The organism is Corallococcus sp. EGB, assembly GCF_019968905.1.
In the GTDB taxonomy this organism is placed as follows: domain Bacteria; phylum Myxococcota; class Myxococcia; order Myxococcales; family Myxococcaceae; genus Corallococcus.
The window spans coordinates 8,233,681-8,461,313 of sequence record NZ_CP079946.1 but is presented as its reverse complement, the minus strand read 5'-3'; the positions used below and the strand labels follow the sequence as shown (position 1 = coordinate 8,461,313).

The 227,633-nt window shown below is 71.4% G+C and carries 190 protein-coding genes and 2 riboswitches (1 of these 192 running past the window's edge); of the genes, 105 read left to right on the top strand and 85 right to left on the bottom strand.

Annotation, left to right across the window (positions count from 1 at the left end; genetic code table 11):
- On the top strand, positions 1-624 hold the end of the coding sequence (locus KYK13_RS34470; RefSeq protein WP_223638596.1) for a serine/threonine protein kinase. It extends 2,946 nt beyond the left edge of the window; the window shows 624 of its 3,570 coding nt (coding positions 2,947-3,570); its start codon lies beyond the left edge, outside the window; it ends in the stop codon at positions 622-624.
- A gap of 21 nt (positions 625-645) precedes the next feature.
- Here KYK13_RS34470 and KYK13_RS34465 read toward each other — a convergent pair whose 3' ends face one another.
- A complete protein-coding gene (locus KYK13_RS34465) occupies positions 646-1,077 on the bottom strand; it encodes a hypothetical protein (protein ID WP_223638592.1) in 432 nt (143 codons plus the stop codon).
- A 211-nt stretch (positions 1,078-1,288) separates the two neighbouring features.
- Between KYK13_RS34465 and KYK13_RS34460 the strand changes: the two genes are divergently transcribed.
- Positions 1,289-3,529, top strand: a complete 2,241-nt coding sequence (locus tag KYK13_RS34460) for a fused MFS/spermidine synthase (RefSeq protein WP_223638589.1) — start codon at positions 1,289-1,291, stop codon at positions 3,527-3,529.
- A 16-nt stretch (positions 3,530-3,545) separates the two neighbouring features.
- Here KYK13_RS34460 and KYK13_RS34455 read toward each other — a convergent pair whose 3' ends face one another.
- From KYK13_RS34455 to KYK13_RS34445, 3 genes are all read right to left on the bottom strand, one after another.
- Positions 3,546-4,319, bottom strand: a complete 774-nt coding sequence (locus KYK13_RS34455) for a YoaK family protein (protein ID WP_223638585.1) — start codon at positions 4,317-4,319, stop codon at positions 3,546-3,548.
- Positions 4,320-4,437: 118 nt separating this feature from the next.
- On the bottom strand, positions 4,438-4,788 hold the full coding sequence (locus tag KYK13_RS34450) for a histidine triad nucleotide-binding protein (RefSeq protein ID WP_223638582.1): 351 nt from the start codon (positions 4,786-4,788) through the stop codon (positions 4,438-4,440).
- A gap of 62 nt (positions 4,789-4,850) precedes the next feature.
- The gene (locus tag KYK13_RS34445) at positions 4,851-6,389 is read right to left on the bottom strand and encodes a hypothetical protein (protein WP_223638579.1); all 1,539 of its coding nucleotides are present in this window, start codon (positions 6,387-6,389) and stop codon (positions 4,851-4,853) included.
- Positions 6,390-6,437: 48 nt separating this feature from the next.
- Between KYK13_RS34445 and hprK the strand changes: the two genes are divergently transcribed.
- Positions 6,438-7,403 (top strand): HPr(Ser) kinase/phosphatase, encoded by a 966-nt coding sequence (gene hprK, locus KYK13_RS34440; RefSeq protein ID WP_223638576.1) that lies wholly within the window; start codon positions 6,438-6,440, stop codon positions 7,401-7,403.
- Entirely contained in the window at positions 7,400-8,263 is an 864-nt protein-coding gene (gene rapZ, locus KYK13_RS34435; RefSeq protein ID WP_223638574.1) for an RNase adapter RapZ, read from the top strand. The genes hprK and rapZ overlap by 4 nt, the downstream gene beginning before the upstream one ends.
- A gap of 36 nt (positions 8,264-8,299) precedes the next feature.
- Here rapZ and KYK13_RS34430 read toward each other — a convergent pair whose 3' ends face one another.
- The gene (locus tag KYK13_RS34430) at positions 8,300-9,142 is read right to left on the bottom strand and encodes an imm11 family protein (RefSeq protein WP_223638570.1); all 843 of its coding nucleotides are present in this window, start codon (positions 9,140-9,142) and stop codon (positions 8,300-8,302) included.
- A 179-nt stretch (positions 9,143-9,321) separates the two neighbouring features.
- Here KYK13_RS34430 and KYK13_RS34425 point away from each other — a divergent pair, with 179 nt between their 5' ends.
- Complete coding sequence (locus tag KYK13_RS34425) at positions 9,322-10,473, top strand: ATPase, T2SS/T4P/T4SS family (protein ID WP_223638568.1); 1,152 nt, start codon at positions 9,322-9,324, stop codon at positions 10,471-10,473.
- On the opposite strand, the gene KYK13_RS34420 is transcribed toward KYK13_RS34425, so the two are convergent.
- Together KYK13_RS34420 and KYK13_RS34415 are read right to left on the bottom strand one after the other, a co-directional pair.
- Positions 10,474-11,307: a class I SAM-dependent methyltransferase gene (locus KYK13_RS34420; protein ID WP_223638566.1), complete on the bottom strand. Its 834-nt coding sequence runs from the start codon at positions 11,305-11,307 to the stop codon at positions 10,474-10,476.
- Positions 11,308-11,318: 11 nt separating this feature from the next.
- On the bottom strand, positions 11,319-12,710 hold the full coding sequence (locus KYK13_RS34415) for a general secretion pathway protein GspE (RefSeq protein WP_223638564.1): 1,392 nt from the start codon (positions 12,708-12,710) through the stop codon (positions 11,319-11,321).
- A 154-nt stretch (positions 12,711-12,864) separates the two neighbouring features.
- Here KYK13_RS34415 and KYK13_RS34410 point away from each other — a divergent pair, with 154 nt between their 5' ends.
- The 9 genes from KYK13_RS34410 (at position 12,865) to KYK13_RS34370 (ending at position 20,356) form a co-directional block, all read left to right on the top strand.
- A complete protein-coding gene (locus KYK13_RS34410; RefSeq protein WP_370645214.1) occupies positions 12,865-13,914 on the top strand; it encodes an SPFH domain-containing protein in 1,050 nt (349 codons plus the stop codon).
- Positions 13,915-13,936: 22 nt separating this feature from the next.
- Positions 13,937-14,857 carry an NAD+ kinase gene (locus tag KYK13_RS34405; protein WP_223638558.1) on the top strand — a complete coding sequence of 307 codons (921 nt, stop codon included), beginning with the start codon at positions 13,937-13,939 and terminating at the stop codon, positions 14,855-14,857.
- 417 nt (positions 14,858-15,274) lie between these two features.
- On the top strand, positions 15,275-15,697 hold the full coding sequence (locus KYK13_RS34400) for a PTS sugar transporter subunit IIA (RefSeq protein ID WP_223638555.1): 423 nt from the start codon (positions 15,275-15,277) through the stop codon (positions 15,695-15,697).
- A 33-nt stretch (positions 15,698-15,730) separates the two neighbouring features.
- Positions 15,731-16,216 (top strand): PTS sugar transporter subunit IIB, encoded by a 486-nt coding sequence (locus tag KYK13_RS34395; protein WP_223638552.1) that lies wholly within the window; start codon positions 15,731-15,733, stop codon positions 16,214-16,216.
- A gap of 4 nt (positions 16,217-16,220) precedes the next feature.
- Complete coding sequence (locus tag KYK13_RS34390; protein WP_223638550.1) at positions 16,221-16,940, top strand: PTS sugar transporter subunit IIC; 720 nt, start codon at positions 16,221-16,223, stop codon at positions 16,938-16,940.
- Positions 16,937-17,752 (top strand): PTS system mannose/fructose/sorbose family transporter subunit IID, encoded by an 816-nt coding sequence (locus KYK13_RS34385; RefSeq protein WP_223638548.1) that lies wholly within the window; start codon positions 16,937-16,939, stop codon positions 17,750-17,752. Before KYK13_RS34390 ends, KYK13_RS34385 begins: the two co-directional genes overlap by 4 nt.
- A gap of 35 nt (positions 17,753-17,787) precedes the next feature.
- Positions 17,788-18,066 carry an HPr family phosphocarrier protein gene (locus tag KYK13_RS34380; protein ID WP_223638546.1) on the top strand — a complete coding sequence of 93 codons (279 nt, stop codon included), beginning with the start codon at positions 17,788-17,790 and terminating at the stop codon, positions 18,064-18,066.
- Between the two features lie 44 nt (positions 18,067-18,110).
- Positions 18,111-19,919 (top strand): phosphoenolpyruvate--protein phosphotransferase, encoded by a 1,809-nt coding sequence (gene ptsP / locus KYK13_RS34375; RefSeq protein WP_223638544.1) that lies wholly within the window; start codon positions 18,111-18,113, stop codon positions 19,917-19,919.
- Positions 19,920-20,014: 95 nt separating this feature from the next.
- Complete coding sequence (locus KYK13_RS34370; protein ID WP_223638542.1) at positions 20,015-20,356, top strand: hypothetical protein; 342 nt, start codon at positions 20,015-20,017, stop codon at positions 20,354-20,356.
- A gap of 59 nt (positions 20,357-20,415) precedes the next feature.
- Here KYK13_RS34370 and KYK13_RS34365 read toward each other — a convergent pair whose 3' ends face one another.
- The 7 genes from KYK13_RS34365 to KYK13_RS34335 form a co-directional block, all read right to left on the bottom strand.
- Positions 20,416-20,820, bottom strand: coding sequence for a hypothetical protein (locus KYK13_RS34365; protein ID WP_223638541.1), 405 nt, complete (start codon positions 20,818-20,820; stop codon positions 20,416-20,418).
- A gap of 41 nt (positions 20,821-20,861) precedes the next feature.
- Positions 20,862-21,404 (bottom strand): DUF4329 domain-containing protein, encoded by a 543-nt coding sequence (locus KYK13_RS34360; RefSeq protein ID WP_223638540.1) that lies wholly within the window; start codon positions 21,402-21,404, stop codon positions 20,862-20,864.
- 102 nt (positions 21,405-21,506) lie between these two features.
- Positions 21,507-22,031, bottom strand: a complete 525-nt coding sequence (locus KYK13_RS34355) for an MgtC/SapB family protein (protein WP_223638539.1) — start codon at positions 22,029-22,031, stop codon at positions 21,507-21,509.
- A 12-nt stretch (positions 22,032-22,043) separates the two neighbouring features.
- Positions 22,044-22,649: an MXAN_6521/LA_1396 family lipoprotein gene (locus KYK13_RS34350; protein WP_223638538.1), complete on the bottom strand. Its 606-nt coding sequence runs from the start codon at positions 22,647-22,649 to the stop codon at positions 22,044-22,046.
- 101 nt (positions 22,650-22,750) lie between these two features.
- Positions 22,751-25,402, bottom strand: coding sequence for an RND family transporter (locus KYK13_RS34345; protein WP_223638537.1), 2,652 nt, complete (start codon positions 25,400-25,402; stop codon positions 22,751-22,753).
- Between the two features lie 115 nt (positions 25,403-25,517).
- Positions 25,518-27,686 carry a site-specific recombinase gene (locus KYK13_RS34340; protein WP_223638536.1) on the bottom strand — a complete coding sequence of 723 codons (2,169 nt, stop codon included), beginning with the start codon at positions 27,684-27,686 and terminating at the stop codon, positions 25,518-25,520.
- Positions 27,687-27,804: 118 nt separating this feature from the next.
- Positions 27,805-28,404, bottom strand: coding sequence for an ABC transporter substrate-binding protein (locus tag KYK13_RS34335; RefSeq protein WP_223638535.1), 600 nt, complete (start codon positions 28,402-28,404; stop codon positions 27,805-27,807).
- Positions 28,405-28,637: 233 nt separating this feature from the next.
- Here KYK13_RS34335 and metK point away from each other — a divergent pair, with 233 nt between their 5' ends.
- The 3 genes from metK to KYK13_RS34320 all read left to right on the top strand — a co-directional run bounded on the left by metK (position 28,638) and on the right by KYK13_RS34320 (position 31,766).
- Positions 28,638-29,828: a methionine adenosyltransferase gene (metK, locus tag KYK13_RS34330; protein WP_223638533.1), complete on the top strand. Its 1,191-nt coding sequence runs from the start codon at positions 28,638-28,640 to the stop codon at positions 29,826-29,828.
- A 126-nt stretch (positions 29,829-29,954) separates the two neighbouring features.
- On the top strand, positions 29,955-30,872 hold the full coding sequence (locus KYK13_RS34325) for a methionyl-tRNA formyltransferase (RefSeq protein WP_223638531.1): 918 nt from the start codon (positions 29,955-29,957) through the stop codon (positions 30,870-30,872).
- Between the two features lie 3 nt (positions 30,873-30,875).
- Entirely contained in the window at positions 30,876-31,766 is an 891-nt protein-coding gene (locus tag KYK13_RS34320; RefSeq protein ID WP_223638529.1) for a glycosyltransferase, read from the top strand.
- A 96-nt stretch (positions 31,767-31,862) separates the two neighbouring features.
- On the opposite strand, the gene KYK13_RS34315 is transcribed toward KYK13_RS34320, so the two are convergent.
- A complete protein-coding gene (locus tag KYK13_RS34315) occupies positions 31,863-33,338 on the bottom strand; it encodes an MAC/perforin domain-containing protein (protein WP_223638527.1) in 1,476 nt (491 codons plus the stop codon).
- 461 nt (positions 33,339-33,799) lie between these two features.
- Between KYK13_RS34315 and KYK13_RS34310 the strand changes: the two genes are divergently transcribed.
- Positions 33,800-34,207: a type II secretion system protein GspG gene (locus tag KYK13_RS34310; RefSeq protein ID WP_223638525.1), complete on the top strand. Its 408-nt coding sequence runs from the start codon at positions 33,800-33,802 to the stop codon at positions 34,205-34,207.
- Between the two features lie 178 nt (positions 34,208-34,385).
- On the opposite strand, the gene KYK13_RS34305 is transcribed toward KYK13_RS34310, so the two are convergent.
- On the bottom strand, positions 34,386-34,859 hold the full coding sequence (locus KYK13_RS34305; RefSeq protein ID WP_223638522.1) for a YchJ family protein: 474 nt from the start codon (positions 34,857-34,859) through the stop codon (positions 34,386-34,388).
- Between the two features lie 134 nt (positions 34,860-34,993).
- On the opposite strand from KYK13_RS34305, the gene KYK13_RS34300 reads away from it, so the two are divergent.
- The 3 genes from KYK13_RS34300 (at position 34,994) to KYK13_RS34290 (ending at position 37,575) form a co-directional block, all read left to right on the top strand.
- The gene (locus KYK13_RS34300) at positions 34,994-35,887 is read left to right on the top strand and encodes an undecaprenyl-diphosphate phosphatase (protein ID WP_223638519.1); all 894 of its coding nucleotides are present in this window, start codon (positions 34,994-34,996) and stop codon (positions 35,885-35,887) included.
- A gap of 14 nt (positions 35,888-35,901) precedes the next feature.
- On the top strand, positions 35,902-36,525 hold the full coding sequence (locus tag KYK13_RS34295; RefSeq protein ID WP_223638517.1) for a CoA pyrophosphatase: 624 nt from the start codon (positions 35,902-35,904) through the stop codon (positions 36,523-36,525).
- 102 nt (positions 36,526-36,627) lie between these two features.
- Complete coding sequence (locus KYK13_RS34290) at positions 36,628-37,575, top strand: class I SAM-dependent methyltransferase (RefSeq protein WP_223638516.1); 948 nt, start codon at positions 36,628-36,630, stop codon at positions 37,573-37,575.
- A gap of 9 nt (positions 37,576-37,584) precedes the next feature.
- Here KYK13_RS34290 and KYK13_RS34285 read toward each other — a convergent pair whose 3' ends face one another.
- The 7 genes from KYK13_RS34285 to KYK13_RS34255 all read right to left on the bottom strand — a co-directional run bounded on the left by KYK13_RS34285 (position 37,585) and on the right by KYK13_RS34255 (position 47,927).
- The gene (locus tag KYK13_RS34285) at positions 37,585-38,178 is read right to left on the bottom strand and encodes a hypothetical protein (protein WP_223638515.1); all 594 of its coding nucleotides are present in this window, start codon (positions 38,176-38,178) and stop codon (positions 37,585-37,587) included.
- Between the two features lie 3 nt (positions 38,179-38,181).
- Positions 38,182-40,545: an outer membrane protein assembly factor gene (locus KYK13_RS34280; protein WP_223638514.1), complete on the bottom strand. Its 2,364-nt coding sequence runs from the start codon at positions 40,543-40,545 to the stop codon at positions 38,182-38,184.
- Positions 40,546-40,664: 119 nt separating this feature from the next.
- The gene (locus tag KYK13_RS34275) at positions 40,665-42,020 is read right to left on the bottom strand and encodes a sigma-54 dependent transcriptional regulator (RefSeq protein WP_223638513.1); all 1,356 of its coding nucleotides are present in this window, start codon (positions 42,018-42,020) and stop codon (positions 40,665-40,667) included.
- A complete protein-coding gene (locus KYK13_RS34270; RefSeq protein WP_223638512.1) occupies positions 42,017-43,243 on the bottom strand; it encodes an ATP-binding protein in 1,227 nt (408 codons plus the stop codon). Before KYK13_RS34270 ends, KYK13_RS34275 begins: the two co-directional genes overlap by 4 nt.
- A gap of 46 nt (positions 43,244-43,289) precedes the next feature.
- The gene (locus KYK13_RS34265; RefSeq protein ID WP_223638511.1) at positions 43,290-43,700 is read right to left on the bottom strand and encodes a hypothetical protein; all 411 of its coding nucleotides are present in this window, start codon (positions 43,698-43,700) and stop codon (positions 43,290-43,292) included.
- A gap of 15 nt (positions 43,701-43,715) precedes the next feature.
- Positions 43,716-45,188 carry an MBOAT family protein gene (locus tag KYK13_RS34260; protein ID WP_223638509.1) on the bottom strand — a complete coding sequence of 491 codons (1,473 nt, stop codon included), beginning with the start codon at positions 45,186-45,188 and terminating at the stop codon, positions 43,716-43,718.
- A gap of 3 nt (positions 45,189-45,191) precedes the next feature.
- Positions 45,192-47,927, bottom strand: a complete 2,736-nt coding sequence (locus tag KYK13_RS34255) for a GDSL-type esterase/lipase family protein (protein WP_223638506.1) — start codon at positions 47,925-47,927, stop codon at positions 45,192-45,194.
- A 180-nt stretch (positions 47,928-48,107) separates the two neighbouring features.
- Between KYK13_RS34255 and KYK13_RS34250 the strand changes: the two genes are divergently transcribed.
- From KYK13_RS34250 to KYK13_RS34235, 4 genes are all read left to right on the top strand, one after another.
- On the top strand, positions 48,108-49,169 hold the full coding sequence (locus tag KYK13_RS34250; protein ID WP_223638503.1) for a mannose-1-phosphate guanylyltransferase: 1,062 nt from the start codon (positions 48,108-48,110) through the stop codon (positions 49,167-49,169).
- 220 nt (positions 49,170-49,389) lie between these two features.
- The gene (locus KYK13_RS34245; protein ID WP_223638500.1) at positions 49,390-51,810 is read left to right on the top strand and encodes a protein kinase; all 2,421 of its coding nucleotides are present in this window, start codon (positions 49,390-49,392) and stop codon (positions 51,808-51,810) included.
- A gap of 169 nt (positions 51,811-51,979) precedes the next feature.
- On the top strand, positions 51,980-53,350 hold the full coding sequence (locus KYK13_RS34240) for a phosphomannomutase/phosphoglucomutase (protein WP_223638497.1): 1,371 nt from the start codon (positions 51,980-51,982) through the stop codon (positions 53,348-53,350).
- A 45-nt stretch (positions 53,351-53,395) separates the two neighbouring features.
- A complete protein-coding gene (locus tag KYK13_RS34235) occupies positions 53,396-54,328 on the top strand; it encodes an ROK family protein (protein ID WP_223638494.1) in 933 nt (310 codons plus the stop codon).
- Positions 54,329-54,373: 45 nt separating this feature from the next.
- Here KYK13_RS34235 and KYK13_RS34230 read toward each other — a convergent pair whose 3' ends face one another.
- Entirely contained in the window at positions 54,374-55,432 is a 1,059-nt protein-coding gene (locus tag KYK13_RS34230) for a YCF48-related protein (protein WP_223638492.1), read from the bottom strand.
- A 61-nt stretch (positions 55,433-55,493) separates the two neighbouring features.
- Positions 55,494-56,387, bottom strand: a complete 894-nt coding sequence (locus KYK13_RS34225; protein WP_223638490.1) for a DUF547 domain-containing protein — start codon at positions 56,385-56,387, stop codon at positions 55,494-55,496.
- Between the two features lie 63 nt (positions 56,388-56,450).
- On the opposite strand from KYK13_RS34225, the gene KYK13_RS34220 reads away from it, so the two are divergent.
- Entirely contained in the window at positions 56,451-57,485 is a 1,035-nt protein-coding gene (locus tag KYK13_RS34220) for a Rieske 2Fe-2S domain-containing protein (RefSeq protein WP_223638487.1), read from the top strand.
- 48 nt (positions 57,486-57,533) lie between these two features.
- Here the strand turns inward: KYK13_RS34220 and KYK13_RS34215 are convergent, their stop codons facing one another.
- Both KYK13_RS34215 and KYK13_RS34210 read right to left on the bottom strand, forming a co-directional pair.
- Complete coding sequence (locus KYK13_RS34215) at positions 57,534-57,746, bottom strand: hypothetical protein (RefSeq protein ID WP_223638484.1); 213 nt, start codon at positions 57,744-57,746, stop codon at positions 57,534-57,536.
- Between the two features lie 143 nt (positions 57,747-57,889).
- Positions 57,890-59,275: a TolC family protein gene (locus KYK13_RS34210; RefSeq protein WP_223638483.1), complete on the bottom strand. Its 1,386-nt coding sequence runs from the start codon at positions 59,273-59,275 to the stop codon at positions 57,890-57,892.
- 203 nt (positions 59,276-59,478) lie between these two features.
- On the opposite strand from KYK13_RS34210, the gene KYK13_RS34205 reads away from it, so the two are divergent.
- Positions 59,479-59,967, top strand: a complete 489-nt coding sequence (locus KYK13_RS34205; protein WP_370645213.1) for a MarR family winged helix-turn-helix transcriptional regulator — start codon at positions 59,479-59,481, stop codon at positions 59,965-59,967.
- A 19-nt stretch (positions 59,968-59,986) separates the two neighbouring features.
- Here the strand turns inward: KYK13_RS34205 and KYK13_RS34200 are convergent, their stop codons facing one another.
- The 4 genes from KYK13_RS34200 to KYK13_RS34185 form a co-directional block, all read right to left on the bottom strand.
- Complete coding sequence (locus tag KYK13_RS34200) at positions 59,987-60,790, bottom strand: energy transducer TonB (protein WP_223638481.1); 804 nt, start codon at positions 60,788-60,790, stop codon at positions 59,987-59,989.
- A 16-nt stretch (positions 60,791-60,806) separates the two neighbouring features.
- The gene (locus KYK13_RS34195; RefSeq protein WP_223638478.1) at positions 60,807-61,244 is read right to left on the bottom strand and encodes a biopolymer transporter ExbD; all 438 of its coding nucleotides are present in this window, start codon (positions 61,242-61,244) and stop codon (positions 60,807-60,809) included.
- A gap of 3 nt (positions 61,245-61,247) precedes the next feature.
- Positions 61,248-61,940, bottom strand: coding sequence for a MotA/TolQ/ExbB proton channel family protein (locus KYK13_RS34190; RefSeq protein ID WP_223638477.1), 693 nt, complete (start codon positions 61,938-61,940; stop codon positions 61,248-61,250).
- A 217-nt stretch (positions 61,941-62,157) separates the two neighbouring features.
- Entirely contained in the window at positions 62,158-63,150 is a 993-nt protein-coding gene (locus KYK13_RS34185) for an aldo/keto reductase family protein (RefSeq protein WP_223638475.1), read from the bottom strand.
- 158 nt (positions 63,151-63,308) lie between these two features.
- On the opposite strand from KYK13_RS34185, the gene KYK13_RS34180 reads away from it, so the two are divergent.
- The 12 genes from KYK13_RS34180 to KYK13_RS39415 all read left to right on the top strand — a co-directional run bounded on the left by KYK13_RS34180 (position 63,309) and on the right by KYK13_RS39415 (position 80,296).
- Positions 63,309-64,841: a hypothetical protein gene (locus KYK13_RS34180; RefSeq protein WP_223638473.1), complete on the top strand. Its 1,533-nt coding sequence runs from the start codon at positions 63,309-63,311 to the stop codon at positions 64,839-64,841.
- Positions 64,842-64,859: 18 nt separating this feature from the next.
- A complete protein-coding gene (locus tag KYK13_RS34175) occupies positions 64,860-65,858 on the top strand; it encodes a MoxR family ATPase (RefSeq protein ID WP_223638471.1) in 999 nt (332 codons plus the stop codon).
- Complete coding sequence (locus KYK13_RS34170; RefSeq protein ID WP_223638469.1) at positions 65,851-67,587, top strand: hypothetical protein; 1,737 nt, start codon at positions 65,851-65,853, stop codon at positions 67,585-67,587. The genes KYK13_RS34175 and KYK13_RS34170 overlap by 8 nt, the downstream gene beginning before the upstream one ends.
- Positions 67,584-68,570, top strand: a complete 987-nt coding sequence (locus tag KYK13_RS34165; RefSeq protein WP_223638467.1) for an ABC transporter ATP-binding protein — start codon at positions 67,584-67,586, stop codon at positions 68,568-68,570. Before KYK13_RS34170 ends, KYK13_RS34165 begins: the two co-directional genes overlap by 4 nt.
- Positions 68,567-70,090 carry an ABC transporter permease gene (locus KYK13_RS34160; RefSeq protein ID WP_223638465.1) on the top strand — a complete coding sequence of 508 codons (1,524 nt, stop codon included), beginning with the start codon at positions 68,567-68,569 and terminating at the stop codon, positions 70,088-70,090. The genes KYK13_RS34165 and KYK13_RS34160 overlap by 4 nt, the downstream gene beginning before the upstream one ends.
- Positions 70,087-70,947 carry a DUF58 domain-containing protein gene (locus KYK13_RS34155; protein ID WP_223638463.1) on the top strand — a complete coding sequence of 287 codons (861 nt, stop codon included), beginning with the start codon at positions 70,087-70,089 and terminating at the stop codon, positions 70,945-70,947. The genes KYK13_RS34160 and KYK13_RS34155 overlap by 4 nt, the downstream gene beginning before the upstream one ends.
- Positions 70,944-72,677 carry a BatA and WFA domain-containing protein gene (locus KYK13_RS34150; RefSeq protein ID WP_223638460.1) on the top strand — a complete coding sequence of 578 codons (1,734 nt, stop codon included), beginning with the start codon at positions 70,944-70,946 and terminating at the stop codon, positions 72,675-72,677. The genes KYK13_RS34155 and KYK13_RS34150 overlap by 4 nt, the downstream gene beginning before the upstream one ends.
- Positions 72,674-75,412, top strand: a complete 2,739-nt coding sequence (locus KYK13_RS34145; RefSeq protein WP_223638457.1) for a VWA domain-containing protein — start codon at positions 72,674-72,676, stop codon at positions 75,410-75,412. Before KYK13_RS34150 ends, KYK13_RS34145 begins: the two co-directional genes overlap by 4 nt.
- A gap of 148 nt (positions 75,413-75,560) precedes the next feature.
- Positions 75,561-76,499 (top strand): Kdo hydroxylase family protein, encoded by a 939-nt coding sequence (locus tag KYK13_RS34140; RefSeq protein WP_223638454.1) that lies wholly within the window; start codon positions 75,561-75,563, stop codon positions 76,497-76,499.
- A gap of 72 nt (positions 76,500-76,571) precedes the next feature.
- Complete coding sequence (locus KYK13_RS34135; protein ID WP_223638451.1) at positions 76,572-78,254, top strand: hypothetical protein; 1,683 nt, start codon at positions 76,572-76,574, stop codon at positions 78,252-78,254.
- Positions 78,255-79,311: 1,057 nt separating this feature from the next.
- On the top strand, positions 79,312-79,944 hold the full coding sequence (locus KYK13_RS34130; RefSeq protein WP_223638448.1) for a hypothetical protein: 633 nt from the start codon (positions 79,312-79,314) through the stop codon (positions 79,942-79,944).
- 58 nt (positions 79,945-80,002) lie between these two features.
- The gene (locus KYK13_RS39415; RefSeq protein WP_223638446.1) at positions 80,003-80,296 is read left to right on the top strand and encodes a LuxR C-terminal-related transcriptional regulator; all 294 of its coding nucleotides are present in this window, start codon (positions 80,003-80,005) and stop codon (positions 80,294-80,296) included.
- On the opposite strand, the gene KYK13_RS34120 is transcribed toward KYK13_RS39415, so the two are convergent.
- The 3 genes from KYK13_RS34120 to KYK13_RS34110 all read right to left on the bottom strand — a co-directional run bounded on the left by KYK13_RS34120 (position 80,196) and on the right by KYK13_RS34110 (position 82,697).
- Positions 80,196-80,837, bottom strand: a complete 642-nt coding sequence (locus KYK13_RS34120) for a DUF4438 domain-containing protein (RefSeq protein ID WP_255654092.1) — start codon at positions 80,835-80,837, stop codon at positions 80,196-80,198. The two genes, KYK13_RS39415 and KYK13_RS34120, sit on opposite strands and share 101 nt — an antisense overlap.
- The gene (locus KYK13_RS34115) at positions 80,774-81,238 is read right to left on the bottom strand and encodes a hypothetical protein (protein WP_223638441.1); all 465 of its coding nucleotides are present in this window, start codon (positions 81,236-81,238) and stop codon (positions 80,774-80,776) included. The genes KYK13_RS34120 and KYK13_RS34115 overlap by 64 nt, the downstream gene beginning before the upstream one ends.
- A 142-nt stretch (positions 81,239-81,380) precedes the next feature.
- Positions 81,381-82,697 carry a hypothetical protein gene (locus tag KYK13_RS34110; protein WP_223638439.1) on the bottom strand — a complete coding sequence of 439 codons (1,317 nt, stop codon included), beginning with the start codon at positions 82,695-82,697 and terminating at the stop codon, positions 81,381-81,383.
- 129 nt (positions 82,698-82,826) lie between these two features.
- On the opposite strand from KYK13_RS34110, the gene KYK13_RS34105 reads away from it, so the two are divergent.
- Positions 82,827-83,879, top strand: a complete 1,053-nt coding sequence (locus tag KYK13_RS34105) for a hypothetical protein (protein ID WP_223638437.1) — start codon at positions 82,827-82,829, stop codon at positions 83,877-83,879.
- 45 nt (positions 83,880-83,924) lie between these two features.
- On the opposite strand, the gene KYK13_RS34100 is transcribed toward KYK13_RS34105, so the two are convergent.
- Together KYK13_RS34100 and KYK13_RS34095 are read right to left on the bottom strand one after the other, a co-directional pair.
- Positions 83,925-88,661, bottom strand: a complete 4,737-nt coding sequence (locus tag KYK13_RS34100) for a translocation/assembly module TamB domain-containing protein (RefSeq protein WP_223638435.1) — start codon at positions 88,659-88,661, stop codon at positions 83,925-83,927.
- On the bottom strand, positions 88,658-90,829 hold the full coding sequence (locus KYK13_RS34095) for an outer membrane protein assembly factor (RefSeq protein WP_223638433.1): 2,172 nt from the start codon (positions 90,827-90,829) through the stop codon (positions 88,658-88,660). The genes KYK13_RS34100 and KYK13_RS34095 overlap by 4 nt, the downstream gene beginning before the upstream one ends.
- Before the next feature lie 166 nt (positions 90,830-90,995).
- On the opposite strand from KYK13_RS34095, the gene KYK13_RS34090 reads away from it, so the two are divergent.
- Complete coding sequence (locus KYK13_RS34090) at positions 90,996-91,298, top strand: hypothetical protein (protein ID WP_223638431.1); 303 nt, start codon at positions 90,996-90,998, stop codon at positions 91,296-91,298.
- A gap of 65 nt (positions 91,299-91,363) precedes the next feature.
- On the opposite strand, the gene KYK13_RS34085 is transcribed toward KYK13_RS34090, so the two are convergent.
- Positions 91,364-92,917, bottom strand: a complete 1,554-nt coding sequence (locus KYK13_RS34085; protein ID WP_223638429.1) for a 4-alpha-glucanotransferase — start codon at positions 92,915-92,917, stop codon at positions 91,364-91,366.
- Between the two features lie 146 nt (positions 92,918-93,063).
- Between KYK13_RS34085 and KYK13_RS34080 the strand changes: the two genes are divergently transcribed.
- The 7 genes from KYK13_RS34080 to KYK13_RS34050 all read left to right on the top strand — a co-directional run bounded on the left by KYK13_RS34080 (position 93,064) and on the right by KYK13_RS34050 (position 99,806).
- On the top strand, positions 93,064-93,648 hold the full coding sequence (locus tag KYK13_RS34080; protein WP_223638427.1) for a DNA-3-methyladenine glycosylase: 585 nt from the start codon (positions 93,064-93,066) through the stop codon (positions 93,646-93,648).
- Between the two features lie 35 nt (positions 93,649-93,683).
- Positions 93,684-94,313: an RNA polymerase sigma factor gene (locus tag KYK13_RS34075; RefSeq protein WP_223638424.1), complete on the top strand. Its 630-nt coding sequence runs from the start codon at positions 93,684-93,686 to the stop codon at positions 94,311-94,313.
- 65 nt (positions 94,314-94,378) lie between these two features.
- Positions 94,379-94,618, top strand: coding sequence for an anti-sigma factor (locus tag KYK13_RS34070; RefSeq protein WP_223638421.1), 240 nt, complete (start codon positions 94,379-94,381; stop codon positions 94,616-94,618).
- Positions 94,615-95,688 (top strand): radical SAM protein, encoded by a 1,074-nt coding sequence (locus KYK13_RS34065; RefSeq protein ID WP_223638418.1) that lies wholly within the window; start codon positions 94,615-94,617, stop codon positions 95,686-95,688. Before KYK13_RS34070 ends, KYK13_RS34065 begins: the two co-directional genes overlap by 4 nt.
- 182 nt (positions 95,689-95,870) lie before the next feature.
- Complete coding sequence (locus tag KYK13_RS34060; RefSeq protein WP_223638416.1) at positions 95,871-96,632, top strand: SDR family oxidoreductase; 762 nt, start codon at positions 95,871-95,873, stop codon at positions 96,630-96,632.
- Between the two features lie 129 nt (positions 96,633-96,761).
- Positions 96,762-97,385: a DedA family protein gene (locus KYK13_RS34055; protein WP_223638414.1), complete on the top strand. Its 624-nt coding sequence runs from the start codon at positions 96,762-96,764 to the stop codon at positions 97,383-97,385.
- A 93-nt stretch (positions 97,386-97,478) separates the two neighbouring features.
- Complete coding sequence (locus KYK13_RS34050) at positions 97,479-99,806, top strand: hypothetical protein (protein WP_223638412.1); 2,328 nt, start codon at positions 97,479-97,481, stop codon at positions 99,804-99,806.
- On the opposite strand, the gene KYK13_RS34045 is transcribed toward KYK13_RS34050, so the two are convergent.
- Positions 99,803-102,952 (bottom strand): ABC transporter substrate-binding protein, encoded by a 3,150-nt coding sequence (locus tag KYK13_RS34045; RefSeq protein WP_223638411.1) that lies wholly within the window; start codon positions 102,950-102,952, stop codon positions 99,803-99,805. The genes KYK13_RS34050 and KYK13_RS34045 overlap by 4 nt on opposite strands.
- Before the next feature lie 65 nt (positions 102,953-103,017).
- Between KYK13_RS34045 and KYK13_RS34040 the strand changes: the two genes are divergently transcribed.
- On the top strand, positions 103,018-104,061 hold the full coding sequence (locus tag KYK13_RS34040) for a lasso peptide biosynthesis protein (RefSeq protein WP_223638409.1): 1,044 nt from the start codon (positions 103,018-103,020) through the stop codon (positions 104,059-104,061).
- Here the strand turns inward: KYK13_RS34040 and KYK13_RS34035 are convergent.
- The gene (locus KYK13_RS34035) at positions 104,045-105,070 is read right to left on the bottom strand and encodes an arginine N-succinyltransferase (protein ID WP_223638407.1); all 1,026 of its coding nucleotides are present in this window, start codon (positions 105,068-105,070) and stop codon (positions 104,045-104,047) included. The genes KYK13_RS34040 and KYK13_RS34035 overlap by 17 nt on opposite strands.
- Before the next feature lie 341 nt (positions 105,071-105,411).
- Between KYK13_RS34035 and KYK13_RS34030 the strand changes: the two genes are divergently transcribed.
- Entirely contained in the window at positions 105,412-106,452 is a 1,041-nt protein-coding gene (locus KYK13_RS34030; RefSeq protein WP_223638405.1) for a polysaccharide lyase, read from the top strand.
- Between the two features lie 55 nt (positions 106,453-106,507).
- Here the strand turns inward: KYK13_RS34030 and KYK13_RS34025 are convergent, their stop codons facing one another.
- The 8 genes from KYK13_RS34025 to KYK13_RS33990 all read right to left on the bottom strand — a co-directional run bounded on the left by KYK13_RS34025 (position 106,508) and on the right by KYK13_RS33990 (position 115,081).
- Positions 106,508-106,837, bottom strand: a complete 330-nt coding sequence (locus tag KYK13_RS34025) for a hypothetical protein (RefSeq protein ID WP_223638403.1) — start codon at positions 106,835-106,837, stop codon at positions 106,508-106,510.
- A complete protein-coding gene (locus KYK13_RS34020; RefSeq protein WP_223638401.1) occupies positions 106,834-108,033 on the bottom strand; it encodes a thiolase family protein in 1,200 nt (399 codons plus the stop codon). Before KYK13_RS34020 ends, KYK13_RS34025 begins: the two co-directional genes overlap by 4 nt.
- Before the next feature lie 28 nt (positions 108,034-108,061).
- Complete coding sequence (locus KYK13_RS34015; protein WP_370645458.1) at positions 108,062-108,817, bottom strand: CoA-transferase subunit beta; 756 nt, start codon at positions 108,815-108,817, stop codon at positions 108,062-108,064.
- 7 nt (positions 108,818-108,824) lie between these two features.
- On the bottom strand, positions 108,825-109,733 hold the full coding sequence (locus KYK13_RS34010; protein WP_223638395.1) for a CoA transferase subunit A: 909 nt from the start codon (positions 109,731-109,733) through the stop codon (positions 108,825-108,827).
- 1 nt (position 109,734) lies between these two features.
- The gene (locus KYK13_RS34005; protein WP_223638392.1) at positions 109,735-111,087 is read right to left on the bottom strand and encodes an acetyl ornithine aminotransferase family protein; all 1,353 of its coding nucleotides are present in this window, start codon (positions 111,085-111,087) and stop codon (positions 109,735-109,737) included.
- A 13-nt stretch (positions 111,088-111,100) separates the two neighbouring features.
- The gene (locus KYK13_RS34000) at positions 111,101-112,660 is read right to left on the bottom strand and encodes an aldehyde dehydrogenase family protein (protein ID WP_223638390.1); all 1,560 of its coding nucleotides are present in this window, start codon (positions 112,658-112,660) and stop codon (positions 111,101-111,103) included.
- Positions 112,657-114,003, bottom strand: a complete 1,347-nt coding sequence (locus KYK13_RS33995; RefSeq protein WP_223638389.1) for an aspartate aminotransferase family protein — start codon at positions 114,001-114,003, stop codon at positions 112,657-112,659. Before KYK13_RS33995 ends, KYK13_RS34000 begins: the two co-directional genes overlap by 4 nt.
- Positions 114,004-114,418: 415 nt before the next feature.
- Positions 114,419-114,635: riboswitch (cobalamin riboswitch) on the bottom strand.
- A gap of 35 nt (positions 114,636-114,670) precedes the next feature.
- Positions 114,671-115,081 carry an acyl-CoA thioesterase gene (locus KYK13_RS33990; protein ID WP_223638388.1) on the bottom strand — a complete coding sequence of 137 codons (411 nt, stop codon included), beginning with the start codon at positions 115,079-115,081 and terminating at the stop codon, positions 114,671-114,673.
- A 161-nt stretch (positions 115,082-115,242) separates the two neighbouring features.
- Positions 115,243-115,482: riboswitch (cobalamin riboswitch) on the bottom strand.
- 622 nt (positions 115,483-116,104) lie between these two features.
- On the opposite strand from KYK13_RS33990, the gene KYK13_RS33985 reads away from it, so the two are divergent.
- The 3 genes from KYK13_RS33985 (at position 116,105) to KYK13_RS33975 (ending at position 118,079) form a co-directional block, all read left to right on the top strand.
- A complete protein-coding gene (locus KYK13_RS33985) occupies positions 116,105-117,391 on the top strand; it encodes a TIGR04013 family B12-binding domain/radical SAM domain-containing protein (protein ID WP_223638387.1) in 1,287 nt (428 codons plus the stop codon).
- A gap of 22 nt (positions 117,392-117,413) precedes the next feature.
- Positions 117,414-117,752, top strand: coding sequence for a hypothetical protein (locus KYK13_RS33980; protein WP_223638386.1), 339 nt, complete (start codon positions 117,414-117,416; stop codon positions 117,750-117,752).
- 81 nt (positions 117,753-117,833) lie between these two features.
- Positions 117,834-118,079, top strand: coding sequence for a hypothetical protein (locus KYK13_RS33975; protein WP_223638385.1), 246 nt, complete (start codon positions 117,834-117,836; stop codon positions 118,077-118,079).
- Between the two features lie 59 nt (positions 118,080-118,138).
- Here KYK13_RS33975 and KYK13_RS33970 read toward each other — a convergent pair whose 3' ends face one another.
- From KYK13_RS33970 to aceB, 3 genes are all read right to left on the bottom strand, one after another.
- A complete protein-coding gene (locus tag KYK13_RS33970; RefSeq protein WP_223638383.1) occupies positions 118,139-118,549 on the bottom strand; it encodes a hypothetical protein in 411 nt (136 codons plus the stop codon).
- A gap of 215 nt (positions 118,550-118,764) precedes the next feature.
- The gene (aceA, locus tag KYK13_RS33965; RefSeq protein ID WP_223638381.1) at positions 118,765-120,051 is read right to left on the bottom strand and encodes an isocitrate lyase; all 1,287 of its coding nucleotides are present in this window, start codon (positions 120,049-120,051) and stop codon (positions 118,765-118,767) included.
- Positions 120,052-120,115: 64 nt separating this feature from the next.
- Positions 120,116-121,738, bottom strand: a complete 1,623-nt coding sequence (gene aceB / locus KYK13_RS33960) for a malate synthase A (protein ID WP_223638379.1) — start codon at positions 121,736-121,738, stop codon at positions 120,116-120,118.
- A 273-nt stretch (positions 121,739-122,011) separates the two neighbouring features.
- Here aceB and KYK13_RS33955 point away from each other — a divergent pair, with 273 nt between their 5' ends.
- The gene (locus KYK13_RS33955; RefSeq protein WP_223638376.1) at positions 122,012-122,371 is read left to right on the top strand and encodes a PspC domain-containing protein; all 360 of its coding nucleotides are present in this window, start codon (positions 122,012-122,014) and stop codon (positions 122,369-122,371) included.
- 31 nt (positions 122,372-122,402) lie between these two features.
- Here KYK13_RS33955 and KYK13_RS33950 read toward each other — a convergent pair whose 3' ends face one another.
- Positions 122,403-122,882 (bottom strand): MOSC domain-containing protein, encoded by a 480-nt coding sequence (locus tag KYK13_RS33950; RefSeq protein ID WP_223638373.1) that lies wholly within the window; start codon positions 122,880-122,882, stop codon positions 122,403-122,405.
- 168 nt (positions 122,883-123,050) lie between these two features.
- Between KYK13_RS33950 and fumC the strand changes: the two genes are divergently transcribed.
- The 3 genes from fumC (at position 123,051) to KYK13_RS33935 (ending at position 125,851) form a co-directional block, all read left to right on the top strand.
- On the top strand, positions 123,051-124,448 hold the full coding sequence (gene fumC / locus KYK13_RS33945) for a class II fumarate hydratase (RefSeq protein WP_223638370.1): 1,398 nt from the start codon (positions 123,051-123,053) through the stop codon (positions 124,446-124,448).
- Positions 124,449-124,705: 257 nt separating this feature from the next.
- Entirely contained in the window at positions 124,706-125,305 is a 600-nt protein-coding gene (gene clpP / locus KYK13_RS33940) for an ATP-dependent Clp endopeptidase proteolytic subunit ClpP (protein ID WP_223638367.1), read from the top strand.
- Positions 125,306-125,527: 222 nt separating this feature from the next.
- The gene (locus KYK13_RS33935; RefSeq protein WP_223638364.1) at positions 125,528-125,851 is read left to right on the top strand and encodes a hypothetical protein; all 324 of its coding nucleotides are present in this window, start codon (positions 125,528-125,530) and stop codon (positions 125,849-125,851) included.
- Positions 125,852-125,855: 4 nt separating this feature from the next.
- Here KYK13_RS33935 and KYK13_RS33930 read toward each other — a convergent pair whose 3' ends face one another.
- The 5 genes from KYK13_RS33930 to KYK13_RS33910 all read right to left on the bottom strand — a co-directional run bounded on the left by KYK13_RS33930 (position 125,856) and on the right by KYK13_RS33910 (position 132,801).
- On the bottom strand, positions 125,856-127,790 hold the full coding sequence (locus KYK13_RS33930; protein WP_223638361.1) for a bifunctional UDP-sugar hydrolase/5'-nucleotidase: 1,935 nt from the start codon (positions 127,788-127,790) through the stop codon (positions 125,856-125,858).
- Positions 127,791-127,924: 134 nt separating this feature from the next.
- Positions 127,925-128,374 (bottom strand): DUF3293 domain-containing protein, encoded by a 450-nt coding sequence (locus KYK13_RS33925; RefSeq protein ID WP_223638358.1) that lies wholly within the window; start codon positions 128,372-128,374, stop codon positions 127,925-127,927.
- Complete coding sequence (locus KYK13_RS33920) at positions 128,367-129,755, bottom strand: MBL fold metallo-hydrolase (RefSeq protein ID WP_223638355.1); 1,389 nt, start codon at positions 129,753-129,755, stop codon at positions 128,367-128,369. Before KYK13_RS33920 ends, KYK13_RS33925 begins: the two co-directional genes overlap by 8 nt.
- Positions 129,756-129,874: 119 nt before the next feature.
- Positions 129,875-130,330: an ester cyclase gene (locus tag KYK13_RS33915; RefSeq protein ID WP_223638352.1), complete on the bottom strand. Its 456-nt coding sequence runs from the start codon at positions 130,328-130,330 to the stop codon at positions 129,875-129,877.
- 56 nt (positions 130,331-130,386) lie between these two features.
- Positions 130,387-132,801: an acyl-CoA dehydrogenase gene (locus tag KYK13_RS33910; RefSeq protein WP_223638349.1), complete on the bottom strand. Its 2,415-nt coding sequence runs from the start codon at positions 132,799-132,801 to the stop codon at positions 130,387-130,389.
- A gap of 153 nt (positions 132,802-132,954) precedes the next feature.
- On the opposite strand from KYK13_RS33910, the gene KYK13_RS33905 reads away from it, so the two are divergent.
- Entirely contained in the window at positions 132,955-134,223 is a 1,269-nt protein-coding gene (locus KYK13_RS33905; protein WP_223638346.1) for a phosphatidylserine/phosphatidylglycerophosphate/cardiolipin synthase family protein, read from the top strand.
- A gap of 3 nt (positions 134,224-134,226) precedes the next feature.
- Here the strand turns inward: KYK13_RS33905 and nth are convergent, their stop codons facing one another.
- Positions 134,227-134,997: an endonuclease III gene (gene nth / locus KYK13_RS33900; RefSeq protein ID WP_223638343.1), complete on the bottom strand. Its 771-nt coding sequence runs from the start codon at positions 134,995-134,997 to the stop codon at positions 134,227-134,229.
- A 78-nt stretch (positions 134,998-135,075) separates the two neighbouring features.
- Positions 135,076-135,576, bottom strand: coding sequence for a GNAT family N-acetyltransferase (locus tag KYK13_RS33895; protein WP_223638342.1), 501 nt, complete (start codon positions 135,574-135,576; stop codon positions 135,076-135,078).
- A gap of 325 nt (positions 135,577-135,901) precedes the next feature.
- Here KYK13_RS33895 and KYK13_RS33890 point away from each other — a divergent pair, with 325 nt between their 5' ends.
- The 3 genes from KYK13_RS33890 to KYK13_RS33880 all read left to right on the top strand — a co-directional run bounded on the left by KYK13_RS33890 (position 135,902) and on the right by KYK13_RS33880 (position 142,875).
- On the top strand, positions 135,902-141,439 hold the full coding sequence (locus KYK13_RS33890) for a hypothetical protein (protein ID WP_223638341.1): 5,538 nt from the start codon (positions 135,902-135,904) through the stop codon (positions 141,437-141,439).
- Positions 141,440-141,472: 33 nt separating this feature from the next.
- A complete protein-coding gene (locus KYK13_RS33885) occupies positions 141,473-142,399 on the top strand; it encodes a CHAP domain-containing protein (protein ID WP_223638340.1) in 927 nt (308 codons plus the stop codon).
- Between the two features lie 71 nt (positions 142,400-142,470).
- Positions 142,471-142,875, top strand: coding sequence for a hypothetical protein (locus KYK13_RS33880; protein WP_223638339.1), 405 nt, complete (start codon positions 142,471-142,473; stop codon positions 142,873-142,875).
- 6 nt (positions 142,876-142,881) lie between these two features.
- Here the strand turns inward: KYK13_RS33880 and bla are convergent, their stop codons facing one another.
- Both bla and KYK13_RS33870 read right to left on the bottom strand, forming a co-directional pair.
- Positions 142,882-143,628 carry a subclass B1 metallo-beta-lactamase gene (bla, locus tag KYK13_RS33875; protein WP_223638338.1) on the bottom strand — a complete coding sequence of 249 codons (747 nt, stop codon included), beginning with the start codon at positions 143,626-143,628 and terminating at the stop codon, positions 142,882-142,884.
- A 163-nt stretch (positions 143,629-143,791) separates the two neighbouring features.
- Complete coding sequence (locus KYK13_RS33870; RefSeq protein ID WP_223638336.1) at positions 143,792-146,248, bottom strand: protein kinase; 2,457 nt, start codon at positions 146,246-146,248, stop codon at positions 143,792-143,794.
- Between the two features lie 168 nt (positions 146,249-146,416).
- Between KYK13_RS33870 and KYK13_RS33865 the strand changes: the two genes are divergently transcribed.
- From KYK13_RS33865 to KYK13_RS33795, 15 genes are all read left to right on the top strand, one after another.
- Positions 146,417-155,956: a flagellar hook-length control protein FliK gene (locus KYK13_RS33865; protein ID WP_223638334.1), complete on the top strand. Its 9,540-nt coding sequence runs from the start codon at positions 146,417-146,419 to the stop codon at positions 155,954-155,956.
- A gap of 13 nt (positions 155,957-155,969) precedes the next feature.
- Entirely contained in the window at positions 155,970-156,578 is a 609-nt protein-coding gene (locus KYK13_RS33860) for a hypothetical protein (protein WP_223638331.1), read from the top strand.
- A 57-nt stretch (positions 156,579-156,635) separates the two neighbouring features.
- On the top strand, positions 156,636-157,331 hold the full coding sequence (queC, locus tag KYK13_RS33855) for a 7-cyano-7-deazaguanine synthase QueC (protein ID WP_223638328.1): 696 nt from the start codon (positions 156,636-156,638) through the stop codon (positions 157,329-157,331).
- The gene (gene ddpX, locus KYK13_RS33850) at positions 157,331-157,984 is read left to right on the top strand and encodes a D-alanyl-D-alanine dipeptidase (protein WP_223638324.1); all 654 of its coding nucleotides are present in this window, start codon (positions 157,331-157,333) and stop codon (positions 157,982-157,984) included. The genes queC and ddpX overlap by 1 nt, the downstream gene beginning before the upstream one ends.
- A gap of 98 nt (positions 157,985-158,082) precedes the next feature.
- Positions 158,083-159,321 carry a serine/threonine-protein kinase gene (locus KYK13_RS33845; protein ID WP_223638321.1) on the top strand — a complete coding sequence of 413 codons (1,239 nt, stop codon included), beginning with the start codon at positions 158,083-158,085 and terminating at the stop codon, positions 159,319-159,321.
- A 53-nt stretch (positions 159,322-159,374) separates the two neighbouring features.
- Positions 159,375-160,994, top strand: a complete 1,620-nt coding sequence (locus tag KYK13_RS33840; RefSeq protein WP_223638318.1) for a DUF1800 domain-containing protein — start codon at positions 159,375-159,377, stop codon at positions 160,992-160,994.
- Positions 160,991-162,229, top strand: a complete 1,239-nt coding sequence (locus KYK13_RS33835; RefSeq protein WP_223638315.1) for a DUF1501 domain-containing protein — start codon at positions 160,991-160,993, stop codon at positions 162,227-162,229. Before KYK13_RS33840 ends, KYK13_RS33835 begins: the two co-directional genes overlap by 4 nt.
- 601 nt (positions 162,230-162,830) lie before the next feature.
- Positions 162,831-163,643, top strand: coding sequence for an alpha/beta hydrolase (locus KYK13_RS33830; RefSeq protein WP_370645209.1), 813 nt, complete (start codon positions 162,831-162,833; stop codon positions 163,641-163,643).
- 123 nt (positions 163,644-163,766) lie between these two features.
- On the top strand, positions 163,767-164,396 hold the full coding sequence (locus tag KYK13_RS33825; protein WP_223638312.1) for a methylthioribulose 1-phosphate dehydratase: 630 nt from the start codon (positions 163,767-163,769) through the stop codon (positions 164,394-164,396).
- Positions 164,393-164,938 carry an acireductone dioxygenase gene (locus KYK13_RS33820; RefSeq protein ID WP_223638307.1) on the top strand — a complete coding sequence of 182 codons (546 nt, stop codon included), beginning with the start codon at positions 164,393-164,395 and terminating at the stop codon, positions 164,936-164,938. The genes KYK13_RS33825 and KYK13_RS33820 overlap by 4 nt, the downstream gene beginning before the upstream one ends.
- Positions 164,935-165,636: an acireductone synthase gene (mtnC, locus tag KYK13_RS33815; RefSeq protein ID WP_223638304.1), complete on the top strand. Its 702-nt coding sequence runs from the start codon at positions 164,935-164,937 to the stop codon at positions 165,634-165,636. The genes KYK13_RS33820 and mtnC overlap by 4 nt, the downstream gene beginning before the upstream one ends.
- A 43-nt stretch (positions 165,637-165,679) precedes the next feature.
- Entirely contained in the window at positions 165,680-166,564 is an 885-nt protein-coding gene (locus tag KYK13_RS33810; RefSeq protein WP_223638301.1) for an S-methyl-5'-thioadenosine phosphorylase, read from the top strand.
- 25 nt (positions 166,565-166,589) lie between these two features.
- Complete coding sequence (gene mtnA, locus KYK13_RS33805) at positions 166,590-167,705, top strand: S-methyl-5-thioribose-1-phosphate isomerase (RefSeq protein ID WP_223638298.1); 1,116 nt, start codon at positions 166,590-166,592, stop codon at positions 167,703-167,705.
- The gene (locus KYK13_RS33800; RefSeq protein WP_223638295.1) at positions 167,702-168,346 is read left to right on the top strand and encodes a class II aldolase/adducin family protein; all 645 of its coding nucleotides are present in this window, start codon (positions 167,702-167,704) and stop codon (positions 168,344-168,346) included. The genes mtnA and KYK13_RS33800 overlap by 4 nt, the downstream gene beginning before the upstream one ends.
- A gap of 104 nt (positions 168,347-168,450) precedes the next feature.
- The gene (locus KYK13_RS33795; RefSeq protein ID WP_223638291.1) at positions 168,451-171,645 is read left to right on the top strand and encodes a tetratricopeptide repeat protein; all 3,195 of its coding nucleotides are present in this window, start codon (positions 168,451-168,453) and stop codon (positions 171,643-171,645) included.
- Positions 171,646-171,716: 71 nt separating this feature from the next.
- Here the strand turns inward: KYK13_RS33795 and KYK13_RS33790 are convergent, their stop codons facing one another.
- The 5 genes from KYK13_RS33790 to KYK13_RS33770 all read right to left on the bottom strand — a co-directional run bounded on the left by KYK13_RS33790 (position 171,717) and on the right by KYK13_RS33770 (position 177,590).
- Positions 171,717-172,739, bottom strand: coding sequence for a hypothetical protein (locus KYK13_RS33790; protein ID WP_223638288.1), 1,023 nt, complete (start codon positions 172,737-172,739; stop codon positions 171,717-171,719).
- A 135-nt stretch (positions 172,740-172,874) separates the two neighbouring features.
- Complete coding sequence (locus KYK13_RS33785) at positions 172,875-174,047, bottom strand: metallophosphoesterase (RefSeq protein ID WP_223638285.1); 1,173 nt, start codon at positions 174,045-174,047, stop codon at positions 172,875-172,877.
- A 144-nt stretch (positions 174,048-174,191) separates the two neighbouring features.
- Positions 174,192-174,728: an FHA domain-containing protein gene (locus tag KYK13_RS33780; protein WP_223638282.1), complete on the bottom strand. Its 537-nt coding sequence runs from the start codon at positions 174,726-174,728 to the stop codon at positions 174,192-174,194.
- A gap of 86 nt (positions 174,729-174,814) precedes the next feature.
- Positions 174,815-176,449, bottom strand: coding sequence for a long-chain fatty acid--CoA ligase (locus KYK13_RS33775; RefSeq protein WP_223638279.1), 1,635 nt, complete (start codon positions 176,447-176,449; stop codon positions 174,815-174,817).
- A 103-nt stretch (positions 176,450-176,552) separates the two neighbouring features.
- Positions 176,553-177,590, bottom strand: a complete 1,038-nt coding sequence (locus KYK13_RS33770) for a 6-phosphofructokinase (protein ID WP_223638276.1) — start codon at positions 177,588-177,590, stop codon at positions 176,553-176,555.
- A 225-nt stretch (positions 177,591-177,815) separates the two neighbouring features.
- On the opposite strand from KYK13_RS33770, the gene KYK13_RS33765 reads away from it, so the two are divergent.
- Positions 177,816-178,601, top strand: coding sequence for a glucosamine-6-phosphate deaminase (locus KYK13_RS33765; RefSeq protein WP_223638273.1), 786 nt, complete (start codon positions 177,816-177,818; stop codon positions 178,599-178,601).
- 305 nt (positions 178,602-178,906) lie between these two features.
- Here the strand turns inward: KYK13_RS33765 and KYK13_RS33760 are convergent, their stop codons facing one another.
- From KYK13_RS33760 to KYK13_RS33750, 3 genes are all read right to left on the bottom strand, one after another.
- On the bottom strand, positions 178,907-179,785 hold the full coding sequence (locus KYK13_RS33760; RefSeq protein ID WP_223638270.1) for a lytic transglycosylase domain-containing protein: 879 nt from the start codon (positions 179,783-179,785) through the stop codon (positions 178,907-178,909).
- An 80-nt stretch (positions 179,786-179,865) separates the two neighbouring features.
- Positions 179,866-180,417, bottom strand: a complete 552-nt coding sequence (locus KYK13_RS33755; protein WP_223638267.1) for a hypothetical protein — start codon at positions 180,415-180,417, stop codon at positions 179,866-179,868.
- A gap of 18 nt (positions 180,418-180,435) precedes the next feature.
- On the bottom strand, positions 180,436-181,035 hold the full coding sequence (locus KYK13_RS33750; RefSeq protein ID WP_223638264.1) for a hypothetical protein: 600 nt from the start codon (positions 181,033-181,035) through the stop codon (positions 180,436-180,438).
- 325 nt (positions 181,036-181,360) lie between these two features.
- Between KYK13_RS33750 and KYK13_RS33745 the strand changes: the two genes are divergently transcribed.
- The 8 genes from KYK13_RS33745 (at position 181,361) to KYK13_RS33710 (ending at position 187,901) form a co-directional block, all read left to right on the top strand.
- On the top strand, positions 181,361-182,038 hold the full coding sequence (locus KYK13_RS33745; RefSeq protein WP_223638261.1) for a carboxypeptidase-like regulatory domain-containing protein: 678 nt from the start codon (positions 181,361-181,363) through the stop codon (positions 182,036-182,038).
- Positions 182,035-182,772, top strand: coding sequence for a hypothetical protein (locus KYK13_RS33740; RefSeq protein WP_223638259.1), 738 nt, complete (start codon positions 182,035-182,037; stop codon positions 182,770-182,772). Before KYK13_RS33745 ends, KYK13_RS33740 begins: the two co-directional genes overlap by 4 nt.
- Before the next feature lie 117 nt (positions 182,773-182,889).
- Positions 182,890-184,146 (top strand): hypothetical protein, encoded by a 1,257-nt coding sequence (locus KYK13_RS33735; RefSeq protein WP_223638257.1) that lies wholly within the window; start codon positions 182,890-182,892, stop codon positions 184,144-184,146.
- A gap of 107 nt (positions 184,147-184,253) precedes the next feature.
- Complete coding sequence (locus KYK13_RS33730; RefSeq protein WP_223646896.1) at positions 184,254-184,583, top strand: helix-turn-helix transcriptional regulator; 330 nt, start codon at positions 184,254-184,256, stop codon at positions 184,581-184,583.
- A complete protein-coding gene (locus KYK13_RS33725) occupies positions 184,580-185,020 on the top strand; it encodes a siderophore-interacting protein (RefSeq protein ID WP_223638255.1) in 441 nt (146 codons plus the stop codon). Before KYK13_RS33730 ends, KYK13_RS33725 begins: the two co-directional genes overlap by 4 nt.
- The gene (locus tag KYK13_RS33720) at positions 185,020-185,325 is read left to right on the top strand and encodes a siderophore-interacting protein (protein WP_223638252.1); all 306 of its coding nucleotides are present in this window, start codon (positions 185,020-185,022) and stop codon (positions 185,323-185,325) included. Before KYK13_RS33725 ends, KYK13_RS33720 begins: the two co-directional genes overlap by 1 nt.
- A 117-nt stretch (positions 185,326-185,442) precedes the next feature.
- Positions 185,443-186,306 (top strand): alpha/beta fold hydrolase, encoded by an 864-nt coding sequence (locus tag KYK13_RS33715; RefSeq protein ID WP_223638248.1) that lies wholly within the window; start codon positions 185,443-185,445, stop codon positions 186,304-186,306.
- Between the two features lie 191 nt (positions 186,307-186,497).
- The gene (locus KYK13_RS33710) at positions 186,498-187,901 is read left to right on the top strand and encodes an FAD-binding oxidoreductase (protein WP_223638246.1); all 1,404 of its coding nucleotides are present in this window, start codon (positions 186,498-186,500) and stop codon (positions 187,899-187,901) included.
- A 25-nt stretch (positions 187,902-187,926) separates the two neighbouring features.
- On the opposite strand, the gene serA is transcribed toward KYK13_RS33710, so the two are convergent.
- The 3 genes from serA to KYK13_RS33695 form a co-directional block, all read right to left on the bottom strand.
- On the bottom strand, positions 187,927-189,180 hold the full coding sequence (gene serA, locus KYK13_RS33705; protein ID WP_223638245.1) for a phosphoglycerate dehydrogenase: 1,254 nt from the start codon (positions 189,178-189,180) through the stop codon (positions 187,927-187,929).
- Positions 189,181-189,336: 156 nt separating this feature from the next.
- On the bottom strand, positions 189,337-190,977 hold the full coding sequence (locus tag KYK13_RS33700; protein WP_223638244.1) for a trypsin-like peptidase domain-containing protein: 1,641 nt from the start codon (positions 190,975-190,977) through the stop codon (positions 189,337-189,339).
- A gap of 122 nt (positions 190,978-191,099) precedes the next feature.
- Positions 191,100-191,477, bottom strand: coding sequence for an STAS/SEC14 domain-containing protein (locus tag KYK13_RS33695; protein WP_223638243.1), 378 nt, complete (start codon positions 191,475-191,477; stop codon positions 191,100-191,102).
- A gap of 287 nt (positions 191,478-191,764) precedes the next feature.
- Between KYK13_RS33695 and KYK13_RS33690 the strand changes: the two genes are divergently transcribed.
- A complete protein-coding gene (locus KYK13_RS33690) occupies positions 191,765-192,796 on the top strand; it encodes a class I SAM-dependent methyltransferase (RefSeq protein ID WP_223638242.1) in 1,032 nt (343 codons plus the stop codon).
- Here the strand turns inward: KYK13_RS33690 and KYK13_RS33685 are convergent, their stop codons facing one another.
- Positions 192,797-197,758 carry a BREX system ATP-binding domain-containing protein gene (locus KYK13_RS33685; RefSeq protein ID WP_223638241.1) on the bottom strand — a complete coding sequence of 1,654 codons (4,962 nt, stop codon included), beginning with the start codon at positions 197,756-197,758 and terminating at the stop codon, positions 192,797-192,799.
- A 444-nt stretch (positions 197,759-198,202) separates the two neighbouring features.
- On the opposite strand from KYK13_RS33685, the gene KYK13_RS33680 reads away from it, so the two are divergent.
- The 4 genes from KYK13_RS33680 to KYK13_RS33665 all read left to right on the top strand — a co-directional run bounded on the left by KYK13_RS33680 (position 198,203) and on the right by KYK13_RS33665 (position 201,435).
- Complete coding sequence (locus KYK13_RS33680; RefSeq protein ID WP_223638239.1) at positions 198,203-199,183, top strand: fumarylacetoacetate hydrolase family protein; 981 nt, start codon at positions 198,203-198,205, stop codon at positions 199,181-199,183.
- Positions 199,180-199,839, top strand: a complete 660-nt coding sequence (gene maiA, locus KYK13_RS33675) for a maleylacetoacetate isomerase (protein WP_223638237.1) — start codon at positions 199,180-199,182, stop codon at positions 199,837-199,839. Before KYK13_RS33680 ends, maiA begins: the two co-directional genes overlap by 4 nt.
- A 38-nt stretch (positions 199,840-199,877) precedes the next feature.
- Positions 199,878-201,041 carry a 4-hydroxyphenylpyruvate dioxygenase gene (hppD, locus tag KYK13_RS33670; RefSeq protein ID WP_223638234.1) on the top strand — a complete coding sequence of 388 codons (1,164 nt, stop codon included), beginning with the start codon at positions 199,878-199,880 and terminating at the stop codon, positions 201,039-201,041.
- Positions 201,042-201,141: 100 nt separating this feature from the next.
- Positions 201,142-201,435 carry a hypothetical protein gene (locus KYK13_RS33665; protein WP_223638231.1) on the top strand — a complete coding sequence of 98 codons (294 nt, stop codon included), beginning with the start codon at positions 201,142-201,144 and terminating at the stop codon, positions 201,433-201,435.
- A 67-nt stretch (positions 201,436-201,502) separates the two neighbouring features.
- On the opposite strand, the gene KYK13_RS33660 is transcribed toward KYK13_RS33665, so the two are convergent.
- From KYK13_RS33660 to KYK13_RS33650, 3 genes are read right to left on the bottom strand one after another with little or no spacing between them, the layout of a single operon-like run.
- On the bottom strand, positions 201,503-202,492 hold the full coding sequence (locus KYK13_RS33660; protein WP_223638228.1) for a sulfite exporter TauE/SafE family protein: 990 nt from the start codon (positions 202,490-202,492) through the stop codon (positions 201,503-201,505).
- 28 nt (positions 202,493-202,520) lie between these two features.
- Positions 202,521-202,841 (bottom strand): rhodanese-like domain-containing protein, encoded by a 321-nt coding sequence (locus KYK13_RS33655; RefSeq protein ID WP_223638225.1) that lies wholly within the window; start codon positions 202,839-202,841, stop codon positions 202,521-202,523.
- Positions 202,842-202,872: 31 nt separating this feature from the next.
- Entirely contained in the window at positions 202,873-203,574 is a 702-nt protein-coding gene (locus tag KYK13_RS33650; protein WP_223638222.1) for an MBL fold metallo-hydrolase, read from the bottom strand.
- A gap of 81 nt (positions 203,575-203,655) precedes the next feature.
- Between KYK13_RS33650 and KYK13_RS33645 the strand changes: the two genes are divergently transcribed.
- From KYK13_RS33645 to KYK13_RS33635, 3 genes are read left to right on the top strand one after another with little or no spacing between them, the layout of a single operon-like run.
- The gene (locus tag KYK13_RS33645) at positions 203,656-204,099 is read left to right on the top strand and encodes a YeeE/YedE family protein (protein WP_370645457.1); all 444 of its coding nucleotides are present in this window, start codon (positions 203,656-203,658) and stop codon (positions 204,097-204,099) included.
- A gap of 12 nt (positions 204,100-204,111) precedes the next feature.
- The gene (locus tag KYK13_RS33640) at positions 204,112-204,582 is read left to right on the top strand and encodes a DUF6691 family protein (protein WP_223638217.1); all 471 of its coding nucleotides are present in this window, start codon (positions 204,112-204,114) and stop codon (positions 204,580-204,582) included.
- Positions 204,583-204,610: 28 nt separating this feature from the next.
- Entirely contained in the window at positions 204,611-205,435 is an 825-nt protein-coding gene (locus tag KYK13_RS33635) for a sigma-70 family RNA polymerase sigma factor (protein ID WP_223638215.1), read from the top strand.
- Here KYK13_RS33635 and KYK13_RS33630 read toward each other — a convergent pair.
- Positions 205,422-206,498 (bottom strand): folate-binding protein YgfZ, encoded by a 1,077-nt coding sequence (locus KYK13_RS33630; protein WP_223638213.1) that lies wholly within the window; start codon positions 206,496-206,498, stop codon positions 205,422-205,424. The two genes, KYK13_RS33635 and KYK13_RS33630, sit on opposite strands and share 14 nt — an antisense overlap.
- A gap of 38 nt (positions 206,499-206,536) precedes the next feature.
- On the opposite strand from KYK13_RS33630, the gene KYK13_RS33625 reads away from it, so the two are divergent.
- Genes KYK13_RS33625 through KYK13_RS33615 form a run of 3 tightly spaced genes read left to right on the top strand, consistent with a single transcriptional unit; the run spans position 206,537 to position 208,667 of the window.
- The gene (locus KYK13_RS33625; RefSeq protein ID WP_223638212.1) at positions 206,537-206,863 is read left to right on the top strand and encodes a cupin domain-containing protein; all 327 of its coding nucleotides are present in this window, start codon (positions 206,537-206,539) and stop codon (positions 206,861-206,863) included.
- Positions 206,860-208,266 carry a thioredoxin domain-containing protein gene (locus KYK13_RS33620; protein ID WP_223638211.1) on the top strand — a complete coding sequence of 469 codons (1,407 nt, stop codon included), beginning with the start codon at positions 206,860-206,862 and terminating at the stop codon, positions 208,264-208,266. The genes KYK13_RS33625 and KYK13_RS33620 overlap by 4 nt, the downstream gene beginning before the upstream one ends.
- A gap of 11 nt (positions 208,267-208,277) precedes the next feature.
- A complete protein-coding gene (locus KYK13_RS33615) occupies positions 208,278-208,667 on the top strand; it encodes a translation initiation factor (protein WP_223638209.1) in 390 nt (129 codons plus the stop codon).
- A gap of 60 nt (positions 208,668-208,727) precedes the next feature.
- On the opposite strand, the gene KYK13_RS33610 is transcribed toward KYK13_RS33615, so the two are convergent.
- Together KYK13_RS33610 and KYK13_RS33605 are read right to left on the bottom strand one after the other, a co-directional pair.
- Positions 208,728-209,735 carry an isocitrate dehydrogenase (NAD(+)) gene (locus KYK13_RS33610; RefSeq protein WP_223638207.1) on the bottom strand — a complete coding sequence of 336 codons (1,008 nt, stop codon included), beginning with the start codon at positions 209,733-209,735 and terminating at the stop codon, positions 208,728-208,730.
- A gap of 220 nt (positions 209,736-209,955) precedes the next feature.
- A complete protein-coding gene (locus KYK13_RS33605) occupies positions 209,956-210,735 on the bottom strand; it encodes a DUF2270 domain-containing protein (protein ID WP_223638205.1) in 780 nt (259 codons plus the stop codon).
- Between the two features lie 175 nt (positions 210,736-210,910).
- On the opposite strand from KYK13_RS33605, the gene KYK13_RS33600 reads away from it, so the two are divergent.
- The 4 genes from KYK13_RS33600 to KYK13_RS33585 all read left to right on the top strand — a co-directional run bounded on the left by KYK13_RS33600 (position 210,911) and on the right by KYK13_RS33585 (position 217,271).
- Positions 210,911-212,959, top strand: coding sequence for a response regulator (locus KYK13_RS33600; protein WP_223638203.1), 2,049 nt, complete (start codon positions 210,911-210,913; stop codon positions 212,957-212,959).
- Positions 212,960-213,341: 382 nt separating this feature from the next.
- A complete protein-coding gene (locus KYK13_RS33595) occupies positions 213,342-214,829 on the top strand; it encodes a hypothetical protein (protein ID WP_223638201.1) in 1,488 nt (495 codons plus the stop codon).
- Positions 214,808-215,968 (top strand): lanthionine synthetase C family protein, encoded by a 1,161-nt coding sequence (locus KYK13_RS33590; protein WP_223638199.1) that lies wholly within the window; start codon positions 214,808-214,810, stop codon positions 215,966-215,968. Before KYK13_RS33595 ends, KYK13_RS33590 begins: the two co-directional genes overlap by 22 nt.
- Positions 215,969-216,014: 46 nt before the next feature.
- Complete coding sequence (locus tag KYK13_RS33585) at positions 216,015-217,271, top strand: tetratricopeptide repeat protein (RefSeq protein WP_223638196.1); 1,257 nt, start codon at positions 216,015-216,017, stop codon at positions 217,269-217,271.
- A gap of 1 nt (position 217,272) precedes the next feature.
- On the opposite strand, the gene KYK13_RS33580 is transcribed toward KYK13_RS33585, so the two are convergent.
- Both KYK13_RS33580 and KYK13_RS33575 read right to left on the bottom strand, forming a co-directional pair.
- The gene (locus KYK13_RS33580; RefSeq protein ID WP_223638193.1) at positions 217,273-217,782 is read right to left on the bottom strand and encodes an O-acetyl-ADP-ribose deacetylase; all 510 of its coding nucleotides are present in this window, start codon (positions 217,780-217,782) and stop codon (positions 217,273-217,275) included.
- Positions 217,779-218,396, bottom strand: coding sequence for a DUF4230 domain-containing protein (locus KYK13_RS33575; RefSeq protein WP_223638190.1), 618 nt, complete (start codon positions 218,394-218,396; stop codon positions 217,779-217,781). The genes KYK13_RS33580 and KYK13_RS33575 overlap by 4 nt, the downstream gene beginning before the upstream one ends.
- A 95-nt stretch (positions 218,397-218,491) precedes the next feature.
- On the opposite strand from KYK13_RS33575, the gene KYK13_RS33570 reads away from it, so the two are divergent.
- Entirely contained in the window at positions 218,492-219,094 is a 603-nt protein-coding gene (locus KYK13_RS33570; protein ID WP_223638187.1) for a 2OG-Fe(II) oxygenase, read from the top strand.
- Between the two features lie 3 nt (positions 219,095-219,097).
- On the opposite strand, the gene KYK13_RS33565 is transcribed toward KYK13_RS33570, so the two are convergent.
- Positions 219,098-219,673 (bottom strand): hypothetical protein, encoded by a 576-nt coding sequence (locus KYK13_RS33565; protein WP_223638184.1) that lies wholly within the window; start codon positions 219,671-219,673, stop codon positions 219,098-219,100.
- 14 nt (positions 219,674-219,687) lie between these two features.
- Positions 219,688-220,269: a hypothetical protein gene (locus KYK13_RS33560; RefSeq protein ID WP_223638181.1), complete on the bottom strand. Its 582-nt coding sequence runs from the start codon at positions 220,267-220,269 to the stop codon at positions 219,688-219,690.
- 258 nt (positions 220,270-220,527) lie between these two features.
- Between KYK13_RS33560 and KYK13_RS33555 the strand changes: the two genes are divergently transcribed.
- Complete coding sequence (locus tag KYK13_RS33555) at positions 220,528-221,232, top strand: hypothetical protein (RefSeq protein ID WP_223638178.1); 705 nt, start codon at positions 220,528-220,530, stop codon at positions 221,230-221,232.
- A gap of 61 nt (positions 221,233-221,293) precedes the next feature.
- Here the strand turns inward: KYK13_RS33555 and KYK13_RS33550 are convergent, their stop codons facing one another.
- Positions 221,294-222,820, bottom strand: coding sequence for a hypothetical protein (locus KYK13_RS33550; RefSeq protein WP_223638175.1), 1,527 nt, complete (start codon positions 222,818-222,820; stop codon positions 221,294-221,296).
- Positions 222,821-222,981: 161 nt separating this feature from the next.
- Between KYK13_RS33550 and KYK13_RS33545 the strand changes: the two genes are divergently transcribed.
- Positions 222,982-223,728 (top strand): hypothetical protein, encoded by a 747-nt coding sequence (locus tag KYK13_RS33545; RefSeq protein WP_223638172.1) that lies wholly within the window; start codon positions 222,982-222,984, stop codon positions 223,726-223,728.
- Positions 223,729-223,950: 222 nt separating this feature from the next.
- Here KYK13_RS33545 and KYK13_RS33540 read toward each other — a convergent pair whose 3' ends face one another.
- Complete coding sequence (locus tag KYK13_RS33540; RefSeq protein WP_223638169.1) at positions 223,951-224,508, bottom strand: helix-turn-helix domain-containing protein; 558 nt, start codon at positions 224,506-224,508, stop codon at positions 223,951-223,953.
- A gap of 90 nt (positions 224,509-224,598) precedes the next feature.
- Between KYK13_RS33540 and KYK13_RS33535 the strand changes: the two genes are divergently transcribed.
- Both KYK13_RS33535 and KYK13_RS33530 read left to right on the top strand, forming a co-directional pair.
- On the top strand, positions 224,599-225,315 hold the full coding sequence (locus tag KYK13_RS33535) for an SDR family oxidoreductase (RefSeq protein ID WP_304504074.1): 717 nt from the start codon (positions 224,599-224,601) through the stop codon (positions 225,313-225,315).
- Positions 225,312-226,334, top strand: a complete 1,023-nt coding sequence (locus tag KYK13_RS33530; RefSeq protein ID WP_223638164.1) for an S-adenosylmethionine:tRNA ribosyltransferase-isomerase — start codon at positions 225,312-225,314, stop codon at positions 226,332-226,334. Before KYK13_RS33535 ends, KYK13_RS33530 begins: the two co-directional genes overlap by 4 nt.
- 6 nt (positions 226,335-226,340) lie before the next feature.
- Here the strand turns inward: KYK13_RS33530 and KYK13_RS33525 are convergent, their stop codons facing one another.
- On the bottom strand, positions 226,341-227,564 hold the full coding sequence (locus tag KYK13_RS33525) for a zinc-dependent alcohol dehydrogenase (RefSeq protein ID WP_223638162.1): 1,224 nt from the start codon (positions 227,562-227,564) through the stop codon (positions 226,341-226,343).
- Positions 227,565-227,633 lie beyond the last annotated feature (69 nt).

Genomic DNA, 227,633 nt, shown 5'->3' with positions numbered 1-227,633 from the left:
GAGCTGCGCGTGGCCGTGGGCCTGGAGCAGTCCCGGACATCGACGCCGGCTCCGCCCACCCCGGTGCAGCAGATTCCCACGCGGCCCGCGCATCCCCCGGGGCATCCTCCCGCGCCCGAGCCGGCGCAGCAGGCCGCGACTCCGGTCCAGGAGAAGTCACCGGCCCAGGAGACGCCGGTCAACGACGTGGCCGCGGCGCTCCCCCCCGCGCCGGCGAAGTCCACGCCGAAGCCCGCCGAGCCCGCGCGGGCCACCGCCAGCAGCGCCCCGGCGCAGGTGAACCCAGACGACCTGCTCGCTCCGGATGAGCCGGAGGAGGACACGGTGGCTCACGCCGGTGCGAAGAAGCCGGCACCATCACGGCCCGGCAAGCGCGCCGCCGCCGTCCGTGCTCCCGCCAAGGAGAGCGGCAGCGCCACCGAGTTGGAGAAGGAATGGGAGGCGACGCGGTCGCTCTTCCTGTCGCTCAAGCGCAACCATGGCTGCGAGGCCATGTCGATGCTGTGCACCCTCTTCGACAATCTCCGGGACGACTTCAGCCAGGGCGGCAGTGCGACGCCGACCCTCAGGCAGGTGCAGGACCTTCACAACCAGTTGAGGGATGTGAAGCGCCGTCAGGACTGATGGCCGTCGCCGGAGCCGCGCCTAATGGTGCGTGCCCGCGTCCATCGTGCCCGCGTCACGGCCGGAGCCGCCAGTGCCCGCGTCATGGCCGGAGCCGCCGGTGCCCGCGTCACGGCCGGAGCCGCCGGTGCCCGCGTCACGGCCGGAGCCGCCGGTGCCCTCCGAGGCCGCTCCGCCCTGGTAGCTCTCCGCGAGCCCCGTGCCCAACTGGCTGCTTCCACCCGCCGCGCCCTGACGGTTGTCGGGAGCGCTACGGCCCTGCTCGCTGGAGGTTTCACCCACGTCGCTGCCAGTGCTCCTCCCGGCCACGTCCTCGCGGGGCCGGTGCTGGAGCTGCACGGGGTCCTGGAACCCTTGCGTGTCCGACGGCGGCGTTTCCTTGCCGCAGCCCCAGCCTCCCAGTGCGCCGCCCACCAGCAGTCCCAGCCCCACCGCGCGCTTGAAGCCCTTCATGATGTCCTCCCCGGGCGCGATGTCCTCAGCGCCCATCCGTCCGGGAAGTTAGGGCTGATGCCCGCCGCGGCCACCCGCCCCACCAGCGGCCTGCCTGGCCGCTCGCCGTGCTCTGGAACGTGCCCGTGTTGACAAGACTGTCGCCCCAGCGGGAAACACCTGGAGCGCGGGCCCCCTACGCCGTGCGTCTTCCCCCGCCCCCCGAGGCCGCATGGTGCGCTACGCGCTCGCCATCTTCACCAGCGCCTTCCTGCTCTTCGGCGTCCAGCCGCTGGCGGGCCGCTACGCGCTGCCGTGGTACGGCGGCACCCCCGCGGTGTGGACGGCGTGCATGCTGTTCTTCCAGGCGGTGCTGCTCGCGGGCTACGCCTACGCGCACGTCGTGGCCTCCCGGCTGCGCCCGCGCGCGCAGGCCCTGCTGCACCTGGGCCTGCTGGTGGCCGCGCTCGGAGCGCTGGCGGCGCGGGCCTGGTGGACGGGCTCGCCGCTGGCGCCGGGGGACGGCTGGCGCCCGGTGGATGAGCACCTGCCCGTGCTCCGGCTGATGGGGATGCTGGCCGCCACGCTGGGGCTGCCCTTCTTCGTGCTCAGCACCACCGGCCCGCTCGTCCAGTCATGGTTCGCCCGCGCGCGGCCGGAGCGCTCGCCGTATGTGCTCTACGCGCTGTCCAACGCGGGCTCGCTGCTGGCGCTGCTGGGCTATCCGTTCCTCGTGGAGCCCTGGGTGGGCCGGAGCGCGCAGGCCTGGGGCTGGGCCGTGGGCTTCGTCTTCTTCCTCCTCTGCATCGGGGCCTGCGCCCGGGACCTGCTGCGCCGCGCCCCCGCGTCCGCCGCCGGTGACGCCCCCGCGGATGCTTCCACCCGCGCCGCCGCGGAGGCGTCCACGGCGCCGCCGCGTCCGGGCCTGGGGCCCACGCTGACGTGGTTGGCGCTGAGCACGTGCGCGTCGGTGCTGCTGCTGGCCACGACGAACAAGCTCTCACAGGACGTGGCGGCGGGCCCCTTCCTGTGGGTGATGCCGCTGGCGGTGTACCTCGTCACCTTCATCCTGGCCTTCTCGCGCGAGTCCTTCTACGCGCGCACGCCGTACTCGGTGGGGCTCATCGCCTTCGTGGTGCTGGTGACGTACGCGCACAAGGAGGGCCCCTCGCTGGGCCTGGGGTGGCAGGTGCTCTTCCACGCGGGCGCCCTCTTCACGGGCGCCATGGTGTGCCACGGCGAGCTGTACCGGCGCCGTCCCGCTCCGCGCGACCTGAGCGCCTTCTACCTCTGGGTGTCCGTGGGCGGCGTGGTGGGCGGCGTGTTCGTCAACCTGGTGGCGCCCGCCGTCTTCAACACCTACTGGGAGCACCCGCTGGCGCTGGCCGCGTGCTGCGCCATCGCCTTCGTGGGACTGCTGCGCGGGCCGAAGGAGGAGACGGTGGTGGCGCGCACGCAGCGCCTGCTGCGCGGGGCGATGCTGGTGGGCGTGGCGGTGCACCTGCCGGCGCTCGTCGCCTCGGACCTGGGGCGCGTGCGCTTCGCCGCGCGCAACTTCTTCGGCGTGGTGCGAGTGCTGGAGCTGTTCCCGGATGATCCGAATCAGCACCAGTACGCCCTGCGCCACGGCGCCATCACCCACGGCTGGCAGTACATCCTGCCGGAGCGCCGGAGCGCCCCCACGGCGTACTACACGGCGGACAGCGGCCTGGGGCTCGCGCTCGCCGAGCAGCGCCGGTGGCGCCAGGCGCTGGGGCTGCCCACCGGGCTGCGCGTGGGCATGCTGGGGCTGGGCGTGGGCAACAGCGCCATGCTCCTGGCCGCCGGGGACGACGCGCGCTTCTATGAAATCAACCCCGTCATCATCGACCTCGCCCGGGGGCAGGGCGGCTTCTTCAGCACGCTGAAGGACACGCCCGCGCACGTGGAGGTCGTCGAGGGCGACGCGCGCATCTCCCTGGAGAAGGAGCTGGAGCACGGCTCGCGCCAGTTCGACGTGCTGGCGCTGGACGTCTTCAGCTCGGATGCCATCCCGGTGCACCTGCTGACGCGGGAGGCGATGGCGCTCTACGTCCAGCACCTGGCGCCGCACGGCGTGCTGGTGCTGCACATCAGCAACCAGCACCTGGACCTGGTGCCCATCAGCCTGGCGCACGCGCGGGCTTCCGGGCTGTTCGCGGCGCTCGTGTCTCGGGAGAACGCGGGCGACGCGGTGGCCAGCGCGTGGATGCTGCTGAGCCCCGACAGGGAGTTCTTCGGCAGCTCCACCTTCCACACGGGCCCGGCGCGCACGCGCAGGCTGGTGCTCCGCGGCGAGCCGGAATACGTCTGGACGGACGAGCGCAGCAGCGTGCTCCAGGCCCTGCGCCCCCGGGCCCGGGGCCGTGCCGTGGCCGACCCGAACGTCACGGACGCGCCCGAGCCGCCGTCGCGCACGCCCTCGCAGTCCGTGGCCGAGCCCGCCGTGCCCTGAGGGAACGCGCGGGCCTTCAGTGCCCCGGCGCGGCGGAGGAGGACGGCGCGGGCTTGACGGTCAACCGCACGTCCAGCGCGGCCAGCACGCCCAGCACCGCGCACGGCAGCACCAGCGTCACGGCGCCGTGGCGCAGGAACAGGTACGGGCCCAGCGTGGAGCCCGCGAGGAACGCCAGCGCCAGGCCCAGGTGCAGCCGCGTGCGCTCGAACTGCACGGCGGAGGGCAGCTCCCGCACGCGCTGCCACAGCCCCGGCGCGCCGTCACCTCGCAGGCCGTCGCGCACCCACGCCAGCATCTGCACCAACTGGATGCCGATGTCCGTGAGCAGCCCCGTCACGTGCGTGGTGCGCACCACCGCGCCGGACACCCGCGTGACGAGCGCGTTCTGCAGCCCCATGGCGAAGGCGATGCCCCAGAGCAGCGCCGGCGCGCGCGTGCCCGGCAGGGACTCCATGCCCACGCCCACGCCGCCCAGCACCAGCGCCTCCAGCAGCAGCGCGGCCACGTGCCGGCCCCGCGTGCGGTGGCGCGAGGCATCCAGCAGCGCCGTGGCGCAGAAGGCCCCGGCGACGAACAGCGCCATCAGCTGCGCGGGGAGCCGCGCCGCGCTCCAGCGGCCCTGGGCCAGGGACTCGCCCAGCGTGGCCATGTTCCCGGACATGTGGGACGCGTGCGCGCCCAGCGCCACGAACCCCACGGCGTTGACCGCGCCGGCCACGGAGGCCAGCAGCACGGCGAGGCGGGAGTAGGCACGGCGGGACTGCGGCGACGACTGGGCACTGAACATGACGGGCGGGCCCGCCCGGGAGGAGGGGCGGGCCGCGCACCCGGGACGCTAGCACCCGGCGCCCCGGCGCGTGTCACGCGAGAGCGGGGCGGATGGCGGACTCGCGCTCGGAGCCCGGCTAGCCCGGCGGCCAGTGGAGCTGGCGGCCCGCGAGCAGGTGCAGGTGGATGTGGAACACCGTCTGGCCCGCGTCGCGCTGGGTGTTCATCACCACGCGGTAGCCCGTGTCCGCGTAGCCCCGCTCCCGCGCGACCTTCGCCGCGGCCATGTAGAGGCTGCCCACCAGCGCCCGGTCGTCCACCGTGATGTCGTTCACCGTGGGGATGTGCTTGCGCGGGATGAACAGCACGTGGGTGGGAGCCTGGGGGTTGATGTCCTCGAAGGCCAGGCAGTCGTCGTCCTTGTAGACGACCTTCGCCGGGATGAGGCCATCGCGAATCTTGCAGAAGAGGCAGTCGGATTCGGGCATGGCCGTGGCTTACCAACCCGCTGGGGGGGCCGGAAGGGACTTCCTCCCTCCAACTGTCCCGCTCAAGGCAGTCGCCACGAATAGCCGGGGTCCGGCACGCAGTCCGCCACGGGCAGCTTCACCAGCGCCACCGGGCCCTCCCGGGCCACCAGGGTGCCCGGACCCTCCAAGCCCACCGGGGTGATGACGTGGCTGAACAGGCGCGAGTCCCGCCCGGGGCCGGTGTGGGGATACAGCGGCACCTTCCGGTGGAAGTAGCTGTAGCCCCCCGCCCACGCCAGGTGCACGGCCTCCACCTTGAGGCCGCACACATCGTCGCGCCGGCCCGCCACCTCCAGCAGCCGGTTGATGGGGCCCTGGTCGTCCCAGGCGCTGTCCCTGGGGCGCACGCGCTCGTACTGGCCCAGCTGTCCGAAGGTGAGCGCCCCGGCGCCCGCGCCGGACAGCAGCGCCCCCGCCGCCACCGCCACCACGGCGGTGCCCCGCGCGGGAGCGCCGCGCAAGAGCCGCAAGGCCGAGTCCAGCCCCACGCCCGCGAGCGCCGCGAACAGGGGCAGCACCGGCACCAGGAAGCGCAGCTCCTTGTGCGGCTGGAGCGCGTGCAGGACGAAGAACGCCGCCGCCAGGAGGGACAACCCCCAGGCCCGCGGCATGGCCACCAGGCACAGCGCGGCCGTGACGACGGTCAGCACCGGCATGGCCGTGCGCAGCACGCGCGGGTAGTAGCCGAAGGGCTCCGTGCCCCACTGGGCCGCCTTGCCCTGGAGCACGTTGAAGTCCAGGTAGACGATGGCCGAGTGGAACCACCGCCCCCAGGTGAGCTTGTCCAGCAGGCCGAAGGCCAGCGCCCACCCGGACAGCACCGCCAGCGCCACCCCCGCCTGCCGCCACTGGCGCCGGCCGAGGAGCACGGCCACCAGGCCCGCGCAGAAGACGCCGTTCTGCAGCCGCAGGAGCACCGCCAGCCCCAGCAGGGACGCCCCCGCCACCAGCGCGCGCCGGGACGCGGCCTTCGGCAGCGCCAGGGCCAGGCCCAGCACCACCGGCAGCGCGGAGGCGTTCTCGCTCATGGCCCGGGGCGCGAAGTACAGGGGCACCGCCGCCAGGGCGAACAGGGCGGCCCCGCCGGACGCCGCCAGGGGCGAGGCCCCGGACGCGCGGGACAGCCGCCACGTGGCCCACGCCGTCGCCGTGCCCACCAGCGCGAAGAAGCCCTTCACCCACGCCAGATAGCCCGCCGGGTCCGTCAGCCCCACGAGCCGGCCCAGCCCGAGCACCGCCGCCACCAGCCCCGGCAGGGCCCAGTTCCGGGCGCCCTGGACGAACTCCCAGGCCACGAGGCCGTAGCCGTAGAGCAGGCGGTGGGCCGGCTCCAGGCTCTGGTAGACCTCGTCCGGCCAGTAGATGCCGTCGTCGTGGAGCGCCCAGTAGAGGCGGAGGGCCGCGCCCAGGATGAGCACGCCCCCCAGCAGGAACAGGCCCAGCCGGCGCTCGAAGGGGGCTTCGGTGTCGCGCCCGGGGACTTCTGTTGGAACCCCGACCAGCGCATCGGCCTGGGGCCCGGCGGCGGCTGTAGGGGAGGCGGGGGGGACGGCGGACACGGTGCGGTTCACCTCCGGAGGCCGGTGGGTGATATCCAGGTCCTGACGATGAAATCCATTCGCATCTCCCAGCTCCTCGAGGACCACGGGCACGACCTGCGGCTGACCCTGATAGCGAGCTCGCAGGGGCTGAACCGCACGGTGGACTCCTCGCGCATCCAGAAGCCGGGCCTGGCGCTCGCGGGCTTCACGGAGCACCTGCACCCCCGCCGCGTCCAGGTCTTCGGCAACACGGAAATCTCCTACCTGGCCACCCTGGCGGAGGACGCGCAGCGCTCGTCCCTGGCCAAGCTCTTCAGCGAGGAGGACCTGGCGTGCGTGGTGGTCACCAAGGCGCTGGAGGTCCCGCGCGCGCTGGTGGACGCCTGCGAGGCGGCGGGCCTGGCGCTGATGACGACGCCGCTGCTCTCCAGCGAGTTCATCGTGCGGGTGCAGAGCTTCCTGGAGGACGCGCTCACGGAGTCCAGCAGCCTGCACGGCGTGCTGATGGACGTCTTCGGCGTGGGCATCCTGCTGCTGGGCAAGAGCGGCATCGGCAAGAGTGAGATCGCCCTGGACCTGGTGATGCGGGGCCACCGGCTGGTGGCGGACGACATCGTGGACGTCACCCGGCGGAAGGGGGCCGTCTACGGCGCGGGTAATCCGGTCATCAAGCACCACATGGAGATCCGCGGACTGGGCATCATCAACATCAAGGACCTCTTCGGAGTGTCCGCCGTCCGGGAACAGAAGAAGATTGAGCTTGTGATTGAGTTGCAGGAATGGGATCCGCACCAGGAGTACGACCGCCTGGGCGTGGAGGACAAGCACCTGCAGATTGTCGGCGTGGACATCCCCCTGTCGGTCGTCCCGGTGCGTCCTGGACGCAACATGGCCACCATCGTGGAGGTGGCCGCGCGCAACCAACTGTTGAAGCTTCAGGGCCACCACTCGGCGCGAGAGTTCGCCGAGCGACTCAATCGAGCCATCGCCCAGGGGGCGATGCGCCGCACCTTGGGAGAAGAGGTCGAGTGACCGCCTCCGCGAAGCAGATCATCGTCATCACCGGCATGTCAGGTTCCGGAAAGTCCACCGCCATCCGGGCGCTGGAGGACGCCGGCTTCTTCTGCATCGACAACCTGCCGGTGCTCCTGCTGCCCAAGCTCACGGAGCTGGCGGGCGGCGGCAACATCGAGCGCATGGCGCTGGTGGTGGACGCGCGCGAGGGCGTCTTCCTCAAGGACGCGCCTCGCGTGCTGAATGAGGTCCGCCGCGCGGGTCACCAGGTGGACGTGCTGTTCCTGGACGCCAGCGACGACAGCCTGATGCGCCGCTTCAGCGAGACGCGCCGCCGTCACCCGCTGGCCCCGGACGGCACGGTGGCGGAGGGCATCCACGCGGAGCGCGAGGCGCTGAAGGACCTGCGGGAGATGGCGGACCAGGTCATCGACTCGTCGGCGCTCAACGTGCACGACCTGAAGCGCATGGTGCAGGGGCGCTTCAGCCCGGAGCCCACGACGGGGCCCAGCCTGTCCATCATGTCCTTCGGCTACCGGTACGGCGTGCCGCCGCAGGCGGACCTGGTGTTCGACGTGCGCTTCCTGCCGAACCCGTACTTCGTGCCGGAGCTCAAGGGGCTCACGGGCAAGAACCCGAAGGTGTCCGGGTACGTGCTGGAGCGCGAGGAAACACAGCAGTTCCTCGACAAGGTCGTGGACCTCTGCCGCTTCCTGTTCCCCCGCTACCAGAAGGAGGGCAAGGCGTACCTCACGGTGGCGCTGGGGTGCACGGGCGGCAAGCACCGCTCGGTGGCGCTGGCGGCGGAGATGGTGCGCCGGCTGTCCGCGGACTACGGCCGCGTGCAGCTGTGGGACCGCGACATCGAGAAGGAGTAGGGCGGCTCAAGGGGCTCCGGTGTCCGGAGCCCCCTTTCAGTGCCGGGTGTCGGTGACGGGCGTGAAGCGCGCCCCGGTGACGCCCTCCTTTTCGAGGGCCTCCTTCACGGCCTCGGAGACGACGAGGGTGACGGGCCAGCCCCAGGGGCGGAACACGCGGGCGCGGCCCACCTGGGCCGGGTCGATGCGCAGGCCCCGGACGGAGCGGTACTGGCCCACGCGCGAGGGGATGCCGTCGCCGGGGCCGTAGCGGTGGAGCTCCAGGCAGGCGGCCTCGTCCACGCAGCGGATGAGGCGCGTGGCGACGAGGAGGAAGTACGGCTCCGGCTGGCCCTCGATGTCCACGGGGATGAGCTGCACGTCCTCCGGGGCCAGGCGCGCGAACACGGCGGCGACGCGCGGGTGCACCACGGGGGTGAGGCTGGCGCCGGCGAGGCTGAAGTCCAGCGGGACCGCCCTCTGTTCGTTGGGGATGTGGAGCGGGCCGGGCGGATCCACGGGGCGCCCGGCGGTGAACATCCACATGTCGCCCACCTCCTTGTCCTCCAGGTCCAGCGGGTCGCCGGGCTCCCAGCGGCCGGGGGCGCGGAAGTCGTCATGCAGGTCGTAGAAGCGGGTGGCCGTGACGGCGCCGGCGCGGCGCGCCTTGCGGCCGCTGACGTGCGGCGTGGTGCCATGCGCGACGATGCGCGCGGCCGGGCGGCGCGGACGGGTGGTGCGGGCGGGAGGAGGGGACTCCTCCGCGACCGACGCGCGCGAGCGCCGGGGCGCGGCGGCGGTGGGTTCGGTACCGCCGGGCAGGGCCAGCCGGTCCGGGGGGCTGCTTGGGGAGGGCCGGTGCCACAGCCGTCGCAGCGCGTTGGTGAGACGCCTGAACATCAAGCGATGTTACCCAAGCGCCTGCTGGAGGGGAGCCCCTCCTGTGAGCTTCCTCGCCCGTTCTCAAGGCAGGCCGGCAGCCGTCCCGGCCCCTCGGAGGGGAGGGGCCCCGGGAAGGGGTTGCCGGGGGCCGCTTCGGGCATGGCCGGGCCGTGAGGGGCATGCCATGGTCCGCGCCCATGACGCCGAGCGCGAGCGCCGAAGCCCCCGCCACGCCCGAAGCCGTGTTCGCCAGCCTGCTCCAGAAGCTGGGGGAAGCAGGCCGCACTCCCTCCGGCGCGGCCGTTTCGCCGAGGACCCCGGAGGCGTTGGCGGAGGCCCTCTTCGACGTCGCGGGCAGGACGGGCGCGGCGATGTTCTCCGTCTGGGCGGCGGACGACACGGACAGCGTCCAGGAGGACGACGAGGGCGATGCGAGTGAAGGGCGCAATGCGGAGCCGTCCGAACGGGTGCTCAACGCGGGCATCACGCTGTTCTTCATCGAGAAGGACGCGTCGGACCGCGTGGGCCTGCTGGGCACGGAGCGGGTCCCGGTGCGCCAGCCCATGGCGTATGGGTTGTATCGACCGCTGGGGAAGGCGCTGGCGGCGCACGCGAAGCGGGGCGTGGATCCGGTGATGCCGAACCGGGGCGTCGCGGCCTTCCCGACAGGCGCGGCGGATCCGGACCTCGAGTTCCGGGTGTCGTTCCGCGACGACGAACCGGGCACCTGGACCACGGCGCTGGCCCGGGACCGGGAGACGCGTCAGGCGTATCCGAGCATCTCCAGCCTCCCGCTCTCCTCCGGCGCGGCGGAGTTCCTCAAGGGCCTCTTCAACCGCCTGGACAAGACGTTGTTCAGCGGCCAGGTGGTGCTGCTCACGGGCGCATCCAACACGGGCCGCAGCACGACCCTGCGCGCGGTGATGGACGCGCTGCCCGACGACGTCCACGCACTGGCGGCGGTGGAGGCGCCGAAGGGCGGGCCCGGAGGGGCCACGGGTGTCGTGAAGGTGGGCGGAGAGCTGACGCTGGTGCAGGCGCTGCGTTCCTTCCTGCGGCAGGACCCGGACCTCCTCTTCGCGGACGAGGTGCGCACGCTGGAGGACATGCAGATGCTCTGCAACGCGGCGTTCACGGGTCACGCCACGGTCTGCGTGCTGGAAGCGAAGACCCCCGAGGAGGGCTACGCATGGCTGACGGAAGCCATGCCGGGACTCCCTGTCCACGCGCTCATCGTGCACCACACGCGCGACGCGGCGACGGGCGCCCTCGCGATGACGCTCCACCAGACGAAGCCCACGGAAGCTGGCAACACGCTACACATCGTCCCGTGGACACCCGGGAGCTGATCAGGTCTCCCGAACCGCCGTCAGCTGCCGCATGCCCCAGGACAACGGAACGCTGCCATCCGCGCGTCGCAGCGGTTCCACGGCCTGGAGGAACGAAGCCTTGAGCGACGCCCGGGCCGCTGGAGACAAGCGGTCCGCGTCATACGTCGTGAGCAGCGACTCCCAGACCTCCTGAGGGGAGCCATCTCCCAGCACGGAGAGCGACTGCACCGTGACGTCCGTGAAGCCCTCGGCGAAGAGCGTCCGCAGTCCGTCAGCGGAGCGGACCCGAGCATCTCCCAGCCAGAAGGGAGGCACGCCCTCCGCGCTCAGCAGGGACTTCATGAGCCCTGCGAACACCTCCAGCGCGTTGCCCGGCGCCAGGTCCCCACCCACGACGATGGACACCCGCCCGCCCGGCTTCAGCACGCGCCGCAGCTCCGCGAGCACCCTCTCCACGTCATCCATCAGCATGAGCGCCAGGTGGCTCAACACGACATCCACGCAGGCCTCTCCGAACGGAAGCGACTGCGCGCGTCCCTGAACCAGCGTCGCCGCACCGTTCAGCCGGGTCCGCGCCGCCGCCAGCTCGTGCTCGCTCATGTCGAGCCCCAGCAGCGACAGCCCCGGCTGCTTCCTCCGGGCCAGTAATTCCAGCAGGTGGCCATCCCCACAAGCCAGGTCGAGCACCGTCAGCGGACGCCCAGCCCCAGGCACCACCGCCTCCAGCAGCGAGTAGCTCGAAGGCGCCGTCACTCCCTCCCGCTCCACAGCAGCGGCACCGAACCACCGCGAAGTCACGCCCGCGAGGCGCGCATGGAAGTCGAGCAGGTAGGACTCAGCAGGGGAGGGCATGGGGCACCTTTTCAGCGCCGGGACTTCTTCTGTCCCGCGTTCGTGGCCTCGGCGTTGAGGGCCAGCACCGAGTACAGGTTCATCGTGTAGACGCTGTTCTCCGGCTCCAGGTCCGAGGCCTTCTGGAAGAAGGCGCTGGCGCGCTCGTAGTCGCGCTGGTGGTTCAGGAGGATCATCCCCATGCGGTTGTAGAGCGGCGCGGGCTTGGGCAGGAGCCCGATGCTGCGCTCCAGCAGGTCCAGCGCCTCCGCCAGCTTCCCCGCCTGCTCCAGCCGCACCACGCGCTGGAGCACCTCCTCCCGCGGATCCTCCACGCGCGCCGCCGGAGCCGGGGGCACGGGCGGGGGCTTCGCCGTCACGGCCGGCATCGGCGCCTGACGGGGCGCCGGCGCACGGGCCGCTGGAGCCGCCGCCACCTTCACAGCCGGAGCCGGAGGCGCGGACTTCGGCGCGGGCGCGGGCGAGACATCCCCCGCGAGCGCCGCCTCCGCGGACGCCAGCGTGCCCACCAGCTTCGTCACGCCGCGCTCCGACAGCGACTCGAACACCGCGCGCAGCTCCAGCTCCGTCACCTGGGTGATCAGCGCCATGTCCGACAGCGCCGTGCGCCCGTCCACGAACGACAGCACGTACGCCTCGAACGGGCTCAGCGGCCGGTTCACCAGGTCCAGCCCCGCGACGATGACCGGCCGCACCGGCGGTCCCTTCGTCTTCGCCTGGGCCTGCGCCTGGAACGACACCACCCGCGTCTCCGCCTGCTGCGGCGGCCTGGGCACGCCGCGCGCCCCCGTCTGCTCCGGCTTCGTGAGCAGCGCGCGCACCAGCGACACGTTGTCCCGGGGCGGCAGGTCCTCCACGCTGCGCACCAGGAGCAGCTCACAGCGCGCGCACTGGAAGTCCCCCGGCTTGCACGACGCACCACAGTGCGGACACGCCAGGTCCTCCGGCGGGTGTTCGAAGGCGTGCGCGTCCGCGTAGTAGTGCTTGCGGATGGCCGCGCGGATGGACCGGCGCACCGCCACGAACGGCAACACCTGCGCCACGCCCACAGTCTTGGCGATCTCCTCCAACGCCCGCTGACGCTGCGGCTCGGAGATGGCCACGTACAGCGCGTCCTGCGCCAGCCGCAGCGGCATGAAGTCGAAGCCCTCCGCCAGCCGCACCGGCACCCGCTCCAGCAGCGCTGGCTCCACCTTCGCCTGCGCCAGCTTCTCCGTGGACACGAAGCGCGTCTTCAGCTCCTGCGCGAGCAGCCGCAGCACCGGCGTCTCGTCCACGCCCAGCCGCACCAGGCACTCGCCCAGCTTCAGCCCCGTCTCCTGCTGCCGCGCGAGTGCCCGGGACAACAGCTCCGGTGTCAGCACTCCATCCAGGACCAACTGCTCCCCGAGCTTGCGCGTCATGCCCCGATTCAAGGACGCCCGGGCCCACCCCGTCCACCGGCATCCACGCCACCTACACCGCTTTCCCGCGCATCCTGTTGCGAACGTGTATGGATGACACTAAGATGGTGTCTAAATTACACAAACCAACGCAGCGGGTGAGGGGGATGCGCGGATGTTCTTCGGGTACATGAAGTCAACGCCGACCACGTACGTGATGCAGTACCGGGACGGCGCGGTGGTCCGGGAAGGCGCGGGCCTGTCGTTCCTCTACTGGAAGCCCGCGACGACGCTGGTGGCCGTGCCGCTGTCCAGCGCGGACATTCCGTTCGCCTTCAATGAAGTCACTCGCGACTTCCAGCCGGTGACCATCCAGGGGCAGCTGACGTACCGGGTGGAGGACCCGCGCCGGCTGGCCGGGCTGCTGGACTACTCCATCACCCCGGGCGGGCGTCACCGCTCGGACGACCCGGAGAAGCTCCCGGACCGGCTGGTGCAGGCCGCGCAGGTGCGCGCCCGCGCGGTGGTGCAGTCGCTGAGCCTGCGCGAGGTGCTGGTGCGGTCCGACCTGCTGGAGTCCCGCGTGCTCGCGGCGCTGGCGGACGCGGAGTCCGTGAAGTCGCTGGGCGTGCACGTGATGGCCTTCTCCGTGCTCTCCATCCAGCCCACACCGGAGATGGCGCGCGCCCTGGAGGCCGCCGCGCGCGAGGCCCTCCAGCGGGAGGCCGACGAGGCCATCTACGCCCGCCGCAACGCGGCCGTGGAGCAGGAGCGGCGCATCAAGGAGAGCGAGCTGGCCACGGAGCTGGTGGTGGAGGAGCGCCAGCGGCAGATCCGCGAGGCGAAGATGGCCGCGGACATCGCGGTGGAGGAGCAGCGCGCCGCCCTCATGGAGCGCTGGGTCCAGAACGAGCGCCAGTCCGCGGACGCGCGCGCGTACACGCTGGAGAAGACGCTGGAGCCGGTGAAGAACGTGGATTGGAAGACGCTGCTGGCCACGTCCGCCAACGGCGGCGACCCCGCGCTCCACATCGCCCTGGCCTTCCGCGAGATGGGCGAGAACGCGCAGCGCATCGGCGAGCTCAATGTGTCGCCGGACCTCTTGCGCTCGCTGCTGCCCGCGGACTCCGGCCCGAACCCCGGACCCCGCTCAGGCCCCACGCCGGCCGTGGCGCCCAGGCCGAACAAGCCCGGCCGCGCGGACGTCCAGCACTTCGACCGCTGAAGCCACCGGAAGGAGGGACGCCATGTTCGAGAAGGTGGTGCTCGTCACGCGCAAGACGCGGCTGGCGGACCTGGTGGTGCGCTTCAACACGAAGAAGCAGGCGAAGTTCTACGTGGAGCGCGCCGGCCAGGACTTCCATGGGTTCGAGGCGGAGGACGACACCTACCGCCGCGCGGTGGACGGCCTGCGCTCGCAGCTGGACGTGGGCCTGCCGGTGCAGCAGGTGGACCGCTCGCTCGTGCCCACCTTCCTCTTCACCGGCAAGGAGGTGGTGGTGGCGGTGGGCCAGGATGGCCTCGTCGCCAACGTGGCCAAGTACGTGGGCAGCCAGCCGCTCGTGGGCGTCAACCCGGACCCGGAGCGCTTCGACGGCGTGCTGCTGCCCTTCCTCCCGCGCGACGCCCGGAGCGCCGTGCTGCGGACCCTGGAGGGCCGCGCGAGGGTGCGGCAGGTGCAACTGGCGGAGGCGCGGCTCCAGGACGGCCAGCGGCTGCTCGCCTTCAACGACCTGTTCATCGGCGCGCGCACGCACGTGTCCGCCCGCTACCAGCTCCGCTACGGCGGAAAAGAGGAGTCGCAGTCCTCCAGCGGCGTGCTCGTGTCCACCGGCGCGGGCTCCAGCGGGTGGCTGTCCTCCGTGTTCGCGCTCGCGCGGGGCCTCACCCGCTGCACGGGCGGCACGCCAGGGAAACCCTGGACGCTCGGCTGGGAGGACGCGCGGCTCGCCTTCGTCGTGCGCGAGCCCTTCCCCAGCCGCCACTCGGGCGCGGACATCGTCGGCGGCTTCGTCACCGCCGAGCAGGAGCTGGTGCTCGAGTCCCGCATGCCCCAGGGCGGCGTCATCTTCAGCGACGGCATGGAGGAGGACTTCCTCACCTTCGGCGCCGGCGCCACCGCGCGCATCCGTCCGGCCGAGCAGAGGGCCCGCCTGGTCGTCCACTGAGACACCGCACCCGATGCGACAGGTCCCAAGAGGAACGCGAGCCCCGAGTATCATTGGACCTCGCGGAGACTCCCGGGATTCCCAGGTGATACAGCCGCATCCGTGTCGGGGCCCGGCCGGTTTCCTACCCACCGAGCGGGAACAGTGGACTCGCCCCGCGGGGCACGCACCGCGCGGGCGCGACGTGCATCTCCTAGAGCGTGGGGAGACCGCGCCCGGCTCCCCGTCCGGCAGACGACACCCTGTCCCTTTCCCGGACCTGAAATTCCAGGCATGGTGGGCGCAGTCGCCTTACCTTCGAAGCGAAGTCGTTGGGGCAGCGGTTCCCAGGTGCAGGCGGAATACTTCGCCGGAGTTGCGTCCGGTCGTTGATGAGCGTAGGACGCAAGCTCCCGGGAAGTAGCTCAGGGGTGATCAATGGTCGGCCTCGTCATCGCATCGCACGGGCGTCTCGCGGATGAGCTCGTCTCTACCGCCGAACAGATTGTGGGCAAGCTGCCCGCCGTGGCCACCTGCAACATCGAGCCGGGGACTCCTGTGGAGGACCTCCGCGCCAAGATGAAGCAGGCCGTGAAGACCGTCGACGAAGGGGACGGTGTCATCATCATGGCCGACCTCTTCGGAGGGACCCCCTGCAAGGAATCGCTGATGATGTGTCAGCGGATGAATCTGGAAGTCCTGGCTGGCGTCAACCTGCCCATGCTGCTGAAGGCCAACTCGCTCCGCTCGGAGCAGATGGCCCTGTCGGACATGGCCCACCAGCTGGCGTCGTACGGCCAGCGCAACATCACCTGTGCATCCGCCCTGCTTCGCGAGGCCCAGCAGCAGCCGCGAACTTGACGGACCCGTACGGGTCGGCGATTCGAGACTGCCGTGATCACCCTGGTCCGCGTCGACAACCGCCTCATCCACGGTCAGGTGGTCGAAGCCTGGCTCCCCCACCTCAAGGTGTCCCGTGTGGTGGTGGCGGACGATGAGGCGGCCTCCAGTCCCCTCATCCGTGCCGCCATGGCGCTCGCCGTGCAGAGCGCCATCGAGGTGCAGATCCTCCCCCTGGCCGAGGTGGACTTCACCGCCCTGTCCAGGGACGGCGTCCGCACCCTCGTCCTCCTGAGGGACGTGGCCTCCGTCCCCTTCGCCTTCCAGCACGGGCTGGCCATGGACCAGCTCAACCTGGGCAACGTGCACTTCGGCACCGGAAGGCGGCAGGTGTCGCCGTCCGTCTTCCTGGCGGAAGGGGAGCTGCAGGCGCTCCAGCAGCTGTCCGCGCAGGGCGTGCGCGTGGAGGCGCGCGCGGTGCCCGCGGAGAAGGCCGTGGACCTGCCGGACCTGACCGAGCGCTGGTCGAAGGCCGGGTGAGGCGGTGAACGTCGGCTGGACCCAGGTGGCGCTCGCGTGTCTCTGGGGGGGGCTGGTGGCCGTGGAGCGCAAGGCGTTCCTCCAGGCCATGCTGTCCCGGCCCCTGGTGGCCGCCACGTTCATGGGCGCCCTCCTGGGCGACGTGGGCGGGGGCCTGTCCGTCGGCATGCTGCTGGAGCTCTTCTACCTGGGCACCGCCAACCTGGGCGCGTCCCTGCCGGAGAACGACACGCTCGCGGCCACCGGCACCGCCGCCGCCGCCGCCACCCTCACCGCCGCCACCGGCGCGGGCTCCACGCCGGCCATCTGGTCGCTGGCCGTGCTGCTCTTCATCTGGCTGGGGCGGGTGGGGCGCCGGCTGGACCGGCTGTTGGAGGGCTACTCCGCCCGGCTCGCGCGCGTGGCGCTGGCGTCCGCGGAGGCCGGCAACCTCACGCGCGCCATGCGGCAGAACCTGTGGGGCATGTGGCCCCACTTCGTGTCCTATGGCCTCCTCACCGGCGCGTGCGCGCTGGCGGGCTACTTCCTGGAGCCGCTGATGGTGGCGCTGCCGCACGGGCTGGTGCGGGGCCTGGCGTGGGCGTACCCGGCCATGGCGTCCGTGGCGGCGGCCATCGCCGCGCAGTCCAGCCACGCGAAGCGCGCGCCCCTGTACGCGGGCCTCGCCGCGGCGGCCGTCACCGCGGCGGTGGTGCTGGCGCAGCTGCAGGAGCAGCGGCCATGAGCACGACGCCCACGCCCATCCCCTCCGCTGCCGCCTCCGCGCCGGCCTTCGTGACGCCCGCGCGGCTGTCGCGGGCCACGCTGCTGCGCGTGTTCCTGCGCTCGCTCTTCCTCCAGGCGTCGTGGAACCCCAAGGGCATGCAGAACCTGGGGCTCGCGTACGCGGTGTATCCGGCGCTGGCGAAGCTGTACCCGCCGGGCCCGCAGCGCGAGGCGGCGGTGCGCAGGCACCTGGTCTTCTTCAACACGCACCCGTACGTGGCGGCGGCCATCGTGGGCGGCGTGGTGAACCACGAGCAGAAGATTGCCCGGGGGGAGGAGACGCCGGACCGGGTGGTGGGCTTCAAGGCGGCGCTGATGGGGCCGCTGGCCGCGCTGGGGGACGGGTTCTTCTGGCTGTCGCTCAAGCCCGCCGTGGGCGGCCTGTGCGCGGCCATGGTGCCGTTCTTGGGCGTCTGGGCGGTGGTGCTCTTCCTGGTGCTCTACAACCTGGTGCACCTGCTCTTGCGCATCCGGTTGTACTGGCTGGGCTTGAGCCTGGGGGACCGGCTGGTGGAGGCCGTGGCGCGGGTGAACCTGCCCGCCAAGGGCGCGCGGCTTCGCGGCGTGGCGGCGGCGAGCGCGGGAGGGCTGGCCGCGTGGCTGGCGGTGAGCTTCGGGGCGACGGCGGGCGGGACCTGGGCGCCGTTCCTGGCGGTGGGGTGCCTGGCGGTGGGCGTGTTGGCGTACGTGCTCGTCAACCGGCGCGTCCCCACCTACGTGGTCCTCTACGTCGCGGCGGGATTGGCCTGCGCGGCGGGCGCCTTTCTGTGAGGACGAACCATTGAGAGAGAAGCAGGAGTCGCACGATGGCCAGTGAAGCCAAGGGGACCTTCGAGATCATCAACGCGCTGGGGCTGCACGCCCGGGCCGCGGCGCAGATGGTCAAGGTGGCCAACCGCTTCAAGAGCGAGGTCTCCATCGAGGCCTCCGGGCAGCGCGCCAACGCCAAGTCCATCATGGGCGTGCTGATGCTCGCGGCGGCCCAGGGCACCCAGGTGACCCTCACCTGCAAGGGCGAGGACGCCGAGACCTGCCTGTCCGAATTGAAAAAGCTCATCGCGGACCGGTTTGGCGAAGCGCAGTAAGCGTCGAAAGGGGAGGTAGACTCCCCCAAGAGGTCAGGAAAAACGTGAGCAGCCAGGCCACCCCTACACTCAGGTTGACGGGCATCGGCGCCTCCCCGGGGGTGGCGGTGGGCCACGCCTTCATCCTGGACCGCAAGCGCATCCGCACCCCCAAGCTGCGCCTGGCGGACGCGGAGGTGGAGCCCGAGCGGATGCGGATGAAGACCGCCATCGACCTGTCCGACCGGCAGCTCGCGGAGCTGAAGGACCAGATTACGCGCACGGAGGGCAGCGACCACGCGCTCATCCTGGAAGCGCACCGGCTGATGCTCCACGACCCCATGCTGGTGGACGAGGTCAACCGCCTCATCGTGGAGGACCGCATCAACGCGGAGTGGGCGGTGCGCCGCACGGCCCGCAAGATCAAGCACCTCTTCGACAACATCCCGGACGAGTACTTCCGCGAGCGCCGCTCGGACGTGGACTACGTGGCGGACCGCATCATCCGCAACCTGATGGGCCAGGTGGTGGACGAGGAGGTGGAGGTGCCCGCGGAGGCGATTGTCGTCGCGCATGACCTGCCGCCCGCGGACGCTGCGATGATGGCTCGCAGCGGCCGCGTGGCGGGCTTCGTCACCGACCTGGGCGGACAGACCAGCCACACCGCCATCGTCGCCCGTGCGCGGGAGACGCCCGCGGTGGTGGGCGCGGGGCGCGCGAGCGAGCAGATTTCTCCCGGCGACCTCGTGGCCATGGACGGCATCCGCGGCGTGGTGCTGGTGAACCCCACGGAGGACCAGCTGACGCTCTTCCGGGAGGAGCAGCGCCGCTACCTGGAGGGCGAGCAGCTGGCGCTGGCCACCAAGGACCAGCCCGCGGTGAGCACGGACGGCTTCCGCATCCGGCTCAACGGCAACATGGAGTTCCTGGAGGAGATCCCCTCCCTGCTGGCTCACGGCGCGGAGGGCATTGGCCTGTACCGCACGGAGTTCATGTTCCTGGACCGCAAGACGGCGCCCACGGAGGAGGAGCACTACCGCGCCTACAAGCAGGTGCTGGAGGCCATGGGGGGCAGGCCCGTCACCATCCGCACGCTGGACCTGGGCGGCGACAAGGTGCCGGGCAAGACGAAGCACGAGAAGGAGCCCAACCCGGCCATGGGCCTCAGGGCCATCCGCTACTGCCTGTCCAACCGGGAGCTGTTCCGCGTCCAGCTGCGCGCCCTCTTGCGCGCCAGCGTGCACGGCAACCTGCGGCTGATGTTCCCGCTCATCTGCGGCGTGAGCGAGCTGCGCGAGGCGCGCAGTGAGCTGGAGGCGTGCCGCACGGCGCTGGGGCGCGCGGGCGTGCCGGTGGGCAAGCGCTTCCCGGTGGGCATCATGGTGGAGACGCCCAGCGCGGCGACCATCGCGGACCGGCTGGCGCAGGAGGCGGACTTCTTCTCCGTCGGCACCAACGACCTCATCCAGTACTCGCTGGCCATCGACCGGCAGAACCGCGAGGTGGCGTACCTCTACCGGCCGCTGCACCTGTCGGTGCTGCGCATGCTCCAGAACATCGTGGACGCGGCGAAGGCCGCGAACATCCCCGTCTCCATGTGCGGCGAGATGGCGGGCGACCCGCTCTTCACCCTGGTGCTGCTGGCGCTGGGCTTCGACGAGCTGTCCATGACGTCGGGGCAGATCCCGGTGGTGAAGCGCCTGATGCGCCGGGTGAGCCGGAGCGAGGCCGTGGAGATGCTCCAGGGCGCCATGGAGCTGACCACCGCGGAGGAGATCGAACGCTTCGTGCGCACGGAGATGGACCGGCGCTTCAGCAGCCAGGAGGGCTCGCTGCTGGCGCCGGCGAGGGACCCGGAGCCGGAGCCCGTGTAGGCCCCGCTCCCCCCGGTGAACGCGAGGGGGAGAGGGGTCGCCGTTTCCACGTGGAGTGCACACCTTGGTCGGACACGAATGCAGGAGGCAGCAGCGTGTTCAAGCCAACGGACATTCAGCGAGGCATGACGGTGCGGGACCGGGACGGCGAGGCGCTCGGCGGCGTCGTCGCGGTGGACCCGCGCGGGTTCACCATCGGCAAGGGGCACATCTTCGAGCGGGAATACCCGGTGCGCTTCTCCGACGTCGCGGACCTGGACGGGGACGACGTCTACCTGCACCGGGACCTGGCCAGCCTCCCGGGCGCCGTGCTGGCCGAAGGCGCGCTCGACCTGGACGAGGAGACGCGCCACGACATGGAGGACGCGTCGCACGCAACGCAGCGGCCAACGGGCTACACGCACGACCTGACGGGCGCGCTGGTGCCCATGGAGTAGCCGCTGGCCTCGAAGCCGGGCTGCATGGGCCGTGAGGGGGGCAGGTGCTTCCTCGCGGCTCATTCGCGTTTGAGGATGACCCCCTCGTCGCTGACGGCGTAGCTGGCGCCTGCGTCCATGACCTCCGACTTGAGGCCGCAGCGCTCTTCTTCCTGTGGCGTGAAGTGGATGAAGGTCATCTTGTCGCCACGCTGAACCCAGGCGTCATACGTCGAGAGCCGGAACAGGCACTGGGTCATGGGGTCTGCGCCACTGGGGGCATCTCGCCCCGGGGGCATGAAGTCATCCATGGCGATTTGAAGGGCCTTGAGCTGGGGGCCTTGGACGGTGATGGAGTCCTCCTTGCGCCATTCTGGAAACTGGATGCCCTGCGCCACCTCGGGAGGTGCCACGGGGGCCGGCCGGTGAAGGTGCATGCACCCCGACGCTGTGAAGAGCAGCAGTGCCAGGCCCAGACGCTTCATGTGTCCTCACTCCCAAAGGGCTTTGACCACGAACTGTACGGTCACTGTCCGCGCAGGTCGTCCGTGACTCGCTTCACGGGGATGAATTGACCGTCCTCGAGGAGGAAGACAGTCCGTTCCTGGAAGTCATAGAGGCGCACTTCACACGCGGGGTTGAACATCAGCCGGAAGTAATACCGCTGTGTGCGCGCCTGGAGCTCCTCTGGCGAGAAGCCCGTGATTGCAGGATGGCTGTGATAGTCCGCGTAGATGTTGATGGTTCGGGCGTCGGGGTCCGCGACGCGCTCCGGTGGCTTGCAGGACTTCCTTCCTCCAGGCAGTGGCAGAGGATGGCCGAGCGTCGAGGGGTAGCTCGCATAGAACGGAGATTCGAAGTTCCGTGGGTAGATGACGCCACAGTACTCCTGCCCCTCGCGAGAGTTTCCTGCCGTGGCGCCGGGCATCTGCCTCACTGCCTTGCAGAGCTCGGGAGCCAGGGTCATCAGACTGTCGAAGGGGCCCACCATGGGGCCGGCAACGACGAGCCGGCGCTCCTCATCAATCCAGAACCGCGAAGGTCCTCCCCCCGCGCACCCCAGCAGCATGGCCAGGACTCCCCAGGCGGCGGTGCCTGCGCGTGAAGTGGCGGGTCGCGTCGTCGGCGTCATGCCACGACGCTAGTGGTGGCGTCTGACGCTGCCCGCGCCTCACCTGGGATGGGAGTCGTCGCCCCCCGCGATGGCCCCATCCTCGTCGTTTGAGTCGTCGTCCTGGCCGCCGTGACGGTTGTGTTTGGGTGACAGCAGCCGGGAGAGGGGGCGCAGCACCACCAGCGACACCAGGGCCAGGACCACGGTGGCGACGACGGCGACGTACAGGCCCAGGCCGCACGCCAGGCCCATGGCCGCCGTCACCCAGAGGTTCGCCGCCGTGGTGAGCCCCTTCACCACGCCCCCGTGGCGCAGGATGACGCCCGCGCCCAGGAAGCCGATGCCCACGACAATCTGGCTGGCGACGCGGCTGATGTCCGCACGCGCCCCGCCCGGCGCCTCTCCCGGCAGCACGAGGTGCTGCGTGTAGACGCTGGAGAGCGTGAAGCAGCACGCCCCCAGCGCCACCAGCATGTGCGTGCGCAGCCCCGCGGCCTGGTTGCGCGCCTCGCGCTCCACGCCCAGCACGCCGCCCAGGAACGTGGCCAGCACCAACCTTCCGATGAGGACGTGAGCTTCCATCGGGGCGCGACGCTACTCGCCCAGGTCGATCTTCTCGTCCTTGTCCGCGTCGTTCAGTTCGGGATTGGGCAGCGTGTCCAGCGTGGCCACCAGCAGCTTGTAGGACGGCACCACGTAGGGCGCCACGTCCTGGCCCAGCTCGTTGACGTACTGCTCCTTGCGCTCCACGTACTTCTTGTCCTCGGAGTCCCAGCTGCCGCCGGCCTCCGCGGCCCAGACCTCCTCGCCGTCGCGGCAGCGGATGAGCTGCGCCTTCACCGCCACCTCCGCGCCGTCACCCACGCGCTTCACCGTGGGGTCCAGCCAGAGCACGCCCTCGATGCCCTCCGCGCACTGGTCCTTGAAGGTGCCGTCCGTGGGGCGCTCGGGCAGGGACGTGTTGGCCTTCACCAGGTAGTCCCGGTTCTGGTTCAGCCACTGCCGGGCGATGAGGCTCCACAGGTCCCCCACGTACTGCTGCCCCCGCGGGAACGGCTGCGTCACCACCGCCAGCCGCTTCACCTGCTGCCGGTCCACCGTGGCGTAGTCGGGGCGCAGGCGCTGGCTCTTCACCGTGCTCGCGCACCCCGTGAGCACCATCAGGCCCAGCACCGCGCCCACCCGCTTGAACGTCCCCATGGCTTAACGCTCCCGAAGAAAAGAACAGCCCCGCGCTTCCCTTCAGGGGAAGGCGGGGCCGTGAGGTCCGGCGCGGGATATTAAGCGCTTCCGCCGTGCTGTCAGGCGGCGCGTGTGGAGGACGTGTCCCCGCCGGTGGAGGAACCGCCCTCTGGCGAACGCCCCGCGTCACGCTGCCGCTTGTCGTGCATCAGCTGCATCACCGCCGCCAGCACCGTGAAGGACACCAGCAGCGTGGTGATGAGGCCGATGCAGGCCACAAGGCCCATGGAGCGCAGGCCGTTGTGGCTGGCCACCAGCAGCGCCGCGAAGCCCGCCACCGCCGTCAGCGTGGAGGACGCCACCGCCGCGCCCACGCTGCGCAGCGCCACCAGCGGGGACGTCCCCTCCAGGAAGCGGTGCAGCAGGTACAGGCCGTGGCTCACGCCGAAGCCCAGGAGGATGGGCAGGATGATGATGTTCATGAAGTTCAGGCGCAGGTCGAACAGCGCCATGAAGCCCATCATCATCGCCAGGCCCACCGTCAGCGGAATCACGGACGCCAGCGCCAGCTTCGCGTTGCGGAAGTCCGCGAAGTGCATCACGAGGATCCACAGCGCGGTGAGGATGACCGTGAGCTTCGCGTCCTTGAGCACCATGCGCGCCAGCGACGCGTACAGCTGCGTGGCGCCCGCGGCGCGGAACTCCTTCTCCACCGGCGCGCCCGTGGGCCCGCCCTCCGTGAACTTGCCCGGCGTCACCATGGCCTTGATGGAGCTGGTCTGGTCCGCGAACTGGAGCATCTGCTTGCCGTCCCACAGGTCCACGCTCGGGTAGATGAACGTGAGGTAGCCGTGGTTCTCCGGGCTCGTGGTGGGCAGGTGGCGGAACTGCGACGCGTAGATCTCCGGCACGTGGTGCACGTCGAAGGGCCGGGCCTCCAGCATCTTGAAGAACATGGCCGCCTTCTCCTGCGTCTCCGGCGGCAGCGCCTTCACGTCGATCTCCTTCAGCTCCTCCTGCCACTCCTCCAAAATCTTCGCGTTCGCCTGGGAGATGCCCTCCGGCGGCACGAAGGTGAAGAGGCTCATCACTTGGGAGATGGCGGGGCGCTTCTTCGGATCCGCCGTCAGCTCCTTGTAGAGGGCCTCCGTCTCCGCCAGGTCCTGGGTGTAGACGGCGAGCGGGTCGCTGGCGATCTTGAAGCGCGCGTTGATTTCATCCTGCAGCACCACGGACGGCTGGTTCGCCGGCATCAGCGCGCGGGTGTTGTAGTTGAAGCGCACGCCGTAGGGCAGCCGCGCGAAGAAGCCCGCGTCCGCCGGGGGCTCGCCGCTCTTCCACGGGATGGCCGCGCCGCACACCACCGCGACAATCACGCAGCCCACCGCCAGCACCAGGCCGGGGCGGGGGATGCGCAGCTCCTTGCCGGACGCGTTGATCGCGGGCGGCGGCTTCATCACGCCAATGAGCTTCTGCGGCAGCTCCGGGTTCCTGCGCCCGGCGAGCGCCAGCAGCGCGGGGCACCAGGAGAAGAGCGTGAAGCCCAGCATCAGCGTGCCCGTGCCGGCCAGGAAGCCGAACTGGGAGAAGCCTTTGAACTCGCTCACCATCAGCACGTAGAAGGAGCCCGCCACCACCACCGCGGACACCAGCGCAGGGCGGCCCGCGTTGATGACCGCGTCGCGGATGGCCACGTCGTAGCGCTTGCCCGCGCCCAGCTCCAGGCGCGTGCGGAAGATGAAGTGGATGCCGTAGTCGATGCCGAACCCCATCAGGATGCCGCCCAGGATGGAGGTGATCATGTTGAGCTCACCCAGCGTCGCGTAGGTGAAGCCCAGCGTGTACAGCGTGCCCGCCACCGTGCCGCTCACCACGATGAGCGTGGGCGCCCACTTGCGGAAGAACGCGATGGTGATGGCGAAGATGGCGACGAGCGCGATGACGGTGACCGGCTGGAGCGAGTCCTCGATGGCGTACGAGTCGTCCACCGCCGTCTTGTAGGAACCCGTGAAGCCGTAGGCGACCGTCTTCTTGTCGCCCATCTTGTAGTAGTCCTCCACCAGCTGCACGCCGGCCTTGTTGCTGCGGGAGTACTGCTCCAGGTCCACGCGCAGCTTGTCCACGTACTCCTTCGTCTTGCCAATCTGGTTGGTGTCCCACATCGGCTTGATGAGGAGCAGCAGCAGCTTGCGGTCCGGGGAGATGTAGTAGTCGTCCGCGATGCTCTTGTTGCCAACGCTGGAGTACTTGTCGACCAGGTCCTGCAGGTCCAGCTTCACCGGCTCCGTCTTCTTGATTTCGATGTAGAAGGGGTTCGCGCGGCGGATCTGATCCTTGAGGAACGCCATGATGCGGCGCTTGCCCTCGGCCAGGTCCTCCGTCTTCACGAACAGCACCATGTTGTTCTGCACGAACTCGACGGGAATCTTGTAGGTGATGGAGCGCGCGTGCTCCTTGTCCTTGCCCACCATGTCGGCCAGGTCGTCCGCGACGCGCTTGAGCGTGGCCTCGTCATCGCCGCGCAGCGCGACCATGAAGAAGCCGCTGCCGCCCACCATGTCGATGACCCGCTTGACGTCCTTCACCTCCTGGAGGTCCTGGGAGATGAGGTCCAGCTGGTTGGAGTTGATGGTCAGCTTCGACGTGCCCCACACGGCCAGTCCGAGCAGCAACAGCAGCACGGTCATGACGGTGCCTGGGCGCCGGACCAGCATCTCCGCGTAGGCAAGGGCGAGACGGGGCGGGGGATGGGACGAGGGATTGCCGCTCATGGGCGCGGGACCCTACCGCCGAACGCCCCTGCCCGGAAGCGAAGCCCGGAGTGCCTGTCCGCTCCACCTCCGCGCGAGCCAGGGCCCCCCATCCCCGGGGGAATAAATCGCGACTTCAGTGTCCTGGCGGCCCGGCCAGGGGGAGGACCTGTCCTTCCGCCCCATTGGTGGCGGGCGCGTCACGGGGCGGGAGGAGGAACGGGAGCGGATGGCGCACGAAGCGCATGAACACCGCGCCCAGGAAGCGCAGCCCCTGGCTCAGGGGGACGTCGCGGGCGCGCAGGGCCACGCCCAGGGCCAGCGCGAAGGACACGCCGAAGTTGACGATGCCGACCAACAGCACGCCCCCCACGGCCGCCAGGAAGCCGGGCTCCAGCACGGCGGAGGTGCCCAGCGCGCAGCCGGCGAGGGCCAGCGAGCCGAAGGAGAAGGTGACGTGGCGCACATCCAGGTGGATGCCGAAGAAGCTGCCCACGCCCGGCATCACCGCCAGCAGCACGCCCAGGGCGACGCTGCCTCCCACGCCCGCGGCGTGGTGCTCCAGCGCGTCCGCCACCTTGCGCGCGCCGTTCACGCCCACGAGCGTGCGCAGCACCCGGTGATGGGCCAGCGCCTCCGGCAGGCGGCGGTAGACGATGAAGTTCTCGAACCAGCCCGCGGCCACGCTGGACGCCCAGAGCAGCACGCCGGTGAGCGCGGCGTAGAGGAGCGTGGCGCTCTTCCAGGGATGGAGCGTGTCCACGACGGAGCGGGCCTTCTCCTGGGACAGGAACGCGTGCCCCGTGAGCGCCTGGAAGCCCAGCGCGAACGCCACCGCGACGGGCAGCACGCACCCCAGGTTGCCCAGGATGGCCGCCAGCTGGGAGCGGGTGACGCGCGGCACCAGCGCCGCCAGTCGCTCCATGCGGCGGGGGCCGGTGTCCGGGCCCGCGTCCTCGCCCACCGCGGCCGCCAGCGTGGAGGCCGTCATGGACGGCTGCTTGGTGGCCAGCGTGAAGCCCAGCAACTGCATCAACACGAAGCCGCCCGCGTAGTTGAGCGCGACGAAGAGGCCCGCGAAGAAGGGGGCCAGCGGCAGGGCCGTGAGGACGAACTTCAGCGCGGCGGCGAACGCGGTGACGAGCCCGCCGCCCGCGGCCGAGTGCACCATCTGGTGGAACTCGGCCTGCGTGGAGGTGATGTAGTGCTCGCCGGTGTTGCCGGTGCGCTCGATGATTTTTCGCGCCATCAGCCGCGAGTTGCGCCTCACCAGCGCGCGCACGGAGCGGTCCGCGTGCGCGAGCCGCAGCAGGTCCGACAGGAGCGCCAGCGCCTCGCGCCAGCGGGGCTCACCGCGCGGCGCGCCCAGCACCCGCGCGATGGCCTCCATCCGGTCCAGGCCGCGCCGGATGCGCTCCAGCCGGTACACCAGGTCCACGCTGACGCCGGAGTCCTCCAGGTGCCGGGTGACGGTGCGCACCACGCCGCGGCAGTCCTCCACCCCGCGCGCCAGGTCCGCCAGCGCCTCCTGGGCCCCGTCGCGCGCCAGCACCGCGTCGCACACCAGCCGCAGCCGCAGGAACGGCGACGCGCGGAAGGACAGCTCCGGGGTGCGGTCGCGCACGTCCTCCGCCAGCCCCAGCCCCGCCACCTGCACGCCCAACAGCACCAGCGCGTCCATCAGGTCCCCGCGCACACGCGAAGCCGGGGTGGGCTCCGGTGGGGGCGGCTCGCCCACCAGCGCCGTCAGCCGCGCCAGCAGCATGGGGGACAGCGCGCCCAGCCACTCCGCGTCCTCCGGCACCGGGAACAGGTGCAGGAGCAGCTCCGACAGCTTGCCCGGCTCCGGCGGCGTGGGCAGCACGCCGCGCACGAAGCGGTCCGTCAGCTCGGAGAAGAAGCCGTTGCCCGCGCTCAGGCCCACCTGGGCGAAGAGCTTCAGCCCCCGGCTGCCCGCGCACACCCCCGCCACCAGCCGGGTGACGGACGCGCGCAGGGCGCTCTCGCCCTCCAGCACGCGCACCAGCAGGGCCAGGCGGGAGTTCGCGGGGGACAGCGCACCGTCATCCACGTCCGTGAGTCCGTGGGCGGGGATGCGGTCGCGCATCCAGTGGATCCACCGCTCCACCCACTCCAGGCGCGGCTCCAGGCCGTCCCCCGGAACGTCCGCCAGGAGCCGCAGCAGGTCCCTCACGGCGGGGTGGCCCGGAGCGCGAGGCGCGTACTGGACGCAGAACGCGTCCATCTCACGGTCGGACGGCGCGCCACGGAGCAGCAGCTGCGAGCCGGGGCTTGTCACAGTCATTCGCCAGGCGCTCCGGAGGAGGGGGAACGCCCAAGCCTACCCGGCCCGCGCCTCCCCCGGAACCCGCAGGGACGGCGAGGGCCTGGTTGCCTGGCTGCCCAGGCAGCAGGTGACTGGATTACTTCAGCTTCACCGAAGCCAGCTCATCGTTCTTCTTGCGCATGGCGCCGAGCAGCGCGTCCCAGCCGCCCTCCTTGAAGAGGGGGCGGACCTGATCATCGCGGATGCCGGTGAGCATGGAGTCGCCCAGCACGGACACGTCCACGACCTTCCAGGTGTTGCCCACCTTCTCCACGGCGTACTTCAGCTTCATCTCCTGCTTCTTCAGCGGGTGGTTGATGAAGATGGTGGAGCCCACGAGCGCCTTGTCACCCGTCACCTGCGGCTCGTCGTAGGTGATGGAGTCCAGGTTCTTGAAGTTCTCTCGCACCTTGGGGAAGGCGATCTTCGCGAAGAGGCTCTGGAAGAGCTGGGTGAACTCCTTGCGCTGGGCGTCCGTGGCCTTGGTCCACTCGTCACCCAGCAGGAAGAGGCCCTGCTGGTCGCTGCCCAGGTTCTCCAGGGCCTTGAGGTCCTTCTCGTAGCGCACGGACTGCACCACGGTCTTCACCGGCTTGGTGACGGCTTCGGAAGCCTTGGGCGCGGCGGCGAGCGAGGGCACGGCGAAGGTGAGGGCAACCAGGAAGGGAAGGGTGCGAAGGCGGGCGATGGTGTTCATATGGGTCGGTGACCTCCAGAAGAAGGGCGCGGGTCCTGTAGCCAGGGGAACGCCGCGCAAACCATTAAATTCAACCGGCGAGCAGACACACCCCTGCACGTTGGGGCCGCCTGCCCGACGCGTGCTCCCGCCGAATAATCCCCTGAATCAGCGGGTTTGACTCTGCTGGGACCGCACGTTTACTGTCCGCCCCCTGCGCTGTGTCACCGAATTAGCGCGAAGCCCGAGAAGACATGCCTACCGACTTCCTGTTCACGTCTGAATCCGTCACCGAGGGCCACCCGGACAAGATCGCCGATCAGATCTCCGACGGTGTGCTCGATGCCATCATCGCCAAGGATCCGCAGGCGCGCGTCGCCGTGGAGACGCTCGTCAAGACGGGCCTCGCCATCGTCGCGGGCGAGGTGACGACGAATTGTTACGTGGACATCCCGAAGATCGTCCGCTCGACCATCACGCGCATCGGCTACACCGATAGCTCCATGGGCTATGACGGCAACACCTGCGGCGTCATGGTGGCCATCGAGGGCCAGAGCCAGGACATCGCCCGGGGCGTGGACAACAAGAAGGACCAGGGCGCCGGCGACCAGGGCATGATGTTCGGCTTCGCGTGCGACGAGACGCCGGAGCTGATGCCCGCGCCCATCCACTACGCGCACCAGCTCACCCGCCGCCTGGCGGAGGTGCGCCGCAAGAACCACCCGTGGATCCGCCCGGACGGCAAGAGCCAGGTCACGGTGGAGTACAAGGACGGCAAGCCGCTGCGCATCGACGCGGTGGTGCTGTCCACGCAGCACGCGGAAGAGGTCTCCAACAAGAAGATCCAGGAGGCCATCCGCGAGGACGTCATCCTGAAGGTCCTGCCGAAGAAGCTCATCGACAACAAGACCAAGTTCTTCATCAACCCGACGGGCCGCTTCGTCATCGGTGGCCCCATGGGCGACTCGGGCGTCACGGGCCGCAAGATCATCGTGGACACCTACGGCGGCATGGGCCGTCACGGTGGCGGCGCGTTCAGCGGCAAGGACCCGTCCAAGGTGGACCGCTCGGCCGCGTACATGGGCCGCTACATCGCGAAGAACGTCGTGGCGGCGGGCCTGGCCAGCCGCTGCGAGGTGCAGGTGTCCTACGCCATCGGCGTGGCGGAGCCCGTCAGCGTGATGGTGGAGACCTTCGGCACGTCCACCGTGCCGGAAGAGCAGATCTCCCGCGCCGTGCGTCAGGTGTTCGGCCTGCGCCCGCGCGAAATCACGGAGCACCTGGACCTGCTGCGGCCCATCTACCAGAAGACCGCCGCGTACGGTCACTTCGGCCGCTCCGAGAAGGAGTTCACCTGGGAGCGCACGGACAAGAAGGACGCGCTGCGTGAGGCGGTCGCCGCCCCCGCGCCCAAGACGCGCACGCCCCGCCTGAAGGCGGTCTGACGCACCGCGAGCATTCCGCTGGAAATCCGCGCGCTCGTCCCCCTGGGGCGGGCGCGTCTTCATTTCCGGGCATGCGGGCGTGCGGTGGTCGGGCGCGCACGGTGGGTGAATTGTTAGGACACGGGCATGCCGACTCCGGGTGCCACGTCTGGCTGGCGCGTCGTGCTGCTCACCGTGGCTCCCGCGGTGGCGCACGACTTCACGTTGGCGCTGCGGGCCCAGGGACACGACGTGGTGGCGCTGGGGGTGCCGGCGGGCACCCGGGGCCTGCGTCCGCTGGACATGGAGGGCTGGGCGGAGATGGGGCGGCTCTTCGAGGCCACGCCTCCGTCGGTGGACGTGCTCCTGGTGCGCGAGCGGGCGCACCTGACGCCCCGGCTGGCGGAGCTGAGGCCGGACCTGCTCCTGTGCTTCTTCTTCCCGTGGAGGCTGCCGCCGGAGGCGCTGGCGCTGCCGCGATTAGGGGCGGTGAACGTGCACCCGTCCCTGCTGCCGCTCTACCGGGGGCCGTGTCCGCTGGGGTGGGCGCTGCGCGAGGATGCCCACGAGCTGGGGCTCACCTTCCACCGCATGGAGGCGAGCTTCGACACCGGGCCCGTGCTCGCGCAGGGGACGTTCCCGGTCCGGGACGAGGACACGGAGGAGGTCGTCTTCGAGAAGCTGATGCTCGCGTCGCGTCAGCTGCTGCCCCGGGTGGTGGAGCGCGTGGCGCGCGGGGACGTGGGGGAGGCGCAGGTGGAGGCGGACGCCACGTTCGCGCCCTTCTTCGAAGCGGAGTACCGGGACATCGACTGGCGAGACAGCGCGCGCGCCGTGCACCTGAAGGTGCGCGCGTGCCGCTTCGCCGGCTGGCGTGAGGGCAAGGGGGACGCGAGGGCGCGGCTGCAGGGCCGTTGGGTCCGGGTGCAGCGCACGCGGCCCTGGAGGGGCGAGGATCCTCATTCTGCGCCGGGCACGCTCCTGGCCCGGCAGGGGGACGAGCTCCTGGTGCAGTGCGGGGACACGCCGCTGTGGGTGGTGTCACACGCGCCGGAAGAGCCCTGAATCTTGGCGGGCAGCCGGGCGGATGGGGGCCTTGGGTGGCGCCTGCCAGCGGGCGGACACACAGAAGATGCACAACGCGCAGCGGGCGCGGACATCCACCTGACGCAGCTGAGGGCGAGCGTCAACGAGCAGGCCGTCTACGAGAACGCGGTGCGCAAGCGGCCGCGGGCGTGGATCTGGCGCTGCCACGTGGACCTGTCGAATCCGGAGCCTTCGTTGTGGGAGTACCTCAAGCCGTTCGTGGAGCAGGACGACGCGATGGTGCTGCGCATCCCGGAGTACGAGCGCGAACTGTCCAGCCCGCAGCCGTTCTTCATGCCGGCCATTGAGCCGTTCTCCATCAAGAACCGGGAGATGCGCGACTCGGAGCTTGAGGAGCGGCTCCGGCACCACGAAATCCCCACGGCCCTGCCGCTGGTGGTGCAGGTGTCGCGCTTCGACCATTGGAAGGACCCGGAGGGCGTGGTGGCGGCGTGGCGCATCGCCTGCGAGCAGACTCCGTGCACGCCGGTGCTGCTGGGCAACATGGCGACGGACGACCCGGAGGGGCAGCGGGTCTACGAGCAGGTGATGCGGCACCGGGACGAGCGGATCCTCGTGCTCAGCCGCGAGGACACGGCGCTGGTGAACGCGCTCCAGCGTCGCGCGGCGGTGGTGGTGCAGGAGTCCATGCGCGAGGGCTTCGGGCTCACGGTGGCGGAGGCGATGTGGAAGGGCACGCCTGTCATTGCGCCCAGCGCATCGTGCAGTTGCGGCGCAACCCGAAGCTGCGCCATCAACTGGGGCGTCACGCCCACGAAACGGTGCGCCGCCGCTTCCCGCCCACGCGCTACCTGGAGCAGTACCTGGACCTCTTCAACTCATCCGAGGCCCGCTACCACCTGCCGCACTTGATGGCGACGTGAGTCAAGTCGTGGAGCAGGCGCGTGTGCGCGGGCCCGGTCGAGCACGGGTGCTGGGGCACCACGCGCTCGCGACGGTGCGCGTGGTTCAGCCCGCAGCAGGCTCCAGCTTCCAGGGGACGAGGTTGTAGTAGTCGTCCTTGCCGTAGAGGCTGCCGTCGTTCCCGTAGAAGCCGAGCGACTTGTCCGTGCGGCGGTCGCCCTTCTCCGCCTGCCAGCGGCTGCGGATGTAGTACTCGTCCGACTTGCCCGGCACGGGGATGAACTTCCACGGCACCAGGTCCGCAGTGTTGTCCCGGTGGTAGAGCTTGAGCGCGTCGTCGGTGAAGGACAGGTGGAAGTCCAGTCGCTTCTCGCCCAGGTCCGCGCGCCAGCGGCTGCGGATGTAGAATTCGTCCGTCTTGCCCGGCACGGGAATCAGCTTCCAGGGGACCAGGTCGGTCGTGTTGGTCTCCGGGTACAGCTTCACGTCCTCCCCGACGAAGCCCAGGGACATGTTGATGCGCTTCTCGCCGGGATCGGCGCGCCAGCGGCTGCGGAAGTAGAACTCCTTGTTCGCCAGCGAGGAGACGTCGGGGCGGGTGAAGCCTTCGGTCCGGAGGTGCTGATCCACGGCGCGCACCATCCAGGTCTTCTTCTTCTGGAGGTCCGGGACATTGGGGAAGTGGGCGGCCGTGAAGAGCTCGTACAGCGGCCTCAAGTCGAGTTGAAGCGGCTTGGGGTCCTGCCGGATGGTCTTCACCCACTCGTCGAAGTCCGTGTTGGGCGTGCCGCCCACCCACTGGATGCTGTCGATGGTCAGCCCGCTGGATTGCTTGAACGCGGAGCTGGAGGAGGTGGAGGTGCTGCTCCCCGTGCTGGCGGTGGCGCCCTGGTAGGTGGCCGACGCGGAGGTGGAGATGTCGACGCCCCGCTCCACGAGCTTGGAGTACTCCTGCGCCTTGATGTGGATGCGCTGGTACATCCGCCCGCCGAAGGTGACCTCGTGGGCGTAATGCGTTCCGAACGTCTTGATGAACTCGGCGCAGTCGGACTCCGACGTGAGCTTCGCCACCGCGCTGGTGAGCCGGCTGCTCAGCGGCAGCTTCTGGGGGAAGTTGTCGTTCAACTGGATCGAGCAGTCCTCGAAGTAGCTCTGGACGAAGGTCTCGATGGTTTCGTTCGAGCCGCTGGTCTTCTCGAGCTGCCGGTACGCGATGCTGGCGCTGAACGACACCAGTCCGGGGACGTCCAGGCCCGCGCTGACGGTGTGCTCGAAGGAGTGCGCGAAGTCGAAGGAGGAGAACCAGGTCTGCGTGCGGGACGTCCGTTCGCCTCGGGACTCCGGGAGGTAGGTGGTCCCCTCGGGGATGTAGAGGCTCCTGTCCGGCGTGAGCTGCGTGCAGGACTCCGGAGATATCTGGATGATGCTCTCCGTCGTGGCGCCTCCACCGTCCCGGATGCGTTGGCTCAGGTCCAACGGGTTGATGCGGATGATGTCGTAGCACCTGCCCAGGAAGTCGATGTTCTTGTAGGGGACGGTGCCGTCGAACTTGTTGAAGTCGATCTGCATTGTCTCGGCCATGCGCGGAACTCCCTGAATGGGGTTGGCGGTGGGCATTCCTGAAGGTCGTGCCGGGCCGGACGGGTAACCGAGCCGTCTGGCTGATGGAACCGGACCTGCCCCGCGGGCCGAGGCGAAACCGAGGCGAATGTCCGGAAGCCCGCGCTGTCGAGCGGGGGCTGTCCTGGAGCGGAAGGTCCTCTCGCCGCGAAGGGCAGCTGAAGGGAGGGCCGCTTCGAGTGGCTCAGCGCGAGTTGACTCCGTGTACCGCGTGGAAGCGGGCACGCCGGTCATCCTGTCCCATGGCCGCGACGGGGCTCCGGACGGAGAAGGCCCGGGCGCGGACCTGTCCTCTCGCAGCCTGCTGGCGGAGTGACGCGGGCCCGCCGGTTGCAATCACTGTCATCCCGGAAGGCAGAGGGGCCTTCCGTGAGGGACACGCCGTCCGCGGCCCATGCCGCCGGCGTGCCGGAAAGACAGACATGGACAAGAAGCCGCGACGTCAGCGTGGCATGACGCTGTTGGAGATCATGGTCGTCGTGACCATCCTGGGCCTCATCGCCGCCGCCGTGGGCGTGTCGGTGCTGGAGCAGTTCGGCCAGGCGAAGCAGAAGCGGGTGGCGCTGGACTTCGGCTCGCTGGGCCAGGCGCTCCAGTTGTACGCGATGAAGAAGGGCCGGATGCCGGACACCTCCGCCGGGCTGCGCGCGCTGGTGGAGGAGCGCATCCTCCCGGAGCTGCCGCGCGACCCGTGGGGCCATGACTACGTGTACACGCTGGACCGGGGCGTGCCGGCCATCGTGTCACTGGGCGCGGATGGCGCGCCGGGCGGTGACGGGGATGACCGGGACCTCTCGTCACTCGACCGGGACGCGCGGTCCCGGGAGTGACGGAGGAGGAAAAGAGTGCTGCCCGAGTGGAGAAGCCGCGATTTCTTGGCGTATGAGGCCAGCGGATCTGCCCCATTGTCGTGGAGCGTTCCAGTGCGTGTAGGGCCTCTCCGGCCGGGCAGCACACCCAGGGACGGACGTGCCGCGAAAATCCTGACGGGGGATTTTCGCGGCGCCGTCAGTCCCCGGGGAAGGTGTCGAGCGTGAGGGACTCCGGGGGCCCCTTCAGCTCGCGCGGCAGCTTGAGGACGCCGTCCAGGTAGCGCCAGCCGGTGCCGTCGTGGCGGAAGTCCGAGCGCTCCACGAAGGACTGGTCCTTTCCCTTCTCGAACACCTTGGCGAAGAAGAGGACGCGGGCGAGCCCCGACGCGTCCGGGGGCTGGTGGCCCAGCACCACCAGCCCCGGGTACTGGTGGGCCCGGGCGGAGTCGCGCAGCTCACGCAGGACGTCCGCTTCCGGACGGGCCTTCATGGGGTGGTCGGGGTGGAGCGTCTTCCAGAGGTAGGCGGCGTCGCGCTGGGCGAAGGCGCTGTAGCGGCTGCGCATGAGGCGCTCCGCGTCAGGGGCTTCCGCCTCGCCTTTGTGGAAGGGGGCGCAGCACTGCTTGTAGCGCTGGCCGGAGGTGCAGGGACACAGGGGGGCGGGGGGCATGGCGGGGTACAGCCTACCCGGGTTCCCAGTGTGGACGGGCGGACGGTCCGGTGGCGGACCTGGGCGGGGGTGGGGGGAACCTTCGCGCTTGCGGGGCAGGGGGGCAGGGCATATCCCTGGCGGCCACGCCCCCTATGAGCCTGCTCGAAGCCATTGTCCTGGGTCTGGTCCAGGGTCTCACGGAGTTCCTGCCCATCAGCTCCACCGCGCACCTGCGCATCGCGCCAGAGCTGTTCGGCTGGCCAGACCCGGGGGCCGCGTACTCGGCCATCATCCAGTTGGGCACGGTGGCCGCGGTGCTCATCTACTTCCGCAAGGACATCGTCGCGCTGGTGAGCGCGTTCGTCATGGGCCTGGTGAAGCGGGACCCGTTCGGCACGATGGAGGCGCGGCTTGCGTGGTTCGTGGGCGTGGGCACGCTGCCCATCGGCATCCTCGGGCTGGCGTTCAAGAAGGTCATCGAGGGGCAGTTCCGGTCGCTCTACATCATCGCGGGCAGCCTCATCGTGCTGGCCATCGTGCTGTTCGTCGTGGAGCGGCGCGCGTCGCACCAGCGCACGGTGGCGGACATGACGTGGAAGGACGGCATCATCATCGGCCTGTGGCAGGCGCTGGCGCTGGTGCCGGGCTCGTCGCGCTCCGGCACGACGCTCACGGGCGGCCTGTCGCTGGGGCTCAAGCGTGAGGACGCGGCGCGCTACTCGTTCCTGCTGTCCATCCCGGCGACGACGCTTGCGGGCATCTTCGAATTGAAGCACCTCCTGGAGGCCACGGAGCGTCCGTCCACGGTGGCGCTGGTGGTGGGGACGCTGGTGGCCTTCCTGTCGGGCATGGCGGCCATCGCGTGGCTGTTGAGCTTCCTGAAGCGGCGCACCACCTTGGTGTTCGTGGTGTACCGCATCGCGCTGGGCTTGCTGCTCCTGGGGCTGTTGCAGGCGAACATCCTCAAGCCGATGTCCGGCGTGGAGAACCTGGCGACGCCGGAGGCCCCGACGAAGCCGCCGGTGGAGAAGCAGGTCACGGACTGAGGGAGGGAGAGGTCGTGCGCGTGCAGGCCCTGTTCGATGCGCTGGAGACGCGGCTGACGGCCAGGCCCGCGCGGACGTTCGAGTGGAGGGGCCGGGCGCTGCGGGAGGCCGCGGTGCTGGTGCCCCTGTTCGAGCGGGAGGGCGTACCCCACGTGGTCTTCACCCGGCGGCCCGCCACCCTGCGCACGCATGCGGGGCAGTACGCCTTCCCGGGCGGAGGTCAGGAGGCTCGGGACGTCACGCCGCTGGAGACGGCGCTGCGCGAGACGGAGGAGGAGTTGGGCATCTCGCGCACCCACGTGCGCGTGCTGGGCCTGCTGGACGAGACGCCCACCACGTCCGCGTACCGCATCCGTCCCTACGTGGGCGTCATCCCGGGGGACGGGAGGTACGCTCCCAATCCGACAGAGGTGGATCTGGTGCTGGAGGTGCCGCTGGTGCGCCTGATGGACCCGGCCATCCTCCGCGTGGAGCGCCACACGTGGGAGGGGATGGAGCACGACGTGCACTTCTACACGCACGGCGAGCACGTCATCTGGGGCGCCACGGGGCGCATCCTGCGCAACTTCCTGCAGTTCGTGGTGGAGGTGCCGGGCATCCAGGGGCTCCTGGACGCTCCCCTGCCTGCCGGGCGCTGAGCCCCGGGGTCCGTGCTGGCGGTCGGGCCGGGCGGGAGGACGCCTTGTCGCTCCGGAGGGGCGGTCCCACGTTGAGGGGCGAACCCTTCGAAGGGACGCGACGTGGACGGTGGTGATGGGCTCGGGGCCATGGAGGTGAGGCAGGCCGCGCTGGTGGCGCTGGGCGAGCTGCTGCGTGCCTCGGGGTATGCCTTCACGACGGTGACGCCGGAGACGCACCGGCGGGTGAACGCGCGGCCCGGGGCGAAGGTGGCGCATTCGGTCCGGGATGTCTTCGGGTGGAGCCGCCCCTTCGGGCCGGGCGTGCTGGAGCCTCGGATGGTGGCGCTGCTGGAGGAGGCGGGCGCGCTGGTGGACTGCGAGGACGGGACGCACCGGAGCCGGGTGCGGTTCTCCACGCTGGGGACGGGGCTGTATGTCCATTCGGCGTGGCCCACGTCGCAGAAGGACGCGGTGTTCTTCGGGCCGGACACCTACCGGTTCTGCGCGTTGCTGCGGCGGGTGCCGGGCTCGTTCCGGCGCGCGGTGGACCTGGGGTGCGGCTCTGGAGCCGGTGGCCTGTCGGTGGCGGGGAGGAGCACGGCGTTGGTGCTCGCGGACCTGAACCCGTTGGCGCTGGAGTTCTCGCGGGTGAACGCGAGGTTGAATGGCGCGCATGGAGTGCAGGCGGTTCACTCGGACCTGCTGAGGGATGTGTCTGGCCGGTTCGATTTGATCATGGCGAACCCGCCGTATCTGGCGGACCCGGACGGGCGCACGTACCGCGATGGCGGCGGCACGCACGGCACGGAGCTGTCGGTGCGCATCGTGCGTGAGGGGGTGGAGCGCCTGGAGCCGGGCGGCACGCTGGTGCTCTACACGGGCGCGCCGGTGGTGGAGGGCGAGGACCTGCTGCGCAGCGCGCTGGAGCCGGTATGGCGGGCCGCGCCGCTCACGGAGGTCCGCTACGAGGAGCTGGATCCGGACGTGTTCGGCGAGGAGCTGGAGAAGCCGCCATACGCGGGCGTGGAGCGCATCGCGCTGGTGGCGCTGATGGCGCGGCGGGGCTGAGCCCCCGCTTCAGGGCTGACGGCTCACGTCGCAGCGGACAGAGGCCCGTCTTGCGAGGTCTTCCGCCACGGAGCGCAGCAGGCTTCCCAGGACGGGAGTGCCGGAGGATGACGTCTCCCCCTGGGTGAGCCAGCGCGCCATGCGGCCCAGGCTGGCGGAGGTCACCACCTGGAGCCTCACCTCCACCTGCACGACGAAGTGCTCACCCGCTTCGGGCTTCGCATCCAGCGTCCAGGCCACGCGCTCCAGCTCCAGCGTGCCCACGCCTCCGGGCAGCTCGCGTCCATCCAGGAAGTAGCCGCCGCGGGTGAACGCGAGCACCTGCGTCACCCGCGCGCTGTCCACGTGCGCGTCGAACCAGAAGGCCCTGCGCTTCCTGAGTGTCAGCTCCACCTCCAGCTTTCCCGCGAGCCCCAGCCGCACCAGCCGGTCCAGCTCCGGGGAGATGAAGGCGCGCGCCTCCGGCCGGACCATCACGCGCCTTCCGGAGAGCGTCGCGGTGCAGGCGGCGGAGGCCTCCTCCGCCCTCGCTCCGGATGCGAGCAGACACGCCGCGACGACCACCGCCGCGCCATGCCTGCCCTGTGTGCCGTGTCCTCCCATGGCTCAGAACGTCCGGTTGAACAGCAGGCGCGCTTCGGGCGCGAGCCGGATCCGGTCGTCGATGCGCCACGCGGCGTCGAAGCGCACGCTGTCTCCGAAGTGGAAGCTGGCGCCCATGCCAAGCTTCGGATCCAACCACGCGGACGCGTAGTGCACGGAGCCCAGGTCCGCGAAGATGCCCAGGTTCTGCCAACGGTACTCGGCGGTCGCGAGTACCGAGCTGTCAGCACCCCGGAACTCCTTGAAGCCATAGCCTCGCAGCGCGGTCCAGCCGCCCAGCGCCTCCTGCTTCTGGAGCGGCAGGTCATGGCCCAGCGCGGCCCGCAGGCGCAGGCTCAGGCCCGTCTGCCAGCTCATCGGCACGTCCATGGCCACGTCGCCCACCCACTTCCAGAAGCGGGTATCCACTCCGTCCACGCCCGGGCCCTCACCGACCTCCAGCGTCATGAAGCCACGCAGCGCGGGTTCGTGATCCCCGTTCGTGTGGCGTTCGAAGAGGGTCGTCTCCGGCGTGCGGAAGAGAGAGCCCACGCGCGTGCCGCGCTCCGCCGCCTCGCTGTACTCCAGCCGCACCACCGCCGAGCGGAAACGCCCCGCGTCCACCGGCGCATTCGGAAACGGCGGGTCGTCGTGCCGGAAGAGGCTGAGCGGCGGCGTGAACGACTGGAGCGAGCTCATCGTGTCGCCGCGCACCTCCACGCCCGCGAGCCACGAGCGCGCCCAGCGCCAGGTGGCGAAGGCCGCGAATCCCTGACGGCGGAAGTAGTCGCGGTCCGGCCGGTTGATGAGGAACGAGTAGAAGTACGAGTCGAAGTCCCCCAGCCGCCAGCGGTCCAGCGTGTCGACGAAGTCGTGCACCTGCGCGCCGAGCTCCTCGATGCCCAGCGCGGGCAACTGCACCTTGGCGCCACCCAGCAGACTGACGCGGCGCTGACTGCGCGTGCCCTCCGGGTCGAACGGCAGGTGCTGCCCGCCCAGCCTCAAGGGGATGAAGAAGGCGCCATCCAGCGTCGTGTGTACCCGGTCGTGGAAGTCAAAGATGCGAAGGCTCGCGGAGAGCCCCGGGGCGAAGCCCGTCACCTGCGTGTGCACGGGCAGCAGGTCCACGTCCAGGTCCGGAGGACGCGGGCGCACGTGGACGATCAGCCGTTTCCCCTCCAGCGTGAAGCCGTCGCTTCCGGGCCAGCTCCATTCGTGGAACATCCGGCGCCAGCCCAGCTCGAACTCCACGCGCTCGTGGCGCCGTGGCTTGCGCTTCGCTTCCTCCTGCGTGCGGTAGCGCCGGGTGCCGTCGGGCTCGCGCTCCTCGAGGATGCGCACGTGCGTGCGTTCCTCCTGGAGGTCCTTGCTGTCCACCGCGCGCAGGAAGGGCAGTCGCGATTCCAGCCGCTTCATGGCGCGGCGGGCGTCACTGCGGAGGAGGACGTCACCGGGCTGCAGGCCCAGGGCTTCACGCACGCGCACCGCCATCGCGTCGTCGACACCCCGTACCTCCACGGACTCCAGGTGGCCTTCATCCACCGTCACGACCAGCCGGCCGTCGGGAGACAGCGTGGCGGACACCGTGGCCAGCAGGTAGCCGTCATCCTTGCGGAGGGTCTTGAGGACGCGATCGAGCGCGGCGTCCAGGCCACCCAGCAGGATGCCGGGGCGGAAGCCTCCACTCCCCTGTCGCGCGAGCCAGCCCCGGGAAGGGCGCGGTGGCGGACACGGGCTGACGATTCGCAGCGTTCCGTGGCGCGTGTGGACGCGCACGGTGGCGACCTCCTCTTCATCATCCGCGTCGGAGAGACGGGAGGGCCGCTCGAACAGTTCGTCCCACAGTTCCTCGGGTCGGAGGTCCTGAAGGCCTTCGAGCGCCACCGACGTCACCGTGGGGTGCTCCTCCAGCGTCACTTCGAGCAGGGCCGGGCCCGAGTCGCTGACGCGAACGCGGGGCTCCACGCGAGCGAAGAGGCCGGTGCGCGCCAGGCGATGCAGCAGCGTCTGGATCGCCGTGGCCGTCAGCGGGTGCGAGGCATCCACGGACGGTGCGCCCACGAGCCTGCGGACCTGCGCGTCCGTGAGCCGGTGGAGCCCGCGAAACTCCAGGCCCGTGGGGGAGAGCCCCCGGCCGTCGACCTCGACCTGCAAGGCCCCGAGCACCGTGGAGTCCGAGAGGTCACCCTCGTCCTCGTTGAAGCCCTCCGGACATGTCGAGTCGTTGGAGTCCTCCGAGGTGGCCGCGGCTTCCGATGGAGGCGGTGCCGCAGTGACTGCGGGTGACGTGTCGGAGGTGCCGGCATCCGGTGCCGGTTGGCCCAGGGCCGCGAGCGAAACGAAGCAGAGCGCCAGTGCGAGACGGTTCATGAAAGGCGACAGGAGCATGCTCCGTTCCAGGTGAGGCCTCGCGGCAAGTGCCCGGAACGACGGAGGGCGGGCAGACGGGCGGATGTCATGGACACATCCGGATGTGTCGGGCGGTTGTGGCCGTGACATCGCGCGGCTCACGGGGAGACAGGCAGTCCCAGGGCCTTGATGCGCCGGTAGAGGTTGCCGCGGTCCACCTGGAGGAGGCGCGCGGCCCCGGCGATGCTCTCGCCTTCGCGGAGCGCCGCGCGGATGAGGTCCCGTTCGAAGTCCTCCACGTGCTCGCGATAGCTCTTGTCTCCCAGCGACCTGCGAGGCGCGGGCACGGCACCCGTAGGGGCCGCCACCGCGTCCGGACCCAGCTCCAACGGACCGTCGCCCCGCAGCAGGTTCAGCCTCTCGATGACGTTGCGCAGCTCGCGCACGTTGCCGGGCCACGGATACGCGCGGAGCGCGGCCTCCGCTCCCGGCGCGAGCACGAGTGGCGTCCGGGGGCCCGCGAGCTCCGCGGCGAAGACTCGCGCGAGGGGCAGCAGGTCCTCGGGGCGCTCGCGCAGGGGTGGCAGGTGCAGTGGCAGCACGTTGAGCCGGAAGAAGAGGTCCTGCCGGAAGCGGCCTTCATTCACCGCTCGGCCCAGGTCCTGGTGCGTGGCCGCGAGGATGCGGACATCCACCGGCACCGGCAGCGTGCCGCCCAGACGCTCGACCTGACGTGTCTCCAGGACGCGCAGCAGCTTGGCCTGGAGCTCCAGCGGCATGTCTCCCAGTTCGTCCAGGAACAGCGTGCCGCCCTGTGCCTGCTCGAAGCGGCCCGCGCGCCGCGCCACCGCGCCGGAGAACGCGCCCCGCTCGTGACCGAACAGCTCACTCTCCAGCAGCGTCGCGGGGATGGCCGCGCAGTTGACCGCCACCAGCCGGCCCTTGCGTCCCGAGGCCTTGTGCAGCGCCTGCGCCACGCGCTCCTTGCCGGTGCCCGTCTCGCCGGTGATCAGCACCGCCGTGTCGCTGGGGCCGACGCGAGCAATGAGCTGGCGCAGGGACTCCATGGCCGGGCTGTCGCCCACCAGGTGCCCCGGCTGGGCCAGCGCGTCCAGCAATCGCTCGCGCTCCTCGCGCAGGGCTCCCAGTGCCAGCGCGTTGTGAAGCGCCGTGAGGAGCCGCTCAGCGGAGGGCGGCTTCTCCACGAAGTCCGTGGCGCCCAGCTTCAGGGCCTGCACTGCTTCGGAAGGAGAGGCCTCTCCGGACAGGACCACCACTGGCACGGGCAGCGGCTTCGGCAGGCGCGCGAGCAGCTCCAGTCCCGTCTCGCCCGGCATGCGCAGGTCCAGCAGCATCAGCGCGGGAGGCGCGTCCGGCGCTTCGAGCAGGCGCGAGGCCTCCGCCGTGGAGCGGGCCTCCACGGGGGAGAAGCCTCCGTCTTGCAGCAGTCCCCGCACGGCTCGCAGCACGCCGGGGTCGTCGTCGACGATGAGGATGCGGGCCCCGGTCTTCATGCGGCCACCTGGGAAGTGTCGGAGGAGGGGACTCGCGGCAGCACCACTTGCGCCCGGGTGCCACCTTGCGCGCCCGGCTCCAGCCTCAAGGTGCCGCCGTGCTCGTGGGCAATCTTCTGCGCGATGGGCAGGCCCAGCCCGCTGCCGCCGGGCTTGGTGCTGAACAGCCCTCGGGTGAGGACGGGGCCCTCCAGCACGCCAGGGACGCCGCTGCCTCCGTCGCTCACGGTGATGTGCACGCGGCCGTCTTCCGCGGTGTGCAGCGCCACGTGGACGGGTGGGGCGTTGGGCGGGGAGGCCTCGGTGGCGTTCTTCACCAGGTTGCCGAAGAGGCGCCGCAGTCCGTCCGGGTCCGCGCGCAGCGACACCTCTTCACCGGGGTCCAGCACCACGGGGACGGGGGAGGTGCCCGCGTACAGCGTGCACACCTCCGCGAGCAGTGGACGCAGCGCGACCTCCTGGAAGCGAGGGGCGGGCAGGCGCGCGAAGGTGGAGAAGCTCTGGGTCATGCGCATGAGCAGGTCCACCTCCTCCTGGAGGAGCGCCACGGCTTCAGCGAGGCGTGTCGGGTCGGGTAGGGTGCCGGCATCCTGCGGAGACAGACGCGCGAGCGACAGCCTCATTGCGGTCAGGGGGTTCTTCAGCTCATGGGCGAGCGCTCGTGCCACGTCCTGCCACGCGGCGATCTGTTCGGCGGCCTTGAGGTGTTCACGCTGGTCCAGCAGTTCCTGGCCCATGCGGTTGAACTGGCCCAGGAGGAACTGGAGTTCATCACGAGCGGGCTCGGGGACGGGCAGTCGGACCGAGAGGTCGCCCCGGGAGTACGCCCGCATGCCTTCCAGCAGCGTGGCCATGGGACGGGTGAGGACGCGGCCCAGGAGCACGGCGGACACGGCCAGCACGACGGCGGCGACCGCGCCCACGCCAACGATGAACATGGGCACACGGCGCACCAGGGCCCGTCGCGCCAGCTCCGCCTGCGCCAGGTTCAACCGGGCTTCGTCGAGCGCATCCGGAGGCAGCCCGCGGCGGGCCATCTCCTCGGAGACGTCATCAAGCACGGCCTCCACGGGAGTAATGGAGATGGAGAGCACGCGCTCCAGCACGCCCTGGGCGAGGGCTCCCAGCAACGCCAGTGGGATGAGGCCCGCGAGCAGCATCACCGCCAGCAGGCGCCGTCGGAAGCGGAACGGAGGTGGGCTCATCAACGATGCACGGCGCATGGTGTGCCGTTCATATACCCGCTGCCGCTGGAGGTCCCGGCGGGGCTCAAGGCTGGTAGGGATATCGCGTGATGTCTCCGGCTGGAGAGAGCGCATACAGCTCGAACCAGTCCGTTTCGAGCCCTGTGACACCCGGGCCGAAGCCGGGGCATCTATCCACGCGGCGGTTGACCCGAGCGAAGTACCAGCCCGCTTCCTGTCCGATGACGACTTCCAGCGCCTTGGCCGAGAAGGCGCATTGGCTTGCGAACTCCTTGGGAAATCGCTTCAGCGCTTCTTGAAGGGCCGCGTGCGCGGCGACGACCGCAGGACCGTCCAACGTCGCGAGCGGTTGCAGGTCATCCCCTGGCCAGGGAATCGTTGTTGGCTCGACCGGCTTCGTTGGCTGCGCTCCAGCGCATGCAATGCCCAGGCACGCGATGCCAAGCCACAGGAGCTGTCGCCGGAGAAAGCCCATCCAGCGACAGCCTACTCAGAACTGCAGATACACGTACGGCCGGGTCTCCAGCGTGGACAGCTGACGAATCCCCAACCCCAGGAGCACCAGCACCACCGCCCTCGCGGGCGCGGGCATCTTGAGGAACACCAGCGCCGCCGTGTCGTAGAGCTTCATCGGCAGCGCGTGCGCAATCACCGCGATGGCCAGCATGCTCCACACCAGCGGACCCACGTTCGCCAGTCCCGGGATGCCCGCCAGCATCCGCGCGTAGAACTCACCCGCGTGCGCCATGTCCGGCGCCCGGAACACCACGCGCGTCAGCACCACCAGCGTGAACGTGGCCAACATCCCGAACGCCACGCGCACCGGGCCCGGCTCCTGCTCCTTTCCCTTGAACCACCACCAGCAGCGCACCGCGCACAACGCCACGCCGTGCACGCCGCCCCATACCGCGAAGCGCCAGTCCGCTCCGTGCCACAGGCCTCCCAGCACCATCACCATCATCAGGTTGAAGCACACCCTCGGCTTCGAACGGCGATTGCCGCCCAGCGGGATGTACAGATAGTCCCGCAGCCACGACGACAGGCTCATGTGCCAGCGGTTCCAGAACTCGAACAGGTTCTTCGCCAGATACGGCCGCGCGAAGTTCTCCGGGAACTTGAACCCGAACAGCGACGCCACCCCGATCGCGATGTCCGAGTACCCCGAGAAGTCGTAGTACAGCTCCAGCGTGTACGCGACCGCCGCCACCGCGCACTCCGCCGACGAGTACGCGTGCGGACTGCCGAACACCGGATCCACGATGCCGCTGCCCAGCACGTCCGCGATGACCAGCTTCTTCACCAGCCCCACCGCGATGCGGAACAACGCCTTGTTCCCGTCATCCGACGACAGCGTGGGCACTTCCCGGAAGTGCGCCATCAGCTCCGACGCGCGCACAATCGGACCGCTCACCACGCGCGGGAAGAACAGCATGTAGAGCAGGTGCTCCACGAACGAGTGCTCGGAGCTCGCCTTCCCCTTGTACACGTCCACCGTGTAGCTGATGGACTGGAACACGAAGAACGACAGCCCCACCGGCAACAGCAGATGGAACGGCTCCGGCCGAACCTCCACGCCCCACGGCCCCAACAGGGACGCCGCCGTCTTGCGCAGCAGCTCCAGGTACTTGAAGCCCGCCAGGAGCCCCAGGTTGGAGACGATGGACAGCACCACCAGCAGCTTGCGGACTCCGGGCCGCTCCGTGTGCCCCATCCCCTTCACCAGCAGGTGGTCCACCGTCACGCCGGCCAGGAAGATGAACAGCGGCACCAGCTTCACCACCAGCTCGCCCACGGGCATCCCGCCTACGAACGCGCTCAGCGGCACCTGGAGGAAAGACACGTAGACCAGCAGGCTGCCCAGCAGCAGCACCGCCATCCGCGGCACGTAGTACCGGTGCACCGCCCAGTAGAGCGCGAACACCGCGATGACGAAGACGACGTACTGGAGGCTGTGGGACAGCACGGCTCAGGGCGCTCCCGCGGCGGAGGCCGTCGGCTCGCCGCCCTTCTTCGTGGATTCGTACGCCGCCATCAGGTCCTTCACGAACGCGTTCGCCAGCACCGCGTAACCCTGCGCCGTCAGGTGCACGCCGTCCGCGTGGCCCAGCGGCACCGGTTGCCGCTGCCAGCGCTGCATGGAGCGCTCGCCGCCCATCGCCGCGCGCGCGGACCAGTACGCGCAGCCGGCGTCCTTCGCCACCTCCGGCAGCGTGTGCAGCACCTTCGCCAGCGACGGCGCTTCGTCCCACTGTCCGTTCGCTTCCTGCTGGAGCCGGTCCGTGGGACCGATGAGCAGGCACTCCGCGCCCGTCGCCTTGCGCATGCGCGCGATGAGCGCCGCGTAGTCCTGGCGCAGTTCGTTCGCGTCCAGCCCCGGCAGCTCCGCCTCGTTGGTGCCGTACCAGAACACCAGCAGGTCCGGCCGGCGCGCGGTGAGCTGCGCGTCCATCGCCGGGGCATCCATGTCCCGCGCCGTGAAGGCCGTGGCCCCGGGCAACCCCAGCGCGTCGTACACCAGCCCCGGCGTGTCGTACTCCAGCGACGCGCCCAGCACCGTCGCGCTCCCGCCACCCTCCGGCACCTTCACCTGGACCGAGTGCGCCACGCCCGTCACCGGGAACGAACGGATGCGCACCGTCGGATGCGTGAGCGGCTCGGGCGGCGGCGCTTCCGGCGGAATCTCCTCGCCGTCCACCGTGATTTCAGGGGACGCGGCCCCGGGCGCGTCCAGCGCGTACAGGTCCAGCCGGCCCTGGCGGTTCTTGTCCTCCGCGCAGCCTTCGCAGAAGGAGATGCCCAGGCTCGCGCCGGGCGCGCCCACCGCGCGGATGCCCGTGAGTCCCCAGAGTCCTCCGGGCGTATTCTTCGCGTCCTCCACCGTCCACGGCCCCTCCAGCGTGCGCGTCACGTGCGCCGCCTCCAGCCGGGGGGACGGCTTGCCTGCCGCGATGAAGCCCCGGCCCGCGTCTCCAAAGCGCTTCGTCAGCGCGTCACGGACCGTGTCCGAAAAATAGTGCGCCGCCGTGTGCGACGCGCCCAGCTGCGCGATGCCCACGCGCAGCCTCGCGCCGGCCTCGCGGCGGGCCAGCGCTTCGAACGTGCGCCGCAGCGCCGGGGTCGCGTTCTGCAGCCCGGTCACATCCGTGCCCGGCACGCGCGGCGGATGCGTGCGCGCGAACGCCCGCTGCAACGCCAGGTCGAACAGGTGGCCCAGCAGGTTGGAGCCACGCACGCGCGGGTGCACCAGGTCCTCCAGCATCAGGCCGGACTCCAGCCACCTGAGCGCGGAGCCCTCTCCGCCCATCGCCGCCAGCGTGTCGTAGAAGGCGCAGCCTCCCGCGCGCGCCTCCTCGCGGAACACCTCCGCCACCTCCGCGGAGTGCCGGCGCGTGACGACCTCGCCGCTCAACGTGCGCACGCCCGCGTCGATGGGCGACATGACGAGGCACGCCGCGTCCGGCACCGCCGTGCGCACGCGCGACACCAGCTCCTTCATCTGCGAGCGGACCTCTCCGAGCGTGGTGCGCTCGCGCGAGAGGAAGAACGCCTCGTTGCCGCCCACCATCAGCACCACCAGCGACGGCTTGCGGTGCTTGAGCTGCGCGCGGAACGCCTGGGGCTGCGCGCGCAGGTACACCTCCGCCATGCCGCCCAACAGGCCCACCGTGTCGTAGACGACGCCCGGCGTGCCCGACTCCAGCGCCACGCCGTGCAGCTCCGTCTTGCCGCTCGCGGTGAGCGTCAGCGTCTTCGCGCCCTCGGGGAGCTTCAGCCGCGCGAAGGCGGCTTCTGCCTTGGAGCCGAACGCACGCGTCTGGATGCGCTGCGTGTTCTTTCCGTCCACCGCCACCTGCACGGAGCCGTTGGCCGGCTGGGCCAGGAAGAACAGCTCCGCCTCGCGCGCGCCCTCCACGGAGTAGCGCGCGGTCTGCGCCGGGCCGTTCGTGGAGAAGGCCACGCCCGTCCAGCCCACGCGGTCCCTGGGCCAGTGTGTGTCCACCAGCCGCTCCATCTTCCAGCCGTCCGTGCTCGCGGTGCCCGCGCGCGTGGCGCGGCCGGCGCTCGCCAGCCGGTGGATGTAGAGAAAGCCCGTGCCGCCCGAACCGAAGCGCTCCTGCAGCCGGTCTCGCACCACGTCCGTGATGTAGTCGGAGGCGATGAGTGAATCGCCCAGGTGCACCACCCGCACCGGCGTGCGCCGCGCGTCCGAGCGCAGGTCCCCCAGCGCCTTCATGAAGGGCGCCAGGCCGTCCTCTTCACAGGTCCCGTCCGCGCGCGTCTTGCGGCAGTTGAGCTCGATGTCCACGTGCTTCGCGCCCATGCGCTCGCGCAGCGCTTCCAGCTCCAGCGCGGCGTTCAGCGTGGGGGCCGTCAGCTCCTCCAGCCCGATGCCGGGCACGGCCGGGGCTTCCCCCACCTGTGGGCCCGCCTGCGGATCCGTGTCGTTGGCGGCGGTGTCCGCTTCCGCGAGCGCGGCGGGGGGCGCGTCCGGGGCCATGCCGTCCGCGGGCGGGCGCGGGGCCTTCACGCCGCGCAGGGACGCGGGCAGCACGAGCGCCGCCAGCTTGGGCCCGAGCGAACCTTCCTGACGGAGGCTGGGGAGGGGGCGGAACTTCTCCGGCAATGGGGCCAGGGACAACCCCACCGCCAGCAGCACGGTGAAGGCCAGCGTCCATCCGGTGGATGTGGGCTTGAGGCTCAACGCCGGGGCATGAGACTGGCTTTTCGGGGGCGGGTCAAAACTCTGCCCACATTGTCGCGCCCCATCCCTCGGGGAGCAGGCGGCCAGGCCCCTTCCTCCGCTGTCGCGACGCGCTATGGTGCGCCGCCGTGCGCGCCGGGGCCCAAGGCCAGGCGCGCCCCTAGGAGCTCGCACCCGTATATGGCCCTCTACCCCGTCATCATGGCCGGAGGCTCCGGCACCCGCTTCTGGCCCCTGTCGCGCCAGGCCCGTCCGAAGCAGTTCCTCCCGCTGGCCTCCAAGCAGCCGCTGCTCACCGACACCGCCCATCGCCTCAAGGGCCTGGCCCCGGTGAAGAACACCTTCATCGTGTGCGGCCCCGTGCACGCGAAGACGGCCGCGAAGCTGGTGAAGGGGCTGCCCAAGGGCAACCTCCTGGTGGAGCCCGTGGCGCGCAACACCGCGCCCGCCATCGCGCTCGCCGCGCTCCAGGTGGCCGCGCGCGACCCGAAGGGCGTGCTCGCGGTGCTGCCGTCGGATCACCACGTGGCGGACGTGAAGGGCTTCCAGCGCACGCTCGCGGAGGCGGCGCGCATCGCGGAGGGCGGCCACATCGTCACGCTGGGCATCAAGCCCGCGCGCCCGGAGACGGGCTACGGCTACATCCAGGTCGGTGACGCGCTGGAGGGCGGCGGCCGCCGCGTGAAGGCGTTCAAGGAGAAGCCCGACCTGAAGACGGCGCAGGAGTACCTGGCCGGCGGCGACTACCTGTGGAACGGCGGCATCTTCGTCTTCCGCGCGGACGTGATGCTGGAGGCCTTCCAGAAGCACATGCCGGAGATGCAGAAGGGCCTCGAGGCGCTCCAGAAGGCCGCGGGCAAGCGCACCTTCCCGGCCGTGCTCAAGCGCGTCTTCCCCAAGCTGCCCTCCATCTCCATCGACTACGGCGTGATGGAGAAGGCGGAGAACATCGCGGTGCTCGACGGCGACTTCGGCTGGTCCGACGTGGGCTCCTTCGCCGCCATCCCGGAGGTGCGCCCCGCGGACGCGCAGGGCAACGTCGTCTCCGGCGACGCGGTGCTGGTGGACTGCGCCAACTGCGTGGTGCTCGCGGACAAGCGCACGCTGTCCGTCGTGGGCATGCACGACGTGGTGGTGGTGGACTCCGGTGACGCCGTGCTCGTGGTCCCCAAGGACAAGAGCCAGGACGTCCGCAAGGTCGTCGAGGCCCTCAAGGCCCGGAAGCGCACCCGGCTGCTGTAGGCCCCAAGGCGACTCCGGCTCCTGTTTCACCCCACACATTTCTTCCTGGGGCGCTCTGTCGTTTCTACAGGGCGCCCTGGTTCGTTTTGCGGGGGTTGCTGGCACTCGCGGGTGTTGGAGTGTCGCGAGGCGGACGAAGGCGGGCCCCGGGCATGAGGCGCGCGGGTTGCAAGCCCACCCCGGGTCCGCCCCATTTCCGGGGCGACAGGCGGGGATGGCGATGGGCTGCAAGCGCTGCGTGGGCGAACACCGGGATGGGGAGGCGTGCCCCGTCGCTGCCCGGCCTCCGGTGCCGGGGGATTCGCTGGAGGGGCAGCGGCACGGGCCGTTGCTCCTGAAGCGCCGGCTGGAGGTGGGGGCGGTGGCGTCGCTGTATCTGGCGGAGTACGTGCCCACGGGGCACCGCTTCGCGGTGAAGGTGCTGCACGCGCACCTGGCGGCCCGTCCCGCCGTTCGCGCGCGGTTCATCGCGGAGGCGCTGGCGCAGCGCAACGTCGTGCACCGCCACGTGGCGCGCGTGCTGGACGTGCGCCCCGGCCCCCAGGGCCTGCCCTGCGTGCTGATGGAGGCGCCGGAGGGCGAGTCGCTGAGCGCGCTGCCCCTGCCGCTGTCTCCGGCCGAGGCGGGCGAGGTGTTGGAGCAGGCGCTCGCGGGGTTGGAGGCGGCGCACGCGCGGGGGCTGGTGCACGGGGACCTCACGCTGGATTCGATGTTCCTCACACGCGACGCGAAGGGGGCGCGGCGCGTGCGGGTGCGAGACTTCGGCGCGGGCGCGGTGCGGGAGGCGGCGCTGTCGCCCGAGGAGCGCAAGCAGGGGGTGACGGTGGGCTCGCCCACGTTCATGGCGCCCGAGCAGTGCGCGGGGATGGACCGCAGCCCGCGCTCGGATGTGCATGCGTTGGGAGTGGCGGGCTACCTGCTGGTGACGGGCCGGCTGCCGTTCGGGCTGGGGCGCTCCGCGGACGTGACGCTGTTCCCGCCGCACGCGCTCAACGCGAACGTGCCGCCCGCGTTGTCCACCGTGCTCATGCGCGCGCTGGCCGCGAAGCCGGAGGAGCGGTTCGACAGCGCGTGGGCCTTCCGCGCCGCGCTCGCGGAGGCGCTGGGCCTGAAGGCGCCGGTGCGGAACGCGTCCGCGGATGCTCCCGAGGACGTGTCCGACGCGGTGGTGGAGGCGCGGGCCGTGACGGCGCGCGGTGACGCCGCCGGGGCTTCAACGGAAGACGACGCGGACGACTTCGACATCGTGGAGGACGTGCCGGAGTGGGGCATGGCCGCCAGGTCCGTGGAGGACGCGGCGCTGCGCGCGGCGGAGGCCGCTGCCTCCGGTGAAGGGGCCATGCGCGCGGACGTCGCCGCGTTCTGGGCGTCCGCCGTGGCGCTGCTGGGGGCCGCCGAGCCGGAGCTCCCCGCCGGCACGCTGCCTGGGACAGGCGCGTCCCAGGCCGGTTCCCCTGGCGCGCCCATCCTCCTGGTGGAGCCGGCCACGGGCTCCGCGTCCGGCGCGCCGGCCAGGACGATGAAGCTCGGCATCGTGGACGTGAACGCGGTGGATGCCGCCGCGCCCATCCTGCTGGTGGATCCGGCCTCGCCCCTGGACGTCGCGCCGCAACCGGCGGTGAACCCCACGTCCACGCTGGGCGCCGCGGCCATTCCGTTCATGACCCTGGCTCCCGTGCTGGAGCCCGTGTCCCTTCCGCCGCCCGCGCCCATTCCGCTGGTGAACGCCGTGGCGCCGCTGGAGGCCTCCGCGCCCCGCACGGATGCTCCCGCGGGCCTGCGCGTGCGCCTGGGGCTGACGCCGGGGGAAGCCCTCCAGCCCGTCTCCGTGAGCGACGTCGCCCCCGAGGGCCTCTTCGCCGAGTGCCATGGCTCCCTGCCCCCGCTCGCCGCGCGGCTGACGGTGGAGGTGTCCTTCCGCGGCGAGACGGCCCTGGGCGCCTGTGACGTCGTCCGCCACGTCACCTTCGACGAGGCGCGCACCTGGAACGTGCCCGCCGGCGTCTTCGTCCACTTCTCCGACGAGTTCCCCGCCCTGGGGCGGCTGCTCTCCCGCGCCCTCATGGAGGACGCGGAGCCCGCGCCCGACGCGGAGCTTGGCCGCATGCTGGCCCGCGCGGAGGCCGTCGCCCGGGACCCGTACCGGCTGCTCGGCGCGAAGCACGACGCGGACTTCAGCGACATCCACCGCCGCGCCCAGGCCGCCCTGCGCCGCCTGCTCGCCTTCCAGCACCGCCCGCTGCCCACCGCGCAGCGCCAGGCCCTGGAGGCCCTGCGCGTGCGCGTGCTGGCCGCGCAGCGCATGCTCGGCGATCCGCTCTCCCGCGTGGGCTTCGACGCCACCCGCGGCAACCTGGGAGGACTGGCCCGCTGCGTGGCCGCGGGCGTCCCGGAGCCCACCCTGGAGGCCCTGCGCAGCGCCTTCCTCGCCGCCCGGCCGGACGTGGAGAAGAAGGCCCGCGCCCTGTTCACCCAGGGCCATGCGTTGGAGGTCCAACGGGCCGTCCCCGCCGCGCTGGAGCGCTACGCGGAGGCCCTCAAGCTGGACCCGCTGAACACGTCCTGGCTGAAGCACTATCAGTCGCTGCGGCGGCGGGTGCCGGCGGGCGCCGGGGCCCAGGCGCCCGGGGCCATGGCCTGATGGAGGCCATCAGGGGCTCCCGGGGGTAGGTTCCGCCCTCCCACGGGGGCCGGGCGTTCAACAGTCCGCCGGGCGTTTTCGGGTGTGTGCAGCCCCTGGCCGCCGTCGTGTAGTGTCCGACGCCTTCCGTTACGCCCTCCCGGTTCCTGTCGAGGGTGGGGACACTGCCATGAACGCGCACATCTTCCGCGAGTACGACATCCGAGGTCTGGTGGACAAGGACCTCACCCCCGAGGTGGTGGAGCTGCTGGGCCTGGGCCTGGGCACCATGATCCGCCGCAAGGGCGGCACCTCCATCGTGGTGGGCCGCGACTGCCGCGAGTCCTCCACGCGCTTCCGCGACGCGCTCGCGAAGGGCCTCACCACCACCGGCCTGGACGTCTACGACGTGGGCGTGGTGCCGACGCCGCTGACCTACTTCGCGGCGAACACGCTGCCCGTGGACGGCCTGGCGATGATCACCGGCAGCCACAACCCGAAGGAGTTCAACGGCTTCAAGATTGGCGCCGGCAAGACGACCTTCCACGGCCCTGAAATCAAGGAGCTGAGCCGCCTCATCGAGGCCAGGGACTTCGCGACCTCGAGCAAGCCCGGCAAGGTCACGCCCTACGACATCATCACGCCCTACAACCACTTCATCCGTCAGACGGTGAAGGTGGGCCGCGAGGGGATGAAGATCGTCATCGACGCGGGCAACGGCACGGGCGGCGCCATCGCGGTGCCGCTGTTCGAGAGCATGGGCTTCGACGTGGTGCCCCTGTTCTGCGAGATGGACGCGGACTTCCCCAACCACCACCCGGACCCCACGGTGGTGGAGAACCTCCAGGACCTCATCCGGAAGGTGAAGGAGGTCAAGGCGGAGGTGGGCATCGCCTACGACGGCGACAGCGACCGCATCGGCGTCATCGACGACCAGGGCAACGTGCTCTGGGGCGACCAGCTGATGGTGCTCTTCAGCCGCTACGTGCTGAAGGAGGCCCCGGGCGCGGCCATCATCGGCGAGGTGAAGTGCAGCTACACGATGTACGACGACATCGCGAAGCACGGCGGCAGGCCCATCATGTGGAAGGCGGGCCACTCGCTCATCAAGTCGAAGATGAAGGAGGAGCACGCGGAGCTGGCCGGTGAGATGAGCGGCCACATCTTCTTCAAGCACCGCTACTTCGGCTTCGACGACGCGGTGTACGCGTCCGCGCGCCTGCTGGAGATCCTCACCCACGAGAAGCAGTCCATGTCGCAGCTGCTCTCCGACGTGCCGAAGACCTTCGCCAGCCCCGAGCTGCGCTTCGACACGACGGAGGAGAAGAAGTTCGCGATGGTGAAGCGCGCCACGGAGATCTTGCGCGACGCGGGCCACAAGGTGGTGGACGTGGACGGCGTGCGCGTGACGTTCCCGGACGGCTGGGGGCTCATCCGCGCGTCGAACACGCAGCCCATCCTGGTGCTGCGCTACGAGGCCAGCACGGAGGCCCGCGTGAAGGAGATTCAGGCGCTCATCGAGAAGACGGTCGCGCAGGCGCAGAAGGACGTGGGCGCCTGAGCCGCTGGCGCCCCACGCGAAGCACACGCACGTAAGGGAGGGAGCATGCCGACGCTGGGAATCGACCTGGGCGGGACGTTCGCCCGGGCCGCGGTGGTGGATGGGAAGGGTGTCATCCTCGCGAGCGCCAAGGTCGCGGTGCAGGACCGCAAGCCGCAGGGCGTGGTGGAGACCATCGCCCTGGCGGCGGAAGAGGCGGTGACGAAGAGCGGGGTGAAGGTGGAGGGCTGCGGCGTGGGCGCGGCCGGGCAGATCCACAAGGACACGGGCGTCATCTCCGTGGCGCCCAACCTGGGGTGGCGGGACGTGCCGCTGGCCCAGATGCTCACGAAGCGGCTGGGCTTCGACGTGAAGGTGGTGAACGACCTGTCCGCGGCGGCGTGGGGTGAGCTGCACGCGGGCGCGGGGCGCGGGGCCCAGGACATCCTGGTGGTGTTCGTGGGCTCCGGCGTGGGCAGCGCCATCATCGCGGACGGGCGGCTGGTGAACGGAGGCGGCGGCGTGGCGGGCGAGCTGGGCCACATCAAGGTGGTGCCCGGCGGCCGGCTGTGCGGCTGCGGTGAGCACGGCTGCCTGGAGGCGTACGCGGGCGGTCACAACCTCATCGCGCAGACGAAGGAGCTGATGGCGTCGGGCGGCTCGCTCGTGCTGGAGAAGCTGACCCACGACGACGCGGACAGCATCACCCCGGTGACGCTGGAGACGGCGGCGGAGGCGGGCGACGTGAAGGCCCGGGAGATCCACGACCGCGCGGCGCGCTTCCTGGCGCTCGCGGTGGCCAACTACGTGACGGTGCTCAACCCTTCGCGGCTGGTGCTGGGCGGCGGCGTGCTGATGCACTGCCCGGGCATCAAGCGGCAGGTGCTGGACGGCGTGCAGCAGTGGTCGTCCCGCGTGTCGCGCGAGGGCCTGCTCATCGCCGACGCGGAGCTGGGCGACGACAGCGGCATCATCGGCGCGGCGCTGCTGGTGAAGTGAAGCGCCCGGCGCGGGGAGCTGCTCTCCCCGCGCCACGCGGAAGCGCTACGGAGTCCTCGGAGCGGGTGTCGCGTCCGTGAAGCGCAGCTTCGCGATGCGCCCCTCCTCGCCCACGGCCCAGGCGGTGTCATGCGTGCGCGGCGGCGTGGACACGGCGTGGAAGCCCGTGGTGTCCAGCGGCTCCCACGTCCTCCCCGAGTCCTTCGACACGTCCGTGCCCGTGGGCCCCACGGCGACGAGCCACATCCTCCGCTCGCGGGTGAGCGGCGCCACGCAGGAGCGGTAACCCCCGAGCCCCTTCTGCGGCACGGTCCACTGACGCTTGCCCCCGTCCAGCGTGAGCGCCACGGTGCCCGACTTCACCTCCGGCTGCTTGTAGTTGCCGCCCACCGCGACGCCCGCCAGCGGGCTCCAGAAGAAGAGCGAGAACACGCCCGCGCCCTCACCCGTGGCCAGCGGCGTCGGAGCGACGCTCCAGGTCTTGCCCTTGTCCGCCGAGTGCAGCACGCGCGCCGCGGAGCCCCCCAGTCCGAACCAGACGTCGGACTTGCCGTACACCGCGATGCTCGTGCCGCTGGCCGCGAAGCCGGCCTCGCCCGCGAGCGCGGCCGGCAGCGCCCCTGGTGGCACGGGCTTCCACGTCGCGCCGCCGTCCTCCGTGGTGATGACGACGAAGTGTCCGTCCACCGGGTCGCTGAACGCGACGCCGTGCTGTTCGTCCCAGAAGGCCATGCCGTTGAAGAAGGCCCCGGGCAGGGTGTTGGTGAACTGGAGCGTCCAGTGCGCGCCGCCGTCCGTCGTCTTGTAGATGCGCGACCTGTCACCTGCGCCGATGGACAGCACGTAGGCCGTGCGGTCGCTGAAGGCGTCCACGTCGCGGAAGTCCAACGCCTCCGCGTCCGGCACGGGCGCCCGCGTCCACGTCTTCCCACCATCCGTGGTGCGCACGACGGTGCCCTTGTCACCGCTGGCCCACGCCACGCGGCCATCCACCGCGCTCACGCCGCGAAGGCGCACGGTCGTCCCGCTCGTCTGCGGTTCCCACTGCATGCCCGCGCTCCCCAGGGCCAGCCACGTCGCCAGCCACACCGCTCCCGTCGTCATGTCCCGGTGCCTCCCGCGTGTCCGTCCACGCAGGGCGGGACGCTAGCCGAGAAGGGACCGGTCAGCGCCGCCCGGCGGCGTTCGCGGCGTCGGGCAGCGACGTGTCCTCGGGGATGAAGTCGACGCGGCACTTGTCCAGGAGGGGGCCGCAGGCGCGGTCCAGGTCGCCGCGCGTGTCGCAGCCCGGGCGCTCCTCGCAGGTGTCCGGCAGGAAGGCCCAGACGAACTGGAGCACGTTGCCGCCACGGCCCTCCGGCAGCGCGGCGAGGAGGTCCTGCTTCCGCTCCCGGAGCAGGCTCGCCAGCCGCACGGTCTTGTCCTCCAGCTTCACGTGCCGAGCGTCCCCCATGTACCGGCGGCTCGCGTCGTTGAGCTGCGCGTCCAGGAGCTCCGGCTGGTAGGGCGCGCCATCCAGCCGGGGCCCGCCGCGCGTCCCCTCGAAGAGGGCGAAGTGCACGCGCGGATCCGCGTACTCGCCCAGGAGGACGCGCTGCTTCAGGGCGTACAGCGTCAGCCGCTCGCCGCCCACCGGCCACGCGTGGGTCCAGTAGAAGCCGCCGAACCACGACGCACCCACGCGGTCCGGATAGCGCTCCACCAGCTGCATCAGCACCAGCGCGTTGTACGCGTTGATCCAGTACGCCAGCCCGTCCTCGGGCGAGGGGAACAGCTCCGGCTGGCGGTGCGGCGACACCGCCGCGAGCGACGCGACGAAGCGCTCCAGCGCCGCGCGGTCGTGCTGAAGGCCCGCGAAGTCCAGGTCCCCGCTGGGGCGAACATGGCTCAGCGCCTGCGCGTAGTCCGCGTAGCCGAAGGGCCCGGCCGCCGGGGGCACTGCCGCGGGCAGGGCGCCCCCCACGTACAGCCCCGCTCCCACGGCGAGCGCCACCAGCGCGGCCAGGGCCGCCACGGTGGACCAGCGGGCTCGGGGGCGCGAAGGGACGGGGGCATTCACGGCCCGGCAGTCTATGTCACCCACCCGGGGTCCGCCGCGACAGGCCGCTATACTGCGCGCGCCATGGAGCCTACCCCCGACGTCGTCCGGCACTTCCATCCGGTACTCCCCGCCCGTCAGCTCCGGCACAAGCCCGTCCGCGTGGAGCTGGCGGGCCACGCCTACGCGCTCTTCCGGGACGCCTCCGGGAAGGCCGCGGCGCTGTCGGACGCGTGTCCGCACCGCTTCGCGCCGCTGTCGAAGGGCACCGTGACGAAGGAGGGCCAGCTGCAGTGCCCGTACCATGGCTGGCGCTTCGACGCGCGAGGCCACGGCACCAATCCCAGCCAGCCGGAGCTGCGCCACTGCGAGGCGAAGAGCTTCCAGGTGGTGGAGCGCCACGGCTACCTCTGGCTCGCGCACGCGGACACGCCGGAGTCCGCGATGCCCGGGCTCGCGGGCGGGGACTACGTCTTCGGCGGGACGTTCTCCACGCTGTTCCAGGCGCCGCTGCACGTGTCGCTCGACAACTTCAGCGAGGACGAGCACACGCCCTTCGTCCACACCCGGCTGGGGTGGAGCGGCGCGCAGGCGGGGCAGGTGGAGTTCGAGGCGCACAACCACGAGGACCACACGGAGGTGCACTACCGCGCCCCGCAGCGGCCCGCGCCCATCATGCGCCTGCTGATGGTGGGCAGGGGGGACGTCTTCCACAACGACTGGGTGACGCGCTTCGACCCGGTGCGCAGCGTCTACACCGTGAGCTGGAGGACGCCCTCGGGAGCACCGCGGCCCTTCATCACGCAGGCGCACATCTTCTTCGTGCCGGAGACGGCGCGCACCACGCGCCTGCACGTCTTCTCCTTCCTGCGCACGGACGTGCCCATGCTCAGGCCCTTCCTGCCGGTGGCGGCGAAGGCCGCGCTGGGCCTCACCTGGTGGGAGGTGCGCGACGACGCGCGCTTCATCTCCACCGTGGCGGACACGCCCTACAGCCACAAGGGCATGCGGCTGGACAAGTACGACAAGCCGCTCGTCCACCAGCGCAAGCTCATGGAGCGCATCTACTACGCGCACGAGCCCGAGCAGCCCCAGGTCCGCGACGCCGCGGGCACCTGAGCGACAGGCGCGCCGCCGCATCGCGAGGACCGGTGGGCGAAAGGGCCGTCAGTGCATGGACGGCGCGGGCTCCTCGTAGGTGGGAATCGTCTCGCCGGTGCGCGCCTCGAAGGCGTTGCAGCCGCTGTCACCGGACACCACGAGCGCGAACTGCTGGAGGTGCGGCTGGTTGCAGCTCTGCACCTCTTCGTCGCTCGGCTCATCGCTGTTGCCAGCGAAGAAACGGCAGTTCTTGCAGTTGCCCCAGGATGCGTCCGCCATGGTTCCCTCCTCGTGGAAACGGGGTCCAAGAGGAGGGTGGGGTCGGTGGCGGGCCTCCACAACGAAGCACCCGTCTCCCGCCCGGGAGGGCAGGGGACCCGGCGCCCTGGGGATGGCGCCGGGAATTCCACCTCACGCCGCGCCTACTGCTGGGGCGCGGGCTGCTGCGGGGCCGGCTGCTCCTGCGCGGGCTGCGTCTGCCGCGGCGCCCCCGCGCCGGGCTGCTCACCCAGGGCGGCCGCGTCCTTCCTCACCGAGCCGGACTCGAAGGAGCCCAGCGAGTTGAGCAGGCGCAGCGCCGCGAGCGACGCCTGGAGGCGCTCGGAGACGAAGCCCACCTCCGCGTTGGTGAGCGCGGTGTTGGCGTCCGCGACCTCCAGGTAGGTGGCGACGCCCGCCTTGAAGCTCACGTCCGTCAGGCGGTTGGACTCGCGCGCCAGCTCCAGGGCCTCCTCGGCCTTGGCGCGGTTGGCGAGCGCGTTCTCCAGGTCCAGCTTGGAGCGCCGCACCTCCTCCTTCACGCGGGCCTGCGCCAGCGTCTGGGTGACGGTGGCCTCACGCACGCGCGACGAGGCCTCGGAGAGGTTCGCCTCGCGCAGGCCGCCGTCGAACAGCGTCCAGCTGGCGCCGAAGGTGATGGCCCAGGTCTCGTTCTGGCCGGTGAAGCCCGCCGCGTTCGCGATGCGGTAGGCGCCCGTGACGCCCAGCGTGGGCAGGTAGCTCAGGATGACGCCCGTCTTGTTGGTGCGGCTGAGCTTCAGGCCCACTTCCGCGGCCTGCACGTCCGAGCGCTCCTGCAGCGCCTGGTTCACCAGCTCGTCCGGCGACGCCTGCGCGGGCACCGTCGGCTCCGGCGGCGGGGCCAGGTCGAAGTCCGGCTCGCGCTGGATGAGCGTGCCCAGCGCCAGCTTCAGGCCCGCGAGCGCGTTCTTCGCGCGCACCAGGTCCTGCTCCGCGCGCGAGCGGTCCAGCTGGGCGCGCAGCAGCGCCACGCGCGTCACCGTGCCCGCGTCGAAGCGCGCCTGGGTGTCCTTCTCACGCGCTTGGTTCAGCTCCAGCAGCCGCTCCTGCGCGCGCAGGGCCTCCTGCTGCGCCGCGGCGCCGTAGTACGCCTGGGCCACGCCGAAGAGCACCTGCCGGCGCGCCGTCTGCGTGTTGAGCTCCGCCAGCTTCACGGACTGGTAGGACGCCGCGATGCCCGCCCACAGCTGCGGCGCGATGATGGCCTGCCGGACCTCCGCCTGCGCACCCTTCTGGATGAGCGGCTGGATGGTGATGTCCACCGGCGCGATGGGGCCCGCGGGGATGATGGCCGCCACGTTGTTGCGAGTGAGGGACGCGCCCACGGTGATGGTGGGCAGGTAGCCCGACCACGCCTTGCGCGTCGCGAGCGATGCCTGCTCGAAGCGCTCCTGCGCGACCTTCAAATCGAGGTTCTGCTGGCGGGCGGACTCCAGGGCCTCATCCAGCGTCAGTACGGGCGCCGCGGCCAGGGTGGCCGACAGGGACAGCGCCAGAAGGGTACTCATACCGCTCGACCTCCTCACCGTCCCGCGGGAGCGCGAGGCGGATCCGTCCTATGGGACGACTGCGTTGCGTCCTCTACCCGACCTTGGCGCGGCGTTGAAGTAATCCGCACTGTCGGACGTTGGAATATGCGGAATGTAGTAGCGGTCAATGATTGATGATGTCAATTGTTTATGTGCTTCCGATGAATTAACGTAAATTCACTATGAGCGCCTTCAGCGATGGTCCTTGCGAGCAGGTGATGTGCCAGTCGGCGGCCTCCCGTGGCCAGCCCGAGGCCGGGAGTGGATTGCCCGAGCAGGCGTGGGCGCTGCTCTACGAGATGCTGCACGCGCACATGCGCAACTTCCCCGCGCTGGCGGCGGAGCTGGACCTGTCGCCCGTGCAGGCCCACGTGCTCAAGCAGCTGGGCGAGGGACCGCTCGCGATGAGCACGCTCGCTCACTACCTGTCGTGTGACGCGTCCAACGTGACGGGGCTGGTGGACCGGCTGGAGGCGCGCGGGCTGGTGGAGCGCAAGAGCAGCGAGCAGGACCGGCGCGTGAAGATGCTGGTGCTGACGGAGGCCGGCGCGGAGCTGCGGGGTCGGCTGATGGCGCGGCTGAGCGCGCCGCCGCCGCTCATCGCCGCGATGCCGGACGAGGACCTGGCGGCGCTGCGCGACATCATGCGCCGCGCGCTGAAGATGCAGTAGCGCGCCCGGGCGGCCGCGTTCAGTCCAGCAGGAAGGTGTACGAGTACTTCATCTCCGTGGCCACCGGCTCGCCGCCCTTGATGGCGGGCTTGAAGCGGAAGCGGCGGATGGCGTCGCGCGCGGCCTCGTTGAGGCCGTAGCCGGGCCCGGAGATGACCTTCACGTTGGTCACCTTGCCCTCCGCGTCGATGGTGATGGACAGCGTGACGGTGCCCTCGATGCCCGCGCGGCGCGCTTCGTCCGGGTAGGGAATCTTCACCTCGGATGCGACCGAGGGCTCCTGGTCCACCTGGTACACGGGCACGTACTTCGGCGCGGAGTAGCCCTTCACGTCCTTGGGGTCCTTCGCCTGTCCGGTGGCCTTGCCGTAGGCGGTGTTGCCCACGGGCGCGGCGAAGGAGCCGGCGCTGGTGGTGGACGACATGGTCATGCCCACCACGAGCGGCGGCGGCTTGGCGGCGGGCTCCGGCGGCGGCGTGTCGTTGGGCGGTGGCGGGGCGTTCGTCGGAGGCGGGGGCTTGGGCGCCTCCGCGACCTTGATGGGCGGCGGCTTCACCGGCTTCACCTTCGGGGGCGGCGGAGGCGGCGGCTTGGGCTCTTCCGGCTTCTCCTCCGGAGGCGGCGGGGGGGGCGGCTTCTGCACCTCCACCATGACCATCTCCACCGGCTTCTGGTGGGCCGGGAGCTTGCGGCCCTCCATGGTGGACAGGTACGCGAAGGCCACCCCGTGCAGCGCGAGCGACACGAGCAGGAACACGGCGAGGAACCGCGTGGAGCGGTCGCGCTGGGGCAGGGGAGAAGGATCGAGGACCGCCTGGCTCATCGTTGCGAAGCCTCGTCTAGGGCGTGGCGGGCGCGGCCCGCGTGGGGGCGGCGTCCTTCTCGATGTTGAGGGCGAACTTCGCGATGCCCTGGCCCTTCACCACGTCGATGAGGCGCATCACGCGGCCATATGCGAGCGTCTGGTCCGCGCTGATGATGGCGCGCGTGTCCTTGTCCTTGGCCACGGCCTCCGTCACGCGGCGGGACAGGTCCGCTTCCGTCACCTCCGCGCCGTCGAAGTAGAGCTTGCCCTCCTTGTCGAGGACGACGTTCACCAGGCCCTGCACCGTCTCACCGCCGTTGGCGGCGCGGGGCAGGTCCACCTCCACCGTCTCGCGGACGATGAAGTTGGCGGTGACCATGAAGATGATGAGCAGCACCAGCACCACGTCCACCAGCGGGGTGACGTTGATGCCGCTGATCTCCTCGTCGCTGTCGTTCGCGCCGCCGGCCATGGCCTAGTTGCCTCCCGCGGCGCCCGGCTTGCGCGCCTTCATGGCGCCCACGAGCGCGTGACCCAGGGAGGTGGTGCGGCTGGTGAGCGTCTTCAGCTGGCGGTTGAAGATGTTGAAGGCGACCACGGCGGGGATGGCGACGGCGAGGCCCACGGCGGTGGCGACGAGCGCCTCCGAGATGCCGGCCATCACCGTCTGCTGCATGGCGCCGCCCTTGGCGTTCATGGCGCCCAGGTCGTTGAAGGCCTTGATGATGCCGAGCACCGTGCCGAACAGGCCGATGAACGGGGCGTTGTTGCCCAGGGTGCCCAGGATGGACAGGCCGCGCTCGTACTGGGGGCGCTCGCGGGCGACAGTGGACGCGATGACCTGCTCCACGGTGTCCGGGCCCTGCGGCGCGGAGGCGAGGGCCTCGCGGATGACGGCGGCCTCCATGCCCTTCTGGTTCTTCACCTCGCCGGCCACGGCGTCGAACTCGCCGCGCGCCAGGCGCACCGCCAGGGCCTCCGAGTTGGGCAGCCGGTGGCGCGAGAAGTAGACGGCGCGCTCCAGCATCACCGCGATGGAGACGATGGAGAGGGTCACGAGCAGCCAGAGGACCCACTCGGCGCTGCCCAGCGTCACCCCGAGCAGCTTGCTGCTCAACCATCCGAGTTCGGGTTGGGCCGCCTGGGCCAGGAGGAAGGAGGACGTCATGTGGGAAATGCCCGGTTCAAGAGTGGGACCGCGTAACGCGCGGCGCAGTCTCTTGTTCCCCCCAACTCAAAAGTCAAATGGAACGGGGGGCGTCCACCCCGCTGCCGCGCGCCACTGGACGCGCGCGGCGAAACCAGGGCGCGGATGTCATATGCCGAGCACGGAGCGGGACGGGCGAAGGAGTGCCTGTCCCGCAGGGTGGGCGGCCGTCCGGCTTTCAGGGCCGGCGGCTGGGGCTGGTGGTCTGCGCGGGGTCGCGCTCCACGACGGGCCCGAGGATGGCGTCGATGCGGCGCAGGAGCTCCGCGTCGAGCTTCACGCCAGTGGCCTTCACGTTGTCGAGCACCTGCTCCGGCCTGGTGGCGCCGATGATGGCGGAGGAGACGCTCTTGTTCTGGAGCACCCACGCGATGGAGAGCTGCGCCATGGACAGGCCGGCCTCCTGGGCCAGGGGCTTGAGCTGCTGGACGCGGGTGAGCACGTCGTCGGTCATGAAGCTGGTCATGAACTGCGCGCCCTGGGTGGCGGCGCGGGTGTCCGCGGGCGGGGGCTTGCCGGGGAGGTACTTGCCGCTGAGCACGCCCTTGGCCATCGGGGACCAGACGATCTGCCCCAGGCCCTCGGCGTCGGAGGTGGGGATGACCTTGGATTCGATGACCCGCCAGAGCATGGAGTACTGGGGCTGGTTGGAGATGAAGGGCACGCGCAGCTCGCGGGCGAGCTTGGCGCCGGCGGAGATCTGCTCGGCGGTCCATTCGGAGACGCCGATGTAGAGGGCCTTGCCCTGGCGGACGATGTCCGCGAAGGCGAGCAGGGTCTCCTCGAGGGGCGTCTCCACGTCGAAGCGGTGGGCCTGGTAGAGGTCCACGTAGTCCGTCTGGAGGCGGCGCAGGGAGCCGTGGATGGACTCGAAGATGTGCTTGCGGGACAGGCCGCGGTCGTTCTGGCCGGGGCCGGTGGGCCAGTAGACCTTGGTGAACAGCTCATAGCCTTCGCGGCGCTGGCCCTTGAGGGCGCGGCCGAGGACGGCCTCGGCCTTGGTGCCGGCGTAGACGTCGGCGGTGTCGAAGGTGGTGATGCCCGAGTCGAGCGCCGCCTTCACGCACGCGACCGCGGCGTCCTCTTCGACCTGGGAGCCGTGGGTGAGCCAGTTGCCGAAAGAAATCTCGCTGACCTTCAGACCGCTGCGACCGAGGAATCGGAAGTTCATAGGGGGCGGCAGCCTAACCGCCGCGTCTCGGGGGCTGCTTGGGATTCGCGGATTCTCGGCAGATGGAGTCGGACGGACGACCGTCCACGGCGGGATTCGACCGTTCCCGGGCTTCGCTTGTGAACCATGGGCCGGGTATCCGACACTGGCTTCCACGCATGGCCGCCAGTGAAGAACGCCGCTTCCAGTCCCTCGTGCTCGCGCCCATCCGGCGCGTGCAGCGGCGGCTCGATGTCGTCGCCTGGAGCGGCGCTGGCGTCGCTCCGCTCTGGGCCCTCGCCACCGCTTGCGTGCTGTCCCGGATGCTCTTGCGCGATGGGGTGGTGTGGGCCCTGCCGCCTCTCTTTGTCGCGGGCCTTGTCTGGTGGTTCGTTCGCGCGCGGTCTCGGGGCGTGTCGCTGGAGTACGCGGCGGTGCTCGCGGATCGCTCCGTCAACGCGGGCGGCCTGCTGCTCACGCGGCTGGAGCGTCCCGTGGGCGAGTGGGAGCTGAGCCTCAATCAGTTCGCCCAACTGGTGAAGCCTCCGGACGTCCCCTGGCGTCGGCCCGTGGGCGCGCTGCTGGGCGCGCTCGTGTTCCTGGCCGTCGGGTTCCTCGTTCCGCTCCCGGCTCCGCGCTCCTCGAACATCAACGCCGCCGCCGCGACCCAGGTCGCCGCCGTGCAGGCTCAGGCGGAGGCGCTGGCGCGTGAGGAGCCCCTTGGCCCCGACGTCGAAGAGGAGCTGCGCCGGCTGTCCGAGGAGGTCGCGCAGGGCCGCTTCGACTCCGCCGACTGGGAAGCCGCGGACGCCCTGGAGCAGCGGCTCGCCGAGCGCGCCTCCGAGGCCGCCGCTGAGCTCAACCGTGCGTCCGAGGCCGCCGCTGAGCTGGAGGACGCGCTCGCCGCTGCTGATGGCGCGGAGGCCGCCACCCGTGAGCGTGAGTCGCTGGAGCAGGCCCTCATGGCCCTCGATGCCCGCGCGAGTGGGCGCCCCTCGGACTCCGCCGCGGGTGAGCAGGACGCCCCCGCTTCCGAGCGGAGCTCGCAGGGGCAGGGGGCTGACTCAACGCAGCGCGATGGTGACTCGCGGCAGGGCTCGCAGGCGTCCTCCTCCGAAGCCCAGGCCCGCGCTTCCGCTCGCGCCCAGGCCTCCGGCTCGCCGGATCAGATCGCGGACCTGCGCCGCACGCTGGAGCGGCGGCAGCAGTCCCTGGCCCAGCGCTTCGAGGAAGAGAACGCTTCGCGAGGGAACCGCAGTGCCCAGGCCCGGCGTCCCACCCGGCGGCAGCAGTCCGGCCAGGGGCAGAAGGGGCAGGGCCAGAAAGGCCAAGGTCAGGGGCAGGGTGAAGGTGAGGGCGAAGAGGGCGACGCCGAGGGCCAGCAGGCCGGTCAGCACGCGAGCCGGAACGTCCGGCAGGGCGACGGCGCGGGCGTGAGCCGGGGCGGAGAGAGCCAGCCTCTTGTCTTTGGCGGCGAGGCGGAGATGAACCCGGAGCGGCTCGCCTTCCAGCCGCTGCCGGAGGGCCATGGCGGCGAGGCGGAAGAACTGTGGGGCCTTCGCGCCGCGGATCCGCAAGCCCGGACGGGGCAGGCGGGGCCCGGCGGCTCGAAGGGCACGGGCGCGAAGGGCGATGCGACGGCGGGACCGACCTCGGGTCCGCTGCTGCCTCGCAACCGCGACCTGGTGAAGCGGTACTTCGGTGGTTCGTAGTCCAGAAGGGGAGTCGACGTGGCAGCGGAGCTTCTGAGTCCCGCCGAAGCACAGGGCGCGGCGGACGTGGCGTCCCGGCTCAAGGCCGGGCTCAACCAGGTGATGCTCGACCAGGAGACGGTCGTCGAGCAGGTCGTGACGGCCGTGCTCGCGCGGGGCCACGTGCTCCTGGAGGGCCTGCCCGGTCTGGGCAAGACCGAGCTGTGCAAGGCCCTGGCGCGGCTGCTGTCGCTGCCCTTCCGCCGCATCCAGTTCACCCCCGACCTCCTGCCCGGCGACATCACCGGCACCTACGTGCTGGAGGGTGAATCGCGCCGCGACTTCGTCTTCCGCGAAGGCCCCCTCTTCGCGAGCCTCGTCCTCGCGGATGAGATCAACCGCTCCAGCCCCAAGACGCAGTCCGCGCTGCTGGAGGCCATGCAGGAGCGCTCCGTGACGGTGCTGGGCCAGACGCGGCCCCTGCCCGAGCCGTTCTTCGTGCTCGCCACGCAGAACCCCATCGAGCTCGAAGGCACGTACCCGCTGCCCGAGGCGCAGCTGGACCGCTTCCTCTTCCGCATCCTCGTGCCGCCCGTGGGCGCCAGGACGCTGCGCACCCTGCTCACCACGCGCGTGCGCGGCGCGCCCCCCGCGCAGGAGCCGGTGCTCGACGCCGAAGGGCTGTCGCGCCTGTTCGCCGCCGTGGATCGCGTGCACCTGCCCGGCCCGGTGGCGGACTTCATCGGCCGGCTGGTGGAGGCGTCCGACCCGCGCCAGGCCTCCGCGCCCGAAGCCGTGCGCCGCTTCGTGCGCTTCGGCGCGAGCCCTCGCGCGGCGCTGGCCCTGGCCGCCGCGGGCCGTGCTCGAGCGCTGCTCGAGGGCCGGCCCAACGTGGGCTTCGACGACGTGGTGGCCGCCGCGCCCGCCGCCCTCAACCACCGCCTGGTGCTGGCCTACGAAGCCTCGCTGGAGAAGGTGTCCGCGCCGGACGTGGTGCGCGAGCTGCTCAAGGCGACCCCCGAGGTGCCTCGTGGCTAGCCGTGTGTCCTGGGCCCTCGCGGCGCTCCTGGGGGCCCTGCTCTGGACGGACGCGGCGTTCGCGACCAGCACGGATGTGGATGTGGCTCAGGCGGCCGAGCCCCAAGGCAGTGGCTACCGCGAGGTGGGGGAGACCGTGGAGAACCTCCCCGACACAGGGGACCTCAAGGCCTCCATGCGCGTCGTCACGCTGGTCCCCAACCGGGGCTACACGCCCATCCAGGTGACGGTGCACAACGCCGGCGGACAGCCGCGTCCGGTGCGCCTGTCCATCTCCTCGCAGGGACGCCTCACGGAGCGCTCGCTGCAGGTGGGGCCCCGGGAGCGCGTCGTCACCTGGATGCTGCTGCCCGCGGACCTGCAGGGGGGGACGCTCCAGCTGGACTCGCCCGGGCTGGACACCTCCGCCCGGGGCTTCTACCTGGACGGCTACCGGGGCGCGCGCGTGATGGTGCTGGGCGACGTGAAGGCCTTTGAGGCGGCGACGGGGCTGCGCCGCGTGTCGGAGAACATGGAGCCGCTCGTCGCCACGCGCTTCGTGGATCCGCGCACCGCGCCGCGCGAGCTGGCCGCCTACGCGGGCTACGACGCGGTGCTGGTGGCGGTGCCGCCGGACCAGGTGCCCGCGGACGTCTGGGCGGTGCTGGAGTCCTACGCGGTGAGCGGCGGCAAGCTGGTGCTCGACCAGCCCCCGGCGAACCCGCGCCTGAACCTCCCGCTGCTCCAGGACGAGAAGGCGGAGCTGTCGAACTATGGCTTCGGCTTCGTGCGCCAGTTCCGCGCATGCCGGACGCAGACGCCGGGCTGCGGCTTCAACCTCTGGGAGGACACGCAGCGGTCGCAGGCCGTGGTGACGCCCGCGGGCCCGCCGCCCCGCTGGGAGCGCCACGACCTGCTGAACGACGGACGGCTGCCGCTGCTCTCCACCGCGCGCGCGCCCGTGGGCCGCTTCATGTTGCTCATCGTCCTCTTCACGCTGGCGGTGGGGCCCGGCGGGTGGATGCTCGCCCGGCGCAAGGGGCCGCTGGCGGTGCTCATCACCGTGCCCGCGCTGGCGGTCCTCACCAGCCTGGGCCTGGTGGCGTGGTCCGTGCTGGTGGACGGCTTCAGCGTGCACGCCGCGCGCTACAGCCTCACGCTGCTGGACCGCGAGCGCTCCCGCGCGGTGACGGTGGGGCTCAACGCCTGGTACGCGAACCTCGCGAAGGACGGGGTGAGCATGCCCGCCTCCAGCGTGCTGCTGGCGCCCAAGGAACCGGAGGATTCGCCGCTGCTGCTGGACTGGACGAACGGGCTCGTCGTGAAGAACAGCTTCCTGCCCTCGCGCAGCTACCGCGAGTGGGGAGAAGTCGCCGTGGTTCCCTCGCGCGCGCGGCTGACGGCGCGCAAGGCGGACGGCGGCGTGCAGGTGCAGAACGCGCTGGGGGCCCCGCTGAAGGGCGGCACGTTGAAGCTGGACGGTCGGCTCTGGGCCCTGCCGGAGCTGGATGACGGCGCGGAGGGGCTGGCCACGCCGTCAGGCGAGGAGGCGGATGACCTGCTGGGCCTGGAGCACGAGCCGCTCTCCCGCTTCGGGGACGCGATGATGCCCGTGATGCAGGCGCTGGAGAACGGGACGTTCGTGGCGCGGCTGGGCGGGCGCGGCTTCACGCCCACGGCGGCGATGGACGTGGAGCTGGAGGCCGCGGTGCACGTGGTGCGCGGACAGGTCGAGGAGGCACGGCGATGAGCCTGCTGGAGGTGAAGGGGCTGCGGCGCGACTACGGGGCGCTGCGCGCGGTGGACGACGTGTCGTTCACGCTGGAGGCCGGCAGCATCCTGGGCTTCATCGGGCCCAACGGCGCGGGCAAGAGCACCACGCTGCGCATCCTGGCCACGCTGGACGTGCCCACCGCGGGCACGGTGCTGCTGGACGGCACGTCGCTGGTGGACGCGCCGGACCGGGCCCGGCCGCTCTTGGGCTACATGCCGGACCGCTACGGCACCTACGACGACGTCACCGTGAGGGAGTTCCTGGACTTCTTCGCGCGCGCCTACGGATTGAAGGGCGCGCGGCGCAAGCAGCGGGTGGACTCGGTGATGGAGTTCACCGGGCTGGGGCCGCTGGCGGAGAAGCTCACCACGGAGCTGTCCAAGGGCATGCGTCAGCGCGTGGCGCTGGGGCGCACGCTGCTGCACGACCCTCGGCTGCTGCTGCTGGACGAGCCGGCGGACGGGTTGGATCCGCGCGCGCGCATCGAGCTGCGGGAGCTGCTGCGCGCGCTGGCGGATCAAGGCAAGTCGGTCATCATCTCCAGCCACATCCTCACGGAGCTGGCGGAGATCTGCGACAGCTGCGTCATCATCGAACAGGGGCGCCTGCTGGCCCAGGGCCGGGTGGAGGACGTGCTGCGCCAGAGCGCGGGCCCGTCCCGGACGATGGAGTTGATGGTGCGGCTGGCGGCGCCCGGTGACGCGGGTGAGGCGCTGTGGTCGCGCACGGAGCGCACGCTGCTGGAGCAGCCTCGCGTGAAGGACGTGGCGCGGGACGGCGGCGCGCTGCGCGTGCGGTTGGAGCTGGAGGCGGACGCGGGGCCGGCGCAGGCGGAGGCGGCCGCGGCGGTGCTGCTCGCGGCGCTGGTGTCGCAGGGGCTGCCGGTGTGCGCGTTCAGCCCGCGCGAGCGCAACCTGGAGGACGCGTTCATGACGGTGACGAAGGGGAGGGTGTCGTGAGCACGCAAGCGAGTCCCGCGTCGGGTGAGGCCGAGTCCGCTCCCGCCCCGGGGGTCCCCGCCATGACGTCCGACCGCTGGGAGCAGTGGGGCGACCGGCTCAACCCGCTGGTGGTGAAGGAGGTGCGGCAGGGGCTGCGCACCCGCGTCTTCTGGGTGAGCTTCGGGTTGCTGCTGGCGGCGTGCCTGGTGCTGTCGCTGATTGCCTTCGCGAACACGCACGACAGCGCGTACACGCGCGAGGGAAGCCAGTACTTCTTCTCCTTCTTCATCTGCCTGGCGCTGGTGCTCTTCGGCGTCATCCCCTTCAACGCGTACCGGTCGCTGGCGCGTGAGCGCGAGGACGAGACGTGGTCGCTGCTCCTGCTCACGGGGCTGGGGCCCCGGCGCATCCTGCTCGGCAAGGTGGCGTCCTTCCTGGTGCAGGCGGTGCTGTATGCGTCGGCGGTGGGGCCGTTCCTGCTGTTCAGCTATTTCCTCAACGGCATCTCCCTGCCCACCATCCTGATGGTGTTGCTCTACGGCGCGACGTGGATGGTGTTCCTCACGCTCGTGTCGGTGTGCGCGGCGACCCTGGCGGACAGCCGGATGGGGCGGGCCGCGGTGCGGCTCCTGCTGGTGGGGGCGCTGCTGCTGTCGCTGTTCCAGACGCTGACGCTCGCCTTCGTGGTGACGCAGGAGCGCGGCTCCGGGTTCTCGTTCGACCGGGAGTTCTTCTGCGGCCTGGCCGCGCTGCTCTGGGTGCTCGTGTCCAACGGGTGGCTGGTGTTCGAGGTGGCGGTGTCCCGGTTGTCGCTGGTGACGGAGGACTACACGCGCCATCCCCGGAGGGCGCTGGTGGCGCAGGTGGTCGTGACGTTCGTGGGGATGACGGCGATGTGGTGGTTCCTGGATCGCAAGGACGACATCCCCACGGGGATGGGCTTCCTGGGAGGACTGCACCTCATCTTCGCCAGTCTCTTCATGGGGACGGACGTGGACGGTCAGGCGCGCCCGCTGCGCGCGGGCACGCGGGTCTGGTCGCTGCTCAAGCCCGGGGCGCTGCGCGGGTTCCGGTTGTCGGTGCTGCTGCTCCTGGGGTGGGCGGCCGGGTGCTCGGCGCTGGTCTGGGCGTCGCAGGGCCCGACCGGGGGCGCGCGGTTGATGATGTCGATAGGGGCGCTGGCGCTCTATGGGGTGCTGTACCTGTCGGTGGCGCTGCTCTTGGGGCGGCTGCCAGGCTCCGGGCGGTTCGCGTCGCCGGTGTCGGTGCGGCTGCTCTACATCCTGGCGGGGGTCGTGGGGGCCGGCGTGCCGCCGCTGCTGGCGGCGTTCCTGGGCCTGGAGGGGCGCGATGAGCTGCTCAACCTGCTCAACCCGGTGCTGGGGACGCTGAACTTCGGCCGATACGACTACAGCGGCTCGGGCGGCCTCAAGATGACGCCGGAGCTGCTCCTGTGCGTGGCGCTGGTGGCGTTGCTGGCGGCGTTCGCCGCGGACCGGGTGCTGGCGGATCGCGAGCGGCGGGTCCATCAGCAGTGAGCGCGCCGCTGGATGAGGCGGAGGTGGCGCGCCTGGCGCCGGGGTTGACGCTGGCGCTGCCGCGCCTGCCGCAGCGCGGACGGGTGGGCGAGGTGCGCGCCACGTCCGCGGGCAGCGCGATGGAGTTGCACGACTTCCGCGCGTACCAGCCGGGGGACGACCTGCGGCAGCTGGACTGGAACGCGGTGGCGCGCACGGGCGAGCTGGTGCTGCGCGTGCGCCAGGACGAGGTGTCGCCGCGCGTGGAGGTGGTGCTGGACGGCTCGCGCAGCATGGGGCTGTCGCCGCGCAAGGCGGCGGGGGCTCGCGAGGTGGCGCTGCTCACGGTGGAGGTGGGCGGGCGGCAGGGGCTGACGCCGACGCTGCTGTGGGGCGGCGCGAGGTCCGAGCGGGTGCAGGGACCGGCGTGCCGCGCGGCGCTGCGTGGCGCGGAGTTCGAGGCGCGGGATGACCTGGCGTCCGCGCTGGGGCGGTTGCCGCCGCTGCGGCCGTGTGGCCTGCGGGTGGTGGTGAGCGACTTCCTCTTCGAGACGGACCTGGAGGCGCTGTGCGCCCGGCTGTCGCGCGGAGCGTCGGCGCTGTTCCTGGTGCAGGTGCTGGACTCGGAGGACCTGGAGCCCACGGGCGGGGAGGGCGCGCGGCTGGTGGACGCGGAGAGCGGCGCGGCGCTGGAGGAGCTGCTGACGGACAGCGTGCTGGCCGCCTATGCGCGACGCTTCGCGGAGCATCAGCGCGCGCTGCGGAGCGCGGCGGTGCGGGCGCGAGGCACGCTGCTCACCGTGAACGCGGCGGACGGGTTGCGGGCGCAGGTGGCGGGACCGCTGCGCGCGCTGTTCGTCTCGGGAGGCGGGGCGTGAGCTTCGGGCTTCCCTGGGGACTGCTGGCGCTGGGGGCGCTGGTGCCGTTGGTCGCGGCGTACTTCCTGCGCCGCCGGCAGAAGCCGGTGGTGGTGAGCGCGCTCTTCCTGTGGCGCACGCCGCGTCCCCGCGCGGAGGGCGGGCCCCGGTGGGAGCGCTTCACGCGGGAGGTGTCGCTGCTGCTGGAGGTGCTCGCCGTGCTGGCCGCGGCGCTGTACCTGGCGGACGTGCGTCTGGGGGAGACGGCTCGCCGCCGTCACCTGGTGCTCGTCGTGGACGGCAGCCTGTCCATGTCCGCGCGGACTGCGGACGGAGGGACCGTGCTCGAACATGTGCGCGCCGAGGCCGCGAAGCGCGTGGAGTCGGAGCACGCGACGCACGTCACGGTGCTCGCGACCGGCGTCACGCCCCAGGTCATCGCGGGACCGGAGGCCGAGCCTTCGCGTGCATTGATCGCTCTGGAGTCCTTCGAGGCTCGCGGGCCGGACCACGACGTCACGGCGTCGCTCCTGTGGGCGCAGGAGCTGGCCGGACCGGGCAGGCGCGTGCACTTCTTCACCGATGCGCCTCCTGCGAAGGACGCGACCGTGCCGCCCTCCGTGCGCTGGACGGCGCTGGGGCACCCCCAGGGCAACGTGGCGCTGGTCTCCGCGCAGCGGCGCGACGAAGGAGGCCGGGCCACGGTGACGCTGCGGGTCGCTCGCTTCGGCGCGGGGCCCGCGGAAGTCGAGGCCCGTGTGCGCGCGGCCCCTGGCCCTGGCGCGCGTGAAGGCACCGAACGCACGGAGCGCATCGCCTTGCCGGAAGAGGGCGCCGCGACCGTGCGCCTTACCTTCCGCGAGGCCGGCGACGTGGAGGTCTCCCTGCCGGACGACGCGCTGCCCGAGGACGGTCACGTGCGCCTGCCCCCGTCTCCCGTGATGCCGGTGGCCGTGGGGCTGACGGAGGGGTTGTCGCCCGCGTCGAAGCAGGCCCTGGAGCGCTTCCTGGCGGTGTCTCCCGATGTGGCGCGGGGGCCTCCCGTCCCCGGTGCTTCGGTGCTGTCCGTGGGGCCCGCGCGCGCGGAGGCTCACGTGACGCTGGGCGCGGAGGGAGCGCTGCGCACCTTCGTGGGGCCGTTCTTCACGGAGAAGGGCAGCGCGCTGATGGACGACGTGCAGCTCGCGGGCGTGCGGTGGACGGCGGGCGCGAACCCTCCGGGCCGTCCGTTGATGACCGCGGGCGACGCGGTGCTCGTGTCGGAAGAGGAGGGCGGACGGCTGCACCTCAACGTGGACCTGGCGCGCTCCAACCTCCAGCGCACCACCGCCTGGCCCGTGCTGCTGGGCAACGTGGTGCGCGAAGCGCGGCGCCTACGCGAGGGCTTCCCCCGGCGCCAGCTCAACCTGGGCGAAGCGCTCCCGGTGGTGACGGAGGCCGGCGCGCGCTACGCGCTGAAGGGGCCCTCGGGCCGCAAGCCCGTGTTCGGCGCGGGCGCGCTGAGCCTGCCCGCGCCCGCGAGCCCCGGCCGCTACGTGCTGGAGCGCGATGGCCGCGACGTGGACTCGCTGGAGGTGCTGGCTTTGGATGCCCGGGAGTCGGACCTGCGCGGCCGGGGCAGCGCCGACGTGGCCGCGCGGGAAGCGGGCGAGGACTCGGAGGGGACCGGCGCCCATGAGCGCGCCCGCTGGCCCCTGGTGGTGCTGCTGGCCGCGCTGCTGGCGGACTTCTACGTCACGAGGAAGGCATGACCTTCACCCTTCCCCAGGCGTGGCTGCTGCTGTTGCCGCTGGGCCTCTTCCTGTGGCGCTACGGCCGGAGGCCCGGCCCGCCCATGGTGCTGCGGTGGGTGCTGTTGGTGCTCGGCGTGGGCGCGCTGTCCGGGCCGGAGCTGCGGCTGGCGAACGCGGGCAGCGACGTGGCCGTGGTGGTGGACCGTTCGCGCTCCATGCCGCTGGACGTGGACCGCGTGGCCCTGGAGCTCATCTCGCTGGTGGAGTCCCAGCGCCGGCCCGGGGACCGCGTGGGCGTCATCACCTTCGGCCGCGAGGCCCGCGTGGAGTCCCCGCTGTCGGAGGTAGGCCGCTTCGGCGGCTTCACGCGGCCGGTGGACGCGGAGGCGTCGGACCTGTCGGCCGCGCTGGACGCCGCGGGCGCGCTCATTCCCCCCGAGCGCACGGGCCGGGTGCTGGTGGTGTCCGACGGCAGGGCCACGGGCGCGGATGCCCGGGGCGCGACGCGGCGGCTGGCGGCGCGGGGCATCGCGGTGGACTACCGGCAGGTGTCCCGTCCGGAGCCCGCGCTGGATGTGGCCGTCATGTCCCTGGACGTGCCCGCCACCGTCTCCGTGCGCGAGCCCTTCCAGTTCTCCGCGGTGGTGCAGGCCACCTCCGCCGTCACCGGCACCGTGCGCCTGGAGCGCGACGGGAAGGTGCTGGTGAAGGGACCGTTCGACTTCAAGCCCGGGCCCAACCTGCTGCCTTTGCGCGACCTGTTGGAGGAGCCGGGGCTCGTGCACTACCGGCTCACGGTGGAGGCGCCGGGCGACGGCGTCCCGGAGAACGACGTGGGCGTGGGCGTGCTGCGCGTGGAGGGGCCACCGCGCGTGCTGCTGCTCACCGCGCAGCCCTCGGGCACGCTGGCGAAGGCGCTGGCATCCACGGGCATGGCGCTGGAGGTGAAGGCGCCGTTCCACCTGTCGCTGGAGGCGCTCGACGGGGTGGGCGTGGTGGTGCTGGAGAACGTGGACGCGAACGCGCTGGGCGAGACGGGCTTGAACGCGCTGGCGGACTACGTGGACCAGGCGGGCGGCGGGCTGGTGATGACGGGCGGGCGGTCGAGCTTCGGCGAGGGCGGCTACCGGCGCTCGCCCGTGGAGCCGCTGCTGCCCGTGTCGCTGGAGATGCGCGAGGAGCAGCGGCGCGCGTCGGTGGCGATGAGCGTGCTCATGGACTCGAGCTGCTCCATGGGCGTACAGGTGCCGGACGGGCGCACGAAGATGGAGCTGGCCGCGGAGGGCGTCACGGCTGCGCTCACGCTGCTCAACGCGAACGACGAAGCGTCCGTGCACATGGTGGACACGCAGCCGCATGAAGTCTTCCCCCTGAGCCCGGTGCGCGAGGGACTCCCGTTCGACAAGGTGGCGCGGGGCTTCAGCGGCGGTGGCGGCATCTACGTGGGCGAGGCACTGAGAGCGGGCCGCAAGGAGATCCTCCGCAGCGACAAGCCCACGCGGCACGTGGTGCTGTTCTCCGACGCGGCGGACTCGGAGGAGCCGGGCGACTACCGGGCGACGCTGGCGGCGCTGCGCGAGGCCCAGGTGACGGTGTCGGTCATCGGCCTGGGCAAGCCCACGGATCCGGACGCGGACCTGCTGCGCGACGTGGCCCGGCGTGGCGAGGGGCGCATCTACTTCGCGGAGGACGCCATGAGCCTGCCGCGCATCTTCAGCCAGGAGACGCTCGCGGTGGCGAGGGCCACGTTCGTGGACGAGCCCGCATCGCTGGAGGCCGCGCCGGACCTGCCGCTGCTGGGCCCGCTGCCGACGACGGGCCTGCCGCAGGTGGGCGGCTACAACCTCACGTACCTGAAGCCCCGGGCGAACGTGGCGCTGCGCACGCTGGACACCAACGCCGCGCCGGTGCTGGCGCTGTGGCCGCATGGCGCGGGACGCACGGTGGCGCTCACGGCGGAGGTGGATGGCAGGTACACGGGCGAGCTGCGCGAGTGGGGCGCGCTGCGGGCGACGCTGGAGGCGGTGGTGCGCTGGTCGATGGGGCGCTCCACGCCGAAGGAGGAGGCGGTGGTGCGCTCGGAGCGCCAGGGCAACCTGCTGCGCGTGACGTTGGACCTGCCGCCGGGTGAGCCGATGCCGGGCGCGCTGCCCACGGCGGTGTTGCTGTCGGGCGATGGCCGCTCCAGCGTGGAGAAGCCGCTGCACTGGGAAGACGAGGACCGGCTGGGGGTCGAGTACCCGCTGTCAGGCAGCGGCACCTGGCACCCGGTGGTGAAGTGGGGCGGGCGCGTGTTGAGGGCGCCACCGGTGGCGCTGCCGTACGCGCCGGAGTTCGAACCGGGCAGCGCGAAGGAGGGGCTGAAGCTCCTGCGCGCCCTGGCGGCGGTGGGCGGCGGTCAGGAGCGGCTGTCGATGACGGGCCTGTTCGCGGAGGCCCCGGAGTCGGAGGGGCGCGTGGCGCTGTCTCCATGGCTGGTCGCGTTCGCGCTGGCGGCGATGCTCGCGGAGGTGGCCGTGCGCCGGTTCCTCTCCGCGCCTCGAGTGCGCGCGTCGCGCGAGCGGCCCGCGAAGGAAGCCGTCACGCGAGGACCCACGGCCGCACCGCGCGGTGATGCGAAGCCCACGCGTCCGCCCAGGCCCGCCCCTGAAGAGCCAGTCGAGCAGAAACCCGAGCCGCCGAAACCGCCTGCGGGAGTGGACTCCGCGCTGGAGGCCGCGCGTGCGCGGGCACGGCGTCGCACGGGGCGCTGAGGCGGGGCGCCCGGCGGCATGCGCTCAGGCTTGACGTCCACTGACCCACATCCTCGCGCGGCTTCGCGCTTGACGTTGCGGCGCACGCTTGGTTGCGTCGCCCCGCTCAGGAGTCCTGATTCCTGATGTCAATTCCCTGGGGGGGAACATGCTGGAGACCTTTGACGCCGCGCGGTTGAAGAGCGCGGGGGCGACCGCGTTGTCGGATGCGCTTGAACAGGGGCGCATCGTCTATTTCCCGGAGAGTCCGGTGGCGCTGCCCACACCGGGCGACGCGGCCTTCCTTCGAGAGGAATTGCCGGCGCTGCTGAAGCGCAAGAACGTGAGCTATTACCCCGAGGCCCAGCGCCTGGTGGGCCTGGCGTCCGAGGGCGCCTCCGCGGAGCGCACGCACCGCATCCTTCGCGAGCACTCGCTGCGCGTGACGGAGTTCCTCACGCAGGCGATGCCGGGCTTCGTGAAGGACTGGAGCGTGGGCACGTCGAGCTTCCGGCCCCTCCAGGAGAAGGGGCGGCAGCTCAAGCCTCACGCCAGCAACGAGCTGGTCCACGTGGACGCGGGCGCGTATGGCGCGACGCATGGGGACCGCATCCTGCGCTTCTTCATCAACCTGCACCCCACCGAGGAGCGGCGCTGGGCCACGCGGGGGACCTTCGAGGCGCTCTATCAGCAGTACGGCGCCACCGCGGGCGTGGCGCCCGAGCCCGGCGTCGAGCGCTCCCTGAGCCCGGGGCTCGCGGGGCGGATGTATTCGGGCCTGCTGCAAGGGGCCTCGCGGCTCGGGGTGCGCATGGCCCGGGTCGTCGACACGTCGCCGTATGACAGGCTGATGCGGCGCTTCCACAACTACATGAAGGACACGCCGGAGTTCCAGGCGTCGCGAGACGGGTATGAGGAGTTCGGGTTCCCTCCCTTCTCCGCCTGGATGGTGCTCACCGATGGCGTGAGCCACGCGTGCCTGTCCGGCCAGTACGCGCTCGTGGACACGTTCCTCATCCGCCTGTCGAGCTGCCGGCATGCGGAGATGTCCCCCTACCACCTGCTGCGGCGCGCTCCCGCGGAGCACCCGGCCCGCGCCGCGGCGTGACGCCGCGGCACGGCGGACCCCTGGCCTCCATGAACCCTGAAGCCGGGGGCGCGTTGCGGTATGACGGCGCCGATGACGGAGTCCCGGGCCGTGCGGTGGGGGCTCGGCGCCGTCCTGGGCGTGGTCGCGCTCCAGGCCGCGCGCCTCGCGCTGCACAAGGCGTTCAGCATCGACGAGTTCCAGTACGCCCACTCCGCGTGGCTCCTGGCCCACGGACAGGTGCCGTACCGCGACTTCTTCGAGGTGCACTTCCCCCTCGTGTACCAGTTGCTGGCGCCGCTGTTCCTGCTGCTCGGGGATGATCCGCGCAACGTGCTCGCCCTCCGCGCGGCGATGCTCGTGCCGCTCGCGGGAGCGAGCGTCTCCGTGTTCCTCCTCAACCGGCGGGAGGGACGCATCGCCGCGCTCCTGGCTCCGGTGATGCTGCTCGGCGCGCCGGGCTTCCTGCGCTTCGCCACCGAGGTGCGCCCGGATGCGCTCACCGCCGCGCTCTTCCTGGGAGCGCTCGCGGCGCTGGCCGTGCAGCCTGGAACCGTCCGTTCGTCGTTCCTGGCGGGCGCGTTGCTCGTCGCCTCCGCATGGGGCTCCCAGAAAGCGCTCTTCTTCGGGGGGCTCGTGACCGGGGTGCTCCTGGCGGACCTCCTGCTTCGCCGGAGTGCTTCTTCCGCGCTCATCGCCGCGCCTCGCGCCTTCTTCGCGGGCATCGCCTCCTCGGCGGGCGCGGTGGCCGGGTACCTCACGGTGACGGGCTCATGGACCGCCTGGTGGCAGTGGTGCTTCGTCTGGGCTTCCGAGCATCAGCGCCACTACCCCGGCTTCTCGTGGCGCGAATACCTGGCGCCCGCCCTGGGGGAACAGCCCGCGTTCTTCCTCCTCGCCGCCGTCGGTCTCGTCGCCACGTTCCGGCGGTTGCGGAAGCATCCGCGCACGCCCGACCTGCTCCTGACCGTGGCCGTGCCCGCGACGTTCGGCGCGTATGCGCTTCAGCGCGCTCCGTTCCCCTACAGCCTGTTGCCCCTGCTGGGCGTGCTCGCGCCGTTCGCCGCACGTGGCGTCCTTTCGGTGCTCACACAGCTCCGCACGCCTGTGGGGCGCACCGTGGGGCTCGCGGGACTGGGTGGCCTGTTCGCCGTTCAGGCCGCCCAGGTGGAGAGGCTTCTGGACGGTGGCGGCAATGCGCGGCAGCGCGAGGTGCTCGCGCGCATCGCGGCGCTCACGGGCCCGGAGGATGTCGTCTACGACAACTCCGGCGGCTACGTGAGCCGGCCGCACGCGCACTTCTACTTCTACACGGACGCGTATCTGCGCGGCTCGCTCGCGGGCCTGTTGTCCGACGAGCTGCCCCGGGTGCTCGTGGAGCAGGGCTGTGTGATGCGCGTGGACGACCTGCGCACCTCCGGCCTTCCCCTCGCGCTGCGCCGCTTCCTCGACGCGCACTACCAGCCCTACGACGGCGACCTGTTCCTGTGGGGCCAGCGCTACCGCGTGCCCCTGGACTCCGGCACCCTGGAGGAACACTTCCTCGCGGTGCGCAGCGACCGCTACTTCATCCAACCCGCGAGCGTGCTCGACACCGGCGCGCTGTTCATCGACGGCGAGCGCATCACCACGCCTGCGTTCACGCTGTCCCGAGGCGAGCACACGCTGCGCTACGAAGGGCGTGCGGACGCCTTCCAGCTTCTGTGGCTGCCTCGCGATTCGAAGCGCTGGACGCCACGGCCCGGAGCGCCGTCCACGTACTCGCGCCTGTTCTGAGCGCGTGCCGAGAGCAGGCGAGCCAGCGCGAGGCCCGCCTTCCGGGAGGACGTCACTGTCGCCCTGACGGTCCGCCGTGGCGGCTCCATCCTCGACTCAACCGTGGAGTCCTGCTCCGGGCCGACCTCCCCCGCGCGAGGGCGATTCCTACTGTGCGTGGGCAAGCGGGTTCGCAGGGGAGGTTGCCGTGGCTGGTGATGATTCGGGGCGGAAGCGGAACCGTGCGCCCGTTGCCTCCCAGGGCGTGATGTCCTTGCTGGAGCGCTGGGGCTCCGACCTCGAAAGAGACGCTCCCTTCTCGCGGGAGGAGCCGCAGGAGCCACGTCAGCGCGACTCCGGCCCTGCTGGCCGGACGACCGACGAGCGCCCTCCACGTCCTGGTCGTGTGCCACCCGCCGGAGCAAAGCTCCGTGCCCCCGACGCCCCTGACTCCGATTTCCATGCTGCCCGTGAGAGAGCGCGACCTCCACGCCCGGGTGCCGGTCCACACGTCGAGTCCAGGCCCTCCTCCCGGACGACGCATCCCTCCGCCCCTTCCCGCGAGGAGCCCCCTCCGGAAGCAGGCCCGCTCGATGAACAAGAGCCCGCGGCATCGGACCGGCCGGTCCGTGGTCCGAACCGGCGCTCGCGCTTCGGAGCAGACCCGCTCAGGAAGACCGAGGAGGCGATCCTCCATTCATCCCGCGAGCTGAACCGTCACGCGCGCTCTGACTCAGCCCCGTTCAAGGATTCCGAAGCGGCGCCCCTTCGTGCATGCCGGAGGAACAACCGCTACGCGCGCTTCGGAGCAGACCCGTTCAGGGAACCCGGACGCACGACCCGGGAGGAGAACCTCCACCTCCGCTCGGAGTCGGCTCCCTTCACCGAGGCGCCACCGCGCGAGGCGGAAGCACCGGGCTCGTCCATCCGCGCGGCCCGCGACGAGCTCCGCCTCCAGGGGCACGTGGTCACCTTCCCGGACGGCGCGCGGATCCTCCTGGGCAACGAAGGCGGCAGGCCCACCCATCGCGGCACCGTCGCCATGCGCGGCCCGTGCGCACCTTCGCGTGCGGAGTTCATGGAGTCTGGCCTCACGGAGCCCCAGGCCCGCGCGCTGGAGTTCGTCCTCGCCTGGTTCGGAAGCCCCTTCGACTCCGTCACCTCCGAGGCCCCGTCCGGCCGTGAACCCCGCTGGGGGGCCTGGCCGCTGTCCGGGCCCGCGCTCATCACCGCGCTCGACCACTGGAAGCAGCGCGAGCCCGAGGCCTTCGAAGCGCGCCTGGGGCGACTGGGGCTCGATGCCACTCACGACACCCTGGCCCTGTTCGAGGAGGACCCGCGGCTGCTCGCGGCGCTGGCCCGGGCCGGCCAGGAGCGCGGCGCGCAACGGGCGCAGCTCGAAACCGTCGTCACGCACGTGCTCCGTCCGATGCTGGCCTCCTGCGCCCAGGGGGAGACCGCCGTGGACGCGCCGGAGGGCCCCTTCGCTTCGGCCCGCGCGCTGGCGCTGCTCTTCCACGCCGAGCTGCGCCTGGGCCGCAGAGGCGTCGCGCGGCTCGTGGCGCTCGCTCGCGAACGGCCAGAGTCCCCAGGCGCGGGCGAGCGCCTCGCGGAGGACCTGCGCGCCACCGGTCGTTCGCGCGAAGCCACCGAGGTCTGGCGCATCCTCACCTCTCCCGAACTGGCGGACCCGGCCTCCCGCGCGCCATGAGGATGCCCCTTCCACCCGGGAGCATGTCCTGCTCGGGGTCCCCGAGCCCGGCGACCCGGTGCCTCCGCAAGAGAAGAACCTCGTCCTGTCCGGAGAGCTCATCCTCAACGGACAGCGCTACCACCTGGTGCCCGCGCGGCCCGCGACGGAGCCCGCGTCCGATGTTCGGCTGCTCACCTCGCGCGAGCTGCAGATCGCCTCGTGCGTTCGCGCGGGCTGGGGCAACAAGCAGAACGCCACGAAGCTGAACATCAGCGCGTGGACCGTGGCGGCCCACCTGCGGCGCAGCCCGAGCAGGAGCGCCACGTTCGCCTGCGGCCGGCACACCCGCCGCACTCGCCCGGACCGATGAGCAACGGCGTCACCCCGGGCCCGTGCCCCGCGAGCTTGCTGTCCGAGTGCACCACCACTCCCACCGTGATGGTCCCCGGCTGGCGCGACGGTCCGAAGCGGTAGTCCAACGGACATATCGCCACCAGGTCCCCCAGCACGCCCTCCGAACGCCCGAGGCCGGAGCCCATCAGCTCCGCGGGCACCGTGTGCGTCACGGGGATGAGCAGCCGCCCCGGTTCCGTCCTCACGCCCCAATGCCTCAGCAGCCGGGGCGACAGGTTCAGCGCGCGCACCTGCGGGAAGTCCGGCAGCTCCAGCCCCTGGCCATGCGCATCCAGCTGCACGCGGTCCCCGATGCACAGGCGGCGCTTCACGGCGGGCGGGAAGTCCACGATGACGTGGTTGATGCCGCCGTGCTTGCCCACCACCGTGCCCTCGGCGCCCGCCATGGGGCCGCTCGTCACGCGCGCGCGGTTGCCCACGCACGCGTAGAACATCAGCGCCCGGTTGGAGCCGCCGCGCGGCCCGGTGTCGTCGCGCCCCGGGTTGTGGAGCGGCACCCCCGCCTCCATGTGGTCCGCCGCCAGGCCCACCGCGCGGCGCTCCGCACGCGACGGGTGATGTTCCGGAGGAACGCCTCCGCGTCATCCGCGTCCATCGACTCCAGGACGAACGGGTTGAGCGTCCGCGCGAGCGTCACCGCGGCGGGGCCGGACACGAGGCGTTGGGCGCTGGCCGGCAGGTACAGCCCGCTGGCCGGGTCCGCCTCGTACGCCTCGAAGCCGTTGTCCTCGAAGCCCGAGGGTTCGGAGGGCTCGCCCTCGAAGCCCTCGGCCTCGAAGGCCTCCAGGTCGCTGAACTCATCCGCCAGGTCCTCCAGCTCGTGGAGGGCGTCCGCGCCGTCCCACGGGTCCATGGCGTCGAGGGCCTCGACATCGGAGAGGGATTCAGCGGTGGTCATCGCTCCTCCCTCGCGTGGCGCGACTTCCGCCCCTCACGGGCGCAAGTTGGAGAGGGGACGCGGGGCGCGGCAGTCACTCGTTTGAGCGAGTGCTGCCGCCACCCCGCGCGCGCCGACCTCGGGGGAGGCCGGGCGGAGCGGCTCAGTTCTTCACGCACGCGGCCTGGCCGCCCGCGTCCTTGTACGCCTTCACGCGCTTGAGCAGGTTGCCGTTGTCCGTCTCCGGCGTGGTCTGCTCGTTGTTGCCGGCACCGAAGAGCATGCCCACGCCGCCCGCGGCGGCCACTTCACCCGGGTGGGTGAGGAAGTAGTCCACGCGGTTGTCGCGCCACTGCTTGCCGCTGTTGGGCAGGCTCATGTTGCCCACCGGCAGCTGCCACCAGATGTGCGGCTTGCCGAGCCGCGTGGACACGGCCTTCGCCCAGCTGAGCGCCTGGTGGAAGTGCGGCAGCTTGTGGTTCTCCGGATCCCACCAGGCTGCGCTGCCCGTCGTCTTCTCGTACCAGCCTGCGTCGCGGTCGGACGCCTCCACCGTGACGAAGTCCGTGTCGCCCGCGCCCACGGAGAGGAGGAAGTCCGCGACCTTGTTCGCCTCGCCCGCCACGTCGAACGACGCGTCCGTGTTCTGGGACACGTCCGTCTTCGTCGCCCACGCGCTCGCGTGCAGGCCCACCTTCGCGTTGGGCGCGTACTTGCGCACCATGGCGATCATGCACCTGCCCAGGCCCGCGCCGTTGTTCTCCTGGCTGCCGCAGTCCGTGGGGTTCGCCGCCTTCACCGCCACCGGCGTGGACTGCGCCCGGCCGTCGTTGGGGAAGAACTGGAGGTAGGCCCACATGTCCGGCTCGATTTGCAGCAGTGCCTTCTCCTGGCCCACCTGCTTCAAGAGGAACCGCCAGTCCGCGAGGTAGCGCCCCAGGAACGCCGGGTCGTTGAGCGCCTTCAGCTGCTCCTGGCCCTCGGCGAAGCCGCTGGCCTGATAGGCCTCGTAGTAGGTGATGAAGGGGAGCTGCCCGTTGGCCTGCGCGGCCTTGATGAAGTCGCGCACGTAGGCGCCGGGCGGCTCCTGGTCGTACTGCCAGCAGCCCCACCACCCGCAGCCGCCGCCGCTGTTGGAGCACGACGCGCCGTCGGACGTGCACCCGGACGCGCACGAGCCGCACGCGTCCTTCGAGTCGAACAGGCCCGCCGCGAGGTAGAGGTAGCGCACGTCGAAGGGCGCGGCCTTCGCGGTGGCGTCCTCCATCTGCGCGCCCACCAGCACCGTGCTCCTGCCCAGCGTGGTGAGGAACTTCGCGCCCTGGCACTCGGAGCCGTCGCCCGGCGTCACCCCGGGCCCGTCCGTGCCCGGCCCCGGCTCTCCACCGGGCGCACTCGAATCCGAACAGCCCGCCACGGCCAGGAGGCCCGCGGCGAGGAACGGCCAACACTTCCGACGAGACAGGGCAGGGGTCCGCATGATGTCCAGAACTCTACTCCGCCCCTCTTCCTCCGCGCTGGGGGCTTATTCTTAATTTCCTTGAAAGTCTTGAGTCTCGCCTGCCCCACCGGCTAACAGCCGGGTTCCCCTTCCCCCGAGGTGTGCGAGATGAAGCTCCGTTTGTGCGTGCTGCTGATACCGGCGCTGCTGGCGGCCGGCTGCGGTCCCCTGGATGAAACCGAACCCCCCGCGCCCGTCATCGACGAGCTGACCGGACAGGTGCTCCAGGAGGCGACGACGAAGTACGACATGAATCGCCTGCTGGAGGACTCGGACGTCACGGGCGGGATGGGCATCACGCCGGCCCAGGTGCAGGCGTTCCTCCAGCAGCAGGGCTCGTACCTGGCGGGCTACACGGACCCGGCCTACGGCAAGACGGCGGCGACGCTCATCGTGGAGCGCTCGCGCGCGTCCAACATCAGCCCGCTCTACATGCTGGCGCGCATCCAGGGCGAGTCCAGCCTCATCCAGAGCGGCACGTCCACCAACCTGAGCAAGGCCACCGGCTGCGGCTGTCCGGACGGCAGCGGCTGTGACGCGCAATACGTGGGCTTCGGCAAGCAGGTGGAGTGCGCGGCGAAGAAGATGCGCGGCTACCTCACCGACCTGGAGGCGGGCCGCGCCACCATCTCCGGCTGGAAGGTAGGGGTGACGAAGTCCACGTCGGACCCGTGCTCGGTGAAGCCGGTGAACAACGCCACCGCGGCGCTCTACACGTACACGCCCTGGGTGGGCGCGTACGCCATCCAATGCGGCCGCACCACGGTGGGCGGCTCGTCGCTGATGGCGTCCATCTACAACCGCTACAAGACGGCGTACCCGTGGACGCTCCCCACCGAGGAGGGCTGCTACTCCGGCACGGTGGACGCCACGGTGCCGGAGGGCTCGTGCGTGCAGAGCTCCTCGGACGCGCTGTGGCGCCAGTGCTCGCAGGGCGTCTTCATGGGCGGCACGGCCACGAAGCCGTCCAACTGCAACGTGTCCTTCCCGTACTGCGTCTCCACGCGCCTGGGCCGCGGCGTGCCCGTGCGCACCTGCGTGCAGGTGACGAGCACGCTCTGGCAGCAGTGCGGCGCGGAAGGCGTGTGGCGGGATGCGCCGGGCGCGGACACCACGGGCGTGGGGCCCATGGGCACCTGCTACGCGACGTATTCGCTGTAGCGCGAGCACACCGCCGCCCGGACGGAGCACGTCAAGTCCGGGCGGTCAGTACTCCTTGGTCCAGATGAGGTCCAGGCTGCCGGCGCGCGCGTCGCCGTACATGCCCTCCAGGCTCCAGCGCGGGCTGAAGAGGTACTGGAAGCGCACGGCGTTGGCGTTCTCGCCGCGCTGGAGGTTGGCGCCCACGCGGCCGGTGTAGCCCACGTAGATTTTATCCGTCACGTACGTGCCCACCTCCAGCTTGGTGCCGGAGATGCCGCTGTCGCCCGCTTCGATGGAGAGCACGTCCAGGGGCAGCTTCGACGCGATGGCCTTGCGCGCCTCGTTGGCGACGAACGAGCCCACCACCGACGCGGCCTGCGCGCCCGCGTTCATGGACGCGCCGGAGCCGCGCTCCAGCGTGCGCCGGCCGGTGGCGAGCAGCGTGTAGATTTCCGACTCGGGCAGGGCCGGGTCGCTCGTCGTCTTCAGCGTCACGTCCTTGCCCTGGCCGCGCACGGTGACGAAGACGGTGACGCCCGCGCTCTCGTTGCGGTGCTCGGCGGTGACGTTGATGTACGGCGTCATCACCGGGCCGGTGAAGCGCACCTGGCTGTCGCGCTGCACGTCGAAGCGGCGGCCCAGCACGTCCACGCGGCCGAGCAGCACCATCACCTCGCCGAAGATGCGCGCCTCGTTGGCGTACTCGACGCGGAAGCCCTCGGACAGGCCCAGCTGCACGTTGAGGTCCGTGCCGCGCACCCACAGGTTGCGGGGCGCGTTGATGTTCACCCAGAACTGACGCTGCGGCGGCGCCTCCTCCTCGCCTTCCTCCGACAGCGCCTCTGCCTCCGCCTCCGACGTGGGGGCGCTCGGGCCGCCGTCGCCCGGAGTGGCCTGCGGATTGCCGGGCATGCCGGGCGAGTCCGGCGCGTTGCGCGGGTTCTGCGCCTTGGGCGACGTGGCCACCTGCGTGGGCGTCTTCTCCTTCTTCTTGCGCTTGTCCACCGGCACGCCGTTGCGGACCAGCACCACGTCCACGGGGCGCTCCAGGGGCTGCAGGTCCTTGCGCTTGGCCTCCGGCAATTCGACGTGCGCCTCCGGGATGGACAGGTCGCTGATGTTCACCAGCCGCTCGGTGAGGCTGCCCTTCATGGACAGGTTCAGCGACAGCAGGGCCATCAGCTGGTCTTCGACCACGATGGGCAGGTTCTTGGTGTTGCCCTTGCCCTCCAGGACGAACTCGCCGCTCTGGCCCTGGCGCTTCGCGGTGGCCGTCAGCTCCAGCGTGCCGTTGCCGGACTTCGCGGTGAGCTGCTTGAGGTCGATGCGCTCCTGGGACGCGTTCAGCGCGAGCTGGATGTCGTGGTACTCGCCCAGGCCCATCAGCCCCAGCCGGCCGTCCTTCCACGCCAGGTCGCCCTTGAAGGTGGGCGCGCCCACGGTGCCGCCCAGGTTCGCGTCCGCCTGGATGAGGCCGCCCAGCGAGCGCACGTACGGGGAGGTGCCGGAGAGGAACGTCGGGTCGAAGCGGCGCGCGCGCAGCGACAGCTCCACCGGCGCCCGGTCCACCTTCTTCGCGGGCCCCTGCGCGGACTGGAACGCGGGCAGGGACAGGTCCAGGGTCATGGTGCCGCCCAGCAGCAGCGACCCGCCGCCGGGCGCGGTGAGCATCGCGTCGAAGAGGGACTTCGCCTCCGAGTAGGAGTAGTGCAGCCGCGCCTGTCCCAGCGCCGTCTGCGCCACGCCCAGCCCCTGCAGGCCCGCGTTCACCTCCAGCTCCGGGGCCTCTGGTGTGCCGCGCGCCACCAGCTCCATGGACAGCACGCCCTGCGGCCCGCGGTTGCCCTGCGCCGGCTGCACCGACATGCCGGGAATCTCAGTGAGGGGCACGGGCCCCACGCGCCCCTTCATGCGGAAGGGCACGCGGCTGGCCACCTCGCGGTCCTGGAGCGCGGCCAGCGGCGCCAGCACGCGCGCCTCCAGCGTGGCCAGCGGGCCGTTGGGGCGCTGCACGTCCAGGGTCAGCTTCACGTCCTCGTTGCCCGCCAGCGCCAGCGCGGTGCCGTTGAGGGGCGGCAGGCCGTTGGCGGTGACACCCCGGGCCACCAGCTCCACGCGGCCCTGCGGCGCGAGCGCGGCGCCGTTCACGTCCGCCTTCAGCGTCACCGTGCCGTCCGGCTTGTCCACGCCGTCCGCGCCCTGGAGCAGCTTCAGCGGCAGCTCCGACACCAGCGCCTCCAGGTGCAGCGGCGCCTCCAGCGCCTGCGCGGGCGTGGGCGGCTTCGAGATGACGCCGCCCAGCGTGAAGGGCGTCTTCACCTGCACGTAGGCCTGCGGCGCCACGCCCTTCACGTCCAGCCGGGCGCCCAGCGTCGCGTCGTTCGCGTCGGAGCTCGCGTGCAGCTCGAAGCCCAGCGCCTGCGCGAAGAGGGCCTCCGGCCGGTTGGGGTAGCGCAGGTCCGCGCCCACCACCTTCAGGTCCAGCCGGGGATCCTTCGCGGAGCCATCCACCACCAGCGTGCCCGTCATCTGCCCCGTGGGGCCGGGCGGCTGCTGGGCCAGCTTCAGCGCCTCCGCGACGTCCAGCTTCTCCAGGTTCACCGTCAGGGACAGCGGCTCGTTGCGCCGGCGCAGCACGCCCTGCACGGGCACGTCGAACTTCGAGGACACGCGCGCCGCGTTCAGCTCCGCCCCCAGCGTGCCGGTGGCGCGGTCCTTCTCGTACCGCGCCTTCACCTGGAGCCCCAGGCCCTGGTAGCCGTGAGCGCGGCCATCCACCAGGGTGAGGTCCACGTCCGCGTCCGGCCGCGCCATGCGCCCCTTCGCCGCGACGTGGCCGGACAGCGTGCCGCCCAGCCCCAGGTCCTCCGGCACCGCGATGCGCGGCAGCTTGGACAAATCAAAGGCGCCCAGGTCGATGCGCGCGTCCACGCGCTCGCCGTCCTTCACCGCGGCCACCCTCAGGGTCTGCGGCCCGGACGCGAGCGACAGCGGCGGCTGCAGCGCGATGCGCCCACCCCCGAAGGTCAGGTGCGTGGGCTGCTGGAGCGTCCAGGTGGCCTCGGGCCAGGACAGCGAGAAGACGCGCATGGCGAGCCCCTCGTTGTCCGCGTCCACGGTGCCCTCCACGCCCAGCGCGATTGTCGCGTCGCCGTCCACGCGCACGCTCGCCTTCAAGGCGCGGTTCTCGCCGGTGGTGAGCGCCAGGGACAGGTCGCGGAACGTCTTGCCCCCGGTCTTCAACTGGCTCACCAGCACGGTGGCGTCCGTGGTGAGCGGGCGGGTGACGTCCGGCACGTTCGCCTTGAGCGACAGGTCCTGGATGGCGATGTCGCCGTAGTTCAGCGCCACGAAGTTGCCGTCCGCCTTCACGCCCGGAGAGCGCGGCGGCCCCTGGACTTGAAGTTCCAGCGAACCGCTGCCGGACATGGGCGGCACGGTGCCGCCGGGCAGCAGCTTGTCGAGCGCCGCCGACAGCAGCTTCAGGTCGCCCGCGGACAGGCTGCCGCGCGCCTGCAGCGACTTCGCGGTGCCCTCGCCGGACGCGATGAGCGCCGCGCCCGGCATCAGCACGCGCAGGTTGCCCACCTGGTAGTGGCCCTCCTTGGCGCTCGCCTTCAGCTCGATGGGGCCCACGGACTGGCCCCGGAACTTGGACGGCGTCACGGTGAGGGCCACGTCGCCGTCGAGCGTCTCCACGCTGTCGCCACCGCCGTGCGCGACGAGGTCCGCGGCGATGTTGGTGGGGATGCCGTTCTCCATCAGCTCCGCCAGGTTGACCCCCCGCGCCTTCACGGTGGTCTCCGAGGTGCGGAACGTCTTGAGGTTCACGTCGCCCACGAGGTCCAGCGTGGCCTTGCCCGCGGAGGCGGCCAGGTTCGCCTTCGCGAGGTCGCCGTCCATGGACGCGGTGCCCTTCGCTTCAATGGGCACCACCAGCGGGTACGCGGGCACGAAGGCCTTCACCGGCCCGGGCGGCACGGCCAGCCGGCGCAGCTCCACCGCCGCGGCCGTCTCACCCGTCTGCTTCGCCCCCAGGTCCGCCTCGATGCCCGCCAGCCCGAGCTGCGCGTCCAGCTGGCGCACCACGTCCCGGCCCTGGCCCTTGAGCGCCAGGCGCACCGGGCCCTGGAGCGGGCGGGTGAGGCCGCCCGTGGCCTGCAGGTCCGCGGCGAAGTCCATGTCCGCCAGCGCGTAGTGGCCCTCGCCCTTCGCGCTCAGCTCCTCCAGGCGCACCTGCCGCTCGCCGCCGTCCGGCAGCTCCTGCTGGAAGTCCACGGAGCCGTGGCTCAGCTCGAAGTCCTTCAGGTCGATGCGCAGCGCGCTCTTGCTCTGGGTGGGGGGCTCCTCGGGCTTGGGCTCCCGGGGCTCCAGCGCGCGCATCAGGTTGAGGCCGCGCTCGTCCTGCACCAGGTACAGGCGCGGCGTCTCGATGCGCACCTTCGTCAGGTCCACCCGCTGGCCCAAGAGCGGGGACAGGTTGAGCCGCGCCTCCACGCGGGCGATCTCCGCCGCCAGGTCGCCTTCCGGGGTGTAGAGCTTGATGCCGGTGAGGACCGCGCCGTTGAGGTCCAGGTCGAACCCGCCCAGCTCCAGCCGGCCCTTGAACTGCTTGTTCGCCAGGTCCACGCCGAAGCGGGCGATGCGGGCGGAGCCGCCCGGACTGGTGGCGTACACGAGCGCGCCCACCACCAGCAGGACGACGAGGCCCAGGAAACCCAGCAGGCCCCACAGCAGCCGCCGTCCCCAGCGCTTGCGCCGGTGGGGCGGGGCGGGGGAGGGGGGGGTCGGGTCGCTCAAAACGCCTCTCCGATGGAGATGTGGATCGCGCAGAGCCCTTCCGGGGCGCCCGCGTAGGCTGCCTCGGCGGACCTCGTGCCCTTGTCGAAACTGCGTCCGAAGCCCAGGCACCCACCCGAGGACGGATAGATGTATCCGGGATCGCTGACGGGCAATCCCTGCCCGATGTTCAAGCGCCTGGCCAGGTCCAGCCGGATGGGGCCCACCACCGTCAGGTAGCGCAGGCCGGCGCCCACCGCGTGGTAGTGCTCGGGACCGAACAGCTTGGGCGAATTCTTGCCGAAGAACGCCTGTGTGCCCACGAGGCCGGAGTCATAGAAGACGGCCAGCACCAGGGCGTCCGTGAGCATGTAACGCACCTCCACGGAGCTCTCGAAGAGGCTGTTGCCGCCCACGGGCACCGTGTCCCACGAGTCCAGGATGGGGTTGCCGTTCGCGTCCAGCAGGACGTTGCCATGGTCGTCCTTCTTGTACGTGGGCGGCAGCGGCGTCATGGGGGACAGCCGCTGGCCGTTGAAGCCGCGCATCGCGGTGGCGCCGCCGGAGAAGAAGCGCGTGACGATGGAGCTCTGCCCTCCGCCCGCCGGGTCCAGCGTGCCCGCACGCACCTTCACCGCGAGCGTCAGCTCCTTCTTCTCTCCAATGGAGCGGTAGTAGCGCAGGTCCGGCAGCAGCCGGACGTACTGGTACTGCCCGCGCAGGGGGCCGCCGCCCTTCTGGATGGAGAAGCCCACGTAGTAGCCGTCGCGCGGCTCGGTGCGGTCGTTGCGCCGGTCCCAGGCGAACGCCAGCTCCAGGAAGCTCAGCGCCTGGTCGCATTTCCCCACCGTGTTTTCACAGCCGAGGATGATGGGCGGGACGCTCTCCTGCAGGCTCACCTGTCCCGTCAGCCGGTAGAGCTGCAGGTTGTACGAGGGGAAGACGGAGAAGGAGGGGTGGGGCGTCCAGATGACGCCCGTCTTCAGGTAGCCGCCGTAGAACGAGTAGGCCTGCTGGAGGCCCTTCTCCGCGGTGATGGAGGCCTGCAGGGCCACGTCGCGGAAGAGGAAGCGGGGCTGCTCGAACTCCGTGGTGAGGCTGAAGATGGGGGCGTGCTGGTTGTTGATGTCATTCCGGAGGGTCGACAGCGCGCTGGGGATGAACGCGTAGCCCAGGCGCCCGCGCAGGGTGAGCCGGCGCAGGCCGCCGCGGAAGTTGCGGTTGGTCCACTCCCCCAGCACGCGGCCTTCCTGCCGCGCGGCATCCACGCCGATACCGCCGCCCAGCTTGATGGAGTGGAAGGGCGCCTCGCGCACGTCCACCACCACCGGCACCGTGGCGTTCTGCCGGTCCGGCGCGCCCCGGTTCACCTTCACCGCGCCGAAGACGCCCATGCGGAAGACGCGCGCCTGCGCCTCCGCCAGCGCCGCTTCACTGAAGAAGGCGCCCTTGTGCACGGCGCCCTGCGCCTGCTCGATGATGCGCCGGGGCGGCACCTGGGGGTTGGCGTCCGTGGCGATGAAGATGTTGCCGAAGCGGTAGCGCAGGCCCGGGGCAATCTGGAGGTCCACCACGGCCTTCTGCGTGGCCACGTCCACGCGCACCTCGCCGCCGACCTCCGCCTCCGCGTACCCCAGGTCCTTGAGCCGCTGGAGCACCAGGTCCTTGGTGGCGGACCACGCCTCCTCGCGGAACACGTCGCCGACCTTCACCGGCAGCTCTTCCAGGACGCGCTCACGCTCGCGCAGCGACGGTTGATCCGGCCCCCGGCTCAGGGCCTCCAGGCCGTGCGGTTCGATGCGGTCGATGAGGGTGGGGGCGCCCTCGGCCACCACCACCTTGAGGCTCACGGCGTCGTCGCCTTCGGGGATCACCTCGTTGGATTCCACCTGCGCCTGGTAGAAGCCCTCCGCCTGGTAGAAGCGCTCGATGCGCCGCAGGTCCGCCTGCCACGCGTTGGTGTCGAAGTAGTGCGCCTTGCCGAAGGGCCAGAACGCGTACCAGGGCGTGGAGGACGTGAGGATGCGGTCCTTGATGTCCCCGGCCTTCACCTGCTTCGCCCCCTCGATCTTCAGGGACTTCACCTTCGGCCCGGTGGGCTGATTGGAGCTGGTGGCGCACGCCGTCAGCAACACGGCCAGCGCGAGGGGCACGGCGAAGCGGAGTCGGAGAGGTCGGACGTCGGCCACGCCACGTTTCTTACCGGAACGCCAGCCCCTGACACGTTTCGCAATGTTTCTTTGTGCAGCGAGTGTCGCATTCCACGACCTCGGGGACGGGGGCAGTGTCCGCCAGGTCCCGGGGGCCGCTGTCGCGCGTGCAACCGGGCCCGGGGTGCGTCAGATTCGGGGCCCTATGGTCCGGCGAATCGCGATGTTGCTGTCGGCCACGCTGGTGCTCGCCACCGGCTGCGGCGTGAGCGAAGACGAAGTGGTCCAACTCAAGGAGGGGGAGAGCCTCGCCGACACGCCCTACTGCGGCTCGCTCGGGTGCGCGGATCCGTTCCGCTTCTGCGCGGAGCTGTTCCTGGACTTCGGCCGCTCGCCGCCCCTGTGCGTCGTGGAGGACATCTGCGACCGGCTGGAGTGCGCGAAGCCAGGGCGCCGCTGCGCCGTGTTCGACGGCTTCCCCGGCCAGGTGAAGTGCATCGGGGACTAGGCCGTCCCCTCCCGCGCCCGGGGCGGCCGCGAGTGCAGCGGCCCTGGAGCGGAAGGCTTCCACCGCTAGCGGCGCGATGAGGCGGTGAGCCACGCCAGGCGCTCCGCGGCGTCCTTCGTCTGGCGCTCCGTGAGCAGCGCGTCCGTGTCCTGCGCGATGCGGTAGGCCCAGTTGGCGTCGCCCATGGTGCCAGGCAGGTTGATGCGGTCGCGCGTGCCCAGCACGTCCTGCCACGGCAGCACGCACAGGTCCGAGCCCGCGTTGAGCGCGGCGGCCAGCGTGGCGCGGTGGATGTCCGGGGTGAACTCGCGCGTCACCGCCACGCCCTGGAACTCCGGCCACGCGCGCGCGGCGTTGTGGCGCTCGTCGTCGCGCGCCTGCTCCCACCACTCGGCCTGCGGCTCCGTGTCGTGCGTGCCGGTGGTGACCAGCGACACGGCGGGGAACTGGTGCGGGTCGCGGTAGGTGTTGTCGTCGCGCTCCCAGCGCATCACCCGGTAGCCGGGCAGCTTCAGGTCCGCGAGGATCTGCCGCACGAACGGCGGGATCACGCCCAGGTCCTCGGCGACGATGCCCGCGCCCTCCGACAACAGCCGGAAGTGCTTCTCACCCTGGCGGCGCCAGGTGGGCTCGTCTCCGGGGACGAAGTAGCCGGTGGGGTTCTTCTCGTCGCGGATCCACTGACGGAAGTAGCCCACCGCGTGGTCCACGCGGCGCAGGTCGTAGTAGCTGGCCGCCTTGGCCGCGCGCTTCTTCAGCCACGCGTAGTCGTCCTTCTCCATCGCGGCGAAGTCGAAGTAGGGCAGGCCCCAGTCCTGGCCCGTGGCGGAGAAGTCGTCCGGCGGCACGCCCAGGCGCGCGTCGCGGCGCAGGATGTCCGGGTGGGCCCAGCAGTCGGAGCTGTCCTGCCCGATGATGAAGGGCTCGTCTCCGCACAGGAGCACGTCCTTCGCCTTGGCCTGCGCGCGGACCTGGTTCCACTGCGCTTCGGCCAGCCACTGGAGCCACGCGTGGTAGCGCACGCGGCGCTCCAGCCCCTGCGCCTGGATGGCGCGCAGCGCGTCCGGCTGGCGGGTGCGCAGCCCCTCGGGCCACTGCCACCAGGGACGGCGGTCCTCCTTCTCGCTGATGGCGGTGAAGAGGGCGTAGCTCTCCAGCCACTCGCCCTGCGCCTCGCGCCAGTTCTGGAACTCCTGCGCGCGCGGCGTGCGCGGGCTCCACTCGTGCTTCTCGAAGTGGTCGAAGGCGCGCGCGAACGCGGCGTCCTTCAGCGGGAACACCAGGTCGTAGCGCACGCGCGGCGCCGAGCGGGCCTCCGCCAGCTGCTGCTTCTGCGCGTCGCTGAGCGCTCCCTCGCCGCCGGTGGCCTGGAACTCCGGCACCCGGCTCAGGTCGATGAAGAGCGGGTTCAGGCCGAACGCGGACCGCGTGGCGTAGGGGCTCGGGTCCCCCGGCGCGGTGGGAAGGAGCGGCAGCACCATCAGCAGGCGCTGACGCGCGGCCTTCATCCAGGAGAAGAGCCCGTCCATGGCACCGAAGTCACCGATGCCGAAGTCCGTCCGTGAACGCAGCGAGAAGAGGGGAAGCAGGAGACCGGAGAGCCGGCCAGGAGTGGACATGGTGCGGCGCAATCTGCCCCAGCCCTGCGCCGGTGTGAACTGCTGTCGCGGCGCGGTGCACACATGCCTGCTTGAAGGGCCCACCGTCGGACCCAAGACGCTCAATGGTTGACGAACACCCCCGTGAGGCGGGAAGGACCGCACTCGTGAAACCCCTCCCCTTGTCCTTCTACGCCCGGCCCACCCTGGAGGTGGCGCGCGACCTCCTGGGCACCCTGCTGGTGGTGAACGGAGTCCGGGGGAAGCGGGTGGGCCGCATCGTGGAGGTGGAGGCCTACCTGGGCGAGCATGACCTGGCGTGTCACTCGTCCAAGGGGCGCACGCCGCGCACGGAGGTGATGTTCGGGCCGGCGGGGCGCTCGTACGTCTACCTCATCTATGGAATGCACCACTGCTTCAACGTGGTGACGGACGCGCCCGGGGTTGCGGCGGCGGTGCTCGTGCGGGGCGTGGAGCCGGTGGAGGGCATCCCGCCCGGCGAGCGGACGGACGGGCCGGGGAAGCTGTGCCGGGTGCTGGGGCTGAACCTGAACCACAACGGCCTCACGCTGGACTCGGAGGGGCTGCACCTCCTGCCGGGGACGCCGGTGCCGGACGCGCGCGTGGAGCGGGGACCGCGCATTGGCGTGGAGTACGCCGGGGCGTGGGCCGCTGAACCCTTGCGGCTGTGGGACCGGGACAGTGGACACGTCAGCCGCTTCGTCTCCCGGCGGCCTCGCCGTCGGCCTTGACGCGGAACCTTTCGACTGGTTGGGTGGGAAACGTCATGTCCCAAGAGGCTCCCCAGGAAGAAGACCGGCAGGAAGAAGACCGGCGGCTCCTGGCGCGGGCCCAGGACGGTGACGTCTCCGCCTTCGAGGCCCTGGTGGGCCTGCACCAGGACCGGGTGTACGGCCTGGCGCTGCGGATGACGCGCTCGGAGGCGGACGCGGCGGAAATCACCCAGGACACCTTCCTGTCCGCCTACCAGCACCTGAAGGACTTCCGGGGGGAGGCGGCTTTCGGCTCCTGGGTCCACCGCATCGCGGCCAACCATGCGCTCATGCGCCTGCGGCACCGCCGGGTGGCCCAGGCGGCCGAGGCGGAGCTCCAGGCCCCTGAATTCACGGAGCGGGGGACCCTGGCGGACTACCCTGTCACCGACTGGAGCCGGGACGCCGAGGAGAAGGCCCTGGACGCGGAGTTGGGGCAGGCCATCCAGCAGGCGGCCGACCGCCTGCCGGAGGGCTACCGGGAAGTCTTCCTCTTGAAAGACGTGGACGGCCTCAGCTACGAACAGATCGCAGAAGTGACGGGGGCTTCCATCCCCGCCATCAAGAGCCGCCTGCACCGGGCACGGCTCGCGCTGCGAGAGGCCATCGACCTGTTCTACAACCGGGACAATCGCGGGGTGTGAAACCCCCAGGGCGCCTCGGCATCTTCGAACTGGAACGAGGGGAGCCGCAGCCAGCCGAGGTTCGGATGTATACGTGCAAAGATTCCATCAACCTCCTGCTCGAGTTCCTCGAGGGTGACATGCCCGAGGAGGAGGCGCGGCATCTGAAGGAGCACCTGTCGGGCTGCAAGCCCTGCGAGGAGTTCCTCAGCACCTATCGGGCGACTCCCGGCCTGTGCAAGCGCGCCATGGCGCTGAAGATGCCCCGGGAAGTGTCGGCGAAGCTGACCGAATACCTGCGCGCGAAGATCAAGTCCTGCTCGTGAACCTGAAACAACTGTCGCTGCCGGAGCTGGAAGCGGCGCTCGCGCCGGCCCAGCCGTCCGCGACCGCGGTCCGCAAGGTGTTCGCGGGCGTCTTCGCCCACGCCCGTCCCACGGTGGACGCCATCGCGCTGGCGCCCCAGGTGCCGCGCCGTGTCGCGGACCTGCTGCGCGCCCAGGCCGAGCTGCCGTCCCTCAAGATTGTCGAGCGGCGTCAGGCGGAAGACGGCTTCGTGAAGTACCTCTTCGAGTCGCCGCTGGGCGGCCGCATCGAGGCGGTGCGCATCCCCATCTTCGACGAGAAGTACGTCGTCTGCGTGTCCAGCCAGGTGGGCTGTGCGCTGGCGTGCGACTTCTGCATGACGGGCAAGCTGGGCTTCCAGCGCAACCTCCAGACCTGGGAGATCCTGGACCAGGTGATGCAGGTGCGCGCGGAGGCGGACCGGCGCGTGGGCGGCGTGGTGTTCATGGGGATGGGCGAGCCGCTGCTCAACTACAAGGAGACCATCCGCGCGGCGCAGATCCTCTCGCACCCCGCGGGCTTCTCCATCTCCGGCACGGCCATCACGTTCTCCACGGCGGGGCACGTGCCCGCGATTCGCCGCTACACGCGGGAGGGGCACCCGTTCCGCCTGGCGTTCAGCGTGACGAGCGCCATCCCGGAGAAGCGCGCGAAGGTGCTCCCCATCGAGAAGACGCACCCGCTGCCGGAGCTGATCCAGGCCATCCGCGAGTACAGCGAGGCCCGGCGCGAGCGGGCGATGATCGCCTACGTGGCCATCCAGGGCTTCAACCTGGAGCGCGAGGACGCGGAGGCGCTGAAGGCGGCGTTCGAGGGCATCCCCATCAAGGTGGACCTCATCGACGTGACGGATCCGACGGGCAAGTACCTGCCGCCCACGGCGGAGGAGCTGAGCGCGTTCCGGGACCACCTTCAGATCCTGAAGGCGCCCATCGCGCGGCGCTATTCAGGCGGCAAGGAGATTGGAGCGGCGTGCGGCACGCTGGCGGCCAGCCAGTACGGCGGCACGGTGCTGCCGACGCCCGCGGTTTCTTCGTCCCGCGAGGCCTGAGGCTCCGGCCCGCCGACCTGGGCTGCGTGCCCGGCGGCGTGGCTTCGCGCGGCGTTCGTGATTCGACGGCAAGAACCGGAGCGCGGGCCCTGGGCTCGCGGCGCTACGAGGACCGTGCGCCGCGGCGATGGCCCCTGCTGGCGCGACCTCGTGAACGGGCCAGTGTTCGGGAGCACCGTCGGATGACGCATCGATTGGAAGGAAGGGTTGCCCTGGTGACGGGGGCGGGTTCGGGGATTGGCCGGGCGACGGCGCTGGCGCTGGCCAATGCGGGCGCGCGGGTGGTGGCGGCCGGCAGACGCACCGGGCCGCTCGAGGAGACGGTGCGGCTGGCCGCGGAGAAGGGAGGGCGGGTGGTGGCCCATGCCGCGGACGTGACGCGGGAGGAGGACGTCGAAGCGCTGGTCCGCTTCACGCTGGAGACGTTCGGGCGGCTCGACGTGGGCGTCAACGCGGCCGGCGGGACGTTCGGAGGTGGACCGGCGCACACGCTGGACGCGGCGACCTTCCGGGAGTGGCTCGACGGGTACCTGGTGAGTGCGTTCCTGTCGACGAAGCACGAGGTGGGCGCGATGTTGAAGTCGGGCGGGGGGAGCGTCATCAACATCGGGACGTTCGTGGGGCACACGAAGGCGGTGCCCGGCACGTCCGGGTACGCCGCCGCGAAGACGGGGCTCATCGGGCTCACGCGCACCGTCGCGGCCGAGTACGCATCGCAAGGCATCCGCGCGAACGTGCTCGTCTCCGGTGGCGCGGACACGCCCATGTTCCGGAGCTGGAACCCCTCCGAGGAGCAGCGCGCCGCCGCCGCCCGGCTGCATGCGCTCCAGCGCATCGCGGAGCCGGAGGAACTCGCCCACGCGGCGGTGTTCCTGGCCAGCGGGGAGTCGTCCTTCGTCACGGGGACCGTCCTCACGGCCGACGGAGGGGTCTCGCTCGTCTGAGGGGGGCCCGGTACCCGGGCCCGCGCGTGTTCACCCGCGCGCGGGCCGAGGGGGGCATGGGTTCCCCCAGGCGGGGAGACGACTTATGTCTCGCGCGGAGGGCTTCCGGGCCAGGAGGGCACCGCGCGGATGTGGATCGAGCACGTCGACAAGCTGATTGGGATGCTGGGGCCGTTCGGGTACCTGGTGCTCGGCGTGGCGGCGATGCTGGAGTACGTGGTGCCGCCGTTTCCCGGGGACACCATCGTGCTCATGGGCGGCGTCTACGCCGTGCGCGGGGTGAAGCCCTGGTGGCTGGTGCTCGCGGTGGTGACGGCGGGCAGCGTGGTGGGTGCGTTCATCAACTACGCGGTGGGCCAGTGGCTGGCGAAGCGCTTCGAGGCACAGCCGGGGCGCTCCTTCTTCGGGCTCACGCACGCGCGTCTGGAGCAGGTGCAGGCGAGGATGCGGCACACCGGGCCGTGGCTGCTCCTGGTGAACCGGTTCCTGCCGGGCATCCGGGGCGTCATCTTCATCGCGGCGGGGGCGGCGCGCGTGCCCCGCTTCAACGCGCTGCTGCTGGGGGCCATCTCCGCGCTGGCGCACAGCGGGCTCATCCTGGCGCTGGGCATGGCGGTGGGCGGAAACCTGGAGCGGTTGACGCTGCTGGTGTCTCGCTACCAGTACGCGGTCATCGGGCTGCTCGCGGTGGCGGCGCTGGCGTTCGGCGTGCGCGCGCTGACGCGGCGGCGTGCGTCGGCCGTGGAACCGTAGCGCGCCCGGGCGGGCAGGGAAATGTGCGGGGGCGGCGTGACGGCGCGGCGAGCACGTTGCGCGGGCCCGGGGAGGCGCGGTTGAGTCGGGGCCATGTTCCGCGCCCGTGCTCGCTGGTGGTGGCTCCTGTTGCTCGTCCTGGTGGGAGGGTGCCGCTGTGGCGACAGTCCCAACGTGGGCGGTTCGAGCGCCAGCTTCCGGCCGCAGCAAGAGGTGGTGGACTTCGGCCGGGTGCTGGAGGGCACCCAGGCGCGCCGCTCGCTGACGCTGGTGGCCACGGGCCGCGCGGGCGTCACGGTGGACGCGGTGACGGACGCGCCCTTCTTCGTCGTCGTGTCCCAGATCGTGGTGGGAGGCAGCGGCACGGGCACGGTGGACATCCTGTTCTCCGCGGGCAGCACGCCGGTGGAGGGGGAGCTGACGCTCACCGCGGGGCGCACCACGGCGAAGGTGAAGCTCACCGGCGTGGGCGTGCGTCCGCGGGTGTGCATCCCGCAGTCCGAGTGCCACGACTCGCGCTTCGACGTGGACTCCGGCCAGTGCATCGAGACTCCGCAGGCGGACGGCGCGTCGTGCATCCCCAGCAGCCGCTGCCAGGAGAACGGCCGCTGCCAGGCGGGGGCCTGTTTGGGGCAGCCGCGCACGTGCGATGACGACAACCCGTGCACGGTGGACAGCTGCTCGCCGACGCAGGGCTGCGTGACGGAGGCCGTCGCGTGCCCGGTGCCGAGCAACCCCTGCAAGGTGGGCGTGTGCGACCGCAACTCGGGTTGCAAGGAGGTGGACGTGGCGGACTTCAGCCCCTGCGGCGCGGTGAGCTGCAAGGCGGCGCGGGTCTGCTTCAGCGGCACGTGCCGGACGGTGACGCCGCCGGACGGCTTCGTGTGCGCGCCGGCCACTCCGTGCCAGGACGAGGGCAAGTGCAACGCGGGCGAGTGCGTGCGCCCGGACGCGGGAGACCTGGAGTCCGTCTTCAGCGCGGAGCTGGGAGGAGCGCCGGTCGCGGAGGACGGCGGGCCGGTGCTGCTGGCGGACGACGGGACGGTCTACGCGTCGGTGTGCGGTGGGGACGCGGGCTGCTGGCTCGCTGCGTACACGGAGAGCGGACTGCTGCGCTACGAGTCGCCCTATGCCGGTGGGGGCGCAAGGACGCTGCTCGCGGCGTCGGACGCGGGCGTGGTGGTGATGGCGCCGGAGGCACTGGAGGCATACGCGCCTCGCGGCGTGGGTGAGCTGCGCTGGCGCACGCCGCTGGCGTTCGCGGATGCGGAGCTGGACGGAGGGACGCTGGAAGAAGTGGCCAGCACGGGAGCGGGCAGGGTGGCGCTCACGAAGGAAGGGGATGTGCTGGCGCACGTCACGTGGAGCGGAGACGCGGGCTCGGAGCCGCTGCGCTCCCGGCTGGTGGTGTTGAGCGCGAACACGGGTGCGCCGCTGGCGATGGGGCCGGAGGAGGACGGTGGGGGTGCGGCGAGGCTCGCCGTGGACGATGCGCGCGGCGCGTACCTCTACACGCCGTGGGATGGCCGGCTGGCGTTCACCGGGGGGGCACCGCCCGAGCAGGGGACGGACGGCGGGACTTCAGGCGCGGGCTTGTCCTCCGAGGAGGCTCCAGGCTGGGGCCGTGCGTTGGCCTCGCACCAGGGCGCGGCTTCCTCTGGGGATGCGCGCTCCGCATGGACCGCGATGGCGACAGGAGCCAGTGCATCGGTCCCGCTGCATGGGGGCGTGCCTGGCGTCTCCGCGCTCGAGGGCGGCGGCATCGCTTCGCTGCGCCTGGAGCCGCTCGGGCCCGGTGTCCCAGGGGGCGCGCCATCACTGGCGCTCGCGTCGGGACGGCTGCTCGTGGGCGCGCGGGCCGTCGTGGACGCGGATGGGGGCGTGCTCGGCGCGCTGGATTGGGGCGCGGGCACGCGCAAGTTGTCGCCCCTGGCCGAGCCCGTGCTCCTGGCCCCTGGCGGCAAGGTCGGTCACGCACTGGCGCTCGCGTGCGACCACGCGGACGGCGCGCCCTGCGTCGGCGCGGAGCTGCGCACCGTGCTGCGCTCCTTCAGCACCGATGACGGCCACTTCCTCTCGGACGTGGACGTGCTGCCCTCGCCGCTCCTGCCCGGCACCTTCCACGAAGCCGCGCTGCTGGAGCTGAACACGGTGGGCGTGCTCGCGGACGCGGAGCTGCCCAACGGCCAGCGTCAGGCGTGGCTGGAGTGGATCTCCTCCGGCAACAAGCTCAGCCAGTGCTCCCTGCCGGGCCGCGTGGAGGTGGCGGGCGCGGTGTTCGCGGGCGAGTACCTGCACGTGGCCCTGCGCCGCGACGGCGTCTGGCGGCTGGAGTCCTATCCCGTCGGGATCCGCGCCGAAGCCCGGGGCTGGCCCCAGCGCAATGCCAGTCCCGCGGGGACGCGCCGGGCGGTGCCCTAGCCGCCCACGGCCGGGTCCACCCAGAGGTCCTCGAAGCGCACCTGCGGCGGGGTCTGGTGCAGCCGCAGGTTCTGCACGGACGCCGCCGCCACCGCGTGCGTGCGGTCGTGGTACAGCGGGATGAGCGGGCAGTCCTCGCGCGCCAGCATCTCCGCGCGCCGGTAGAGCTGCGAGCGCAGCTCCGGGTCGATGGACACGCGCGCCTCCGCCGTGAGCCGGTCCAGCTCCGGGTTGCGGTAGCCCATCGGGTACACCGTCTGCGCGCTGGAGTTGAGCAGGAAGTGCAGGAACGCGTCGGGGTCCGGGAAGTCCGCGAGCCACAGCGTGCGGAACGCCGGGACCTTCCCCTCGCGCAGGCGCGGCAGGTACTCCTCCACGGGCATCTGCTCGTGCCGCAGCTCCAGGAGCCCCGCCTGGATGAGCGGCCGGAAGAGCACGGCGTCCTCGGCGGACGTGTCGCGGCCCACCGGGTGGTGCAGGGTGAGCTGCAACCGCCGCACGCCCGCCTCGCGCAAGAGCCGCTCCGCCAGCGCCACGTCCGGCATCGGCGTGGGCCCCAGCTCCTGGGCCCCGTCCAGCAGCTCCGGCGGCGTGAAGGTGCGCGCCACGCGCGCGCCCGGATGGAACTGGGCCACCACGGCCGGGATGTCCATGCCCGCGCGCAGCGCCCGCCGCACGCGCACGTCGTTGTAGGGCGCCTCGTTCAGGTTGAGCCCCAGGAACGCCGTGGAGGGCGTGGTGCTGGTCACCACCTGGTGCGCGTCCAGCCCCTTGGCCTCCGTGTGCTCCACGTGCAGGAACGACACGAGGTCCACCTGCCCGTCCACGACCAGCCGCACCGCCTGGGGCCGCGTCTCCGCGAGGACGAACTCCAGCCGGTCCAACAGCGGCAGCCCGCCGCGCCAGTAGCTGGCGTTGCGCTCCAGCACCATCCGGTCCGCCTGCATGCCCACGACGCGGAAGGGCCCCGTGCCCACCAGCTTCCCCGCGCTGTCCATCTTCGCCACGGCCGTGGCGGTCAGCGCCATCAGCTGGAGGAAGAACACCTTGGGCTCGCGCAGCCGGATCTCCAGCGTGCCCTCGTCCAGGGCCTCGATGCCCGTCACCTCGCGCGCCATGCCGCTGGAGTACTCGCGCGCGCCCTCCACGTCCTCCAGCAGGCTGCGGTCCGGCGAGCGCAGCGCCGGGTCCATCAGCCGCTCCAGGTGGCGCTTCACGTCCAGCGCCGTGAGCAGCGTGCCGTCGTGGAAGGTGACGCCCCGGCGCAGGTAGAAGCGGTAGCGGCGCGCGGACGGATCCGCGTCCCAGCGCTCGGCCAGGTCGGGCACCAGCATGCCGTCCTCCAGCCGCACCAGGCAGGAGAAGAGGCACGCCGTCAGCTCCGTCATCTGGTTCTCCACGCTGAAGAGCGGATCCACCGACTGGCGCGTGCGCAGCGAGCCCGCCTGGTGCAACCCCACCCGCAGCGTGCCGCCCGCGCGGGCCCGGGGCAGCTGGAAGCGGAACACCTCCGCCTCCAGGCTCGACGTCTCGTGGCCCAGCTGATCCACCGTGCGGTCCAACCCGTCGCCAATGCGGATGACCCGGCGCGCGTCCTCGCGCACCTGCGCCACCTCTTCGCGGATGGATGCGTCGCCCCGGGTGAGCACCTGGTGCGCGGAGCGCAGTTCCTCGATGGCGGCGCTCAGCCGCATCACCGCCTCGGACAGGTCGCGGCCGGTGCGCGCCTGGGCCTCGGCCTTCTGGCCGGCGCTCTGGCCCACGCGCGACATCTCCTGGATCTGCCGCACCAGGTCCCGCGCGTTGCCGGACTGCTCGATGGCCATGCGCGTGATGTCCTCCACGCGCTGGGCCACGCGCTTGCTGGCCTCCACCACGGTGGCGCCCTGCGCCTCCAGCTGCTGCGTCTCCATCACCGTGGCCTCCACGGCGGCGAAGGTGCGCTGGGTGATGGTGCGGATCTCGCTCAGGGCCTCGGCGGCGCGGTCGCCCAGGGCCACGCCCGCGGTGGCCTGCTCGCGGCCCTCCTGCACCAGCGCCACGGCGGTCTCCACCGCGTCGCGGATGCCGGTGACCATGGTGCCAATCTCGCGCGTGGAGCGCGTGGTGCGCTCGGCGAGGCTGCGGATCTCGTTGGCCACCACGCCGAAGGGGCGGCCGTGCTCGCCGGCCTGCGCGGCGATGATGGCGGCGTTGAGGGCCAGGAGGTTCGTCTGGTCGGCGATCTCCTGGATGACGTCCACGATGCGGCCAATCTCCAGCGACCGCGTGCCGAGCATCTCCATCAGCTCGGCCGCCTTGCGCACCGTCTCCTCCACCCGGTACATGCCCTGCACGCTGTCGTTCACCAGCGCCTCGCCGCGCTGGGCGGTGGTGGTGACGGCGACGGCCATGCTGTTGGTCTCCATGGCGCGGCGGCGCACGGCGAAGATGCCGCCCTCCACCAGCGCGACGAAGTCCTCCGCCTCCGAGGCGAAGCGGCCCAGCTCGTCACCCGACGCGGCGATGTGCGTGAGCCGCTCCGTCATCGCCTGGGTGAGGCCGCTGGTGCGCTGGCTGAAGTCGTTCACGGTCTCCAGGCCGTCCACCACCTGGTGCAGCCGCTCGGTCATCTCCAGCAGGGCGCCCGTCGTCTCATGCGCGAAGGTTTCAATGTGCTGCACGCGCTTGATGGCCACCTGGAGGCTGGTGCCGTTGCCGCCCACGGCAGCGAGCGAGCGCTCCACGGCGCCGCCCTGACGGCGCGCGGCCTCCAGCAGCATGCGGGCCTGCTCGCTCACGCCGTTGCCGGTGCGGTGCAGATTGCTCGTCACGCGCTGCACCTGGGACAGGGCGCGGCGCAGGGACAGGATGAGGCGGCGCAGGTCCTCCTGGCCCTCGAAGCCCGTGTGGATGGGCGTGGTGAGGTCGCCTTCCGCCAGCCGGGACATCAGGTCGCGCCGCTCGCGACGGCGCACCGCCGCGAAGCGGAACCACGACAGGTAGCTGCCCGTCAGCCAGAGGAACGGCACGCCCAGGAGCAGCACCGCCCAGCCGGCCGTGTCATCCGGCTTGCCCGTCACCCACCACAAGACGAAGCCCAGGATGAGTGCGGAGACCAGGGCCGCCGCCAGCCCGAACGAGAAGAGGTACCGTTTGGCGCCCATGGACGGGGGCAAAGCTAACCCGCCTTCTCGCGCCGGTCCTGATTTCGACGCATGCTTCATGAAACATGAAGGCCCTCTTCGTCACCTGCCTGCTGGCGCTCCCGGGAATCCCTGCCAGCACCGGTGACGAGGCCGCCAGGGCCAAGAGCTCGGCCCGCTTCGTCTTCGCCTGGCGGGGCGTGCCGGTGGGGACGGTGGGCCTGTCCCTTCAGGCGGGGCGCTTCACGTACACCAGCCGGCACCTGCACGTGCGCGACGGCCAGGCAGGGGAGCGCGTGCGCGAGGTGACGCTGCCCGTGGACGCCGCGGGCCGCGTGAAGGACGGCGACGCGGTGCCCCAGGCGCTGTGGTTGTGGCGAGGCCCTCCGCCCGAGGGCTGCGTGAAGGGCCGCGAGGAGCTGTCCGGCCAGGAGGGCCCCCACTGCGTCACGGCCCGGAGCGCCACGACCGCCGAGGGCACGATGCTGGGCGCCCGCTTCCGCGCCCGCTACGACGAACAGGGGCGGCTCCAGGTGCTGGAGGTGGGCGACGCCCGCTTCACCCGGGCAGCCCCGGGGGAGCGGCTGCGGCCGCCGCCGGAGCTCTTCGCGGACGGCGTGCCCGTGGAGGGTGGCACCTCAGGAGCGCTGAGGCTGATACCTCGCGGTGAAGCATCGGCCTTCACGGTCCCCGCGCGCCTGCCGGACATGACGGAGTGGACGCCCCCCGAGGCGCGGGCCCTGGCCGCGAAGGTGCACGCGGCCTTCCCGGAGAAGAGCCCCACGGCGGCGGACTGGCGCGAGGGCGGGGAGGGCGAGGCCGGAGGCTGCCTGGCGCACGCCCTGCGCTACGCAGCCCTGGCGAGCGCGCGAGGCCAGCGCGTTGGCTTGGTGCACGGGCTGCTGGTGGTGGACGGCGGCCCCGCGAGGCCACACGCCTGGGTGCGGGTGGCGCTGAAGGGCGGCGGGACGCTGGACCTGGACCCCACGTCGCTGGACCCGGTGCGCGCGGACACGCACCTGGCGCTGGCGCTGGTGCCGCCGGAGGGCCCCTCGCTGGAGGCCGGGGAGCGCTGGCTGGCGCTCTTGCGCGGGGACTTCCGCGTGGCGCGCGCTACTCGAAGGGAATGACGGACAGCTTCGCGCCGGGCTTCACTTCGAGGAGCTCCTTGGCGCGCGCGGGCAGGTGGATGACGGTGTTGTCCAGCCGGGCCGTGCAGCGCACGGAGCGGAAGCGGTTGCGGCCGGAGTCGCGCTCGGCGGCCACCAGCACGTCGTCGCCCTCCAGCTCGAAGTCCTCTTCCGCCAGCTTCATCGTGCGGTAGCGGCGCACCAGGGAGATGTCCGCCGTGTCCGCCTCGAAGTGCGGGCCGCCGTCGAACGGGTCGATGCGCTCCACGTACCGGAAGCCCACCCGCTCCAGCATCCGCTGCACGCCGCGCGTGGCCGGGCCCACCTCGCCCAGCACCTTCTGCACGCGGTCCGGGAAGAGCGACGCGTAGATGTCCGACGCGGGGAACAGCTCCTTGATGAACTCCTTGTTCTGGCGGCTCAGCCGGTCCGCTTCCAGGTAGGTGAGGCCGGTGAACTTCTTGCCGCACGCCTCCCACAGCAGGCTGCGTCCGTCCGGGAGCAGCGGCGGCAACAGCTCCGCCAGCACGCGCGGCCGGAACAGCCGCCGGTGCATCGCGATGAAGAGGAAGCGCACGAAGGACAGCTGCTTGCCGGGCTTGTCCGGCGTCGCGCGGTAGGGCGGGTCCACCACCAGGCCGCCAATCTCCGTGGGGCCCTCGTAGTTGTACGCGATGGACAGCACCTTGTGCCGCAGGTGCCGCTCCAGCGAGGCCGAGTAGTGCTCGCGCTCGCTCACCTCATAGTAGATGTGCGGCGCTTCGTACGTGCCGTGCTGGGCGATGATCATCGACGTGCCGATGATGAGGCTGTTGCGCACGTCCTCCAGCACGAAGAGGTACTCGCGCTCGAACGGGTTCTTCACCTTGCCGGCGAAGCTCTTCACCGACTTGTCGATGATGGCCTCGAGCGTCTCTTCGTTGTTCGGCAGGTTGACCGTGTTCAGCACCGCGGCAAGACGCTTCAGGCCGGGCAAGTCGGTTTTCTGGACGTCTCGCAGCACGAGCATGGGGCACGCTGATGAGCGCCCCGGGAAGGGAGCGCCGGAAGGGCCCGTGACCTTACACCACGCCCCCGTCCCGTCAGCCCCCTGGATGCCCCCTTGTCAATGACGCGTTGCGTTTAGGACACCGCTCCGCCGCCCGCCCGGTGGGTCCGGAGAGCCGGGTCCCGTCGTGAAACATGTCTCAAGCCGGATGAGGGCTTGTCTGGTTGGCCGCTGCGTTGCCAGGCGTCTGGGAATGGGTTTGGGGGGGAATGAAGCTGGGGAATGGTTTGGGGTAATGTCTGTCAAAGCTTTGCCGTCAAAGCATCAAGCGCTTCCCTCCCCCCTCCCCCAAGGATTCAGCATTGAAAGCACTGCACCTCTGGCTCGTGGCTTGTCTCATCCCGAGCCTCGCTGCGGCGGAAATCGTCTGGCGGGGCGATTTCGAGACGGGAAACCGCAGCCAGTACAGCGCGGAACAGATGGTGAGCTCGGACCGGCTCCAGGTGGTGACGAGCCCGGTGGCCGAAGGCAGGTACGCCCTCAAGGCGACGGTGAAGCAGGGGGATGACCCCATCAACTCCAGCGGCAACCGCAACGAGCTGGTCTACCTGAGCAACGAGAAGGTGGGCTCGGAGTACTGGTACCGCTGGAAGGTGATGTTCGCGAACGACTTCCCCAGCGTGGACTCGTGGCAGCTCTTCACGCAGTGGCACCACGACGGGTGCTGCGGGTCGCCGCCGGTGGAGTTCTTCGTGAAGGGCGAGCAGGTCCGCCTGACGCTGAACGACAGCGGCACGGTGTGGAGCACGCCGCTCAAGCGCGGCGCGTGGCAGGAGTTCATCTTCCACGTGAAGTGGTCCCCGGACGCGACCGTGGGCTACGTGGAGCTGTGGCTCAACGGCACCCAGGTGCTGAAGAAGACCAAGGCGAAGACGATGTTCTCCGGCCAGAACAACTACCTGAAGCTGGGCCTGTACCGGGACGACACCATCAAGCCGGTGGGCGTCGTCTACCACGACGGGTTCATCCAGGCGACGACCCGCGAGGACGTGTTCCCGGCGGCGCAGCCGGATCCGGTGGTGGACGCGGGCACGCCGGTGGACGCGGGCACGCCGGTGGACGCGGGCACGCCGCAGGACCCGGCCCCGGTGGTGGACGCGGGCAGCCCGGTGGAGCCGGATCCGGTGGTGGACGCGGGCACGCCGCAGGACCCGGCCCCGGTGGTGGATGCGGGCACGGGCACTGGCACGGGTCCGGGCACGGGCGTGAAGCCGGCGCCGCTGGACCAGGGCGAGGGTGACGCGGACTTCAAGGGGGGCTGCTCCGCGAGCGGCGGGTCGCTGGCCGCGTTCTCGCTGCTGGGCCTGCTGGGCCTGGCGCGTGCGCGCCGCCGTCGGAGCTGAGGGCAGGTGAGGGAGTCCGCGCCTCCCATGACGAGGCGCGGACTCCGCGGGGGCTTCAGCGCTCCAGGCGGGGAAGCAGCCTCACGGCGCCCGGCCGGTCTCCGACGAGCAGCCGCGTCGCATCCCAGCTCCACACGCCCTCGGTCTCGCGGGGAGGAACGCCTCCGAAGGTGGGCAGCTCCGCCCAGGGCAGGCCCTCCAGTCCGTGGCCCCAGCGCTGGAGCACGGCGGCCAGGTCCTCCAGGCTCCGCAGGAGGCCGGACTCGCTGGCGCCGTCGTGGAACGTCGCGCGGTAGCACCAGCCGGGGCCGTGCGGAGAGGCCGGCTCGAAGGCGATGCGCAGCGCGACCGCCAGCGACCGGGGCTCGGGCGGATGCGGGCTCATCGTTCCACCGTCATCGCCAGTCCCTGGCCCACGCCGACGCACAGCGTGGCCAGCCCGCGCCGCGCGCCCCGCCGCTCCAACTCGTGGACCAGCGTGGTCACGATGCGCGCCCCGCTCGCGCCCAGCGGGTGCCCCAGGGCAATGGCGCCGCCATTCACGTTCACCCGCTCCGGCGGCAGCTCCAGGTCCCGCATGCATGCGAGCGCCTGCGCCGCGAAGGCCTCGTTGAGCTCCACCAGGTCCAGGGCGTCCGCCGTCCAGCCCGCGCGCTCCAGCGCCTTGCGCGTCGACGGCACGGGGCCCACCCCCATGAAGCGCGGGTCCACGCCCGCGCTCGCGCTGCTCACGAAGCGCGCCAGGGGCGTCTTGCCGGTGGCCTTCAGCGCCCGCTCGCTCATCAGCAGCACCGCGGATGCGCCATCGTTGAGCGTGGACGCGTTGCCCGCCGTGACGCTCCCGCCTTCGCGGAACGCGGCGCGCAGCGTGCCCAGCCGGGCGAGCGACGTGTCGGAGCGGGGGCCTTCATCCTCCGTCACCCGCAGGGGCGGTCCCTTGCGCTGGGGCACCTCCACCGGAACCAGCTCCCTGCCGAAGCGGCCCTCCGCGCGCGCGGCCACCGCCTTCTGGTGCGACGCCAGCGCGAAGGCGTCCTGCGCCTCGCGCGCGATGCCCCACCTCGCGGCCACGTTCTCCGCCGTCTCTCCCATCTGCTCCAGCGGGAAGCGCTCCGCCAGCCGGGGGTTCGGGTAGCGCCAGCCGAGCGCCGTGTCCCACGCCTCCACCTTCCCGGACGGGAAGCCCTCCTCGGGCTTCGGCATGGACCAGGGCGCGCGCGTCATGGACTCCACGCCTCCCGCCAGCACCACGTCCGCCTCGCCCAGGCGGATCATCCGGCACCCCTGGATGACGGCCTCCAGGCCGCTGGCGCACAAGCGGTTGACGGTGACGCCTGGCACCTCCTGGGGCAGTCCCGCGAGCAGCAGCGCCATGCGCGCCACGTTGCGATTGTCCTCGCCCGCCTGGTTCGCGCAGCCCAGGAACACCTCGTCCACGCGCGCGGCGTCCAGGCCCTGCCGCGCCACCAGCGCGGCGAGCACGTGCGCGGCCAGGTCATCCGGCCGCACGGCCTGGAGCGCGCCCCGGTAGCGCCCGATGGGCGTTCGCACCGCATCGACGATGAAGGCTTCCGACGACATGACCCTTGGCTCCGTGGGACGGCGGGATTCAGAGATACAGGCGCTTCGGATCCAGCTTCTCGCGCAAGAGGTGCAGCACCGCCGCGTCCGGAGATGCGCCCGTCGCCAGCGTGGGGGCCACCCTGAGCGGCCAGCCGCAGGCGGCCTTCACCTGCTCCACCGTCACGCCCTCGTACACCTCCGTGAGCACCGCCTCGCCCGTCTCGTCGAAGGTGAGCACGCCCAGGTCGGTGATGATGCGCGTGGGGCCGCCGCCGGGCATGCCCAGCTCCTTTCGGGTGCGGCCGTTCATCTGGTGGCCCGGACTGGTGATGAAGTCGCACCGCTCCACGAACGTGCGCGGGCTCATCCGCATGATGATGAGCAGCCGCCGCGCGTGGACGGCGATCTCACACGCGCCGCCGCTGCCGGGCAGCCGCACCTTCGGGTTCGCGTAGTCGCCAATGACGGTGGTGTTGAGGTTCCCCCAGCGGTCCACCTGTGCGCCGCCCAGGAAGCCCACCTCGATGTGCCCCCGCTGGAGCAGGGACTGGAAGATGTCCGCCTGCCCCACCACCGCGAGCGAGTCCGTCACCAGCGACGGGTCGCCAATGGACACCGGCAGCCGCTCCGGCATGGCGCCCACCGCACCGGACTCGTAGATCATGAACAGGCCCGGGGCGTGCGTGGCCCGCGCCAGGTTGCACGCGAGGTTCGGCAGCCCGATGCCCACGAACACCACGTCCCCATCGCGCAGCTCACGCGCGGCGCGGAAGGCCATGCGCTCGCTGGCGGTGGCGCCCATCGCCGCGTCAGTACCCATAGTCCACCCCCGCGCACGGCCGGGGCTTCGCCCGCAGCCGGTCCAAGAGCCCCGCCTCCAGCCGCTCCAGGTAGCCGCGCCGGTCCTTCACGCCGTGGACGAAGGCCTCCAGGTAGTCCTGGTACGTCTTCGGCTGGCGCGAGATGTCCTCCCACTTCACATAGAAGTCGTTGTCCCGGTCGTGGAAGCCCTGCACGAAGCTGGGGTGGCAGCCCCAGGGCTCGTGCACCACGTGGCTGACGAGGATGCCGGGCACCACCGTGCGGTTCGGATCCGCTCGGATGACCTCCGTGGGGACGATCTCCTCCGCCACCACGACGACCCGCTTCGCCGCGAAGGCCGCCTCCTTCTGCGAGCCCAGCAGGCCCCACACCTGGGCGTTGCCCTCCGGGTCCGCGCGCTGGCAGTGGAGGATGGTGACGTCCGGGTGCAGCGCGGGCACCGTGGCCAGCTCCCGTCCCGTATATGGGCAGTGCACCGTGCGGATGTTCGCGTTCACCCGCGCGATGTCGCCGCCGTAGTAGTTGTCGAGCGGCCAGAAGGGCAGCCCCGCCGCCGCGGCCTGCAGGCGCGACAGCAGCCCGAAGTGCGAGTACTCCTCCAGCTCCAGCCGCTCGGAGCCGCCGGCCTCGCTGCGGCGCCGGAGCGCGTGCAGGCTGCCCACGCCCGGGTTGCCGGCCCAGCTGAACACCAGCCGCTTCACGCAGCCGGCCTCGATGAGCTGATCGTAGACGAGGTCTGGCGTGAGCCGGATGGCGGTGAGGTTCCGCCGGCCCTGGCGAATGATTTCGTGCCCCGCCGCGAAGCAAATGAGGTGGGTGAACCCGTCGATGACGATTGAATCGCCATCGTGCACGGAGGCCGCGATGGCCTCCTTCATCGAACAGCGCTTGTCCATGTCAGCTCGCCTTCAGGCCGTGGCGCCTGTCCAGCTCCTGGAGGCACGCGCCCAGGATGCCCAGCATCACGTCCACCTCGTGCCGTCCCACCACGAGCGGGGGCGCGAAGCGGATGGTGGACTTGCCGCACGACAGCAGCAGCAGGCCCTTCTGGAACGCGAGCTGCTCCAGGTCCGCCACGTACGCGGCCGCGGGCTCGCGGGTGCCGGGGCGCACGAACTCCGCGCCCACCATCAACCCCACGCCGCGCACGTCGCCGATGATGGGGTGCCCGCGCTGGAGTGCCTGGAGTCCGGAGACCAGGTGCGCTCCCGCTTCGCGCACGCCGCCCAGCAGGCCCTCCACCACGTCCAGCGTGGCCAGCGCGGCGGCGCAGCACACCGGGTTGCCGCCGTAGGTGCTGCCGTGCGAGCCGCGCGGCCAGGTCATCACCGATTCACGCGCGATGATGGCCCCCAGCGGCATGCCGGACGCGATGCCCTTGGCGGACAGCAGGATGTCCGGCATCACCCCGAAGTGCTCCGCCGCGAACATGTGCCCCGTGCGGCCGATGCCGGACTGCACCTCATCGAACACCAGCAGGATTCCGTGCGCGTCGCACAGACGGCGCAGCTCCTGGAGGAAGCCCGCGGGCGGCACCACGTAGCCGCCCTCGCCCAGGATGGGCTCGACGAAGATGGCGGCCACCTCGCGCGGGTCCACGTGGTTGACGAACCAGTCCGTCTCCAACAGGCGCACCGGGTTGCACGCGTCGCCGCACGCGCCCGGTGCGCAGCCGTTCCCGCAGCGGTACGGGTTGGCGTAGGGGATGTGCAGCACGCCCGGCAGCAGCGGGCCGAAGAAGGCGCGCTGGGCCACCTTGGAGGAGTTGAGCGAGATGGCGCCATAGGTGCGGCCGTGGAAGCCGCCCTTGAAGGCGATGATGGTCTGCCGGCGCGTGTGGTGCCGCGCCAGCTTGAGCGCGCCCTCCACGGCCTCCGTGCCGGAGTTGGTCAGGAAGACCTTCTTCGGGCCCATCTCTGGCAGGTAGCTCGCGAGCCGCTCGCACAGGCGCGAGAAGCCGTCGTAGTAGAAGTCCGTGCCGCAGATGTGGAGGAAGCGGCCCGCGGCCTCCTGGATGGCCTTTACCACGTGCGGGTGCGCGTGCCCCGTGGACGCCACGGCGATGCCCGCCATGAAGTCCAGGAAGCGGTTGCCGTCCACGTCGTACACCCAGGGGCCTTCACCCCGCTCCACGACGAGGGGGTATTCCTTGATGTACGAGGGCGACGTGTAGCGCCGGTCCACGTCGATGATGGCGCGGGCGTTGGGCCCCGGGGGCGCGACCTTCACTTCGGGATAGAGCGGGTGCATGAGGGCTTCCAGGTCAACCCATCCGGGTCTGGGACTGCTCGCGCATGAACTGCGAGACGTAATAGGGACCGCAGCCGCCCTTGCCGGTGGAGCCGCTGGCCTTCCACCCGCAGAAGGGCTGCACGCCGGGCCACGCGCCCGTCGTCGCGCCGGTGCGGCGGTTGGCGTAGAGCACGCCCGCCTCCGCGCGGGCCATGAACACCTCCACCGTGTCCGGATCCGCGCTGAAGATGCCGGCGGTGAGGCCGTAGGCGCTGTCGTTGGTCAGCGCCAGCGCCTCGTCCAGCGAGCGGAAGGACGCCACGCCGACGAAGGGCAGGAACAGCTCCTCGCGCATCAGCCGGTGCGTGTGGGGCAGCTCCACCACCGTGGGCGCCACGAAGTGGCCGTGCGCCAGCGACGCGTCCAGGACTGGAACATCGCCGCCCGCGCGCACGGTGCCGTCGCGCCGCGCCTCCGCCACGGCCTGTTCGAAGCGTCGCACGGAGGCCGCGTTGATGACCGGGCCCATGAAGACGGACGCGAGCGCTGGGTCCCCCACCACCGTGTCGCGGGCCTTCCGGGCCAGCCGCGCGACGAAGTCCTGGCGCACGTCTTCATGCACGTAGATGCGCGACAGCGCGCTGCACTTCTGTCCGGACATGCCGAAGGCGGAGCGGTGGCAACCCTCCACCGCCGCCTCCAGGTCCGCGTCCCGGCAGACAATGGCGGCGTTCTTGCCGCCCAGCTCCAGCAGCGCGGGCCGCACGTGCTCCTCCGTGAGGCGGCGGAAGATCTCCATGCCCACCTTCGTGCTGCCGGTGAAGGCCACGCCGTCCACCGCGGGGTGGCGCACCAGCGCGGAGCCCAGGAGTTCCCCCTCGCCATGCACCACCTGGAGCACGCCGCCCGGCAGGCCCGCGTCCCGCAGCGCCTGGAAGAGGCCCTCGGCGCAGCCGGGGGCGTCCTCGCTGGGCTTGAGGATGACTGCGTTGCCGCCCAGCAGCGCGCCCGCGCTCATCCCGGCCGCCAGCGCGAGCGGGAAGTTGAACGGGGAGATGACGACGAAGACGCCATGGGGGCGCAGCACGCTGCGCGTGTCCTCGCGAGGCGACAGGCGCGCCATGGGCAGGTGGAAGCCGTGCGCGGACTCCACCTGGCCGGCGTAGTAGCGCAGCAGGTCCGCGGACTCCTCCACGTCGCCCAGCGCCTCCAGCCGGTTCTTGCCCACCTCCAGCGTCATCCCCGCCGCCAGCTCCCACCGGCGCTCGGAGAGGAGGTCCGCGGCACGGCGCAGGATGCGGACGCGCTCCTCCCACGCGGTGGCGCCCCACGCGCGCTGGGCCTCCTTCGCCGCGTGCACCACGCGGCCCACCTCGCCGGGGGCGGTGCGGTGGAAGCGGCCCACCACCTCCGAAGGCCGCGACGGATTGCGGCTGTCCAGCAGGTCGCCGCTCGCGTGCGCCTTGCCGGCGATCCACGACGGGTACTCCGCGCCCAGTCGCGTGCGCACCGTGGCGAGCGCCGCGTCGAAGCGCGCATGCAGCTCCGTCAGGTCCGCGTCCAACACCGAATAGGTGATGCGAAAGGTCATGGCCGCTCCAGGAAGCAGGTCAGGCCCCGGGCGAGCAGGTCCACCAGCTCGTCCACCTGGGGCTCGGTGATGATCAGCGGAGGGCCCACCATCACCAGGTCGCCGTTCGTCCCGTCGGCGTGGCCGGTGTTGGGCCAGAGGACGAGCCCTTGCGCGAACAGCTCCGCGAGCAGCCCCTCCACCACCTTGCGCGTGCGCGGGAAGGGCCGCTTCGTGGCCTTGTCCTCCACCAGTTCCACGCCCGCGATAAGCCCCACGCCCTGCACGGAGCCCACGTGGGGCAGGGGCAGGAGGACCTCGCGCAGACGGCGTTGCAGGTATTCGCCCACGCGCGCGGCATGCGCCACCAGGCCGTGCCGCTCGTAGTAGTCCAACACCGCCACGCCCGCGGCCGTCATGCACGGGGCCTGGAGGTAGGTCTGCGCGTGCATGAAGCCACCGGAGCCCTTTCGCAGCTCCTCCAGGTGGTCCTCGCGCACCAGCACCGCGCTCAGCGGGGCGTAGCCGCCGCTCAGGCCCTTGCCCATCACCAGCAGGTCCGGCGTGAGCCCCACCCGGTCACTCGCGAAGAAGCGCCCGGTGCGCCCGCAGCCGCACATCACCTCGTCGGCGATGACCAGGATGCCGTGGCGGCGGCAGATGGCGGACACCTGTTCGAAGTATCCGGGCGGAGGCACGGACGCTCCCGCCGACGAGCCGATGACCGGCTCCGCGACGAACGCGGCGACGGTGTCCGGCCCCACGCGCTGGAGGGTCTCCTCCAGCAGCCGCGCGTAGTGCGCGGCTCCGTCCCGCGCGTAGTCTTCCAGGCCGCTGCGGTAGGGGTAGGGCGCGGGCGTGGTGACGACCTCCGACAGCATGGGACCGAAGAACGTCTGGTAGTGGGGCCGTCCGGACATGGACAGCGCGTAGAGTGTGTTGCCGTGGTAGCCGGGCACGCGGGTGAGGACGCGCGTGCGCTGGGGCTGGCCGCGCTCCACGCACATCTGCCGCGCGAACTTCACTGCCGCCTCGATGGCCTCCGAACCGGAGCCGAGGAAGGCCGCCCGTTTCAGCCCCGCGGGCGCATTCGCGCACAGGCGCGTGGCGAGCGCTTCGGTGACGTCCGTCGTGAAGTGGGTGCCGTTGACGTACGCGACCTGGAGCAGTTGCTCATGGATACGGTCCGCCACCTCGCGGTTGCCGTGGCCCACGCTGGCCACCAGCGCGCCCGCCGAGCCATCCAGGTAGCGGCGGCTCCGGGCGTCGTACAGGTAGATGCCCTCGCCATGGGTGACGACGGGGAACTCGCGCGACAGGTTGCGCAGGAGCACGTTCCCGTCGGGATAGCGGATGGCGTTCAAAGGCAGACGTCTCCCCACGCGGCGTACGCCGCGATGGATGCGAGGAATTGCGACGTGAAACGGGAAAGGGCGTCAGCCGCGCCGCAGCCGGGGCCGGGCGGGCCGTGTCTGGCTTCCGTGTCCTGTCACTGCCTCGCGCCGTCTCCGCACCACTCCACGCATTGTCGTCCGTCCTCACGGGCGACCCGCGTCGCCCGGCAAGTGACCCACGAAGGTGGAGGCAGGGGTGTCCAGGCACGCTGCCGCGCGCCCAGGCCGCGAAAGGGCCCGAAGACACCGACCTCCACCCCCGCGGGTGGCTGGAGACAGAAGGGAAGAGAGGGAATGTTCCGGGCAAAAGCCCTGTAGAAACAAGGGCTTGCGCGGACCTTCCCGCCCTCCCTCGGGGCTCCAGGTCGAACCGACCGTGGATGTCTCCCACGGCACGGATGCAGGCAGGTCTTCGGGCTCGTGAGCGGGTCCGGCACCGGGGTGCCGGGTTGCCTACTGGCCGTCACTTCCCAGCGCCCACGTGGGCGCCAGTGTGATGGACGGCGGTCGTTCTCACCTACCGCTGCGGGGCAGCCCCGGCTTCGGACCGGGTTCCCTTTTCAGCCTGGGCAAACCCAGGCACCAGCATGGCATCGTCTATACGCCCGGCTTGTTTCAGGTGTCAAGGCAATGTCTGTCATGTCTGGTTCTCCGGCGCGAGCGGAGGTACAGCGGTGGGACGGCGCTCCGCGTCGAGCGCGACGAGGATGAAGCGTCCGCGTGTGCACAGCTGTCGCGCGCCGGACAGGAGGTCCTCGGCGAACAGCTCCACGTCCACGGTGACGGAGGTGCGGCCGGTGGCGACGACGCGGCCCACCAGCTCCACCAGCTGTCCCTGGCGCACGGGGGTGTGGAAGTCCACGCGCTCGCTGGACGCGGTGACGACGGTGCGCCGCGCGTAGCGGCTGGCGGTGATGAACGCGGACATGTCCATCAGGCGCAGCGCCTGTCCGCCGAAGAGGGTGCCGTAGTGGTTGGTCTGATCCGGGAAGACCATGTCCACCATGCGGGTCTCCGTGGCGGACGAGGGGATGGAAGGGGACGTCATGAGAGGGGACTCCAGGCCCGAGCGGACGTGCGCCATGTGCGGGAGGGACACCGGGACACACGACTCCCGGGCCCGGGGCACGGGCGGTGGCGGACGCGCGGACCGCGAAGGGTTGCCGGGCCTTCCCGCGAGGGTCCGGGGTACCGCCCTGGAGGAGACGATTCTCCGCAGGGGCCGGCGGCAGGTTTTCGGGCTCGTGGGCGTGCTTCGGGAGCGCGCCTCTTTTCGAGAGGACACGTCCGTGGCGCCTACTGGCCGTCGCTTCCCAGTCCGACTGCCGGACCAGTGCGTCTGACGGCGTTCGTTCCCACTCACCGCTGCGGGGCAGCTCCGGAGTTCCACCGGATTCCCTTGCTAAACCTCGCGGACTCCCGTGAGGCACCGTCGGCAGGGCGCAAGTTAGACGTGTGCTGCGCCTCCGCCAAGCATCAAGGACGGTGCCGGATGTCACGGATTGAAGGAACCCGTGCCTCCATGCGAGGAGGCGCGGCATGACTCCTCTCCGGTGGATGGGGTGGCTGTGCTGCCTGCCGTTGTGGTCCGCGTGCGCGGACCCGGAGATGCGAACGCCGCGAAGCTACTCGCAGTTCACGATGGACTCGGCGACGGCGGGATGCTTGCGCATTCAGCGTGTGCGTCGCAGGTGGGCCAGGACGCCATCTTGCCGTGGCTGTCACGGGCAGCGGCGCGCGCCGCGGAGGCCGCGGCGGTGATGCGCCTGTAGGAGGCGGCGGAGGTGGCCCGCGTGGAGCACGTGCTGGTGGAGTGCGCGAAGCGGGCGAACGGCGAGGTGAATGAGCGGATTCTGGGGCCCGGGCAGCGGGCGAATCGCCAAATCTGCGAGGAGCAGGTGGTGGACGCGAGCGGCCGGACCGCGAAGCGGGGCGTGCTGTGCGCACACGGGCGAATGGGGCTTCTTCACCGAAGAAGAGCCCCGCCAGTGGGAGCGCCGCTTCCTCTGACCGCGCACCGGGCAGGCGTGCCCCGCTGGAGACAGGCCCTGTGGCAGTATCCCCGGCCGCCATGTCGCAGACGCCTCGCAAGGTCTCGCTCGTCCTGAGCTTCCAGTACCCCGGCAAGTACGCCTTCACCGTGCTCGCCGGCGCCGTGGAGTCGGACCCCGCGCTCGCGGAGGTGTCGCTGCACTTCCCTCGCAGCCGCGAGGCCCTGCTGGACACCCTTCGCCAGCGCGTGGACGCGGGCGACACCGTCGTCGCCGCGTGGTCCTTCTACTCCGCCAGCTTCGGCCCCTCCGTGGAGGAGCTGAACTGGGTGCGCGAACGCCTGGAGGGCCGCGACGTCCTCTGCATCGCCGGCGGCGTGCACGCCACCGCGGAGACGCTCCAGACGCTCCAGGCCGGCTTCGATCTCGTCGCCGTGGGCGAGGGCGAGCACACCCTGCGCGCCATCCTCCTTCGCGTCCTCAAGGGCGAAGACCCGCGCGCCACGCACGGCACCGCGCACCTCAAGGACGGCAAGCTCGTGCAGCACGGCCACGGCGAGGGCGTGCGCCTGGACGACTTCCCCGCGTTCGCCGTGAAGCACGTGAAGTACGGCGCCATCGAAATCACCCGCGGCTGCATCTACGCGTGCCGCTTCTGCCAGACGCCCTTCATGTCCAAGGCGCGCTTCCGGCACCGCACCGTCCCCAACATCGCCCACTGGGCCCGCGAGCTGCTGCGCATGGGCCGGCGCGACGTGCGCTTCATCACCCCCACGTCCCTGTCCTACGGCACCGCCGACGAGACCGTGAACCTGGCCGCCGTGGAGGAGCTGCTCGCCGCCGTGAAGGAGGCCACGGCCCCGGACGGGCGCATCTTCTACGGCACCTTCCCCTCGGAGGTGCGCCCGGAGCACGTCACGCCCGAGGCCCTGGCGCTGCTCAAGCGCTACGTGGCCAACGACAACCTCATCATCGGCGGCCAGTCCGGCTCCGAACGCATCCTCCAGTCCACCCGGCGCGGCCATGACGTGGAGACCGTGGTGCGCGCCGCCCGGCTCGCGGTGGAGGGCGGCTTCGTGCCCAACGTGGACTTCATCCTGGGCCTGCCCGGGGAAGAGCCCTCGGACGTGGACGCCACGTTGGACCTCATGCAGCGGCTGTCGGACCTGGGCGCCCGCGTGCATGGCCACACCTTCATGCCGCTGCCCGGCACGCCCTTCCGCGACGCGGCCCCCGGGCGTCTGGACGCGCGCACCCGGCAGCGGCTGGACTTCCTCGCGTCCCAGGGCCGCCTGTATGGCCACTGGAAGGCCCAGGGCGTGCTCGCGGAGGCCATCGCCGCCCGCAGACAGCCGCGCGCCCGCTAGCCGCACCCGTTACACTCCAGCGATGGCTGAACAGACGCCCTACTGGCTCCTCATCTCCGTGCTCTTCAGCTCCCAGCCCCTCACCCCGGCGCTGGCCATGACGCTGCACGAGGCCGCCTATGAGCTGTACACGCGCGGCGAGGGCTCGCGCGAGGTGGCGGGCGATCTGCTCTCCGGCCGGGTGAACAACCTGCGCAGGGACGTGTCCCTGGGCGGCATCGCCGGGCCCGCCTTCGAGGCCGAAATCGAGACCGAGCGCGGCTCCGGCGTCGTCCGCTTCGTCCTCACCCGCCAGGGCCTGGAGATGATGAAGGCCCAGCCCCCGGCGCCAGTCGCCAGGAAGCCGCAGTACCTCAACTGAGGAGCGGGGCCCCCGGCCGCCCGGCCGCTCCCGGAACGGTGCGCCGTCACCACCTTGAGGGCTCAAGGGAGGAATGACGGCATGGACCCCAAGGATGACTACCTCAAGAAGAGCGCCGGCATCCCGCTGGACCCCAGCAAGCAGAAGGACCCGGACGAGGAGGGCGACCGGGTGCCCGCCGAAGGCCGCCCCGAGGAGCTCAACGACGTCACCGGGCAGAACGGCGGGCAGCGCACCGACGTGGACGAGCCCTGGAACGACACGCGGCACCGGCACGCCGGCATCCGCGACAAGTACAGCGACGACAGCGACAAGAAAAAGCCCTGAGGTCTCCCCCAGGGCTCACGTGGAAGCAGGTGCGGTGGACGCGGCCTGGGGCGAGGGGACTACTCGCGCTCCAGGTCCAGCTTCATGCCGCCCATGTGCAGGATGGACTGGGACATGGACACCGCGGACATGGTGGCCAGGTCCTCCAGCGCCTGCATCTCCTCGCTCTTGGGCTCCGCGCCCGTCTGCGAGGCCGCGGCCTGCTGCCGGGGCTGCTGGCCCGTGACGTTGATGGGCGTGGAGGTGGCGCCCGCGGTGTAGGTGCCCAGCAGCGAGCCGTGCGGCGCGGCCCCCATCTGCGCCAGCGCCGACGACACCACCGAACCGCCCGTCAGCTGCGTGCCCGGCTTCGGCTGCTGCGAGGCCGCGCCCGACAGCAGCGAGCCGAAGCGGCTGCCCGCCACGGAGGTGGTGGTCGTCGTCGTGGCCGGCTGCACCCGCGGACCGGAGAGGGACGTGATGCGGTTCATGGCGGCTCCCGTCAAAAGGCCCCGGTCAACCGGAAGGCTCACCCGAAGGCGGACCCGTGGGGCTTCAAGTTCGTTCTCCCCATTATCGCCAGGGCCCGAGGGAAGTTGCCTCTTTCGCCTCGAGAACGGCGAAGGCCGCGGAATCCCGGGGAATTTTCCCCTGGACGCCGCGGCCTTCCGAAGGCCTCAGCGGCCCTCGGGATGATCCGCCCGGCCTAGAACTGGTGGGCCTCGGTGGACTCGTGCAGGGCCAGGGTGCTGGCGCAGCCGCCGGAGATCACCTCGGCCACCTGGTCGAAGTAGCCGGTGCCCACCTCGCGCTGGTGGCGCGTGGCGGTGTAGCCGTGCTTCTCCGCGCCGAACTCGGACTGCTGCATCTCGCTGTAGGCCGCCATGCCGCGGTCCTTGTACTGACGGGCCAGCTCGTACATGGAGAAGTTCAGCGCGTGGAAGCCCGCGAGGGTGACGAACTGGAACTTGTAGCCCATGGCGCCCAGCTCGCGCTGGAACTTCGCGATGGTGCTGTCGTCCAGGTTCTTCTTCCAGTTGAAGGACGGCGAGCAGTTGTACGCGAGCATCTTGTTGGGGAACTGCTTGCGGATGCCCTCCGCGAAGGCCTTGGCCTGCGCGAGGTCCGGGGTGCTGGTCTCGCACCACACCAGGTCCGCGTACGGGGCGTAGGCGAGGCCGCGCGCGATGGCGCACTCCAGGCCGCCCTTGATGCGGTAGAAGCCCTCGCCCGTGCGGCCCGCCGCCTTGTCGATGAAGGCGTGGTCGTACTCGTCCGCGTCGCTCATCAGCAGCTTGGCGCTGTCCGCGTCCGTGCGGGCGACGAGCAGCGTGGGCACGCCCATCACGTCCGCCGCCAGGCGCGCCGCCGTCAGCGTGCGCACGAAGTGGCTGGTGGGCACCAGCACCTTGCCGCCCATGTGGCCGCACTTCTTCTCGCTGGCCAGCTGGTCCTCGAAGTGCACGCCCGCGGCGCCCGCTTCAATCATGCCCTTCATCAGCTCATAGGCGTTGAGCGGACCGCCGAAGCCGGCCTCCGCGTCCGCGATGATGGGCGCGAACCAATAGCGGTCCTTGCGGCCCTCCGCGTGGTCGATCTGATCCGCGCGGCGCAGGGCGTTGTTGATCTTCTTCACCACGGTGGGGACGGAGTCCGCCGGGTAGAGGCTCTGGTCCGGGTACATCTGGCCGGCGGAGTTCGCGTCCGCGGCGACCTGCCAGCCGGACAGGTAGATGGCCTTGAGGCCCGCGCGCACCATCTGCACGGCCTGGTTGCCGGTGAGGGCGCCCAGCGCGTTGATGTAGTCCTCCGTGTGGAGCAGCTCCCAGAGGCGGCGGGCGCCCATCTCCGCCAGCGTGTGGCTCACGCGGATGGAGCCGCGCAGCTTCTCCACGTCCTTGTCGGAGTAGTTGCGCTTGATCCCCTCGAAGCGCTGCGCATGGAGCTTCGCGTGGGGGGAGGCATCGGAAGTGGTCGGCGTCGCGTCGTACATGCCAGGACTCCTCGGGCTGCGGTGAAGGGTTGAAAAGACTTCGGTGAAGCGGGTTGGAAGTGCGTCAGGACTGCGGGTCGAGGGCCTCGTAGGCCGGCAGGGTGAGGAAGTCCTCGAAGACGGGCGCGGTGGACAGCTGCTCGAAGAGCTCGCGGGACTTCTCCATGTGCGCCTGGCCGTAGCGCTCGGTGGCGCCCTCGCGGTCCATGCGCTTCATCTCTTCCGCGAGCAGCGTGCGGAACAGCTCCGGCGTCACCTTGCGGCCGTCCTCCAGCGTGGCGCCGTGGTGGATCCACTGCCACACCTGGGCGCGGGAGATCTCCGCCGTGGCCGCGTCCTCCATCAGGTTGTAGAGGGGCACGCAGCCCAGGCCGCCGAGCCACGCGGCGGTGTACTGGATGCCCACGCGGATGTTGTGGCGCAGGCCCTCCTCCGTGCGCGTGCCGGAGGGCACCTTGAGCAGGTCCGCCTCGGTGATGCGCACGTCCTCGCGCTTGTTGGCCACCTGGTTGGGGCCCTTCATCTGCGCGTCGAAGATCTCCTTCGCCACGGGGACGAGGCCCGGGTGCGCGACCCAGGTGCCGTCGTGGCCGTTCTTCGCCTCGCGCAGCTTGTCCGCGCGGACCTTGGCCATCACCGCGTCGTTGGCGGCGGCGTCCCCCTTGATGGGGATGAAGGCGGCCATGCCGCCCATGGCGTGCGCGCCCCGGCGGTGGCAGGTCTGGATGAGCAGCTGCGAGTATGCGTTGAGGAAGCCCTTGTCCATGGTCACCTGCCCCCGGTCGGGCAGCACCACGGACGGGTCGGACTGGAGCGTCTTGATGAAGCTGAAGATGTAGTCCCAGCGGCCGCAGTTGAGGCCGGCCGAGTGCTCGCGCAGCTCGTGGAGGATCTCGTCCATCTCGAACGCGGCGGGCAGCGTCTCGATGAGGACGGTGGCCTTGATGGTGCCGCGCGGGATGCCCAGCTCGCTCTGGGCCAGGTGGAACACGTCGTTCCACAGCCGGGCCTCCAGGTGGCTCTGCATCTTGGGCAGGTAGAAGTAGGGGCCCGTGCCGCGCTGGAGCTGCTCGCGCGCGTTGTGGAAGAAGAACAGGCCGAAGTCGAAGAGCGAGCCGGAGATGGGCTTGCCGTCGATGCGCACGTGGCGCTCCGGCAGGTGCCAGCCGCGCGGGCGCACGAAGAGCACGGCGTGCTTCTCATTCAGCGCGTAGCGCTTCCCGTTCTCCGCCGTGAAGGAGATGGTCTTGCGCACGGCGTCGCGCAGGTTCAGCTGGCCGCGCACCACGTTGTCCCAGGTGGGGCTGTTGGCGTCCTCGAAGTCCGCCATGAAGACGCTGGCGCCGGAGTTGAGCGCGTTGATGATCATCTTGCGGTCCACCGGACCGGTGATCTCCACGCGCCGGTCCTGCAGGTCCGCGGGCACCGGGGACACGGTCCAGTCGCCCTTCCGGATGTCCGCCGTCTCCGCCAGGAAGTGCGGGCGCTCGCCCTTGCGCCAGGCCTGCGCCACCTGCTTGCGCCGCTCCAGCAGTGCTTCCCGACGTTCACCGAAGGTGCGGGCCAGCTTCGCCACGAAGGCCATGGCCTCCTGCGTCAGCACCTCCGCGTAATCCGGGTTCCAGGGCCCCTCCACGGTCACGCCGGGGCCGAAGTCGGGAGGCTTCTGGGTGGTGCGCGCGTCCATGGTGGCTCCTGACTAAGTGCGTTGTAAAAGCGGCTCAACGGGCTGAAAGATGTCCCCGCCGTCTGTGGATGGGAAGCCTTGGTGAATTAGAAGCTGCTTGCCTGTAAGGCTGTCAACATCACCGGGATTAAATCTGTAAATCGACTGACGCAGCGAGACACAAACCCCCGGAATCACGGTCCGGAGGGGGTGGCGCAATCAGGGCCGTGGGTCTCCGTAGGTAGGAATGAGACCCCCATGTGCCAAGCGGGGGCCTGACCGGGAGGTCACCTCATGGACGTCACGACACGCTGCAGGGCTTGTTCGAGGGAGCTGTCCGGGGAGGCGCTGCGCTGCCCGCACTGCCGTGCGCGGACGGTGCCCATGAACCGGGGCGAGGGGCGGGCGCTGCTGGGCGTCTGCGCGGCGCTGGCCCGTGAGTTGGGCGTGGAGGTCTCGCTGGTGCGGGTGGCGTTCGTGCTGATGCTGTTCGCGTCCGCGGGGATGGGCGCGGCGCTCTACCTGCTGCTCTGGGCGTTCGTCCCGGCGAAGCCCTACGGCCGGGCTCCGCTGCAGGGGACGCTGGACTGGGTGTCCAAGGTCGCGAACACGCCGGTGGACGACGACACGCCCCGCTGGGAGAAGCGCGTCTGAGCGCCACCCCGGGGCGATGCTGTCTGGTGGCTCAGGGCAGCTTGGGCCGGATGATGCGGGGCGCGTCCGGATTCACATCCAACAGGCGCACGGGGTCGCCTTCCTGCACGGTGCCGGCCTTCAGCACTCGCGCGAGCTGACCCCTCCGGCCCCAGCTCTCCTTCAAGAGGCCGGGCCTCAGCGCGTCCAGCTTCCAGCAGGGCACGCAGGGTTCGGTCAGCTCCACCACCACCGCGTCCCCCAACGCCAGCCGCTGCCCCGGCGGCAGCGCGTCCAGGGGCAGCCCCTGCACCAGCACGTTCTCCTTGAGCGCGCCTTCCGGCACGTCCAGCGCCTCGCGCTGGGCTTCATCCATGAGGAGGAGCTGGCGCTTGTGGCCCACGGTCCTGCGCTGGTGGCGGTCGCCCTCGAAGCCGTGCTGCTCCACGGCGCGGGCCTCCGGGACGCGGCGCATGGGCGTGCCGCGCTCCTGGGCCAGGAAGAGGGCCTTGATGACTCCCGGGGTGCTCACGACGCGACACACTAACGCCCGGGCGTCTTCGGTGAGCGGGGACTTCGGCCGTTCCCCCGCTCGCCGAGCGTTGGGGACCCGGCATCCGTCCTTCACTCGGGCCTGCCGTGGCGGCGCGGCGGTGTTAATCGCGCGGGGACATCGTTCCTGCCTTGGAGAGGCCCCACCGTGAGCTCGAAGAACGTTCGCATCGAGAAGGACACCTTTGGTCCCATCGAAGTCCCCGCCGACCGGCTCTGGGGCGCGCAGACCCAGCGCAGCCGCCAGAACTTCGCCATCTCCTCGGAGCGCATGCCGCTGGCGCTCGTGCACGCGCTGGTGCTGGTGAAGAAGGCCGCCGCGCTGGTGAATCAGGAGAACGGCTCGCTCTCCCAGGAGAAGGCCCAGGCCATCGTGAAGGCCGCGGACGAGGTGCTCGCCGGCCAGCACGACGAGGAGTTCCCCCTGCTGGTGTGGCAGACGGGCAGCGGCACCCAGACGAACATGAACTGCAACGAGGTGCTGGCCAACCGCGCCTCGGAGCTGTTGGGCGGCGAGCGCGGCGAGGGCCGCAAGGTCCACCCCAACGACGACGTCAACAAGGGCCAGAGCTCCAACGACGTCTTCCCCACCGCGATGAGCGTGGCCGCCGTGGAGGCCGTGGTGAAGCACGTGCTGCCGGAGCTTCAGGCCCTGCGCGACGTGCTGGCGCGAAAGTCCCAGACCTTCCAGTCCATCGTGAAGATTGGCCGCACGCACCTCCAGGACGCGACGCCGCTCACGCTGGGCCAGGAGTTCAGCGGCTACGTGGCGCAATTGGACCGCGCGAAGGGGCACATCGAGGCCGCGCTGCCGCACATGCTGGAGCTGGCGCTGGGCGGCACCGCCGTGGGCACCGGCCTCAACGCGCCCCCGGGCTACGCCGAGCGCGTGGCGGCGGAGATCGCGAAGCTCACCGGCCACGCCTTCGTCACCGCCCCCAACAAGTTCGAGGCGCTGGCCGCCAACGACGCGCTGGTGCAGGGGCACGGCGCGCTCAAGGGCCTGGCGGCGGTGCTGTTCAAGGTGGCCAATGACATCCGGTGGCTGTCGTCCGGGCCGCGCTCGGGCATTGGCGAAATCAACATCCCGGAGAACGAGCCGGGCAGCTCCATCATGCCGGGCAAGGTGAACCCCACGCAGAGCGAGGCGCTCACCATGCTGTCCGCCCAGGTGATGGGCAACGACGTGGCCATCTCCCTGGGCGGCGCGTCCGGCAACTTCGAGCTCAACGTCTTCAAGCCGCTCATCATCCAGAACTTCCTGCAGAGCTGCCGCCTGCTCGCGGACGGCATGCGCAGCTTCCGCCTGAACTGCGCGGTGGGCATCGAGCCGAACCTCCCGCGCCTCCAGGAGAACCTCCAGCGCAGCCTGATGCTCGTCACCGCGCTCAACCCGCACATCGGCTACGACAACGCGGCGAAGATCGCCAAGACGGCGCACAAGCAGGGCAAGACGCTGAAGGAGGTGGCGGTGGAGCTGGGGCTCGTCACCGCCGAGCAGTTCGACCAGTGGGTGCGCCCGGAGAAGATGACCGGGAACCTGTAGGCCGCCCCTCCTTCAAGGCATCACCCCCGGGTCCGGCGGCTCCTGCGCCCGATGGCCGCTTCAACCCCGGGCCCCATCCCCCGCCTGACGCGCCGCTCGCCCCGACGGTGGGGGCGTGTCGGCGAGGGGGGGATTGGGAGGCCGGCCCGGCCGCGCAACGGGAGACAGCGTTCCCGCGCGCCCAAGCGTGGGACAGCGCACGCTCCGGCAAGAAGGGGGCAGCGCGCGGAAGAGGGGACGATTAGGGTACGGGGGCCATGAACGTCCCCTTCGTCATTGAGACCACGCACCGCGGCGAGCGGGCGTACGACCTCTACAGCCGTCTGCTCAAGGACCGCATCATCCTCCTGGGCACGCCCATCAACGACGATGTGGCCAACCTCATCGTCGCCCAGCTGCTGTTCCTGGAGTCCGAGGACCCGGACAAGGGCATCAACCTCTACATCAACTCGCCTGGTGGCTCCGTCACGGCGGCGCTCGCGATGTATGACACGATGCAGTACGTCAAGTGCCCGGTGTCCACCATCTGCATCGGCCAGGCGGCCTCCGCGGGCGCGCTGCTCCTGCTGGCGGGCTCCAAGGGCAAGCGCTACGCCCTGCCCAACAGCCGCATCATGATTCACCAGCCGCTCGGCGGCGCGCAGGGGCAGGCGACGGACATCGACATCCAGGCGAAGGAAATCCTCCGGCTGCGCACGTACCTCAACGGCCTGTTCGTGAAGCACACGGGCCACACCATCGAGCGCATCGAGAAGGACACCGAGCGCGACTACTTCATGAGCGCCGAGGAGGCCCGGCAGTACGGCCTCATCGACGAGGTCGTGGAGCGCGCCTCGGGCGTGCCGGCGCCCAAGTAGCTTTCATTCCAGCGGGGCCCGCAGGCGCAGGCCCCGCGCCATTGCTCCGGGCGGGCACGCGACGGGTGGTGGTGCCGCAAGCCGCCCCTGGGTGCAGCTTGACGGGGACGTGCCCAGCGTTCGGGTATGGTCTCCCGCTTCCTTGCCGCCGCTCTGCTGCCTGCCCTCCTGACAGGGGTGGGTTGCGCCTCCGTTGGCCTTGGCCCCACGGGCCGCCCACCCGTGCCGCCCAACTCCCAATCGGTGCAGGAGGAGTTGGGCGAGCGCGACGTCGTCCAGGGAGGACCCGAGTACGCGCGGCAGAGCGCCATCGTGCAGGTGGACCGCGGTGACACGGAGGAGGTGCGGTTCCATCCCAACTACTGGCGGGTCCGCTTCGGGCTCCCGGAGGAGGGCTCCGGGAGCCTCCTGGCGCTCAACTTCGATGAGCTCGCGCAGCGGGTGACGGGGGCGCGGCGCCTGGACATCACGCCCACCCCCACCACCGACAGCGCCTTCCGGCCCAGCATCGCGAGCCCCGCTTCGGGGGGCTCGGGCGGCCACTGAGGGCTCAAGGCAGCCGGGTGATGCGGTCGAGCGCCGGGGCCGGCAACGGCGAGGCCTCCGAGCTGTGCCTGGCGAGGTACGCCTCCAGCGCGTCCGAGTCCACCGCGCCGCCCAGCGGGTTCGTGCCCTCCGGCAGGACGCTGAAGCCGTCGCCGCCGGGAGCCAGGAAGCTGTTCACGGTGACGCGGTAGGTGGCGGCCGGGTCGATGACCGTCCCGTTGAGCTTGATGCTGGCGGGGTCCACCTTGGAGCCCACGGGCGCGGACTCGCTGAACGCGTAGCTGAAGCCCGCGGACGGCAGGAGGATGCGGGTGGTGGTGGCGTTGGGCCACTGCTGCTCCAGCAGGCGCTCGATCTGCGCGCCCGTCAGCGTCAGGGTGACCAGGCTGTTGCCGAAGGGCTGCACGGTGAAGGCCTCGCCGTAGGTGACGGCGCCCTTGTCGTTGGGGTCGGCCGGGTCGCGCACCAGGTCCGCGCGCACGCCGCCCGGGTTCATGAAGGCAATCTGGGCGCCGCCCAGGTTCGCGGGCCGGGTGGCCTCCAGCTGCGCGTCCGCGATGACGAAGCCCATGGTGGACTGGCCGGTGGGGTCCGTCTGGATGTTGCTGCGCGTGAGCGTCTGCTCAATCCAGCCGATGACGCGGTTCTCCAGCGGGGAGCTGATGCCCTTGTAGCGGGTGATGAGCTCCGCCACTTCCGGGTCGGGCGCCACCGTGCGGGTGACGATGACGTTCTGGGCCTGGGCCTTCACGACCTGGCCGGAGGTGGCGTCCAGCGTCAGGTCGATGTCCGTGACGAGCCGGCCCACCGACGCGGCGCTGGTGACGAGCTTGCCGCTCAGCGTGCAGTTGTAGGCGTTGTGCGTGTGGCCGCTGACGATGACGCTCACGGCGGGGTCCAGCTGCGCGGCGATGTCCACGATGGGGCCGGTGATGCCCTTGCACTCGTTGTAGAGCGAGTCGAGGGCGGGGATGCCGCCCTCGTGCACGATGACGACGATGGCGTTCACGCCCTGCGACCTCAGCTCCGGGACGAGCGCGTTGACGGTCTGCACCTCGTCCTTGAACTCCAGGCCGCGGATGCCGGTGGGCGTGACGATGTTCGGCGTGCCCTCCAGGGTCATGCCGATGAAGGCGACCTTCACACCCTGGAAGGTGCGCACGTCGTAGCGCGGGAAGAGGGTGCTGTTGGGGCCGGTCGCGACGTTGGCCGCGAGGAACTTGAACTTCGCGCCGGAGAAGCCGGTGCCGTCCTGGCAGCCGTCCACCGGGTGGCAGCCGCCGGACTGCATGCGCAAGAGCTCCGTGCCGCCCTCGTCGAACTCGTGGTTGCCCACGGCGCTCAGGTCCAGGCCGATGTGGTTCATGGCCTCGATGGTGGGCTCGTCGTGGAAGAGCGCGGACAGCAGCGGCGTGGCGCCGATGAGGTCACCGGCGGACACCACGATGGAGTTCGGGTTCTTCGCGCGCAGGTCCGCGATGTGGCGCGCGAGGTACACCGCGCCGCCCGCGTTCACGCGGCTGTTGGTGTCCACGCCGCCGTCCGGCAGCAGGGCCTGGACAATCTGTCCGCCACTGCCGGCCGCGGGCTCCAACTGCCCGTGGAAGTCATTGAAGGCGATGAGCTTCAAGGCGACGGTGCCGCCGTCCCCGGTGCCGGTGCCCGCGTCCTCCGTGCCCGCGTCCTCCGTGCCGGTGCCCGCGTCGTGGTTGCCGGGCGGAGGCTGGAAGGTGACCGCCTTGCAGACATGGTCCACGCAGGTCCAGCCCTGGCCTTCCGGCGCGGCGTTCTGTTCCTGGCAGTCGAAGGCGTTGGTGCACTCGTTGTTGCCGCAGCCGCCGTGGAAGGCGAGCAGCAGGCCGGTGACGAAGGCTCCGGCGAGGAGGAAGGCACTGGGGCGCGCGACTTCACGCGCGCGGCGGGGGACGGAAGGCTGCATCGAGGCGGCTCCTGGGGCAGGGGGGCGCGGCGAGGTGCGGGACCCTGGCATCGTCTCGTGGCGCGGATGTGAGGGCCGGGTTCCGAATGGGTGTCGGCCCGGTGGATGTGACCGGACCGACACCCGGCGCGGGCTCAGGAGCCGGCGCCCTCACGGCACAGCACCAGCTCCGCGGCGCCGCTCACGGCGCCCCAGAGCACGGCCTCCTGGTCGAACAGGCGGCCGATGCGCAGCGCTTCGTCGCGGGGCAGGCCGGGGACGAAGAGGCTCTCCTCGAACCAGCGCCGGTCCTCCGCCACGCCCACCGCGGAGACAGCGGGGTGTCCCCACGCTTCGAGCAGCGCGAGCAGGCGCTGCTGGAGCCGCGCGTTGGTGCGAGGCGGACGCCGATGCGCGTGGGGATTCCACGCGGTGATGAAGGCCCAGGTGGTGAGGCCATGCGCGGTGAGCGCGGCGTCGAGCGCTGGATGCAAGGCGCCCACGCGCAGCACGTGCTTGCGGCCTCCAACGAGCGGGTGCGGGCGCACGACGTAGCCCGTGGCCCGGAAGGCCGCGAGCAGCGTGGCCCGCCGCCCGTCACTCATGCGGCGTCGCGACCGCCGGCCCTGTGCCCGGCGGCGGGGTTGGTGGCTTCCCGGCCTGCGGCTTCGGAGCCTGCGTCTGCGGGCTCACGGCCGCGGGGGCCGGGAGCAGCGGGAGCGCCGGGTGTCCTTCCCGCAGCTTGGGCGGAATCTGGCTGGCCACGATGGGCGCCTCCTCCGCGGTCTTCCAGGGCCGCTCCGGCCACCAGCGCTCCACGGGGGGCGGCGCCAGCGCGAGGAAGTCCTGCCCGGGCCGGGGCGCGGTGATGCCCACGCCGTCGTGCTTCGCGGCCACCAGCGAGCGCTCAATCGGCTCCGTCCAGCCGTGGTACGCCAGCGTCAACAGCCCCCAGTGCACCGGCAGGAACAGCCGGCCCTGCACCAGCCGGTGGGCCAGCACCGCCTGCTCCGGCCCCAGGTGCCAGTCCGGCCAGCCCGCGCCGTACTGGCCCGTCTCGATCATCGTCAAATCGAACGGCCCCAGCTTGGCGCCAATCTCCTCCATCGCGGGGAACAGGCCCGTGTCGCCGGAGTAGTAGACGCGGTGCTGCGGCCCCACCAGCGCCCAACCTGCCCACAGCGTCTTGTTCTGATGCAGGAACCGGCCTGACGCATGCCGCGCGGGCGTGCACACGATCTCCAGCCCCTTCACCTTCGTGCGCTCCCACCAGTCCAGCTCCACGATGTGGTCGGCCGGCACGCCCCAGTATTCCAGGTGCGCGCCCACGCCCAGCGGCACCACGAACGTGGTGTTCCAATCCTTCATCGCCTCGATGGTGGCGAAGTCCAGGTGGTCATAGTGGTCGTGCGAGATGACCACCGCGTCGATGGGCGGCAGCGCGTCCAGCGCGATGGGCGCCGGGAACCAGCGCTTGGGGCCAATCCACTCCAGCGGCGACGTGCGCTCGCCCCACACGGGGTCGGTGAGCACGCGGTGCCCGTCCACCTCCACCAGCGTGGACGAGTGCCCCATCCACGTGACGCGCAGCCCGTCCTCGGGCGGCGTGGCGAAGCGCTTCGGGTCGATGCGGTCCACCACCACCGGCATCCGGGGCGAGCTCTCCGGGCTCGAGTGGAACAGGTCCGTCAGCGTCCGCTCCCAGTTGTTCAGGATGGGCTGCGGGTTCTCGAACCCGCCGTCGTGCCACTGCGGCGAGCGCGCCATCCGCTCCAGCCGCGCGCCTTCCGCTCCCTGGCCGAACGCACGCCACCCGTCGATGACGACCACCAGCGCGAAGGCGCCCAGCAGGAGCAGGCCCCACCCGCACAGGCGCAGCAGCCTGCCGCCCCAGGACCGCTGGGGGCCGTAGGAGGGAAAGGCCGTGCGGAAGGCCTTCTGGCGGGCCTTGTCCGCGGCCAGCGAGCGTCCGGCGAAGATCCCCATCCCCGGACCCTGATGGGTCCGGTGTCCCAGTGTCAATGGGAAGACGTCCTGCTACGTCCCGGTTTTTCCCGACTTCAGCAGCGTCGAGCCCGACCCGTGGCCGTTTCGCGCGGGCGGGGTCAGGACTCCGGCGGGACGACCTTGAACCCGCGCTGGAGCAGCGGATCCAACCGGTCCGTGAGGTCCCACGCCTCCACCAGCCGGCCGTCGCGCAGCCGGTACAGCGAATCGCCGTGGAACGTGAGCGGGCGGGACCTGCCGTCCACGGTGGGCGGGCCCTGGGTGTCCGTGCCCGTCGCGCGCCAGCGCACCAGCACCCAGTCGTCCTCGGCCATCACGTGGAGCAGCTCGAACCTCAGGTCGGGGAAGAGGGTGAACCCGGATTCCGCCTGGGTTCGCACCACCTCCGGGCCGCGCAGGTGCTGGGGCGCGCCCTCGGAGCGGTCCACGAAGTCGGGTGCGACGTACTCCGGAAGCCGCTCCAGGCGCTTCTGGTTGTAGATCTCCTCGGTGAACAGGCGGGTGCGTTCCTTGTTGGACTCACCCACCCGCCGGGCCCGCTCCGCTGGGGACATGGCCGCGCATCCGGTCAGTCCCACGAGCCCCAACACCACCCACGACACACTGGTCCTCATGACGCGCGGGAATCTGCCGGGGCCGCGCGGGCGCTGTCACCCTCCGTGTCGTCGAACCGTTCACCGCCGGGCGCCAGCCGCCCCAGGCCGATGGGCGCCGCCAGGCACGTGTCGGGGATGCCGAACGCGTCCACCAGTCCCACGGCGTCCGGGCGCAGCTCCTCGCACAGCTTCACGCGCTCCTTGCGGATGGCCTGGGCCTTGGGGGCGGTGAGCCAGCCGTGCTCCAGGAACCAGCCGCTGGCGGACTCCAGGCAGGACAGGCCGAAGAGGTCCGCCATGCGCCCCAGCACCGGCTTGAGGGACTCGTCCTGCACGTCCGCCACGCCGCGCAGGAACTGCTCCAGCACGATGCGCTCCACGCTCGCGTGCGCGAGGGCCAGCAGGTGCGCCTGCACCTGGTTGAAGGCGTCGAAGGCCTCCACGCCCGCGGTGAGCCGCTTGCGGATGCGCTTGGACACCGACGCGAGCAGGGCCTCCTCGCGGAAGCGCAGGGCGCGAAGCTGGAAGTCGCTGTCGCGCAGGTGGTCCGAGTCCGTGCGCCGGCCCGCGATGGGGTTGCGGTCCGTGAGCACCGTGGTGGCCTGATCCACGAGCAGGCGCAGCACGGCGAACACGCGGTCGTCCTCGAAGCGCTGGCGGTAGCCGGTGAGCAGGCCCTTGGCCACCAGCTGCATGAGCACGGTGTTGTCGCCCTCGAAGGTGGTGAACACGTCCGTGTCCGCCTTGAGCGAGGAGAACCGGTTCGCGGTGAGGTAGCCCTGGCCGCCGCACGCCTCGCGGCACTCCTGGATGGTGGCGGTGGCGTTCCATGACGCGTAGGCCTTGAGGCCCGCGGCCAGCGCCTCCACCTCGCGCGCGTCGTCCTCCGTGCGGTGGACGTAGCGGTCCACCAGGTACTCCAGCGCGAAGTCCACCGCGTACGCCTTGGCCACGAGCGGCAGGAGCCGCAGCTGATGCGCCTGGTGGTCCAGGAGGCGAACCTCGGGCGCGCCCTGGGGGCCGAACTGGCGGCGCAGGTCGCCGTAGCGCACGGCGATGGTCAGCGCGCTCTTGGCCGCGCTCAGGGACGCGCACGCCACGCTCACGCGGCCCGCCACCAGCGCGCCCAGCATGGTGAAGAAGCGCTTGGAGTCGCCGGTGATGGCGGAGGTGTATTCCCCGGCCTCCGTCACCTGTCCGTAGCGGTCGAGCAGGTTCTCGCGCGGCACGCGCACGTGGTCGAACCACAGCCGGCCGTTGTCCACGCCGTTGAGGCCCATCTTCTCGCCGCAGTCCTCGATGCGGATGTTCGGCAGGACCTTGCCGTGCTCATCGCGCAGCGGCACGAGCAGCGCGTGCACGCCCAGCCGTTCACCGTCCACCTCCAGCTGCGCGAACACAGTGGCGATGCGCGCGTGGCGGGCGGCGTTGCCGATCCACTCCTTGCGAGCGGTCTCCGACGGCGTGTGGAGGATGAACTCGCGCGTGGCCGCGTCGTAGCGGGCCACCGTCTCGCAGTCGCGCACGTTGGAGCCGTGGCCCAGCTCGCTCATCGCGAAGCAGCCGGGCAGCTCCAGGGTGGCGACCTTGGGCAGGTACTGCTGGTGGTGCCGCCGGGTGCCGAGGAACAGGATGCTGGAGCCGAACAGGCCGAAGTGCACGCCCGCCTTGATGACGAGGCTCAGGTCGAAGAAGGCCATCGTCTCGAAGGCCGCGATGAACGCGCCCAGGTCTCCGCCGCCCTCGCGCCCCTTGGGGTAGGCGAGCAGGCCCAGGCCGTCATGGGCCAGGTGCTTGAGCCAGTCGAAGACCTGGTCGCGGTAGGCGGTGGTGGACAGCCCTTCCTTGTAGCGGAAGTCCGCGTCCTCCAGCCAACCGCGCACCTGCTGCCGCACGTTCGCGTAGGTGCGCTCCAGCACGGCGTTCATCGCGGCGGGGTCGAAGGAGGCCGTGTGCGAGCGGGGCTCCGCGCGCGGGACGCGCGACGCCTTGGGCACCAGCGAGCGCACCGCTTCCTTGCCATCCACGCCCAGGGTGGCCTCGATGGAGGCCAGGGCCTGGGCCAGCTCCGCCGGGGAGATGCTCAGGGGCGCCTCGCCCGCGAGCGCCTGGGCCAGCTGCACGCCCAGCTCCGCCAGGTTCTGCCGTGGGCTGGTGGCCAGCTTCTCCGCGGTGGCGCGGATGTGCTCGCGCACGATGGAGAGCTCGCGGGGCGGCGGCGGACGCAGCGGATCCACCCAGAGGGCCAGGACGGAGCTGGACTTGAGGTCCAGCCACGGCTGGGAACGGGCGGCGGCGCCCAGGGCCCGGAGCTCATCGCTGGTCAGCTCGCCGTCCGTCCACGCGATGTAGAGCATGGGGACCAGCGGCGCGAGGCTGGGCAGGGACAGGAGCTCCCGGGCGGAGGGGCGAGAAGGGGCGTCGAGCATGCGGGTCTCTCCAGGCGACGGGCCGAAAAGACGGCAGTGTTGCCACCGTGGAAGGCTCCGGCAACGGTGGAATGGGCACCTGTTCACCGGATGGAGCGGGCGGGCAGGCGATGGCTGCCGCAGGCCGTCCGGCGTCCCTAGCTTGCGGGTGCCATGAGCGAGCTGATGGACGCATTGCTGCCCCAGCCGGGAGCCCACGGGTTCGACGGCAGTGACGAGACGCGCAAGCATGAGATGCAGGGGCCGTTCGAGCTGCCACCGGGGCCGGAGGGCTTCTCGTTCGCGCTCTACCAGTCCACGGGCGTGGGGCTGTCGCCGGGACACCGGATGCACCTGCTGGAGAACAGCCAGGTCTTCGACCGGATGTTGGAGGACATCCGCGCGGCGAAGCACAGCGTGCACATGCTCGTGTACATCTGGCGGCCGTGTGAGCTGTCGGACCGGTTCGTGGAGGCGCTGACGGAGCGCTCGCGCGCGGGCGTGCAGTGCCGCGTGGTGGTGGATCCGATTGGCAGCGAGGAGACGTCCGGGGACAAGGACTTCGATCAGCAGATTGAAGGGCGGCTGACGGATGCGGGCGTGGAGGTGCACTACTACCGGCTGCTCGCGGGCAAGGTGCTGGGACGGCTGTTCAGCCGGTCGCACCAGAAGATCGTCGTGGTGGACGGGCGCATCGCGTACACGGGCGGCTTCGGCATCTGGAAGGTGTGGGAGGGGGACGGGCTGAGGCCGGACAACTGGCGCGACACGCACATCCGCGTGGAGGGGCCAGAGGTGCGCCGCATCCAGGTGACGTTCTCCAAGCACTGGATTGAATCAGGCGGGGGGTTCCTGCCGCGCGAGTGCTTCCCGGAGCTGAAGGCGGACGGGGGCGGGTGCGCGGCGTTCATCGACAGCTCCGGGCGGTTGGGCATCACCGAGGCGGAGCGGATGATGCGGGTGGTGATCGCGGCGGCGACGAAGCGGTTGTGGATCGCCAACGCGTACTTCACGCCGCCCAACGACATCCTGGAGCAGTTGGAGGAGAAGGTCCGGCAGGGCGTGGACGTGCGGGTGATGGGGCCGGGGCCCAATCACGACGTGCCGGTGGTGCGCGCGTCGCAGCGGTCCACGTATGAGCGGCTGCTGGCGGCGGGCGTCCGCATCTGGGAGTACCAGCCGGCGATGCTGCATTCGAAGACGATGCTGGTGGACGACGGGTTGTGCGTCGTGGGTTCCACGAACCTGGACTCACTGTCGCTCAACAAGTTGAGTGAAGGGTCGCTGGTGTTCGAGGACAAGGAGATCGCCGCGAAGATGGAGAAGTGCTGGGAGAAGGACGTGCGGCACTCGAAGGAGATTTCGCTGGAGAACGGCGGCCGGACGAACCCGTGGCGCAGGTTCGCGCGAAGGGCCACGCAGTGGGCGGGGCACGACCGGTAGGCCTCAGCGGTGGGAGGTGACGCCCACCTGCCGGCAGTAGGGGAGGACGGGACAGGTGGAGCACTTGGGCCGCGAGCCGGTGCACACGTGCTTGCCGAAGGGGACGAGGAGCCGGTTGAGCTCCACCCAGTAGGGGCGGGGGAGGACGGCTTCGAGCGCGGCGAGCGTGCGTTCCGGGGTGGAGGCGTTCACGTAGCCCCAGCGGTTGGTGACGCGGTGGACGTGGATGTCCACGCTGATGACCTCATGGCCGCAGGCGATGCCGAGCGCCAGGTGCGCGCACTTGGGGCCCACGCCCTTGAAGGACTGGAGCACGTCCGGATCCGCGGGGAGCTGGCCGTTGAACTCGTCACGCGTGCGCACGGCGATGGCGTGGACCTGGTGGGCCTTGCCTTCGTGGAAGGTGACGGGGCGGATGAGTTCGTCGATCTCCGCGGGAGTGAGGCGCGCGAGGGCTTCGGGTGTGTGGGCGCGGCCGAGGAGCCGGAGGGCCGCGGGGAGGCTGACCTCATCGAGCGTGCGGATGGAGAGGATGCACGCGATGAGCTGTTCGAAGAGGGAGCCATGGCCCTTCGCGGCGAGCTCGAACATGGCCGCGTCGGCGAAGGCGCGGACCTCATGGCGCACGCGGCGGAGGACTTCTTCGATGTCGAAGGGGCGCTTGTCCGTGTCCGTGCGTGAGGGCGCGGCGTGCGCGGTGCGGGCGCTCTGGGCGCGCGGCGCCCGCCGTGGACCTGCCGTCGTCGTGGACCGGGACTGCTTCTTGACCGCCATGCGGGCCTCCTGACCTGGGAAGTTGGGTCCGGAGGGCGTGACCGGCCGAGCGCACCTGCCGGGCCGGTGGGCGGGCGGTCAGGCGGACTGGGGCAGGTTCAGCGCATACCAGCGGTCGCAGCCGAAGTGGCCGGTGCGGCCCATGGGGGCGCAGAGCGGTTCGAAGCCGACCTTGCGGTAGAGCTTCTGGGCCTGCTCCATGCCCGCGAGCGTCTCCAGGTAGCACTGCCGGAAGCCAGCGCTTCGCGCGAACTCCAGACAGTGTCTCAACAAGCGCTCACCCATGCCGTGGCCTCGGGCCGTGGGCAGGAAGTACATCTTGCGCAGCTCGCAGACGTCCGGCGCTCCTCCGTCCAGCGGCGCGATGCCCGCGCCTCCCACCACCTGGCCCCCATGCTCCACCACGAAATACGCGTGCCGGGGACGGCTGTAGGCCGCGCTCATCGCGTTCACCTCCGGGTCGTGGATCGCGAACCCCGGACCGTCCGCTCCGAACTCCGGCATCACCGCGCGGATGACCGCCGCCATCGCCGCGTCGTCCCGGGCCTCGATGGGCCTCAACGTCAGTTCCGTGCTCATGGCGCGCACCGTCCCATGACTCAAGCCCGCCGGCCAGCGGCGCCGGGTGTGCACGTGTGCAGCGCCCTGCACAACCGCCACGCGCCTGATACACCCCGGTGATTTCCAATCCCTTGTCCTTCCAGGGCATCCTGCGTGGCACGGTCGTTGTAGAGGGGGAAGTTCCATGTACTGTTCCGCCTGCCGACAAGAACGCCTGGGAAGCGCGTCCCAGTGCGTCGTCTGTGGCAATCGTCTCGCCGCCCGCGCCAGAGCCGCCGTCGAGGCCGAGCTCGCGCACGTCCACTTCCTCCTGGATGAGGTGCGACGCTGGGACCCGCACGATGTGCCGATCCACGTCGGCCGCCGCCTCACCGAGCGCTACGAGCGACAGGCCCGCGTCCTCCTCTCCATCCTCACCGAGACGCCCGTCGAGGCGCTGGCCTCCGCGCCCGTCGAGCCTCGTGAAGCCGTGGCGGCTCCGTCAACGGGGGAGGGCGCTGTCGCCCTCGGCCCCGTGACGATTCCCTCCGTGGATGCCGCTTCCACCGAGCCCCCTGTCGCGCAGACCGTGACCTCCGACACCGCGGAGGACTCCGTCCCTGCCGCGCACGTCGCCGTCGCGGAGGCTCCCGCTGATCAAACTGCCGCTCCTGATGTCGCTGCCGTCGCGCACTCTGCTCACGTTGTCGCCACTGACGCTGTCGCCGCTTCGAATGCTTTCGCCGCTGTCCCTGACGCTTCCTCGACTCCTGCCGCCACGGGCTCCTCGTTCCACTTCAACTCGCTCGACCTCATCGCGTGTCTGGGCATCGCCTCGCTGTCGGATGGTTCGGCGGCTCGCCGGCTGACCGCCGCGCGGGTGTCCGCCGAGTCCAGCTCGGAGGCCGTGAGCGCGGCACGCGCGTCCTCGGCCCGCCGGCTGCCTCCGAACCCGGGCGAGCCGTTCATGGAGCCTCCTGCTCCGAAGAGCCGCACCGCCCGCCTCGTCGAGGAGACCTCCTCGTGGAGCCGCGTGTGGCGGCCGTTCCTCTACGAGAGCATCGCGTGGTTCATCGGCGCGTTCCTCATCCTCTCCGGCACGCTCTACTTCGTCTTCGAGTCCTGGGACGGGATGACGTCCGTCACCCGCTCGCTCACCGTCTTCCTGATGACCGTGGGCTACTCCGCCGGCTTCTCCGTGTGGGGCGGCTACCTCGCCCGCCGCGACTCGCTCCGCAAGCCGGGCCACATCCTCGGCCTCATCGGCGCCGCCGTGGCTCCGCTCGGCGGCGTCGCGCTGGGGCCCCTGGGATTGGGCGACGCCCTCCAGCTCGACGGCGTGAGCCCCCTGCTGCTCGTGCCGCTGCTCTTCGTCTGGGCCGGCGCCGCCGCCTGGCTCGCCCGAAAGCCCGTCGACTTCTTCGATGCTCCCTCCCGCCCGTTCATCCAGCTGGGCCTCGTCGGCGCCACGCTGATCATGGGGCTGGCTCCGCTGGCCGCGCGGCTGGGCGCTCCGGCGGTGTGGCTCAACACCCTGCCGTGCATCCTCTTCTTCCTGCTGTCGAGCAAGGCCCCCTCCACGCCTCGCAAGAGCAGGGTGCTCGCCTTCACGCTCGCCGCGCCCCTGTACCTCACCGCGCTGTTCGCCATCCGGTTGCACCTGGGGCTGAGCGCCGCGGGCACCTCTGTTCCTCCGGGAACCTACGCGCCCTTCGCGGCGTTCCTGCTCGCCACCTGCCTGCGCTTCCGCACGCTCGAGGAGAAGCGCGCCGCGGATCCGCTCGCGGTCATCACCATCGCGCTCCAGGTGGCCTGCCTCGCGGGCGCCATCGTTGGCACCAAGCCGGCCTTCTTCTTCACCGCCGCCATCTTCACCGGCACGCTCGTGTCGCTGTCTCGCGGCCCCGTGAACCGCCTGCCGTGGCTCTACCCGGCGTACGCGGGCGCGTACTTCAGCTATGCGACCAGCGCGCAGTTGGTTCCGCATGCCCTCACCCTGCTCATCAACGCCATCAAGACGCGCATGGGCTACCCGCCCTCGGCGCCGCTGCCCTTCCAGTATGGCGCGCTGACGGCCCTGCCGTTCGTGCTCGCGGGGCTCGTGCTCGCGTTCTTCTGCCAGAAGCGCGGCGAGCGCGCCGGTGACGCGCGTTCCCTGGGCATCGCCGACGTGCTGCTGCGCGCCACCACCTGGGCCGCGCCCGCGTTCGCCCTCTTCGGACACCTGGGCCCCGACTCGCGCCCGGCCTTCTTCGCCACGCTCGCGCTGGCCGTGATGTCCCTGGGCGCGGGCTTGCTGTTCAAGCGCTTCCCGCTGTCGGCCGTGGGCTCGGTGCTCTTCGCCGTGCTGCCCTTCTCCGCCCTCCGCCTCTTCGACATGGGCACCGCGGCCGTCGTGGCGGGCGTACTGGCCCTGGGGCTGGCGGGGATTGCCTGGCGCCTCGTTGATGAACGCACGCAGCGCTTCGTCTCCGCCGTCGTCGGCGTCATCGCGACATGCGGGTTCGCCATCGCGCTCGGAACGTCTTCTGTTGTCGCCGCGCCCGTCGTGGGCATGACGCTGGGGAGCACGGGCGTCCTCCTGGTCGCGTTCCGGCTGCGCGACGAGCGATACCTGGCCTACGGCGCCTTCCTCGCGGGTGCCATCCTTCCGAAGCTCGCCGGAGCCCACTCCACGCAGGCGCTGGTCGCGGCGATGGTGGGCGGCTCGCTGGTGCTGGCGCTCCTGGGCGAGCGCGGCGGTCTGCTCAAGCGGTTCGGCGTGCCGGGCCTCCTGTACGCGGGGCTCGCGGTGGTGTGGGGCCTGTCCGACAAGACCTTCATGGGGCCCGTGCTCGTCACTGCCGCCGCGACGGTGGCGGTGGCCTCCCGCGGCATCCCGGGCGTGCGGCCGTTCGCGGTCGTGTTCGTGGGCCTGGCGCTCCTGCCGGACATCCCGGACCTCTACACGGCGTGGGGCCTGTCGCCGGGACTGTCGGTGGTGCTGCTCATCACCGCTTCGCTCCTGGGCTCCGTCGTCGCCGCGCGCAAGGGCCGCAGCGGCAGCACCACCGTCGCGGGCATCCTCGCGCTCATCCTGCCGCTGGTGCCCCTGGGCCTGGCCCGCTCCGGTGATCATTCCCTGTTCCTGATGGGCGCGGCGCTGGCGGCGCTCTTCACCGCCCGCACGCTGCCCGTGGCGCTGGGGATGGTGCTGGCCACCATCGAGGCCGCCGTCGCGGTGCACACGGCCGGCCCGCTGGCCCTGCTGGGGCTCGCCGCGTTCCTCAGCCTCCTGGCGCTCCTGGACGACGTGCCCGCAGTGCGGCGCATGGCCTCGGGCGGCGAGTCCTTCGTCAGCGTCTCCTCGCTGGGCGCGATGACGGTGCTGGCGCTCTCCTCCTACGCATGGCACGGGCACGCGCTGTCCCAGGTCCACGGCGCCATTCCGCTCGCGCTCATCGGGCCCGCGCTGCTGCCTCTGGTGTGGACGCGCGCGCTGCGCCAGCCCTTCGTCGCGGCGCTGATGGTGCTCTACGGCGCGCTCACCCTGACGGCCTGGAGCCCGCCGCCCCTGTGGACCGCGCTGCTGCCGCTCTTCCCGCTGCTCGTGGTGCGCGTCGTGGAGCACGTGCCCGCCGTGGCCTCGCTGCTCCTGCGCTCGCGCGAAGAGGGCCCCCGCCACGAGTTGTCCAAGGGGATGCAGGTGGCGGTCGCGTGCCTGGGCGTACTGGTGCTGGCGTTCTCGGAGCACTGGCTGAGTCAGCGCACGGCCCTCCTCTGCGCCATCGCGCTGGTGCCCATGACAGGCCCGCTGCCTTCCGTGCGCGTCATCGCCGCGTCCCTGCTGGCGCTGTTCATCCCGGAGGCGCGGCCCTGGGCCACCGGCCTGCTGCTGGCCCTGGCGCTCGCGGAGCATCACGCGCCCCAGGCCCTGGCCACCTTCTTCCGCGGCCCGCGTGACCAGGCGCTGCGTGCTTGCGCCACGGGCTCGGCGCTGGGCGTGGCGGCCATCTCCACCTTGGTGTCGCCGACGCCGGGCTCGCTGGCCGTGCTGGGCGCGGTGCTGCTGGTGGCCGCGTTCCTGCTGTCGCAGCGCTGGCTGCTCACGGCGGCGGTGGCGGCGTTCGCGCTGGCGCCGCTGGGTCAGACGGAGACCCTGCCGGTGGGCATGTGGCGTCCCGAGGGCGCGCTGCTCGTCGCGGCCGTGGGGCTGGCCGCCGCGCTGCTGTCCGCGCTGTGCCAGTCCGGCGCCGTGCAGCGCGCGCTGACGAACGCCACCGCGCGTCTGACGCCGGGCATCGAGGGCACCTGGAGCGAACCGCTGTGGGCCGGCGGCGCTGGCACCGTGGCGCTGCTCGTGGGCGTGCGGCTGTTGGAGATGGGGCCGGGCGAGCTGACCCTGCCGGTGGCGCTGGTCGCGGGCGCCGCGTCGCTCACGCTGATGGTGACGCGCGAGCGCTGGATGATGAACGTCGCCACGGCGCTGCTCGGCCTGGTGCTGGTCGCCGCCGTGCCGCCGCTGTGGGCTCCGGCGGCGGTGGCGGGCACGGGCCTGCTGCTGGCCGTCGCGGGCTTCGCGCTGGACAAGCGCGGCGTGGAGGTGGGCGCGGCCCTGCACCAGGGGGGCGCGCTGATGGCGCTGGTGTCGCTGGGGGGCCTGCGCTCGCTCACGCATCCGGGCATGCCGCTGTGCGTGTTCTTCGCGTGGGCCACCGCGTGGGTGGTGGTGCTGCGCCGCCGGGACCGCGAGTGGGTGGGGTGGCTGGCGTCCCTCTTCGCCGTGCACGCCTTCCTCCTCCACTACGCCGCGACGCACTCCACCGGCCGGGGCGCGGAGTTCATCCTCCCGTACTTCGGCGCGGCGACGGCGCTGCTCGCCACGCTGGTGCTGTCCGTGGCGGGCAAGGCGGTGCGCGGGCGCATGGGGCGGGCGTTCTCCCTCGTCGCGCTCGTGGAGGTGCTGTTCGCGGTGCTGGCGGTGCGCCTGCCGGGCGGCGCGTCGCGCGAGGCGTGGGTGGCGTGCGGCGGGCTCGCGGTCCTGCTGTTCGCCCTGGTGCGCCACGCGGCGCGCGAGGAGGACGAAGCCGCCGCGTGGCTTGCTCAGGCGGCCGTGGCGATGGGCTACTTCTGCGTGCGCTTCATCGGCCTGGACGCGCGCCCCGACGCCGCGGACAGCCTGGTGTCCATCCTCGGGGGGGCGGCCTTCACCGGCCTGTACCTCTTCGTGCGGCGTGAGGGCGCGGGCCGTCAGGCCTTCCGCCGCCCCGCCATCGCGGGCGCGTGGTTCTTCCCGCTGGCGGGCCTGCTGACGGTGCCCTGGAGCCAGCCGTTCGTGGCGGTGGCGCTGCTCGTGGGCTACGCGGCGCACTTCGCGGCGCTCGGGGCGCTGACGCAGCGCAAGGGGCTCGCGTCGCTGGTGTCCGTCGCGGCCTTCAACACGGCGCTGTACTTCGTCTGGCTGGGCACCGGCTCCGGCGAGCCGCAGTACTACGCCATCCCCGCGGGCCTCTCCCTGCTCCTGCTCCTGCGCGTCTTCCGCAAGAGCCTGTCGAGGGACGCCTACGCGCAGCTGCGCGCCCTGGCGGTCACGGGCATCTACGTGGCCGGCGCGTGGAAGCCGCTGCTCTTCAACGACGGCGGGGCGATGCTCCTGTGCGTGTTCCTCTGTCTGGTCGGCGTGGGGGCGGGCATCGCGCTGCGGATCCGCTCCTACGTGTACCTGGGCTCGGCCTTCCTGGTGACGGCGGTGGCCGCCAACCTGGTGCGCTTCGGCATGCGCGACCACCGCATGGGCGCCGCGTTCCTGTCGCTGCTCGGCCTGGCGGTGGTGGGATTCATGGTGGTGCTCAGCGCCCACCGCGCCACCCTGCTCCAGAAGTACGCCCGGGTGCGCGACCTGCTCGCGACCTGGGAAGGATGATCCCTGTTTGAAGTAAAACGATTCCGGGGTTGAATGCGCCCGTCTTCACCCCCGGAGGACTTGTTGCTGCTGCGCCGTTCGTCGCTCGTCACCCTGATGTCGTTGGGCTGCCTGGTGGGTTGTGCGCACGTCCCGGACCGCGCGCCCCACGTGGCGGTGGAACTCCCAGGCGCGGCCTCCGTCACGCCGCCCGTCGTTGAAGCACCGAGTGTCGCGCCGGTGGGCGCGGAGGGCGCACTCGGGGTGAAGGCTGAAGCGCCCCCGCCACTGGCCTTCGTGACGCCGGAGGGCAGCGAGGGTCTGGCGGCGTTGCTGGAGGCGGAGCCGCCCCCGGTGCCGGAGGAGGCGGGCGTCATCGCGGCGGCGCTGGAGGCGGCGGCGCTCCTCACCGGACCCACGCAGGGGCCGGGCGGCTTCTGGGACGAGCTGCTGCCGCCGCCGTCGAAGCTGGCGCGCGGCATCGTGGCGCGCGCGGCGCAGCTGGTGGGCTCGCGGCGGTTGGACCGCTCGGTGCCCAATGACTGTTCAGGGCTGGTGCGGCTGGCGTACCTGCAGGCCGGCATCGACCTGGTGGCGCACGGCTTCCTCGCGGGCGAGAACGCGGTGACGGGCATCTTCCGCCGCGCGCAGGCCGCGGGCGCCGTGCACCGGCTGAACCCGCGTCCGGGCGACCTGGCGTTCTTCAAGGAGACCTACGACCGCAACCGCGACGGCAAGCGCAACGACGGCATGACGCACATCGCGGTCGTGGAGTCCGTGGCGCCGGATGGCACCGTGACGTTCATCCACCGGGGCGGCAAGGGCGTGGCGCGCAGCCGCATGAACCTGGCGTTCCCCACGGTCCACAGGCTGAGCTCCGGTGCGCTGCTCAACGATTTCATCCGTCCGGCGAGCAAGGGGATGCGCGCGTACCTCGCGGGTGAGCTGTTCGTCGCGTTCGCCTCGCCTGGAGGTTTGTAGTCTCACCGCAGCCGCAAAGGCATACGGGGCGCCTGTTTGAATCCTTGCGCGGGTGTGGCGTCATCCCGTGCATGAGACTGCCCCTGCTCCTGGGAAGCCTGTTGCTGTCGTCCGGCTGCATCGTGGCGGAGACGCGTCCTTCGCGTCCGCCTCCAAGGCCGCCGCCGTCCCGCCCCGTGGCGATGAGCTACGACGAAGCCGTGCGGCGCGGGTTCGACCAGTGCCGCGCCCGCGGCTACCGCTGCGAGCTGAAGGAGGCGCACCTCACCGGCAACAACGTGTGGAAGGTGAAGATGCGCGTGGATGGCCGGGGCGAGAAGGGCCACCTGCACCTGGACTACGACGCGTTCTCGCGCCAGCTCATCAGCGTGAACGACAAGGTGAAGGACCGGCGGGGCCGCGACTGGGACGACGATGACGACTGGGACGGCCCGGGGCGTGGCAAGAAGAAGGGCCACGCGCACCGGGACGACTGAGGCGCTTCAGCGCGAGGCCTCCTCCAGCAGGGCCTCGGTGTGGTCGAGCAGCTCCGTTCCACCGGGCTGCTCATGGCCGGGGATGATGACGCGGGCGTTGGGGAAGTGCTCGCGCTCGCGCTGGAGACTCAAGGGCCATGCGGCGACGTCCGCGTCCTCCAGGTTGCCCAGGTTCTTCGCGTGGGCATCCTTGATGAAGCAGCCACCGTAGAGGATGCCCGACGCCGGGTGCATGACGACGAGGTTGTCGGGCGAGTGCCCCGCGCCGGGGAAGAATACCGACAGCGGTCCGAAGTCCTGCGCATCCTTCAGCCGCTGCGAGGGGACGGGGTTGCCCTGCTTGCTCGCGCGGAGCGCCGTGTCCTCGCGAGCGTGGACGGGGATGCCCTGCGCGTCGAGCGTGGGGATGCCGCCCGTGCGGTCGAGGTGGAAGTGCGTCACCAGCGCGGCGCGCACGGGATGATGAAGCGTGTCCCGGGCCCAGGTGAGCAGCGCCCGGGAGTGCTCCGGCGTCCAGCCCGTGTCGACGAGGATGGACGTGTCACCGTCCTCCACGAGGAGCCCGTTCGCGGTCACGCCCGCCCAGTCCCCGCCCGCTTCCGTGACATGCATCCACACGCCCGGGGCCATGCGTTTCACACGCACGTCCTTCGCGAGCACGAACTCCTCCTGGGAAGGGGGAGGAGGCACGGAGGGCGTGGAGGCGCAGGCCGTGACGAAGAACAGGAGGATGCCGAGGCGAAAGGGATTCATGGGGTTCCTGTGAGGGGAACAGCAGGGAAGGCCCGTCGCGAGTGCAAGCGGTATGCACAACGGATCCGCCGCGCGCTGGCAGGGATGTCCCGTGCAGCGCGTGGTCTGCGTGACACACACGCGTCCGTGAAGCCACGCCGAGGTCCTCGAGAGGTCCGGCGGATCAGGGCGCGGACTTCTTCTTCAGTTCCTCGACGGCCCGGTTGAACGTCTGCGGGTTGCAGGCCTTGCCGCTTGGAGGGGTCTCCGCCGCGCGCGTGAGGGCGGGCAGGGCGCTGGGGTCGCCCAGGCTCGCCAGCCGCAAGGCGGACTTCGTGCGCACGGCGCAGTCGCTGGAGGCCAACGACGCGGAGTAGAGCCGCACCCAGTCCAGGCCCTCGGTGGCCTTCGAGTCCAGATAGCGCAGCGCGCCCCACTGCTTCGTCGAGGGTGCTCCCCGGGCCAGGGACTCGAAGTGGGCGCGCACCGTCGTGACGGGCAGCGCCTCCAGGGCCCGGCGCGCGGAGAGGTCCTTCTCGTTGTCTCCGAAGTCCTCGGCCAGCCCGTCCAGGAGCTGCGCCTCCACGGCGTCCCGGCCTTCCTTGTCCAGGCCCTGGATGAGGGCGTGCTCGTCGTTGTGCGCGCCCGCCATGTGCTTCGCCGCCGCGCGCAGCCGGGTCGTCTCCGCGTCCTTCGGCGCGCCGGGCGCATCCAACCGCTGAAGCGCTTCCCTGGGCTTGCCGTCCTTCAGCAGGGCTCGCGCCTGCACCCGTGGATCATTCGCGTGCGCCATCCAGGCGGCACCCGCGACCACCAGCGCCAGCGCTCCGCCGGCACCCGCCATCACGCGCGGACGCTGCCGAAGGAAGGCCACGCCCTGGCTCGCCTTCGTGCGCAGGCCCGCGAGCGGCGACACCCGGGTCCCAGGCTCGGGGAGGCCCAGCACCGCGCCGAACGGCGAGCCCTCCGTCGCGCGCGTCACCCGGTACAACTGCACCTTCTCATCGCGTCCGGGCAGGGGAATGGTGCCACAGGGCTCGGCGGGGGCCTCGGCGCGGTTGCGCACCATGTTCACGGCCTCGGTGAAGGTCACCTCGTCGGCGGCGGCCACGTGCTCCACCGCCTTCACGACCTCCATCGGCTCGCCGAGCACCGCGTCGTTGGTCACCAGCACCTCGCCCGAGTGCAGGCACACGCGGATGTGGAGCTGGTGCTCGTCCGGCACCGTCTGGTTGTAGCGCCACAGCGCCTGCTGCATGGCCATGCCGCAGCGGATGGAGGCGGAAGGGGCGCGGAAGACCGCGAGCAGCGCGTCGCCGCGCTTCTGCACCAGCCGTCCGTCGTGCTCGCGCACCAGCGGCATCAGCAGCCGGTCGTGCGTGTCCAGCATCCGCGCGTTCTCCTCGTGCGTCTGCCGGCTCATCCGGTCGGTGAAGCCCTGGATGTCGGTGAGCATCACCGTCACGTTCTGGGCCTTCGTCACCGCCGCGCCGCCCGTCACCGCCCCCAGCGAGCCCGAGATGCGGGCCGTGCCGAACGCCGCCGTGCCCGTGCGCGGCGCCGACTGCGCCGGGGGCGCCGTCACGGAAGGGCCCCCCGGCGCCTGCGCCACGCCGAACGCCGCCGTGCCGGAGCCCGGGCTCGCGGGCGCCGCGGGGGGCACGCCGAACGCCGCCGTGCCCGAACCGGGGACCGCCGGCGCCGCGGGGTTCACGCCGAACGCCGCCGTCCCGCTGGAGGGCGTCAGGTTCGTGGAGACCACCGGCGTGCCCTGACTGGGGGTGAACGCCATCAGCGCCGCGTGCGCCAGCCCCAGCGCGTCCGCCAGCTCGTTCGCCGTCTGCGGACGCTTCGCCGGGTCCTTGTCCAACAGCCGCATCACCAGCGACAGCAGCCCCACGTAGCGCGACAGCTGCGGGGCCGCGCGGTCCAGCGGCAGCGGCGCGTGCGAGGCGTGCTGCGACAGGAAGTGGCGCGGCGAGGGCCCGTCGAACGGCAGCCGTCCGGACAGCACGCGGTAGGCCAGCACCCCGAAGGAGTACAGGTCGCTGCGCGTGTCCACCTTCGCGCCCACGGCCTGCTCCGGGGACAGGTACTCCGGCGTGCCCAGCACCACGCCCACCTGGCTGAGCGCGCTGCCCGCCTCGGGCTCCACCAGCCGCGCGATGCCGAAGTCCAACAGCCGCGCCTGCTCCCCTCGCGCGGACGGGGAGATGAGGACGTTCTCCGGCTTCAGGTCGCGGTGGATGATGCCCTTGTCGTGGATGGCGGCCAGGCCTTCCGCCAGCTGCTGGAGCAGCGCCAGCGCCCGGGGCGCGAACAGCGGGCCGCCCTGGAGCGCGTCATGGAGGCTCTGCCCCTCCACGAACTCCATGACCAGGCACGCGGCGTCACCGGACTGGCCGAAGTCCACGATGCGCACCACCGCCGGGTGCTCCACCGCGGAGAGGAGGCGGGCTTCGCGTTTGAAACGCTCGGCCATGCCGGCCTGTGCGTGCAGGTCGTGGTGGAGGACCTTGATGGCGACCTTGCGGCCCAGGGAGACCTGTTCGCCCAGGTACACCTCACCCATGCCCCCAGAGCCCAGGGGCTTGAGAACCCGGAATCGACCGTCGAGGACCAGTGCGTCGGGGGCCAGCACGGCGCGGCATCTTGCACGGCTTCCGCCTTGGGCGCATGACGTTCCTCTGGGACGGAATCACCTGGGAAACGCCTGGGTATGCCGTGCCCCGCCGCCTGCCTCCCAGGCAAGGGTTTGCCTAAAAATTCCAGGGCTTAGGGGTCATGGTAGCCTCCCGAACCCTCACCGATGGCCACCGATAGCGAGTCCCCCAAGCCCGCCGCGCCCGCATCCGGCGCCGCCCCCGAGCTGCGCCTGTTGGATCGGCGTGCGTTCGTGGGCTTTCCGGCCTTGGAGGTCCAGCCCGGGCTGCGCATCGCGGACTTCGCGCTGCAGATTCCGGACGTCAGCTTCCCGTTCAACGTCAGCGCGGGCGCCACGCGCTACCAGCGCAAGAAGCTGCTCTTCGGCTTCCTGGAGCTGACGGTCGACGCGGACCTCGTCACGCGCAAGGTGGCGGAGCTGGCCGGGCGGCTCGCGGGCGTGGAGGAGCTGCGGCTGCACTTCCGCCCCGGCTACCTGGAGGGCCAGGGCCGGCTGCCCGCGCCCGAGCGCACGCCGTTCACGTTCAAGATCGCCTTCGACGCGGACGGGGACAAGCTGGCCGTCTATCTCTACGACGTGCGGCTGTATGGCTTCTCCGCCACGCCGTCGGTGCAGCTGCCGGGCCTGTTGTCGGAGGCCGTGGGCGCGCTGGGCCTGTTGCCGGACGTGGAGGTGCGCGGCGCCACCGGCTTCTCCACGCGCGTGCTGCCCGCGCTGTGCGAGCTGGCCGCGCTGAGCCGGGGCTACAAGGTGCCCACGCTGGACACCGCGCGCCTGTCCGCGGCGGAGGTCTCCAGCACCGGCCTGCGGCTGCGCTTCGCCGCCGGAGGCTTGCCGCCGCCCGCCGCGCCGGATGAAGAGCTGATGCTGGCGCTGGAGGGCGCGCGGGCCTTCGCGGACGCGGAAGGACTGGTCGCGCAGGGACGGCTCGCGGAGGCGCGGCAGGCGTACCTCCAGGCCGGTGACGCGCAGGACGCGCACCCGTTCGCGGCGGAGCGTTTGCTGGCGCTGCTCGTGGCGGATCCGCAGGCGCATGACCTGGCGCTGGATGTGGCGGCCACGCTGTCGCGCCGTCGCGACCGCAGCCCCGCGGCGCTGTGGGGTGAGGCCGTGGTGCGCGAGCGCCGGGGCGAGGGGGCCCGCGCGGCGGAGCGCTACCTGGCGCTGTGCGCGCTGGCCCGCCGCACGTCGGAAGAGGCCGCCGCGTTCTTCGCCGCCGAGGCCGCCGCGCGCTCCTCGCGGGACACCGCGCCCCAGGTGGCGGTGAAGGCGCTGCATGAGCTGCTGGGGCTCAAGCCGGACCACCTGCCGTCGTTGAAGGCGCTGGCGCGCGCGTCGGACCAGGCGCGCGACCGGGCGGGCGCGGTGCGGGCGTACCGGCGGCTCGCGGCGCTGGCGCGCGACCCGTTGGAGGCCGCGGACGCGCACGTGCACCTGGCGCGGCTGTGCGCGCAGACGGAGGACGACATCGCGGGGGCCCGGCTGCACTGCGAGGCCGCGCTGCGCCTGTCGCCGGATCAGCCGGACGCGCTGCTGTTGCTCGGGGAGCTGTGCCACCGCGGCGGTGAGCACCTGCGCGCGTTGAAGGCGCTGGACCGGCTGCGCGAAGTGTCCATGGCGCGCCACGAGCTGGACCGCGTGGGGCAGGCGGACCTGCTCGCGGGCCGCGTGTGGGAAGAGGGCCTGAAGCAGCCGGAGAACGCGCTGCTGCGCTACCGCGAGGCCGTGTCGCTGCTGCCCGGTGAGCCGGAGCCGCTGTTCGCCTCCGCGCGGGTGGCGGAAGGGCTGGGCCGGTTGCAGGAGGCCCTGAGCGGCTATCAGCAGGCGTTGGAGCTGGCGGGGCCGGCGCCGCGCTCGGAGAGCGTGCGTCACGCCGCGCATGAGAGCCACCACGCGCTGGCGCGGCTGTCGCGCACGAAGCTGGGGGACCCGGCGCGCGCGCGCGAGCACCTGGAAGCGGCGCTCGCGTTGGATCCGCGCGACGCGGTGGCGCTGGATGAGCTGATCCCGTACTTCCGCGTCACCGGCCGCTCGCAGGAGCTGGCCGAGGCGCTGGAGAAGGCCGCCGCCCTCAAGGAGGAGCCGAAGGCCCGCGCCGCGCTGTGGGCCGAGGCGGGCGAGCTGTACCGGGGCAAGCTCCAGCAGGCGGACAAGGCCGACAAGCTGCTCACGCTCGCGCTGGAGGCGGACGGCGACCACCGGCCCGCGCTGGAGTCGCTGCTCGCGCTGGCCGAGGCTCGACGCGACGGCGCGCAGCTGACCCGCTGCCTCGCGGCGCTGGCGCGGCTGACGGTGGAGCCGAAGGAGCGGGCGCAGAAGTACCGCCGGCTCGCGGTGGCCGCGCGCGACCTCGCGTTCGATCTGGACCTCGCCGTGCACGCGTTGCAGGAGGTGCTGCGCGCGGAGCCGGACGACCTGCCGTCGCTGGGCGAGCTGTGCGCGTTGCAGCGCAAGCGCTCCGACCTGGCGGGACTCGCTACGGCGCTGGAGGACCGCGCGCGGGTCGCGGAGGCGCAGGGCGACAAGCGGCTGGCGGCGGCGGCGCTGCGGGAGCTGGCCGGCGTGCTGGAAGCGCGGCTGGGTCGCGTGGGCGACGCGCTGGTGGCGCTGGAGAAGGCCGCCCGGCTGGCTCCGGACGCGGCGGTGCTGCTGGACCTGGCGGACCTGAGCCTGCGCTGCGAGCGGCCCGAGCACGCCCGGCGCGCGCTGGAGTCGCTGCTGGCCACGCTGCCGCGCACCGCGGCCCCGGAGAAGCTGGCGGACGTGCGCGCGCGGCTGGGCCGTGCGTGTGAGCTCCTGGGAGACCGCGAGGGCGCCATCGCAGCGTACGCGCAGGCGTTCCCGCTGCGGCGGCTGGACGACCAGCTCGCCACGCGGCTGGAGGCCCTCTACACGGAGGCCGGTGAGACGCAGGCGCTGGCCGAGCTGTGGGCCACGCGCGCGCAGGCGCTGGCGGGCGCGGACCGGGCGGAGGAGGCGGCGCCGCTGTTCCTCCAGAGTGCTCGCGCGCTGCTGGAGCGCGGGGAGAAGGCCGCCGCGTTGATGCGCCTGGCCTCCGCGCTGGAGGCCAGCCCCGAGGGGCCGCTCGCCGCGGAGGTGCTGGAGGCGCTGGCCGAGCTGGAGCTGGAGCGCGGCGAGAAGCTGGAGGCGGCGCGGCTGTACGCGCGGCGGGCCACGCTGGTGCCGGATGCCCGGGCGGGCGCGAAGCTGCTCTTCCGCGCGTCGCTGCTGGCCGCGGGCACGAGCCGCGAAGAGGCCTTCCTCGCCGAGGCGCTGGAGCGCGACGCGACGTTCGCGCCCGCGCGCATCCGCCGGGGCGAGCTGCGGCTGCCCACGGACGCCCGCGCCGCGTTGGAGGATTTCGAAGCGGTGCTGTCGCTGCCGCCCGCGGACGTGGATGCCCCGCGCGAGGCCGAGCGCGTGGCCCTCACGCGCAAGGCCGCCACCGCCGCCGTGCGCGCGAACCGCACGGACGCGGCCCGGCGCCTGCTCGCGGAGTACTGCGCCCGCACGCCGGAGGACCTGGACGCGCGGCTGGAGCTGGCCGCGCTGCACCGCAAGGCCGGCGCCCGCGAGGCCCTGGCGGACCTGCTGGTGGAGCTGTGGCCGCGCCTCTCCGGCGACGCCCGCCGTCAGGCCCGCCGCGAGCTGTCCGAGCTGTGCCTCGCCCTGGGCCGCGCGAGCGCCGCGGCGGATTCGCTGCGCAGCCTGCTGGCGGAGGAATCGCAGGACGCGTGGGCGGCGCAGGCGCTGCTGGAGCTGCTGCCTCCGCCCGGCACGGGCACGCCGGAAGAGGAGTCCGAGCGGCTGGAGCTCCTGGGCACGCTGGTGTCCGCCGCGGCGGGTGAGGCTCGCGCCGAGCTGCTCGCGCGCCGGGCCGCGTTGCACCGGAGCGCTGGCCGCACGGGGCCAGCGCGCGACGATTGCGCCCAGGCCGCGAAGCTGTCGCGCCGTCCCGCGCCGCTGCTCCTGATGCTGGCGGAGCTGGCGCGCGAGGCGTCGGACGCGCCCGCCGAACTGGACGCGTGGCGCCGCGCCGTCGCCGCCGACGCCAGCCTGGGCGCCCGCGCCCGGGAGCGGCTGCTGGCCCTGGCCACCGTCCTGCTGGAGAAGGACGAGCGCGCCTCCGCTGGGGACGCGCTGCGTGCCGCCATCGCGCTGGAGCCGTCCGCCGACGCGCGGTGCGATGCCTTCTTCCAACTGGCGGAGCTGGCCCGCCGCGAAGGCAATCCCGCGGACGAAGCCGCCGCGCTGGCCGAGGCCGCGCGCCAGGGGCCCACCGCCCGCCGCGTGGAGGCGCTCCTCCTGCGCGCCTCCCTGTTGGAAGGCCGTGGCGAGCGCGAGGCCGCCGCGAGCGACCTGGAAGCCGCGCTCACCCTGGCGCCGCGCCACGAGGAAGCCACGCAGGCGTTGCAGCGCGTGCTGCGCGACCTGGAGGACTGGGCCCGGCTCGCGGAGTTGCTCGCCGCCGAGGCGCCCCACGCGTCGCCCGCCGTCGCCGCGTCGCTGTACTCGGAGCTGGCGAGCCTCTATCTCGACCGGCTGGGGCACGGCGCGCCCGCCGAGGCCGCGCTGCGACAGGCGCTGCGGCTGACCCCGGCGGACGCGGCGGTGCGCCGCCGGCTGGTGTCGCTGGTGGCCGGTCGCGGCGAGCTGCTGGAAGCCGCGGGGCTGCTCGAGGCCGCGGCGGAGGACGCCGAAGCCGCCGAGGCCGCGGCGCTGCTGCGCGAAGGCGTCACCTACGCGCGGCAGGCCCAGGAGCTGGACCGGGCGCTGGCCCTGGCGCGTCGCGCGCATGAGCGGGTGCCCGCGAAGGGCGAGGACCTGGCCACGCTGGCGGACCTGCTCTACCTGCGCGGCGCGGTCCGCGAAGCCCTGCCGTTGCAGGAGGCCCTGGTCCAGGCGGCGGACTTCCGCGCGGCTCCGGAGGTGGCGGAGGCCATGAGCCTTCGCCTGGGCGACCTGGCGGAGCAGGCCGGCGACGTGAAGCGCGCGGTGGCCGCGTACCGGTATCTGCTCACGCAGCGTCCGCTGTGCGAGCGCGCCGTGGAGCGGCTCGCCGCGCTGCTGGAGCGCGACGACCCGCGCGGCGCCTTCGAGGTGCGCGTCGCCCACGCGCGCGTGCTGGCGCCGTCCGAGGACACCGTCGCGCGGCTGGTGTCGCTGGCGGAGCAGGCGCGCGCGGCGCTGGCGGACGCGGGCATCGCGGCGTCGCTGCTCTCGCACGCGGCGAAGATGGCGAAGGAGCCGCTCCCGCTGCGCCGCCGGCTCGTCGCGCTCTACCGCGAGACGGGCCGCACGTCGGAGCTGCTGGCGGAGCTCCAGCCGGTGGCCGCGCTCAGCCTCCAGGCCGGGGACGTGGACGCCGCGCTCACGGCCTACGACGAGGAGGCCCGGCTCGCCGAGTCGCTGGGCCGCGCGGACGAGGCGCTGCGCGCGCTCGCCAACGCCCGCGACCTGCTGGCCGATGAAGACCGCAACGCGGAGGCCGCCGCGTGCGAGCGCCGCCGCGCGGAGCTGCTGCGCGACGTGAAGCTGGACCTGAACGCGGCCGAGGCCTCGCTGGAGCGCGCCTTCGGGTTCGCCGCGGAGCTGGACACCGCGCGCATGGGCGCGGCCCTGGCCGAGCGCCGCGACGACGCCTCCGCCGAAGCGCGCTGGTGGGAGCGCGCGCTGCCCCGGATGACGGGCACGCGCGAGGGCGCGGCGGTGCTGCTGCGCCTGGCCCGTCTGCACCTGGGGGAGCTCGCGGACGCGCCGAAGGCGGAGGGCTTCCTGCGCCAGGCCCTGCGCCAGGACCGGTGGCTCACCGAAGCGGAGAACCTGCTCGCGGAGCTGCTGGAGCGGGACGGCCGGCTCGCGGAGCTGGCCGCGTGGTACGAGGAGTGCGCGGAGTCGGAGCTCGACGCCGACCGTCACGCCGCGCTGCTCCTGCAGGCCGCGGTCCTCTACCGCGACCGCGCGAACAAGCCGGAGGCCGCCGCCGCCGCGCTCATCGCCGCGCGCGCCGCGAAGCCGGACGACCTGAACCTGACCGCGCAGGCGGCGGAGCTGTTGCACCAGGTGCGCCGCCCCGCGGACGCCGCGGAGTTCGACGCCATCCTCCTGGAGGCGGATCCATTCCAGGAGCCCGTCTTCACGCGCCACCGCGCCTTCCTGGAGGAGAACGACGAGCGCCAGGCCCTGGCCGAGCTGATGCTCCGCCGCGCCGAGCGCCAGACGCCCACCGAGGCCGCCAGGAGCTACCTGGCCGCCGCGCGCGCCTTCCGCGAAGAGGGGGCCCGCGAGCGCGCCATCCTCTGCGAGGACCGCGCCTTCGAGCTGGACCCCGCCAACGCGGAGGCCTTCCAGCACGTGCGCGAGCGCGCCGCCGGAGACGTGCGCCGGCTGGCGGACCTGCTGGGCCAGCGCGCGGAGGCCGTGTCGCCCACGGAGGCGCTGCCCCTGCTGCGGGAGCGGGCCCAGCGCCTGCTGGACGCGGGTGAAGCGCTCAGGGCCGCCGAGGCCTTCGATGACTATCTGGGCCGCGCGGGCGGCGACGTGGACGCCCTCTGCGCTCGCGCGGAGCTGGCCGCCCAGGGCGGAGGCCCCGCCGCCGCGCAGCCGTATGACCGCCGGGTGCTGGCGCTGGGCGGCGACTCGCTGCCGGTGCCGGTGCGCGTGCGCACGTGGCTGCGGCTGGGCCATGCGTCGCTCGCGTCGGGCGCGTTCCACGACGCGGCGGACGCCTTCGAGGCGGTGGTGTCGCTGGAGCCGGAGGGCGCGCGCGGCGGTGAGGCGCTGTCGCTGCTCGCGGAGGTGCACTCGCGCACGGGCAATGGCCCCGGCCTGTACCGGGCGTCGTTGCAGCTGGCGCGCAGGGCCCCGGACGCGGCGACGGAAGAGGTGCTGCTGCGCCGCGCGGCCGACCTCTTCGACGACCCGCGAGAGGCCATTGACGCGCTGGTGCCCCTGGCGCGGCTGCGCCCGGCGGACGCGGGCGTCATCGACCGTGCGGTGGAGGGCCTGCGCGCCCTGGGCCGCCACGGCGACCTGCTGGGCATCTACGAAGCGGGCGCGGAGGCCGCGGGAGGCTCGCGCGCCGCGGAGCTGCTGCTCGCCGCCGCGTCCGTGGCGAACGAGTCCCTGTCGGACGCGGACACGGCCTGGGCCCTCACGCGCCGCGCGGCGGAAGCGGATCCAGAGAACCCGTCCGCCCTGCGCGCGCTGGTGGACGGCCTGCGTGCGCGCAAGGCGTCCACGGAGCTGCTCGCCGCGCTGGAGCGGCTGATCTCCCTCACGGACGACGCGGACGAGTCCGCGGTGCTCCGGCTGGAGTTCGCGGGGCTGGCGAGGGACGCGGGCCGCGAGGACGCCGCTCGCGACGCGCTGGAGGCCGTGGTGGCGCGGGGCGCTTCCGGTGCCGGCTACGCCGACGCGCTGGAGGCCCTGGAGCCGCTGCTCGGTGATGCGCACGCGCGGCGCGCCGAGGTGCGCGTGGCCCGCGCGGAGCTCGCGTCGGGTGAGCAGCGGGTGTCGCTGCTGGTGGCCGCCGCGCGCGCCTTCGAGAAGGCCGGTCTGCTGGAAGACGCGCTCAAGGCCGCGAAGGCCGCCGTCGCCACGGAGCCGGACCTGCGCGCCGCGCTGCTCGTCGCGCACCTGCACCGCGCCTCTGGAGACGCGCCCCGTGCGGCCCGGGCGCTGCTGCAGGCCGCGCGGCTCGCCGCCCCGGAGGAGCGTCCGCCTCTGCTGCTGGAGGCCGCCGGCCTCTGGGAGAAGGCGGGGGAGATGGGCGAGGCGCTGGAGGTCATCGAGCGCATCGCCACCGACGCGCCGGACATGCTGTCCGCGTCGGAGCTGTCCGAGCGCTTCGCCCGCCTGGGCGCCTTCGCGCGCGCCGTGGACGTGGGCTTCGCGCCCGCCATGGCCGCGGGCGAATACACCGACGCGCTGGCCATGGCCGCGCAGGCGGGCGACGTGCCCCGCACGCGCGTGGCCCTCTGGGCCCTGTCCGCGCAGCCGGACGCGGACCCCGCCCACGCCCACGCCCTGGCGGACGGCCTGCGCGAGGACGCGGAGTGGGAGGGCCTGCTGGAGCTGGCGGCCCTGTCCTACGAGCGCGACGCCGCCTCCGCCGTGGCGCTGCGAGACGAGGTGCTGCGCGCCCGTCCGGCCCCGGTGCTCGCGCGCCTGCGCGCCCTGGAGGAGCTGGGCGGGGAGCCCGGCCTCGCCGCGCGCCTGATGCTCCTGTTGCCGGAGCTGGGCCTGGAGCCGGAGTCCCTGGCGGAAGAGGTGCTCACGCGCGTGCGCGCGCTGCCGGGGAACGCGCGGCTGGAGTCGCTGGCCTTCGCCGCGGACGGCTGGCCCGCGCGCCGCGAGGAGCTGCTGCGCGAGCGCTACGCCCTGGAACTCGAGCTGGGCCGCCTGGAGTCCGCGGAGCGCACGCTGGCGCTCATCGCCCAGGACACGAACGACGCGAAGGCGCGCGCGCTGCTGCACCTGGAGCGCGGTGAGCTGCTGCAGGGGCCGCTGGCCCAGCCCGCCGAGGCGCGCGAGGCCTTCGAGGCGGCCCTCTCCGACGACGCGGACAACCTCGCCGCCGTGCAGGCGCTGCTCGCGCTGGTGGACGAGGCGCGCGAGTCCACGGTGTTCCTCACGCTGGCGGACACCCTCGCGAAGCTCGCGGGCCCCGACGCGTGGGCGCCGTACCGCGAGCGCCTGGCGGACGCCTTCGAGGCGCAGCAGCGCTGGGCGGAAGCGGCCACGCAGCTGGAGCAGCTCGCGGACACGGACGAGCGGCTGGCCCGCCGCGTGAAGCTCGCCGAGGCGCGCGGCCTGGTGGGCGAAGCGCTGCGGCTGCGCGAGCGCCTCACGCAGGACCCCGCGGAGCTGGAGGGCATCCTGCGCGGCTACATGGACGCGCAGCTGGTGGGCCCGGCGGTGCGCCTGGCGGAGCGGCTCGCGGACGCCGGGCAGCTCACGCCCGCGCTGACCCGGTGGGTGACCGAGCGCCTCTCTCCGTCCCCGGACGGGGCGGTGCTCGCGGTGCGCTTCTGGCCCGCGCTCCTGCGCGAGAAGTGGCCGGACGTGGATGGCTGGACGCTGTACGCGGAGGCGCTGCACGCCCTGGGCCGCCCGGAGGCGGAGCGCACGGATGGCATTGGCGCCGCGCTCGTCGGCAGCGATGCCCCCGCGCCGCGCGCCCCCGTGTCCCGGCTGGAGCGCCCCGCGCAGGACTTCCAGCACCCGGAGCCTGCGGGCCTGGTGCCGGTGACGGAGGCGAGCCTCGCGCGGCTGCACGTCGCGCTGAGGCCGGTGCTCCAGTCGCTGGGCGCGGAAGGCGTGCGCGTGTCCGTGGATCCTCGCGGGGGTGTGGAGGCATACCTCACGTCGCCGGACGCGCTGGTGCTGGGCGCGGGCGCGCTCGGCTGCTTCGGCGCGGTGGAGCTGGGGTGGCTGTGCGCGCTGGCGCTGGCGCTGGGCTCGGAGGGCGTGGAGCTCACCCGCCCCGGCGCGGTGCTGGCGTGGGAGGCCGCGGCGGTGGCGGCCTGGCGCGCGATGCCCGCGTCGCTGGCGGCGGGGCGCGTGCTGGCGCGGCTGGACTCGGACGTGCGCGGCGGTGACCCCGCGGGCGTGGATGTGGGTGCGGTGCTCGCTCGCAGCGAGGCCTTCCGCCAATTGGCCCTGGCGTCGCTGGACGCCTAACCTGGGACGCGTCATGCACCTGAAGCGACTGGCAGTGGCGCTCTTCCCCGCGGCGGCCCTGGCCGTGGCGGTGGGCTGTTTCTCCGACCCCGTCTACCCGGGCAACCAGGTGATGGGGACGTTCCGCTTCCAGGCGAAGCTGGACGCGGCGCGCACCACGTGCGACGCGGGCTCGCGCGACTTCGCCCAACTGGACGACGCGGGCAGCTTCTACTTCGAGGGCACCTTCTCCCGAGACACCGACGCGGGCACGGGCTTCTTCACCGTGCAGGGCTTCTCGCGAGACGCGGGCTACACCGGCCAGAGCGTGTCCTCCACCCACCGCGCCACCGCGCGCCGCGACTCGTGCGGCACCGGCTGCGAGGACTCCGAAATCGAGGAGTCACTGAACGTGATGCTCCTGAGCGACAGCCAGTCACGCAACGTGGCGCGCGACTGCAAGCGCCTGGACGGCGGCGTGCCGGAGGGCGACATCCCGGCCCCCACGGAGAACGGCTACGACGTGTCGCTCGCGTGCGGCACGCTCCAGGACATCTTCCTGCCGGGCAAGGGCTCGGCGTGCAGATGCAACCCGTCCACCTGCACCACCGTGTACACGGTGAGCGGCGACCGCATCGACTGAAACACCCGGGACCTGCCCCCGTCGTGTAACGTGCGCCGCCCCGAAGTGGAGGATGGAATGGCGAAGCGTGCGGTGGTGCTCCTGTCCGGAGGCCTGGACTCAACGACGTGCCTGGCGATGGCGAAGGCGGACGGCTTCGAGCCGGTGTGCCTGTCCATCGCCTACGGACAGCGCCACTCGGTGGAGCTGGAGCGCGCGAAGAAGGTCGCCGCCACCATGGGCGTGCGGGACGTGCGCGTGGTGACGGTGGACCTGCGGCAGGTGGGCGGTTCCGCCCTCACGGACGACATCCCGGTCCCCAAGGACCGCACCGAGGACGCCATGTCCCACGACGTCCCCATCACCTACGTGCCCGCGCGCAACGCGCTCTTCCTCTCCATGGCGCTGGGGCTGGCGGAGGTGGTGGGCGCCACGGACATCTACATCGGCGTCAACGCGGTGGACTACAGCGGCTATCCGGACTGCCGCCCGGAGTTCATCCGCTCCTTCGAGTCCATGGCCCAGCTGGCCACCAAGGCGGGCGTGGAGGGCGCGACCTTCAAGGTGCACGCGCCGCTGTCCGGCCTCACCAAGGCGCAGATCATCCAGGCCGGCGTGAAGCTGGGCGTGGACTACGGGATGACGCACTCCTGCTACGACCCGGACGCGCAGGGCCGCGCGTGTGGCCGCTGCGACAGCTGCCTGCTGCGCGCCAGGGGCTTCCAGGAAGCGGGCGTGGCGGACCCCACCGTGTACACGGACGGGGTGCGCTGATGCGCGCCGCGGTGGGCCTCACGCTGACCCTGGCGCTGCTCGGGGGCGCACCGGCCCTCGCGGAGGATGCGAAGGCCGCGAAGCCGAAGCCCGCCGCGCCCAAGGCGGAGCTGGTGGACGCGGCCACCGTCATCCCGGACCTGGTGCAGGACCTGCGCTACGCGACGAAGGACAACTTCCTCAAGCGGCAGGTGTACCCGGATGGCGCGCGGTGCCTGCTGTTGCCGGACTCGGTGAAGCGCCTGAAGCAGGCCGCGGAAGCGCTGCGTGCCCAGGGCTACCGGCTGAAGGTCTACGACTGCTACCGGCCGCGCGCGGTGCAGTACGAGATGTGGAAGATCATGCCCAAGCCCGGCTACGTGGCGGACCCGCGCAAGGGCTCCAACCACAACCGGGGCGGGGCGGTGGACCTCACCCTGGTGACGAAGGACGGCGCGGAGGTGGAGATGCCCACCCCCTTCGACGACTTCACCCCCGCTGCGCACCACGGCTACACCGGCGGCACCCCCGCCTCGCGCGAACACCGGGAGGTGCTGCGCAAGGCCATGGAGGGCGCCGGCTTCCAGCGCAACCGGATGGAGTGGTGGCACTACGACCTGCCCGGCGCTACGAAGTTGCCGGTGCTGGACGTGCCCTTCACCCCGAACGGGTGACGCCTGGCTGGCTGCTATCCCAGTGGTTTCGCGCAGTTGCGTCATGGACTGCGCGTAGGTGGGCGCGCGCGGGGAGTGCCTGCTATTCCTGGCGTCCCATGAGTCAAACGCTCGCGGCCGGCCTGGAAAACACGCTCATTTCTCCGAACTCGGGGGCGCAGCAGCTGGCGCCCACCCTGACTCCTGGTGCGTCCACCCTCCAGCGGCGCAACACGGTGCTTCCGCGCGTGGAGTGGAAGGGGCAGCAGCCCAGCGTGATTCCGCTTCAGCGCGAGCGCTTCGAAGAGGTGCGCCCGCTGGGGCAGGGCGGCATGGGCGAGGTGGTGCTCATCCGCGACCACGACATCGAGCGGGAGGTCGCGCTCAAGCGGCTGCCCCCGGGCGCGGACCTGGACCGCGTGCTGCGCTTCGTGGAGGAGATCCGCACGGTGGGCATGCTGGACCACCCGAACATCGCGCCCGTGCACGACGTGGGCGTGGATGAGCAGGGCCGGTACTACTTCCTGATGAAGCACCTGAAGGGCGAGACGCTGGAGTCCATCATCGCCCGGCTGCGCCGCTCGGAGCTGGACGCGCTGGTGCGCTACCCGTTCCAGGTGCGGGTGCAGATCTTCCTGGGCGTGCTGCACGCGGTGGCGTACGCGCACGGCAAGGGCTTCATCCACCGCGACCTGAAGCCCGCGAACATCATGGTGGGCCCCTTCGGCGAGGTGACGGTGCTGGACTGGGGCCTGGCGCGCCGCGTGGGCACGCCCTCCACTCCGAGCCTCCCGGACGGTGCGCCCAAGGACCTGCACTCGGCGCGGCCGCTCCAGACGGAGCTGGGCTCGGTGGTGGGCACGCCGCTCTACATGTCCCCGGAGCAGGCGCGCGGCGAGCACGACACGATGGACGCGCGCAGCGACGTCTACAGCCTCTCCGTGCTCTTCCACGAGTTCCTGTCGCTGACGCACTACCTGGAGGGCCTCCAGTCGGTGTCGGACATCATGACGGCGGTGCAGGCGCGCACGCTGGACATGCACTCCATGCACGCGAACAGCGCCCAGGGCCCGGTGCCCGCGGAGCTGATGTGGTTCGTGAAGAAGGGGATGAGCAAGGCCCCCGAGGACCGCTTCAAGTCCGTGGACGACATGGTGTCGCAGCTCCACGCCGCGCTGGAGGGCCGCATCCACGTGCAGTGCCAGCGCACGATGCTGAAGAAGACCCTGCACCAGGGCCTGCGCATCGCGGACCGCAATCCCATGGCCCTCACGGCGGCGGGCCTGGTGGGCGCGGGACTGGTCATCGCGTCGGCGGTGCACCTGGGCATGACGTACTTCGGAACGCTGCTGCACTGAGCTTTCGAGTCGCCAAGTAACTTCCGGGCGCGTCCGGGGTTCAATGCATCACCATGCGCGCCCTCCCTGTCTGGCCCCTGGTGGCCGTGTGCCTGTCGTGTGCGTCCCGGTCGCAGCTCACGGCACCTGGGGCGCCCGCGCCCTTCGACGAGGCGCGCGCGGTGCACGTGCTTCAGCGGCTGGCGTATGGGCCCTCGGGGAGGGACCTGGCGGAGATGAAGCGGCTGGGCGTGGACGGGTGGGTGGAGGCCCAGCTCCAGCCCGCGTCCGGTGCCCCGCTGCCATCCGGTCTGGAGGCGAAGCTCCAGGCGTTCCCCACGCTGGGAATGTCCATGGCGCAGCTCGTGGAGGACTACCCGAGGCCGCCGCCGGAGATGCCCGCAGAGGAGAAGCGCGAGCGGGGCCCGGCGCGCGTCGTCTTCGAGCGCTCCTCCGCCCGGGTGCTGCGCGCGGTGGAGAGTCCGCGCCAGTTGGAGGAGGTGCTGGTCGACTTCTGGTTCAACCACTTCAACGTCTCCGAGGACAAAGGCGCAGTGAGGTGGCTGGCCACGTCCTACGAGCGCGACGCCATCCGGCCGCACGTCTTCGGCACCTTCCGGGAGCTGCTGGGCGCGACGGCGCACCACCCGGCGATGCTCTTCTACCTGGACAACTGGCGCAGCACGCGTGAGGGGTTGAGCCAGGAGGAGCTGCGCCACCCGCGCCGCTTCCGTCGCCAGGCCGCGATGATGGAGGACGCGGAGGACGAAGAAGACGCGAAGCCGAAGCTGGGCCTCAACGAGAACTACGCGCGCGAGCTGCTGGAGCTGCACACGCTGGGCGTGGACGGCGGCTACACGCAGGACGACGTGCGCGAGGTCGCGCGCTGCTTCACGGGCTGGAGCATCCGCCAGCCGCGAAAGGAGCCCGCGTTCGTCTTCCGCAAGGTGGCGCACGACACCGATGCGAAGGTGGTGCTGGGGCAGGCGATTCCCACGGGGGGAGGGGAGAGGGACGGGGAGCGGGTGCTGGACCTGCTGGCGAACCACCCCGCGACAGCGCACCACGTGGCGCTGAAGCTCGCGCAGCGCTTCGTCGCGGACGACCCCGCGCCAGAGTTGGTGGACCGGGTGGCGAAGGTGTTCCTCGACACGAAGGGAGACCTGCGCGCGGTGTATCGCGCGCTGTTCCAGTCGCCGGAGTTCCAGTCGCCGGAAGTGCGGGCCGGGAAGGTGAAGACGCCGTTCGAGTACGTGGTGTCCGCGCTGCGGGCGACGAACGCGCAGGTGGAGGTGACGCCCCGGCTCCTGCGCCATCTGGCCTTGATGGGCGAGCCGCTCTACCGGGCCCCCGCGCCCACGGGCTTCCCGGAGGTGGCCGAGCCGTGGGTGAACAGCGGAGCGTTGGTGGCGAGGCTCAACTTCGGCCTGGACCTCGTGGGCGGCCGGCTGCCCGGAGCGCGTGTGTCAGTGGACGCGTTCGCACCGAGGCAGGCGCCCACGGCGGTGGAGTGGGTGGACGGCCTGGGGCAGGCGCTGCTGGGGACGAAGCCGTCGGAGGAGACACGGGCCACCATCCTCGCGGCGCTGGCGGAGAAGCGCGAAGCCGCGGGCGCCGTGGACGAAGCGCCACCCGTGGACGTGCCACTCATCGCGGGGCTGCTGCTCGGCTCGCCGGAGTTCCAGAAACAATGACGACACGCCCCTCCCGCAGGCAGCTCCTCCAGGCACTGGGCGTGACCGGCGCGGGCCTCGTGCTGGCACCGTCCTTCCTCGCCCGAGCCTGGGCCGCGAGTCCCAGCGATACGCCCGCCCGCCGCGCACTGGTCACGGTCTTCCTGCGCGGAGGCGCGGATGGCCTGTCCCTGGTGCCACCCGTGGAGGACGACGCCTATCAGCGCGCACGGCCCACGCTGGCGCTCAAGTTCCAGGGAGACCACGCCGCGCTCAAGCTCAAGGGAACCTTCGGCCTGCACCCGTCGCTCGGCGCGCTGATGCCGCTGTGGTCGGAGGGAAGGCTCGCGGTGCTCCCCGGCGTGGGCCTGTCCGTCGCGCCGCGCTCGCACTTCGACGCGCAGGACTTCCTGGAGTCCGGCACGCCGGGCCGCAAGTCCACCGCGGACGGCTGGCTCAACCGAGCGCTGGCGGACGCGAAGGACGACGCACCCCTGCGCGCCGTGGCGCTGCAACCCACGCTCCCCCGTGCGCTCTATGGCAGCGCGGGAGCCATCGCCATGGGCCGGCTGGAGGACTTCCGGCTGCGCACCGGACGCCAGCATGGGGGCGCACGCCAGGGCTTCTCCGCGCTCTATGCCGGCGCGGTGGATCAAGCCCTGAAGGGCGCGGGCGCGGACGCCTTTGAAGCCATGTCGAAGCTGGATGGCGCGCGCCTCGCGAAGCTGCCCGTGTCGCCCGGCGTGACGTACCCGGGGACGCCACTGGCCCGCCGTCTCCAGGACATCGCGCGCCTCATCAAGGGCGACGTGGGCCTGGAGGTCGCGGCGACGGAGATGGGCGGCTGGGACACGCACGTCGCCCAGGGCGTCACGCAGGGCGTGTTCGCGAAGCGCTGCGAGGAGCTGGGCAACGCGCTGGCCGCGTTCACGGCGGACCTGGGGCCGAAGCTCGACACCGTGACGGTGCTGGTGATGACGGAGTTCGGCCGCACCGTGAAGGAGAACGGCAACCAGGGCACGGACCACGGCGTGGGCGGCGTGATGTTCGCGTTGGGCGGCGGAGTGAAGGGCGGCGTGCACGGCCGCTTCGACGCGCTCACGGTGGAGCGCCTCCAGGACGGCCGCGACGTGCCCTCCTGGACCGACATCCGCGCCCCCTTGTCCGAAGCCCTGCGAGCCTGGCGCCCCGGAGTGACCCTCGCGAAGGTGTTCCCCGGCTATCAGGAGAACGGGGCCCTCGGGATGTTCACCTGAGCCCCACGTGCGCCATTCACAGGGCTGAAGTCCGCTGCGTTCCAAGCGCCGAGCCTCCACGCGGACCCCAGCCCGAAACAAATTCCCAAAACCTGTCCGACAGTCGGACAGGTTTCCGCTGCGTGGATGGACCCGTCCCGCTCCCGGCCGCTGTTTTCGAACTTGTCCGACAGTCGGACAGGTTTCGCGGGGGCGATGGGGCGGAGTCCCTCCGCCGTGTTCTCCCAACTTGTCCGACAGTCGGACAGGTTTCGCGGGGGGATGGGGCGGAGTCCCTCCGCCGTGTTCCTCCCAACTTGTCGGACAGTCGGACAGGTTCGCGAGGTGCGCCGCCGGGAGGCCCCGTGGGGTTCTCACCTTCTCATCCGTGAGGACTGGATTCGGTTCCGGGGATTGGGAGCGCCTGGAAGAAGCGGGATGCAGATGCATCCTTCGCGCGCCGGGACCTTTGCTGGCGTGAAGCGTGCTTGCCTCGATGGCGCAGGCGTCAACGATGACGTTGCGGCCTCGTGCGGCGCTCCGAGCTGGCCCCGGCTCACGTTCTTCCCCCTGCAACGCCCGGTTGTCGCCCCATCAGTACCCGGTGTGGTGGACTGGCGGCGTGCAACGCTCCCGCCGCTTCCTCATGGCCTTCCTCCTCCTCGTCGGCATGCTGTACCTCGCGCTGTGCGCGGTCCTCTTCGCCGCGCAGCGCTCGCTCATCTACCCCGCGCCCCACACGGAGCCCGCGAACCTGCGCGACCAGCCCGGCTTCGGCGTGGTGCCGCTGGCGAGCGGCCTCAACGTGGACCGCTTCTACCTGCCCGCGCCGCCGGGGGCTCCCACGGTGGTGCACTTCCACGGCAACGGAGAGCAGCTCCTGTGGCAGCGGGAGCTGGGCCAGGCGCTGGGTGACGCGGGCCTGGGCTTCCTCGCGGTGGAGTACCCCGGCTACGGCGCTTCACCGGGCAGTCCTTCGGAGGCGGGGCTCTACGCGTCCGCGGAGGCCGCGCTCCAGTTCCTGCGCGACCAGGGCGTGAAGCCGGAGGACATCGTGCTCAGCGGACGCAGCCTGGGCACCGGCGTCGCCGTGGAGATGGCCCAGCGCGGATATGGCGCGCGCATGGTGCTGGTGGCCCCTTACACATCCATGGTCGCCATGGGCCAGCGCATCGTGCCCTTCCTGCCCGCGTCGCTGCTGATGCGCGACCGCTTCCAGTCGCTCGACAAGGCCCGGGACATCCCCATCCCCGTCCTCATCCTCCACGGCGAGGAGGACGAGGTGGTCCCCGTGGAGATGGGCCGCACGCTGGGCCAGCGCTTCCCGCACGCCCGGGTGGTGACCGTGCCCGGCGCCCACCACAACGACGTGCTGGAGCGGAACGGCCAGGAGGCGCTCGCGCGGATGGCCACGTTCGCGCTCGACGGGACCTGAGGAACCGGGAGGACGCATGACGTCCTGCGTTGCGTTCCCTTGCGCCTACCGGCGACCCCCGGATTATGCTCCGTGTCATCAACGCGATGTTTCATCGCGTCCTCAAGCTCCCTCGAGGGATGGATGAGCATCGAACCGGTCCCCGCCGCGACGTTGTCCGAAGCGGCCCGTGAAATCGTCGAAGTGGGCCGCTTCCTCAGCGTGCGCAACTTCGTGCCCGCCACCAGCGGCAACTTCTCCCGCAGGCTGGATGCGCGCACCGCCGCGGTCACCCGCTCCGGCGTGGACAAGGGCGAGCTGGTGGAGGCGGACATCCTGGTGGCGGACATCCACGCGCCGCCACCCAGGGGCTCGTCCGCGGAGACGCCCCTGCACCTGCAGCTGTACCGGGACCGCCCGGAGGCGCAGGCCGTGCTGCACACGCACTCCGTGGTGGCCGCGCTCCTGTCGAACCTGCGGCTCTCCGAAGGGGAGCTGGTGCTCCAGGACTTCGAATTGCTCAAGGCCCTGGGCGACACCCGCACGCACGAGGTGGCGGTGTCCATCCCCATCTTCCCCAATGACCAGGACATCCCCCGGCTCGCGGACAAGGTGACCGCGATGCTCGCGAAGCGCACGGACCTGGTCGCGTATCTCATTGCCGGCCACGGGCTGTACACCTGGGGCCGGAGCATGGCCGAGGCCCGCCGCCACGTGGTGGCGCTGGAACACCTGCTGACGTACGAACTCGAGAAGATGAAGGTGCGGCGATGAGCAAGCTGATTGTCTACAACGACCACCAGCCGGAGACGCCGTTGGGCGTCTACACCCACCCCGAGGACATCCGCCGCGAGCTGAAGCCCGTTGGCGTGCGCTTCGAGCGCGTGGATGCGTCCGTGGACCTGCCGGAGGGCGCGGGCCAGGAGGAGGTGCTCGCGGCCTACAAGCACATCGTGGACGCGGAGATGAAGGCCCACGGCTACAACACCGTGGACGTGGCGCGCATCAAGCCGGACGCCCCCAACGTGGAGGCCGCCCGCCAGAAGTTCCTCTCCGAGCACAAGCACACGGAGGACGAGTCGCGCATCATGGTGGAGGGCAGCGGCTGCTTCTACCTGCACGCCGGCGACAAGGTCTTCCAGGTGGAGTGCACGCGCGGCGACCTCATCAGCGTTCCAGAGGGCATGAAGCACTGGTTCGACATGGGCGAGAAGCCCCGGTTCGCGGCCATCCGCTTCTTCATCCGCCCGGACGGCTGGGTGGGCCACTTCACCGGCGAGACCATCGCCGAGCGCTTCCCGAAGTACGCGCCGTGAGTGCCCCCCAGGCGGTCGTCACGGACATCGAAGGCACCACCAGCTCCATCGCCTTCGTGAAGGACGTGCTCTTCCCCTTCGCCCGGAAGCACCTGGCGGAGTACGTCGCCACGCACGGCCAGGATGCCACCGTGCGCCAGTGTCTGTCGGACGCCCGCACGCTCGCGGGCGAGCCGGCGCTGGACGACGTGGGCACCGTCGCGCTGCTCCAGCGCTGGCTGGACGAGGACCGCAAGGCCACGCCGCTCAAGGCGCTCCAGGGGCTCATCTGGGCGGACGGCTACGCGCGCGGCGAGCTCAAGGGCCACGTCCACGCGGACGCGGCCCGGGCCCTGCGCGAGTGGCACGCGAAGGGGCTGCGGCTGTATGTCTATTCGTCCGGCAGCATCGCCGCGCAGAAGCTGATTTTTGGCTACAGCGTGGAGGGCGACCTGACGCCGGTGTTCTCCGGCTACTTCGACACCACCACCGGGCCCAAGGTGGAGCCAGCGTCGTACACGAAGATTGCCCGGGCGCTGGAGCTTGCGCCCGGCGACATCCTGTTCCTCTCCGACAACGTGGCGGAGCTGGACGCCGCGAAGCAGGCCGGCTTCCGCACCGCGGCGCTGGACCGGGGCGAGGTGGCCCTGCCGCCCGGCCACGGGCACCCGGTGTTCCACGACTTCACGTCGCTCGACCCGCTCGCGCGCGTGTCTTGAATTGATCCTTCATCCCGAGCTTTCCCGGAGCGGAGCCTCCCCCATGTCGAGTTCCAACAAGCCCGTGCTGGGCATCATCGGCGGCAGCGGCCTGTATCAGATTGACGGCCTGACGGATGTCACGTGGCGCCGGGTGTCATCGCCGTTCGGCGAGACGTCGGACGAGTTCTGCTTCGGCCGCATCGGCGACCAGCCGGTGGTGTTCCTGCCGCGCCACGGTCGCGGGCACAAGATTCCGCCGTCGGAGCTGAACTTCCGCGCCAACATCGACGCGCTCAAGCGCAGCGGCGTGACGGACATCCTCTCCGTCTCCGCGGTGGGCAGCCTGCGGGAGGACCTGCCGCCGGGCACCTTCGTGGTGGTGGATCAGTTCGTGGACCGCACCTTCGCGCGCGTGAAGAGCTTCTTCTCGCAGGGGTTGGTGGCGCACGTGTCCATGGCGAAGCCGGTGTGCTCGCGCCTGGGCGACGCGGTGATGTCCGCGTGCGAGGGCCTGGACATCAAGGTCGTGCGCGGCGGCACGTACCTGGTGATGGAGGGCCCGCAGTTCTCCACGCTGGCGGAGAGCAAGCTGTACCGGCAGTGGGGCTGCGACGTGATTGGCATGACCAACATGCCGGAGGCCAAGCTCGCCCGGGAGGCGGAGATCTGCTACGCGAGCGTGTCGATGGTCACGGACTACGACTGCTGGCATCCGGACCACGACGCGGTGACGGTGGACCAGGTCGTCGCGGTGCTGCTGGGCAACGCGGGCAAGGCGCGCGGGCTGGTGAAGAACATCGCGCCGCTCGTGGCCCAGCACTCCACCCCGTGCCACGCCGGCTGCCAGACGGCGCTGGAGCACGCCATCATGACCCCGCCCGACGCGCGCGACCCGGCCATGGTGGAGAAGCTCTCCGCGGTGGCGGGCCGCGTCCTCAAGCGCTGAGCGGCCGAACAAGGAAGACACGGCGATGAAAGTCCAAGGCGTTCCGATGCGCTCCATCTGGGTCGAGCCCGACGGCTGGAGCGTCGGCGTCATCGACCAGACGCGCCTGCCGCACGCGTTCGTGAAGGTGAAGCTGTCCACGGCGGACGAAGCGGGGCATGCCATCCGCAGCATGCTGGTGCGGGGCGCGCCGCTCATCGGCGCCACGGCGGCGTATGGCGTGTGCCTGGCCATGCGGCAGGACGCGTCCGACGGCGCGCTGGAGCAGGCGCTGACCATGCTCCGCGCCACGCGGCCCACGGCGGTGAACCTGCACTGGGCGCTGGACGGGATGCGCCAGGTGCTCGCGCCGCTGAAGCCGTCCGAGCGCGTGGCCGCGGCCTACCGGCAGGCGGCGGCGCTGTGCGACGAGGACGTGGCCATCAACCGCGCCATCGGCGAGCACGCGCTGAAGCTCTTCCAGGAGGCGTGGGACAAGAAGGGCCGCAAGGGGCGGCTCAACGTGCTCACGCACTGCAACGCCGGCTGGCTGGCCACGGTGGACTGGGGCACGGCGCTGGCGCCCATGTACCTGGCGCACGACGCGGGCATCCCCCTGCATGTCTGGGTGGATGAGACGCGCCCCCGCAACCAGGGCGCGGTGCTGACGGCGTGGGAGCTGGGACAGCACGGCGTCCCGCACACGGTCATCGCGGACAACGTCGGCGGCCACCTCATGCAGCACGGCGAGGTGGACCTGTGCATCGTCGGCACGGACCGCACGACCGCGCGCGGGGACGTGGCGAACAAGATTGGCACGTACCTGAAGGCGCTGGCCGCGAAGGACAACGGCGTGCCGTTCTACGTGGCGCTGCCGTCGCCCACCATCGACTGGACCCTCCAGGACGGTGTGAGGGAGATTCCCATCGAACAGCGCGACGGCGCGGAGCTCAGCGACGTGACGGGCCGGCTGCCGTCGGGGGACATCGCCACGGTGCGCATTACGCCTCCGGGGAGCCCCGCCGCGAACTTCGCGTTCGACGTGACGCCCGCGCGGCTGGTCACGGCGCTCGTCACGGAGCGCGGCGTGTGCCCGGCGACGGAGGAGGGGATGCTGTCGCTCTTCCCGGAGCGGCGCGCGCAGCGGAGCCCGGCGAAGTGAGCGGGGTGGGGGGCCACCAGGCATTGCGCGAGGCGATGGTGGCCACCGCGCGGCGGATGAACACGTCCGGGCTGAACCAGGGCACGTCCGGCAACCTGAGCCAGCGGGTGGACGGCGGCTTCCTCCTCACGCCGTCCGGCATGAACTACGAGACGATGACGCCGGAGGACCTGGTCCTCATGCGCTTCGACGGCTCGCACGAGGGCCACCGCAAGCCGTCCACCGAGTGGCAGCTGCACCGGGACCTCCTCCAGGCCCGGCCGGAGGTGGGCGCGGTGCTGCACGCGCACAGCATGTTCAGCACCACGCTGGCGTGCCTGCGCCGGGGCATCCCCGCCTTCCACTACATGGTGTCCGCGGCGGGCGGCACGGACGTGCGGTGCGCGGAGTACGCGACGTTCGGCACGCCGGAGTTGGCGCGCAACATGATGGTGGCCCTGGAGGGCCGCAAGGCGTGCCTGTTGGCCAACCACGGCATGGTCGCCGTGGGCGCGGACCTGGCCTCGGCCTGGAAGCTGGCGGTGGAGGTGGAGACGCTGGCGGCCATGTACTGGCGCGCGCTCCAGCTTGGCGAGCCCGTGGTGCTGGATGACGCGGAGATGGAGCGCGTGTTCCGGCAATTCCGGGGCTATGGGCAGTAGGAATCGCTCCGCGTACACGTTCCTGCATGATTCTCCGGGTCCCAGCCTCTAAGTCGGCAAGGGGGGACCCGGGGAGGTCGTCCCGGTCCCCAGGAGGAGTCGGTATGCGGTGGGTTCTCGGGTGCATGGTGATGATGGCACTGGGGTGTGCCTCGCTCATGCCGTCGGGGCGGGAGCCCGCGGACCCTCGGCTGATGGAGGCGCTCCAGGCCTATGAGCAGGCCGTGACGCTCTACGACGAGGGCCGTTACGCCGAGGCCATGGCGCCCGGCGAGCACGCGCTGGCGCTGCGGGAGGCCGCGCTCGGGGGCTCGCATCCGGAGGTGGCCTATTGCCTGAACCTGCTGGGGGAGCTGTACCGGCTCCAGGGGGACTTCGCCCGGGCCGGCGTGCTCCATGAGCGCGCGCTGGCCATCCGGGAAGCGGTGGTGAACGACGACGCGGTGAAGGCCGTCACGGTGGCCCGGCTGCTCGGCTTCGCCGCCTCGCCCATGATGGAGACGGACCGGCAGGCCGGGGGCTACTACGACCACGGTCACGCGTTGTCCCGCCGGACGAACAACCTGTTCAGCATGGACAAGCGCCGCCGCATGGGCGCGTTCGCCAGCCAGGAGGCGACCCTCAACGAGAACCAGTCCGCCTACGCCGAGTCCCTCAACAACCTGGCCAATCTCTATCAGCAGCAGGGGCTCTACAGCCGGGCGGAGCCGCTCTACGCGCGCGCGTTGGATTTGCGGGAGATGGTGCTCGGCAAGCACCACCTCACCGTGGCGGAGTCGCTCAACAACCTGGCGCTGCTCTACCGGGAACAGGGGCTCTACAGCCGGGCGGAGCCGCTCTACGTGCGGGCGCTCGCCCTGCGCGAGTCGGCGCTGGGCAAGGAGGATCCGCTGGTCGCGGACTCGCTCGACACGCTGGCCACGCTCTACCAGGACCAGGGCCAGTACGGCCGCGCGGAGCCGCTGGGCCTGCGCGCGCTCTCCATCCGGGAGGAGGCGCTGGGCAAGAAGCATCCGCTGGTCGCGGACTCGCTCAACAACCTGGCCAATCTCTATCAGGACCAGGGGCTGTATGACCGCGCGGAGCCGCTCTACGCGCGAGCCCTCGCCATCCGGGAGGTGGTGACGGACGGCAGCCCTTCGGACCTGGCCGCCGCGCTCAACAACCTGGCCACGCTCTACCAGGCGCAGGGAAGGTACGACCGGGCGGAGCCGCTCTACGCGCGGGCGCTGGCCCTCTGGGAGAAGACGTTCGGCTCGCACCATCCGCACGTCGCCGCTTCGCTCAACAACCTGGCCACGCTCTACCGGAAGCAGGGGAAGTACCGCCAGGCGGAGCCGCTCTACGCGCGGGCGCTGGCCCTCTGGGAGGAGGTGCTCGGCCAGAACCATCCGGACGTCGCCGGGTCGCTCAACAACCTGGCCAATCTCTACCGGGACCAGGGGAAGTACCGCCAGGCGGAGCCGCTCTACGAGCGGGCGCTGGCCATCCGGGAGGCCGTGCTGGGGCGGAACCATCCGGACCTCGCGGCGTCGCTCAACAACCTGGCGCTGCTTCGCCTGGCGCAGCACCGTCTGAACGACGCGGTGCCCCTGTTCACGCGGGCGTTCGGGGTCTCCGAGCGGCGTCTGCGCCGCGAGGCGCTCGAGTTCTCCGAGGCGCGGCTGGCCAGCTTCCTCCAGCACCTGCGCGCGGACGAGGAGCAGCTCTACGCGCTCGCGCGCGCGCATCCGGACTCCGAGGACGTCCGGCGGCTGGCCCTGAGCGCCGCGCTGCTGCTCAAGGGCCGCTCGGTGGAGGAGACGGCGGACATCTCCCGCGCGGTCTACCGGAGCCTGGGCGCGGAGGAGCGCGGCACCTTCGAGCAGCTGCGCAAGCTGCGCACCCAGCTGGCCAGTCTGTCGCTCCACGGGCCCGGCGCGCTGACGCCGTCCGCGTATCAGGGGCAGCTCACGGCGCTGACCGCGCAAGGCGACGCGCTGGAGGCGACGCTCGCCAGCCGTTCCGCCCCGCTGCGGGCGTTGGCCGCGCTGCCCTCGCCCGAGGACATCGTCGAACGTGTCGCCGAGGCCCTGCCCGCGGACGGCGCCCTCGTGGAGTTCATCACCTACGAGGACCGGCCCCTCGTGCCGGGGACGGGCACGGCCCGGCTCCGGTGTCTGGCATTGGTGCTCCAGCCCGGCGGGGACATCCGCGCGGTGGACCTGGGGCCCGCCGCGCCCATCGAGGCCGCGGCCTCCAGCCTGCGGGACGCGCTGGCCCGCAGGGACGCCGCCTTCGAGGACACCGCGCACACGCTCTACCGGCTCGCCTTCCAGCCGCTGCTCCCGGTGTTGGGGAAGGCGCGCCGCCTCTTCCTCTCGCCGGATGGTGAGCTGGCGCTGGTGCCCTTCGCGGCGTTGCACGATGGGCAGCAGTACCTGGTGGACCGCTACGACTTCACCTACGTCACCTCCGGAAAGGACCTGCTGCCGCGCCCGCGGCAACCGAGGCCCGCGTCCTCGGTGGTGGTGCTGGCGGATCCGGCCTTCAACACGGGGCTGAAGGCCTCCACGGGGAGCGCGCCCGTGGTGGCGGAGCGCTCACCGTCGGCTCGGCGCGAGGACCTGGTGGCGCGAGACTGGGCGCCGGTTCCGTTGCCGGGCTCACGCGAGGAGGCGGAGGCCATCCAGCGGCTGTTCCCGCAGGCGCAGCTGTTCCTCGGGCCGAAGGCGACGAAGGAGCGGCTGCTGCACCTGAGCACGCCGGGCATCCTGCACCTGGCGACCCACGGCTTCTTCCTGGAGGACGCCGCCGCGCCCGAGAGCGCGCGGGCCGTCGCGACCTTCGGGGCGCTGGGCGAGGATCCTCAGGCGGCGCGTCCGCCGGATCCGCTGCTGCGCTCCGGCCTGCTCCTCGCGGGCGAGACGGCGAAGGCGAGCGCTTCCGACAGCGCGCTGGTGACGGCGCTGGAGCTGGCGGGGCTGGACCTGTGGGGCACGCAGCTGGTGGTGCTGTCCGCCTGCGACACGGGCCGGGGCGCCGTGCGCCGCGGACAAGGCGTCTACGGTCTGCGCCGCGCCTTCCTGGTGGCGGGCGCGGAGACGGTGGTGATGAGCCTGTGGAAGGTGGACGACGCGACCACGCGCACGTTGATGGAGACCTACTATCGCCACCTGCTCGGGGGCGAAGGCCTGGCCACGGCGCTGCGGGAAGCGATGCGGGAGCTGAGGAGCGCCCAGCCCCATCCGCACTACTGGGCGCCCTTCATCGCCATGGGCCGGGACCTGCCGCTGCGGCTGCTCGAGACAGGCCTGTGAAAGGGGCGTCAGCCATGGGCCCGTGGCCGCGCACCCCGAGGTCCGCTCCGGGGGGCGCGGGAGCCGGGTCGCTAACGCGCGGCGGGGCGCGCGTTGACGGTGATGATGCCCGCGTCGCGGATGATGACGCCCGCGTCGAACGGCGGGGACCCCGCGTCGGTGCCCGCATCCGGACGGACGCCGCCGTCCGTGCCCGCGTCCACGGTGCCCGCGTCAATGCCCGCATCCGGACGGACGCCGCCGTCCGTGCCCGCATCCACGGTGCCCGCGTCGGTGCCCGCATCCGGACGGACGCCGCCGTCCGTGCCCGCGTCGGTGCCTGCGTCCGGACGGACGCCGCCATCCGTGCCCGCGTCGGTGCCGGCATCCACGCCCCCGTCCGGCGTGCACACCGGGCACGAGTCGTCCTGCTTGCACCGGACGATGTCATTGGGCCCCGGCTCGCCACGGACCTGCACGAAGTCCACGCCGCCCACCTTCTGGTCGCCAATGGGCTTGCCGTTGCCGTCCACGAGGGTGCCGAAGCACCGCATCGGGACGCCCGGGCTCACCGAGCCCGTGCACGCGATGATCTTGTCCGGCGGGACGTTGTAGTTCCCGCTGATGACCGAGGCGATGGGCTGATATCCGTTCGTCCCCTTCGCGCCCGAGTAGCAGACGCTCAGGATGAGCGGCTTGCCACCGCATTCCGGGTGGTACTCACCGTGGAAGATGGTCTGGCTCGTGTCGTTGGGCAGCCCCTGCACCGACGTCTGGCCTCCGCAGGCGGCGGGGTTTCCTCCGTGCGCGCCGTAGATACAGCCGCCACCATCCAGCGCCGCCGCGGCCTTCTTCTCCGCGTCGATGACGCCCTTGTCATTGGGGTTGCTGGTGTCGATGCCGGTGTAGCCCCCCTGGTCCTGCACCCCCATGTCTCCCCAGTCGTTGTTGACGAAGTACTTGCCGCCATCCGGCAGCTTGTTGTCGCCCTTGCAGCTGTCCAGCTCCTGGAGCCCGCTCGTGGGGTCATTCCACGGCGAGTCCTCCGGACCACAGCCCACGGCCAACAGCGAGAACACACCCGCGACGCAGGCCCACTGCTTCATGCTTCCCATTAATCCGCCCCCTTCATGGAAAACACGTTTTAACTACTATAAAACATGTTCCATGTAAAACCTGTGAAACAAGGCGGATGGGTGTGAGTCTTCTGGCGGGGTGCGTTGGCGGAAGTCCGCACGCGTCGAGTTGTTTCAGACGCTGCGCAGCGTGAGCAGCGTGACCTCGGGTGGGACGCCGATGCGGAAGGGGAGCCAGTGCCCCGTGCCGCCGGAGACGTAGAGGTGGTGGTCGCGGAAGCGGTAGCGGCCCAGCATGTGCTTGAAGGCGAAGCCGAACAGGGGCACCCCCAGGAAGGCCACCTGCCCGCCGTGGGTGTGGCCCGAGAGCGTCAGGCGCGCGCCGCGCTCGGCGGCGTAGGGGAAGAAGTCCGGGTGGTGGGAGAGGCAGAGCACCACGTCGTCCGGATGCACCTCCGTGAAGGACTTCTCCGCGGAGCGCTGCCACTTGCGGTCGCGCCCGGCGCGGCTGGCACCGGACATGGGGAAGTCCACGCCCACCACGCGCACGCGCTGGCCGCCGTGCTCCAGCACGTGGGCTTCATCCACCAGCAGCCGGACCGGGGCGCCGCGCTCGGCCAGCTGCGCGTAGCCGCCCAGGACCTCGTCGAGCCCGCGCCAGTGCTCATGGTTGCCGAGCACCGCGAGCATGCCGTGCCGGGCCGTCGTGGAGGCGAGGGCGGCCATCGTCTCGTCAAGCTGATTCACGTCGTCGATGAGGTCCCCGGTCATCACCTGGAGGTCCACGCCGGCGGTGTTCATGACGTCCACGGCGCCGCGCAGGTATTCGGGAGAGATGAAGGGCCCCACGTGCACGTCGGTGATCTGCCCGATGCGGAAGCCGTCGAGCGCCGCGGGAAGGCCGCGCAGCTTCACCTCCACCTCGCGCACGGTGAAGCCCAGGCTGCCGCTCACGACGCCCACCGCGCTGGCGCCCATGGCGAAGACGGGCATGGCCTGTCCGGCCTTCACCAGCAGGTCCCGGCGCCCCAGGTCCACGCCCGCAGGCGCGGCCTTCTGCCTGCGTTCCGCGCGCACCTTGAGGAAGAGGAACGGCGGGGCCATCAGCATCACCAGCAGCGCGGCGATGCTCCACACCACGGCGAACAGCTTCACCGGCACGAGGGCCGGAGGCGTGTGGTGCAGGCCGTAGCCGGTGACCGCGGGCACCGTCCAGGCCGCGAACGCGAAGACGGAGAGGCCCAGCAGCACGCCATGGCGCCAGCCCCGCGTGAGCGCGGGCACCATCCTGCGCAGCACGAGGTACGCGCCCAGGTAGACGAACAGCAGGACCAGCAGCCTTCCCATGATGTGCGAACTCTCGGTGTGAGGAGCCCCGAGGATAACGGACCCCCTGACCGCGCGCTGTCTCCCGTCACCGGGCCGCTCGCCTCCCTGGCTCCATGGGGCCGGACATGGGATGGCGGGGAATGAGAGCTCCCCTCCGGGGCGTCACATCCCTCCACCCGGGCTCGCGAGCCGCAGGTGCGAGTGCAGCGTCTCCGCGCGCAGGTACAGGAACTGCGCGTCGCCGAAGGCCAGCGCGTCCCCGTCCGCGAGCATCCGCACCTCGCCTTCGCCCAGCTCCGCGGCGTTCAGCCAGGTGCCGTTCATGGACTTCAAGTCCTGCACGGAGCACGTCCCCTGCGCCGCGTGCCAGCGCAGCACCGCGTGCTGCTTCGACACGGAAGGGTCGTGCACCATCAGCGCGCACCCCTCGATGCGTCCCACCTTCAGCTCCTGCCCGTCCCGCTCGGGCCCCAGGAAGTGGACCTCCAGCGAATCAAAGGCCTGGAGCATGACGAGCAGCCGGTCCACCAGCCGCGACCGGTGCGCCATCCCCACCGTGCGCGCCTCCGCCAGCCTCAGGGCCACCTGCTGGAACACCGGCTCCGGCGGCTGTTGGATCAGCACCACCGGTCCGGAGGCTTGCAGGAACGCCTGCACGGGCGCGAACGCGAACGGGCGGAGCTGTTGGACGGATGGCATCACGACCCCCAGGTTATCCCCAGCTCCGCCCCGGCGCGAGCCGCCGGACTCCCAGTGTCGGGTGTCCGGCGGTCCTTCCAACCACTTCAGGACGCGACAGGCGCCTTCAGCAGGTGGTCCCCGAAGTCCTCCCGCAGCTTCATCTTCAGGAACTTCCCCGTGGACGTGCGCGGAATCTGGGGCACGAAGAGGAAGTCATCCGGCAGCCACCACTTCGCGAACTGCTTCTCCAGGTGCGCCGTCAGCTCCTCCTTCGTCGCCTGCTGCCCCGGCTTGAACACCACCGCCGCCAGCGGCCGCTCGTCCCACTTCGGATGGCGCCCCGCGAACACCGCCGCCTCCAGCACGGACGGGTGCGCCATCAGCGCGTTCTCAATCGCCACGGAGCTGATCCACTCGCCGCCGGACTTGATGACGTCCTTGCTGCGGTCGGTGATGTGCAGGTAGCCCGCCGGGTCGATGGTCACCACGTCGCCCGTCTTGAACCAGCCGTCCTTCGTGAACCGGTCCTTGCCCTCGTCGCCGTAGTACGACGCCGCCACCATGGGCCCGCGCACCTCCAGCTCGCCCATGGCCTTGCCGTCCCAGGGAAGGATCTCCCCGCTGTCGCTCACGTGGCGCGTCTCCACGAACGGCACCGAGTAGCCCTGTGACGCATACGCGTCCAGCTGCGCCTCCGGCGACGCCGAGCGCAGGTCCCCCTTGAGCCGCGCGAGCGTGCCCACCGGGTTCATCTCCGTCATGCCCCACGCGTGCAGCACGTTCTGCCCGTGGCGCTTGCGGAAGCCGTCAATCAGCGCTGGCGGCGCCGCGGAGCCGCCAATCACCATGTGCCGCATGGTGCTCAGGTCCCACTTGCCCGGCTCGCGGTCCAGCTGCGCCAGGATGCCCAGCCAGATGGTGGGCACGCCGCCGGCCACGGTGATCTTCTCGTTCTGCATCAGCTCCAGGAGCGACTGCGGATCCAGGTGCGGTCCGGGCAGCACCTGCTTCGCGCCCGTGAGCAGCGCGTCGAACGGCAGGCCCCACGCCGCCGCGTGGAACATGGGCACCACCGCCAGCACGGAATCGGATTCCTTCAGCCCCAGCACCTCCGGCAGGCAGCACACCAGCGTGTGCAACACGATGGAGCGGTGGCTGAAGAGCACGCCCTTCGGGTTGCCCGTCGTGCCGGACGTGTAGCAGAGCATCGCCGCGCTGTTCTCATCCAGGCAGGGGAAGTCGAACGTGGGCGACTCCGCCGCGAGCAGCTTCTCGTAGTCCAGCCGCCCCTCCGGCACCGGCCCGTCGTCCGGGATGACGATGACGTGCTGGATGCAGCCGGCGGACTTCTCGAACTTCTCCACCAACGGCAGCAGCGAGCGGTCCACCACCAACACCGTGTCCTCGGCGTGGCGCGCGATGTAGCCCAGGTCGTTGGGGTGCAGCCGCAGGTTGAGCGTGTGCATCACCGCGCCCATCGCCGGCACCCCGAAGTACACCTCCAGGTGCTGGTGGTGGTTCCAGCTCAGCGACGCCACCCGGTCCCCCGCCTTCACCCCCAGCCGCGTGAGCGCGTTCGCCAGCCGGCACACGCGCTGGTGGAAGTCCGCGTACGTGTAGCGGTGCAGGGACTTGTCCGGCTTGCGGCTGACGATCTCCTGCGCGGCGTAGTAGGAGCGCGCCCGCTCCAGGAAGTGCGTCAGGGTGAGCGGGAAGTCCATCATGCGACCGGGGAGCATCGACACCATCCCTTCGGGAGAGGGGGAGGGCCGGATGCTACCGGATGCGCGGCGCCATGCCCGCCAGTCGTGGTGCGGGCACGCATGGCGCACTACGTCATTGTCAGCCGAAGAAAACCTCGGCGACCTTGAAGAACTCCTCGGGGACGCGCTTGAGCTCGCGGGTGGCCTCGGCCAGGTGCTCGCTGACGATGTCGTTGCCGCGCAGGGCGGCCATCTTGCCGAACTCGCCGCGGGCCACCATGTCGCACGCATGCACTCCGTACCGGGTGGCGAGCACCCGGTCGTGCGCCGTGGGGGCGCCGCCGCGCTGGATGTGGCCCAGCACGGAGACGCGCGTCTCGAAGCCGGTGCGCCGTTCAATCTCCGCCGCGACGATGTTGCCCACGCCGCCCAGGCGCGGACGGCCCGCTTCATCCAGGGCGCCGGTGGTGACCAGCTGCTCGTTCTGGTCCGCGGACAGCTTGATGCGCGTGCCCTCGGCCACCACCACGATGGAGAAGGAGCGCCCGGACGCGTGCCGCCGCTGGAGGTGCTGCGCGACAGCCTCCAGGTCCGCGGGCTTCTCCGGCACGAGGATGACGTCCGCGCCGCCCGCGATGCCCGCGTAGGTGGCAATCCAGCCGACGTGGCGGCCCATCACCTCGCACACGATGACGCGCTTGTGGGACTCGGCGGTGGAGTGCAGCCGGTCCACGGCCTCCGTCGCGATGGCGACGGCGGTGTCGAAGCCGAAGGTGAAGTCCGTGCCGTTGAGGTCGTTGTCGATGGTCTTCGGCACGCCGACGATGCGCAGTCCCTCCTGGGACATGCGCGTGGCGGCGGACAGGGTGCCCTCGCCGCCAATGGCGATGACGGCGTGGATGCCATTGCGTTCCACGGCGCGCTTCACGCGCTCCAGGCCGTTCTCCACCTTGAACGGGTTGACGCGCGAGGTGCCCAGGATGGTGCCACCCCGGTGGAGGATGCCGGAGGTGGTCTCCCGCGTGAGGCGGAAGTGGTTGTCGTCCAGCAAGCCCTTCCACCCATCACGCAGGCCCATCATCTCGATGCCGTGCTCGCTGGCACGGCGGACGATGGCGCGGATGACCGCATTGAGGCCGGGGCAATCACCCCCGCCGGTGAGCACGGCGACTTTCATGTCTCCGGTTCTAGCGCGACCCCGCCTCCGCGCGTGAGAACGGATTGCACGGAACGCCCGTGAGAAACCCTCCCCGGTCCCCGGGCGTGCGGGGGACCGGGCCTGTCAATCGAGCGGAGTGTTCACGTGTAATTCCCGGACGCGAGCAGCTTGCCGCGCGGCGCCACGCACGGGGCGGCTGGGCGGCCAGCGACCTGGGCGGGGCCGGCATATGCTGGCGAGCCCATGAACCTACGGGTGTTCCCGACGGAGCAGGAGGCGGCCTCCTCCTGCGCGGCGCGCATCGCCGAGGTGGTGCGGCACAACCCGAAGCAGGTGCTGGGGCTCGTCACGGGGCGTTCGCCGCTCAACGTGTACCGGAGTCTCGTGGAGCTGGCGGCCCGGGGGGCGCTGGACCTGTCTCGGGTGACGACGTTCAACATGGACGAGTTCCTGGGACTGCCGCCGGAGGACGCGGGCAGCTTCCGCGCGTACATGGACCGGCACCTGTTCCGTCATGTGAATTTGTCAACGGAGCGGATCCACTTCTTCGACGGGTGCGCGCCGGACGCGGAGGCGGAATGCGCGCGCTATGACGCGGCGCTCGCGGCGGCCGGAGGGCTGGACCTGCTGCTGCTGGGCGTGGGGCCCAACGGGCACATCGCCTTCAATGAGCCCGGCGAGGTGCTGACGGCGGCGAGCCACCGCGCGCGCCTGTCGCGGGAGACGCGGCTGTCGCACGTGATGGCGTTCGGGGATGATCCGTCGAAGGTGCCCATGGCGGCGCTGACGCTGGGCATGGCGGCGGTGCTCCAGGCGCGCAAGGTGGTGGTGCTGGCGTTCGGCGTGAACAAGGCCGCGGCGGTGACGGCGATGGTGCACGGCCCGCTGACGCCCCGCTGTCCCGCCTCGTTCCTGCAGCTCCACCGCGACGTGGAGCTGTGGCTGGACACGGGCGCCGCCAGCGGCCTGCCAGCGCGAACGCTGGAGGCAGCCCGGATCCGCGACCCTGAAGTCCGTCTCCACGGATGAGAAGGAGAGAATCCCGAAGGACCTCCCTGTCGGCGGCGCACCGAAGAAACCTGTCCGACAGTCGGACAGGTTCGAAGAGGCATGGCTGGGGCCGCCGCTGAAGCCGGGTCGCGGAAACCTGTCCGACAGTCGGACAGGCTTGGAGGACCGTGGCTCGGGGCTGCCGGTCCGGCGGAGCCGAGGGAAACCTGTCCGACAGTCGGACAGGTTCTCGAGCACTGCCTCCGGAGGCGGTGCCCGGCCTGGAGGTTGGAGCCCCAGTCGTCCCGGCGGGGCCGGGCGTGTCCGGACCGGCGCGGGGTTCGTCAGCGCGTCGCCGATGCGACCCTCGCGGGAGGCTTGGCGCTCATGGCCGGACGGGCCGCGGGCTTCACGGGGGCCGTCACCTTCGGGGCAGATGGCTGCTTCGTGGATGCATCGGGCGGACGGGCCTTCCTCGCGGCCTGCGCGGTGGACGCCTTCGCGCTCACCTGCGTGGTGGTGGATGCCTTCATCGCGGGCGCCTTCGCGTGGGCCTGCGCGACAGGAGTCTTCACGGTGGCGGCGGTCTTGACCGGCGCCTCGGGGATGACCGGGCGCTTCGCCACGGCTGGCGCCTTCGGCCTCGTATGCTCATAGGCCGCGAGCACCTTGGCCACGTAGAACTCCGTCTCCCCGTTGTGCGGCACGTGCCCGTTCACCGACCCCGGCCCCGCGTTGTACGCGGCCACCGCGAGCCGCACGTCCCGGAACCTCCGCAGCTGTTCGGCCAGGTAGCGCCCGCTCGCGTCGACGGACGGCGCCGGGTCGAAGGGGTCCTCCACCCGCATCATCTCCGCCGTGTCCGGCATGAGCTGCCCGGGCCCCATGGCTCCCGCCGGCGAGATGCGGTGCACCCGCGTCTCCGACTCCACCTGGATGAGCGCCTGCAAGAGCCCCGTCGGAATCCCGTGCCGGCGCTCCGCTTCCGTGATGAGCGGCTCCAGCGGTGGGTGCTCGTCCAGGACGCACGCGGGCCGGTGCGCCACGTAGGCCCCCAGGGCGCGGGCCTTCGTCGGGAGGAAGGAGAAGGACAGGGGCGACACCTGCGTCCCGCCCAGCCAGGCCACGCCCAGGTTGAGCAGCACCACGGGCACCAGCGCGCACGGCACCAGCCACGCCCATCCCGGAATCTCGATGCCGCCCGCGGCCCGCTTGCGTCCCACCCTCCCCACTTAAGGGCGCCGCGCGTCCCCGTCCAGCTTCCGGCCCGCCCCAGTGGACACCGGGGCGGGCGGCGGCAACCTCAGAACAGCAGGCCGAAGTAGTTGGCGCTCGCCTTGGCGCCCACGCAGACCTCGACGTCCGCGCTCCACGACTGCGTCGGGGGCGCGCCCGTGGCCTGGAAGAGGAACTCCAGCTCCTCCTGCTTCGCCAGGTCCAGCACGTCCACCGCGCCGCTGCTGGTGAGCACCAGCTTGTTCGTGGAGCCACTGGTGCCGGCGCGCCGGAACTCGCCCAGCAGCACGTACTCCGCGGAGCCCGGCTTGCGCACGGAGAGGCTCGCGCGCTCGATGCCGCTGATGTCCGTGCTGGCGGTGGCGTCGAAGAGCTTCAGCCGCAGCTCCGTCTTCACGTCGGCGTCCGCGGGCAGCGCGCTGGCGAAGTCACCCAGCGGAATCGTGAAGGACTGCTCCACGGATCCGGCGATGGGCGGGGAGGCGGGGAAGGAGAGGTCGTTCTCGGTCTTGCAGATGCGCTCGGCCTCCACCTCGATGTTGAAGAGCGAATCACAGCCCGTGCCCAGCAGGGCCACGGCGCCAGCGAGCAGGAGGGTGCGGAAGGAATTCGTTCGCATGTTCGGAAGGCTCCTGGCTCAGAAGAAGTAGACGATGAAGCCCAGCTTCACGGACGGGATGGTGGCCCGCAGGTGCATGGGGCCGGACGTGACGCTGGCGTCGCCGGACGCGTCCTGGAGCAGCGGCGTGGGGTTGGGCACGGTGAGCGCCACGTAGCTCAGGCCCACGTTCAGGAAGAAGTTGAAGCGGCTGTGCGTGCCCACCTCCAGGCCCACGCTGCCCGTCACGTAGTTGTAGGTGACGTCGCGGATGGCCTCCGACGTGGAGCTTGGTTCACGGCCCAGCCAGTCCAGCACCTCGCTGTACTCCGAACCGAAGTAGTGCCCGGCCTCCGCGTTGAGGGACGGCGCGATGAAGGTGTCCATGGGCAGGATGCTCAACCCGCCGCGCACGCCGATGCTGAGCGTGTTCGTGGTGGGGCCCGCGTGCAGCCGCAGCCAGTTCGTGGGGCGCACCACGGCGGACACGCCGATGCCGTGCGGCGCGCCCGCGTCCAGCATCAGGCCCACCTTGCGGGGCGAGTCGTCCTGGGCGAGCGCCGGGGTGGCGGTGCCCAACACCGCCAGGCACCCCAGGGCGATGCCGGAGGAGAGAAGGGAAGGGTGTCGTCGTCTCAAGGAAGCAGAGTCCATCGTCATGACGAAAGTTCCACGGTGAATGCCGGCCCGGTGGCCATTCTTCGCGGAAGGCGCGCGGAAATAGAAGCGGGACGGGCAGAACCCGTACGGGCTTTCCGGGATGCCCGTGACCCACCGTGGAGGGACTGCCCGGTTCCCGACATGTGGCGTGGTTCCTCAGGAACTGGGAATGCGTGCAATGCCTGTCAAATCACTGACGTCCTGTTCAATCCCATGGGTGATGTCCCGCCAGCCCACGTGATGCGAGCGTAGAATGAGGAGAGACGGTGGCGTGGCATTCGGGCCGGGAACCGGGGGGCCAAGGATGATCGACGAAGTCGATCTGCGCATGAAGGCGTGGGTGGGACGCATTGCCACGGATGCGCCGGTGCACCTGGGCGTGCCCGACCGCGAGTCCCTGGAACGGGGCGTCTGTCTTTACCTCCTGGAGCTGGGGCCCGCGCCCCTGAGCCGGGCGGGGAAGCGGGGCGCGCTGCAGTTCACCGTCTGCTACCTGGTGACGGTGGGCGCGGAGACGCCCGAGCGCGCGCACCGGCTGCTGGGGGACCTGCTCTTCGCGGCCATGAGTGACAAGGAATTGGAGGTGGACCTGAGCCCGGTGCCGGTGGCGCTGTGGGCGGGCTTGCGCGCGGTGCCGCGCCCCGCGTTCCGCCTGCGGGTACCTGTGCGCAAGGAGCAACCCCTGGCGGAGGTGCGGTGTCTGTCTTTGGTGGACGGAGCGTCCCCACCGGCTCCCCTGCTGGGGCGGGTGGTGGGGCCGGGTGACGAGCCCATCCGGGGCGCGTGGGTGGCGCTGCCCGCGCTTCAGTTGAGCACTCGTACGGATGCGCAGGGGCACTTCCACTTTCCCCGCCTGCCGCAGGGCGAGTCGCTGGGCCGGCTGGAGGTGCGCGCGGAAGGGGAGCTGGTGTCGATGGAGTCGGAGGCGCTGGCCACCGGGACGTCGCCGTTGATCATCCGGATGCCGGTGAAGGAGGCGTGACGATGCTCGCGGGGCCGCAAGCCGAGGCCATGGAGACGCGGCCTCGCGCGAGGCGGCACTTCGCCTGGGTGCTGTCGTTCGCGCGGTGGTTGAAGACCTGGGCGGAGCGGGTGCTCGCGGAGGATGCCGCGGCGCTGGCGAAGGCTGCGGCGGAGCTGAGGGGCGCGACCGTGCGCTCGCTGCCCCTGCGCGAGCCGGCCGTGGCGCTGCTGCCGGTGCCCACGTGGCCTCCCCAGTGGAAGCCCATGGAGCCTCGGGTCCCAGCGCCTCCGCTCGCCGAGCCTCCCACGACGCTCGCGGAAACGACGACCCCTCGCTTGAACATGCTGCGGTGTGTTCCGAGGGAGGGCGCGGTGCCGGATGGGGAGTCCGAGTCCGTGCCCCTCTCCGTGGTGCCACAGGTGCCCTTCGGCTTCGACGCGCAGGATCTGCTGCCCGCGGAGCCCGTGGCGGTGGTGGCCCTGCCGCCCTCGCCCGCGCAGCTGCTCCAGGCCGCCGCGATGGAGGCGCCGGACCTTCCGCCCGTCGCGCCAGTGGCGTTGCAGGAGGAGACGTCGCTCCCCAGGGACCCGGCGCGGGACCTCATCGCGCTCGTGAAGGAGTCCTTTGGCACGCCGACCCAGCCCTCCGTGCCCTGGTCCGAGGCGGAGGAGCCCTCGTCCGACGAGCCCGCCGACGCGGAGGAGATGCTGCGCCAGTGTGAGCGATTGGAGCTGGAGCCGACGGTCGAGTAGCGGCGGGACACGCGCGGACACAGTCCACGGCGCGCCCAGCGGCCCGGTGCGCGGAGGGCTATGCTGGCCGCCGCAATGTCCGAGCGGTCACGTCCCAGCGCTGCCCTGCCAGGCCTCATGGTGGCCGACATCGAGCGCCAGTTGGAGGGCCGCGCGGAGGTGCTCGCGGCGGCGCGGCGTCCGCACGCGGAGCTGGAGAAGGTGCTGTCCGGCCGGAGGTGGCGGCGCGCGCTGATGCGGCGTCCGGAGCTGGTGCCGGCGCTCGTGGCAGAAGCGGAGGCGGTGGAGGAGGCGTTGGAGCGCGTCCAGCGTCGTGCGGCGCAGGAAGGCTGGCCGGATGACACGCCCGTGTGGAGGGAAGCCCGGGAGTTGTTGGCGCGTCGAGAGCGGCTGACTCGGCTGGCGCGGCGCAGGTTGGACGTGCTGACGGTGGCGCCGGAGGACATGTCACTCGAAGAAGCGCTGACGCGGCTGGATGCGCTGGTGCGCCAACCCGCGAGTTGGGCGCTGAAGCCGGGGGAGGTGCTCGTCCACGAGACTTTCGCTCAGGGCTCTCAGCGGCGGAACAAAGCGAGGCAGCTTCGCTCGGAGCTGCCTCCGCATTACGGCTGGCGCCTGGGCGTCTTCTGGCTCGCGGCGTTCATGGCCTTCTTCCTTGCGCCTCCCGGGACGCAGAAGGTGGCAGGCGGCCTGTTCATGGCGCTCAGCATGGCGCCCGCTATCTGGGATCTGCTGCGCTCGGGGCATGCGCGGCTCACCAGCGAGCGGCTCTTGTGGAAGCCGCTCTTCGGCGCTCTCCAGGAGGTGCGGCTGGGAACCATCGGAGAGGGCGGTGTCCGGGTGGAGCGGGCGTGGGACGTGTGCGTGGTCGGCGACCGCCGGTGGCGCGCGCGCGGCATCTGGGAGGCGCCCGGGCTGGCCATGCTCATCGAGCTGCACCGTCAGCCCCCCTTGCGTGGTGCGGCCCGAGCGGGCGTGCGCCTGGACAGCGTGGCGGTGTTTTCCGCGAAGCTCGGCAAGCGGAAGGGGTTCTGCGTGCTGGGGCCCCAGGGCCTGTCCTTCATCCCGGAGGGACGGGGCTCCCAGGCCTTGCGGGCCGTCACCGGGCATCCCTCCACGCTGCGCGGTTTCGACTCCGACCAGGTGTTGGACGCGCTGCGCTGGCTGCCGGAGGCGGAGTTCGATGCCTGCGTGATGCGCATGGTGGAGGCCACTGGCGGCGTGGCCTGGCCCCGCGCGGACGCGCGCTACGTGCCGGGCTCTCCGGTGTGGCGGAGGATCCGCATCGAGCACGGGAACCTGGCGCTGACCGGCCGCGTGCAGTGGGACCAGCAGGATGCCACCGAACGGCTCCTGCGAGACTGGCCCCGGTAAAAGGGCCCGCGCCAACCAGGGTGCGCCTTTCACTGCGCCCCTGGGAATGGAGTCCTTGCCGCTGGGGCTCCAACCCCCTTCCCCGCGGGACATCATGAAAGCCAGACATCTACCCCACGCTCACCCTGCTCAAGGACATGGGGCTGGTGCGCGAACCCGAAACGACGGACACGCAGCGCAAGCTCTTCGCCATCACCGAGCAGGGCAAGGCGCTGCTCGCGGAGAACGTGAACGGCGTGGAAGGGCTGCTGCGACGGCTCGGAGAGGCCGGTGAGATTCGCGAGCGCACGGACGCGGCTCCCGTCCGGCGCGCCATGCAGAACCTGAAGAGCGTGCTGTTCGACACGCTGTCGCCCGGCGTCGACAAGAAGGTCGTGCTCGACGTGGCGGCGTTGAACGACGAGGCCGCGCAGAAGATCGAGAGGCTCCGCTCATGAACCCCCAGGACCTGCATCAAATCGTTCGCGTGCGCCACGAGCTGCGGCGGCGCAAGCTGGTGGTCCGCGGCGTGGAGTCCGTGACGCCCCGCATGCGGCGCATCCACTTCGCGTCGCCGGACCTCGCGGACTTCCACAGCCCGTCGCCGGATGACCACATCAAGCTGTTCTTCCCGAGGGCGGGCGACCAGGTGATGCGCGACTTCACGCCGCGCGCCCATGACAACCGCGGCCAGACGCTGACCATCGACTTCGCGCTGCATGGCTCCGGTCCCGCGACGGAGTGGGCCGCAAACGCGAAGGTCGGCGCCACGCTGGAGATCGGCGGACCGAAGGGCTCGCAGCTCGTGCCCGATGACTTCGACTGGTATCTGCTGATGGGAGACGAGAGCGCTCGGCCGCCGCGTGGAGCTGCTGCGCCCGGGGCGTGCCCGTGATGACCGTGGCCGTCGTCGCGAACGAGTCCGAGAAGCAGACCTTCGTCACGAAGGCCTCCTGGCAGCCGACCTGGATCGTGCGCGGCGAGCCGGGGCCGGGCGACGGCGCGCTGCTGCGCAAGGCGCTCGCCGCGTTCACGCCTCCGGCGGGAGATGGCTTCGTGTGGATCGCGGGCGAAGCGGAGTGGGTGCGCGACCTGCGGACCTGCGTCATCGAGGAGCGACAGCACCCGGCGGAATGGGTCAAGGCCGCGTCCTACTGGCACCGCGACGGAGGGCCCGGGCACGAGGGCCCTCGTCACTGAGGCCGTGGATGGCCGCCCCGGAGAGCAGTGACCGGACCCCCGGGGGCAATGCCCGGCCCCGACTGCGATGCGCACCGTCCGCATCCGGTGGAGCTTCCCACCGCGAAGGGCGGACACATGACCAGCGAAGAGACGAAGACAGGCCGGATTTCCGGCACCTACCTCACCACGCGCGACGGCACGCAGCTGTACTTCAAGGACTGGGGCCCCAGGGACGGACAGCCCGTCGTCTTCTCGCACGGCTGGCCGCTCACGTCCGACGCGTTCGAGGACCAGATGCTGTTCCTGTCCGAGCGGGGCTACCGCACCATCGCGCATGATCGCCGGGGGCACGGGCGGTCCTCCCAGCCGTGGGCGGGCCACGACATGGACACGTACGCGGACGACCTGGCGGAGCTCACCTCCGCGCTGGGGCTGCGCAAGGCCGTCCACGTGGGCCACTCCACCGGCGGCGGCGAGGTGGCGCGCTACATCGGGCGCCAGGGCACCGCGCGCGTGGCGAAGGCGGTGCTCATCGGCGCGGTGCCGCCCATCATGATCAAGACGGACTGGCACCCCAACGGCCTGCCCATGAAGGTCTTCGACGACATCCGCGCGGGCGTGCGCGGCGACCGCTCCAGCTTCTTCAAGGAGCTGAGCCTGGCGTTCTACGGCTTCAACCGGCCCGGCGCGAAGGTGTCGGAGGGCCTGCGCGAGAGCTTCCGCCTCCAGGGCCTGATGGGGAGCCTCAAGGCCGAATACGACTGCGTCAAGGCCTTCTCCGAGACGGACTTCCGCGCGGACCTGGCCCGCATCGACGTGCCCACGCTGGTGATGCACGGCGATGACGATCAGATCGTCCCCATTGACGGGGCGGGGCGCCTCAGCGCCACGCTCGTGAAGGGCGCGAAGCTCCAGGTCTACCCGGGCTTCAGCCACGGTATGTGCTCCGTCAACAAGGACGTCATCAACGAAGCACTGCTCTCCTTCCTCAAGGCATAGGGCTCACCGTTCCAGGGGGACGGGGGCGCGGCGTCAAGCCCGCGCCCGTGCGGGCCGGACCCCCGGGTTCGTTTCCCACACCGGGGCGGCCGTTCGCCCCTCGACGGAGCCCGGCCCGGCATGCGTCGGGGCCGGGCGCCCGCGCACCGTCGGGCTTGTCATGCCCCAGGGGGTGCAATACGCCTGGACCCATGTCCACCGCCGCGCTGCCCGCCGACTTCCTCCGCGCCATCGCCGAGTCCTTCCCCGCCGACTTCCTCACCCGGGAGCCCGCGGAGCTCCAGGAGTACGGCCGCGACTGGACGCGCGTGTACGCCCCGGCGCCGGGCGCGGTCGTCTTTCCGCGCACCACGGACGAGGTGGCCCGCTTCGTCGCGCTCTGCCACCAGCACCGCGTCGCGGTCGTGCCCTCCGGCGGGCGCACGGGCCTGGCGGGCGGGGCGGTGGCCCTGCACGGCGAGGTGGTGCTGTCCCTCAAGCGGATGACCCGCATGGAGCCCGTGGACCTGTTGGGCAACACCGTGCGCGTGCAGGCCGGCGCGGTGACGGAGGCCGTGCACCAGCACTGCGCGCCGCACGGGCTCACCTGGCCGGTGGACTTCGCGTCCAAGGGCAGCAGCACCGTGGGCGGCAACATCGCCACCAACGCGGGCGGCGTGAAGGTCATCCGCTACGGCCTCACCCGGCAGTGGGTGCTGGGCCTCCAGGTGGTGACGGCGCAGGGGCAGGTGCTGGAGCTCAACGGCGCGCTGGAGAAGAACAACACCGGCGCGGACCTGCGCCAGCTCTTCATCGGCAGCGAGGGCACGCTGGGCATCATCACGGAGGCCACGCTCAAGCTGACGCGGCTGCCGGGCAAGCAGGACGTCTTCCTCTTCGCGGTGCCGGACGTGGCCGCCGTGCTGCGGCTGTTCCGCGACGCGCGCCAGGCGCCCCTGGTGCTGTCCGCCTACGAGTTCTTCACCGACAGGTGCCTGGCCCGCGTGCAGCGCCACCGCAAGCTGCGCTCGCCCTTCGAGGCCCCCAGCGGCTGCTACGTCCTCCTGGAGTCCGAGGGAGGTGACCCGGCGGCGGTGGAGGCGTGGCTCGGCTCCCTCTTCGAGCGCGGGCTCGTCACCGACGGCACCCAGGCGCAGGGCGCGGCGCAGGCGCAGGGGCTGTGGGCGCTGCGCGAGTCCATCAGCGAGAGCCTCTCCGCCACGGGCGTGCTGCACAAGAACGACATCTCGCTGCCGGTGGCGAACCTGGAGGCGTTCTGCTCGGAGCTGGATGCCGTGTTCGCCAGCCGCTACCCGGGCTGGGAGATCTGCCTCTTCGGCCACATCGGCGACGGCAACCTGCACGTCAACGTGATGAAGCCGGATGGGGTGGAGCGCTCGGACTTCTTCGCCCACGCGAAGCAGTCCGACCACGCCATGTTCGACCTCGTGCGCAAGCACGGCGGCAGCATCTCCGCCGAGCACGGCATCGGCCTGCTCAAGAAGGACTACCTGGACTACACGCGCGCGCCCGGCGAGCTGGAGCTCCTGCGCACCCTCAAGCGCGCCCTGGACCCCGCCGGCATCTTGAACCCGGGGAAGATATTGGACGCCTGAGGGCGCCTGGTCCCCGGCGGGCGCTTCAGGACACGATGCGCGTCTTGATGTCCGTCTCCAGGCCGGCGATGGCCTCGCACACCTGGCGGGACACGTCCTGGTCCAGGTCCATCACCAGGTAGCCCACGTTGGCGTCCGTGCTGAGCACCTGCGCGTGGATGTTGGCGTTCAGGTCGGACACGATGCGGTTGATGTCACGCAGCACGCCCGGCGTGTTGCGGTGAACGTTGATGATGCGGTGGGTGCCCGGGTTGATGGGCGCCTCCACGTTGGGGAAGTTCACCGCGCCCGTCGTCGCGCCGCCCTTCACGAACTTCAGCAGCGACGTGGACACCTCCTTGCCGATGGACGCCTGCGCCTCCTCCGTGGAGCCGCCGATGTGCGGCGTGAGCACCACGTTGGGCAGCCCCTGCAGCTCCGTCACGAAGCCGTCCGAGTTGCCCTCCGGCTCCTCCGGGTACACGTCCACCGCCGCGCCGCCCAGGTGCTTGGAGCGCAGCGCCTGCGCCAGCGCCGGGATGTCCACCACCGTGCCGCGGCTCGCGTTGATGAGGCACGCGCCCGGCTTCATCGCCGCCAGCTGCTCCGCGCCAATCATCAGGTGCGTGGAGGCCAGCGCCGGCACGTGCAGCGTCACGAAGTCCGACTCCGCCAGCAGCGCGTTCAGCGTGGCCACCGACCGCGAGTTGCCCAAGGGCAGCTTCGTCATCACGTCGAAGTAGAGGACGCGCATGCCGAGCGCCTCCGCCAGCACGCCCAGCTGCGAGCCGATGTGCCCGTAGCCGATGATGCCCAGCGTCTTGCCGCGCACCTCGTGGCTGCCCGTGGCCACCTTGCGCCACTGCCCCGCGTGCACCTCGCGGCTGCGGTCGAAGAGCTGGCGCGTCAGCACCACCACCTCCGCCAGCACCATCTCCGCCACGCTGCGCGTGTTGCTGAACGGCGCGTTGAACACCGGCACGCCGTGCACGCTGGAGGCGAGCAGGTCAATCTGGTTGGTGCCGATGCAGAAGGCGCCAATCGCCAGGAGGTCGTGCGCGTACTTCAGCGACTCCTCCGGCACCGTCGTCTTGCTGCGGATGCCCAAGAGGTGCACGCCCTTGAGCCGCTCCGCCAGCTCCTCCGGCTTGAGCGCGGAGGACAGCCGCTCCACCTCGAAGCCCTCCGCCTTCAGCATCTCGTGGGCCGAGGCGTGGATGTTCTCCAGCAGCAGGACTCGCATCGGGCCCTCGTTGTTCACGGGGCGGCGGGGCGACGGCGGGAAGCGGGGTGTGCTCATGGCGCCTTGCGTTAGATCCCGCCCCCCAAGGTGTCAAGCCTTGGGTGGGGGAGGGAAGCCTCCAGGACGGTGGAGCTGGGGGCCAAAAGACACCGGGCCCGCCACTCCCCAGACTGGAGAGGGACGGGCCCGGAGGGTCGGCAGGGAAGCAGCGGGCTACTGGATGGTCCAGGCCACCGTGCCGCTGCACGCCTCGTTGCCGAAGCAGCCCACGCGGATCTGGTACGTGCCGCCCGCGCTCGCCGGCACGGTGTAGGCCGCGCGGGACAGCGAGCCGCACGCGTCGTCGTTGAACGTCACCTGCTGGCCGGCGGCGTTGAACAGGCGCACCACCGTGTCACCCGTGCCGGACGCGCCCGCCACGCCGCAGCTGCCGAAGGACAGCGTCTGGCCGGCCGCGAGCGTCACGTAGCCGTTCGCCGTGCCCGTCGTGGCGTTGGCGGTGTTGCTCACGTTGAAGTTGAACGAGCCCTGGGTGGCCGCGCTGGCCTGGCCCATCTCCCAGGCCACCGTGCCGGCGCAGCTGCCGTTCTGGTAGCAGCCGGCGCGGACCTCATAGGCGCCCGCGACGGTGGCGGTGAAGGTGATCTTCGAGCCGTAGCCGGTGGCGCAGCCGTCGTCGTTGAAGGCGACCTCCGTGCCGGACGGGCCGCGCAGGCGCAGGTAGGAGTCGCCGCTGGTGAGGGCCGCGCCGGTGACGCCGCAGGTGCCCACGGTGAGCTTCTGGCCGGCCGCGAGCGTCACCGTGCCGTTGACGGTGTTGCGCGTGGCGCTGGCGGTGTTGGTCGCGGTGAAGTCGAACTTCGTCGGCGGGGGCGGCGTGGTGTTGCACAGCCGCTGGCTGGTGTTGGCCGCGCAGAACGCCGTGATGGCGTTGGCCACGTAGGTGATCTCCTCGCCGCCGCAGCCCGTCTCGCTGCACACGTTGACCTCGTTGCAGTTCGCGCCCGCGCGCGGCACGTAGTCCTCGTCGCCGCGCACCAGGATGCCCGCCACGGTGTAGGTGCCCGTCTCGTACACGCCGGAGCCGGAGTTGCCCGCGAAGGTGTCCGTGGTGGCGACGAAGTAGTCCTTGGCGCTGGCGTTGGCCGTGCGCACGGAGCCGCCCGAGTCGATCTTGAACGGGATGCCGCTGCCGCTGCCGATGACGGCCACGTTCTGGCCCACCGTCAGCGCGGTGTTGCCCGCGCGCACCGGGGCGGGGGTGAAGCGCGGCGTCGCCGGGCGGTCCAGCCGCAGGATGGCGTAGTCCACGCTGGACGCCGTCTCCTTGCGCACCACGATGCTCTTGCAGGAGAAGACGTCCTGGCTGGTGATGGTCTCCACCGTGTTGTCGCCCGTCTTGTAGAACTTGAAGACGAAGCGCGTGTCCGCGCACTCCGCCGCGTTCGTCACGCAGTGGCCCGCGGTGAGCACCAGGTCATCGTCGATGAGCGTGCCTGAGCAGAAGGCCGGCGCCGGGTCGTTGTAGAAGCGCTGGTCGCTGCACAGCCCCTCCCACTCGGACAGCGGCGTCTGGTCCACGATGATGTTGTTCGGGTTCGTGGTGTCCATGAAGTCCGGCGTCAGCAGCGCCACGGTGGACTGCCGGGCCCGGTCCCGCAGGGTCGCGTCCGGGTGCGCGTAGACGTCCATGCGGTCGTCCTTGCCGTAGACGACCGGCGCGCTGGACTCGGTCAGCGCGGGCTGCTCTCCGGGCGCGCCCGACTCGGGGGCCGGCCCGCAGGCCAGCGCGGTGAGGGTACAGAACAGGGAACCGAGCAGCTTCGCCCGGGAGGTGGTGGCGGACACGGACATGCGGGGTGACTCCTGACGGGTACTGCGACAGACACAGCGAAGAAAGGGGGTGTCACTGGAAGACGTGGACGGACCCGGGCGGTCGCAAGGGAGGTCCGGGGGGAGGGGACGTCGGGGGTGCTTCAGTCGGCGTCGGGGGCTTCGAGCCAGGACAGCGCTTCCGAGCGCGTCTCGAAGGTCTTGGCCGGGATGGTGAGGCCGGCGGCCTTGGTCATGCGCCACGCCTGCAGGCCGCTGCCGGGGTCGCTGACCACGCGCGCGGAGCGCTTCATGCCGTTGTGCTGGGCGTAGGCGTTCAGCCGCGCCATCTCCCCCACCACCTCGGAGGGCATCTTCCGCAGCTTCGACTGGTCCACCAGCGCGGACCACTCCGCGCCCCCGCGGGCGGTGATGTCCTTCTTCAGTTGCTCGACGTACTCGGAGACATCCTTCGGCGTCACTTCCGACGGGTAGATGATCTCGATGATGTCGTGGGGCAGGTGGGCGATTTCAATCTTCATGCGCGGCTTGCGGCTCTCTTCCTGGCGAGGCGCGCCATCCTAACCGCGCTTGCTGTCGCCGGATACCGCACCCCCGCAATCCTTTCCGCCCGGGGGAGGGGTTGTCGGACCTTGCGGGTAGAACCGTGACAGGCGGGCAACGGGGACCCACTGCGTCACGCCACGTGCGGCCGGTATGGGCCAGGCGGTGCGCGGCGGCCCGGCCGGCTGGCTGGAGCGGGAGCTGGCGAAGGGCGCGGGCGCGGGAAGTGGATGCCCTCCGCTCCCAGGTTGTCAGGATGATGCGTATGCGCCAGCCCATCCTGTCGGTCCATGGCGCGGCTTCTCCGGTCGCGTCCGAAGCCAACCGCCTCGTCCTGGTGAATCCGCCCGGGGAGGATGCGGTCCCCTCGGAGGAGGCGTTCCTGGAGGCCCGGGAGTGGCTGGACGCCCTGCACGCCCGGATGCAGGAGGGGCCGGATGAGGTGCTGCACGCCGGCATGACGGCGCTGCACGGGGGGCTCATCCAGCGGCGGCGGCGCTGGAGCCCGGAGGTGTGGAAGCGCTTCTGCCTGGAGCTGGCGCGCAAGCACCCCCTGCGCCCCTTCCTGCACCAGTGTCCCTTCACCCGGCACGCCTTCGAGCGGCCGCGCGGCTACGCGGGCGACGCGGCCCTCATCGACTACCTCTACATGGACCACGCTGCGGACGAGCTGCACGCGGGGCGCGAAATCTACCGCTACATGCATGGGCAGCCCTCCGCGCGCAGCGTGCGCGAGCGCCGGGAGCTGCTGGCGCGGAAGATGGACGAGACGGCCGAGCGGCGGCCCGACGGGCGCGTGCTGTCGGTGGCGTGCGGGCACCTGCGGGAGGCCGAGTCGTCGCGCGCGGTGGTGGAGCGCCGGCTCCAGGAACTCATCGCGTTCGACCAGGACCCGGTGAGCCTGGCGGAGATTTCGCGCCTGCACCCGGAGGGCGTCGTGCGGACGGTGTGCGGCTCGGTCCGCTCGCTGCTCGGGGGCAAGGTGGCGTTCCGCGACCTGGACTTCGCGTACTCCGCCGGGCTGTACGACTACCTGACGGACTCCGTGGCCGCCCGGCTGACCGCGCTGCTCTTCCACATGCTGCGTCCGGGGGGGCGCCTGCTGGTGGCCAACTTCGCGGTGCATCCGCCGGAGACGGGCTACATGGAGGCCTTCATGGACTGGTGGCTCACCTACCGGGACGAGGACGGCATGCGCCGCCTCCTGGCGGAGACGCCGCTGGAGCAGGTGGACCGCGTGCGGCTGTTCCGCGACTCGCAGGACAACGTCATCTACCTGGAGGTCACGCGCCGGTAGTCAGTGCATGGGAGCGCCGGAGCGGGGCAGGGCGACGGTGAAGGTGGAGCCCTGCTCCGGGGCGCTGGCGACGTCGATGTTGCCGCCCAGCGCCTGGACGATTTCGCGGACGATCCACAGGCCCAGCCCGAAGCCGCCGTAGTGGCGCACGGAGACGGCGCGCTCGAAGCGCTCGAAGATGCGCGCCCGGTCCTCCTCCGCGATGCCGATGCCGTGGTCGCGCACCTCCAGCCGCACGCGCGTCGCGTCGCCGTCCAGCGTCACCTCCACCGGCTTGCCCGCGCCGTACTTCATGGCGTTGGTCAAAAGGTTGCCCACCACCTGCTCCAGCCGGAGCGCGTCCCAGTGGCCCACCAGCCGGGGCTTGCTGGCCTCAAGGCGCACCTCGCACTCCGCGCGGGCCAGGGCCTCGCGGTGGCGCTCCAGCTGGCCGCGCACCAGCGCCACCAGGTCCACGTCCTCGCGCTTGATGTGCAGCTGGCCCTGCGCGATGCGGGAGATGTCCAGCAGGTCGTTGACCAGCTTCCCCAGCCGCTGCGTCTGCGCGTAGGCGGACTCCAGCTTCGCGGTCAGCTTCTCCGGCGGCAGGGGGGCGCCCTTCGCCTTGGCCTGGAGCCCCTGGATGTGCAGCTGCAGCGACGTGAGCGGCGTCTTCAGTTCGTGCGCGGCGATGGAGAGGAAGTCGTCGCGGCGGCGCACCGCCTCCTGCTCCTCGCGATAGAGGCGGCCCTGCTCCTCGGAGAGGGCGTTGACGCGCTCGAAGTTCTCCGCGTTCTCCAGCGCCGCGCCCGCGAGCACCGCCACGAAGGACGCCAGGCGCTCCTCGTCCTCGCCGAACAGCGCGCCCACCTTGCGGTGGCTGGCCACCACGCAGGCCACCGTGTTGCCGCGCACCTGGAGCGGCGCGCACAGCAGGGAGCGCACCCCGAGCAGCTCCATGCTCTCACTGATGCCGCCGGGCAGCCCCTGGCCCAGCACGGTGATGCGGCCCGTCTCCAGCGCGCGTGCGAGCGCGGTGCGGCTGAGGCCCTGGCTCCTCGCGTCCTCCTCGGGCACCACCGCGCGCGGGTCCACCACGGCGCAGCGCTCCGCGCGCAGCAGCTCCTGCATGGACTGGCGCGCCGTTTCGAAGACGGCCTCGCGCGACAGGGCGGAGGCGAGCCTCCGCCCCACCTCCAGCACGCGCGGGAAGCGGTCCACCAGCGAGAGCGTCTCCACGCCGGCGGGGACCTGCTCCGCCTCCGCGTGCAGGCCGCCCTCCATGGCCTCCAGCTCGCGCGCGGCGGTCTCCAGGTCGCGCGCGGCTCCGGGCCAGCCCTGCACCCGGCCCACCTCGCCGCGCGCCTGGAGCGTCAGCGCGCGCTCCTGGCGCATCTCCAGCTGGAGGGCCACGCGCAGGGACTCATCCAGGTGCTTGCGGGCCCGCGCGGGCCGGCCGCGCAGCGCGCACATCAGGCCGCGCTCGCGCAGGGCGTGGGGCAGGTTGTTGCGGTAGGTGCGCGCGATGTCGTGGGCGCGCTTCGCCACGGCGTCCGCCTCCTTCAGCCGCCGGTCGCGCTGCCTGGGGTCGAGCGGGCTGGTCTGCTGGGCCAGGCGCCTGCGCGCGGTGGCGAGCCACGGGGTGATGGGGGCCACGTATTCCTGGCGCAGGTTCGCGTCCTCCACCACGCGCTCGGCGCGCTCCAGCACCTCCGCGGCGCGCGCCGGTTCATTCTCGCGAAGCAGGCGCAGGCCCTCCGCCTGGAGCACGCCCGCGAAGGACTGCGGGTCGGTGGCGGTGGGCGCCGCCAGCTCCGTCTCCAGGAGCGCCGCGGGGATGCGGCCCCCGGTGGACTTGGCCCACGCCTCCAGGCCCAGGCGCAGCGAGTACCGGTCCCCCAGCGCGAGCGCCGCCGCGTGCAGCTTCTGGCTCACCGCCGCGGCCTCCTCCAGGCGGCCCAGCCGGTAGAGCGACATGGCGATCTGGAAGGTGGCGTTGTTCACCTCCCACGGGTCGCCGGTGCGCTCCAGCAGGCGCACCGCCTCGCGGCACTTCTCGATGCAGTCCTTGAAGCGCGACGAGGCGTAGAGGGCCAGGCCGTAGAAGTGCAGCGACTGGCCCTGGCCCCACACGTCGCCCAGCTGCTGGCGCAGGGCCAGGGACTTCTCCGCGTAGGCATACGCGCGCTGGAACCAGGGCAGGGTGGTGAGCGCGGGCGAGTGCGCGGAGTACGCCTGCGCCAGCTCCGGCGTGGGCGGGTAGCGCTCCGCCAGGTTCATGTCGCGCAGGTGCGCCCACAGCACCGCGGCGCGGCCCCGCTGGTACCAGTAGCCGTACGCGAGCCGGCTGTAGAGGTTGACTGCGAGCAGGTCCTCCTCGCCTCGCGCCAGGGGCTTGCGGCCCAGCCACAGGCGCGGCGCCACGGTGTGCGCGGCCTGCGTGAGGATCTCCCACGCGGCGCTGGCGCCGGTGGCCAGCGTGCCGGGCGGCACCCAGCGGCCCAGCAGCTTCAGGCCCTGCTCCAGGTAGGCGTTGGCCTGCACCGTCTGGCCGCGCTTGAAGGCGAGCTCGCCCAGGTGGCCCAGCGTGCGGCCCTGCTCCAGCCTGTCTCGCGCCAGGGCCTGCGCGGCCTCCAGCTGCCGCTGCGCCTCGTCGTAGCGGCCGCGCATCATCAGCGCGGTGCCCAGCCCGGACGCGATGCGATAGCGGGTGTGGGCGTCCGCGCCCGCCGCGCCGCGCTCGGCGATGCGGTAGTTCACCTCCGCGGAGTCCAGCGAGAAGCGCTGGCGCGCCTGCTCCGCGGCCACCAGCGCGTAGGGCAGGGCCTGGGCGCTCTCGCCCGCCGCGTCGAAGTGGTAGGCCAGCTCGAAGGGGTCGGTGGGCGCGGACTGCTGCGCGGCCCTGGCGGCCAGCCGGTGCAGCTCCCGGCGCTCCTCCGGGGACATCAGGTCCAGCAGCACCTCGCGCAGCTTGTCGTGCACGAAGGTGGAGCGCGTCCCTTCCGTCCACAGCATGTGCCGGCGGCGCGGCGGCTCCAGCGCGGTGGTGACGGCCTCCAGCGGCGTGCCGGACAGGGCCGCCACCACCTTCGCGTCGAAGGACTTGCCCAGCACGGCGCCCACGCTGAGCACGTGCAGGGACTCCGGCGGCAAGAGGCGCAGGCGCCGCACCAGGAAGGTGGCCGCCTGCCGCGACGAGCGCGCGTGCGCCATCGCCTCCGGCTGCACGCGCCAGCCGTCCGGGCCGGGCATGAGGACGCCATCCTCCACCAGCCCGTGCAGCACCGCGGAGGCCATGAACGGGTTGCCCTCCGCCAGCCGCGTCACCTGCTCCACGGCCTCCGGCGGCAGCACGCCGGCCATGGACTCCGCCAGCAGCGCCACCTCCGCCGCGCCGAAGGCGGACAGCTTCAGGTGCGCGCCCGGAGCGAGCCGCCGCAGCACGTGGGCCGCGTGGATGTCCTCGCTGCGGAAGGACACGATGAGGAGCAGCCTCCCGTCCCCGGCGTGGCGGCCCTGCGACCACGCCTCCAGCGCGCGCAGCGTGAGCGTGTCCGCCCACTGGCAGTCCTCCAGCACCACCACCGCGGGCGCGTCCGGCGTGCCCAGCGCGTTCAGGAGCGCGGTGAGGTTCCAGACGCTGCGGCCCTCGCTCAGGGACTCCGGCCCCAGCCCCTGGGATTGCGGCGCCCGCGCGCCGGGGAAGAACACCTCCGTGAGCGTGGGCAGCACCGTGCACAGGCCGGCCTCCTGGCCCGCGAGCCGCTCGCGCAGCAGCGCACCCAGCGCGGGCTTCGCGCGCGCGGCGGCGGCGATGCCCTCCGCCACTCCCGCGAAGAGCTGGAAGGGGCGCTGCGCGGCCTGGTCCTGCGCCTGCCCATGCAGCACCCACGCGCGCTGGCCCGCGGCCCGCGCGGAGAGCTCCTCCAAGAGCCGGCTCTTGCCCGCGCCGGACTCGCCCTCCACCACCACGGCGCGCGAGCCGTCCTCGCGCACGCGCTCCAGCTCGCGCTCCAGCGTCGCCAGCTCCTCGCGGCGGCCCACGAAGGACGGCTCGGTGAGGCTCTGCCGGTGGTCGTGCGCGCCGGTGACGAGCGCGGGCTCCGCCTCACCGCGGGACAGCGCGGCCTCCAGCGCGTCCAGGTCCGCGAGCGCGGCGTCCGCGGACTGGTAGCGGTCGCGCGGGTCGGTCTGGCTCAGGCGGGCGATGAGCTCCTCCATCGCCAGCGGCACCTCCACGCCCACCGCCCTCAAGCGCGGGCGTGAGTCGAGGTGCAGCCGCAGCACCTCGCCCACGGTCGCGCCCTCCAGCGCGGGGCGGCCCGACAGCGCTTCGAAGAGCACCAGCCCCACGGCGTACAGGTCCGACGGCGCCTCCACCGGCTGGTTGATGAGCCCCGCCTGCTCCGGCGCCAGGTAGCGCGCGGTGCCCACGGGCAGGTCGCGCAGGGACGGATCCAACCGCTCGCTGCGCGACAGGCCGAAGTCGGTGAGCCACGCGGCGGACATCGGCGGGTCGCGCACCAGGATGTTGGAGGGCTTCACGTCGCGGTGCAGGACGCCCTCGCGGTGCGCCTCCGCGAGCGCCTGGAGCAGCCGCTGCCCCAGCACGATGGCCTCCGGCAGGGACAGGGGGCCGCGCAGCAGGCGCGCTTCCAGTGTCTCTCCATCCACCCACGGCGTGACGAGGTAGAGCAGGTCGGCGGAGGTGCCCAGGGCGCGCACGGGCACGAGCGCGGGGCCATGCAGCCGCGACAGCACCTCCGCCTCGTGCTCCAGCCGGTGGCGGGCCGTGGGGACGAACGAGGCCAGCGGCGTCACCTTCACGAGCACGCGCTCACGCGTGAGCAGATCCAACCCCTGCCAGGTGGAGATGCCCCGGCCGGCCTTGAGCCGCTGGCGCAGCTCGTAGCGGTTGCCCAGCCGCTGGCCCGGGTGTGGCTCCCTGGGGGGGTCGCCGGCCTGTTGGAAGCCTTGCGCCATTCAGTGCCCTCGCGAGCCCCCCGACCCTGCCGCTCCGGCGGCGCGGTCGGCCGGACGTCCCTCTTCCTCAAGCTGGGTTGCCGCCCGGGTCCCTACCAGGGGGGAGCAGCCCACGCCGTGCGCGCGCTGCCCGGGGCTTGAACAGTCGGCACGCGCCTGCTTCCCGGCCCCGCCTCCCGGTGCACCCTGCCCGTTCGTGGAGCAGGCGGCCCACCGTGCCGCCTGGCGGTTTTCCACGACGCCTGGTGCGTGAAACAGGCCGCGCTTCGTCCTGCATCCGACAGCCACGCGAATGCATGCGGCCAGCAGCGTTGCTGGAGGAAGGAAGGATGCCGCGCCGCGTTCAACGCGTGTGCTTGACTCGCCTGGTGGCCCGGCGGAAAAGCCGGTCGGGTCAGGCGGCCTCCCCCTTCCTTCCCCGCAGGCCGCCGAGGGAGCGCGGAATTGAAGCTCGCGACGCTCAGGGACGGAACCCGGGACGGTCGGCTCATCGTCGTCAAGCGGGACAACTCCGCCTACGCGCTGGCCACCAACGTGGCCCTCACGCTGCAAGCGGCCCTGGATGACTGGGGCCAGAAGGAGCCGCAGCTGCGCGCGCTGGCGCAGCAACTGGAAGCCGGCGCGGTGCAGAGCCGCCCGCTGGACGTGAAGGCGCTGCACGCGCCCCTGCCGCGCGCCTACGAGTGGGTGGACGGCAGCGCGTACATCAACCACGTGGTGCTGGTGCGCAAGGCGCGCAACGCGGAGCCGCCCGCCACGCTGCGCACGGATCCGCTGGTGTACCAGGGCGGCTCCGGCGACTTCCTCGCGCCCACGCAGGACATCCCCCTGCGCGACGAGGCGTGGGGCCTGGACTTCGAGAGCGAGGTCTGCGTCGTGCTGGGCGACACGCCCATGGGCACGCGGGCCGAGGACGCGGAGAAGCACATCAAGCTGGTGATGATCGCCAACGACGTGTCCCTGCGAAACCTCATCCCGGAGGAGCTGGCCAAGGGCTTCGGCTTCTTCCAGAGCAAGCCCGCCACCGCGTTCGGTCCCTTCGCGCTGACGCCGGACGAGCTGGGCCCCGCGTGGAGGGACGGCCGCGTGCACCTGCGCATGCGCAGCACGCTCAACGGCCAGCTGGTGGGGGACACGGACGCGGGCCCGGAGATGCACTTCTCCTTCCGCGACCTCATCCAGCACCTGACGCGCACGCGCACCTTCACCGCGGGCACCATCCTGGGCAGCGGCACGGTGTCCAACGAGGACCGCTCGCGCGGCATCTCGTGCCTCGCCGAGCGCCGGATGATTGAAACCATCGACGAGGGGAAGCCGAAGACGCCCTTCATGAAGCACGGGGACACCATCGAAATCGAGATGCTGGACGGCGAGGGGCACAGCCTCTTCGGCCGCATCTCCCAGACGGTGGTGAAGGCGCCATGAAGCACCTGCGGCTCTACAGCTACTGGCGCTCCTCCGCGTCCTGGCGCGCGCGCATCGCGCTGAACTGGAAGGGGCTCCCCTACGAGTACCTGGCGGTGCACCTGCTCAAGGACGGCGGCCAGCAGTTCTCCGCGGACTACCGCGCGGTGAACCCCATGGCCCGCGTGCCCACGCTGGAGTGGACGGAGGCAGACGGGCAGGCGCGCTCGCTGTCCGAGTCCATGGCCATCCTGGAATACCTGGAGGAGCGCGTGCCCTCGCCCGCCCTCCTGCCCACCGACGCGTACCTCCGCGCCAGGGCCCGCATGCTGGCGCAGATGGTGAACTCCGGGATGCAGCCCCTGCAGAACACGTCGGTGACGCTGCGCATCAAGAACGAGCTGAAGGCGGACGAGAAGGCCTGGGCGGCGCACTGGAACGTGCACGGGCTGACGGCGCTGGAGGCGGCGGTGCAGGCGACGGCGGGGCGTTATTGTGTAGGAGACGCAGTGTCGTTCGCGGACGTCCTGCTCATTCCGCAGCTCTACGGAGCGCGTCGGTTCGGTGTAGACGTGAAGCCCTATCCCACGCTGCTGCGCATCGAGGCGGCGTGCAACGAACTCCCCGCCTTCCAGGCGGCGCAGCCGGACCGGCAGCCCGACGCGCAGCCGGCGTAGTCACGAACCATCTTCTTCATTCACGAGGAGTCAGCGACATGGCCAAGCAGGAATCGCTGGGCATCAAGGCCCTGGAGAGCATCCACTGGTACGTGCATGACCTGGAGCGCAGCCGCCAGTTCTACACGAAGGGGTTGGACTTCGCGGAGGTGGCGGTGTCCGGGCCGGAGCTGGAGGCGCACGGCAAGCAGAAGTCGGCGCTGTTCCAGGCGGGCGAGATTGCCCTGGTGGTGAGCCAGCCCGTGGGCGAGGGCGGCCGGGCGTGGCGCTATCTGCGCAAGCACCCGGACGGCGTGGGCACGCTGAACTTCGAGGTGGAGGACGTGGAGAAGACGTTCAAGCTGCTGGAGCAGCGGGGCGCCACGTTCATCACGGACATCCAGCGCTTCACGGACGACGCGGGCGGCAAGCTGGCGTTCTTCTCCATCACCACGCCGTTCGGTGACACCACGTTCCGCTTCCTGCAGCGCAACAACTACAAGTCCATCTACCCGGGCTTCCAGGTGCACGCGCAGCCCAAGGGCGGCAAGAACAAGTACGGCTTCGACAAGCTGGACCACGTCACGTCGAACTTCCAGACGATGAAGCCCATGCTCCTGTGGATGGAGCACGTGATGGGCTTCGAGAAGTTCTGGCACATCGAGTTCCACACGGAGGACGTGGCGTCGCAGCAGAAGCGAGACCACGGCAGCGGCCTGAAGTCCGAGGTGATGTGGGATCCGAAGAGCGGCGTGAAGTTCGCGAACAACGAGCCCAAGTTCCCGTTCTTCAAGGCCAGCCAGATCAACATCTTCAACGAGGACCACCGCGGTGACGGCGTGCAGCACCTGGCCATCACGGTGAAGGACATCCTGACCTCCGTGAAGGACATGCGGCAGAACGCGGGCATCCAGTTCATGCCCACGCCGGGCTCGTACTACGACGCGCTGCCGGAGCGCATCCAGCGCATGGGCATCAAGAAGATCGACGAGGACATCAACGTCCTGCGCGACCTGGAGGTGCTCATCGACGGTGACAAGGAGCGCAGCTACATGCTCCAGATCTTCATGAAGGACGCGGCGAGCCTCTACAAGCAGGCGGACGCGGGCCCGTTCTTCTACGAGATCATCCAGCGCAAGGGCGACCAGGGCTTCGGCGGCGGCAACTTCCGCGCCCTGTTCGAGAGCATCGAGCGCGCGCAGAAGGCCGAAGGGCGCGTCTAGGTTTCACGCGTTCGTGGTGGAAGACCCCACCCCTCGCTCCCCTTTTCCGGGAGGCGGGCGGTGGGGTTTCTTCATTCCGGGAGTGGCCTATCTTCACGCCATGCGAATGCTCATGGGGCTGTTCGTGGCGGGCGCGCTGGGGTGGGGCTGTCAGGCCGCCGGGGTCGATGCTCGAACGAAGGCGCCGCGCGATTGCAGCGCCACGTATGTCGCCTGTGGTTGCGGCTGCTGCGGTGGAGTGGAGCCACAGGTGCAGTGTCTGTCCTGCGCGGACGGGGATGACCTCCAGGCCCTCATCAAGAAGGACCAGGAGGCGAAGAAGGATCCTCAGTGCGCCGTCATGGGCTGCTCCACCGGGACGAAGTACATGTACTGCGACGCGAATCCCCCATGACCTCTCCAGCGCAGCCCGGGACTGGGACGAGTGGGTCTGCCGGGTGTTCGAGGGCCGTCAGGCTTTGTCAGTCCCCTGACAGGGCGGCTGGGAGCGCGAGCCCGGACCCGGTCGCTCCTGTCCCTGGCGCACGACGCCTGCTGGTGGTCGAGGACACCTTCGCCATCCAGGGGCGCGGAGTCATTGTCGTTCCCGATGTGGACCTGGGCTCGGCGTGGCGACGGCGTGATTCGGGTGTCGCGGAGGCCGGGGTGGGCGCGGGCTCACCGCCACCCCGTGCCAACGCCTCCCGGTTCTTGAACATGATGAAGGCCCCCATCACGACGAGGAAGACGGAGAAGGCCCGCTTGAGGACCGCCTGCGAGACGTGGTGGGACGCCCAGGTTCCGAGGAGAATGCCCGCCACGGCGATGGCCGTGAAGATGCCGAGGTAGAGCCAGGGCACCTCGACGTGGCCGAGGTAGCCGGCGAAGCCCACGAAGGAGTTGAGGGCGATGACGAGCAGGCTCGTGCCCACGGCCTGCTTCATCGGCAGGCCCGCCAGGAGCACCAGCGCCGGGACGATGAGGAAGCCGCCGCCCACCCCGACGAGCCCCGTGAGCCCGCCCACGCCGAGGGCCGCCAGGGCCATGATGGGGAAGGACGCCTTGTGGGGCTCGGGCGCGCGCGCGGACTCCTTGCGCGCGGCGAGGGCGGCCTCCTTGCGGCCGTTGCGGAACATGAAGAGGGCGGCCACGAGCATCACCGTGGCGAAGAGCAGCAGCTGCAAGGCGCCAGAGACGAAGACGGCGAGGCGTGCTCCCGCGTAGGTGCCCGCCATGGCCACCGCGCCGAAGACCAGGGCCGCTCGGAGCTGGACGTTGCCCCTGCGCCAGTGGCTCGCCGCGCCGAAGAGGCTGGTGACGCCCACTACGGCCAGCCCCATGGCGATGGACTCCTTGGCCCCGAAGCCCAGGACGTACACGAAGATGGGCACGGTGATGATGGAACCGCCGCCGCCGAGCAGGCCGAGCGACAGGCCAATCAACGCCGCGAGCGAGAAGCCGAGGATGGGCATGGTGTCCGTTTCCGGCGCGGTGCGCGCTTCATCCCTGGGGTGCGCCTGGCTCGCGCACGGCGAGCATCCCGCCCGCCAGGTTGTAGAGGCGTTGGAAGCCGCCGCGGGCGAGCGCCTGCGCCGCCTTCGCGGAGCGGCCACCCGAGCGGCAGATGAGCAGCAGCGGCCGTTCCCGCGGCCACGAAGCGGCCGCCGCCTCCAGCGTGCCCAGCGGGACGAGCTCCGCTCCGGGAAGGTGGCCCAGGGGACCTGTGAACTCGTCCGGCTCGCGCACGTCGATGCGCCGCACCTCGGGGCCGAGCGTGTCGAGCTGTGAGGGCGTGACGTCCTGATAGGGGTGGGGTGTCATGGCTTGCTCCCGTTGGGAGAGGGCAGGGGACTCAAGCCCCCTGCGGTGAAGGCGCCGTGTGCCCACAGGCGCGGTTGGCTGGGACTGCAAGGTCGATCTCCTTGGGCCTGGGCAGGTGGAGGTTCTCCATGATGGCGACGAACTCCTCCCGGCTCTTTCCCGCGACGCGCGGGTTGTGCCGCTTCTCCTCGCCGATGCTCGTCACCATGTGACCGTGGTAGTCGTGCGCGGGGTAGACGCGCGTCTCGTCTGGCAGGCGGAAGAGGACGCGGGTGAGGCTGTCGTAGAGCTGGCTCGCGTTCCCGTTCTGGAAGTCGGTGCGGCCGTTGCCTCGCACGAGCAGCGCGTCGCCGGTGAAGACGCGGTCGGCCAGGAGGTAGCTGACGCTGTCATCCGTATGGCCCGGGGTGGCGAGCACCTGGAAGACGAGCTGCCCGACGCGGACCTCGTCCCCGTGGCGCACCTGGACGTCGGCGCAAGCGGCACCTCCCACGCCCCCCACCACCGTGGCCTGCGTGCGCTCGCGCAGCACGCCGGACGCGGTGACGTGGTCCGCGTGCACGTGGGTATCGAAGACGTGGGTGAGGGTGAGGCCCAGCTCGCCCACCAGTCGCAGGTCCCGGTCGGCCTGCTCCAGCACGGGGTCGATGAGGACGGCCTGTCGCGTGGCCTCGTCGCCGAGGAGATAGGTATAGGTCGAGGACTCTAGGTCGAAAAGCTGGCGGAAAATCATGTCGGTGCCTCCTGTCCGTGAGAGCCGGGGGCGGCGCAAAAGGATTCAAGACCTTCCCCTGGCGGAATCCCCCATCCTCCAATCTGGCTCTCACAAGACATGATCTCCTCCTTCCTCCCTCCCCTCCTGGGTGGGGCGCTCATCGGCCTGAGCGCCTCCTTGCTCCTCTTGGCCAATGGCCGGGTGGCCGGCATCAGCGGCATCGTGGGCTCGCTGCTGGCGCCCGTGCGCGGCGACATCTCCTGGCGCGTGCTCTTTTTCGCAGGACTGCTCACCGGCGGCCTGCTGCTGGCGTGGCTGCGCCCTGGCTCCTTCCCCGCTCCCGAGCCCTTGCGGGCGGGCGGCGCCTTGCTGCTGGTGGGGGCCGGACTGCTGGTGGGGCTCGGCTCGCGGCTGGGCAATGGCTGCACCAGCGGGCATGGCGTCTGTGGCATCAGCCGGGGCTCGGCCCGCTCCATCGCGGCCACGCTCACCTTCATGGCCACCGGCGTCCTCACCGTCTTCCTGGCCCGCCACGTCCTCTAGGGAAAGCCCCCCATGCGCTCGAACCTCAGTGCGTTTCTCAGCGGCCTGCTCTTCGCCCTCGGCCTGGGCCTCGGCGGCATGACGGACCCGGCCAACGTCCTCGGCTTCCTCGACCTCGCCGGTGACTGGGATTACCGGCTCGCGTTCGTGATGGGCGGCGCCATCGCCGTGCACGCGGCGCTGCGGCCCCTCATCCACCAGCGCGAGCGGCCGCTCCTCGCCGCGAAGTTCCCCGCCCTCGCCGCCAGGAGGGTGGACCGACAGCTCCTCGTGGGCGCGGCGCTCTTCGGCGTGGGCTGGGGGCTCGGCGGCTACTGCCCCGGCCCCGCGCTCACGTCGCTCGCCACCGGCGCGACACGGTTGCTCGTCTTCGTGCCAGCGATGTTCGCCGGCATGTACCTTGCCCGGGTGCTGCGAGCGCCGCGCAAGGAGGATGGCCCGGGAGGCATCCTGACGACCGGGCAGGCCTCGTCCCGGATGTGACGGGGCCCGTGCAGGAGGAGATCAGGTGATGTCGACGCGAACCGATGAGCAGCTGATGGAGGCCGCGCGCGCTGGCGACGACAAGGCGCTGGATGAAGTCCTCGCCCGCCACGAGAAGCAGGTGTACCGCTTTGGCCTGCGCATGTGCGGCTCGGAGGAGGACGCCAAGGAGGTGCTCCAGGAGACGCTGCTCGCGGCCTTCCAGGGCCTCCACGCGTTCCGGGGCGACGCGGCGCTGTCCACGTGGCTGTATCAGGTGGCCCGCACGCACTGCTTCCGCCTGCGCCGCAGGCGCGTCGGAGCGCCCGAGGAGTTCCAGCCCCTCGACGCTCCCGCGGCCACCCACGTCGCCGCGGAGGAGGCCACCCCGGACATGGCCTCCCACGCGCGGCGGATGGGAGAGGTGTTGCAGGCGGCCATCCTCGCGCTGCCGGAGGCCCACCGGGAGGTGCTCATCCTCCGGGACGTGGAGGGCCTCCCCGCGGAGGAGGCGGCGAAGGTGGTGGGCATCGAGGTGCGGGCGCTCAAGAGCCGGCTGCACCGCGCGCGGCTCCAGCTGCGCGAACACCTCTCCACGCTGATGGGAGAGGGCGCCCGGGGGCAGCCCTCCGGCTGCCCGGAGCTGGCACAGGAGCTCTCCGGGTTCGCCGCGCAGGAGGTGGACCAGGCCACCTGCGTGCGTCTGGAGGACCACCTGTCGCGCTGCCCTCGCTGTACCGACGCGTGCGACTCGCTCAAGCGCACGGTGTCCCTGTGCCGGCGCATCCCGGGGGACAAGGTTCCCGCCCCCGTGCGCGCGGCGGTGCGCCAGGCGCTGTCACGCGCGCTGCCGTCAGCCGTTACGAGGCCGTGAAGGGCAGGGCGGCCACCGTGACCGAGCCCATGCCGTCGCCCAGGGTCAGCTCCGTGCCCGGCTCCAGCGAGTCGCGGTGCACGTAGCCCAGGGCCACCCGCTGGCCCTTCACCGGGGACGTCACCACGCTGGTCACCCAGCCCACCTTCTTCTCCCCCTTGCGCAGCTCCGTGCCGGGCGCCACGTCCTTCTCACCCAGCAGGAGCCCCGCCAGCTTCCGGTTCATGTGCCCGCGGAAGGTGGCCCGGGCGATGACCTCCTGCCCGATGTAGCAACCCTTGTTGTAGGAGATGGCGTTCGTGAGGTTCGCCTCCAGCGGGATGGTGGTGTCCACCATGTCCTGCCCGTAGCGCGGCACCCCCGCCTCCACCCGCACCCGCTCCAGCGCCTCGAACCCCAGCGGCTTCAGCCCGTGCGCCCCGCCGGCCGCGACCAGCGCCGCCCACACCGCCTCCAGCCCCGCGCGCGGCACCAGCACGTCCACGCCGGACAGCCCGCCCGGCAGCGCGGTCCCCAACAGCCACACCTCCTGCCCGGCGAGGGTGGCCTTGCGGCTGGCCAGGGGCGCCAGCGGCTCGAAGGGGCCGCCCAGGGCGGCGGCCAGCGCCTGGGCCGTCCGGGGGCCGAGCAGCTTCAGCCAGCCCTGGTCCGGGGTGCCGTCGTGCAGCTCCGCGTCCTCGGAGATGAGGTATTTGTCCAGGAACTCCCGCACCTTGGCGCCCAGGCCGGGCTCCAGGTCCAGGAGCAGGTCATCCTCCCGCTTGAGGATGCGCGCATCTCCCACCATGGCGCCCTTCACCGTGATGAAGGCGGCGTAGGCGGCCGAGCCCACCGGGAGGTTCTTCACCTCCTGGGTCACCATGCCGTGGAGGAAGGAGGCGCGATCCTCCCCCGTTATCCGGAGGATTTCGCGGTAGGACGCATCGTGCAGTGCCACGGCGTCGCGGGCCGCGCCATACTCCGCGCCCACGTCTCCATACCCGGCCACCACTTCGCGGCCACCCACCGGAATGAAGCGGGCACCCACCCGCTCGTGAACAAAATGCAGCGTCAGCGGTTCCATGCCCGTCGCTATATAGAGGCGCAGGAGCGGATGCCACGATGGATGTGAAGCAGCTTGCGGCCTTCCAGGGCTTCTCAACGGAGAAGCTCCAGAAGCACCCCGTCTTCCAGTCCGGTCGCTTCTTCCTCGACGTCTACTGCCTGGCCCCGGGCCAGGCGCAGAAGCCCCACCGGCACGCCACGTCCGACAAGGTGTACCTCGTGCTGGAGGGAAGCTGCTGCTTCCGCATCGGCGACGAGGAAGCGGCGCATGGCCCCGGTTCCACCCTCTTCGCCCCCGCGGGCATCGAGCACGGCGTCGTCAACGACGGCCCGGACAACGCCCGCCTCCTCGTCTTCATGACCCCGCCTCCGGAGCACGCATGAGCAAGAAGGCCCCGACCCCGGCCGCCCCCGTCCCCACCCGCGGCGCACTCGCGCTGCTGGTGCTGGGGCTCGTCACCAGCGGGCTCGCCGTCTACCAATGGCTGGAGCTGCTCACGGTGCGCGCCGGCGGCACCACCGCGTGCAGCATCAGCGAGACCGTCAACTGCGCCACCGTCTGGAACTCGGACTTCGCCAGCGCCGTGCACGACACGCTGGGCATCCCCATCGCGGGCCTGGGCCTGGTGTGGGGGCTCGCCGCCGTGGGGCTCGCCGCGCTGTATCTCGCCTGGGCGAAGGCGGGCCGCTCCGTGCGCCCGGCCGGCAACGGCCTGCGGCTCTTGGCCATCGCGGGCGTCGTCTCCATCATCGTCTTCGCCACGGTCAGCGCCCGGCTGGGCGTGGTGTGCCCCACCTGCATGGGCACCTACGCGCTGGTGCTCGCCTTCACGGGCGTGGCCTGGCGCGGCCTGCCCGGGCCCTTCCTGCCCCAGGCGGGCGAGTGGGGCGACACCCTGAAGTGGACCGTGGGCATCTCCGCCGTCGCCTTCGTGGCCATGCAGATGCCCGGCCGGGCCACGCCGCACGCGTCGAAGCCCGGTGACGTCCTCATCCAGGGGGCCGCCGCCCGGGCGAAGGCGATGGACACCCCCAACACCCCCGCGCCGGCGCAGCCCGCGCCGCCGGCCACGCTGGACGCGTTCATCGCCAGCCTGCCGCAGGACCAGCGCCAGTTCCTGGCGGACGCGCTGGCCATGTACCGGGCCGCCACGCCGAAGCTCGCCGCCTATCCGCCGCGCGCGCTCTACGGCCCCGCGGACGCGCCGGTGAAGGTGCTGGAGTGGACCGACAGCAAGTGCCCCCACTGCAAGGCGCTGGTGGAGGAGCTGGCCTACATCAAGCAGTACGCCCCCCAAGGCATGCTGTCCGTGGAGGCGCGGCAGTTCCCGCTGGATGGCCAGTGCAACCCGGCCATCCCCAACCGCGGCGGGCCGGACGCCCTCAGCGTGCGCTGCGCCGCGGCCCGGGCCACCGTGTGCCTGGAGGGCGCGAAGGACTTCTGGGAGCTGCGCGAGAAGCTCTTCGCCGCGCAGGCCTTCCTGGACACCGACAAGGTGATGGAGCTCGCCAGCTCCGGCTCCGTGGCGCGCCCCCAGTTGGAGGCGTGCATGACGGCGCCGGAGACCATCGGGAAGCTGCGCCAGGATGTGGAGTACGCCATGCGCTACAACATCCAGGGCACGCCGCTGGTGCTGGTGAACGGCCGCGAGGTCCCCCCGTCCGCGGCGCTCATCTACTCGCTGGTGCTGGCGAGCGGCAATCCGGACGCCCCCGCCTTCAGCGCCCTGCCGCCCGCGCGCTCGCGCGGCGCCGCCGGGGGGCACGAGGGCCACGCCCACCCGTAAGGGGACACCTCATGGGCAAGCGCGACAAGAAGGACGAGGCCCCGCCGCCGGGGCCCTTCAACAACCCCTTCGCCGCCCTGTCCGCGCAGCGGGACGCGCTGCCCGCGGGGCCGCCTCCGCCCGCGCCCCAGGAGCAGTCGGCGCGGAAGCCGGAGGCCAAGGGGCCCGCGCGCGCCGTGGTGCGCATGGAGCGCAAGGGCCGGGGCGGCAAGGAGGTGACGGTGGTGGAGCAGCTGGGGCTGCCCGCCGCGCAGCTGGACACCTGGCTCAAGGCGCTCAAGGGCGGCCTGGGCTGCGGCGGCGTGGTGGAGGACGACGCGCTGGTGTTGCAGGGCGACCAGCGTGAGCGGCTTCCCGCGCTGCTGGAGGCGCGGGGCGTGCGCAAGGTCGTCGTCGGCTGAAAAAAGAGAAGGGGAGCAGGGCGCGAGGCCCGCTCCCCCTCTGACGCGCGGCGCGTGGGACTACAGCGCGGCGATGATGGCGTTGGTGAACTCGGCGGTGGTGGCGCTGCCGCCCAGGTCGCCGGTGCGGACCTTGGACTCGCCGCCGTAGACCTTCTGGATGGCGTTGCCCATGCGCTGGGCCGCCTCCTTCAGGTCCAGCCACTCCAGCATCATCACCGCGGACATCATCAGGGCGGTGGGGTTCGCGATGCCCTTGCCCGCGATGTCCGGGGCGGTGCCGTGCACGGCCTCGAAGACGGCGGTGCGCTCGCCGATGTTGGCGCCCGGCACCATGCCCAGGCCGCCCACCAGGCCCGCGCACAGGTCGCTGACGATGTCGCCGTAGAGGTTCTCCAGCACCATCACGTCGAAGCGGGTCGGGTCCTTCACCAGCTGCATGCAGAGGTTGTCGATGATGACGTCATCGAAGGTGATCTCCGGGTACTCGCGGCTCACCTTGCGGCAGCAGTCCAGGAAGAGGCCGTCCGACAGCTTCATGATGTTCGCCTTGTGGATGGCGGACACCTTCTTGCGGCCGTTCTTCTTGGCGTACTCGAAGGCGAAGCGCGCGATGCGCGTGGAGGCCTTCTCCGTGATGACCTTGATGGCCTCCACGACGCCCGGCACCACGATGTGCTCCAGGCCCGCGTAGAGGTCCTCGGTGTTCTCACGGACGACGACCAGGTCGACGTTCTCGTAGCGCGTCTTGACGTTGGGGACGCTCTTCACCGGGCGCAGGGACGAGTACAGGTCCAGCCGCTTGCGCAGGCCCACGTTCGCGGACGGCAGGCCGCGGCCCACCACGGTGCCCGTGGGGCCCTTGAGCGCCACGCCGCTGCGCAGCACCGCCTCCACCGTCTCGTCCGGGAGGTTGGTGTTGAACTTGGCCACGACCTCCGTGCCCGCGTCCTTGAACTCGAACTCCAGGGGGACCTTGAGGGCTTCGAGGACGCGGATGGTGGCCGCCGTAACCTCGGGGCCGATGCCATCGCCATTGATGACCGTCACAGTGCGCGTGTTCGCCATGGGGGCGGTTCACACCACAAATCCGGGAGGGCCGGAAGGGCGAAAGCGGCCGGGATTCACCCCGGGGCATGGCCCCCATCAGCCGGGGTGGTGGACCGTCTGGCCGCCCGGCAGGGGGGCCGTGGGGGACCCCGCGTGTGTGTGTCAAACATGTATCCGCCGCGGGCTCGCGGCGTCTGTCGTTGCTCCAGGCGCTCGCGGCGGCGGCCCGGGGGCCGGCTCAGTGGTCGAACGGGTGCGGCGCGCTGGGGCGCCCGCCCGTCGTGGGTCGCGGGCGCTTGCGGCGCTGGATGGCGTAGGGCCGGTAGAAGGATTCCCAGAGCGCGGCCCGGCGCCCTCGCGGCCGGGTGCGCAGCTCGCCCAGCGGCGCCCGGATGAAGAAGGACGCGGTGAAGAGATACGCCGCCCCCACGGTGAGGAACAGCAGCGCGAACATCACCACCGGCCCCGGTATCCAGGCCACGTGCGCCCGGTCCACGAAGTCCGAGAAGTCTCGCGGCGGTCTCGGGTGGCTGTAGACCTTGAAGAACCAGGTCACCAGCAAGACGATGAGGATGGGTCCATAGGCGCGGTTGAGCCGCGTCGCGATGGCGGACACCAGCGACAGCTGGATTTGCGGCCGGGACATCTCCACCGCCAGCTCGCGCAGCGCGTCCGGATCCACCGGCTCGCGCCGCAGCATGGGCGCCCACCAGCCATCCTCCAAGAGACGCACGCGGCGGTTCCACAGGTCGTAGTAGCGGTAGCGCCGCGCCTCGATGAGCAGGAAGGACACCACCATCCAGATGCCCACCAGGAACGTGACGTGCGAGCCTTCCGGTGACGCGAAGCCAAAGGAGATGACCGCCGCCGTCGTGGTGAGCGCCCAGTTCGTGGTGGTGTCCAGCCGCGTCCGCCACGTGTCCGAGCGGCTCAGCTCGCCACGGTAGAGCTGCGCCATGGCCTGCTGGGAGACCTCGGGCTGCTCCAGGTCGTTCTTCCTGTGCTCCTTGACGCTCATCCGTGACAGCAAAGGTGGGGACGGCCGCTCGCGATGGCCAGGGCGTCCGGGCGGACAGGCGCTCGTGACCCGTGACGGGCGCACCCCCTGTGGAGTGTCTGACATTGCCGCGCCGGGAGGAGACGTGGGGCGGGTGGCCCGGAGGCGGGAGCGTGCGCATCGTGCGCCCTTGAGCGTGCCTTCCTCTCATGACGCCATCACCGCGCTGTCGGGGCTGCTCTCGGACGAGGGCGAGCGCATCACGCGCCTGTGGTCCAAGCGCCTGCGCGCGGAGACGTACGACGTGGAGGTCCCCGGCCGGGACCTGCGCGCGCCGCTGCGCCATCTGCTGGATGAGCTTGCCCGGCTGCTCGAGGACCGGGGCGAGGACGCCGTGCGGCTGTGGCCGGAGGTGGTGCGCTCCCACGGGGCCTTCCGGTACGACCAGAACTTCGAACCGGAGGACCTGACCCGCGAGTTCAAGTCGCTCCAGGAGGTGCTGCTCTACGTCTACGCGCGCCGCAACGGGGGCGCCATCGACGCGGACGTGGCGGAGCTGGTGTCGGAGCTCGTCTGGGAAGCGGACGCGTCCGCGCAGGCCTCCTACGCGCGCGTGCTCAAGACGGAGGAGGTGCGCTTCCGCGAGGCGGCGGTGATGGAGTCGGTGCTCAACCACGTGGAGGTGGGCATCCTCCTGGCGGAGACGGACGGGATGGTGTCCTTCGCCTCGCCGCCGGTGAGCCGCCTGATGGGCGTGCCCATGCGCGCGGTGGTGGGCGCGCGCGCCGCCAGCTCGTTGGGGCCCGTGCTCATGCAGGTCAACGCGCGGCATCCCACGGGAGAGCCCTTCAAGGTGCAGGACATGCCCTTCCTGCGCGCGCTGCGCGAGAAGGCTCCGGTGCGCGGCGTGATGATGCAGCTGGAGCGCCCCGGCGGCGGGGACGCCACGCTGGAGATGAGCGCCACGCCGGTGTGGGAGGAGGACAACGTCCTGGCCGGCGTCATCCAGACCTTCAGCGACCGCACGGAGGCGGCCGTGAAGACCAAGGCCCTGGAGAACGCGCACGACGAGGTGCGCAGGCTCCAGGGACAGCTGTTGCGGCGCACCCGCCAGCAGGCCCTGGGACAGCTGGCGAGCGGCGCCGCGCACGCGCTCAACAACTTCCTCAACGTGCTGCGGCTGCGCATCACGCTCCTGCAGCGCGAATACAAGCCCGAGCACGTGGAGGCGCTGGACAAGACGGTGCGCCAGATTGGCGAGCTGGTGGCGCGGCTGCAGGAGTTCAGCGTGCAGCGCACCGAGGAGCGCCTGGCCAACGTGCCGGTGGACCAGACGGTGCGCGAGGCGCTGGAGCTGGCCCGGGGCGAGCTGGAGCAGCGCGAGCACCCGGTGCACGCGGAGCTGGACCTGGGCTTCCCGTGGGGCGTGAAGGTGGACGCGGGCTTCTTCCGCGAGCTCATCGTCAACCTGCTCCTGTCCGCGCGCGACCGGATGGAGGGCGGCGGCACGCTGGTGGTCCGCACCCGTCCCAGGGGCGAGGACTGGCTGGAGATGCGCCTGGAGGACGGCGGGCGTCCCTACGCGCAGGACGAACTGGTGGGCCTGTTCGACCCGCTGCGCAGGGATCCGGGCGCGCCGCAGTTCTCGCTGTTCCTGGCCGTGGCGCGCACGCAGGTGCAGCGCTGGGGCGGAGAGCTGACGGTGGAGAACCGGCGCGACGGCTCGGGGGCGAGCTTCATCGTGCGGCTGCCGCGCTTCGGCGAAGGCACGGCGGGCATGCCCCTGCCCTCCGAGCCGCAGCCCTCGCGGATGCCAGGGCCTCCGCCGCACATTCCCATGCGAGCGCGCCGCGTGCTGGTGGTGGACGACGACCTGGACAACGCGCGGATGATGGCCGAGGTGCTGGGCGAGGAGGGCTACGACGTGCAGGTGGCGCACAGCCCGGAGGTGGCCCTGCACATGTGGGAGCGGAATCCGTACGACGCCGCGCTGCTGGACGCGGTGATGCCGGAGATGACGGGCTGGGAGCTGGCGCGCGAGCTGCGGCGGCACACGCCCCAGGCGCTGCTGGCCATCGTCACCGGCATGGACGTGCGGGGACAGAACCGCGCGAGCCTCGCGCAGGTGGACGCCGTGTTCCGCAAGCCCATCGACGTGGGCGCGCTGGACGACTTCCTCTCCCAGAACCGGAGCGAGGAGGAGCCCTCCTCCGAACCGGTGGAAACTCACGACGCGACGCATTGAGAGGCCTGCCGCTCCGGCGTGTTTCCATTTTTCCGTTCTGTTTCTCAATTCCTGTCGTGGATATCCCGTAGGGGCTGATACTGTCTGTGTGTGTGATTGATTCCCGGTTTCTCAGGGCCTAGGGTCTGCATTGCCTTTTCAAGGCGAAGCAAACCCTCATCCCCCTCAACCAGGAGTCAGCCATGAAGAAGGTCCTCGCGCTTCAGCAGCTCGCGGCGAAGGAGAACGAGTGTCTGCGGGACAGCACGAGCAGCCTCCAGTGCAGCCTCACCTGCGCGCGCTGAAGAGGTCGTGACGCTCCCCTGGAGGGAGCAGGTCACCCGCCTGGATTCCGCCGGGCGGGTGGCCGCGGTTCTCCACCTGTCACGACCTGGAGCCTCGCATGGAGGAGTTCGCTTCCTTCACCTTCATCGACCCGGATTACTTCGAGCCGCTGGGCCGTCTTCCCGCCCGCTCCGTCTATCCAGACGTGCTCGCGCCGCTCCTGCCGGAGGACTGGAAGCTCTCCCGGTTCGATGTCTGGTTCCAGGCCCACCCGGAGCGCGTGGCGCTCCAGCCGCAGGGCTTCAAGATCCACGTCTCCTCCACCGCGGCGCAGGCGCCGGAGGTCTTGCGCCGGGTGGCGCGGGAGTGCTTCCGCGCGGGCGTGACGTTCAAGTTCGTCGCGGACCCCGTGCTGCTGCGCTTCCTGAACTCGAAGCGGTACGCGCGGGGCGGCTCGGGGAAGTTCGTCACGCTCTATCCCCCGGACGAGGCCACGTTCCTGTCGCTGGGCGAAGCGCTGCATCAGGCGACGCGCGAGCTGGAGGGGCCGTACATCCTGTCCGACAAGCGGTTCCGGGACAGCAAGGTGGTCTACTACCGCTACGGCGGCTTCGTGCGGATGACGCGGCTGAAGGTGGACGGGACGCGGTCGCTGCTCATCCACCGGCCGGATGGGGCGGCCGTCCTGGACGTCCGCACGCCGTACTTCCAGCTTCCGGAGTGGGTGAAGGATCCGCTGCCGGACGAACCCGAACCCGAAGGGGATGACTCCGGGCTCCTGAACGGGCGCTACCAGGTGCTGGAGGCGCTGGCGTTCACGAACTCCGGCGGCATCTACAAGGCGGTTGATCAGCGCACGGGGCGCACCGTCTGCCTCAAGGAGGCGCGGCCGCATACGGAGACCTGGCTGGGCGAGGGGCGGACGGTGGACGCCGTCACCGCGCTCCAGTGGGAGCACGACAACCTCCAGCGCCTCCAGGGCCTGCCGTGCGTCCCCCTGCTCATCGAGCGGTTCCAGGAGTGGGAGCACACGTTCCTCGTCACGTCCTTCGAGGAGGGCGAGCCCCTGGCCCACGTCCGCGTGAGCGAGGACTTCATCCTGCTCACCCGCATGGACGACCCCCGGCACGTCGTCCGGTGCTGCGTGGCGTGGCGGAACGTGGCGCTGCGCCTGCTGGACGCGGTGGTGTCCATCCACGCGCGGGGCCTGCTGGTGGGGGACATCTCGCCGGGCAACGTCCTGCTGGACCGGACCACGGGCGCGCTCAAGCTCATCGACTTCGAGGCCGCGCAGGAACACGGCAAGCCGTCGGTGTTCTCCGTGCAGTGGTTCAACCCGGGCTTCCGCGCGCCGGCGCGCAGACAGGTGCCCATGCTGGAGCCGTTCGACGATTTCTACGCGTGCGGCATGCTGCTCTACAACCTCGTCTGCCCCACGCAGAACCTGCTGGAGCTGGATCCGAAGCACCCGGTCTTCCGGATGCTCGACGCGTTCGTGGACGCGGGCCTGCCCGTGCAGGTGCGGAGCATCATCCAGGCATTGCTGGACGGACGCGTGGACGCCGCGCGACAGGAGGCGGAGGCATGGACTCCCTCGAACCTGTGACGCCGCTCGTGCCGGAGGCCGGGCTGCTGCGGGAGACCGTGCGCGGGCTCGCGCGGCACGTGGTGGCGTCCATGGACGTGCAGCGGACGGACCGGCTCTTCCCGTGCGACCCGCACGCGTTCCAGACGAACCCGCTGAACGTGGCGTACGGCGCCTGCGGCACGGCGCTGTTCCTGCACGATGCGCTGGGCGAGGTGCCCACGGCCGTGCGCGAGTGGCTGCTCGCGCAGCCCGTGACCGCGGACGTGTATCCGCCGGGGCTCTATTCAGGCATGGCGGGCGTCGCGTGGACCTTCCTGGAGCTGGGCCTGCCCGAGCGGGCCTGGGCGCTCCTGGAGCATGTGCCCGCGTCGCCGTTGGCCTTCGCGGCGGCGGACCTGTTCAACGGCGCCGCGGGCTGGGGCCTGACCGCGCTGGCGTTCCATCTGCGCACGCGGGAGGAGAAGGCGCTGGGGTGGGCCTGTCTGGCGGCGGAGCACCTGCTGAAGTCCGCGGAGCGCTCTCCGGCGGGAGCGCTCTATTGGCGCGAGGCAGGCCAGCCCGCCATCAAGCTGGGCTTCGCATACGGCGCGAGCGGCGTGGGCTTCTTCCTGTTGTCGCTCTGGCGCGTCACGAACGAGGCGCGCTACCTGGAGGCGGCGCGGCGGGCGATGGACTTCGACCTGGCGCACGCGAAGGAGCGGGAGGGCGCCTGGGTCTGGGGTACGGCTACGGATGACGGAGGCCACCGGCCCTACTGGCTCCAGGGCGGAGGCGGCATTGCCTCCGCGCTGATCCGCTTCTTCGAGGTGCTTCAGGAGGAGCGCTATCTGGACGCCGCGCACCGGGCGGCGAAGGGCTGCAATGTGTTCTTCGCCGCGGCGCCCCACCTGTTCGAGGGGCTGGCTTCCATGGGTGAGACGCTGCTCGACCTGTATCGGGTGACGGGGGAGCCCCGCTATCTGGAGCAGGCTCGCAGGAAGGCGACGCAGACGTTGCTGTTCCGCATCGAGCGGCCGGAAGGGCTGGCGTTTCCGGGCCGGCACCTGCTGCGCATCAGCCACGACTACGGCATGGGCGGGGCGGGCATCGGGCTGTTCCTGCATCGATTGGTGGGGCAGGGGCCCCGGAGGTTCCACGACCTCTCCCCGCCGAAGTGAGGACGCGGGGCTGGGCGCTCCGGGCGTGGACCATTAAAGTCCGCGCGTGATTTCCCCGGCGGAACTGGAGCGCCTGCGCCGCAAGGTGGAGGCGGGTGAAGTGCTCAGCGGCGCGGAGCTGGAGGCGCTGCGTGCGGAGGCCGCGCGGACTCCCGGACCTACGCTGCGCCTCACCGTGGCGCATGCGCTGGTCAACGCGAACGCGGAGCGCGAAGCCCTGCCGTTGATGCAGGCGCTGCGGCGTGACTTCCCCAAGGACCTCCAGGTGCGCCTGGGGCTCGCTCGCGCGCTGCTGGGGCTGGAGCGGCATCGGGAGGCGGAGGCCGAGCTGCGCGAGGCGCTGGTCCTGAGCCCCGGCGACCCGGAGGCCCTCAAGGTGCTGGCCGTGCTCGCGCTGCGGCAGGGCGAGGGTGCGCGCGCCCGCGCCTACGTGGCCGAGGCCGTGGAGCGGGACCCCTTCGACGAGGAGGCGAAGCTGTTGCGCGCGGAGCTGGAGGCCGCGGACCTGCCTCCGCCTCCCGCGCCCGAGGAGCAGGTGCTGCGCCCGGAGTTCACCGCCGCGCTCACCGCCGCGCTGGGGCGTGCGGGCATCGCCTTCCGGCGCCAGGGCCGGGACCTGCTGGTGAAGCTGGCCTCGGGCGGCGTGGGCCGCGTGGACGTGGGCTCGCTGTATGCCGCGTACCAGGAGGCCCCGGGCACGCAGGGGCTCACCGCGCACGTGGAGGCGCTGGCTTCGCGGCTGGGCGGCTTGTCCTCGGGCGTGGGTGCCGCGGGCGTGTCCCTGGATGCGCTGCGCCCGGTGCTGCGGCCCTCGGGCTTCGTGGCGGGGACGCAGGGCGCGCTGTTCCGTCCGGGGCCCGCGGGCCTGGAGGTCTTCTACGTGCTGGAGGACGCGGAGTTCATGCGCTACCTGCCGGCCTCCGCGCTGAAGGACGCCGGGCTCACGCTCGAAGCGGTGGACGCGGCGGCGTGGCACAACCTGGAGCCGCGGCCCGCGGACGTGCGGCCCGTCGTCATCGACCAGGGGGAGGTGCGGCTGGCGGAGGCGTTCTCCGGCGTCTGGGCGGTGGCGGGCGGCGACGGGCACGACGGTGCACGGCTGCTCACGAAGTCGCAGCGCCGCAGGTTGGATGCCGCCACGGGCGGAGGTCCGCTGCGCGTGAGCCTGGGGCGTCGTGAGATGGCGCTCCTGTGCCGGGACGCGGATGGCGAATCGGTGCGGAGGCTCGCTGAGCTGGGACATGCGCCGGACGGCGTGCCCGGGCTGTTCGTGCTGGACGGAGACGCGCTGCGGGCTGCGTGACCTACGCGCCCAGCGCCCGCTGATACACCTTCAAGTCCTGCTCGCTGAAGAGGACCACGGTGACGCGCTCCAGCTCCGGCCGCCGCGCCAGGGCCGCGCGGATTTCACGCAGCGCGATGGGCGCGGCCCGTTCAATGGGGAAGCCGTAGGCGCCCGTGGAGATTGCGGGGAACGCCACCGTGCGCAGCCCGTGCTGCTCCATCAACGCGAACGTGCTCCGGTAGCACGAGGCCAGCAGTTCGTCCTCGCCGCGGTCCCCGCCCCACCATGAGGGGCCCACCGCGTGGATGACGTGGGCCGCGGGCAGCCGGTAGCCCCGCGTGATGCGCGCCTCTCCGGTGGGACAGCGGCCCAGCGTGCGGCACGCCGCGAGCAGCTCCGGCCCCGCCGCGCGGTGGATGGCACCGTCCACGCCGCCGCCACCCGACAGGCCGGAGTTCGCCGCGTTCACGATCGCGTCCGCCGCGACGCGCGTGATGTCTCCCTGGATCAACTCCAACCGTTCCGTCATCCCGCGCTCCCCACCGGCAAGGTCTCCACGAACCGCACCTCGCGGAAGCCCAGCGTGAGCAGCAGGCCTCGCAGCGAGCGTTCCGCGGACTGACGCGCCTTCTCCTGGAGGCGCCGGTCCTGCCGCACCTCTTTTTCAAAGGCCAGGCGCGCCTTTTCCAGCAACTGCGCCGTCTGCGCGCTGTCCAGGTTGGAGTCGATGACCTCCGTCTCCCCGGGCCGCAGCGCCACCGTGACTTGCAGCGGCGGCAGGAGCACGTCCACGCGCGTGCCCACGGCGTGCAGGTGGCTGGCGTCGAAGCGCTGGAAGTCGAAGCCCAGGTGCGCGTCCGCGAACACGATGGCGCGGCCGTGCGGGTTCTGGAGCGTGTAGCTGGCCCAGAGCAGCACGTCCTTCCACAGCGCGTCCGTGGCCTGCGGCTCCGGCGTGAACGTGACCTTCTTGTAGAGGGACACGTCCAGCGTCTCCAGCCGGGCCACCTCGCGCATCTGTTCCACCACCGCCGCCGTGTCCGGCAGCCGGGGAGCCGTGGGACGCAGCAGCCCCCAGGCTGCCAGGGCGCCGAGCGCCAGCGCGGCGAGGAGGGACAGGGCTCGCGAGACGTTCTTCGCCATGGGCGGGAAGTCTACCCGCTTCCGCACCGGGGGCGTTCTGGGGCAGCGTGCGGACGCGGGCTTCCGGACAGGGACTCGCGAAGGAGTAGCGCAGGATGGAGCTGACGGACGTGGAGGCGGAGGCCCTGGGTTCCCAGGGATACTTCGTGCGGGACGCCTTCCTTGGTGAGGCGCGGGCGCTGGCGGCAAGGGCCGCGGCGCTCGCGCGAGTGGAGGCCGGAATGCTGAAGCCCGCAGGCATCCGGCGCGGCGCGGACCACGCGCTTGATAGGTCCGTACGTGGCGACCACATCGAGTGGGTATTGCCCGGCGCGGCCCCCGAGCTCGAAGCCCTGTGGCACCGCTTCCAGGCATTGGGAGAGGCCGTGTCCACGGGCTCATACCTGGGGCTGGGCCGCTTCGACGTGCAGCTCGCCTGTTATCCCGGCGGCGGCGCGCACTACACCCGCCATCGCGATGCGTTTCCGGGCCGGTCCAACCGCCGCCTCACCGCCGTCTGGTACGCGAACGCGGATTGGAAGCCGGAGCACGGCGGCGTGCTGCGCCTCTTTCCGGAGGATACCGGCGCCCCGGTGGACGTGGCGCCGGTGCTGGACCGCCTGGTGGTGTTCCTGAGCGAGCGGCTGGAGCATGAGGTGATGCCCGTCCACGCCCCCCGCCTGGCCCTCACCGCCTGGTTCTACGGCCCGGGCACGTAATGGCTAGAGCGTCTCGCCCACATCAATGCCCGTCACGGTGATGCCCAAGGAGTGGGCGACGTCATATTCGAGGAGCACCTCGTCCACGACGGCGATGGCTGCGTCCACCTCCTTCCAGTCGAAGAGGAACACGCTGTAGTTGAGCAGGTCGTAGTTGAGGTCCTTGCTCAGATCCGCGCCGGGGCCAATCCCCGGCTGGGTCGGATGGAGGCCCCGCTGCATCATCCGTTGGATGAGGGTGTCGCCGAGGCCCTCGGCGCTGATCTCCGGACACTCGCCGGGCGCGGCGTCCTTGCCGGGCATGCAGGACGTCTGGCCGCGTCGATCCATGACGATGCGCCGGGTCTTTCCCCTCCCGTGGATCCGGATGTAGGTCGCGAACGTGGAGGGCTTCTGGCCCGCGGACTCCAACGGCAGCTCGATGCGCGGCCCGGTGGTGGCGTTGAGGGGCGTCGTCATCTGCGTCCTCGAACCCAGCGGCCCCTTCTCCAGATCCGTGTTCATCGAGGACGCCGTGGCGCAGCCCATCAGGAGGCCCAGCACGACGAAGATGGCAATGGACCGCGCTGCGCTTCCCATGGGTGGCTCCCGCTCTAGCCTGCGTCGTACACGCCCCCATCATGGATCGGACCCGGACCCGCGTCCCAGCCCGGACCCGGACCCGCGTCGTAGCCCGCGTCCCAGCCCGGCCCCGGCCCCGCGTCGTAGCCCGCGTCCGGGCCCGGGTTCGAGCCCTCCAGCGTGCCGATGATGTAGATGTCGCCCGTCCTGCCGCCCGGGCAGTTCTGCGCGTTGCGCTTCAGGTAGAGCTGCGCGTACGCCACGGAGCCCTGATACACGTCCACGGCCGTGGCGCCGGCGTACACCTCCAGCCCCGTCCGGTTGTAGGCCCTCACCTCCACGACGCGCCGGCGCCCGACGGGGATGTTGGGCAGGTAGCCCTCGATGTAGCCGTCGCCCACGTACAGGGACTGGGGGGACGGCGGCGGGAGGTCCGGCGCGCTCGCGGTCGCGGAGGCCGTGACGACACCGCACGCGTCCCCCGCGAGCGAGATGCTCATCTTCACGGACTCCGTACTCCCGGGGTCGCCCAAGTCCTCGGGCCCGGACCCGCAGGCCGCGAACAGCAGCGCGCAGCCCGTTCCCAGCACGAAACTCCATCCCATCCGCTTCATGAGGTCCCTCTCCCTGGTGGCGCGTCCCTTCCGCGCGACCTTGAGACACGCGGCCCGTCGGGCCTGGGACATGCCCCCGTGTCGGAAGTCGTGGAAGGCAATGACCCGCGGCGGAAAAGCACCGGAGCCTGCCTGCTCCACGGCCTGCCCGGGCCCGCGCGGATTCCAGGGGGAACGGTGGCGTCCGTGGCACCTGTCGCGTGACGGGAGCGTGTCTACGTTCTTTCCCAGTCATCTTCTTGGACGGGGGAGCGAGACATGTTCCAGAACAGGACGAAGCGTCATTGGATGGTGGGACTGGCGTTGGGGGCGTCCATGACGTTCCTCGCCGGGTGCAGCAGCTCGAAGGCGGCGCGCGTGGACGACGCGATGATGGCGCGCGTCCCCGAGGACCAGCTGGGCGACGTGCGCGAGGCGCAGCTCGCCCGCACCAAGGCCTCGGACAACGTGACGCGCGCCGAGGTGGCGGTGCGTGACGCCGAGCGCGCCGCGGAGGTGGCCCGCCGCAACGGTGACGCCGCCAAGAGCCGCATGGAGGCGGAGAAGGCCGCGGTGAAGGCCGCCGAGGCCACCGGGCAGCAGTCGCCCATCGCGCAGGCGAAGTCCAAGCTCCAGGGCGCCGAGGCGGGACGCGCCGCGGCGGACGCCGAGGTCGCCTGGCACGACCGCAAGACGGAGACGGCCAAGGCGGAGAAGGACCTGCGCGCCGCGGAGCTGAAGGTGGCGGACGCGGAGCTCAACCTGGCCCAGTACCGGGCGCTGGAGAAGAGCGGCGACGTGCGCGCCAAGGACATGTCCGAGGCGAACTTCATGTCCGCCCTCGCGGAGGCCAAGCGCGACGTGGAGGACTCCCGCCGCCGCCTGGATGAGCAGAAGCGCGTGGAGCAGAACGCCCGCGCCGAGTGGCAGCGGCTGCGCTCGCAGGCCCCGCAGGGCTACGGCGGCAGCGGCAACGCGGACTGACGCTCCGGCGTGAAGCGGACGGCCCCGGGTTCGCACCCGGGCCGCTCCGTCGCGAGCGCGGCTACTCCACCTTCAGGGTGGCGGTGCCCTTCAGGTCGCGCTGGAGGGTGAGCCAGAGCGCCTTGCCCTCAGTGTCGACCGACGCGAAGTAGTCCGTGTCCGCGCCCAGCGGCTGGCCCTCCAGCAGGACCGTCTTCGGCGCGGCGGCGGCGGTGTAGCCGTGCACCACCAGCATGGGGTGCGCGAGCGAGCGCCCCGCGGTGTCGAACGTCAGCGTCACGCGGTTCGAGGCGGCCTCCGCCTCCCACGTGGCGTACACGGGGTTGTAGCCGGCGACGTCATACGCGACGGAGTCCGAGCGACCCACGCCCCCGGGCCCCCGCGTGCGCACGGTGCCTTCGGAGGCGGTGAGCTTCACGCCCTGCCAGGCCTCCACCTCCGACACGAGCGACAGCACGGGGCTGGCCGTGTGCGTGCCCAGCACCATGAAGACGGAGTAGCTCTGGTAGGGATGGCCGGAGAGCATCACGCCATCGTCGCCCAGGCGCGGGTACTGCGACAGGCCCACCGCGCCGAAGTTGCTGCCCCACGCGAGCCGGTGGGAGTTGGTGACGGAGGGCAGCTCGTACTGGTTGAGCTGGTAGGACCAGTTGTAGTCCACGGGCATGGGGCCGTTGGCGTGACGCGTGCCCCACTCGGGATAAAGCCAGTAGCCGCCCGCGGGCTTCTGCTCCCACGTCTGGGTCTGCACCGCGCCCATCTCCGCGTCCGGCGCGGCGGTCCACATGCGCGTGAAGGGGACGACGTTGGGTTCGCGGTAGTCCCAGCCGGTGTTCATCGTCACGGGGGAGGACAGGGTGACGAAGCGGTAGCGGTCGCCCCAGCCCAGGCCGGCGATGTCCGTGTTGGCGTTGCCGTCGAAGCCCAGGTCGCCGTAGGGCGAGCGCACGTCGGCTTCAATCTGGTTCGCGGGGAAGCCGGACGCGTCGTGGGTGATGGCATACAGCGGGTGGTCCCGCCCGGTGGCGAACAGGTACTGCACGGTCACCTGCACCACGTGGCCGTCCAGCGACAGGGGCCACTTCAACTCATGCAGCGCGTGGTGCGCGCCCTTGAAGACGACGCGGCCGGTGCCACGCACGTCCTGCGTCCAGGCGCCCCACGTCTGGCCTTCCTTCAGGTGGCTGGTCACCATGCCCCAGCCGGGGACCTCCGGGTTCTGGCCGTCGCAGATGCGTTCCGTGCCCGCGACCTCGTAGGTGTAGCGGCGGATATAGCCGCCGTTCCACCCCGCGGGGTCCGCCGCGTCGTTGCGCACGAGCGACACGGACCGCACGTGGCAGTCGCGGTCGCGCCAGACGTAGCGGTCCGTCTTGAAGCCGCTCAAATCCCGGGCGCACTGAAGGCGCAGCGGCGCGCACGTCCCGCTGGCGGGGTCGGCGGTGGTGCTCTCCACGCACGGGTCGTTGACGGGGTGGGGGTTCGCATCGTCATCGGGGCGCACGTCCTTGCCGCCACAGGCGATGATGCCCAGGGCCAGCAGGGCCGCGGTGTGTCCGGTGAAGGGGAGGGTGGGCTTGAAGAGCATGGTCGGTGTCCGGGGCGTGGGCCGAAGGCTTTGCCACCTTCACGCGCGGTGACGCAAGTCTCCACGCAAGAGCTGGGGGGAGCGGAGGGAGCAGGCAGCCGGGCGGTAGGAGGGACGGAAGGGAGGCCCCGGTGCATCAGGGCCGTGTTCACCCTGCTGGCATGGCGAACGGACGGCAGCTCGTCACGGTGGGACTTCTGGGCCTCTTGTCGGTGCCAGCGGTGGCGGCGGAAGGGGTGCAGGGGCGGGTGCAGGAGTTCTTCCTGGGAGACGGAGCGCCACCGCAGCAGCGGGGCCAGGTGGAGCTGGGGACCGGGCTGGAGTGGACGCGGCAGGATGATGAGACACGCTTCGAGCTGCCCGTGCGCGCCGAGTACGGCCTGAGTGAGCGCGTGCAATTGGAAGCGAAGGTGGCGCTGACGACGCCGGAGGATCCGCGCGGGCTGGACACGGCGGAGGCGGGCATTGGCCTGGCGCTGGTCAATGACAGACGGCGGGGCTTCACGCTGAGCCTGGGCATGGACCTGGAGGCCACGCGGGACCTCACGGACGACCGCTTCCGTCCGGGCTTCGCGCCGCTCCTGCTGGCGTATCAGGACGTGGGCCCGGTGGGCTTCAACCTCCAGCTGAAGGCGGAGGCGCTGCCCGGGGTGCGCGGACTGGGAAGCGCGCTGCATCCGGACTTCGCGGCTGGAGCGGTGCTGGCACTGGGGCCGCTGCGGCCCGTGGTGGAGGCTGGCTGGAGGGAGGAGGACGGTACCTCCACGGTGCTCGTGTCCCCGGGGCTGCTGGCGCGTCCGGCGAAGTCCCTGGAGTTCGGTGTGGCGCTGCCCTGGAGGTTCCACGCCGGTGGGACGCGGGATGTGGGCGTGATGGGGATGCTGACGTGGCAGGGCGGTGGGGCGTAGCGGAGCGCTCAGCCTTCCGTGAACTTCAGGTTCCCGGCGCACACCTGGAAGCGCCTGCTCCATGGCATGGACGACCTCTACCGGCGGTTGTCGCCGCCTGTGAGGACAGGTGAATAGACGGTGACCTCAAGTGCGGTTCTGGGCGAATGCACCTCAGCCCCCATCAACGAGAAGCGCGGTGCAGGCACGAAAGCGCATGACTGCATCCCATGAGAGCGGGCATCAGAGCGACGGCGCCAGCAGCACGACGGAGTAGCCCACCGCCGTGCGCGTGCCGGGGTTCTCATAGGAGTGCTTCTGGTCCCCCCGGAAGACGACGACGTCTCCGGCTTCCAGCAAGAAGCGCTCGCCACTGGCCACCAGCGCGAGCGTGCCGGACTCACAGGCCAGGTACTCACGGGTGCCCGGCGTGTGGGGCACGCCGGTGATGCGTGCTCGGGGCGGCAGCTCCATCCGGTCGAACTCCATGCCCGGCAGCGGATCCGGCAGGAGCTTGCGCAGGAGAGCCGCGCCTCGCTGGCGCGCAGGCAGAACGTCGCGCCGGTAGTGCCGGGCGCTCGCCTTCGGCCGGGCCAATAGCTCCTCCAGGGACACCTGTAGCGCCCCCGCCACCCGGTGCAGCACCGACAGCGTCGGGTTCGCCGCGCCGGACTCCAGATGCGCCCAGGTGGCCCGGGGCACGCCCGCCAGCTTCGCGAGCTGCACCTGCGTGGCCCCTCGCGTCTCCCTGAGAGTCCGCAGGTTGCGCGCCAGCCTGCCCGGAAGATCCTCGTCGCTCATACAGTGGCATTCTGCCAACGCATTGGCGCCCATGCCATCCTGTCGGAACCCGTCCGCTATCCCTGGTGCAAGAAGGAGCAAGCCATGGACATGCGGAACCAAGCTGTGCTGGTGACGGGTGCGAGCCGGGGACTCGGCCGGGCCTTGATGGAAGCCTTCGCCCGGCGGGGCGCCCGGGTGGTGGGCGTGGCGCGCGACCCCCAGGCCCTGGATGCCGCCGTCGCGCCCTTGAAGGCCCAGGGGCTCGCGGTGCACGGACTCGCCTTCGACGTGGGTGACAAGCAGGCCATCCATCCGCTGGTCGGCGCGGCCACCGCGCTCGTGGGCCCCCTGGATGTGCTGATCAACAACGCGAGCACCCTCGGCCCCACGCCCCTGCCGCTCCTGTTGGACACCGCGTGCGAGGACGTGTCGCAGGTGCTGGAGGTCAACCTGCTGGGGCCCTTCCGCCTGACGAAGGCCGTGGCCGGCGGCATGGTCGTCCGGGGACGCGGGCTCATCCTCAACATCACCTCCGACGCCGCCGTGTCCGCCTATCCGCGCTGGGGCGCCTACAGCGTGTCGAAGGCCGCGCTGGAACACCTGACGCGCATCTGGGCGTCGGAGTTCGAGGGCAGCGGCGTGCGCCTGCTCACCGTGGACCCCGGCGACATGGACACGCGCATGCACCGCGACGCGCTCCCGGATGCCGACCCCTCGACGCTCGCGAAGCCGGAGGACGTGGCCGCGCGCATCCTCGCGCTCGTGGAGGCCCGCGACACCGCGTCCGGCCAGCGCTTCGAGGCCGCGAAGTGGGAGGCCGCATGAACGCCGCCCGCTGGCCTCGGGAACACCCCGACTCCGCGCGGCTCCTGCACGTGCAGCCCCGCCGCGAGCGCCTCACCGACACCGTCGCCTCGGAGCTGCCGGACCTCCTGCGTGAAGGAGACCTGCTCGTCATGAACGACGCGGCCACGCTGCCCGGCTCGCTCATGGGCCGCACCGGGACCGGCGCCGCCATCGAGCTGCGGTTGCTCTCCCGCGAACCCGACGACACCTGGACCGCCGTCCTCTTCGGCGCGGGCGACTGGCGCCGGCGCACCGAGGACCGGCCCCCACCGCCCGAACTCCCCGTGGGCGCGCGCCTGGACCTCGGCGGACTCATCGCGCGGGTGGTGGAGGTGCTGCCTCCGTCTCCCCGGCTCCTGCGCGTGGCCTTCGACCGGCGCGGCGCGGCGCTCTGGCAGGCGCTCTACACGGCGGGCCGCCCGGTGCAGTACGCGCACACGGCGGGTCCGCTGGCGCTGTGGCACGTGCAGACGCTCTACGCCTCACGGCCGTGGGCCGCGGAGATGCCGTCGGCGGGCCTGCCCCTCACCGCGTCCGTGCTGCTGCGGCTGAAGGCGCGCGGCGTGCGCTGGGCCTCCCTCACGCACGCGGCGGGACTCTCCTCCACGGGCGACGCGGCGCTGGATGCGGCGCTGCCCCGGCCCGAACGCTCGGACATTCCCGAGCGCACCGTGGCCCTGGTGGAGGAGACGCGGGCGAAGGGCGGACGCGTGGTGGCGGTGGGCACCACCGTGGTGCGCGCGCTGGAAGGACGCGCGACCCAACACGGGGCGCTGGTGGCGGGCGAGGACGTGACGGACCTGCTGCTCGGGCCGGGCTACGTGCCCCGGGTGGTGCACGGGCTGCTCACCGGCATGCATGAACCGGGGAGCAGCCACCATGCGCTGCTTCAAGCCTTCGCGCCGCTTCCGCTGCTGCACCGGGCCTCGGCGTACGCGGAAGGCGCGGGTTACCTGGGGCACGAGTTCGGCGACACGTGCCTCATCCTGGACGCGTGACGCGCGTCACTGGATCATGGCGCCCGGCTCCAGCTCCACCTTCACCCAGCCCGGCTTGCGCAGGTCGAAGTTGCGGTACGCGTCGATGGCGGAGGCCATGGACTTCACGTGGCTCAGGATGGCCGTGGGGTCCACCGCGCCGGAGCGCACCAGCTCCAGCAGCTTCGGGATGTACTTGCGGTGGTTGCAGTTGCCCATGCGCAGGGTGAGGTTCTTGTTCATCGCCTCGCCAAGGGGGAACGCGTTCATCGTCTGCGGATACACGCCGATGATGGACAGCGTGCCCGCCTTGGCCAGCGCCTGCACCGCCCACTGCGCGACCTGCGACGGCCCGTCGCCGGGCACCCAGTTGCCGCCGTCCGGCTTCTGCTTGGGCGCGACCTGCTCCACCTCGCGCTTGAACTCGGGCTTGTCCGCCTTGGCCTTCCTGGCGGCCGGGCCGTGGTGCGCGTGCTGCGCGTCCACGCCCACCGCGTCGATGATCCGGTCCACGCCGATGCCGCCGGTGAAGCGCTTGAGCGTCTCCACCGGATCCTCCTCCTCGAAGTTGATGACCTCCGCGCCCTGCGCCCGCGCGAGCGCCAGCCGGTCCTCGTGGCTGTCGATGGCGAAGACGCGCCCCGCGCCCAGCAGCTTCGCGCTCACGATGGCGAACAGGCCCACCGGGCCGCAGCCGAACACCGCCACGGTGTCCCCCGGCTTGATCTCCGCCATCTCCGCCCCGAAGTAGCCCGTGGGGAAGATGTCCGAGACGAGGATGGCCTGGTCGTCGGTGACGCCCTCCGGCACCTTCACCATGGTGACCGCCGCGAACGGGATGCGCGCCTTCTCCGCCTGCATGCCGTCGAACGGGCCCGTCATCTCCGGACCGCCGAAGAAGGCGGTGCCCGCGGCGGGGCCGTTGGGGTTCGCGTCGTTGCATTGCGAGTAGTAGCCCGCGCGGCAGTACGAGCAGTTGCCGCACGCGATGGTGGAGCAGATGACCACGCGGTCGCCCACGTTGAAGTTGCGCACGTCCTCGCCCAGCTCCTCGATGACGCCCACGCCCTCATGGCCGAGGATGGTGCCGGGCTTCATGCCCGCCATCGTGCCGCGGATCATGTGCAGGTCCGTGCCGCAGATGGCGCTGGCGGTCAGCCGGATGATGGCGTCCGTGGGCTCCTTCAGCTTCGGCTCCGCGACGTCGTCCAGCCGGATGTCCCCAATGCCGTGGAAAACGACTGCCTTCATGTTCCGCTCCTTGGCCCCCCGCCGGGCGCCCGAAAAAGACGTGGAGGCCCACCGCGCTCGAGGGCGCGC

What these genes read in the sequence shown, in the direction of transcription:
- KYK13_RS33925 (WP_223638358.1), bottom strand. Translation starts at nt 128,374, where the DNA reads ATGAGTGACGGGCGGCGGGCCACGCTGCTCGCGGCCTTCCGGGCCACG.
- KYK13_RS34275 (WP_223638513.1), bottom strand. Translation starts at nt 42,020, where the DNA reads ATGAAGACCGGGGCCCGCATCCTCATCGTCGACGACGACCCCGGCGTG.
- KYK13_RS34265 (WP_223638511.1), bottom strand. Translation starts at nt 43,700, where the DNA reads ATGGGCTTTCTCCGGCGACAGCTCCTGTGGCTTGGCATCGCGTGCCTG.
- queC (WP_223638328.1), top strand. Translation starts at nt 156,636, where the DNA reads ATGGCGAAGCGTGCGGTGGTGCTCCTGTCCGGAGGCCTGGACTCAACG.
- KYK13_RS33565 (WP_223638184.1), bottom strand. Translation starts at nt 219,673, where the DNA reads ATGGGAAGCGCAGCGCGGTCCATTGCCATCTTCGTCGTGCTGGGCCTC.
- KYK13_RS34050 (WP_223638412.1), top strand. Translation starts at nt 97,479, where the DNA reads ATGTTCCGCGCCCGTGCTCGCTGGTGGTGGCTCCTGTTGCTCGTCCTG.
- KYK13_RS33735 (WP_223638257.1), top strand. Translation starts at nt 182,890, where the DNA reads ATGGTGGCCGACATCGAGCGCCAGTTGGAGGGCCGCGCGGAGGTGCTC.
- KYK13_RS33920 (WP_223638355.1), bottom strand. Translation starts at nt 129,755, where the DNA reads ATGGGGATCTTCGCCGGACGCTCGCTGGCCGCGGACAAGGCCCGCCAG.
- KYK13_RS33885 (WP_223638340.1), top strand. Translation starts at nt 141,473, where the DNA reads ATGCGCCCGTCTTCACCCCCGGAGGACTTGTTGCTGCTGCGCCGTTCG.
- maiA (WP_223638237.1), top strand. Translation starts at nt 199,180, where the DNA reads ATGAAGCACCTGCGGCTCTACAGCTACTGGCGCTCCTCCGCGTCCTGG.
- KYK13_RS34035 (WP_223638407.1), bottom strand. Translation starts at nt 105,070, where the DNA reads ATGCTCGTGCTGCGAGACGTCCAGAAAACCGACTTGCCCGGCCTGAAG.
- KYK13_RS33820 (WP_223638307.1), top strand. Translation starts at nt 164,393, where the DNA reads ATGAGCAAGCTGATTGTCTACAACGACCACCAGCCGGAGACGCCGTTG.
- KYK13_RS34085 (WP_223638429.1), bottom strand. Translation starts at nt 92,917, where the DNA reads ATGTCCACTCCTGGCCGGCTCTCCGGTCTCCTGCTTCCCCTCTTCTCG.
- KYK13_RS34140 (WP_223638454.1), top strand. Translation starts at nt 75,561, where the DNA reads ATGCTGGAGACCTTTGACGCCGCGCGGTTGAAGAGCGCGGGGGCGACC.
- KYK13_RS34280 (WP_223638514.1), bottom strand. Translation starts at nt 40,545, where the DNA reads ATGCTCCTGTCGCCTTTCATGAACCGTCTCGCACTGGCGCTCTGCTTC.
- KYK13_RS34010 (WP_223638395.1), bottom strand. Translation starts at nt 109,733, where the DNA reads ATGGACAAGCGCTGTTCGATGAAGGAGGCCATCGCGGCCTCCGTGCAC.
- aceB (WP_223638379.1), bottom strand. Translation starts at nt 121,738, where the DNA reads ATGGACGCGCGCACCACCCAGAAGCCTCCCGACTTCGGCCCCGGCGTG.
- KYK13_RS34420 (WP_223638566.1), bottom strand. Translation starts at nt 11,307, where the DNA reads ATGCCCTCCCCTGCTGAGTCCTACCTGCTCGACTTCCATGCGCGCCTC.
- hprK (WP_223638576.1), top strand. Translation starts at nt 6,438, where the DNA reads ATGAAATCCATTCGCATCTCCCAGCTCCTCGAGGACCACGGGCACGAC.
- KYK13_RS33595 (WP_223638201.1), top strand. Translation starts at nt 213,342, where the DNA reads ATGGAGGAGTTCGCTTCCTTCACCTTCATCGACCCGGATTACTTCGAG.
- KYK13_RS34195 (WP_223638478.1), bottom strand. Translation starts at nt 61,244, where the DNA reads ATGGCCGGCGGCGCGAACGACAGCGACGAGGAGATCAGCGGCATCAAC.
- KYK13_RS33535 (WP_304504074.1), top strand. Translation starts at nt 224,599, where the DNA reads ATGCGGAACCAAGCTGTGCTGGTGACGGGTGCGAGCCGGGGACTCGGC.
- KYK13_RS34220 (WP_223638487.1), top strand. Translation starts at nt 56,451, where the DNA reads ATGGAGCCTACCCCCGACGTCGTCCGGCACTTCCATCCGGTACTCCCC.
- mtnA (WP_223638298.1), top strand. Translation starts at nt 166,590, where the DNA reads ATGAAAGTCCAAGGCGTTCCGATGCGCTCCATCTGGGTCGAGCCCGAC.
- KYK13_RS33845 (WP_223638321.1), top strand. Translation starts at nt 158,083, where the DNA reads ATGAGTCAAACGCTCGCGGCCGGCCTGGAAAACACGCTCATTTCTCCG.
- KYK13_RS33835 (WP_223638315.1), top strand. Translation starts at nt 160,991, where the DNA reads ATGACGACACGCCCCTCCCGCAGGCAGCTCCTCCAGGCACTGGGCGTG.
- KYK13_RS33660 (WP_223638228.1), bottom strand. Translation starts at nt 202,492, where the DNA reads ATGCCCATCCTCGGCTTCTCGCTCGCGGCGTTGATTGGCCTGTCGCTC.
- KYK13_RS34410 (WP_370645214.1), top strand. Translation starts at nt 12,865, where the DNA reads ATGTTCTTCGGGTACATGAAGTCAACGCCGACCACGTACGTGATGCAG.
- KYK13_RS33840 (WP_223638318.1), top strand. Translation starts at nt 159,375, where the DNA reads ATGCGCGCCCTCCCTGTCTGGCCCCTGGTGGCCGTGTGCCTGTCGTGT.
- KYK13_RS34270 (WP_223638512.1), bottom strand. Translation starts at nt 43,243, where the DNA reads ATGCGCCGTGCATCGTTGATGAGCCCACCTCCGTTCCGCTTCCGACGG.
- KYK13_RS33790 (WP_223638288.1), bottom strand. Translation starts at nt 172,739, where the DNA reads ATGGGAAGCATGAAGCAGTGGGCCTGCGTCGCGGGTGTGTTCTCGCTG.
- KYK13_RS33970 (WP_223638383.1), bottom strand. Translation starts at nt 118,549, where the DNA reads ATGAACCGCATCACGTCCCTCTCCGGTCCGCGGGTGCAGCCGGCCACG.
- KYK13_RS33570 (WP_223638187.1), top strand. Translation starts at nt 218,492, where the DNA reads ATGGAGCTGACGGACGTGGAGGCGGAGGCCCTGGGTTCCCAGGGATAC.
- KYK13_RS33590 (WP_223638199.1), top strand. Translation starts at nt 214,808, where the DNA reads ATGGACTCCCTCGAACCTGTGACGCCGCTCGTGCCGGAGGCCGGGCTG.
- KYK13_RS33725 (WP_223638255.1), top strand. Translation starts at nt 184,580, where the DNA reads ATGAACCCCCAGGACCTGCATCAAATCGTTCGCGTGCGCCACGAGCTG.
- KYK13_RS34415 (WP_223638564.1), bottom strand. Translation starts at nt 12,710, where the DNA reads ATGACGCGCAAGCTCGGGGAGCAGTTGGTCCTGGATGGAGTGCTGACA.
- KYK13_RS34210 (WP_223638483.1), bottom strand. Translation starts at nt 59,275, where the DNA reads ATGAGTACCCTTCTGGCGCTGTCCCTGTCGGCCACCCTGGCCGCGGCG.
- KYK13_RS33555 (WP_223638178.1), top strand. Translation starts at nt 220,528, where the DNA reads ATGTTCCAGAACAGGACGAAGCGTCATTGGATGGTGGGACTGGCGTTG.
- KYK13_RS34385 (WP_223638548.1), top strand. Translation starts at nt 16,937, where the DNA reads ATGAGCACGACGCCCACGCCCATCCCCTCCGCTGCCGCCTCCGCGCCG.
- KYK13_RS33905 (WP_223638346.1), top strand. Translation starts at nt 132,955, where the DNA reads ATGAGCGAGCTGATGGACGCATTGCTGCCCCAGCCGGGAGCCCACGGG.
- KYK13_RS34070 (WP_223638421.1), top strand. Translation starts at nt 94,379, where the DNA reads ATGTATACGTGCAAAGATTCCATCAACCTCCTGCTCGAGTTCCTCGAG.
- KYK13_RS33715 (WP_223638248.1), top strand. Translation starts at nt 185,443, where the DNA reads ATGACCAGCGAAGAGACGAAGACAGGCCGGATTTCCGGCACCTACCTC.
- KYK13_RS34000 (WP_223638390.1), bottom strand. Translation starts at nt 112,660, where the DNA reads ATGACCTTTCGCATCACCTATTCGGTGTTGGACGCGGACCTGACGGAG.
- KYK13_RS34460 (WP_223638589.1), top strand. Translation starts at nt 1,289, where the DNA reads ATGGTGCGCTACGCGCTCGCCATCTTCACCAGCGCCTTCCTGCTCTTC.
- KYK13_RS33655 (WP_223638225.1), bottom strand. Translation starts at nt 202,841, where the DNA reads ATGACACCCCACCCCTATCAGGACGTCACGCCCTCACAGCTCGACACG.
- KYK13_RS34145 (WP_223638457.1), top strand. Translation starts at nt 72,674, where the DNA reads ATGACCTTCACCCTTCCCCAGGCGTGGCTGCTGCTGTTGCCGCTGGGC.
- serA (WP_223638245.1), bottom strand. Translation starts at nt 189,180, where the DNA reads ATGAGCACACCCCGCTTCCCGCCGTCGCCCCGCCGCCCCGTGAACAAC.
- KYK13_RS34020 (WP_223638401.1), bottom strand. Translation starts at nt 108,033, where the DNA reads ATGTCGTCGGAAGCCTTCATCGTCGATGCGGTGCGAACGCCCATCGGG.
- clpP (WP_223638367.1), top strand. Translation starts at nt 124,706, where the DNA reads ATGAACGTCCCCTTCGTCATTGAGACCACGCACCGCGGCGAGCGGGCG.
- aceA (WP_223638381.1), bottom strand. Translation starts at nt 120,051, where the DNA reads ATGTACGACGCGACGCCGACCACTTCCGATGCCTCCCCCCACGCGAAG.
- KYK13_RS34230 (WP_223638492.1), bottom strand. Translation starts at nt 55,432, where the DNA reads ATGACGACGGGAGCGGTGTGGCTGGCGACGTGGCTGGCCCTGGGGAGC.
- KYK13_RS33550 (WP_223638175.1), bottom strand. Translation starts at nt 222,820, where the DNA reads ATGCTCTTCAAGCCCACCCTCCCCTTCACCGGACACACCGCGGCCCTG.
- KYK13_RS34040 (WP_223638409.1), top strand. Translation starts at nt 103,018, where the DNA reads ATGAAGGCCCTCTTCGTCACCTGCCTGCTGGCGCTCCCGGGAATCCCT.
- KYK13_RS34250 (WP_223638503.1), top strand. Translation starts at nt 48,108, where the DNA reads ATGGCCCTCTACCCCGTCATCATGGCCGGAGGCTCCGGCACCCGCTTC.
- metK (WP_223638533.1), top strand. Translation starts at nt 28,638, where the DNA reads ATGCCTACCGACTTCCTGTTCACGTCTGAATCCGTCACCGAGGGCCAC.
- KYK13_RS34335 (WP_223638535.1), bottom strand. Translation starts at nt 28,404, where the DNA reads ATGAACACCATCGCCCGCCTTCGCACCCTTCCCTTCCTGGTTGCCCTC.
- KYK13_RS34045 (WP_223638411.1), bottom strand. Translation starts at nt 102,952, where the DNA reads ATGGGCGCCAAACGGTACCTCTTCTCGTTCGGGCTGGCGGCGGCCCTG.
- KYK13_RS33605 (WP_223638205.1), bottom strand. Translation starts at nt 210,735, where the DNA reads ATGAGCGTCAAGGAGCACAGGAAGAACGACCTGGAGCAGCCCGAGGTC.
- KYK13_RS34025 (WP_223638403.1), bottom strand. Translation starts at nt 106,837, where the DNA reads ATGAGCCCGCATCCGCCCGAGCCCCGGTCGCTGGCGGTCGCGCTGCGC.
- ddpX (WP_223638324.1), top strand. Translation starts at nt 157,331, where the DNA reads ATGCGCGCCGCGGTGGGCCTCACGCTGACCCTGGCGCTGCTCGGGGGC.
- KYK13_RS33540 (WP_223638169.1), bottom strand. Translation starts at nt 224,508, where the DNA reads ATGAGCGACGAGGATCTTCCGGGCAGGCTGGCGCGCAACCTGCGGACT.
- KYK13_RS34200 (WP_223638481.1), bottom strand. Translation starts at nt 60,790, where the DNA reads ATGAGCCAGGCGGTCCTCGATCCTTCTCCCCTGCCCCAGCGCGACCGC.
- KYK13_RS33710 (WP_223638246.1), top strand. Translation starts at nt 186,498, where the DNA reads ATGTCCACCGCCGCGCTGCCCGCCGACTTCCTCCGCGCCATCGCCGAG.
- KYK13_RS34315 (WP_223638527.1), bottom strand. Translation starts at nt 33,338, where the DNA reads ATGGCCGAGACAATGCAGATCGACTTCAACAAGTTCGACGGCACCGTC.
- KYK13_RS34300 (WP_223638519.1), top strand. Translation starts at nt 34,994, where the DNA reads ATGAGCCTGCTCGAAGCCATTGTCCTGGGTCTGGTCCAGGGTCTCACG.
- KYK13_RS33620 (WP_223638211.1), top strand. Translation starts at nt 206,860, where the DNA reads ATGAGCAAGAAGGCCCCGACCCCGGCCGCCCCCGTCCCCACCCGCGGC.
- KYK13_RS33690 (WP_223638242.1), top strand. Translation starts at nt 191,765, where the DNA reads ATGCGCCAGCCCATCCTGTCGGTCCATGGCGCGGCTTCTCCGGTCGCG.
- KYK13_RS33955 (WP_223638376.1), top strand. Translation starts at nt 122,012, where the DNA reads ATGGACGTCACGACACGCTGCAGGGCTTGTTCGAGGGAGCTGTCCGGG.
- KYK13_RS34090 (WP_223638431.1), top strand. Translation starts at nt 90,996, where the DNA reads ATGGTCCGGCGAATCGCGATGTTGCTGTCGGCCACGCTGGTGCTCGCC.
- KYK13_RS33525 (WP_223638162.1), bottom strand. Translation starts at nt 227,564, where the DNA reads ATGAAGGCAGTCGTTTTCCACGGCATTGGGGACATCCGGCTGGACGAC.
- KYK13_RS34455 (WP_223638585.1), bottom strand. Translation starts at nt 4,319, where the DNA reads ATGTTCAGTGCCCAGTCGTCGCCGCAGTCCCGCCGTGCCTACTCCCGC.
- KYK13_RS34190 (WP_223638477.1), bottom strand. Translation starts at nt 61,940, where the DNA reads ATGACGTCCTCCTTCCTCCTGGCCCAGGCGGCCCAACCCGAACTCGGA.
- KYK13_RS33635 (WP_223638215.1), top strand. Translation starts at nt 204,611, where the DNA reads ATGTCGACGCGAACCGATGAGCAGCTGATGGAGGCCGCGCGCGCTGGC.
- nth (WP_223638343.1), bottom strand. Translation starts at nt 134,997, where the DNA reads ATGGCGGTCAAGAAGCAGTCCCGGTCCACGACGACGGCAGGTCCACGG.
- KYK13_RS34430 (WP_223638570.1), bottom strand. Translation starts at nt 9,142, where the DNA reads ATGTTCAGGCGTCTCACCAACGCGCTGCGACGGCTGTGGCACCGGCCC.
- KYK13_RS33915 (WP_223638352.1), bottom strand. Translation starts at nt 130,330, where the DNA reads ATGTCCCCAGCGGAGCGGGCCCGGCGGGTGGGTGAGTCCAACAAGGAA.
- KYK13_RS33545 (WP_223638172.1), top strand. Translation starts at nt 222,982, where the DNA reads ATGGCGAACGGACGGCAGCTCGTCACGGTGGGACTTCTGGGCCTCTTG.
- KYK13_RS34235 (WP_223638494.1), top strand. Translation starts at nt 53,396, where the DNA reads ATGCCGACGCTGGGAATCGACCTGGGCGGGACGTTCGCCCGGGCCGCG.
- KYK13_RS34115 (WP_223638441.1), bottom strand. Translation starts at nt 81,238, where the DNA reads ATGACCACCGCTGAATCCCTCTCCGATGTCGAGGCCCTCGACGCCATG.
- KYK13_RS33775 (WP_223638279.1), bottom strand. Translation starts at nt 176,449, where the DNA reads ATGCTCCCCGGTCGCATGATGGACTTCCCGCTCACCCTGACGCACTTC.
- bla (WP_223638338.1), bottom strand. Translation starts at nt 143,628, where the DNA reads ATGAATCCCTTTCGCCTCGGCATCCTCCTGTTCTTCGTCACGGCCTGC.
- KYK13_RS33625 (WP_223638212.1), top strand. Translation starts at nt 206,537, where the DNA reads ATGGATGTGAAGCAGCTTGCGGCCTTCCAGGGCTTCTCAACGGAGAAG.
- KYK13_RS34205 (WP_370645213.1), top strand. Translation starts at nt 59,479, where the DNA reads ATGAGCGCCTTCAGCGATGGTCCTTGCGAGCAGGTGATGTGCCAGTCG.
- KYK13_RS34345 (WP_223638537.1), bottom strand. Translation starts at nt 25,402, where the DNA reads ATGAGCGGCAATCCCTCGTCCCATCCCCCGCCCCGTCTCGCCCTTGCC.
- KYK13_RS33640 (WP_223638217.1), top strand. Translation starts at nt 204,112, where the DNA reads ATGCGCTCGAACCTCAGTGCGTTTCTCAGCGGCCTGCTCTTCGCCCTC.
- KYK13_RS33985 (WP_223638387.1), top strand. Translation starts at nt 116,105, where the DNA reads ATGTCGCAGACGCCTCGCAAGGTCTCGCTCGTCCTGAGCTTCCAGTAC.
- KYK13_RS33765 (WP_223638273.1), top strand. Translation starts at nt 177,816, where the DNA reads ATGAACCTACGGGTGTTCCCGACGGAGCAGGAGGCGGCCTCCTCCTGC.
- KYK13_RS34060 (WP_223638416.1), top strand. Translation starts at nt 95,871, where the DNA reads ATGACGCATCGATTGGAAGGAAGGGTTGCCCTGGTGACGGGGGCGGGT.
- KYK13_RS33795 (WP_223638291.1), top strand. Translation starts at nt 168,451, where the DNA reads ATGCGGTGGGTTCTCGGGTGCATGGTGATGATGGCACTGGGGTGTGCC.
- KYK13_RS34130 (WP_223638448.1), top strand. Translation starts at nt 79,312, where the DNA reads ATGGAGTCTGGCCTCACGGAGCCCCAGGCCCGCGCGCTGGAGTTCGTC.
- KYK13_RS33700 (WP_223638244.1), bottom strand. Translation starts at nt 190,977, where the DNA reads ATGTCCGTGTCCGCCACCACCTCCCGGGCGAAGCTGCTCGGTTCCCTG.
- KYK13_RS33825 (WP_223638312.1), top strand. Translation starts at nt 163,767, where the DNA reads ATGAGCATCGAACCGGTCCCCGCCGCGACGTTGTCCGAAGCGGCCCGT.
- KYK13_RS33745 (WP_223638261.1), top strand. Translation starts at nt 181,361, where the DNA reads ATGATCGACGAAGTCGATCTGCGCATGAAGGCGTGGGTGGGACGCATT.
- KYK13_RS33755 (WP_223638267.1), bottom strand. Translation starts at nt 180,417, where the DNA reads ATGCGAACGAATTCCTTCCGCACCCTCCTGCTCGCTGGCGCCGTGGCC.
- KYK13_RS34075 (WP_223638424.1), top strand. Translation starts at nt 93,684, where the DNA reads ATGTCCCAAGAGGCTCCCCAGGAAGAAGACCGGCAGGAAGAAGACCGG.
- KYK13_RS34180 (WP_223638473.1), top strand. Translation starts at nt 63,309, where the DNA reads ATGGCCGCCAGTGAAGAACGCCGCTTCCAGTCCCTCGTGCTCGCGCCC.
- KYK13_RS34365 (WP_223638541.1), bottom strand. Translation starts at nt 20,820, where the DNA reads ATGAAGCGTCTGGGCCTGGCACTGCTGCTCTTCACAGCGTCGGGGTGC.
- KYK13_RS33930 (WP_223638361.1), bottom strand. Translation starts at nt 127,790, where the DNA reads ATGCAGCCTTCCGTCCCCCGCCGCGCGCGTGAAGTCGCGCGCCCCAGT.
- KYK13_RS34185 (WP_223638475.1), bottom strand. Translation starts at nt 63,150, where the DNA reads ATGAACTTCCGATTCCTCGGTCGCAGCGGTCTGAAGGTCAGCGAGATT.
- KYK13_RS34465 (WP_223638592.1), bottom strand. Translation starts at nt 1,077, where the DNA reads ATGAAGGGCTTCAAGCGCGCGGTGGGGCTGGGACTGCTGGTGGGCGGC.
- KYK13_RS34165 (WP_223638467.1), top strand. Translation starts at nt 67,584, where the DNA reads ATGAGCCTGCTGGAGGTGAAGGGGCTGCGGCGCGACTACGGGGCGCTG.
- KYK13_RS34105 (WP_223638437.1), top strand. Translation starts at nt 82,827, where the DNA reads ATGAAGCTCCGTTTGTGCGTGCTGCTGATACCGGCGCTGCTGGCGGCC.
- KYK13_RS33895 (WP_223638342.1), bottom strand. Translation starts at nt 135,576, where the DNA reads ATGAGCACGGAACTGACGTTGAGGCCCATCGAGGCCCGGGACGACGCG.
- KYK13_RS33860 (WP_223638331.1), top strand. Translation starts at nt 155,970, where the DNA reads ATGCACCTGAAGCGACTGGCAGTGGCGCTCTTCCCCGCGGCGGCCCTG.
- KYK13_RS33865 (WP_223638334.1), top strand. Translation starts at nt 146,417, where the DNA reads ATGGCCACCGATAGCGAGTCCCCCAAGCCCGCCGCGCCCGCATCCGGC.
- KYK13_RS34055 (WP_223638414.1), top strand. Translation starts at nt 96,762, where the DNA reads ATGTGGATCGAGCACGTCGACAAGCTGATTGGGATGCTGGGGCCGTTC.
- KYK13_RS33975 (WP_223638385.1), top strand. Translation starts at nt 117,834, where the DNA reads ATGGACCCCAAGGATGACTACCTCAAGAAGAGCGCCGGCATCCCGCTG.
- KYK13_RS34015 (WP_370645458.1), bottom strand. Translation starts at nt 108,817, where the DNA reads ATGGGCGCCACCGCCAGCGAGCGCATGGCCTTCCGCGCCGCGCGTGAG.
- KYK13_RS33575 (WP_223638190.1), bottom strand. Translation starts at nt 218,396, where the DNA reads ATGGCGAAGAACGTCTCGCGAGCCCTGTCCCTCCTCGCCGCGCTGGCG.
- KYK13_RS34285 (WP_223638515.1), bottom strand. Translation starts at nt 38,178, where the DNA reads ATGGGAGGACACGGCACACAGGGCAGGCATGGCGCGGCGGTGGTCGTC.
- KYK13_RS34380 (WP_223638546.1), top strand. Translation starts at nt 17,788, where the DNA reads ATGGCCAGTGAAGCCAAGGGGACCTTCGAGATCATCAACGCGCTGGGG.
- KYK13_RS33980 (WP_223638386.1), top strand. Translation starts at nt 117,414, where the DNA reads ATGGCTGAACAGACGCCCTACTGGCTCCTCATCTCCGTGCTCTTCAGC.
- KYK13_RS34310 (WP_223638525.1), top strand. Translation starts at nt 33,800, where the DNA reads ATGGACAAGAAGCCGCGACGTCAGCGTGGCATGACGCTGTTGGAGATC.
- KYK13_RS33650 (WP_223638222.1), bottom strand. Translation starts at nt 203,574, where the DNA reads ATGATTTTCCGCCAGCTTTTCGACCTAGAGTCCTCGACCTATACCTAT.
- KYK13_RS34355 (WP_223638539.1), bottom strand. Translation starts at nt 22,031, where the DNA reads ATGGAAGCTCACGTCCTCATCGGAAGGTTGGTGCTGGCCACGTTCCTG.
- KYK13_RS33880 (WP_223638339.1), top strand. Translation starts at nt 142,471, where the DNA reads ATGAGACTGCCCCTGCTCCTGGGAAGCCTGTTGCTGTCGTCCGGCTGC.
- KYK13_RS34425 (WP_223638568.1), top strand. Translation starts at nt 9,322, where the DNA reads ATGACGCCGAGCGCGAGCGCCGAAGCCCCCGCCACGCCCGAAGCCGTG.
- KYK13_RS33560 (WP_223638181.1), bottom strand. Translation starts at nt 220,269, where the DNA reads ATGAAGCGGATGGGATGGAGTTTCGTGCTGGGAACGGGCTGCGCGCTG.
- KYK13_RS34135 (WP_223638451.1), top strand. Translation starts at nt 76,572, where the DNA reads ATGACGGAGTCCCGGGCCGTGCGGTGGGGGCTCGGCGCCGTCCTGGGC.
- KYK13_RS33530 (WP_223638164.1), top strand. Translation starts at nt 225,312, where the DNA reads ATGAACGCCGCCCGCTGGCCTCGGGAACACCCCGACTCCGCGCGGCTC.
- KYK13_RS34340 (WP_223638536.1), bottom strand. Translation starts at nt 27,686, where the DNA reads ATGACTGTGACAAGCCCCGGCTCGCAGCTGCTGCTCCGTGGCGCGCCG.
- KYK13_RS33615 (WP_223638209.1), top strand. Translation starts at nt 208,278, where the DNA reads ATGGGCAAGCGCGACAAGAAGGACGAGGCCCCGCCGCCGGGGCCCTTC.
- KYK13_RS33785 (WP_223638285.1), bottom strand. Translation starts at nt 174,047, where the DNA reads ATGGGAAGGCTGCTGGTCCTGCTGTTCGTCTACCTGGGCGCGTACCTC.
- KYK13_RS33810 (WP_223638301.1), top strand. Translation starts at nt 165,680, where the DNA reads ATGTCGAGTTCCAACAAGCCCGTGCTGGGCATCATCGGCGGCAGCGGC.
- KYK13_RS34325 (WP_223638531.1), top strand. Translation starts at nt 29,955, where the DNA reads ATGCCGACTCCGGGTGCCACGTCTGGCTGGCGCGTCGTGCTGCTCACC.
- KYK13_RS34245 (WP_223638500.1), top strand. Translation starts at nt 49,390, where the DNA reads ATGGGCTGCAAGCGCTGCGTGGGCGAACACCGGGATGGGGAGGCGTGC.
- KYK13_RS34360 (WP_223638540.1), bottom strand. Translation starts at nt 21,404, where the DNA reads ATGCTGCTGGGGTGCGCGGGGGGAGGACCTTCGCGGTTCTGGATTGAT.
- KYK13_RS33580 (WP_223638193.1), bottom strand. Translation starts at nt 217,782, where the DNA reads ATGACGGAACGGTTGGAGTTGATCCAGGGAGACATCACGCGCGTCGCG.
- hppD (WP_223638234.1), top strand. Translation starts at nt 199,878, where the DNA reads ATGGCCAAGCAGGAATCGCTGGGCATCAAGGCCCTGGAGAGCATCCAC.
- KYK13_RS33720 (WP_223638252.1), top strand. Translation starts at nt 185,020, where the DNA reads ATGACCGTGGCCGTCGTCGCGAACGAGTCCGAGAAGCAGACCTTCGTC.
- KYK13_RS34110 (WP_223638439.1), bottom strand. Translation starts at nt 82,697, where the DNA reads ATGCGGACCCCTGCCCTGTCTCGTCGGAAGTGTTGGCCGTTCCTCGCC.
- KYK13_RS33610 (WP_223638207.1), bottom strand. Translation starts at nt 209,735, where the DNA reads ATGGCGAACACGCGCACTGTGACGGTCATCAATGGCGATGGCATCGGC.
- KYK13_RS34400 (WP_223638555.1), top strand. Translation starts at nt 15,275, where the DNA reads ATGGTCGGCCTCGTCATCGCATCGCACGGGCGTCTCGCGGATGAGCTC.
- KYK13_RS34240 (WP_223638497.1), top strand. Translation starts at nt 51,980, where the DNA reads ATGAACGCGCACATCTTCCGCGAGTACGACATCCGAGGTCTGGTGGAC.
- KYK13_RS33695 (WP_223638243.1), bottom strand. Translation starts at nt 191,477, where the DNA reads ATGAAGATTGAAATCGCCCACCTGCCCCACGACATCATCGAGATCATC.
- KYK13_RS34215 (WP_223638484.1), bottom strand. Translation starts at nt 57,746, where the DNA reads ATGGCGGACGCATCCTGGGGCAACTGCAAGAACTGCCGTTTCTTCGCT.
- KYK13_RS33910 (WP_223638349.1), bottom strand. Translation starts at nt 132,801, where the DNA reads ATGCTCGACGCCCCTTCTCGCCCCTCCGCCCGGGAGCTCCTGTCCCTG.
- KYK13_RS33685 (WP_223638241.1), bottom strand. Translation starts at nt 197,758, where the DNA reads ATGGCGCAAGGCTTCCAACAGGCCGGCGACCCCCCCAGGGAGCCACAC.
- KYK13_RS34405 (WP_223638558.1), top strand. Translation starts at nt 13,937, where the DNA reads ATGTTCGAGAAGGTGGTGCTCGTCACGCGCAAGACGCGGCTGGCGGAC.
- KYK13_RS34350 (WP_223638538.1), bottom strand. Translation starts at nt 22,649, where the DNA reads ATGGGGACGTTCAAGCGGGTGGGCGCGGTGCTGGGCCTGATGGTGCTC.
- KYK13_RS34005 (WP_223638392.1), bottom strand. Translation starts at nt 111,087, where the DNA reads ATGCACCCGCTCTATCCCGAAGTGAAGGTCGCGCCCCCGGGGCCCAAC.
- KYK13_RS33990 (WP_223638388.1), bottom strand. Translation starts at nt 115,081, where the DNA reads ATGACGTCCCCTTCCATCCCCTCGTCCGCCACGGAGACCCGCATGGTG.
- KYK13_RS33630 (WP_223638213.1), bottom strand. Translation starts at nt 206,498, where the DNA reads ATGGAACCGCTGACGCTGCATTTTGTTCACGAGCGGGTGGGTGCCCGC.
- KYK13_RS33770 (WP_223638276.1), bottom strand. Translation starts at nt 177,590, where the DNA reads ATGAAAGTCGCCGTGCTCACCGGCGGGGGTGATTGCCCCGGCCTCAAT.
- KYK13_RS34450 (WP_223638582.1), bottom strand. Translation starts at nt 4,788, where the DNA reads ATGCCCGAATCCGACTGCCTCTTCTGCAAGATTCGCGATGGCCTCATC.
- KYK13_RS33780 (WP_223638282.1), bottom strand. Translation starts at nt 174,728, where the DNA reads ATGCCATCCGTCCAACAGCTCCGCCCGTTCGCGTTCGCGCCCGTGCAG.
- KYK13_RS33665 (WP_223638231.1), top strand. Translation starts at nt 201,142, where the DNA reads ATGCGAATGCTCATGGGGCTGTTCGTGGCGGGCGCGCTGGGGTGGGGC.
- KYK13_RS34305 (WP_223638522.1), bottom strand. Translation starts at nt 34,859, where the DNA reads ATGCCCCCCGCCCCCCTGTGTCCCTGCACCTCCGGCCAGCGCTACAAG.